This is a genomic window from Sphingomonas sp. SDUR79 (genome assembly GCF_056821745.1).
Map to the genome: position 1 here is coordinate 3,726,990 of NZ_JBPDIN010000001.1, position 207,530 is coordinate 3,934,519.

Here is a 207,530-nt window from a genome sequence, read left to right on the forward strand (position 1 = left end):
GGACGATCAGCGCCCGGAGATATTCGTCACTCTCTTCGACGACATAGAGGCCGATCACCGCGATGATCCCGACCAGCGGAAGGGCGGGCAGGACCGAGAGCAGGCCGAGCAGTGCGCCGGTTGGCTGGCTGTCGCGGATCACCCAGGTCGTGATGAACAGCGTTGCGACATAGACCGCGATCAGCGGCATGAACCGGGCGATGTAGCGCCGGCCGGCGGTGGTGGTGTTGCGCATTGGAAAGCTCCCTTGTTCAAATGACAAGTGAGCTTTACGCCGAGTCGGCCTTCTATGTCAAGCGTACTTTCCTATTTGACTGCGTTCCTTTCCAAATCGTCCAGCACGCTTTGCGCGAGCAGGCTGAGCGTGTCGTCGCGTGCCCCCATGATCACGATGCGGTCGCCCGGCTCAGCGACGGCGGCGAGGTGGGCGGCGGCGGCGGCGCGGTCGGGGATGTGGTGGGCGTCGCGGCCGGTGGCGACGATGTCGGCGATGATGTCGGCGCTGGTCACTTCGCGCGCGACGGTTCCGCCCTGATAGACGGGGTCGGGGAGGATGAGCTGGTCGTCGGGGGCGAGTTTTTCGGCGAACATGGCGACGAGTTCGCTGCGCATCACCTTGAGCGGGCCATAGCCGTGCGGCTGGAACAGCGCGAGGATGCGGCCGGGAAAGGCGTGCAGCGTGTCGAGCGTCGCGCCGATCTTGTCGGGGTTGTGCCCGAAATCGTCGATGACCGCGACGCCGTTCGCTTCGCCGACCAGCTCGAAGCGGCGGCGTAGGCCGGTGAAGCCTTGTACTGCGTCGCATACCGAATCGGCGTCGAGACCGGCGGCGATGCATGCGCCGATCGCGGCGAGGGCGTTGGCGACATTGTGGGTGCCGGGGACCGAGAGGCGGATGCGGCGGGTGGTGCCGTCCATTTCGAGGTCGAAGCCGATCGCGAAGGGTTCTGGCGACAGGTTGCGGGCGGACAGGTCCGCGTCGCTTTCGACGGCGAAGGTCCGGGTGCGGGCCGAGTCGAGCGCCCTGGCCAGTTCTGCGCTTTCGGCGTCGCCGATATTGACGATGGTGGTGCGCGCTTTGCCGGCGAAATCGCCGAACAAGGCGCGCAGCTCCTCGAGGCTCTTGTGATCGAGGCTGACATTGTTGAGCACCGCGACATGCGGGGTGTAGATCGCGATCGATCCGTCGCTCTCGTCGACTTCGCTGACGTACAGCTCGCCGCCGCCGACCAGGGCGCTGGCAAAGGGTGCCTCGGGCCGGACGAAGTTCTTCATCACCGCGCCGTTCATCACTGTCGGATCGCGGTCGAGGCGGTGCAGGATCCACGCGATCATGCCGGTGACGGTCGACTTGCCGCTGGTCCCGGCGACGCCGATTGAGAGCGGGGCGGCGTTGAACAATTTGGCGTTGAGTTCGGCACGGGTCATGCGGGGGCAGTCGAGGCTGGCCGCCTGAACCATGTCGGGGACGCTGTCCTCAACCGCAGCTGAGGCGATCACGACCTGATCGGGCGAGGTGATGCCGCTGCCGTCCTGAGCGAACAGGTCGATGCCGAGGGCACGCAGCGCGTCGAACTTGGCGGGGAGACGCCCCGAATCGAGGCTGCGGTCCGAGCCGGCGACGCTTGCGCCCTGGCCAGCAAGGATCATCGCGAGCGGCATCATGCCGCTGCCGCCGATCCCGACGAAAAAATGGGGTTTGCCGTTGTGCATTATGGCAGGCTATCGCGGGTAATTGTGAGTGGGGCAAGGCACTGCCTGTCCCCGCTTTCGTCCCGCCGAGCCGGGTTCGGGGTGCGTCGTTCCAACCGAGAATGTGCAGCCTGTGGCACGGTGGACCCCGGAACAAGTCCGGGGTGACGAAGGTGGTTGTTGGGGGTTGCAGGAATATGCGGATCGGCGTCGTCGCACCGGCACGGACAGTCAGCGCGGAATCGGCGGCGCGGATGCAGGCGTTCATGGCGCTGTACTGGCCCGCGCACGAGATCGTGTTCCACCCGCAATGCTTCCTGACCGAAGGGCATTTTGCAGGACCCGACGATGTTCGCGCGGCGGCGTTTGTGGAATTCGCCAATGACGCAGGCTTCGACGCGATCTGGTTCGCGCGCGGCGGATACGGCTCCAACCGCATCCTCGATGTCGCGATGCCGCAGCTGGGGGCGGCGGCGCGCAACAAGACCTATATCGGCTATTCCGACATGGGGTTCATGCTGGGTGCGCTCTATGCGCGGCGGATCGGGCGGCAGGCGCATGGGTCGATGGCGAGCGCCATGGGGGTCAACGACAAGGGCACCGACGCGGGCTGGGTGCTGAGCTGGCTGATCGACGGCAAGCGCGACGGGCTGGAGCCGACGCTGGACGGTCGCCCGGCGGCGGCGTTCAACCTGTCGATCCTGGCGGCGATGATCGGCACGCCGTGGCTGCCCGACCTGACCGACCATGTCCTGCATATCGAGGAGGTCGGCGAGCCGATGTACCGGATCGACCGGATGCTGTTCCAGATGGCGCATGCTACGCAGCTGCAGGGCATTGCCGGGGTGCGGCTGGGCGCGGTGACCGACATGGTCGACAATGACGTGCCGTTCGGCGAGTCGCTGGAACAGGTGATCATCCGCTGGTGTCGCGAGATGGGGGTGCCGTATCTGGGCCGATCGGGCATCGGGCATATCGCGCTCAACCGGGTGGTGCCGTTCGGCGTGATTTGAGGTCGGGGCTGACAGGCGTCCGACGATCCTGACGAAAACATGCGTGTATTGGGCTGACGCGACCGGGATGCGACCGGTTTGCGCCGGGTAGGCGACTGCGACGCGACAGGTGGGCGACGGGGTGACACCAGTGGCGCGACTTAGGCGCGACCGGGACGCGACACCGGGACGACGGGTATGCGACGGCGACGCGACATCGGCGCGAGGGGTGTGCGACGGCGGGGCGTCGCGTGTCGGGCGGGTGGTTTCGGGCTGGATGCGCATCGACCAGTTTATGCGCTTTTTGGGGGTTTGTAGGAAAGCCCGGTTTTCAGGGCTGGTGCGGCACGGGTTCGGTGTTACGCAAAGCGGATGAGCTCTCCTGATCTGCGCCAGCTGCTCCAGCCGCACCTCTTGCCCCATGAACGGATTGTCTGGTCGGGTCAGCCGCAACAGGGCGTGACGCTGAGCGGCATGGATGCGCTGCTGATTCCGTTCAGTCTGCTGTGGGGCGGGTTTGCGATCTTCTGGAACGTGATGGTGTGGTTCAGTCCTTTTTCGGGCGAGGGCGATGGCGGTGCGGATTTGTTCTTCAAGCTGTGGGGCCTGCCGTTTCTGTTGATTGGCCTGTATATGATCGCGGGCCGGTTCTTCCACGATGCCTGGCTGCGCCGACGGCAATTCTATGCGATCACCGACCAGCGCGTGATCGTGCTACGCGGCGCATCGACCACGTCGCTGGATATCCGGCGCCTCCCCCGGCTCGACCTTGCGCAGCACCGCGATGGCCGGGGCACGATCACGTTCGAGTCCGGCAACCAAATGTGGATGGCGGCGAACGGCCTGAACTGGTGGCTTCCATCGAGCGGCAGCCCGACGCGCTTCTTTCGCATTCAGGAGCCGCGCAAGGTGTATGAGTTGATCCACCGCCAAGCGCAGCCGTGACGCGCGGTTCGGCGTTGAAGAAGCAGAAGAAGACCCTCCCCAACCCCTCCCGCGAAGGCGGGAGGGGCTAGAGATTGCCGGTTTGCTCAATCGCAGAGGACGTCCGTCGGTTCGCCGAGCGCTGCGACGAGCGCCTTCACTTTTGCATAGTTGGCGCTGAGCATCGCGCCATCAGGAGGCTCCAGCGCGTTGCTGCCGGAAGCCGCGACTCCGTCGCAGCAGAAGCAGACCGCGACATCGCCGACCTGCTTTCCGCTCGCATCATAATAGCGGAAGAAATGGTGGGGCATGAAGCACGCGCTTTCCGCTTCCGGAGCTGCGGTGATCACAAGGCTGTTCTCGAACGCCTGGCGCTGGGCAGCGTTGAGTTGGACCCCCTTTGCCTTGCTGAGGATCGGCTTGCCGGCATCGGTATAGTCGACCTCGACGAACAGGCGCAGCTGGGTGGCCTGAGGGAAGGGGTTGGTGACACGGCGATCCTTGAACGGTTGAGCGATCGACGCCGTGGCATTTGACGGACCGGGCTGCGCGATTGTGTCGACCTTTCGCTCGCAGGCCGCGACCGCGAGCGCGGCGGCGAGGAGCGCGAGGATGCGCGCGGCGCTCATCCCTCCCGCCCCACGCGGACGAGGGTGCCGTCGGGGTCGCTGACGGCAAATTCGTACATGCCCCAAGGCTTCAGATGCGGCGCGCCGGGTTCGATGATGCGGTCGCGCACGCGGGCGGCAACGGCGTCGACGTCTTCGGCGTAGAGGTACAGGCCGAAGGGGTTGTCGGGGGCCTGGGGCGTGCCCGGTTCGTGGCGCAGGTGCAGGTGCCAGCCCTTGCCGTCGCTGAGGATTCGATAGTGCCCCCAGTCGCTGTCGAGGGTGAGGCCGAGGCGCTGGTAGAAGTCCGTGCTGGCCTGCAGGTCGCGGCAGGGTAGGATGGCGGTGATGTGGTGATCGGGCATCGCGCGAGGTTAGCGTTTGAGGATGGGGAGAAGAAGGTTTGATTCACGCTAAGGCGCGAAGACGCGAAGAGTGTTTTCACGCGGAGGCGCGGAGACGCGGAGGTGTCGTCCTGCTTTGCGGCCTCAGCCGCCTTTTTCTGCGTTGCGTTGGTTGGGGACGGTTGGAATGGAGGGCCGCTGGCGCGGCTGGCGATCCTTCTCAGCGCCTCCGCGCCTCCGCGTGGACACGTCTTCTTCTTCGCGTCTTCGCGCCTTGGCGTGAGTCATTTCTTCTTGATCGAGAGACTTGCCGCACTGCCCCGCCCCAACCCCTCCCCTGAGCCGCAGGCGAGCGTAGCTCAACGGGAGGAGCTATTGTTGTGCCTCTGGCGTTGCGCGCCTTCTTGGCCTATTTGAACGCCATGGCCCGCATCGTCGCCAGCACTACCACCTTCACTCCCGCCGCGGCGGGAGGGTTTGGCGTGCGCGGTTAGAACCGCTCCGCCGCCCTCTTGCCCGGGATCGGGTGAGATGGCGCTGCTCCCCTTCGATCCTGCCTCTTTTCCTACAGCGCTGCCCCGTGCATAGGCACGTCAAACATGCAGGACTGATATGGCGCAGCTTCTTTCGATCACGCTTCCCGATGGCTCCGTGCGACAGGTCGCGCCGGGGACGACGCCTGGCGACATTGCCGCCGCGATCGGGCCGGGCCTGGCCAAGGCGGCGATTGCCGCGCGGGTCGATGGCGAATTGCGCGACATCAACCGGCCGCTGGAGGGCGATGCCAACCTCGCGCTGGTGACGGCGCGCGACGAGGCGGATGCGCTGGAGCTGGCGCGGCATGACTTTGCGCATATCCTGGCCGAGGCGGTGCAGGCGCTGTTTCCCGGGACGCAGATCACCTTTGGTCCGGCGACCGATGACGGGTTCTATTACGACGTGATGGCTCCGGCATCGCGCGCGCCCTTCTCGATGGAGGATCTGCCCGCGATCGAGGAGAAGATGCGCGAGATCATCCGTGCCGACAAGCCGCTGCGCCGTGAGGTGTGGAGCCGGCAGGCGCTGATCGATCGGTGGAGCGCGCAGGGCGAGAGCTTCAAGGCGGAATGGGCCAAGGAGCTGCCCGAGGGCGAGGAGCTGACGGTGTATTGGTCGGGCGATGACTGGCTCGACATGTGCCGCGGGCCGCATTTGGCGAGCACGGGCAAGCTCGATCCGCAGGCGTTCAAGCTGATGCGCGTCGCGGGTGCCTATTGGCGTGGCGATCAGAAGAATGCGCAGCTGACGCGCATCTATGGCACCGGCTGGCTGAACAAGAAGCAGCTCGACGCGCATCTGCACAAGCTCGAGGAAGCGGCCAAGCGCGACCATCGCAAGCTGGGCGCGGAGATGGACCTGTTCCACCTTCAGGCCGAGGCGCATGGCAGCGTGTTCTGGCACCCCAAGGGCTATATGGTGTGGCGCCAGCTCGAGGCGTATATGCGCCGCGCGATCGACGCAGCGGGCTATCGCGAGGTCAAGACGCCGCAGGTGATGGACGCGCGCCAGTGGGAGCAGTCGGGCCATTGGGGCAAGTATCGCGAGAATATGTTCGTGATCCCCGACGAGGTGCCGAACGTCGATGACGAAGGCCCGGTGATCAGCGGCGAGGCCGACTGGATGGCGCTCAAGCCGATGAACTGCCCGGCGCATGTGCTGATTTTCCGGCAGGGGCTGAAGAGCTATCGCGAGCTGCCGCTGCGGCTGTACGAGAATGGCTGTTGCCACCGCAACGAGCCGCATGGCGCGCTGCACGGGTTGATGCGGGTGCGCCAGTTCACGCAGGACGACGCGCATATTTTCTGCCGTGAGGACCAGATCGTTGCCGAGGTGCAGGCGTTCTGCGAGCTGGCGGATCGGGTGTATCGCGACTTTGGCTTTACCTATTCGATCAAGCTGGCGCTGCGGCCGGAGAAGCGGTTCGGGTCCGACGCCGATTGGGACAAGGCGGAGAATGAGCTGCGCGACGCGGTGGTGCGCGCGGGGCTGGCGACGCCGGAATATGGCTGGGAAGAGCTGCCCGGCGAAGGGGCGTTCTATGCGCCCAAGCTGGAATGGCACCTGACCGACGCGATCGGGCGGACGTGGCAGGTGGGCACGATCCAGTCGGACCGCGTGCTGCCCGAGCGGCTCGACGCGTCGTACGTCGGCGAGGATGGCGAGCGGCACCGGCCGGTGATGCTGCACCGCGCGATCTTTGGGTCCTATGAGCGGTTTATCGGCATCCTGATCGAGCATTTCGCCGGGCGGCTGCCGGTGTGGCTGGCGCCGGTGCAGGCGGTGGTGGCGACGATCGTGTCGGATGCGGATGACTATGCGAAGGACGCGGTCGCGAAGCTGAAGGCGGCGGGCATCCGGGTCGAGAGCGACCTGCGCAACGAGAAGATCAACTACAAGGTGCGCGAGCATTCGCTGGCCAAGGTTCCCCACCTGCTGGTGGTCGGCAAGCGTGAGGCGGACGAGGGGACGGTCGCCGTCCGCACCTTGGGCAGCGAGGGGCAGAAGGTGATGTCGCTTGACGACGCCATCGCGATGCTGCGCGCGGAAGCGCTGGCGCCTGACTTGAAGTAATTACCCAGCCGCGGCGAGCGGCCAGGCGGCGGTTTCGACGCGGTTGCGGCCGCGGGCCTTGGCGCGGGCGAGGGCGTCGTCGACGCGGGCGAGCAGCGCGCGGGTGGTGCGGTCGCCGGGCGCGGCGGCGGCAACCGCGACGCCGATGCTGACGGTGACGATGCCGTGGGTCGAGGCCGGGTGCGCGATGGCTTCGTCGGCAATGGCGTGCCGCAGCCGCTCGGCGAGCTTCATTGCGCCGTGCAATGACGCGGTGCGGGCGAGGACGACGAACTCGGCCCCGCCATAGCGCGCGATCAGGTCGTCCGGGCCGAGTTCGGCCTGGAGCAGCCAGCTGCACCGCTGAAGGCACTGGTCGCCCGCTGTGCTGCCGGCGACTTCGTTGAACGCCTTGAACGCGTCGAGATCGATCATCAGCAGCGCAAAGGGCTGGTGCTGCGCGCGCATGGCCGACCATGCCTGCGTCAGCTCTGCATCAAAGGCGCGGCGGTTGGCGATGCCGGTGAGGTGATCGCGCTCGGCAAGGCGGCTCATCGTATCGTGCGCGGTTTCGAGCGCGTCGAGCGTAGTGACATAGCGCACCTCGATCATCAGCGAGCGCACTGCGTGCAGGCCGATGACGCACGCACCGAGGATCAGGCCGGCGAGCGGGGTGCGGGTGGCGATGACCAGCGCCATCGCGAGCATCGCTGCGGTCAACAGGCTGGGCGCGACGCGGCGGATCGATTCGGCGATGACGTTGCGCTGGCGGGCGGCGAAGCCGTGGTCGTGCTCCCCGGTATCGCGCGCCGGACGCAGCGTGGCCAGAACGAAGAGGATGAACGGCAGATCGGCCGGCCACCAATAGGGTGAGCTATCCGGAATGGCGCTGCCATTGGCGAGGTAATAGCCGTTGAGCGCGATGCTGATCGCGACGCTGCCGACCCACAGCAAGACGACGTGGCCGATGAAGCGGCGGTCGGCCACGGTCGGCTGCACCGCCCAGGCGATCAGGGCGAAGAGCGCCAGGGCAATCTTCAGCCAGACGTTATAGCCGTAGGCGGTCATGAAGCCGAGCGCGTAGCTTTCGGCGCGCGCGCTCACCATGCCGGGGAACAGCAGGGCGGAGGCGATCAGCACGAACAACGCGGCACGGGCCAGGTCGATATGCCGGAACGGTGCGGCGTTGCTCGCCGGATTATGGGCAAGCAGCAGGAACAGCGGTGCCATGCGCGCCATGTCGAGCAGCGTGTCGAACGCGGCCTGACTCGACGCGAGCGGCGTATCGCGAGGGATCAGCGGATAGACGATGTACGAGGCCAGCCACAGCAGCAGCGTCAGTGCCAGCGCAACCCAGCGGAACGTCCGCGCCGGTTCCCGCCGCGCGGCATCGATGCAGCGAGCGATCGCGATAACCAGAAATGCGCCGGTGCCGACCACGAATACGAGCGGCCATTGCGGCAGGATCAGTGACAGCAGCATGTGAAGAGCGGCCGCAGCGGCCAGCGCGGCGTGCCAGCCGCGTGTCTGGATTCCTGTCACTGCTCGGTCACTCGCCCCCCCGTTTCGGAAGCGTTCCTAACAAGTCCTGCGGACGCATGGATATCGTTATTTGCGGCGGTTTCGCGGTTTCGTGCGTCGCACTGGCACGCATGGCGGGGCGGTGTCGCGCGGAGATTGCCCGCACTTTGCTGCATCACCTTCCCTCGGCCGGCTTTTGCGCCTATATGTCCGCTCTATTTAGCAACAGGAGAAGCATCCATCCGTCCTCCCATGTCCCGGCGCGGTTTCGCGCCCCCGGTGCCGACCGGCCCGCGGTTCAATGAATTCATTGTCTCCCCCAAGGTTCGCGTGATCGACCATGAGGGTGAGAATCTGGGCGTGATGCTCACGCGCGAAGCGATGGAGCAGGCGCAGGCGCTGGGCCTCGACCTGGTCGAAGTGTCCCCGAACGCCGATCCGCCCGTCGCCAAATATCTCGACGTCGGCAAGTTCAAATACGAGGCGCAGAAAAAGGCGAACCTCGCGCGCAAGTCGCAGAAGACGCAGGAGATCAAGGAGATCAAGATGCGTCCGAACATCGACGATCATGATTATGAGACGAAGATGAAGGCGGTGCACAAGTTCATCGGCGAGGGCGACAAGGTCAAGATCACGCTGCGCTTTCGCGGTCGTGAGCTGAGCCATGGGCAGCTGGGCATGAACCTGCTCAAGCGCGTGCAGGAAGACGCCGCCGAAGTGGCGAAGGTCGAAAGCTATCCGCGCATGGAAGGCCGCCAGATGCTGATGGTGCTGTCGCCCAAATGAGGGTGACGGCGCTTGCGGTGCTGGCGCTGGCCGCGCCGGTTCCTGCGGCTGCGCAGGTGGTGCACAGCCCGCCGATCACCGCCGGGACGGACGAGCCGCTCGTCCGTCCGGCGGATGCCAAGCTGGTGTGGTCGGATGAGTTCGACACCGACGGCCTGCCGGACCCTAAGCGCTGGGCGTACGATACCGCCCGCAACAAGCTGGGCTGGCATAACGAAGAAAAGCAATATTACGCCAAGGCCCGGCCGCAGAATGTGCGGGTCGAGGGCGGGCGGCTGATCATCACGGCGACGCAGGAGCGGCTGTCCGACCAGCCCGATCATGGCGGGCAGGATTATGCCTCGACCAAGCTGTTCACCAAGGGCATCGCGGACTGGCGCTACGGCTTTTTCGAGATCCGCGCGAAGCTGCCGTGCGGGCGCGGCATCTGGCCGGCGATCTGGATGCTGGCGTCGGACGACAGCAAGGGCTGGCCCGCGATGGGCGAGATCGACATCATGGAGCATGTCGGCTGGGACAATGGCCGAGTCCATGGCACGGTGCATACCGGCGCGTACAATCATGTTTCCAACACGCAAAAGGGGTCGAATGTCGTCATCCCCGATGTGTGCGAGGCGTTCCACACCTATCAGCTCGACTGGAATGCGGACCGTATCCTGATCGGGATCGACGGCCGCGCGCATATGCGGTTCGAGAATGACAAAAAGGGTGATCCGCAGACCTGGCCGTTCGGCACGCCGGAATATCTGATCCTGAACGTCGCGGTCGGCGGCTGGGGCGGGCAGAAGGGGATCGACCCCAAGGCGTTCCCGGCGGCGATGGAAGTCGATTATGTGCGGGTGTGGCAGCGGGATTGAGGGGGAGTGACAGTCGCAACGGCAGTTCGGTTGGTTTTGAAGGCGGCGTTTTGCCTGATCCTTTCATGGATGCTCGTGCTTCTGACTCTCGGATACGTCGTTCACTATTTGCAGATTTCGTTCCCGGTCGGCTTGTTCGCGATCCCGGTAGCAATCGGGATGTTCGCGCTGTTCTCAAGAATTGAGCGACGTTCAGCTGAGTAGCTACAGTTCGTCGCCCCGGGCTTGACCCGGGGCTGGGCTTTTCTTGCATTGTTGAAGAAGAAGCCTTGGCCCGGCTCAAGGCCGGGCTGACGATGGGGTGTGGTCCAACTCCTCTCCGTTCCGGGGAGGATTTGTTTAGTCTCCGCCGCCGCCGCCGTCTCCGCCGCCATCTCCGCCCGAATCGCTATCGGTGCGGTCGCGGTCGCCGGTGCCGCTGACGTAGGTAGAGCCGCCGTCGCCGCCCTCCTTCTTGTGCTTGGCTTCCTTTGCCGCGTTGAGCGAGACGAACACCGCCATCAGCGAAATCGCCACCGCGCCGAGCGCGATCCAGACGGCGGTCATGCGGGCGGCTCCCATAGCTCGATGGCGTTGCCTTCGGGATCGTGGATGCGGGCGAATTTGCCGACTTCGGGCGAGTCCCATTCGGGATTGGTGACGATGTCGATCCCCGCAGCATTGAGCTGTTCGAGCATGCCTTCCAGATCGCGGACGCGCAGGTTGATCATGAATTGCTTGTCGGCGGCGAAATAGTCGGTTGCCTGTTTGAACGGGGCGAACACCATCGGACCGCCCTGGGTGTGCCAGGTCCATTCATTGACATCGCCCCCGCTATCCTCGGCGACGCAGCCTGCGCCGATCCCGAGATGCTCGCGATACCATGTGTTGAGCGCGTCCGGGTCCATCGCCCGGAAGAACAGCCCGCCCATGCCGAGTACGCCCATTGTCGTCGCTCCCCCGTGGTTGTGGGGGAGTGTAGGGCGGTATTGCGGCAAATCCAGCCTTCTCGTCGCCCCGGGCTTGACCCGGGGCCGGGCTGCGTTGGGCTGGCGTTGCCGAAGAAGCCTTGGCCCGGCTCAAGGCCGGGCAGACGACTTGGTCCTAAAACCCCCCCCCCGTTCCGGGGAGGATTTACGCCGCGCTCGCGAACTCGCCCTGGCCCGCGGTTGCGTCGAGCAGGCGGCGTTCGAGCGACTTGAGGCGCAGCACGGCGGTGATCTTGTCGCCGGTCAGGTCGGTCACATAGAAGGTGTCGACCGCGCGCTCGCCATAGGTGGCGACATGCGCGCTGTGGATCGTCACCTTGGACTGGAACAGCGCATAGGCGAGGTGGTGGAGCAGCGCCGGGCGGTCGCGCGCCTGCACCTCGATCACGGTGAAGCGGTTCGATGCCTTGTTGTCGATCAGCACGTTCGGCTCGATCGTAAAGGCATCGGCACGCAGGCGGGGCAATGGCTTGGCGGCGAGGCGTTCGGTGAGCTTGGCGCGGTTGGCGAGCGCTTCGGCAATCCCGGTTTCGATCCGCGCCAACTGGCCGGGATCGTCGAACGGGCGGCCGAGCGGGTCCTGAACCAGGAAATTGTCAAGCGCCATGCCGTCGCGCGTGGTGTGGATGCGCGCGTCGATGATGTTGCCGCCGGCCGCATGGATCGCGCCGGCGATGCGGTAGAACAGCCCGGCATGGTCGGCGGCATAGACGGTGACGAGCGTGGCACCGCGATCGGGATAGACGGTCGCCTCGACCGATAGCTGGGCGTTGCCGGCGCGCGCGATGAAGCGGGCGTTGCGTTCGATCACATCCTCGGGCTCTGCCACCCAATAGGGGTCGGCGAGGCGGCGGACGAACTCGCCGACATCGCCAACCGCCTGGGCAAGCGCGGCCTGTTTCGCGGCGATGCGCTCACCGCGCCCCTTTTGCTTGTGGCCGAGGCGCAGCACCTCTTCGGCGCTGTCGAACAGGTTGGTGAGCAGCTGGCGCTTCCACCCGTTCCACACGCCGGGGCCGACCGCGCGGATATCGACGACGGTGAGGATCAGCAGCATCATCAGCCGCTGCGGCGATTGCACCACGGCGGTGAAGTCGAGGATCGTCTTGAAATCGCTGAGGTCGCGTTTGAACGCGGTGGCGGACATCAGCAGGTGATAGCGGACCAGCCACGATACCGTCTCGGTCTCCGCCGCGGTCAGGCCGAAGCGCGGGCAGAGCTTGAGCGCGATCTCTGCGCCGATCACGCTATGGTCGCCGCCACGGCCCTTGGCGATGTCGTGCAACAGGACGGAGACATAGAGCGCGCGGCGCGAGGCGACCTGATCGAGGATGCCGCTGGCGAGCGGGTGATCCTCCTTGAGGTCGCCCTTTTCGATGCGGTTGAGCAGGCCGACGGCGCGGATCGTGTGTTCGTCCACCGTGAAGTGATGGTACATGTCGAACTGCATCTGCGCGACGACACGGCCGAAGTCCGGCACGAACTGGCCGAACACCCCGGCCTCGTTCATCCAGCGCAGCACGGTTTCGGGATCGCGCGGGGACGTCAGCACGTCCATGAACAGCGCGTTGGCGCGCGGGTCGTCGCGCCAGTCGGCGATCAGCTTGGCATCGCGATTGGCGGCGCGCATCGCGAGCGGATGGACTTCGAGCTTGTGCAGGTCGGCGAGCTGGAACAGCTCGACCAGCCGCACCGGGTCTTCGCGGAAGAAAGCGTCGTTCGGAAGCGCCAGGCGGCCGCGATCGAGGACGAAGCCCTTGAGCTTGCGGGGGGACCGGCGGATGCGGGGGAGGCCGAAGCGGCTGCCGCGCGCGGCGAACTTCTCGTCCAGATGCGCGAGGAAGACGCCGGTGAGGTCGCCGACCATCTTCGCCTGCAGGAAGTAGAAGTGCATGAAGCGCTCGACCTTCGACTTGCCCGGGCGGTCGGCGTAGCGCATCCGCTCGGCAATCTCGCGCTGATAGTCGAAGGTCAGCCGGTCCTCGCCGCGCCCGGCGAGGTTGTGGAGGTGGCAGCGCACTGCCCAGAGGAAATTCTCGGCGCGGCGGAACTGGCGGTATTCGAGCTTGGTGAGCAGCCCGACCTCGACCAGATCGGCGGGTTCGCGCACGCCATGGGCGTATTTGCCGATCCAGAACAGGGTGTGGAGGTCGCGCAGGCCGCCCTTGCCCTCCTTGACATTGGGTTCGACGACATAGCGGCTGTCGCCCATCTTGCGGTGGCGCTCGTCCCGCTCGGCGAGCTTTTGCGCGATGAAGTCGCGCGCGCTGCCATTCTGGATCTCCGCCTTGAAGCGCGCTGCAGCCTCGTCATAGAGCGCGGTGTCGCCCCAGATATAGCGCGCCTCGAGCAGCGCGGTGCGCACGGTGATGTCGCCGCGCGCCTCGCGCACCATCTCGTCGAGCGAGCGCGAGCTGTGGCCGACCTTTAGCCCCATGTCCCACAGCGAATAGAGCATCGATTCGATGACCTGCTCGCTCCACCCGGTCTGCTTCCACGGGGTGATGAATCCGATATCGACATCGCTGTGCGGCGCCATCTCGCCCCGCCCGTATCCGCCGACCGCGATCAGGGTCATGCGTTCGGACGCGGTCGGGTTGCTGTTGGGGTAGAGCCGCGCGAGGGTGAAGTCCCACAAGGTGCGCAGCAGCTGATCCATCAGGAATGCGCCGCTGGCCGCGCTTTCATGGCCCTTGGCGGGGTGATCGATCAGGCGGCGGGCGATTTCGGCGCGGCCATCCTCCAGCGCTTGCTTGAGTCGCAGCGCCGCGGCCTGACGCAGCCGCATCGTATCGGGCGCATCGAGCGCGGCAAGATCGTCCGCCAGCGCCCGCCGGTCGACGATCGCGCGGCGGTGATGGATGGAGTCAAAGCGGCCGGACATGAGGGGGAGATAGGGGAGGTCGCGCGGTCGCGCCACCTTGTTCGTCATCCCGGCCTTGGGCCGGGATCCACCGGGCGGCGAGCGCGATGCTCGAGCCTCTATCGCCGGACTCGCGGCGCAGTGGACCCCGGCACAAGGCCGGGGTGACTAACTGAGGTTCAATCCGGCTTCTTGGCCACACCGACCAGCGCCGGGCGGAGCAGGCGGTCGCGGATCATGTAGCCGGACTGGATTTCCTGCACGATCGTGCCGGGTTCGGCGTCCGCGCTGGGCATTTCCATCATCGCCTGGTGGCGATTGGGGTCGAGCGCTTCGCCGAGCGCGCTGATCTTGGAGATGCCGTGGCGGGCGAAGACGCTGTCGAGTTCGCGCCCGGTCGCTTCGAGGCCCACGATCAGCCCCTTCATCTTGTCGTCTTCGCGCAGTTCCTCAGGGATTGCGGCGAGCGCGCGGCCGAGATTGTCGGCGACCGACAGGATGTCGCGGGCAAAGCCGGTGGCGGCATAGTTGCGCGCGTCCTCCGCTTCCTTCTGCGCGCGGCGCAGCAGGTTCTGGGCCTCGGCACGGGCGTAGAGGGTCGCGGACTTGGCTTCGGCGAGTTCCGCCTCAAGCGCGGCGACGCGGTCCTGTTCGGCCACTTCGGGGGCGGCCTCTGCGGTTTCCTGACGGAGGTCGTCGGTCGCTTCGGTCTTGTTGTCTTCGGTCATGGTTCCTGCGTGTTTTCTTATGGTTCAGGCCAGCAATCTGGCCAGGGTCGATGCCGTGAAATCCACCATGGGCACGACGCGCGCATAGTTCAACCGGGTCGGGCCGATAACCCCCACCACGCCGACCACGCGGCCGTCCATCGCACGCACCGGCTTGGCGATGACGGAGGAGCCCGAGAGGGCGAACAGCTTGTTCTCCGACCCGATAAAGATACGTGCGGCGTCAGCCTCTCGCGCGCTGTCGAGCAGGCGGGCGATTTCCTCCTTGCCCTCCAGCTCGTCGAGCAGGCGGGTGACGCGGTCGAGATCCTCGGCCAGCGCGGATTCGAGCAGGCGGCCCTGACCGCGCACGATCAGCACCGGGCGATCATCGCCATCCTGCGACCAGACGGCGAGTCCGCGCTCGACCAGGGTGCGGGCGGCATCGTCGAGCGCGGCGCGTTCGCTGGCGATCTGAGTCGCGATGCGGGCGCGGGCCTGCGACAAGGTGAGGCCGCCGAGCGTGGCGGTGAGGAAATTGGCGGCCTGTTCCAGCGTCGCCGGGGGCAGGCCGGGGGGCAGTTCGACCACGCGGTTTTCGACCGACCCGTCCTCTCCCACCAGTACCGCGAGCGCGCGGTCGTTGCCCAGCGGCACGAAGCCGAACTGGCGCAGCACGCGCTCCGCCTTCGGCACCAGCACCATGCCGGCGCAGGCCGAGAGGCCGGAGAGTGCGGCGGTGGTGGAGGCGAGCGCCTCCTCGACCGGGCCGCGTGTGGCGGCGCGCGATTCGATCGCGGCGCGCTCCTCGGCGGAGGGCTCGTTCGCCTGCATCATGCCATCGACGAACAGACGCAGGCCAAGATCAGTCGGCATCCGCCCCGCACTGGTATGCGGCGCGGCGAGCAGGCCGAGTTCCTCGAGATCCTGCATGACGTTGCGGATCGAGGCGGGGGAGAGGTTGAGTCCGGGCGCGCGCGAAATGGTGCGCGAGCCGACCGGCTGACCCGCGTCGAGATATGATTCGACGACGACGCGGAAGATGTCGCGGGCGCGGTCGGTCAGCTCGGTGATGGGCGGGGTGGTCATCCGGTCTATCTATGCACGATGTCCGCAATTTGCACGATAGTGGCTAAGGCCGCGCGCCCAGCAACAGGCTCAGGGGCAGCAGGTCGGGGGCGTTGCCCAGCGCGTCGGCGAGGGCGCGGGTGGTTTCGCTTTCGCAGCCGAAATAGAAATAGAGCCGGTCGGCACCGGGGCCGGTGCCCCAGCGGACCTCGACGCTGGGCATGTCGGTTGCGGCGCGGGGGCAGTCGGGGCTGCCCGGCTCGATCCGCCGCTCGCCGCGCGGGCGATACGGGGCGCGGCGGCATAGGCGTCATATTGCGCGGGGGTCAGCGGGAAATTGGCCTTGCCGATGACGCTGGTGTGGCGGATTCCGGTGAACAGGCCGGAATTGTTGCCATAGACCTCGACCTTGTACTCGGGGCATGCGCCGAAACAGGGGCCGGTCTGGTAGATGATCGTCTTCGAAACCGCAGCGGGTGTCGCTGGCGTGACTGGTCCCGTCCGCGTGCAACCGGCGAGCGCCAGTCCCGTCACCGCAACCATCGCCAGCCGCTTCATGTCCACGTCTCCAACGGATCGTGCGGCGAGACTGGCGCGTTCCGCCGGTCGCGTCTAGGTGCTTGGCCAAGAGCTACAGGAGATTAGAGTTATGCGCCCCAGCGGCCGCGCCCCCGATCAGATGCGTGCAATCAGCATCGAGCCGAACTTCACCATCCATGCCGAAGGATCGGTGCTGGTGAGTTTCGGCAATACCAAGGTGCTGGTGACGGCGAGCGTCGAGGAGCGGGTGCCGCCGTTCCTGCGCGGCAAGGGCGAGGGCTGGGTGACGGCCGAATACGGCATGCTGCCCCGCGCGACGCATACGCGCGGCAGCCGTGAGGCGGCGAAGGGCAAGCAATCGGGGCGGACGCAGGAGATCCAGCGGCTGATCGGGCGATCCTTGCGCGCGGTGACCGACCTCAAGGCGCTGGGCGAGCGGCAGATCACGCTGGATTGCGACGTGATCCAGGCCGATGGCGGAACGCGCACGGCGGCGATCAGCGGCGCATGGGTCGCGCTGCGCCTCGCAGTCGACAAGCTGATCGCCGAGGGCAAGCTGACCACCGACCCGATCATGCAGCAGGTCGCGGCGGTGTCGTGCGGCATCTATCAGGGCAATCCGGTGCTCGACCTCGATTACGACGAGGACAGCGCGGCGGATGCGGATGCCAATTTCGTGCTGCTGGCGGACGGCAAGATCGCCGAGGCGCAGGCGACCGCCGAGGGCGCGACCTATGATGAAGAAGGTCTGCTCCGCCTGCTGCGTCTCGCCCGGATCGGCTGCGGGGAGATTTTCGCGGCACAGTTGAAGGCGGCGGGACGGTGAGCGGGCCAGAGGAAGACATGGGCGGCGACGCCCCGCAGGCGATCCGCAAGCTGGTCCCCGGCAAGCTGGTCATCGCCAGCCATAATGAGGGCAAGGTGCGCGAGATTCGCGAGCTGCTCGCCCCCTTTGGCATCGAGCCGATCAGCGCGGCGTCGCTCGACCTGCCCGAACCGGAAGAGACGGGCACGACCTTTGTCGCCAATGCCGAGCTGAAGGCGATGCAGGCGGCGGACCTGTCGGGCCTGCCGGCGCTCGCCGATGACAGCGGGCTGTGCGTCGAGGCGCTGGGCGGCGATCCGGGGATTTTCTCGGCGCGCTGGGGGCTGCCCGATCCGGGCATTCCCGCGCTGGCGCCCGAGGCGGGTGAGGGGCGCGATTTCGACCGCGCGATGCGGCGGGTGAACACGCTGCTCGAGGCGCTGCCCGAAGGCACGTCGCGCGCGGCGCATTTCGTGTGCGCGCTGGCGCTCGCCTGGCCCGACGGGCATGTCGAATGGTTCGAGGGGCGGGTCGATGGCACGCTGATCTGGCCGCCGCGCGGGGACCGGGGCTTTGGCTATGATCCGATGTTCGTGCCCGAAGGGCATGACCGCAGCTTTGGCGAGATGAACCCGGCGGCGAAGCATGCGATGAGCCACCGCGCGGATGCGTTCGCGCAGCTGGTTGCGGCGGTGTTCTAGAGCGTAAGGTCGCGCAGGATCGCGTCGAGCAGGAGCACCAGCGCGGCGTCGGTGCGCGCCTCCTCGTCGCGCGAGACGGTGAGCGTGCGGACGAGATCGTCCTGGTGCATCCGCCGGGCGAGGCCGATTGCGGTTTCGTAGCTGACCCGCTCGGCCTGTTTGCCCTTGCGGAAGGCGCCGACCAGTGCCGTATCGCGCAGCGGGCCGGCGGTGATGGTGTCGGCGTCGCGCGCCGCATCGTCGAGGATCGCGCGCAGCCAGATATTGGGCGGACCCTGGACGTCGCCGTCGAGCGCCGCGATCGCCGACGTCAAGCGCTCCGCCTGAGCCTGTGCGACGCGCGCCTCTTCGGCAAGATAGGTGCCGATGCGATAGGACGCATTGCGCTGCAGCTCGGCCGACCGCTCGATCCACGCCAGTTCGGCATCGTGCAAATCCTGAAGCGCGACGATCAGCAGGGCGCGGGGGGTGTCGGTGTCAGCCATGGGCGCACAACGCATCATGATCTTCTGCGGTCCCTGACGAATTCGGTCTTGTGCTGGCGGTTGCGGGCATGCCGCGATAGGCAGGGGACATGGCGACTTTCGTCCACCTGACCAGCCATCGCAACCTGCCCGGCATCCGGCGCGGAGGAATCGCGTTCGTGAAGCGCGACGGATGGCGGCCCGACCGCATCTATGCGCTGCCGGTAACGCGCGAGTTCAACATCGCGCATCAATGGCTGCGCGAGTTGCGGCGGATGGGGGGCGGGACGATCGCGGGGGTCTATTTCCGCATCCCCGATGACGAGATGGTCGAGGTGTCGCACTATAGCGGCACCCCGGTGACGATGCGCGCGGCCGAGGCGGTGGCGCTGATGCTGGCCGCGGAGCAGCGCGATCCAGCGGCGGCACGGGTCGCTGACAAGGCGTCAAAGGCGGTTCAGCGCCGGCGCGCGCTGCCGTCCTCACCCGAGGGATTTCAGGTGACGATTTCCCGACCAATCGCGCGGAGCGAGATTTTGCGCTTCAAGATGCTGCCGCAGGTTACGGGCTGGCGCTATATGCCCGGCGCGAACGGGATGGCGCCGTGCGGGTGCGTGTGCTGCATGAAAGGCAGCTTTGGCGTCCGCAAGCTGGAGCGGCGGCTCGAGGCGGATGAGGCGGCGGGGCGGAAGCCCAAATATTATCTGTTCGGGCGGGATGAGGCTTCGTTTGCGCGGGTGGAGCGGTTGCGGCGCGACCAATGAACTTTTTCACCCCGGACTTGTTCCGGGGTCCACCGCGCCACTAGACCCGACGCTCAAGCTTGGAGCGGTGCGCTTGCCGTACGGTGGACCCCGGCACGGTGGCCGGGGTGACGATTTGAGTCACGGCAACGCTACCTGCCCCATCACATTGCCCGCCGGGGAGTAGCGGCAGACCAGGACGTCCTCGCGCGCGTTGCTGGCGAGGCCGCAGCCGACTCGGGTGGTGCGCGACCAGATGATCTGGGCGTAGTGGCCGGCATCGACGAAGCGGCCGGTGGCGCTGATGTGCGGGATCGGGCGGTTGAGATAGTCGCGGCGTTCGGCGACCCAATGGCCGGCCATTTCCTCATAGCGATAGGCGCTGCGTGTGCCTTTCCACAGATTTTCCCCCTGTGCGGTTGGGCCGCGCGGTTGTTTGGCGTGTTCGAACTTGCCGCTGCGGGCGAGGTCGCGGGCATAGGCGGCGGCGTCGCGGGCGAGCGCGTCGTCCCAGCTCAGCGGCGGCACCTTCACGGCGGCGCGGGCGGCGTTGTGGGCGTCGAGCATCGCGGTGCGCAGGCGTTCGGCGCCGCGCGGGGCGGGGGTCAGCGTTTCGCGGCGCTCGACGAATTCCTTGGGCGCTTCGCTCTGCGGCGAGCAGGCGGCGAGGATCAGGAGGGGGAGCGGCAGCATCTTTCGGAAAACCTCGATCCGGCGCATAGCGCGCGCCAGATGAACGCTGCCCAACCGAATGATGCCGAGCCGCTGGCGCTTTACGTCCACTGGCCGTTCTGCGTGTCCAAATGTCCCTATTGCGATTTCAACAGCCATGTCCGCGAGGTGGTGGACCAGGATGCGTGGCGCAAGGCGCTGCTTGCGGACCTTGCCTATGAGGCGGCGTTGCTGCCGGGGCGGCGGCTGGGGTCGATCTTTTTCGGGGGCGGCACCCCGTCGCTGATGCCGCCCGAGACGGTTGCGGCGGTGATCGATGCGGCGGTGGCGGCATGGGCGCCGCAGGGCGATCTGGAAGTGACGCTGGAGGCCAATCCGTCATCGGTCGAGGCGGCGCGCTTTGCCGATCTGGCGGCGGCGGGCGTGAACCGGGTGTCGCTGGGGCTGCAGGCGCTGGATGACGATGCGCTGGCGTTTCTGGGGCGGGCGCATGGCGTGGCCGAAGGGCTGGGGGCACTGGCGACGGCGCAGCGGCATTTCGGGCGGGTGAGTTTCGACCTCATCTATGCGCGGCCGGGGCAATCGGTGGCGGACTGGGAGGCGGAGCTGGCCCGCGCGCTGAGCTTCGGGACCGAGCATCTGTCACTGTATCAGCTGACGATCGAGCCGGGGACGCGCTTTGCGACGCTGGCGGCGAAGGGTGATCTGGTGATTCCGGATAGCGATGCAGCGGCGGATCTGTGGGACGTGACGCAGGCGCTCACCGGTGCGGCGGGGCTGCCGCTGTACGAGGTGTCGAACCATGCGCGGCGCGGGGCGGAGAGCCGGCATAACCTCAGCTACTGGCGCTACACCGATTATGCCGGGGTCGGGCCGGGGGCGCATGGGCGGCGCGGCGGGCGCGCGACGGTGCGGCACAAGAAGCCGGAGAACTGGATCGGTGCTGTGACCCGCAACGGGCATGGCGCGCAGGAGGAGACGGCGCTGACGGCGGCCGAGCGTGCGACCGAGGCGCTGGTGATGGGGCTGAGGCTGGCCGAGGGGGTTGATCTGGCGCGGATCGGGGCGGGGTTTGTCGATCCTGTCGCTGTGGAGCGGCTGGCTGGGCACGGGTTGATCGTGCGCGACGGCGACCGGCTGCGGGTGACCGATGCGGGGATGCCGGTGCTGGAGGGGATCTTGCGGGAGGTGGTTCTGTAATTCCTCCCCTGCGCAGCAGGGGAGGTGGCAGCGAAGCTGACGGAGGGGCCGCCCCGTAGAGGGCGGAATTTTGCCGAGCTGTTTACGGCCGTCTACGCGGCCGCCCCTCCACCACCGCCTTTGGCGGCGGTCCCCCTCCCCCAGCAAGCTGGGGGAGGAATTGGTTTACCGCCCGAAGCCTTGCGGTGCTGGCGACACGGTCACCGTGGTGCCGCCGCGAATCTCCTGCACCTCGAGCGCGCGTTCGGCGACGCCGTCGCGGCCGAAGCGGAAGGCGCCGTCGATCCCGCCAAAGCCGCCGCTGTCGCTGAGGCGATCGGTCGGGAAATTGTCGCCCGGGCGCCAGTCGCGCGCGATGCGGACCGTCAGGAGCACCGCGTCATAGCCGAGCGTCGACAGGCGATAGGGCGCAGCGCCGAAGCGCGCGCGATATTTGCCGGCATAGGTGCGGTAGAGCGTGTCCGACACGCTGGCGAACCAGCTGCCGTTGAGCGCGGTCATGCCGCCAACCGCCGAATCGCTGTTCCACAATTCGGTGCCGAGCACCTTGGCGCTGGCGTTGGCGCGGCGGATGCCGGGGACCGCAGTCACCGCGCCGCTCGCGCTGTCGGCGATCAGCACCGCCTGGAACGGCGAGCGCGCGAGGCGGGCGATCGCGGCGTTCATCGCGGGCGCGCCACGGTTATAGGTTTCGAGTGCGGTGACCTTGCCGCCCGCACCCTCGACCGCGCGCAGGAACGCGGTGCTGGCGCGGTCGCCATAGAGGCCCGTGGGCATCAGGCCGGCGAATTCGGTGACGCCGCTGCGCCGCGCATAATCGACCACGCGCTCGATCGACTGAGCAGGCGTGTAGCCCATCACATAGGTGCCGTTGCCGGCAACGCCGGTGTCGTTCGAGAAGGCGAGCACCGGCACCCCGGCGCGGCGGGCGAGCGGGGCGATGGCGCGGGCGTCTTCGGACAGCAAGGGCCCCAGGATCAGCTTGTTGCCATCGGCAAGCGCACGAGTCGCCGCCGCCGTCGCGCCGAGCGCGGTGTCATAGGTAGTGATGCGGACATTGTCCGCCTTGAGGTCGAGGATCGCGAGCTGCGTCGCGTTGGCGAGGCTGCGGCCGATCCCGGCATTGGTACCCGACAGCGGCACGAGCAGCGCGACGCGGTGGCGTTCGGTGTCGGCTTCGGGCAGGCCGGGACGGACCGGCGGCGGGGTGGTCGGGCGGACCGGCTGAGTCGGACCGGGGCGCACCGGCTCGGGCGGCGGGCCGGATGGGCGGACGCAGGCAGACAGCGCAAGCGCCGCGCCGATCACGATTCCCCGAATGATCCGCGACATGCCCGGTTGGCGTTTCGCTGCTGCCTCTGCCATGACGTTCCCCAATGACTTCTGTTCTTGCGCCCGGCCTCTACATCGTCGCGACGCCGATCGGCAATCTCGGCGATCTTTCCCCGCGTGCGTCTGAAATACTCCTGAACGCCGATGTGGTTGCGGTTGAGGACTCGCGTGTGACAGCGGGGCTGTTCCGGCACTTGGGCGCAAAGCGGCCGATGACGCCCTATCACGACCATAATGCGGAGGCCGTGCGGCCGGGGCTGGTCGCGCGGATGGCGACGCAGGCGGTGGCTTTGGTGTCGGACGCGGGGACGCCGTTGATCTCCGACCCCGGATATAAATTGGTGCGCGATGCGCGGGCGGCGGGGCATGCGGTGGTGACGATTCCCGGGCCGTGCGCGGGGATCGCGGCGCTGACGCTGGCCGGGCTGCCGACCGACCGGTTCCTGTTCATGGGATTTTTGCCGAGCAAGCAGCAGGCGCGGGCCGAGGCGATTGCTGAGATCGCCGGGGTGCGCGCGACGCTGGTCTTCTACGAAAGTGGGCCGCGGCTGTCGGCGGCGCTGGCGGCGCTGGCCGAGGGGCTGGGGGATCGCGAGGCGGCGGTGGCGCGCGAGATCACCAAGAAGTTCGAGGAATGCGTGACGGGATCGCTGACCGAGCTGTCAGCGCGCTATGCCGAGGGCGGGCCGAAGGGCGAGATCGTCGTGGTGGTCGCTCCGCCGGGCGAGGCGGCACCGGCGAGCGCGGAGGATGCCGATGCAGCGCTGGCCGAGGCGCTGACGCGGCTGCCGGTGTCGAAGGCGGCGGGCGAGGTCGCCAAGCGGCTGGGGCTGGACCGCAAGGCGCTGTATGCGCGCGCGATGGAGATGAAGGGTGGCTAATTCCTCCCCGGCACGGGGAGGTGGCGCCGCGAAGCGGCGACGGAGGGGCCGCCCCGAAGAGGGCGGTGCGTGCGGCAAGCGACACCGCCGTCTGCGCGGCGGCCCCTCCACCGCCTTCGGCGGTTCCCCTCCGCATGCCGGGGAGGAATTTTAATGACCCGCGACCGCCGCCTTGCCGAACAATCTGGCCGCGACGGGGAGACGCGGGCGGCGTGGTATTTGCGGTTGCGGGGGTGGCGGATTCTCGATCGACGGGTGCGGACCCCTGCCGGGGAGGTCGATCTGGTCGCCAAGCGGGGCAGGCTGGTTGCGTTTGTCGAGGTGAAGGCGCGCAAGTCCGCCGCCGAGCTGGACTTTGCGATCGATGAGCGGCGGCTGGCGCGGGTTGCGGCGGCGGCGGAATATCTGATGCCGCGCTATGCGGCCAATGGCGAGGATATCCGGGTCGACGTGCTGTTGCTCGCCCCGGGCGTGCGGCCGCGGCATATCGAGAATGCTTGGATCGGGTGACATTCGTCCACCGGCTCCCTACTTGCCGCGTTGAACCGATAAAGGATCGCGAATGCCCCTTACCGTCGCCGTCCAGATGGACCCGCTCGATTCGATCAATATCGCGGGCGATTCGACCTTTGCGCTGATGCTGTCGGCGCAGGCGCGCGGGCATCGGCTGTTCCATTATGCGCCTGAGGCGCTGAACTATGCCGATGGGCGGGTGTGGGCCAAGGCGCATCCGGTGACGGTACAGCGCGTCGCGGGCAATCATTTCGTGTTCGGCGATCCGGTATCGCTGGACCTGGGCGATGAGGCGGATGTCGTGCTGATGCGGCAGGATCCGCCGTTTGACCTGGGCTATATCACCGCGACGCATCTGCTCGAGCGGATCGCCGACCGGACGTTGGTGGTCAACGATCCGGCGAGCGTGCGCAATGCGCCCGAGAAGGTGTGGGTGCTCGACTATGCGCGCTTCATGCCGCCGACGCTGATCACGCGCGACTATGACGAGGCGAAGGCGTTTCTCGCCAAGCACGGTGCGATCGTGGTCAAGCCGCTGCACGGCAATGGCGGCAAGGCGATCTTCAAGATCGACAGCGACGGCGCGAACCTCTCGTCATTGATCGAGGTGTTCAATACCGCCTATCGCGAGCCGCACATGGTGCAGGCGTTCCTTCCCGATGTGGCAAAGGGCGACAAGCGCATCGTGCTGGTCGATGGCGAGGTGGCGGGCGCGGTCAACCGCGTGCCGGGCGAGGGCGAAATCCGGTCGAACCTGGCGGTCGGCGGGACCGCGGCGAAAACCGAACTGACCGCGAAGGAGCAGGAAATCTGTGCCGCGCTGGCGCCGGAGCTGAAGCGGCGCGGGCTGATCTTTGTCGGGATCGACGTGATCGGCGGCGAGTGGCTGACCGAGATCAACGTGACCTCGCCGACCGGGATCGTGGCGATAGACCGGTTCAACGGGACCGATACCGCCGCCATGATCTGGGATGCGATCGAGCGCCGCGTCGCTGCGCGCGGCTGATCCTTTTCCCCTGATTAGCGTTTGGCGTCCCTTATGACCGAATTCATTCTGAACCTGATCGCCTGGGGCGGCTATGTCGGGATCTTCATCCTGATGACGCTCGAGAATGTGTTTCCGCCGATTCCGTCCGAAGTCATCATGGGGCTGGGCGGGATGGCGGTGGCGCGTGGCGACATGGACATGACGCCGCTGCTGATCGTCGCGACGCTGGGGACCACGTTCGGCAACATGTTCTGGTATGGGGTGGGGCGCTGGATCGGGATCGCGCGGCTCAAGCCGTTCGTCGACCGCTATGGCCGGTGGCTGACGCTGACCTGGGACGAGGTCGAGCAGCTCAACCGCTTCTTCAACCGCCACGGGCTGTGGGTGGTGTTCTTCTTCCGCTTCCTGCCGACGTTCCGCACGATGATCTCGCTGCCCGCCGGCATGGCGAAGATGGGGATGCCGCGCTTCCTGCTCGCGACGTTCGTCGGGAGCGCGATCTGGAATGCCGTGCTGGCCTATGCCGGACTGCTGCTGGGATCGCGGTTCGAGGAGCTGCAGGTCTATGTCGGCCCGGTCGCGATCGTCACCACGGCTGCGGTGGTGGTGGTATGGGCGTATCGCGTGGTGACCTGGAAGCGGCGGGTGCGTTAACCCCGGAAACTGTCCTTGGCCGCGCGGCGTTCGGCTAGTTCCTCAACCGATGCGGCGCGCATGAAGGGGTTGGTGGCGCGTTCGAGTGCGATGGTGGTCGGCACGGTCGGCAGGCCCTGCGCGCGTAGTGCGTCCACCTGCGCCATCCGCTCAACCAGCGCCGCATTGTCCGGTTCGGCGACCAGCGCGTAGCGGCCGTTCGATTGCGTGTATTCGTGCGCGCAATAGACGGTCGTTTCGCCGGGTAGCGCGGCGAGGCGCTGCATGTTGGCGAACATCTGCGCCGCCGTCCCTTCGAACAAGCGGCCGCAGCCCATCGCGAACAGCGTGTCGCCGACGAACACGATCTCCGCTTCTGGCAGATGATAGGCGATATGGCCGGCGGTGTGGGCGGGGACGTCGATCACCTCTGCCTTGAACGCGCCGAGCGTCACCGTCTCGCCCTCAGCCACCAGCCGGTCGGCGGTGGGGATCTTGGCCGCTTCGGCGGCGGGGGCGATGATGGAGCAGCTGGTGGCGGCCTTGATCGCGGCATTGCCCCCGGTGTGATCGGGGTGCCAATGCGTGTTCCAGATCGCCGAGATCGTCCAGCCGCGCGCTGCCGCCGCCTCCAGCACGGGTTCCGCGACGGCGGGGTCGACGACGATCGTCTCCCCCGACGCGGCGTCATGCGCGAGCCAGATGTAATTGTCGCTGAGCGCGGGGATCCGGACGACCTTGATTGCCATCACCAGACCCCGGTGTTGGGCATCGACGCCCAGGGTTCGGCGGGGGCGAGGTGGCCGTCCTGCAGCAGTTCGACCGAGATGCCGTCGGGGCTGCGCACGAACGCCATATGGCCGTCACGCGGCGGGCGGTTGATCGTGACGCCGGCGTCCATCAGCCGCTGGCAGGTTTCGTAGATATTCTCGACGCGATAGGCGAGATGCCCGAAATTGCGGCCGCCGGTATAGGTTTCGGCGGCGCTGCCATCCTCGGGCGGCCAGTTATAGGTGAGCTCCACCTCGGCACGCGGACGGCCGTCGCGCTCGGACGTGTCGGCGGCGATGTCGCCCGGCGCGGCGAGGAAGATCAGGGTGAAGCGCCCCTTCTCGCTCTCCATCCGCCGGGTTTCCTTGAGGCCGAGCAGTTCGAAGAAGCGGATCGAGGCGTCCGGGTCGGTCACCCGGATCATGGTGTGAAGGTAATGCATCGGGAGTCCCTGTCGCTGGTTCGGGCCAGAGATAGGGAGGATGCGGCCGGAGTCTATTGCTGCTCGGCAAATTGTTGGAGCGCGGCGCGGGCGGAGGCGCCGATCGGGCCGTCGGGCGACAGCTGCGCCGCGCGAGCCCAGGCGGCCTTGGCCCCGGCTTCGTCGCGTGCAACGGCAGCGATGTTACCGGCCTCGAGCTGGACCGAGGCGTCGTCGCCAGCCATTTCCAGCGCCTTGGCGATATGCTCGCGGGCGAGCGGCACATTGCCGGTGCGGCGCGCGAGGTTGGCGGAGAGCAGCCACGCCATCGGGTCTTTCGCAGCGTGGACCAGTGCCTTGTCGAGGTCGCTGCGCGCGCCCGCCAGATCGCCCGATGCGACCAGCGCGCGGGCGCGGTCGAGATGGGCTTCGCCGAGTTCCAACCCCTCCAGCATGCCTGTGGCGAGCGCAGCGTCGAGTGCGGCGCGGGCTTTCGCGGCCTCACCGGCGGCGAGCCAGGCATTGCCGGCTTGCGCCCAATATTTGGATGCGCGGCGGTCGCGGGCGACTTCGGCCTCACGCGCGGCGGTTTCGAATGCGCCGCCCGCGCTGACCCAGCGCTGTTGCCGGGCATAGGCCATGCCGCGGCATTGTTCGGCGAAAAAGCGCCCGCCCGCCATGCGCCAGCGATTGGCCTCGGCAATCCCGGCCGCGGGTTCATCGACCGCGAGTTCGACACAGCGTTCCCAGCGCTGTTCCTCGGGCGAGGGCGGGCCAACGGGGGCGGTCTGGGCGGCGGCAGCGAGAAGGAGGAGCATCATGATGTGGGGAGCAGGTCCTCTAGGGTGCGCAGCATCAGGGCGATGTCCTGCGGGCGCGACAGACGGTGGTCGCCGTCCTTGACGAGGAGTGTCTGCACATCGTCTGAACGGAGCAGGCCGGCGAGGGTGACGCTGCGCTCCCATGGCACATCGGGGTCACGCTGGCCGTGGATCAGCCGGGTGGGGATGGGCAGGTCGATCGGGCCATGCATCAGCCGGTTCGCCTCGCCCGAGGACCAGAAGGCACGGGTGGTGACGGTGGGTTCGGGTGCGTATTCGGACGGCTGTTCGAGGCGGCCTTCGTTGAGCAACGTCAGTTTCTGCGCCTCTGTGAAGCCCCAGTCGGTGAAGTCGGGGGCGGCGGCGATGCCCACCATCCCGACGACGCGGTCCGGCCGCGCCCTGGCCACGAGCAGCATGATCCACCCGCCCATCGACGATCCGACAAGGATGACGGGTCCTTCGATCAGCCGGTCGATCAGCAGCAGCACATCGTCGCGCCAGCTCGCCAGCGTCTGATCCTCGAACGCGCCTTCGCTCTCGCCGCAGCCGGCATAGTCGAAGCGGAGAAAGGCGCGGCCGGTGGAGTGCGCCCAGTCCTCGAGTGCGACCGCCTTGCTCCCGCTCATGTCGGAGGCATAGCCGGGGAGGAAGACGATGGTCGGCCCGGTGCCGGGGCTGTGGCGATAGGCGAGGCGGTGGCCGGCGGTGTTGATCATGGGAGGGGAGTGTAGGGCAAACGTCGCACAATCTGAACCGTTTGTGCTGAGCCTGTCGAAGCACTATTCCCACCAGATGTGGTTCTCGGCCCTTCGACAAGCTCAGGGCAAACGGGCGTGGTCGTTCAGGAGGCGTGCGCTTTGAACCATGACGCGCGCGGCCCGCTTGGTTAGGGTGGGCATATGGACGATCGGCCCCTCCCCCTGCTCTTCGGCGCGCATCTGGCGCGGGATCGGCGGCGGTCGGTGCATACGGTGCGGGCCTATGAGGCGAGCGCGGCGCGGCTGATGGCGTTTCTGTCGGGGCATTGGGGCGGCGCGGTGGATCGTGCGGCGCTGGCCAAGGTGAGCGCGGCGGATCTGCGCGCCTATCTGGCGCAGCGGCGCAATGACGGGATCGGAAATGCCAGCGCCGCGCGCGAGCTGTCGGCGGTGCGGGCGTTCCTCAACTTTGCGGGTGGGGAGGACGCCGAGCTGCCCCGGCTGCGCGGCCCACGCGTGCGCAAGGGCGTGCCGCGCCCGATATCGCCGGATGAGGCGGTGGCGCTGGCGGAGGAGGTGGCGGACGATGCGCGCGAACCGTGGATCGCGGCGCGCGACCTGGCGGTGCTGCTGCTGCTCTATGGCGCGGGGCTGCGGATCGGGGAGGCGATGGCGCTGACCGGCGCGGCGCTGCCGCTCTGCGAAACGCTGCGGGTCACGGGCAAGCGCGACAAGACGCGGATCGTGCCGCTGTTGCCGCAGGTGCGCGCGGCGGTGGAGGACTATGTGCGGCAATGTCCCTATGGCACCGCGCCGGGGGCGCCGCTGTTTCGGGGCGCGCGGGGCGGGCCGCTCGATCCGGCGCTGGTGCGGCGGGCGGTGCGCAAGGCGCGGGTGCAGCTGGGCTTGCCCGAGCGGACCACGCCGCATGCGCTGCGCCACAGTTTCGCCACGCACCTGTTGGGGCGCGGGGCGGATCTGCGCGCCTTGCAGGAGTTGCTCGGCCATGCCAGCCTCAGTTCGACGCAAATCTATACGGCGGTGGACGCGGCGCATCTGCTCGATGTCTATCGCAACGCCCATCCGCGGGCGTGACATGCGGAACCCTTTCCCCCGCTCGGCCATTGGGGTCGCGGGCTTTCAGAACAGGAGAGATGAGATGATCCGGACCAGCTGCGCGATTGCCGCGCTGATGCTGACCGCTGCTTGCGGTGGCGCAGAGACGACCAACACGGCCATGCCTGCGAACGACACGATGATGGCCAACGACACGATGATGATGGGCAACGACGCGATGCCGATGGATAATGGCAGCGCCGCCGCCGAAAGCGCGACCGCAACGCTCGCCAAGGCCGATGGCAGCGCCGCGGGCAGCGCGGTGGTCACGACCACGGCTGAAGGGCTGGCGGTGACCGTCTCGGTCACCGGGATCACCCCGGGCGAGCATGGCGTGCATGTCCATATGACCGGCAAGTGCGACGCGCCGGCCTTCACCACGGCGGGCGGTCACTGGAACCCGGCCTCGACCCAGCATGGCCTCGACAATCCGCAGGGCTCCCATGCCGGCGACATGCCCAACCTGAACGTGGCGGATGACGGCACCGGCACGCTGACCTTTACGCTGCGGTCGGGGACGATGGCGCAGCTGCTCGACGCCGATGGCTCGGCGTTCGTGGTGCATGCGGGCGAGGATGACCAGAAGACCGATCCGTCGGGCAATAGCGGCGATCGCGTTGCGTGCGGCGTGTTCGCGGCGGGATAACTGCCCTTACGAGCCGGTCAGCGCGTAGCGCGCGACCGGCTCGTAGCTTGCGCCGCCATGGCCAAGGTGGCTTTCGTACAGCGTCATGTGGGTGACCGCGAAGTCAGGGCTGGTCAGCGCGGCGTGGCGGGCGAGGAAGGTGTCGACCGGTCCCGCCGATCCCGCGAGCCGCGCCAAGGTGATGTGTGGGACATAGGCGCGGTGTTCGGGTTCCAGGCCGATGGCGATCAGCGCGCGGTCGATCTTCTTGTGCAGCGCCGCCAGCGGATCGCGCGGCGCTACCCCCGCCCAGATCGCGTTGGGGCGACCCTTTGTTTCGAACGTCCCGCACCCGGCAATGCGCAGCGGGGGAAGCGCGGCGCGGATCGCGGAGAGCGCAGTCGCGGCATCCTCGGCGGTGCGCGAATCGACCGGGCCGATGAAGCGCAGGGTGATGTGGAGCTGATCTTCGTCCTGCCAGCGCGCCCCTTCGACCCCGTCCATCACGTCGATGAGCAGGTCGCGAATCGGGGCTGGCGGGCGCAATGCGACGAACAGACGGTGCATCAGCGGGCATTAACCCACTTCGTCAGAGGCGGCGATTCCGGTTTTCCTTGAATCTGCGCGGCAGAACCATGATATTCGATCACATCCGGGCGGCCAATATTCAGAGACCGCCGGGCAAAGGAGTTTGAGATGGCGAACTGGTCTGACCCCCATTCGACCGCCGCACCGTTTGCGACGGCCGCAGGTACGCGGGATAGTGCCGCGTATGATGCGGGGCTGCGGTCCTACATGCTTTCGATCTACAACTATATGGCCTCGGGCGTGCTGCTGAGCGGCATCGTTGCCCTCATGTTCGCATGGGGCGGTGAGACGTCGATCGCCGCTTCGGTCTTCGCCAATGGCGGGCCGCTGGTGTGGCTGATCATTCTGTCGCCGCTGGCGATCGTGCTTGCGATGAGCTTTGGGCAGAACAAGTTCTCGACGCCCGCGCTGCAGGGCATGTTCTGGAGCTTCACGGTCCTGATGGGCCTGTCGCTTTCGACCTTGCTGCTGCGGTATAGCGGCGAATCGGTTGCGCAGGCGTTCTTCGCTGCCGCAGCGGGCTTTGCTGGCCTGAGCCTCTATGGCTACACGACCAAGAAGGACCTGTCGGGACTGGGCAGCTTCCTGATCGTCGGCCTGATCGGCATCATCGTTGCGTCGATCATCAACATCTTCACCCAGTCGGGCACGCTGTCGCTGATCATCAGCGTGGCGGGCGTGCTGATCTTCGCGGGTCTGACGGCGTATGACACGCAGCGGATCAAGAGCGTTTATCAGTATGTCGCCGGCACCGACATGGTCGGCAAGGCAGTGATCATGGGTGCGCTGAACCTGTATCTGGACTTCATCAACATGTTCCAGTTCATCCTCAGCCTCATCGGCAACCGCGAATAATCCGCGACGCCGCTGGCGAATATCGGAAGGGCCCGGCCAGCAATGGCCGGGCCCTTCTGCGTTTCGGGGGCGGAACGCTAAACCGGGCGCGCGCGTTTCCAACGTCCACCCAATCGGGAGAGAGACGATGGACGACGACAAGAAGCGCGGCGACGCCGGGACCGACGAGAGCATCGCGGAACGGCTGGAGAAGAATCCCGAGAGCAAGCAGGCGCGGCTCGATCGCGCGCTGGATGAATCGATGGATGCGTCCGATCCGCCCTCGGGCACCCAGCCAATCCATGCGCATCATGCGGCACCTTCGACTGGCTATGATGCCGAGAAGGAGGCGGAGTTGGCGAGGAAGAAGGATGAGGCTGAGTAACTTTGTCCTCCCCCTTGGTGGGGAGGATTGAGATTACCGCTTCATCACATCGAGCGCCGCCGCCGTCATTGCTTCGGCGGCGGTGCCGATCACCTTCTCGGCATCGGGCGCCCATTTCGGGCTGTGGAGTGAAGGGAGGCCGGTGCCGCCATTGGCCTGCGCCTTGTCCCACGCGTGCTGCGGGACGCCGCCGACCCAGTAGATCACGCTTTTCACCGACGGATCGGCGATCGGGTAGCGGCCGAAATCCTCGCCCGCCATGGTCGGCGCGATGTCCTGCACGCGGGCCTCGCCGAAGCGGGCGGTGAACAGCGTCTTGAGCTGGCCCGCAAAGGCCGGATCGCTGACCGCGGGTGGCGTGAAGGGTTCGCGAACGGTAACGATCGGCATGCGATCCTCCGGCACCCCGGCGGCAATCGCCTCACCCTTGGCGATGCGGGCGATGCCGTCGAGCAATTGCTTGCGCACCTCCGGCGTATAGGCGCGGACGGTGAGCAGCAGCAGCGCAGAATCCGGAATGATGTTGTGGCGGGTGCCGCCCTGGAAGCTGCCGACCGTGACCACGGCGGAATCGAGCGGGTCGATCTCGCGCGCGACGATTGTTTGCAACGCCGAGACGATGCGCGCCCCGAGCACGATCGGGTCCTTGGTCGTAGCGGGATAGGCGCCGTGGCCGCCGACGCCCTTGACCACGATGTCGACCGAATCGACGCTGGCAAAGGTCGGGCCGCTGCGGATGCCGATCGTCCCGGCAGGCAGGGCGGCGCTGTTGTGGAAGGCGATGGCGTGGGTCGGCTTGGGGAAGCGCGTGTAGAGCCCGTCCTTGAGCATCGCGAGCGCGCCGGCGCTATTCTCCTCTGCCGGTTGTGCGATCATCACGAGTGTGCCGCGCCACTGGTCCTTCATCGCCGCCAGGTTGCGCAGCGCGCCGACCCAGGCGGTCATGTGCGTATCGTGCGCGCAGGCGTGCATCACGCCGCTCTCCACCCCCTCGGGCGTGCGGGTGCGCACCTTTGACGCGAAGGGCAGGCCGGTTTCCTCGGTCACCGGCAGGCCGTCCATATCGGCGCGGATCATGACCACCGGGCCGTCGCCATTCTTCAGCACCGCGACGACGCCGGTCCCGCCGACCTGTTCGGTGACGGTATAGCCGGCCTTGCGCGCTTCGGCGGCGAGCTTGGCGGCGGTCTTCACCTCGGCGAGGCTGACCTCGGGATTGGCGTGGAGATCGCGGTACAGCGTCATCAGCGACGGCAGCTCACGCGTCGTGGCGTCGCGGACGCTGTCGGCGGCGGCGGGGACGGCGAGTGCGAGCGTCGCGGCGGCGGTGGCGAGGAGCGTTTTCATGGCGCTACCCTAGCCGGGCGTCGTGGGGACGCAACGACGAAGCGGGCTTAGACAATCCTCCCCCGCCAGGGGGAGGTGGCAGGCGCAGCCTGACGGAGGGGGAGGAAGCACGACCTCTTAGAGGGCGCTGCCGTCCTCCCCCTCCGTCGCCTTCGGCGCCACCTCCCCCTGGCGGGGGAGGATCAGAAGGCGATTATCCCGCCGGGACCAGTTCGATCACGTCGAGCTGCGAATCGAAATTGGGATAGGGCAGCACCAGCCGCCAGCGGCCGATGGCGACGCGTTCGATATAGCCGGCCATGTCGCGCTTGCGGTCGAGGCTGTAGGGCAGTGCCTTCTGCTCGTCGCCGAGTTCGAGCGTGCCGAGGAAGATCACCCGCGCATCGGTTTCGGCGTAGAGCGTGCCCGAGGGACGCTGTTCCCCTTCAAGTACGGCGAAGACCGGCATCTCGCCATCGCGGCCGACGCGGCAGCGCACCAGTGGGCGCTCCGCGAAGGTCTGCAGGTCGGGGCGATACGCGCCGAGCTTGAACGTGCGGCAGCGATAGTCGCCCGCGGGCGGCATGGCGTTGGCAATAGCGCGGTCGGGTTCGAACAGCGCGCCGCCGCGCGCGATCGCGCCATTGTCGGCGGTGCGCGCCGCGGGCAGGGCGGTGACCCATGCCTTGCGCCAGTCGCGCAGCCGGTCGCGGTCCGGTTCGGTCGCGACGGCGCGCCAGCGCGTTTCGGGCGGCGTTTCGACCAGGCTGAGGCCGTCGCGGGCGCATGCCGTGAGCGTCAGGCCCGCGGCGAGGGTGAGCAGCGCGGGGCGCATCATGCCGCGGTCCATCCGCCGTCCATGCTGTAATTCGCGCCGGTAATCGAGCGCGCGTCGTCGCGGCACAGGAACAGGGTCAGCGCGGCGACCTGTTCGGGCAGCACGAATTCCTTGGTCGGCTGGGCAGCGAGCAGGACGTCGTTCATCACCTGCTCGCGGGTCATGCCGCGCGCCTTCATCGTGTCGGGGATCTGGTTTTCGACCAACGGCGTCCAGACATAGCCGGGCGAGATGCAGTTGACGGTGATGCCGTCGGTCGCGGTTTCCAGCGCGATCGTCTTGGTCAGGCCCGCGACGCCATGCTTGGCGGCGACGTACGCGGACTTGTTGGGGCTGGCGACCAGGCTGTGGGCCGAGGCGGTGTTGATGATGCGGCCCCATTTCGCGGCCTTCATATGCGGGACGGCGGAGCGCATCATGTGCCAGGCCGAGGACAGGTTGATCGCGATGATCGCGTCCCATTTCTCGGGCGGGAACTCCTCGATCTTCGCGACGTGCTGGATGCCGGCATTGTTGACGATGATGTCCGGCCCGCCGAGTTCGGCATGGCAGCGTTCGACCATCGCGTAGATCGCGTCGGGCTTGCTCATGTCGGCGCCGTCGTAGCGCGCCTTGGCCCCGCTGATCCCTTCCAGCCCCGCGCGCTCGGTTTCGATCGCGTCCGCGTCGCCGAAACCGTTGATCATCACGCTCGCGCCCTCGGCCGCCAGCGCCTTGGCGATGGCGAGGCCGATGCCGGAGGTGGAGCCGGTGACGATGGCGGACTTGCCCTTGAGGAACATGGGATACTCCTGATTAGCGTTTGGCGAGGTCGAAGGCGGCGGTGCGGCCGTCGGCGATGTTGCTGGCGATCAGGCGGGCATTGGCCATGGTGCGCGCGACATCGTCGCGGCCCGCCTGCCAATGTTCGCGCATCGAGCGCGCGGAAAATTCGAAGTCGCGGCTGCCCCCCTCCCACGCATTGGCGCGATAGATCAGGTGGACGAGGCTGACCGGCTTTTCGTCCGCTGCGGCCCGCAGGATCGCGACATCGGGATCGTCGGCAAGGCTGTCGGGCAGCTTGGCGAGCACCTTGCGGATCAGCTCGCGTTCCTTGCGCAGCTTCAACCGCTCGTCGCTGACCTGGCGGGTGCGGCTGGAGAAGCGGATTTCCTTTTCGCGCGCCATCACGTCGGTGATGGTGTGCGGCATGGCGGCGGCGGCGGAGAAGAGGTCGACCTGAAACACCAGCATCGCGCTGCGCTGATGATCGAGGACGTGGATCAGCGGGGTGTTGGAGACGATGCCGCCGTCCCAGTAGAATTTCCCGTCAATCTCGACCGGGGGCAGGCCGGGCGGCAGCGCGCCCGAGGCCATGATGTGGCGCGCATCGATGCGGTCGGTGGTCGTGTCGAAATAGCGGAAATTGCCGCTTTCGATCTCGACCGCGCCGACCGAGAGGCGGACCGGGCCGGTGTTGAGCAGATTCCAGTCGACCAGCGAATCGAGCGTCTCGGCCAGGGCGGCGCTGTCATAATAGCTGAGCGCGGCGCAGCTGCCCGGCGTTGCGAGAAAGGGCGGGACGGTACGTGGGTGGAAGAAGCCCGGAACGCCCTGCATCAGCACTGCGGCGGCGGACCATTCATGCACCAGCTCGCGCACCTGATCCTGCGGGAAGATCGGGAAGCTGGGCAGGCCGCTGGTGACGCGGTTCCAGAACGCCTCGAGCCGCTCGACCCGGCGCTCGGGCGGGTTGCCCGCGACGATCGCGGCGTTGATCGCGCCGATCGAGATGCCAGCGACCCAGTCGGGTTCGATGTCGGCGCTCGCCAGCGCCTCGATCACCCCGGCCTGATAGCTGCCCAGCGCGCCGCCACCCTGCAGCACCAATGCGACGCAGCCGGGCAGGGGGAGCAGCGCATCGCGGCCCGGTTTGCTGCGTCGCTGTGGATCGGCGTCGGCCATGGCGCACATGTGGTGCAATGCAGTGCGAAGGGCAATGCGGGATTCTTCATGCAACGCGATGCCGCTTGGGGCATTGTGGCGGGACGGAAACGAACAAAGGGGAAGGGCCATGCGGCTCGACGATCTCGATCCCAGTAACAATGTCCGCGATCTGGGCTCGGGCGGCGGCGGCGGTTTCGGCGGCGGGGGTGGCAACATCCTGTTCGCGCTGCTGCCGATGTTGTTGGGCAGCCGGCTGGGCTGTGGCACGATCGCGCTGATCGGCATCGGCGCAGCGATCTTCATGACGGTTGGCGGTGGCGGCGCGCTGTTGAGCGGCGGCGGCACGACCGGCGGCGGCGGGCAACAGGTCGCGCAGCAAAAGGCATGCGACACGCCCGAGGAGCTGCAGGCATGCCGGGTGATGACCAGCACCGAACAGACCTGGACCAAATTGTTCGCTGCGGACGGCCAGCGCTATCCCGCGCCGGTGCTCAATTTTTACGAGGGCGGGGTGCAGTCGGGCTGTGGCAATGCCACTTCGGCGGCCGGGCCATTCTACTGTCCGGCGGATCGCGGCATCTATCTCGACACCGGCTTTTTCCGTGAGCTGGCGACGCGGTTCGGTGCGGCGGGCGATTTCGCGCAGAATTATGTGATCGCGCATGAGGTCGGCCATCATATCCAGAATGTTACCGGCACGATGGATCGGGTGCGTGCGCGGCAGGCGCGGATGACTCAAGTCGAGGGCAATGAACTGTCGGTGCGGGTCGAGCTGCAGGCGGATTGCTATGCCGGCGTGTGGGCGGCGCAGAATCGCGAGCGACTGGAAGCCGGCGATATCGAGGAAGGGTTGCGCGCTGCCGAGGCGATCGGCGACGATACGCTGCAGCGTAAGGCACAGGGCACGATCGTGCCCGAGAGTTTTACCCATGGCACATCGGCGCAGCGCATGAAGTGGCTGAAGCGCGGGCTGGACAGCGGCAACCCCGCCGCCTGCGACACGTTCAGCGGCGCGATTTGAGGATGGTTGAATGAGTGTCGCATTCCGCCGCGAAAGCGACGAGGAACATAAGGAACCCCGGTTCGAGCTGCCGATCCCGACCGGCCCCAATCTGGTAACCGCGCGCGGGCTGGCGTTGATCGATGAACGGGTGCGTGCGCTTGAGGCGCAGCTCGATAGCATCGAGGGCGAGGAGGCACGTGCGCCGCTGCTGCGTGACCTGCGCTATTGGCATACGCGCCAGACCACGGCGCAACGCGCGCCGGTGCCGGAGGCGGATATGGTCGCGATCGGATCGCGCGTTGGCTTTCGCCTGAACGGGCGCGCGCGGTCGATCGATATTGTCGGCCATGACGAGGCCGACCCCGCGCAGGACCGCATCGCGTTCCAGGCTCCGCTCGCCGCCGCGATGCTTGGCGCGGAGGTGGGCGAGCGCGTCGATTTCGGCGGGCGCAGCGAGGCGATCGAGATCCTTTCGGCCGAGCCGATCCCTGTCTGACGCGAAAAGGCCCGGGTGTCGCCACCCGGGCCAAAGGGGGCGGACCGGCGAACCGGCTCCGCCTGGGAGTCCCGGTCAGTAGGTGCCGGAAGTGCTGCGATTGAGGTAATGCGGGCCGCGATTGTCGTCGCTCTCGCGCTCACCGAACATCGCGCCGCTGCGGTCTTCGTCGCGCCACGCGGCCTTGGCTTCGTCCGCCGTCTTGCGGATCGTCACCTTGTCGTCGACCGACTCGATCCAGCGCGAGGGGATCGAATGGTGATGGCCGCCGGCATCGGGATCGCTCTTGGTCAGAACGATGCGGTCGCCGCGCACTTTGTCGACCGTGCCGACATGCGCGGCGTCGGAACCAACCACTTCCATATGCTCCGTCACGCGGGCGAGCGAACTGCGCTGCCCCTGACGCTCGGTGCGCCAGGCGCCGAATTCGTGTTCGAACCGCGTCTGATTTTCGCGGCGATATTCGTGATAGTCGCGGTCGAGATCCTCGATCTGGCGGCGGCGCCAGCCATGATAGTCGTCGTCACGGCCATCATTGCCATAGCGGGCGTCATAACGTGCATCCGCTTCGCGGCGGCGCTCTGCTTCGTCGTCGCCGAACCAGGAGCGGACTTCGTCGCCCGCGCGGTCGAAAAAGCCGCGATCGTCATAGCTGTAGCCTTCGGGGCCGCGTCCGCGACCGCTGCGACCTTCGTCATATTGGTTGCGATGGCCGCGGCTGCCGCTGGTGTAGCGATCGTCATAGTCGTGACCACTGCGCGCACCATAGCGGTCGTGACTGCGATCGCCCCGGCCGCGCTCATCCTGGGCGTAATATTCCCGCGCGCTTGACCGGCTGCGGTCGCGATCCGGGTCGTAGCCATAGCCATAGCTGGAACTGCGCGACGAACTGCGGTCGCTCACGCCCCAGTCATTGCGATTATCGTTGCGATAGGGTTCGTAGCCCATTGGCTCCTCCTCATCCTGCCGGTTTCCGGGCAAGCGCCATCCGCCTGCCCCACGACAAAAAAATGAACGAGTTGCGGGGCTTGTTCCGACCTGCCGGGGTGCCTGTGCGACGAGCGGGGGCAGGGACCGGGCCACCGGAAAATCCACGCGATGGCCGTTGCAAAGCGGGCAGAGGAAAGCTAGACGAACCGCCTTCCGGCGGTGTCGGGAGGTGGAGTGGGGCTGTAGCTCAGATGGGAGAGCGCTGCAATCGCACTGCAGAGGTCAGGGGTTCGATTCCCCTCAGCTCCACCACCCGCAATTGATTTTATTCCCTTTTTTCTCGATTTTCTGCATCGGTCATATTTCCAGTCATAAACTTGGCGCCGGATTTCTGCAGCTTCTCATGGACACTGCCGGATTGGCAAAGCTTCCCGGGAAGCAAGGGGTGGGATTTGGCGGACTAAGTTCGGCGGTCACGGTGACCGATCTCTCTCGGACGATTACCAGGAGGCTCTTTGGAAAGCCGCCAGGCGTATCCTCGGCCTCCCCGCAGTTCTCGCACGCGCCGGTTTAAGCCGGTCGACCCACCGCCGGATGGTGGATCAAAGAAGCTTTCCACAAAACGTGCAGCTCAGCGAGCGCTGCATTGGCTCGCGAGATGTAGGTTGCCTAGCGCCTCGCGCGCGGCGCGACCGCGCTCTATCGCCCGCTGCACGTCGCCACCGAAGCACGGTCTCGTATCGGCGGTCGAGTCGCACCAAGCACAGGCTCCTGAACTGCGGTCAGACGGCGCTCGTCCGTCTTATTCAAGTAGAGAATGGAGGGAATGATGACCGGACGCGGTTCGACGATCGAATTCGAATGAGTGACGACAGCTCAGACGATTTCAACGGAATAGGGCCGGAAGCTGTCAGTCTGGTTTTGGTTGCCCGAGCCGTGATTGCTGACATAACCCCGGGTGTATTCAATGGCGTAGTTTCCGTTGCGTGTAGGCTCGCCGTAGCGACGCACTTCGGCTCGGCTGGCCCCTATTGAGCCCTGCTCGCAGTTAGGGGCTAGGTGCTCGCGCGCAATGCGCTGATCGTCTTTCCGGTCCAGCGCCGTACCGCGCGGCGCAAATTCGCGCTGTCGCTGAAGCCCACCTTCCATGCTACGTCGTCGACGCTCATCCGGGTCGTCTGCAGATATTCGATCGCCAGTTTGCGGCGGACATCGTCGACGATCGCACCATAGCTGGTGTCCTCTGCCGCAAGACGACGCCGCAGGGTTCGCTCCTGCATCCCCAACTGCGCGGCGATCGCGGTCATCGACGGAAATTCGCTCGGCGCGTTCAGCAGCAGTTGATAGACTTCGCCCGACAGACCCGACGAGATGCGCGCCTGACCGATCAGTCGCTCGCACGTTTCCTCCAGCATCGTCCGGGTCAGCCGGTTCCCCAGCTCCGGGGTCTGGTCGAGAATGCCAATTGGATAGTGAAGCTCATTTGCCGCCTCGCCATAGGAGCAGGGGCAGGACAGCGCTTTCGCATCGTCCGGCGCGAACGCGTCCTCGGGCAGCGCGAACAGCGCGCGCACGGGCAGATTGTCGGCGCCGGCGGTGTCGCGGATATGGGTGAAGGTCATCTTCATCTGCTGGCGGACGAGGAAGGTACGCACGTCGCTGCTCATCACGTCGCGATAGATTTCGCGGAATTGCCAGATCGCGCGGTCGCTCTCGGCGCGCCATTCGAGGCGGACGGTCGGCGTAGCGAGGGGCTGGTAGCGCACGGCAAAGTCGAAAAAGTCGCGCATCGTCGGCGAACACATGAGGGCGTAGCCATACATGCCATAGGCCGAGAGATGCAGCCGCGCGCCGATCGCAAACGCGTCAGCATAACTCGCCCCGGCGGCGACGATGTTCTCGCAGGCGGTGAGATACTGGCCGATTGAGGTCATGGTGTGCGGATCACGCACCTCTGCTAACGTCAGCCCGGTGCGGTCGAGCACGGTCTCTGCACCGATCCCGCGATCTGCGACTGTGTCGATCACCGTAGCGATCTTGAATGGCGCAAAGCTGCGCTGGTTGAGCGAGGGAAAGCCCGCACGTGGGTTGCGATCCAGCGCCGCGCCGCCGTCGTCCGCCTTTGCCATCGTCGCATCCTCCCGTTGCGCATGTCCGGTAGGGACACAGTGATGTCCGCCAATGCGCTTACCACGCGCTGTGTCAGACCATAAGCAAGGGTTCAAGTCGGCGCAGCCCGGCGGCGGCAAAGCCGCAACGCGAATAGATCAAGGAGGGGATACAGGTCATGTCGATCCGAACCGTTCAATTTGGGCACCGTGCACAGCTCTTGGCGCGTTCCGCCCTGGCGATCACGCTGCTGGCCGCACCTGCGGCCGCCTATGCGCAAACGACCGAAGCCGCCGCGCAGACCGATGCGGAAGAGTCGACCGAGGTGGTCATCACCGGGTCGAGCATCCGCGGCATCCCGCCCACCGGCTCCGGTCTGATCAGCGTGACGCGTGAGGATGCGAAGCTCATCGGTGCGGCGAGCACGCCCGAACTGCTCGCCACCGTGCCGCAGCTCAACAGCTTCAATACCGCGCCGCGCGTCAGCAACAACGGTCTCGGCTCGTTCGCGCCGGGTCTGCGCGGCCTGCCGACCGCCGCGACGCTTCCGCTGATGAACGGGCACCGCCTGATCTCCGGCAGCACGCAGCAGACCAATCCGGACTATCCGTTCATCCCTGAACTCGCGATCGAGCGGGTCGAGATCGTCGCCGATGGCGCGTCCGCCATTTACGGATCCGAAGCCGTTGCCGGTGTCGTCAACTTCATCACCCGTCGGCGGATCAAGGGTGTGGAGGCGATTGTCCGCTATGGCATCGCCGACGATTACAACGCGTTCAACGCGGGTCTCGCCTTCGGCCATGACTGGGGCAGCGGATCATTCGTCGCCGCCTACCAATATCAGGACAACAGCAACATCACCGGTGCCGATCGCAGCTATCGCTCGCTCGATTTCCGTGCAGTGGGCGGCATCGACACGCGTTCGGCGGTGTGCCCCGATGCCAACGTCAATCTGTTCGCCGGCACCATATATGCCGCGCCCAGCCTCGCGCCGGGCCTCAACACCTGCGACCCGCGCGGGCCGGTCGATTTGCTGCCCCAGAACCGCACGCACAGCGCATTCGTGTCGGCGCGGCAGGATCTGGCGGATGGGGTCACGCTATGGGCCGACTTCCTCTATTCGGACCGCCGCGATGTGGTTCAGGCCGCGCTGCCGGGGCAGACCTTCGTCCTGATCACCGCCGCCAACCCGTTTTTCCGCGCGCCGCCGGGGACGGGATCGGTATTCGGTTATTTCGATTTCCGTCCGGATCGGCTGGTTGGTGCGGATCATTTCGACCAGACCTTCCGCGTGCGCAGCGGCAATGCGACGGCGGGCGTCGATATCGACCTGCCGGGCAACTTCAAGGCGAGCGTCTATGGCTCGTTCAACTTCTCGCGCAACGACACCTTCCAGCCCGGGATCAACACCACCGCGCTGACCGCAGCCGCTGCGGGCACGACGACCGCGACCGCGCTCGACCCGTTCGGTTACGGCACGAGCCCGGCGGTGCGTGCGGCGATCCTCAACAACCCGACCACTTTCGACAACCGCCAGCGCACGCGCATCGGGGCGGTCAAGGTCGACGGTCCGCTCGCCGATCTGCCGGGTGGTGAACTCAAGATCGCGGTCGGTGCCGAATATCGTCGCGAAACCTATCGCCAGCGTGGCCAGAGCGGCGGGGTGGGGTTCCCCGAGGATCTCGAGCGCAACGTCAAGTCGCTCTATGGCGAGCTGTTCGTGCCGATCTTTGGCGAGGGGAATGCGACTGCAGGGATGCACAGCCTCGCGCTGTCGCTCTCAGGCCGCTTTGACGATTACAGCGACTTCGGATCGACCAGCAATCCCAAGATCGGGCTGACCTGGGAACCGGTCGAGGGCATCAACCTGCGCGGCAGCTATGGCCGGTCGTTCCGCGCGCCGGGTCTGCGCGATCTCGGCTCGACGGTCGGGTCCTATTACTCAGCCGCAGCCCTGGTCGATGCGTTCGGCGCGCGCGATCCGTCGCGCGGTGCGGCACAGGTCAACACGATCCTGCTGTTCGGCGGCAATCAGGCGCTGACGCCGGAAACCGCGCGGACCTGGTCCGCAGGCATCGATCTGCGGCCCAAGGCGATCCCGAACCTGACCGCCAGCGTCACCTTTTACGACATCCATTATGACAATGTGATCGGGACGCCGTCGGGGCTGGGCGCGCTGTTGTTCAGCGATCCGACCTTCGCCTCACGCGTCCTGCGCAACCCCACCCCGGCTCAGGTGAGCGCGGCGATCGCCAACACGGTGCCGTTCTTCTACACCTTTGCCGCGGTGCCGACGATCGGCAACATCCTCGACCTGCGCCAGGGCAATTTCGGGGTGCGGGAGACCAACGGGATCGATTTCGATCTGCGTTATCGCCACGATGTCGGCTTCGGCACGGTCTTCGGCGGGGTCGCGGGCAATTACATTCTGAACTACCGCAACCAGCTGTCGCCAACCTCGGCGGTGAGCAATTCGCTGGATGCCGGCATTCCGCGCACGACGCTGCGCACCACGCTCGGCTTTACCGCGGGGCCGGTGACCTTCGTCAATTTTGTCAACCATCGCAGCGGCGTGACGGCATCCTATGCGACGCCGACCGGGGCGGCGCTGTATGAGGCCGAAGGCTATACGACGGTCGACCTGCGCATGACGGTGCGGCTGCCCGATCTGGCCTTTGCCAAGGGGCTGGAGCTGGGGCTGCAGGTCAACGACCTGTTCGACGCGACGCCGCCCTTCTTCCCGGGCACCGATGGCATCGGCGGCGCTTACAACGCGATCGGTCGCTACGCGGCGATGAGCCTGCGCACATCCTTCTGATCGTTGGCGGGCGGCGTCTCGCACGGGACGCCGCCTGCTCACTGCATGAATAGCAACAAGGTTTGGCTTTTGATGAACGGTGCCAGCGTCCCTCCGATCCGGCCTGTGCCGCAAATTCGGCTCTATCGTGACTGGCTGGCACAGACTCAGGGTCGAACCTTTGCGCGTTACGAGGATCTGTATCGCTGGTCGGTCGAGGATCTGGACGGGTTCTGGCGCAGCATCTGGGAGTTTGACGGCATCGAATCGCCAACGCCGTTCACGGCGGCGCTAAGCGACGAGGCGATGCCGGGGGCGCGCTGGTTCGACGGCGCGCAGGTCAACTATGCGCGGCACGTGTTCCGCCATGCAGATGCGGCGGACGCGGCGGGACAGCCCGCAATCGTCGCCGTTGACGAACGCGGGAACCGCGTCACGCTGAGCTGGGCGGAGCTGCGCCGCCAGTCCGCCGCACTCGCCCTTACTCTGCGCGCGCGCGGGATCGCGCCGGGGGACCGCGTCGCAGCCTATCTGCCCAATATCCCGGCGGCCGTAATCGGCCTGCTCGCCTGTGCCAGCATCGGTGCGATCTGGACCCTGTGCTCGCCGGACATGGGCACCAACGCGGTGCTCGATCGCTGGCGGCAGACCGCGCCAAAGGCGCTGATCGCGGTCGACGGGGTCTTCTACGCAGGCAGGCCACTGGATCGCGCTACGGCGGTTCAGGAACTGCGCGCACAGCTTCCTAGTGTGGAGAGCATCTTCCTCGTCACCAGCGGCTGTGCCACGGGCGAGGTATCCGGTGCCATCGACTTTGCGGCCACCCTTTCGCGCGATGACGCTGCGGTCGTTGCGTTCGAGCCGGAATGGCTGCCGTTCGATCATCCGCTGTGGATCCTTTATTCCAGCGGCACCACCGGCCTGCCCAAGGCGATCGTTCATGGCCATGGCGGGGTGCTGGTCGCGACTGCCGCCGGCCGGCTGCACTTCGATCTCGGTCCAAGCTACGCGCCCAACAATTTCGGCGAGCGCTTTCACTGGTACAGCGCCAGCGGCTGGGTGATGTGGAACATCCAGGTCGGCGGGTTGCTGAGCGGTACGACGATCTGCCTGTTCGACGGATCGCCGAGCGGGACCAAGGCCGATCCCGACTGGACGCGGCTGTGGTATTTCGCTGCCCGCAGCGGCGTCACCTGGTTCGGCGCCGGCGCGGCGTTCTTCGCCAGCTGTCGGAAGGCCGGGATCGACGTCACCCGCATCCCCGGCGTCGAGCATATTCGGGCAATCGGGAGCACCGGCTCGCCACTACCACCCGAAGTCCAGCGCTGGGGCAGTGCGCAATTCGCGCAGCTGGGCCGACCCGACATCTGGTGGTGCAATGTCAGCGGCGGGACCGAGATCGCCGCGGCCTTCATGGCCGGCAATCCCGAACTGCCCGACACGCCCGGCCGGCTGCAATGCCGCCATCTGGGCGCGGCGATCGAGGCATGGGACGAGCAGGGACGCCCGGTCGTGGATGAAGTAGGCGAACTGGTCTGTACACGCCCGTTCCCGAGCATGCCGCTCTATTTCTGGGGCGATGCCGACGGCGGCCGCTATCACGACTCCTATTTCGCGACCTGGCCCGGTGTTTGGCGGCATGGCGACTGGCTGACGATCGGCAACGATGGCAGCTGCACAATTTCCGGGCGCAGCGACGCGACGATCAACCGGCATGGCGTGCGCATGGGCACGGCGGAGATTTACTCGGCAGTCGAACAGCTGCCACAGGTGGCCGACACAATGCTGATCGACCTCGAAACCCCGCAGGGGGATAGCCAGCTGATCCTGTTCGTCGTCCCGGCCGCCGGATGCGCGGTCGATGCGGCGATGGTGGCGGCGATTGCAGCGGCGATCCGCACCAGTTTGTCCCCGCGCTTCGTGCCGGATCGCGTGATCGCCGCGCCGGGCATTCCGCGGACCTTGTCCGGCAAGAAGCAGGAACTGCCGATCAAGCGCCTGTTCGCCGGCTGGCCGGTCGCGAAGGTGGTCAGCCCCGATGCTACCGCGCCCCCCGAAGTGCTGCCCTGGTATATCGAACAGGCGCAGCACTGGCGCGCGCGCGCTTCGGATGTTTCTGCGGGAGCCGTGGCATGAAGGCGGGCGTCGTCGGTGCGGGCCTGATGGGGGCGGAGATTGCGCTGGTCTTCGCGCTCGCCGGGCATGAGGTGCTGCTGCACGACCGCAGCGCGGAAATGCTGGATCGCGCCATTGGGCGGTTGCGCGGGGTGCTCGACAAGGGCGTGGCGCGCGGGACCTATGCGCACGAAGCCGCCGATGCGGCGCTGGCCCGGATCGCGCCGGTCACCAGCCTCGACGCGATGCGCGACTGCGCGATCGTGACCGAGGCAGTATACGAAGCCCTCGAGACCAAGGCCGATGTGTGGCGCGCGCTGGACCGGATCTGCGCCCCGTCGTGCATCTTCGCGACCAATACCTCGACTTTGCCGATCTCGACGCTCGCCGGGTTTCTGACGCCAGATCGGCGCGCGCGGTTCATCGGCACGCATTACTTTTCGCCGGTGTCGCGGATGCAGCTCGTTGAGGTCATCTCCGGCTTTGCGACCGACGTGGCGATTGCGGATGCGGTCACGGAAATCATGCGCGACATCGGCAAGCAGCCGGTGCGCGTCCGCGACGTTGCCGGGTTCGCGGTCAACCGCATGCTCCACGCGCTGCTGATCGAGGCGGTCAAGCTGGTGGAGGAGGGCGTGGCGACCCCCGCCGATCTCGATACGGCGTGCCGCCTTGGCCTCGGTCATCCGATCGGTCCGTTCGCGATGATGGATGTCGTGACATCCGACCTGTGCCTGCAGGTGCAGGAAATCCTCCACGACGCCTATGGTGAGCGGTTCCGCCCGCCGGCATTGCTCAAGCAGCGGGTCGCCGCCGGGCTGGGCGGCGGGCGGGGGCGTCCGGGCTGGATCGATAAAGAAACAAGGCATGAGGGGAGTGCAGGCTGATGGCGACCGACGCGATGCAAGCGGGAGGACGCGCCGCACCTCGCGGGCTGGTGCTGGGGATGTTGTGCTTCGTCTATGTCCTCAACTTCCTCGATCGCCAGCTGGTGTCGATCCTCGCCAAGCCGATCCAGGACAGTTTGCAGATCAGCGACAGCCAGCTCGGCTACATCACCGGCTTCTACTTCGCGCTCTTCTATTGCTTCATCGCGATCCCGGTGGGGTGGCTCGCCGACCGCACCAATCGCGTGAAGGTGCTCTCGCTCGCCTGTGGGCTGTGGAGCGGCGCCACGGTCGCGTGCGGCATGGCGTCCAACTACGGACAGTTGGCGGTGGCGCGCGTGGCGGTGGGTGTCGGTGAGGCCGGCGGCGTCCCACCGTCCTATGCGATCATCTCGGACAGCTTCCCCCGCGAGCAGCGCGGGACGGCGATGGGCATTTTCAACCTCGGCCCGCCGATCGGATCGGCGCTGGGCGTGGCGTTCGGCGCATCGCTCGCGGCGGCGTTCGACTGGCGCGTGCCCTTTTATGTCGTCGGTGCGATTGGTGTTGTAACCGCGGTGGTGGTCTATTTCCTGATCCCCGAGCCGCCGCGCGGCCGGTTCGATCCCGCACCGGTGGCTGCGGCAGAGCCAGCGCAAGGTTTCATCCAGACGATCTTCGCGTTCTTCGGCAACAGGCTACTCGCGGTGGCGGCGCTGGCCAGCGGCGCGGCGAACTTCATCACCTACGGCCTCGCCAATTTCGCGACGTTGTTCCTGATGCGGGAGAAGGGGATGACGCTGGATCAGGTGGCGATCTGGTACGCGCTGGCGGTGGGGCTCGGCATGGGCGCGGGCATCTTTGCGTCGGGCAAGCTGATCGACCGGTTCGCGGTGCGCAACAAGGCGGCCTATGCGACGCTTCCGGCCCTCTCGCTGCTGATCGCCTTGCCCTTCTTCCTCGGCTTCGTGACAGTGGACAGCTGGCCCCTCGCGCTGGCGCTGCTGTTCGTGCCGCTGTTCCTCAACTCCTTCTTCCTGCCTGCGACCGTCACGTTCGTGCAGGGCGAGGTTGCGCCGGGTGCGCGGGTGATCTCCGGGGCGCTGCTGCTGCTGGTGATGAACCTGATCGGGCTCGGCCTCGGCCCGACCTTTGTAGGCATGATGAGCGATTTCTTCCGCCCCGATTATGGCGGGCATTCGCTGCAGATGGCGTTCTACGCGCTCGCCCCGATGTATCTGATCGCGGCGTTGCTGTTCCTGTGGCTCGCGCGGCTGATCCGGCGGGCGGAGGCACGTTGATGATGCAGAAGCTGATGAACACCCGCTGCCTGGTTACGGCGGTGGCACTTGGCGCGGCTGGCTGGGCCGCACCTGCAGCCGCCCAGAGTTCCGACCCCGCTGCGCGCTGTGCCGCACTGGCAATGCTGAAGCTCCGCGATACCAGCATCTCCAGTGCCACGCTGGTTCCGGCCAAGCCAGCCGAGACGACGGTCAGCGGCGAGGTGCCGGGATATCGCAGCTTTTGTCGCGTCGTTGCGCGCGTGCGGTCGGAGCCGGGATCAGACATCGGTGTCGAGCTGTGGCTGCCCGCCAGCGATTGGGCCGGCGTGTTCCATGGCAATGGCAGCGGCGGGTTCGCGGGCACCTTTGCGCTCGGCTATTCGGGGATGGTCGAGGGGCTGCGGCGCGGCTTTGCTACCGCGACGACCGACGCCGGGACTGCGCCCGCCACCCCGCTGGAGGGCGACGCGCTGATCGGTCAGTCGCGCAAGTGGCGCGATTGGGGGCGGCAATCCGCGCACGCGATGACGGTGACGGGCAAGGCGATTACCGCTGCCTTCTACGGCCGCGCCGCGCGCCGCTCCTATTACACCGGCTGCTCGACCGGCGGGCAGATGGGACTGATCGAGGCGCTCTACTATCCCGAGGATTATGACGGCATCCTGGTCGGCGCGCCGGTGATGAACCGCACCTGGGGCCATGCCGCAGTGCTGTGGAACTATGCCGCCGCCAATCGCGCCCCGGGCCGATTGTTGTCCGAGGCAAAGCTCAAGCTGCTCAACCAATCCGCAATCGCAGCCTGCTGGCGGCAGGGCCATGGACTGGCGGGGGATCGCTTCATTACCGATCCGATGGCGTGCCGCTTCGATCCGCAGACCTTGCAGTGCAAGGCCGGGGCGTCGGAGACCTGCCTGACCGACGGCGAGGTCGCGACGGCGCGTGCCTTCTACTCCGGGCCGACTGACCGGAATGGCAAACCGACCTTCTTCGGCTGGCTGCCGGGGAGCGAAATGCCCGACACGTTCGGCTGGTCTTTCCTGCAAAAGCCCATTGCTGGCCAGCCGCCATTCGGCAGCCTGTTCAAATGGGTGTTCGGCGCCAACTGGGACTGGAAGGGGTTCGATTTCGACCGCGATATGCCGATCGTCGACGCACAGCTCGACCCGGTCGTCAACGACGCGGTGCGCAGCACGCTGGTCCCATTCACGCAACGGGGCGGCAAGCTGATCGTGTTCCACGGGCTCGCCGATACGCTGGTCCCGCCGGGCCAGTCGGTCGCGTTCTTTGATCGCCATGCAGCGCAGATGGGCGGGATGGGTCGCTTGGCAAAGGGTGCACGCCTCTTCCTGGCGCCGGGCATGATGCATTGTGGCGGCGGGATGGGTCCCGACGCATTCAACACGACGCTTGGAATTCCGCCGCGCCCTCCGTCGACCGACGCGAAGCACGACCTGCTCTCCGCCTTGATTGCATGGGCCGAGCGTGGAGAGGTACCCGAGCGAATCGTCGCCACCCGTTTCTCGCCCGAGGAACCGGGCGAGATCGACATGCAACGGCCGCTCTGCGCTTATCCGCAGCGCGCAGTGTATCGCGGCGCCGGCTCGACGATCGCCGAACGCAACTTCCGATGTGAGGCCCCCGCGGACTGAAAAGCGATGGTTGAAGAGAAATGGCAATGCTACCCGCCACGACCCGGGGGGTGGGCAATCGGGCGATGCTCCACTCGGTCAGGGGGCTGAGTTTCTGCCACGCATCCTCTTGGATGCGCCGGTCGCCCACGAGAATCGGTTCGGATCGCGGCGATGTCGCCGCCAACAAACACCGCCCCCGTCCGGCCTGGCGTTGCGGTCAGTGTCGACTTCCTCATTCAACTCAGGGTGAGGTAAAGCTCCGCCTCGATCAGCCAGTCTGCGCCGACCCGCCGCCATTTGGCTGTGTAGCACCCACTCGTCAGCAGCACGCCCTGTGCGGTCGTGCCGTGCCAGTCCCCATGTTCGAAAGCGATCGGTGCGATCTCGGACACGATTATTGAGTCGGAACTGCGTCGATAGATTGCGCGGTCGGGCGACTCAAATTCGCGCTTCCATGCCATCAACTGCGCGTTGCGGCCCGAAATCAATGCGCTGTCGGTGCCGGCGACGAGCACCACATCCTTCACCAGCAACGGCCCGATCGCCGCCAGGTCCGCATCGGCCAACGCCTGATTGAAGCGTGCGCGTTGCATGCGGATGGCAAGTTCGGGGGGCGTGTTCATTGCGGGTCGCTACAGCAGACCAAGGGCTTTGCCGAGTGGCTTGGCGAGGTAAGCCAAATGGCGGCTTACGGGCGTTCGATCGAGCCGGCCGAACGACCGCGCATGGGGCGCACTGCTGCCGTCTGGCCTTGACTCCGAAGCGACCGCTAGTGGCTTGAGCAATAATCGGCCCAATCCACCATCAAGGCTCGCCGCTTTTCGAATGCGTCGCCGCGTCGATAGGCTCTGACCGTGCAATTGCCTGCGCTATGCGCTAGGGCGGCTTCGGCAACGGCTTCGGAATGATCGGTGCACTCGCCAGCCCAGTCTCGGAAGCTGGATCTGAAACCATGAACCGTCAGATCACCCAATTTCATCCGACGCAGCAGAGCGAGCATCGCCATATTCGATAGAGGCTTTCCGGGCACTTCTGATGCAAATACAAACCCGCCCGGCGGGGAACTTTCGATCAGCGGCCCGACCACATTCGCGGCCTGCTCGCTCAACGGAATGCGGTGTTCCTTCCTCATCTTCGTTCTGGTCGCCGGCACGGTCCACACGCTCCGCTCAAGATCAAACTCGTTGCAGGTCGCCTGCAGAGTCTCGTTTGTCCTGGTCGCGCAGAGGATTGTCAGCTCAAGAGCCCGGGCCGCGTTCCCGGTCCGCGCTCGCAAGTTCGCCATGAAAGCAGGGACCGCGTCGAATGCCATCGCCGCCTGATGTCCGCGGGCAGTCAGCTTGCGCCGCGGAGGCAGGAGAACCGAAAGGTGGCCGCGCCAACGGGCCGGGTTTTCCCAAGGTCCTTCGATCAGACCGGTACGCGCTGTCGCTACCGCCGCAATGCCTCGGCGATGAGCGGTTGCAGCTCCTGCTCGAGCGCGATGGCGCGCTGGGCCGGGTCGAACCCCTGATTGAGCGGCTCTTCGATCACGAGGATCGCCCAATAGCCCTTGTCGAAGTCGATCCATGGCGTGAACCCGAACGCGCCGGCAGAGGAGATCACCGGCGCGCTGTCGCAGGTCGGGACATAGGCGGGACCATCGCATTCCTTCCAGAAGCCCCAGCCATAGCGCCAGGCCAGCGCATTGCCGCTGACCGCGGGCGGGACGGTCGCGACGGGGCGTGATCCAACGCGGTCGGTGAGGAACCCGGCGCGGTTGGCGAAGAGGTCGCCGCGCAGGATCGCGGTGAGGACGCGGGCATAATCCTCCCCGGTCGAGCGCATGCCCCCCGAATAGGTCGGATTGTCGCCCGCTCCCAGCGTGTAGCGCGTTTCGCCGCTGACGCCGAGCGGGGCGAGTAGCCGCTCGCGCATGATTGCATCGATACTCTTGCCCTCCCGTCCGACCATGGCGAGCGCGGCAATCTGCATATGTGCGTTGCCATAGTTGAACGACTGGTCGGGCGCGCTGTCGAGGCCCGCGTCATGGATTTGCTGGACGCAGCCGCGCAGGGTGAAGGCGGCGTTCCCGATGCAGCCTGGCTGCTCGGACGTGCCGTTGAACCCGTAGGTGAAGGCGAAGAGCTGGCCGAATGTCACCCGGCTGCGCGGGTCGGCGGGATCCCTGCTCCAGAAGTCGATCAGCGCGCTGACCGGCGTGTCGGCGGCAAGCCGGCCGTCCTCCACCATCAGCCAGGCGGTCGCTCCCAGCAGCAGCTTGCTGGCTGAGGCGATGAACACCGGGCGGTCGGTGGTCATGGTGCCGCGAGCGTTACCTCGCGGTCGAAGGTCCCGCCATCCGCGCCAATGTCCTGAACAGCCAGACGTTCGAATTCGGCCCGATCGCAGCCTTTACCTTTGGCCGCGATGACGCGATCAAGGACCGCGCCGTTGCCCGGCTCGGCACCATCGACGACGCCTATGAGGTCGGCCTGTTCGGTGCGGTCAATTTCGACATTGCCGACAAGCACAAGCTGCGCCTTGGCGTTCAGGGCGTCCACGATGTCAGCAATGTGCATGACGGCCTCGTCGTCTCTGCAAACGCCACCTACAGCACCACGGTCGGCGAACGGCTGAGCGTGATGGTCGATGTCGGCGCGAGCTATGCCAGTGACGACTATGCCGCGACCTATTACAGCATCACGCCGGCGGGCAGCATTGCCAGCGGCCTGACGGCGTTTAACGCCAAGGGCGGACTCAAGGATGTCGGCGCCCAGCTGACCGCCAGCTACCGCATCGGTGACAATTGGGGCTTCGCCGCCAATGCCGGCTATCGCCGCCTGCTCGGCGATTTCGCCGACAGCCCGGTGGTCGCCAAGGGTGGCAGCGCCGATCAGCTGAGCGGCGGTGTCGGCGTCTTCTTCACCTTCTGAACCCCTCCAGCCTGGGAGTATTCCCCATGCCCGACATCACCATCCGCGGCGCCCGTCTCCATTATGAGGAGACGGGCGCTGGCCCCGAGACGATCCTGTTCATCCACGGCCTGATGCTCGCAAGTGAAAGCTGGCAGGCGCAGCGCGACCATTTTGCCCAGACGCACCGCGTGATCACCTATGACCTGCGCGGCCAGGGTCGGTCGGAGCATAGCAAGGGCGGGCTGGGGCTGGACTCGCTGGCAGAGGATGCCGCCGAACTGCTGCATCGGCTCGCGCCCGACGGCGCACATGTGGTCGGCTTTTCGATGGGTGCGTTCATCGCGCTCCGGCTCAGCGCCCTGCATCCGGCGCTGGTGCGCTCGCTGACGCTGGTCGGGGTCAGCGCGGATGCGGAAAGCTGGCGCAAACTGCCGGCCTATGCGGCGATGATCGCGCTGGTCACGCTGGCCGGGGTCGGCCCGCTCGCGCCGCGGATGATGCAGATCCTGTTTGGCCGCACGATCCTTGCCGATCCGGCGCGCGCCGATGTGATTGCGCGATGGCGCGCGGTGGTCGATGCGCTACCCAAATCGATTGTCCGCGCGGCGGCGGCTTCTGCGCTCCGGGGATCGGTGCGGGACGAGTTGAAGCAGATCGCCGCGCCGGTGCTCGTCATTGCGGGGGAGGAAGACCAGCCCGTCCCACTGCACCATCAGCGCGACGTGTCCGCCGCAATCGCCGGGGCACGGATCGAGCAGGTGCCGGCCACAGGCCATGCCGTGATGCTGGAGCAGGCCGAGTGGTTCAACGACCGGCTGGCCCGGTTTATCGGCGGCCTGGCCACCAGACAGATCTAGGGCGTGACCCCAATCAGGCCATTTCCACGATGACGCCAACAGACATGAGCCCGTTGAAACTACTCCAAGACCGCCCGTTTCCGGTGGATGCGACCGCAGCCCCGTCGCCCGTCAGCCCGGATCGTTTGCGTTCGCGGGCGGGGTGGCGGCCATGGCGCGGGCGGTGGCTTCGACCGCTTCCATCGCGCGCAGGACATTGCCCTGTGACAGCTTGGCGAGGTCCGCGTCGCTCCAGCCGCGTCGGGCGAGTTCGGCGAACAGCAGCGGGTAGCTGTCGACGCCCTTCATCGCTTCGGGGCCGGTGCCGCTGATCCCGTCATAATCCGCGCCGATCCCGACATGGTCATGACCCGCGACCTTGGCGATATGATCGACATGATCGGCGACGGTGCCAACATCGACGCGCGGCTGCGGATTGGCGCGCTCCCATGCGACCAGCGTGGGGACGTCGCGCCATTTGATCGGGTCGGTGGTGAGGCCGTTCGCCTTGGCGAAGGCGATCCGCTTATTGTCCCAGTCGTTCCACACGGTGGAGAGAAAGGCGGGGTAGAAATTGACCATCACCACGCCGCCATTTTCGGCGATCCGGCGCAGCAGCGTGTCGGGGATGTTGCGCGGGCGATCGGCGATCGCACGGGCGGAGGAGTGCGATGCGATGACTGGCGCCTTGGTTACATTGAGCACCGCGTCCAGCGTCGCATCCGAAATATGGCTGACATCGACGATCATGCCGATGCGGTTCATCTCTTCGATCACCTGACGGCCAAAGGGGGTGAGCCCGCCCGCGCGCGCCGCGTCGGTGGAGGAATCGGCCCAGGTCAGGCTCTTGCTGTGGGTCAGCGTCATGTAGAGCACGCCAAGCTCGCGGAACTGGCGCAGCACCGACAGGCGGCCGCCGAACTGGTGTCCGCCCTCAATCCCCATCAGCGACGCGATCTTGCCCTGCGTCCGCGCCGTGCGGACATCGGCGGCGGTCTGGGCCAGCATGAACGTGTCGGGATGCGCGCGCACCACGCGCCGGACGATGTCGATCTGGTCGAGCGTGGTCTGCACCGCCTGCGCGCCGGTCTGGCTGGCGGGGATGTAGAGCGACCAGAATTGCCCGCCGACCTTGCCCTTGCGCAGGCGCGGGATGTCGGTCTGCAGCGGCTTGGCGAGCTTGCTGGTGTCGCGGGTCAGATCCACCGCCTCGACCGCGCTGTCATAGGAAGTGCGCAATTCCCAGGCGAGGTCGTTATGCCCGTCGATCACCGGTGCTTGCGTCAGGACGCGTTCGACCCGCGCCCGCGTCGCGGCGTCGGGTTCGGGGGCGGTCGTCTGGGCGGTGGCGAGTAGGAGCGGGGCGAGGGCGAGTGCGATCATGCGCCCAGCCTACCGTCTTCGACCACAGCGGCAATAGCGCTTACGCAACCGCGCTGCGCCACGGCCCGGTGATCGCCAGCGTCTTGGTTGGGCTATAGAGGTTGACGAACAGCGTCGACCCATCCGGCGAGAAGCACGCACCCGCCAGCTCGGTCTGCACGCGGCAGCGCGCGACGGGGTAGAGCGCGCCGTCCGGGGTCACCCCGCGCAGATAATTGTCGACGACATCGGTATATTGATCTTCGCACACGATCAGATGGCCGTTGGGACCGACGGTGAGATTGTCGCCATAGTTGAACATCTGCGGATCGGTGGATTCGACGAACAGCTGCACCATGCCCGGCGCATCGGTTTCGCCCGGCTGGCCTTCGCGCGGGGAGGGGCGGTAGCGCATCACCTGGCCGAGCGCCTTGGCCCCGCCCGATGTGCAGGTGAAATAGGCCTCCCCATCGCCCCAATGGATGCCTTCGCCGCGCGCGAAGCGGGCCGCGCCCGCCTTGTGCCCGCGCAGGCGCAGATCGTCGTCGGGCGCGTCGGTGCCGGTCAGGTCGATCCAGCGTGCGGCCTTCCACGCGCCGACGCTGATGTCGCGGCGGCCCTTGTTCGACGTGTCGCCGCCCTCGGGCCGGTCGCGCAGGCCGAGTGCCTGCAACCGCCCGCCGCGCGCGAGCTGGCCGGGGCGGTCGGGGAGGAAGCGGTAGAACAGCCCGTCCTCGCGATCCTCGGTCAGATAGACGATGCCGGTGCGCGGATCGACGGCAGCAGCCTCATGGTTGAAGCGGCCCATCGCGGTGAGCGGGACGGGATCGACCAGCCCGCGGGCGCGCGCCGGCACTTCGAAGATCCAGCCATGATCCTTGCCCACGCTTTTGCCTGCGCGGGTCATGTCCTCCTCGCACGTCAGCCAGCTGCCCCATGGGGTGGTGCCGCCCGCGCAATTGCGGATCGTGCCGGCGAGGCTGAGATGCTGACGCTCGACCCGCCCGGTGGCGAGGTTGTAGATCAGCGTGCTGGTCCCGCCGGGCAGCGGGCGGCCTTCATTGTCGCGGTCATAGGCGGCGATCTGCGTCGCGTCGCCGCGCTGAAACGGGCCGGTCTTCTGGTGCTTCACCTGCAACTCATGGTTGCGGACCAGTGCGACGCGGCGGCGGTCGATCGCGAAACAGCCCATGCCATCGGCGCGGTCGCCGACGACGAAGCCGTCATCCATCGCGTCGCCGAGCTGGGAGATCACGCGGTAACTGAATCCTTGCGGCAGATCGAGCAGCCCGGCCGGGTCGGTGCGCAGCGGGCCATAGCCGGGCGCGGTTGGGGCCGCGGCGATGGCGGGCACGCGCGCAAGCCCGGCAAAGGCGCTTGCGGCAAGGCCCGCAGCGAAGGTGCGGCGGCTGATGTCGAAGGTCATCGTGTAGCTCCTGTCGGGCGCTTCTTGCATCGGACAGGCGCGGCTGCGCAATTTCAATCTGCCCGTATTCTTACGGGAATCGCATGTGGCGCGTTTACCGATAGGATAGCGGTCTTGCGCTAGGGGGAGGCGATGGCGACCGCGTTGATCATCGATGGCATCGGCGCGCACGGCGTCGCGGAGGAGGCACGATGATTGCACTGCCGCGCTCCGTCGCCATGATCCCACCTGCACGGGTTGCGGCGGTCGCGCTGTGGCTGGTCGCGCTGGCCGGCGCGGTGTGGCTGTCGAGCAGCCGGTTCGTCGTCGCGCCGGGATTTGAATTCTATCTGGGGCCGCTCTTTTATCTGGTCGCCTATCGCTGGTTCGGGTTGCGCTGGGGACTGGTTACGGCGGTGCTGACGATGGCGCCGTCGATCCTGTGGTGGGGACATGGCTATTCGGTGATGCTGGCAGTCGGCCATCTACTGGCCGTTGCCTGGTCGCGGCCGCGACAGATCAGTTTTTCGACCGTCACCCTGTTCTACCAGCTGATCTTTGGCAGTGCGGTCGCGATCCTCTTGTTCCGGTTCAGCCTGAACAGTCCGATGGAGATCACCGCAGTCGTGCTGCTCCGCAAGATCCTGTGCGAGGTGACGCTGGCCGGGATCGCCGATATCGTCACCCTGTTGATCGTCCGCCGCGCGTCGGGACTGGGGCTGGAGCGGGCGCGGACAGTGTCGCTGCAATTGTCGCTCAATGCCGTGGTTTCGGTGGCGGTGTCGGGCGCCGCCACGCTGTTCCTGATCGGCAATCTGACCAATGTTCGCGACCGGCTGACCATCGTGGAGGATCAGATCCACACGGTGGTGACCGATACCCGCGCAGCCTCCCCCAATACACCGTTGCCGCCGCACATCCGGGTCGCCGGGTCGGCGGTCGAGCTCCCGCTCATCGTCGTTCCGACCAGCGAGGTCGCGGCTGGGGCAAAGCGGCTGGGATGCACCCGGACCGATCGTGGTGATCAGGGCGGGCCGGACGATCGGAACACCTTTATCTACTGGCTGCGGGTCTGTGTCATCGCCGGACGCTATGGCGATATGAGCGTGCTGGTCTCGCCCCGCGCGCTGGTGCTGGAAAGCTTTGGGGAGATCTTCACCGGCCTGTTGCCGCTGATGGCCTATATGGTCCTGGTCGAGCTGGTCCTGTTCGGATTTCGCCGTGCGCTGGGGCGGTCGATGCGCCTATGGGATGCGGCGGTGCACGGCTTTGCCGCGCGCCAGCGCTTGCCGCGCGACGAGGCGCCGTTCATCGAATCGAATGCCGTGCTGAACATGCTGCGCCAGGCCACCGATGATTATCTGGATGCAGATGAAGAGCGCGAGCGGCTGGCGCGGACGGTGGACGAGCTGCGCAACGCCATCGACCTGCGGCTGGTCAGCGGCCTGCGGATCGAGGACGATGCGCTCCGCTATCTCGAGCTGACGCCGGGGGCGGGAGCCTGCCAGCGGGTGATGCCGTTCAATCCGGCGGACCGCAGTGCGCTGATCTCGCTGCGCGGAACGAACGACATCATGGCCGAACTGCGCCTCGCCGGGTCTGACAGCCAGCACTGGTTCCTGTTGCTGGCGCACGACTATGACGCGGACACGGGGGAGTGGCGGTATGGCTGCCTCGTTCGGTTGCGCGCGGCGCAGGCGATGCAGACCAAGATGCTGCATAATGCCCGGCTGATCGAGCTGGGCGGCATGGCATCGGCGCTCAGCCACGAGTTGCGGCAACCCTTGTTCACCATCTCGCTTGCGGCCGAGAATGGCGCGACGATGCTGCGGCGCGACCCGCCGGCCTATGACCGCGCGCGGGAGAAGTTCACGCGTATTCTGGAGCAGGTGGCGCGCGCGTCGGCGATCATTGAGCGGACATCGGCCTATGCCCGCGAAGAGCGCGGCGACCGCGAGCCGACCGATCTGGTTCAGGCGGTTCACGATGCTGCGCGCTTCATGCGCCCGGTGCTGCAAAATCGCGGGATCGACCTGACCATCGTCCCCGGGCCGCGGGTCGAGCCGATGATGCTGCCGCGCATCGGGATCGAACAGATCATCGTCAATGCCCTGCAAAATGCCGCCGATGCGATCGAGCAGGCGCGCGCGGAGCAAATGGCCGCCGGCTCGATCCGCATCGACATTTCCAAGACTGCCCATCATGTCGCCGTTGCGATCCGCGACGATGGCACCGGGCTGGTCGATGATCTGGCAGATTCCCCATTCGATGCCTTCAGCACGTCGAAGCCGGCGGGCAAGGGCACTGGCCTTGGCCTGTTCATCTGCCGCCAGATCGTCGATGAAATTGGCGGCACCATCCATCTTTCGAACAATCAGGACGCGGTGGGGGCGACTCTGACCCTGACCTTTCCGCTGTCGCATCCGTGGAGGCTCACATGACCGAACCCGCCGCCGACCCCGTTTATCTGGTGGATGACGATACCGACCTGCGCCATGAGCTGGCCGACGCGCTCGAGGAAGCGGGCTATGCGGTGCAGGGGTTTTCCAGCGGCGAGGCGTTTCTGGAAGTTGAGGGCGATCTGGCTCCCGGCTGTGTCGTGCTCGACCTGACCATGCCGGGCATGAACGGGATGCAGGTGCATACCGCGCTGGTCGACCGCACGAGCCGCCATGTCGTGGTGATGCTGACCGGCACCGGCAGCATCGCGACGGCGGTCGCCGCATTGCGGACCGGCGTCGTCGATTTCGTCGAAAAGCCGGTCGAGCTCGACACGCTGAAGGCATGTATCGAAATTGCGCAGGTGCGCAGGATGACCGTCGCCGCGAGCCGCGAAAAGCTGGCCGCCGCGCGTGAGCGGTTCGCACCGCTGACCCCGCGCGAGCTGGAGGTCGTCTATGGCATGATGCTGGGCCAGTCTGCCAAAATGACCGCGCGGCGGCTCGACCTGTCCTTCCGCACGGTCGAGAGCTATCGCGCGAACCTGATGGTCAAGCTGGGCGTACGGACGCTGGCCGAGGTGGTGCGGATGGCGATCGAGGCGGAGATCACCCCCACCGGCCCGATCGTCGACGAATAGCTCTGCGGTTTGGGGGAGCGGGCCGCAAAGCCGAAAAAGGCTCAGCCCAGCGCTTCGAACCGGAAATTGGCGAATTTCGCGGTGCCGGCCCCGGCCGAATAAAGGCCCGGCCGCAGCATCAGGAAGCCGCCGCGGACATTGTGGTGGTATCCCGACACCTCCATGCCGCGGTCGAAGCGGTGCCAGGTCTTTCCGCCATCGTCGCTTGTGTCATAGGTGACGATGTGGCGGTCGTTGGTCACCCGCATCCGCATTTTTCGGCCATACGGGTTGGCGGGGCGGCCGCGTTCGATGCCGTACTGGTGCGTGACGAAGCGCTTTTCGTCGAAGCCGAGGCCGCAATAGAGCTTGTCGTCGTAGAACAGGATGAGGCCGGCGGTGCCGCCCGGTGCGATCTCGATATCGCATTCGAAGCGATAGGCGGGATCGCCCGCGATCAGCAGCAGCGGCGAGGAGCTGGACGGCGCGGTGCCGCGCGCGTCGAGGTGGAGGACATTGTTTGCGATGCGCGCGCGGCTGCGCTCATCGGGGGCGGGGCGGAAGAAATTCCACTTCGGCCCGATATCCAGCGTCGAAAAATCGTCCGATAGCTTCATGCCATGCGGGCCGCTCGTGGTGCCGCCCTTGGGCTTGGCTATTGGCTGCGACAGGTCGCCGCCCTTCATGCGGAACCAGCCGTCATCGGTCCATTCGATCGGATCGAGCAATGCCTGTCGCCCGAGTGTCCAATAGCCATTTTCATAACCGTGATAGACGCTCCACCAGTCCCCGCCTGGCCCCTCGACCAAGGTCGCATGGCCGCGCGACCACCATTTTTCCTGCAAGGACGTGGTGCGGACCAGCGGGTTGGCGGGGCAATTCTCCCATGGGCCGTGGATCGAGCGTGAGCGTGCGGCGATGACCATATGGCCGGTCGGCGGACCCGCAGTCCCGCCGACAGCAGTGATCATGTAGAACCAGCCCTTATGGCGGGTGATCTTCGGCCCCTCCGGCGCGAAACCCTCGACGATCCAGTCCTTGGGATAGCGCCACGGGTCATAGACATGCTCGGGCTCGCCGATGCGGCTGAGGCCGTCGTCGGACAGGCGGACGCGGTCGCCGCCGGACAGGAACAGCCAGCGCGACCCGTCCTCGCCGACCGCATGGCCGGGGTCGATATGGTTGGGCAGCTTGAGGTCTACGGGCTCGCTCCACGGCCCCTCGATCCTGTCGGCCCAGATCACCCAGCTGGTGTTCGGCCCCTTGGTCGGAATGTAGAGGAAATAGCGGCCATTATGCTTGCACAGCTCCGGCGCCCACACCGAACCGATATTCCTGGTCAGCGCCGCGCCGACCGGCTGCCAGTTGATCAGGTCGCGCGAGTGCCAGATGACGAGGCCCGGATAGGAATCGAAGGTCGAGAAGGTCATGTAATAGTCCTTCCCGTCCTTGAGGATCGTCGGATCGGGATGATCGCCCGCCATCAGCGGGTTGAGGAAGCGACCGTCGCCCAGATCGGGGATGCGCTGGTTGTCGAAGCCGCGCTTCCAGTCGGGGACGGGTGGCTGGCGGCGCGTTCCTGCCATAGCGGGTGGGACCAGGGTGATGGCGCTTCCGGCCGAAGCTGCGCCGATCAGGTCGCGGCGGTTGATCCGCATGGGTACTTCCCTTGTAATTTAGACGAGCAGGCCGGTGGCCCAGGCGAGGAACAGCTCGGGCCAGACTGCGACGGGTTTGCCCAGGGTCTTGCGCAGGCCAAAGCCGTGGCCGCCATGGGCGAAGAGATGGGTTTCGACCGGAATGCCCTTCGCCCGCAGCGCCGCGCGGAGCAGCAGGGCGTTCTCCACCGGGACGACGCTGTCGTCCTCGGCATGGAGCAGGAACACCGGCGGGGCGTTGGCGGGGACGTTGCGGTCGGGCGAATGCGCTGCCTCCCGCACTGCATCCGCACCGGCCCCGATCAGCAAGTTGCGCGATCCGGCATGGGCGTGCGGGGCGGTCATGGTGATGACGGGATAGATCGGCGCGGCGGCGTCGGGCCGGGCACTGTGGCGGTCAGCGGCGTCGACGGGGTCGTACACGCGCGCGTCGAAGCGGGTGAGCAGATCGGCACACAGATGCCCGCCGGCGGAAAAGCCCATCGCCGCGACACGCTGCGGGTCGATGCCATAGTCGCGCGCGCGGTGGCGGATCAGGCGCACCGCGCGCTGCGCATCGGCAAGCGCCACGTTCGGCCCGGCGGCCCAGCCTTCGCCCGGAAGGCGGTAAAAGAGGACGAAGACGGTAAAGCCGCGCGCTGACAGCCAGCGGCCGAGCTCATAGCCCTCTTTATCGATGACGATATGGCGATAGCCGCCGCCAGGCGTGATCATCACCGCCGCGCCATTGGGGCGATGCGGACGAAACACGACCATGCGTGGGCGGGTGATGCCGAGCACCGCGCGGTCGGAGAGGTCGCGGTCGGTGCTGCGTTCGGTGACGGTTTCGACCGGGGGTGTGGCGGGCAGGCCCGGCGCGCCCTTGGGCCACAGGTCGATCGTCTCGGTCGGATCGGGAAGCCCCGCCGGCCCCGGCGTTCCGGTGGCCGGCGGTGCAGTCTGGCCATGAGCGGTGGCGGACGCAATCAGCGCCACCCCCGCCCCGGCGGTTACGAGAAATGCACGGCGGTCGGGCCGAAGGGGAACCCCATTCCGATCCGCCATGCCCCCTCTCTCGGTCACATCTTGATCCGCGCGCCCACCAGGATCGTGCGGCCGAAATGGTTGCTTTCGTAATTGCGACGCGCGGTGATGTCGGTCCAGCGCTCACGATAGGCGTCGGTCAGGTTGGTGCCCTCGACCGACAGTTCGAGATAGTCGGTCAGCTTGTAACGGACCGAGGCATCGACATTGGTGATTGCCGAATAACCCTCGAACACGTTGCCGGTGCCCGAACCGGCATCGGTGAAGCCATCGCGATAGCTGACCGATGCGCGCGCGCTGAACTTGCTGTCCTCATAATAGAGGGTCGCGTTATACTGCTTCTTGGACAGGCCGTAGAGCGTGTTCTCGATCGAAACCGAGGGCAGCGATCCGCCGGGCGTCGTTGCCGGGCCCTGCTGGGTATAGGTTGCCGAGCTGTCGACGAAGGTCGCGTTCACGATACCGCCGAAGTTGGACAGGAACCCGGGCAGGAACTTGAACGGCGCCTGCAGCGCAATTTCCACACCCTCCAGCGACGCGCCGGTGCCGTTGCCGGTGGTAGCGATCGTCCAGATCGGCAGCCCCTGCTGCGCCGGGTTGAGCGCAGCTGGCGAGGACGGGACGAGCACCGAGGGCGACAGGCCGGTTTCGGTGAAGGTACCGGTGCGAGAGATTGAGACCGGGAAGCTCGCCACATCCTTCTTGAACAGCGCGACCGAGAAGATCGACTGCGGCGCGAAATACCATTCAAACGCGAGGTCGAAATTCGTCGCACGGAACGGCAGCAGGAACGGGTTGCCGCTGGTGACGCGGTAGTTGAAGCCATCGGCGGAACCACCCGGCGTCAGGTTGCCGAGCGAGGGGCGCGTCATCACCTTGGCGATTGCGCCGCGAATGATGATGTCGTTCGACGGATAAAGGGCAAGGTTGAACGAGGGCAGCCAATCCTCATAATCGCGCTCGACCGTCACGACGACGCCGCTGTTGATCCCATAGGATGACTGGTCGGTCCGGACGTAGCGGATGCCCGCGTTCAGGGCGTAGTCGAGCCCGAACATTGCACCCTTGGCATCGAACTGGAGATAGCCGCCCGTCGTCTCCTCGACGACGCCGCGATTATTGCCCACGTCGAGGTTCGCCGTCCGGCCGTACAGGTTGGTATAGGCCGCCGCCGCTTCGAGATTGGGGATCAGCCATTCGGTGGTCGTGCCGGACGGCGCATTGGCACCGGTCAGCGTGAACAATTCCGACAAGGCGCTGGTCACCGGGAAGCCGTAGACCGCCGTGGGGCCGAACAGGCTGGTCGGCGAGCAGGTCAGGGTGCCGAGCACGCGATCGACGCCGCCATTGCCGCACACCGCCGTGTCGCGGGTAAAGGCAACGATATCGAAATTATAGCGCCGCCAGACCGCGCCCGCCTTGACCGTGAAATTCTCGGTCACGTCCCATTCGGTGCGCAGCTGCGCATTGCGGAACTGATTGAGCACGTTCGACGGGCGATCGCGAATTTCCGCGAGCTGGAAATTGCCCGGGGTGGTGACGCTGGTCCCGAAGGTCAGCGTCGGGAACTGCATGTTGCGATAGTCGTAGCTGTAGCCCTGTGCATCGCGATCATCGAACACGATCGTGGTTTCGACCGGCACATCGGCGTTCGAGCGCGAATAGCCGCCGATCAGCGTGAAACGGAAATTGTCCGTCACGTCCTGGTCCCAGCTCGCGCCGATCTGGTAGAATTCGGTTTCGGTCTGCTTCAGGAAATGCTCGGTCCGCACCCACGCGTCGTTCAGCGTCGCGGCGATCATGTTATTGTTGCTGTCATAGACCGGATTGAGGACGTTGATCGAACGCTCGTTGGAGCGCAGCAGCACTTCGCCCCATTTCTCGCGGCGGTCGGCCTTGAAGTTCGAATAGAGCGCGTCGATCGACACCGTGGTCGCGTCGCTGGGGGCCCATTGGATGCTACCGGTCAGGCCCAGCCGCTCGCGATCATGGGTGATTTCGCCATAGCGCGGGATGCGCGGGTGGAACGACGTCGCCGCGCGGTCGCAGGCCGTGCTCGGGACATAGGTGCCGCCGCTGTTGGCGGTGGTGAAGCAGTTGGTGCCGTCGACCGAATCGAAGCGCGCCTGGGCCCAGCGGACGGTGTTGTTGCCGATCTCCTTGGTCGTGGTCTTCTGATAGGCGGCGGAGATCGATGCGCCGAGCGTGCCGTCAGGCGACTTCCAGCCGATCAGGCCGGCAAAGCGCGGACCCCAGGTTTCCGCCAAGTCGTTATAGCTGCCCTGCGCCGACGCGGCGAAGGTGAAGCCGTCCTTGCCTTTCAAGGGATTGCCGGTGTTGAGATCGACTACCGCACCGAGCGAGCCTTCGTCGAGGTCGGCGGACGCGGTCTTGTGCACCACGATCGAGCTGAACAGCTCCGACGCGAAGACGTTGAAGTCGAACGCGCGGTCGCGGTTCGATGACGCGCCGTCATGGCTGGTGGTGATGGTCTCGAGCCCGTTCACGCGGACGCGGGTGAACTGCGAGCCGAGGCCGCGCACGGTGATCGCGCGCCCTTCGCCGCCGTCGCGCTGGATCGAGATGCCGGGAATGCGCTGGAGCGATTCGGCGAGGTTCTGATCGGGGAACTTCGCGATATCCTCGGCCACGATCGCGTCGACCGCGGCGACCGATTCCCGCTTCACGTTGAGCGCGGCGTCGAGCGAGGCGCGGAAGCCGGTGACGACGATTTCCTCGTCCTCACCTGCGGCGGGTTCGGCCGGTGCGTCCTGCGCCTGGGCGGCGGTGGCGATGACTAGGGCGGAAGTGGCTGCCAGCAGGCGCGCTCCGCCACGGCGAACAGTGAACCGCATTGATATTCCCCTCTCAAACGGCGTCGATGACACCGGTAGCTGCAATAGGCCTGGCGTTTCGCACGAGGCCGGATGTCTGTGCGGAGAGAGAGCCGTGTCGCGTTTCGCGTCCGTTCGGCCTGATCCTCTCCAAATTCGCCGTGTTCTCACGGTCGAACACCGATTTCACGCTTGAGAAACCGGTGTCATCGCGTTTCTCTGCCATTCCGGTGCGAGTGTCAAGCCGGTGAAAATTCGGTACTCGGGGTGCTGCACGGCGCGACGGGGCCGGACAGCAGCCGGGCAGATGCCCAGCATTTTAGCCCTAAAAGTCATTACGCATCCCGTTTGAGATTGAAAAAGCCGAACCTGCCTGATACCGGTGTCATGAGACGAGCCGGCAACAGGCTCGCGATGCGACATCAGAGAGGGGATTCCATGGCCGTTCGTCAGCTTCAATTTGCACGTCGTTCCAGCTCGGGGCTGGCGCTTGCCCTGTCGCTCGTCGCGGCGGGTCCAGCCTGGGCGCAGCAGGCGCCGACGGAGGGTCAGTCCGATGCCGACAGCGAGGAGGTCGTGGTCACCGGTTTCCGCGCCAGCCTGGCCAACGCGCTGAGCGACAAGCGCAAGGCCGACCAGATCGTCGATTCGATCACCGCCGAGGACATTGCCGACTTCCCCGACGCCAACATCGCCGAATCGATCCAGCGCCTGCCAGGCGTGTCGATCGACCGCGACAATGGCGAAGGCCGATCGATCACGGTGCGCGGTCTTGGCGGCGATTTCCAGAGCGTATTCCTCAACGGCGCCGATGCGCAGAACATCTCGGGCGGCAACCAGTCCGACGCGGGCGCGAACCGGTCGCGCGGGTTCGATTTCAACACCTTTGCGTCCGAGCTGTTCAGCGGGGTCAAGATCACCAAGTCGGTCACGGCCGCGAATGAGGAAGGGTCGCTCGGCGCGATCATCGACCTGATCACGGGCCGCCCGCTTGCGTACAAGGGCGACCGCATCGCGATGGGGGCAGAGGCCGAGTATCGCGAAAATGGCGATACCTGGAACCCGCGGCTGACCGCCCTCTTCTCGAAGCGGCTGACCGACAATTTCGGCATCCTCGGCACCGTCGCCTACCAGGACCAGCGCCAGCAAATCGATTCCTACCGTCGTAACCCCGGCCAGTTCGAATTCGCCTATCGCAATTCGCAGCATGCCGGCGTGTCGCCCAACGTGTTCGGCTTTGCCCGCCCGACCGGCACCGGGACGGGCGCGACCTTCGGCTCTGACCCTGCCGCCTATGCGCTGGTCACGCCGGAAACGATCATTCCGGCGCTGCCCTCGATCGGGCGACAGGATCTGCAATATGATCGGCTGGGCGTCACCTTTACCGCCCAGTGGCAGCCGACGTCGCGCACCGAGGTGATCGGCGACTTCGTCTATTCGCGCTACCGTCAGGATTCGAATTCGCAGGGCATCACCACGATCGGCCTGAACCGCAACGGCACCAACACCCGCGCCGCACAGAATACACTGCGTGCGCTCAATACCGCCAACGGCCTTGCCGACCGCCGCGCGCTCTATGCGCGCTGCGACGCCAGCGCTTCGCTCGATTGCGGTCAGGCGCTGTACGGCAACACGCTCGTCGCGGGGACGCGCGCGAGCTTCAATCCGTTCAATCTCGATCCGTTCGACTATTACAACGCGACCGTCTCGCCGGGCTATATCCCCAATGCCAACAGCATCGCCTATTATGACGAACTGCTTGGCCGTCCGGGGACGCAGATCCGCGCCGCGAACGTCAACGCTGCGGGCCAGGCCGATTATCTGGTGCTCGACAATGTCGATTGGCGCAGCTTTGCCGACGCGCAGTTCGGCCAGACCGACTTCAAGCAGGCGACGCTGAACGTGAACCATGAGTTCAGCGACAATTTCCGCGTCGCCGTCACCGGTGGTTGGTCGAAGTCCGAATTCAATGCCGAGGGCATGCTGGTCGAATTCAACGCGATCGACCGGGACGGCTATGTCTTTGACGAGCGCGCTGGCGGGCGGATGCCGGTGTTCAACCCCGGCTTCAACGTCGCCGACCCTACCCAGTGGACACTGGTCAAAGGCTTGTCGACGATCCGCTACTTCACCAATGAGGTGAATAACGAATTCCGCGTCGGCCGCGCCAATTTCGAACTGGACCTGTCCGAGCAGTTCACGCTGCGCTTCGGTGGCACGTACAAGACGTTCGATTTCGACAGTCTGGGCGGCCGCCGCAACTCGGGAATCGAAGCGATCAATCCGACCCTGGTAGAAGCGGGGCTGCAGATCACCCAGCTCGGCCAGCTGGTCGGATTTGGTCAGGGTCTGAATGTGCCCGCGGGGACGCCGACGAGCTTTTACGCGCCCAATCTCGACGCCTTCCGCAATTACTTCTCGATCGACTGCAACTGCATCAACAAATGGGGCGACTATCGCGCGCAGACCGACGGGCGCGAGCGCAACGCGGTGCGCGAGCGCGACATGGCGGGCTTTGCCCAGATGGACTTCGACCTCGACGTCATGGATCGCCGTCTGCGCGGCAATGTCGGCGTGCGCGTTGCCAATACTCGGGTTGACGGCACGGGGTCGGTCGGCGGAGCCGGCAATGGCGTGGTCGGCACGGTTGTCACCGCGCGCAATGAATATACCGACGTGCTGCCGGCGGGTAACCTGACCTATGAAGTCAGTGACAGGTTCCAGATCCGCTTCGCCGCGGCCAAGACGATGTCGCGCCCCCAGCTTTCGGCGCTGACCCCGGGCACGACCTCGTTCCCGACCGGTCTCAATTCCGGGGGTGCGGCGCCGTCGATCACGGTCGGCAACCCGTATTTGAGCCCGTTCCGCTCGACCAATCTCGATCTCAGCTTCGAATATTATTGGGGGACCAACGGCTTTGTCGGCCTGGCGCTGTTCCAGAAGGATATCAACTCCTTTCCGCAGCAGGTGGCGGGCGAATTCGCGCTGCAGGACGTGTATGAACAGGCGATCATCGACCAGATCCTCGTCAATGTGACCAGCCCGACGCTGGCGCAATATATCCGCGACGGTGGCGTGTTCGCGGTGCGCCAGTTTGACGACGCGCCGGGCGGCAAGATTCAGGGGCTGGAATTCAACGTTCAGTCGAATTTCTTCTTCCTGCCGGGCTTCCTGCAGCGGTTCGGCGTCACGGCGAACTATACCTATATCAAGTCCGAACTCAGCTATCTGACCGGGACCGCGCTTTCGACGACGCAGGGGCAGACCGGATCGACCGCGGTCAACAGTTTCGCCAGTGCGCCCTTCCTCAACACCTCGCCGCATTCGTTCAACGCGACGCTTTATTATGAGCATGGCCCGCTCAAGGCGCGCGTTTCGGGGGCGTATCGCAAGGAATATGTCAACCGCTTCCCGCTGTCGTCGGGCACCTGCGCGGTCGGCACCACGACCAATGGCGGGGGCGTGTGCAACTCGCCGGTGGTCGCGGACTTCGGCTATAACGAGGATACGTTCAACCTCGACTTCTCGATGTCCTACAAGCTGACCAAGGCGATCAGCCTGTCGGTCGAGGGACGCAACCTGACCAACACGACCCAGTATCGCACCATGTATCAGGCCAACCCGGTGTCGAGCGTCTATGCCAGCACCGGTCGCATCGTGACCGTTGGCGTGCGCGCGAACTTCTGATGCTGGGCACGCTGCTGCTGATGTCTGCGGGGGCGGCAACGCCGCTCCCCGCCTTTCCCGGGGCGGAAGGTGCGGGCGCGACTGCGCTCGGCGGGCGCGGTGGCAAGGTGCTGACCGTCACCACGCTGGCGGACACGGGTCCGGGCAGCCTGCGCGCGGCGGTCGAGGCCAAGGGGCCCCGCATCATCGTGTTCGCGGTATCGGGCACGATCCAACTTGCCAAGCCGCTGACGGTGCGCGAGGGGCGGGTGACGATTGCGGGGCAGAGTGCCCCGGGCGACGGCATTACGCTACGCGATCATCCGCTGGTGGTGCAGGCCGACGATGTGGTGATCCGCTTCATCCGGTCGCGCCTCGGCGATGAATCGAAGACCGAGGCGGACGCGATCTGGATCCGTGCGGGGCGGCGGATCATCCTCGACCATGTCTCGGCGAGCTGGTCGGTGGACGAGACGCTGTCGGTGTCGGGCAATTATGCCGAGCCGGGCGAGGGCTGGTACGATGTCACCGTACAATGGTCGATCATCGCGGATTCGCTGACCCGATCGCTCCACGCCAAGGGCGAGCATGGCTATGGCAGCCTGGTGCGCGGCGGGCGCGGGGCGCGGGCGAGCTTTCACCATAATCTGTGGGCCAATCACAGCGCACGGATGCCACGCCCGGGCAATTATGCCCCGGCGGCGAGCGATCCCGAGGGCGCGTTCTTCGATTTCCGCTGCAATGTCTTCTACAATTGGGGCGGTGGGCGGTCGGGCTACAATGCCGACAAGGACAGCCTGTCGCGGTATAATTTCGTCGGCAATGCCTATCTGCGCGGGCCGCAATCGACCAAGGCGATTGCCTTCAACGAGGGCAATCCGGTCGCCAAATCCTTCTTCGCCGACAATGCGATGGACGGGGTGGTCCCCGCCGACCCGTGGTCGCTGGTCAGCGGGATCACCGATCCGGCGCAGAAGCTGTCGGCTCCGCTCGAGATGCCCAAGGTCGGTTGTGCCGGCGCGGCGAGCGTCGAGGCGGCGGTGCTGGCACGCGCGGGGGCTTCGCGCAGCCGTGACAGCGTCGATACGGCGGTGGTCGCGGGCGTGCGCAGCCGCACCGGCAAGCAGATCGACAGCCAGCGCGACGTCGGCGGCTGGCCGACACTGCGCAGCGGCACCGCGTCACAGGACAGCGATGGCGACGGCATGCCCGATACGTGGGAGAGTCAGAAGGGGCTCGATCCGAAGCGCGACGATTCCGCGGGCGACCGCGACGGCAACGGCTATAGCAACGTCGAGGATTATCTGAACGAACTGGCTGGGACCTGAGGGCCAGGCGGCGCGCGAGTTGAGGAGTGTGACATGCGGGCGATCCTGACGCTGCTGGCAGCGATCCTGCTTGGCGGCGCGTCGCTGCCCCCGCCACCGCCCGAAGTCTTGCTGTTCAGCCACACGACCGGTTGGCGGCATGACTCGATCGAGCCGGCGGTTGTGGCGCTGACCAGGGCGGCGCGGGCCAAGGGCTATCATGTGGTGGCGAGCGACGACCCGGCGCTGTTCGACGATGCGGCGCGGGTGAAGCGCTTTGCCGCAATCGTGCTGCTGTCGACCACGACCAAGCCGAAAGACCCGGCGAGCGAGTGGTTCACCGGCGTACGGCGCGACAATCTGGTCGCTTATGTGCGCGGCGGCGGCGGGATCGTTGGCGTGCATGGCGCGGCGGACTCGCATTACCATTGGGACTGGTATGGACGGATGATGGGCGCGCGCTTTGCCCGGCATCCGGCGGGGACGCCGAAGGGCCTGGTTGCCCGCGCACCGCTCGACCACCCGTCGATCCGCAGCTTTCCCGACACCGCCGAGCTCGTGGACGAATGGTATTGGTTCGACGATCTCGATCCGCGGCTGCGGCCATTGCTGACGCTCGACCCGGGCTCGATCGGGGAGAAGGGCGTCAATCCGCGTCCGGTGGCCTGGGCGCATCGCTTCGAGGGCGGGCAGGTCTTCTACACAGGGCTGGGCCACACCAAGGCAGCATGGAGCGATCCGCGCGTGGTCGATCATGTCATGGGCGGGATCGACTGGGCGGCAAAGCGCGGTGCGCGACCGATGGTGGTGATCGACGAGAGTGCCAAGCGCGTTGCGGAGCCGCCGCCGCATGGCCGCATCGGCATGAGCACCGCCTGGCGCATCACCGATGGCGTGCCCGGCCGGATGATGGAATATCGCAAGCGCGCGCTGCACAAGGGTGCGGCGATTGGCGTGCATCCGATCGACCATGACGAGGTCTATGCGGTCGTCTCCGGCGAGGGCGAGGTCAGCTCCGACGGCACGACCGCGCGGCTGAAGCCCGGGATGACCGCCTATCTCTACACCGGCGCGCAGGTCGGCATTCGCCAGATCGGCGACAAGCCGCTGGTGCTGATTATCGCCTATCCGCTTGAAGGAGTACCGCGTAAATGATTGCCCGCCGCCAGCTGCTCGCCGCGTCCGCCGCATTGATGCTCACCCCTGCCATGGCGCGTGCGCAGGCACCGTCGAGCGCGCAGATCGCCGCAACGATGAAGCGCGCGACGCGGTTCATGGTCGAAAAGCTTGCCTATCGCGGGGGGTATCTCTGGTCGTACCTGCCCGATCGCTCGCGCGTCTGGGGCGAGATCGAAGCATATAAGACGATGGTGTGGGTGCAGCCGCCCGGCACCGCGACGATGGGGCATCTGTACCTCGACGCCTATCACGCGACCGGTGACGATTATTATTATCAGGCGGCCGCCAAGGCAGCGCAGGCGCTGATCGACGGACAGCTGCCGACCGGCGGCTGGGGCTATTTCATCGATTTTGGCGGTCCGGCCTCGACCAAGCGCTGGTACGAGACGATCGGCAAGAATGCCTGGCGCATGGAGGAATTCCAGCACCATTGGGGCAACGCCACCTTCGACGATCAGGGGACGGGGGAGGCGATCCGCTTCCTGATCCGCCTCTATGTCGAAAAGCGCGAGCAGCGGTTCAAGCGCGGGCTCGACAAGGCGATCAACTTCATCTTCGCGAGCCAGCTCGACAATGGGGGATGGCCGCAGCGCTGGCCGCGGGTGCGCGACGGCGGGCTGCACGGCAAACCCGATTATACCGGGCTGATCACCTTCAACGACGGCGTGATCCACGACAATATCGACGTGCTGCTGACCTATCACCAGGCGATCGGCGATCCGCGCGTGCTGCCGGCGATCGAGAAGGCGATGGACATTTATCTGAAGACCCAGCAGCCCGCGCCGCAGGCCGGCTGGGGGTTGCAGCATCGCGCGGATTTCTCGCCGGCGGGCGCGCGGACCTATGAGCCCGAGGCGCTGGTCACGCATACCACTGCGTCGAACGTCGAAGACTTGATGGAATTCTACCGCCTGACCGGAAACGCCAAATATCTCGCGCCGATCCCGGCCGCGCTCGACTGGCTCGACAGCGTCCGGCTGCCCGAGGAATTGCGCGTGGGGAACCGGCATTTCCCGACCTTTGTCGAGATCGGTACCAACAAGCCGCTCTGGGTGCATCGGCGTGGGTCGAACGTGGTCAACGGCGAATATTATGTCGATCACGACCCCGCGCACACGATCGGCCATTACAATCCGCGCCGCTCGGTCGATGTGCCGAAGCTGCGGCGCGAATATGAGAAACTGCGCGCAATCCCCGGTGGGCCGGTGTCCAAGGATTCGCCATTGCTCAAGGGCCGCCAGCCGCTGTCACCCTATTGGGTCGCGGCGGTCGAGCCGGGGTCGGACATGAATGTTGCGGGCGGCAAGAGCGCGGCGGAACTGGTTGCCTCGCTGAATGAAGAGGGCTGGTGGCCGACACAGCTCAAGGCGATCAGCCACCCCTATCGCGGTCCGGGATCGAAGGAAGTCGCGGCGGGTGACTTCCGATCGACCAATGTCGGCGACAGCAGCGACACCTCACCGTTCGACGTCAAGGATGGCCCGATCGGGATTTCGACCGGCACCTATATCGATCACATGGTCACGCTGATCGGGGCGCTGCGCAGCGGTTCCTAGGTGGGGTCGATAACGAGGCGGCAGTTGCGCAGTTCGTACCCCGCGACCAGCGGGTTCCAGCCGACATCGGGCGCGCGCTCCAGCTTCAGGCCGGGGACGCGCAGCAGCCGGTCGAGGAAGACGGCGGATTCATGCAGCGCCACGCCCGCGCCCGGGCAGCGATGCTCGCCGTCACCGAATGCGAGTCCCGGGCCGGTGACGCGTGGCGCGCGCTCGCGCTCCGGGTCGAGCGCGTGCGGGCAGGTGCCGACCGCCGCCGCATCGCCATTGGCCGAGCGGATATCGAGCGCGACCGTGCCGCCCTCGACATGGCGGTACAGCGTGCCGACGACGGGTTCGAGCCGCAGGATTTCCTCGAGGATAGCAATCTGCCCATCGGCATCGGCGGCAAGGAACTGCGCGCGCAGTTCGGGCCGCTCGAGCAAATGCCAGCCGGCCATGGTGATGAACTCGCGCGTCGTCACCATCCCCGCCGCGCCATAAGTGAAGCATTCGGTGAGGATGTCGAGCGGGGTATAGCCCTCGCTCAGCAGGTGCGAGATCACGTCCTCACGCGGCGCGGCGCGGCGCGCGGCGATCGCGGGCTTCACGTCCATCGCGTAGAAGCGCCGCATGCGCCACTGGCCGAGCAGGAAGCTCATCACCTCGGCGAACTTGCCACGCCCGGTCTGGAAGGCGGTGCTGAAGAAGGAATCGAGACGGCGGCTCATGCCGTCGATGTCGCTTTCAGTCAGACCGACAATCTCGGCCGCCACGGCAACCGCCATTTCCAGTGACAGCCGGTCGAGATCGCCGCCGCCATCCTTGACCAGCCGCGCGATCAGCGCGTCGCTGGTCCGCTCCATCAATTCGCGATAGCGCGTCTCGACCACGCGCGGGGTGAAGAAACGCGCGGTGCCACTGCGCTGGCGGCGGTGCGCTTCGCCATGCAGGAACAGGATCGGGGGGCGCGCCTGGCCGCGATATTTGCCGATCACCTCGGCCTTGAAGCCCGCCTGACGGCCATTGGTGTCGCGCAGCACCGCGCGCACTGCGTCATATCCGGACACCACCGGCGCCTTGAGCAGACCGCCGCGCGCCGCGCTTGCGGACTTGCGGTCATCGCGCGCATGATCGACCGGGCAGCGGGCCGGCGGGCTGGCAAGATGCGGCTGGGCGGACATGACACACTCCAGGTTGTGATACACTATGGATCATAAGATAGCGAAGCGGAGCGGCGTTTCAAGCGACGCCCGCGTTATCCGTTCCCGCGCGGCGTTGGGCGCGGCGCTGGTGGAGCTGGTTGCGGAGCGTCCGTTCGGTGAGATCACGATCGCGATGCTGACCGATCGCGCGAAGGTCGGCTACGCCACATTCTTCCGCCATTACCCCGACCTGTCGGCGTTGCTGATCGAAGTCGCCGATTCGCTGATCGCGGAACTGCTCTCCAAATTGCTGCCAATGTTGCAGCAGGGGGACCGGCTCGCGCTGGTGCGCACGCTGACCGCCGAAGTGATGTCGCGGCGGACCCTGTGTCACGCGCTCCTGACCGGTGCGGGCGATCCGATGCGCCAGATGGTGACGCAGCGCGCGATTGCGCAGGCGCTGGCAAGCCCGGCCGAAACCCCGGATGGACTGCCGCGCGAGCTGGCGGTGACGCATCTGGTCGGCGCGGCGCTGACGATCCTGACCTGGTGGCTCGACCGTGCGCCGGACATGGCGGCGGACGATGTGGCGGCGATCCTAGACCGGCTGGTGCTGGCGCCGGTGCTGGTCGCTCAGGTTCCCGGCTGAATATAGGGGATGCGGGCGAACAGCTCGCGCTGCCACTTGCGCGGGTCGGCCTCGATCCGGCTCTGCGTGTCGAAGATCATCGTCTGGCGATCGGGCAGAGTGTATTTGGGCCAGTCAGGCACGCCTGCGCCATTGGGATTGCCGGTGGCGGCGAGGTTGACGAAGGCGCGCTGCATTGCCGCCGACACGGCGTGCGCGCCCGGCCCGGTGCCGGAGACCGTGCCCTCCGCACCGATCGTGCCGAAGACGAGCGGGATGTCATGCGTGTGCGCCGCGCCGCGTTCGGGGGTGAGCGGCGACTGGAAATCGAGCTGATAGACCCAGGCGGGGACGCCCGCTTTGGCGCGCTCCTCCGCCTCGATCACCTGCCCGCGCCAGCTGCGCCCGGCGGTGGTGCTGGCGTAGAAGATGTCCTGCGCGCTCCAGTCGGGGAATTGGCGGCGATACTCCGCCACCACCCATTCGGGGTGGGCGTCGATGCGCAATTGCGGGGTGATGCGTTCGGCGAGGTTCGACCAGTCGAGCGTGCGGACCGCCTCACCCTTGGGGTCGATGAAGGCGCGGGTCTCGTCGCGGGTATTTCCGAGGATCAGCGGGATCGCGTTGCCCAAGGGGTTGGCGTCGGGCCAGAAGGGGTGGCGGGTCAGCCACTTCATGTCGAGCACCGGGCCCATATAGACCCCGCCGCCAAGGATCGGGTCTTCGGCGGACAGCCCCTCGATCAGTCGCTGTACGGGTATGTCGATCAGGTCGCCGGGGGTGGAGTTGAGTTTGGCGAGCAGCGCCTTGGCCCGCGCAGTGGCGTTGAGCGGGCCGCTGGCGGTAACCTGCTGTCCGCTCATCGTCGCGGCGCTGTGGAACAGGCCCTTGGCGGCGGGCATCCCCATCAGCGTGGCGATCTTGGCGCCGCCACCGGACTGGCCGAACACCATCACGCGGTTGGGATCACCGCCAAAGCCGATGATGTTGTCGCGCACCCATTGCAAGGCGAGGATCAGGTCGAGCTGGCCGAGATTGCCGCTGTCCGGGAAGCGCGGGTCGAGCCGGGCGAGGTAGAGATAGCCGAGCGCGTTGAGGCGGTGGTTGACGGTGACGACGACGACCTCACCGCGTTCCGCCAGCGTCGCCCCAAACACCTGCGGCTCGATCACGGTGCCGTTGGAATAGGCGCCGCCATGGAAATAGACCATCACCGGGCGGCGCGCATTCGGGTTGGCTTGCGGCGTCCAGACGTTGAGGAACAGGCAATCCTCGGCCTGATTGGGCAGATTGCTGCGCTGGGGGCAGTTCACCGCAAAGTCGATCGCGCGGAGCGTGTCGCGGCTGCGGGCCGGGGCGGTCGCGGCGCGGAAACGGGTGCGGCTGGTGTCGCTGCCGTAGCGGATGCCGAGAAAGGCGGAGACCGCCCCTTCGCGTTTGCCCTGCCAGCGGCCGGTGGTGCCGGTGGCGACCGGGTCGCCCTTGGCGAACGCGGCGGAGGGCAGGGCGGTCAGCGCCGCACCTGCACCCAGCAGCGTCCGTCGCCGCATCACCGGCGCACGTCCAGACCGCCTTCGAGGAACGCGTCGATGTCGCGCTGCCCGAACAGACTGGCATCGCCCGGGAGCGAGTGTTTGAGGCAGGTGAGCGCGAGGCCGGAGGCGACGGTCGCCTCCAGATCCTGTCCCGACAGCACACCGTGGAGGATGCCCGCGGCAAACGCGTCGCCGCCGCCGATCCGGTCGACGATCCCGGCAACTACCACTTCGTCGGTCTGGTAGCCGCGCTCGCGCGTATCGACACGGGCGGCGATGCGGTGGGTGTCGGCGTCGTCAACGTGACGCGCGGTGGAGGCAATGCGCTGAAGATTGGGGAAGGCGGCGAAGGCGGCTTCGGCGGCTTCACGGCGACGGTCGGCGCCATCGCCCGAGAAGGTCTGGCCGAGCAGCAACGACACGTCGCGATGGTTGCCGAACATCGTGTCGGCGAGGCACACCAGTTCGGTCAGCACCGCGCGCGGGTTGCTGTCCCAGCTTTCCCACAGGCGTGCGCGGTAATTGCCGTCGAAGCTGATCGCGACGCCCATCTCCTTCGCGGTCTTTGCTGCGGCAATTGCTGCCGCAGCCGTCGCCGGGCCGAGCGCGGGGGTGATGCCCGACAAATGCAGCATCGCCGCGCCGTCGAGGATGCTGCGCCAGTCAAACGCATCGGCGGGCGCGGTGGCGAAGCTCGATGCCGCGCGGTCATAGACGATGTCTGATGCACGCAGCCCGGCGCCAACGGAGAGGAAATAGAGGCCCATCCGCCCGTCGCGCAGCTGGACATTGCGCGTATCGACGCCCTGCCCGCGCACGAAGCGGATCGCGGCCTCACCCAGCGGATTGTCCGGCACCGCGCTGACCATCGCAACGTCATGGCCGAGATTGGCGAGGCCGATCCCGACATTGGCCTCGGCCCCGCCGACATGCACGTCGAGGCTGCCGGTCTGCATCAGCAGCTCGCGCCCCGGAGCGGTCAGGCGGAGCAGCAATTCCCCGAAACAGACGATACGGCCGGCCATGATGTCTCCTCAGCTAAACCGGCGTCAGCGCGCCAGCCAGCCGCCGTCTACCGCGAGGATGTGGCCCTGCACATAGTCCGATGCGCGCGACGCGAGGAAAACCGCCGCGCCGCCCAGATCCGCCGGATCGCCCCAGCGACCCGCGGGGATGCGCTCCATGATCTGGCGGTTGCGCGTCTCGTCCTTTTGCAGCGCGTCGGTGTTGTTGGTGGCGATGTAGCCCGGCGCAATCGCGTTGACGGTGATGCCCTTGCTCGCCCATTCGTTCGCCAGCAGCTTGGTCAGGCCGCCGACGCCGCTCTTCGATGCGGTATAGCTCGGCACGCGGATGCCGCCCTGAAAGGTCAGCATCGAGGCGATGTTGATGATCTTGCCGCCGCCATTGGGGATCATGTGCCGCGCCGCAGCCTGGCACAGGAAGAACACCGACTTCAAATTGGTGTCGATCACCGCGTCCCAGTCTTCTTCGGTGAAGTCGACACTGTCGTTGCGGCGGATGATGCCGGCATTGTTGACGAGGATGTGCAAGCCGCCGAGCTTTTCCACAGTTTCGTCCACAATCCTGCCCACAGGCTCGATCGAGGACAGGTCGGCGCTGATGATCTCGGCCTTGCGACCCAGTGCGCGGACCTTTTCCACCGTTTCGGTGGCAGCGGAGCGACCGACGGCTGCGATGTCCGCGCCCGCCTGAGCCAGCGCCAGCGCGATGCCCTGGCCGATGCCGGTGTTCGCACCGGTGACGACCGCGACGCGGCCGGTGAGATCGAAGGGATTCATGGAGTAACCTCGTCCTTGGGCCTTAGGCCAGCTGGCAGATGTCCAGCACGTTCATGTCGGTATAGTCCTGATTCTCGCCCGCCATCGCCCAGATAAAGGCGTAGGATTTGGTCCCCGCGCCCATATGGATCGACCAGGGCGGGCTGATCACCGCTTCTTCATTCTGCATCACGATGTGGCGGGTCGCTTCGCCCTCACCCATGAAGTGCATCACGCGGTCGGTGTCGGCATTGTCGAGCTCGAAATAGAAATAGATCTCGCTGCGCCGCTCATGGATGTGCGGCGGCATGGTGTTCCACACGCTGCCTTCCTTGAGCACGGTCAGCCCCATCACAAGCTGCGCGCTGTCGCACACGCCGGGGATCACGAGCTGGTAGATCGACCGCTCGTTCGATTCGGCCAGGCTGCCGCGATCGAGCCGGTTGGCATCGGCGATGCCGAGCTGGCGCGTCGTGAAGGCACGATGCGCAGGGCAGGAGACGAGGTAGAAGCGCGCCCCGGCGCCTGAAAACTGCACGTCCGCCGCGCCCATCGTGACGTACAGGCAATCCTTGTTGCCCAGCGTGAACGTCTCGCCATCGACGGTGACGACACCCTCAATCGTGCCGACATTGACGATGCCCAGCTCGCGCCGTTCGAGGAACGGATGCCCCGCCGCCGATGGTGGCTCGGTCTGATCGGGCAGGCGGACCGGGTCCGCCGCGACAAGCACCCCGCCGATCACCATGCGATCGGCATGGGTGTAGTTGAGGACGCATTCCCCCGCACGGAACAAGCCGGAGATGAGGTAGCGGTCGCGCAGCTCATCGTTCGACACGCACTCCATCATGTCGGGATGGGTGGCATAATAGGTGCGGTCGAACATGGCCTCTCCGTTCAGAATGCGGACGCGGTCGGGATCAGGCGAGCGCGGGCTGCGCGGTCACACTCTGGAGATAGTCGGCAATCGCCGCGTCCTGGCAGTTCGGGTAGAACAGCTCGGCGAACTTCTCGCCCGCGATTGCGGCGCGCAGCAGGTCCTGATCGACATTCTTGAGCACGGTCAGCATGTCGTGGCAGGTCGTCGCCTTGAGATCGGCGAGGATGCCGCGGTTCTTGCGCATGATCTCGGCGCGCTCCTTGGGGTAGCCAAGGCCGCGTTCGCCGTCGAACAGCTTGCGGTAGACGTCCTGCAGGTTGAGCTCGGCGGCCCAGCCAAAGCCCTTGGCATAGGGCATCGAGATCGCGTTGCCGTCGTTGATCTGGCCGAACAGGAAGGCGTCGGTCGGGTCGATCACCAGGCCACAGAACACGCCGGGCATCGCGTTGCAGGCGAGCATCGAACCCATGCCGGTGCCGCACCCGGTGACGACGAAATCCGCCGCTTTGGAATTGAGCAGGATACCGGCGAGCAGGCCGTTCATGACATAGGTCAGCGACGCGCTGTCCTCGGCCGAATACATGCCATAATTGAACACCTGATGGCCCAGCGGCTCGGCAACGGCGGTCAGCGCGTCGTGGATGATGCCGTTCTTGGCAGCTTGGCTGTTCTCGGTAATCAGGGCGATCTTCATGGGTCGGATCCTCTCCAAAATGGGGACGGCGGGACGGCGAAAAAGCCGGGTCACGCGCGCCTTAAGCGATAACGGATATGGCCGCTAGGTAACCGGTGTCAGATTATGATGCAAGAACGCGATGCAAGTTGTGTTGCAACTTGCGACGCTTGTCCACATCGCCTCACTCCCCCGGCGGCGCGACCGACGCGCGGCGGATCAGGGTCGAGACGAACAGCGATTCGGCACTTTCCTCATCCTCGCCATCGCCGATCAGTTTCAGGCCGGCGGCGCGCGCCATGGTCGCGATCGGCCAGCGCACGGTGGTGAGCGGCGGCCACAGATAAGAGGCGATGGTGGTGTCGTCGAAGCCGACGATCGACAGGTCACGCGGCACGTCCAGCCCGCGCTGACGCGCCGTGTGCAGCACGCCAGCTGCCATCGCATCGTTCGAACAGAAGACGGCGGTCGGGCGCGGCGACAGGTCGAGCAGCCGCTCGGCGGCGCGCATGCCGGATTCGAAGGTATAGTCGCCCTGCGCGATCAAGGTGCGCTGGATCGGCAGATCGGCGTCGTCGAACGCCGCCTCATAACCCTGGCTCCGCTCGAACGCCGATCGAAAGCCGTGCGGGCCGAGGACCAGGCCGATGCGGCGATGGCCCATTTCGAACAGATGGCCGACCGCGCCGCGCACGACTTCACGGTCGTTCGACGCGACCATATGCTGCGGGTCGTCGAACGCAGCAGAACCCATGCGCACGTAGCGCGTGCCGATCTCGCTGCACAATTCGGCGAGCGAATCATTCTCGCTGATCGGGGGCAGCAGCATCACGCCATAGGGCCGCTGACGTTCGAGGAAGCGGCGGATATCGTCGAGCATCGTCGGCGATCCGCGATCGACGGGGTGGACGATCAGCTCGAACTCGGTATCGCGCAGCACTTCCAGCAAGCCATGCTGCACATTGAGCACCATGTGCGGATTGGGGTTGTCGTGGATCAGCCCGATCAGGAAATTGCGGCGCAATGCCAGTGCGCGGGCCTGCGGATTGGGGACATAGCCGATTTCGGCGATGACCTTCTCGACCCGCTCGCGCGTCTCCTCATTCAACAGCGGCGAGCGGTTGATCACGCGGCTGACGGTCTTTTTCGAAACCCCGGCGAGCCGTGCGACGTCGTTGATCGTCGCCTGAGCAGTTTTCTTCATGGCACGTGCATAGCGCGCAACCCGGTGCGAGCCAATCGGCGTGCTTTCGCCTCACAAACCCGGTGTCAGTCGGGTTCTGCGGCGGTGCGATCGGGCGGTCCCGCGGTGGATCGGGCCACGTTGCATCAGGGAGGTCTCACCGGCTATCCGGCAAATTTCCGAAGGCGGTAACCGATGTCTTGCCACTGACACCGGTTTCCATTAGCGATGCGAGCGAGAATAGAAGCGAGGGGTGGATGAGCGACCTGAACGTCATAGCGGAGGCTTTCGTCGCCGCGCGCCGCGATGCCCGCGGGCTGCCCGAATATCCCGGCGACGCGCCGACAACGCTGGCGGACGCCTATGCGATTCAGGATCGCGCGCTGCTGCTGGCCGGGGACGATGTCGCGGGATGGAAGGTCGGTCGCATCAACCCGCCGCTCGACGGACAGCTTGGCACCAATCGGTTGGCTGGCCCGATTTTCGCGCCGTCCGTGCGCAGCCATGACCCCGCACCGGCGATGCCGATCTTTGGCGAGGGCTTCGGTGCGGCGGAGGCCGAGTTTCTGCTGCGCATCGGCACCGCGCCCGATCCGGCCAAGGCCAGCTATACGCTGGACGAGGCCGCCGCGCTGATCGACGCGGTCCATGTCGGGCTGGAGATTGCCAGCTCGCCCTTCCCTGGGATCAACGCGCATGGTCCGCTGGTAACGATTTCGGACTTTGGCAATAATCACGGGCTGGTCGTCGGGGAGGCGATTCCCGACTGGCGCAACTCGGGCTTTCTCGACTGGCCGGTGACGCTGAGCATCGACGGGGTTGAGATCGGTGCCGCGACCGCGCGCACGATGCTCGACGGGCCGGTCGGCGCGGCGCGGTTCCTGTTCGAAACGATGGCGGCGCGGGGCATTGCGCTGCGTCCGGGACAGTGGATTTCGTCGGGCGCCGTCACCGGCGTCCATGAAGTCTCGCCACAGGCACAGGTTACTGCCACATTCGGCACCATGCGGGTGAGCTGCACGATCGAGGCCGCCAGACCCGCAGCATAGGGAGAGAATGATGAACGCGACGCAGGCCGAAACCGGCGGCGAACCGCCCCGCGCGGGGTCGGTGCCACGCACCGGGCGATACCGATGGATGATCATCGCGATCCTCTTCTTCGCGACCACCGTCAACTATATCGACCGTACGATGTTGGGTCTGCTTGCCCCTGATCTGGGCAAGGAGCTTGGCTGGAACGAAAATGACTATGGCAACATCGTCACCGCGTTTCAGGCCGCCTATGCGCTCGGCTTCCTGCTCATGGGTTGGCTGGTTGACCGGTTCGGGCCGAAGATCGGCTATGCCATTGCGATCGGCGTATGGACGGTCGGCCATGTGATGCACGGCTTTGCCAGCACGGTTGCCTCGTTCATGGCGGCGCGCATCGTGTTGGGCGTGGGCGAGGCAGGGCATTTCCCGTCGGTCGTCCGCGCGAGCAGCGAGTGGTTCCCGCAAAAGGAACGCGCTTATGCGATTGGCTGGGTCAACTCCGCGACCACGATCGGCGTGATCCTGACTGCGCCGACCCTGTGGCTGTTCATGACCTGGATGGGGCTCGATTGGCGCGAGACGTTCATCTACTCGGGCCTGTTCGGTGTCGTGCTGCTGGTGCTGTGGCTCAAATTCTACAGCAACCCGCGCGAGAGCGGGCGCGTGAGCGAGGGCGAGCTGGCCTGGATCGAGCATGATCCGCCCGAGCAGATCCAGAAGATCGGCTGGGGCCGCGTCGTTCGGCTGCGCGAAGCCTGGGCATTCGCTGTGGCCAAGTTCCTGACCGACCCGGTCTGGTTCCTGATGCTGTTCTGGCTGCCAAAATACTTTGCCAGCACGTACAATGTCGACCTCAAGGTCGTGCTGCTGCCGATGATCGTGATGTATCTGCTGTCGGACGTCGGCAGCATCGCGGGCGGGTGGCTGTCGTCGAACCTGATCCATAAGGGCTGGACGCCGAACGCTGCGCGCAAGGTGACGATGATCATCGCGGGCTGCTGCGTCGTGCCGTTGCTGTTCGTGACCCAGCTGGAGAATATGTGGCTGGCGGTCGCGCTGATCGGTTTTGCGCTGGCGGGGCATCAGGCGTTCTCGACCAACCTGCTGTCGCTGCCGCCCGACATGTTCCCGAAGCGCGCGGTGGGATCGGTGATCGGCCTTGGCGGCTTTTGCGGCGGCGTTGGCGGCATGATCATGGCCAAGTCCACCGGCCTGGTGCTCGATGCGACCGATGGCAACTACACGCTGATCTTCGCCGCCTGCACCGTGGTCTATTTCCTGGCGGTCGGTGCGATCCACCTGCTGTCGCCGCGCCTGACGCGCGTGTCGGTATGAACAAAGGAGCCGGGTGGGGACATTTCCTGTCCCCACCCGGTGCTTTTGCGTAATGAAGCAATGCTAACATTGCCTTACGGCATCGATCGCGGCATCACCGTCCTATGACGGCAACACTCAAACTCGACGCATTCCTGCCCTATCGGCTGTCGGTCGCCTCGAACCGGGTGTCGGGGACGATTGCCGGTGCCTATCAGGCCCGTTTCGGTCTGCGCATCCCCGAATGGCGGCTGGTCACCGTGCTCGCCGAGTTCGGGTCGATGAGTCAGCAGGCATTGTGCGGACGCACCCAGATGGACAAGGTGACGGTCAGCCGCGCCGCGATCTCGCTGCACGAACGCGCTTTGGTGACGCGCACCCCCAATCCTGACGATCAGCGCTCGCACCTGCTGGACCTCAGCCCTGAAGGCTGGGCGCTCTATCGCCAGATCGCGCCCCAGGCACTGGAGTTCGAGCGCCGCATCTTCGCCAGCCTGAGCGACGAGGAGCAAGCGCAGCTGCGCAAGATGCTCGAGCGGGTCGAGGCGGCGGCGGCGGCGATTTCGCCGGGATTCTAATCACGGGCTTGATCGACGGGGCCATCCTCGCCTAATCGGGCCATCCCTCCCCAGGGCAGTCACTGTTGCTAGCCAGGAGGATTCCATGACCGCCACCCAGATTCGCGCCGGCCTGTCCGTCGCCGATCCGCTCGTCCGGTTCGTCGAGGATCGGGTGTTGCCGCCGTTGGGCATCGATGCGGACCAGTGGTGGGCGGGCGCGGCGGAGATCTTTGCGCGCTTTACTTCGCGCAACCGCGACCTGCTGGCGCGCCGTGAGGACCTGCAAGCGCAGATCGATGCGTGGTGCGCGGCCGATCCCGTGCGTGCAGCCGATCCGGCGGCGCAGGAGGCGTTTCTGCGCGACATCGGCTATCTGGTGCCCGAGCCGGGCGACTTCACCATCGGCACGCGTAACGTGGATGCAGAAATCGCCACGATGGCTGGGCCGCAGCTGGTCGTCCCGGCGCTCAACGCCCGCTTCGTGCTCAACGCCGCCAATGCGCGCTGGGGGAGCCTGTACGACGCGCTCTACGGAACCGATGCGCTGCCCGGCGCGGCCAAGCCCGGCGGCTATGACGCCGAACGCGGCGCGCAGGTGATCGCGGCGGCGAAGGCGTTTCTCGATGAGGCGGTGCCGCTGACCGGCATGCGCTGGGCAGAGTTCTCCGGCGGCGACCTGCCGCTCGCCGACCCCGGGCAGTTCGTCGGCACGCGGGGCGAGTCGATGCTGTTCGTCCATAACGGCCTGCATATCGAGGTGGTGGTTGACCGCGCCCATCCGATCGGCGCGACCGACCCGGCGGGTATCGCCGACGTGCTGCTCGAAAGCGCGCTCACCGCGATCGTGGACCTGGAGGATTCGATCGCGGCGGTCGATGCGGAGGACAAGGTCGCGGCCTATGCCAACTGGCTGGGCCTGATGCGCGGCGACCTGACCGAGACGTTCGACAAGGGTGGCCGGACGCTGACCCGCGAACTTGCCGCCGACCGCGTGTATCAGCGGGCCCATCAGAGCGACCTGACGCTGCCCGGCCGCAGCCTGTTGTTCGTACGCAATGTCGGTCATCTGATGACCAACCCGGCGATCCGCATCGACGGGGCAGAGGCGCCCGAAGGCATTCTCGACGCGATCTTCACCAGCACGATCGCGCTCCACGACCTCAACGGGCTGGGCCGCTTCCGCAACAGCCGCACTGGCAGCATCTATATCGTCAAGCCCAAGATGCACGGGCCGGACGAATGCGCCTTCACCAACGACCTGTTCGACGCGGTCGAGGATCTGCTGGGCCTCGCCCGGCACACGATCAAGGTGGGCGTGATGGACGAGGAGCGGCGGACCAGCGCCAACCTCGCCGCGTGCATCCATGCGGTGAGGGACCGGATCGCCTTTATCAACACCGGCTTCCTCGACCGCACCGGGGACGAGATTCACACGTCGATGCGCGCTGGGCCGATGATCCCCAAGGCGGAGATGAAAGGCAGCGCGTGGATCAAGGCGTATGAGGACCGCAATGTCCGCATCGGCCTGCGCCACGGCCTGTCGGGCCGCGCGCAGATCGGCAAGGGCATGTGGGCTGCGCCCGACCGCATGGCCGACATGATGGAGCAGAAGATCGGCCATCCGCTGAGCGGGGCCAACACCGCCTGGGTGCCGTCGCCCACTGCGGCGACGCTGCACGCGATGCACTACCACAAGGTCGATGTGTTCGCCCGCCAGCGGGAGATTGTGGGCGAGGCGGTCCCGGCGCTTGGCGACCTGCTGACGATCCCGGTCGCGCCGGGACGCAACTGGACGGCGGAAGAGGTTGCGCGCGAGCTGGACAATAATGCGCAGGGGATTCTCGGCTATGTCGTGCGCTGGATCGATCAGGGCGTTGGCTGCTCCAAGGTACCCGACATTCACGATATCGGCCTGATGGAGGACCGCGCGACGCTGCGCATTTCCTCGCAGCATATCGCCAACTGGCTGCTCCATGGCGTCGCCACGCCGGCGGATGTGGACGCGGCGTTCGCGCGGATGGCGGCGAAAGTCGATGTGCAGAATGCGGGCGATCCGCACTACCGCCCGATGGCGGGCAATCCCGACAGCCTGGCGTTGCAAGCGGCGCGCGCGCTGGTGTTCGATGGCGTCGTACAGCCGAGCGGCTATACCGAGCCGCTGCTGCACGCCTATCGCTCCCGGGTTAAGGCGTTGGACTGAAGTCACATTGAACCTTCCGCCCGCTGGTACGTTGCGCTAGCGGTCGGGATACGTGCTGCCTGAATGTGGCGCGATCCCAGCGGGAGGCGGGACTATTTCGGGCGTGCGTCTGGTCATTTTGTTGCTGGCAAGTGCCGCGTTCGTTCCGGGCGTGGCGGTTGCGCAGATCGATAGTGGCGTGGGCAAGCCGGGGCAGGGTGCGCCCGCCGGGGATCCAAAGACGCTGGAGCGCGAAGCCGAACGTACCGCTACCGCGCAGGACCCAAAGCCGATCGTCACCGATGACGAATTCTCCGACACGCTCCCGCAGCTGTCCGACGACATGGATGCGCCGCTCGAGCAGATGACGCCGCCGGCACCGCCAATCGCGCAGGTCGAGGCGATCGAGGATGCGCCGCCGCTCGATGAAGTCGGAGCCGAAGCCGAGATCGCCGCGCCGCTACCGCCACTCGCGGAGTTCGACGCCACCCCGATCGCCGAACCCGTCGCCAGCAACGACGAGGCAGCCGTTGAAATCCGCTACGCGACCCGTGTCACCGGCCTCGACGAAATCGGGCTGGAGGACGCGTTCCGCGACCTGTCGGCACTGGAGGATGGCGACGGCGTCGCCGCCAATGCCGCGATCATCGGTGCGCGGGCGCGTGAGGATGAGGGGTTGGCGGTGCGGCTGATGAAGTCGCTCGGCTATTATGACGCGACCGCGATCTCGACGATCGAACAATCGCCGCAGGGCGAGCGACCCGTCACGGCCACGATCGCGGCGGTGCCGGGGCCGCTTTATTCATTTGGTGAAATCCGGGTCGAAGCCGATCCGACCGTGCCGCCAACGCTGATCGCCGATCATCTCAAGCTGCGCACTGGCGAGCCGATCGATGCGGTGCGGGTGCAGGCGGCGGAGGCCGCGGTCAGCGTGGCGCTGCCGCAAAATGGCTATCCCTTTGCCGAGGTCGGGCAGCGCGACATCCTGCTCGATGAGACGACGCGCACCGGCGATTATACGCTGCCGGTGGCGGTCGGCCCGCGCGGGCGGTTCGGCGGGGTGCGCATCGAAGGCGATAGCGTCCTGCCGCCAGATCATATCGAGGTGCTGACCCGCTTCAACCGCTCCGACCTGTATGACAGCCGCAAGGTCGACGATTTGCGCGACGCGCTGATCGCGACCAGCCTGTTTTCGACCGTGTCGGTCGAGCCGGTGAAGACCGGGCAGATCAACCCTGACGGGACTGAAGCGGTCGACCTGCTGGTGCGTCAGGCCAAGGGGCCGCCGCGCACGCTGGCCGGAGAGGTCGGGTTCAGCACCGGCCAGGGGTTCCGCGCCGAGGTCAGCTGGACCCACCGCAATCTGTTCCCGCCCGAAGGCGCGCTGATCGCGACGGGTGTGCTGGGCACGCAGGAACAGGGCGCGTCGGCGACCTTCCGCCGCTCCAATGCCGGGCGGCGCGACCGCACGTTCCAGATCGTCGCCTCCGCGCTGCGTTCGGATGTCGAGGCGTTTACCGGCCTGACCGGCACGTTGTCGGCGCGCGTCTCTTATGATTCGACGCCGATCTGGCAGAAGAAGCTGACCTATGCCTATGGCGTCGAACTGGTCGGCACGAGCGAAGACCGGTTCGATTTCACTCGGGGTGCGCGCGAGCGCGGTGTGTACTTCATCGCGGCAGTTCCGCTGTTCGCCGGATGGGACCAGTCGGACAATCTGCTCAACCCGACGCGCGGATGGCGGCTCAAGCTGAACCTCAGCCCCGAAACATCGGTGCGCGGCACCGCGCGGCCCTATGCCCGCGCGATGGTTGAGGGCACGATCTATCAGCCGATCACCGACAGCATCGTGCTGGCCGGGCGCGCGCGGTTCGGGACGATCCAGGGGATCGATCGCAACGAGCTGGCCCCGTCGCGGCGCTATTATGCCGGCGGCGGCGGGTCGGTACGCGGGTTCGGCTATCAGGAACTCGGGCCGCGTGCCCCCGACGGCAAGCCGGTCGGCGGGCGCAGTTTCAACGAATTCGCGGTCGAGGCGCGCTATCGGTTCGGCAATTTCGGGATCGTGCCGTTCCTCGACGCCGGTCAGGTCTATGAAGAATCGCTGCCGCAATTGAGCCGCATCCGCTTTGGCGCGGGCATTGGCGGGCGTTTCTACACCAATTTCGGCCCGATGCGGCTGGACATTGCCACCCCGATCGCGCGCAAGCCGGGTGAGAGCAAGGTCGCGCTGTATATCTCGATCGGGCAGGCTTTCTGATGGCTGAAGAAACGCCAGCGCCAGCCGAGGACAATGTGGTGATCGTGGACCGTGCGCCGCTGTGGCAGCGCATCGCGAAATGGACAGCGATTGGTGTCGCCAGCCTCGTTGCGTTGGTGCTCGCTGCCGTCGCGATCCTCGATACCGGGGTCGGGCATCGGTTCGTCGCGGACCGGCTGGCGGGCTACACCACTGCGTCGGGACTCAATATCAAGGTCGGGCGGATCGAGGGATCGATCTATGGCGCGATGGTGCTGCGCGATGTCCGGGTCAGCGACGCCAAGGGCGTGTTCGCCACCTCCCCGCGCATCGCGCTCGATTGGCGACCCTTTGCGTTTCTGAACAACCATGTCGATATCCGGTCGGCTACCAGCCCGCTGGTGCGGGTCGCGCGCCTGCCGGAACTGAAGCCCAGCGGCGATCCCGATGCGCCGATGCTGCCCGATCTCGACATCGATATCGGGCGACTGTCGATCGACCGGCTGGTGCTGGAGGCACCGGTTGCAGGGCAGCGCCATATCGCGACGCTGACGGGCGAAGCGAATATCGCCGACCGCCGCGCGCGGGTGATCGTCAACGGTCGCACGCTGGGCCGCACCGGGGGCGACGCGTTGGCGCTGGTGCTCGACGCGGTGCCCGATGATGACAAGCTCGACCTGCGCGCCGATCTGAACGCGCCGGTCGGCGGCCTAGTGGCGGGACTGGCCGGACTCGAAGCACCACTTGCGGTGCGCGTGCGGGGCGCGGGCAGCTGGTCGAACTGGCAGGGGCGTGCGGTCGGGCGGCTCGGCGCCGGCGAACTCGCCAATCTGCGCATCGCCGCGCGCAACGGCAGCGTGCAGGTGCGCGGCATGACCCAGCCGGGCCTGTATCTGAAAGGTCCGGTCGAGCGGCTGAGCGCGGGCGGAATGCAGGTCGCGCTCGATGCCACACTCGATCAGCGGCGCGCCGATACGCGGTTGCGCCTGCGCTCACGCGCGATGGCGCTGATGACGATGGGCACGATCGACCTGGGGCAAAGCCGGTTCGATCAGTTCCGGGTCGAGGCGATGCTGCTCACCCCCGGCGCGATTGCGCCGAACCTGAATGGCCGGTCGGTCGCGGGCGAGGTTGCACTCAACGGCCCGTTTGCGACGCCGACGGTGGATTACAAGCTGCGCGCCGCTGCGCTCGGCTTTGGCGAGACGGTGGTCGAGCGGCTCTATGCCGAGGGGCTGGCGACGGTGAATGCCGACCGCATCCTGATCCCGGTCAAGGCACAGGCGGCGCGGATTTCGGGGCTCAACGCTGCGGCTGGCGGGTTGCTGACCAACGTCACGCTGGCGGGTGATCTGGCCATTACCGGCGACCAGATCCTGTCGGAAAATCTTCGCATCCGTTCCGACCGGATCGACGCGACCGCGATACTGGCGGCGGACATGAGCACCGGGCGCTACACCGGCGCGCTCAAGGGACGCGTTAACGATTACCAGATCGACAGCATCGGCATCGTCAATCTGGAGACCGATGCCGACCTCTACGCTGCCGCTGGCGGTGGCTGGGGGATCAAGGGCCGGATCGTCGGGCGCAGCACGCGGCTGTTCAACGATGGCGTGCGCAGCTTCCTGGGCGGCAACGCCGTCGCGCGCGTCTCGCTCGATTTCGGGCCGGATGGGATCATCCGCTTCAGCGACCTCAAGGTCGCCGCGCCGTTGTTCCGCGTGATCAGGGGGTCGGGGCGCTATGATCCCGCCGGGCCGCTCAGCCTGACTGCTGACGCCTGGTCCAACGCATATGGGCCGCTGTCTGCCCGGGTGACCGGCAGCCTGACTAGGCCGGTGGTCAATCTGCGCGCACCGCGACCGGGTGTCGGGGTCGGCTTGGCCAATCTCGAGGCACGGATCGTTGGCGATAACGGCGCCTACGCCGTCGATGCCAAGGGCGATACCAGCTATGGCCCGTTTACGGCGGATGTACTGGTCCGCACCGGCCAGCGTCTCGCGATCGACGTGCGCAGCGGACGCTTCGCCGGGGCCGATTTCAAGGGCCAGCTGGTCCAGACCGCAGCCGGGCCGTTCGATGGCAATCTCAGTTTCGCCGGATCGGGCCTCGACGGCTCGGTCGCGCTGTCGGCGGCGGGCCAATATCAGCAGGCGGTGGTCCGCGCGACGGCGAACAACGCCAAGATTCCGGGCGACATGGAGCTGACGATCGGTCGCGCGATCATCAACGGCACCATGATCCTCTATGACGACGCCCCCGCAATCACCGGCGAGGCGCAGGTCGCGAATCTCCGAAACGCCCAGTTCACGGTGACCCGCGCGCGAGCGAAGATCGACTATCGCGGCGGCAAGGGCAGCGCGCAGGCGCTGGTCGAAGGATCGACCGCAGTGCCGTTCCGCGTCGCCGCCAATGCGCGCTTTGAGCCCGATTTGTGGCGCGTGGCGCTGGCCGGACGCGCCAACAATATCGGGTTCAAGACCGCGCAGCCGGCGCAGATCGCGATCGCCGGATCGACCTATACCCTCGCGCCGGCGCGGATCGATTTCGATCAGGGCAGCATGCGGCTGTCGGGCAATTGGGGCGATGGGCTGCGCGTGCAGGCGCGGCTCGACAAGCTCGACCTGTCGGTCGCCAATGCCCTGTCGCGCACAGCCGGCCTCGGCGGCACGGTGACCGGCGCGCTCGATTTCAGCCAGGCCAGCGACGCCACCTTCCCGCAGGCGATTGCGCGGCTGAACGTCAGCAACTTCACCCGCTCCAGCCTGGGCGGCGTGTCCTCGCCGGTCGATATCAGCTTTGTCGGTCGCCTGCTGCCCGATGGTGGCGACGCGCGCGCGCTGATCAAGCGGGGGTCGACCACGATCGGGCGGATGGTGGCGAGCCTTCAGCCGCTCGGGCCGGGTGCGGGCAGCTGGACGACGCGGTTGCTTGCAGCGCCGCTGTCGGGCGGCATTCGCTACAACGGGCCGTCCTCGGTGCTGTTCTCGATGGCCGGTTTCCCCAATCAGAGCCTGTCCGGCCCGGTTGCGGTCGCCGCCGATTTCTCGGGTCAGGTGCGCGCGCCGCAACTGACCGGACAGCTGCGGGGCGAGAAACTGACCTATGAGAACGAAACCTGGGGCACGCGCCTGTCGCAGATGTCGGTTCAGGGGCGGTTCGACAGCGACTCGCTGGAGATCGAACAGCTTGAGGCGGTGGCGGGCAATGGCCGCCTGACCGCTGCGGGTACGATCGGCCTGTCTGCCGAACAGGGCTTTCCGATCGATATCACCGCGCGCTTCCGCAACGCCCGCCTCGCGCGCAGCAATGCGCTCGGTGCGACCGCGACCGGGCAGCTGCGCATCACCAATGGGCTGGACGGCGGGTTGATCGAGGGGCGGATCATTATCCCCGAAGCGCGCTACCAGATCATCCGCCAGGGCGCTGCCGAAGTGCCCGAACTGACCGGCGTCTATCGCAAGAGCGAGCTGACCGAGGACGGCAAGCGCCCCGTGCGGGTCAAGCCTGCGGGCATCTTTAGGCTCAATGTCAGCATCGTGGCGGACAATCGGCTGTTCGTGTCGGGCATGGGCCTTGAGTCCGAATGGAGCGCGCGGATGCAGGTGACTGGCACCTCCGCATCGCCAATCGTGACCGGCGAGGCGCGCGTGGTGCGCGGCACCTACAGCTTCGCCAGCCGCCGCTTCGAACTGACGCGCGGGATCGTCAGTTTCGAGGGCGGCCCGCTCGCCGATCCGCAGATCAACATCGCCGCCAGCACGACGGCGGAGGGCGTCACCGCCAACATCAACATCACCGGCAGCGGACAGGTGCCGCGCATCGCATTCAACTCGACCCCGAGCCTGCCGCAGGATGAAGTGCTCTCGCGGCTGTTGTTCGGCAGCTCGGTCACCAATTTGTCGGCGACCGAGGCGATTCAGCTCGCTGCGGCGCTCAACTCGCTCCGTGCGACGGGTGGCGGCCTCAACCCGCTCGGCCAGCTGCGCTCGGCGGCGGGGATCGACCGGCTGCGCATCCTGGGCGAAGACGACACCACCGGGCGCGGGATGGCGCTGGCGGCGGGGCAGTATCTGACCGACGACATTTATGTGGAGATCATCACCGACGCGCGCGGCTTCACGGCCGTGCAGCTCGAAATCGCCCTGACTCGCGCGCTCAGCCTGTTGTCGCAAACCGGATCGTTCGGCGGATCGCGCGCGGGGTTGAAATATTCGAAGGATTATTGACCCTATTTGATAGGGGGTTCCCATGAATGATAGCGACGTACCCGTGAGACCGCATGGCGAACCAAAGCCTTTGCTCGATGAAGACATCGCGCCTGTTCTCGCCCGGCTCGATAATTGGTATCACGGACATTTGCCGTCCAGAGAGTTCACATTGAATCCTCCGGCGACAGAGACGCAACTGGATGCATTCGAGACGCTGGTCGGCATCGAAATGCCGCGCGCCTTTCGCCAACTTTACGGCTGGCACGATGGGGAGGCGGACGAGGTTTCGGGGCATATTTTCGGCCTTCCGCTTCTTTCGCTCAGTCAGGCTGGCGAACAATGGGCGTCGTGGAGTGAGGTGCTCGAAGGGTTTGACGGCAATCGCTATGCAATTCCGGGTGGTAGCTGGCCGTCGGGTGCGGTCGACCCCGCCTATATAAACCCGCGCTGGATTCCGCTCACCCATGATGCAGGCGGAAATCATATTGGGCTGGACTTCGATCCTTGGCCTGAGGGGCGGATCGGGCAGATCATTCTCTATGGACGGGATGAGGACGTCAAAGCGGTACTTGCGCCATCGCTCGGAGAATTCCTGCGCTTGATTGCCGAGCTGCTGGAGAGTGGAAATTTTCGCGTGGAAGCGGATCCTGAGGATGCCGGGCGGCATCAATTTCTGTTGAAGAACCCGCCGGTCGAACACTTCCATGATGGAATCCGCCAACTGGTCGGCGCCGCCGGACCCTATCTTCCTTAAGCAGCTCCCATTGCGCTCAACTTACACGCATGTAAGTATCGCGTCCGGGAGAGCGCGATGGCCGAGCATTTCGACGTTGTGGTGGTGGGTGCCGGGATTTCCGGCATCGGTGCCGGCTATTTCCTGCAGCGCGACTGCCCGGACCGTTCCTATGTAATCCTGGAGGGGCGCGAACGGCTGGGCGGGACATGGGACCTGTTCCGCTATCCCGGCATCCGCTCGGACAGCGACATGTACACGCTCGGCTACAGCTTCAAGCCGTGGACGCAGGCCAAGGCGATTGCCGATGGACCGTCGATCCTGAACTATCTCGACGAAACCGCCCGCGAACATGGCATCGACCGGCATATCCGCCACCAGCACCGTGTCGTCGCCGCGAGTTGGTCCACTCCCGATGCGCGGTGGACCGTCACGGTCGAGCGCGGGGCGGAGCGGGAGCGGGTGGAGTTTACCTGCAACTTCCTCTTCATGTGCTCGGGCTATTATAACTATGAGGCCGGGTACCTGCCCCAGTTCGAGGGGCGCGAGGATTTCGCGGGCACGATCGTTCATCCGCAGCATTGGCCTGAGGGGCTGGATTACGCCGGCAAGCGTGTCGTGGTGATCGGGTCGGGTGCGACGGCGGTGACATTGGTGCCGGAAATGGCGAAGGCGGCGGCGCATGTGACGATGCTGCAGCGTTCGCCCACCTATATCGTCTCGCGGCCAAGCGAGGACGGGATCGCCAACTGGCTCCGCGCCAAATTGCCCGCAAAGCTCGCCTATCGCCTGACCCGGCTGAAAAATGTCGGGATGCAGCAGCTTTTCTATCGGATCGCGCGCAAGAAGCCGCAGCAGACCAAGGAGCGGATCGTGCAGATGGTCCGCGATGAATTGGGCCCCGACTATGACGTCGCGACCCATTTCACGCCGCGCTACAATCCGTGGGACCAGCGCATCTGCCTGGTCCCCGATGCCGACCTGTTCGCCGCGATCCGCGAGGGTGCTGCATCGGTGGTCACCGACCATATCGACCGGTTCGAAGCGGACGGGATCCGCCTGAAATCGGGCGCGCTGCTGCCCGCCGACGTGATCGTCACCGCGACCGGGCTGGATCTGCAGTTGATGGGCGGGGTGCCGTTCACCGTCGATGGCGCGCGGGTCGAGCCGGCGCAGTCGCTGGGCTATAAGGCGATGATGTATTCGGACATTCCGAACCTCGCCTCATCCTTCGGCTATACCAATGCCAGCTGGACGCTGAAGTCCGACCTGACCTGCGCCTATGTCGCGCGGCTGCTGAACACGATGAAGAAGCGCGGGATGCGGCAGGCGACTCCGCGCGTCGGGGCGGACGTGACGCGGGAGGATTTCCTCAGCTTCACCTCCGGCTATGTCCAGCGTGCGATCGACCGCTTTCCCAAACAGGGCGACAAGCGCCCGTGGCGGGTGCACCAGAATTACACGCTCGACCTCATCGACCTCAAATTCGGCGGGATCGATGACGGGATGGAGTTTTCCAACCCCGAACCGGCGCGGGTGCGCGAACTGGCGTAGAAGAAACGGCCACTCGTTCGTCGCCCCGGCCTTGAGCCGGGGCCGGGCTTTTCTTCCAGCGCTCAAAAAAGCCCTGTCCCGGCTCAAGCCCGGGACGACGATGGGGCTAGCGTGCTACCAGGCGGCTTTTCTCCCGCAATGCAGCAGAAATTTCGGAACGATTGCGTTCCGGATGCATTGCCCTGTGGATGCCCGAGCTCATGGAACCGAACACGGCGGCGCTGCTGGCACCGCCTCCTGCCCATCTGGCCGATGGTGCCAGCTTGTTTCTCGACTTTGACGGAACGCTGGTCGAGATCGCGCCGCGCCCCGATGCGGTCGCGGTTGATGGGCGGTTGCGCACGCTGATCGCGAACTTGTCGAAGCGCTTCGACGGGCGCGTCGCGATCGTGAGCGGACGCGGTGCGGCAGAGATCGATGCGCTGTTCGGCGGCCTCGACTGCCCGATCGTCGGCAGCCATGGCGCGGAACTGCGCGGTGTGGCGCAGGCAGAAATGCCCGAGCGTCCGGCGGCGCTCGATGACGTCGCCGCGCGCTTCCAGGCGCTCGCCGAAACGCTCCCCGGCCTCGTCGTCGAAATCAAGCCGCTCGGCGTTGGCCTGCATTATCGCGGCGTGCCCGCTGCCGAAGCCGAGGCCCGCGCACTTGCCGAGGAACTGGCCGCAGCGACCGGCTTGACGCTCCAGCGCGGCAAGATGGTGTTCGAGCTGCGCGCACCGGGCGACAAGGGCCGCGCGATTGCGGCGCTGATGGGTGCCATGCCCTTTGCTGGGTCGCGCCCGGTGTTTCTGGGCGATGATCTGACCGACGAGCCCGGCTTTGCCACCGTCGCGCGGCTCGGTGGCGCAGGTGTGCTGGTGGGTCCGGTTCGAGCCACTGAGGCGGCCTATCGCCTGCCCGATGTGACGTCCGCGCTGCGCTGGCTCGAAACCATCGCGGAGGAGGCGGCATGAAGCCCAATCTCGACCTGTGGCCGATCGGCAATTGCCAGGTCAGCGCGCTGATCGATCGCGCCGGGCGCTTCGTCTGGGCGTGCGCGCCCAAGGTGGATGGCGATCCGCTCTTCTCCTCGCTGCTCGACGGGCGCGACCCGCGTTCAGACGATGCGGTCGGGCTGTGGGCGATCGACCTGGAGGACTGCGTCAGCGTCGAGCAGCATTATCTGACCAACACCCCGATCCTGGTCACGCGCATGACCGACAGCAACGGCAGCGCGATCGAGATCACCGATTTCTGCCCGCGCTTCGAACGGCTGGGACGGATGTATCGCCCGGTGGCGTTCGCGCGGATCGTGCGCCCGGTGGCGGGGTCGCCGCGCATCTGCGTGCGCCTGCGCCCGACGCGTAACTGGGGCGATCCGGCAGTGCTGACCACGGCTGGGTCCAACCATATTCGCTATTTGCTCGACGGGATGCAGCTGCGGTTGTCGACCAATGCGCCGGTCGGGCTGATGATGGACGAACGCTGTTTCCGGGTCGAGCGGCCGCTGCATTTCTTCCTCGGCCCCGACGAAAGCTTCGCTGGCAACCTCGCCACCACGGTTGAGGAGATGGCGGACTATACCCGCTATCATTGGCAAAATTGGTCGCGCGGCCTCGCCACTCCGTTCGAGTGGCAGGACGTCGTGATCCGCAGCGCGATCACGCTGAAGCTGTGCCAGCATGAGGAAACCGGCGCGATCGTCGCTGCGCTGACCACCTCGATCCCCGAACATGCGGATAGCGGGCGCAACTGGGATTATCGCTACTGCTGGATCCGCGACGCCTATTACACCGTCCAGGCGTTGAACCGCGTCGGCGCGCTCGATGTGCTGGAGGGCTATCTCGCCTATCTGCGCAACATCGTCGATCAGGCGAAGGGCGGGCATATCCAGCCGCTTTACGGCGTGCAGGGCGAGAGCGTGCTGATCGAGAGCGAGGCGCCGCGCCTTGCCGGCTATCGCGGCATGGGACCGGTGCGGGTCGGCAACCTCGCCTATGAACAGGTCCAGCACGACGCCTATGGCCAGATCGTGCTGTCGAATGTGCAGGCGTTCTTCGACCAGCGCCTGTTCCGCATGGCGGGGCGGGAGGATTTCGAAGCGCTGGCGCGGGTCGGCGAGCGCGCGGTCGAATTGTTCGACAAGCCCGATGCCGGGCTGTGGGAGCTGCGCACGCGGCAGAGCGTCCATACCTATTCGGCCGCGATGTGCTGGGCGGCGTGCGACCGGCTCGCCAATGCCGCCGAACGCCTCGGGCTCGAGGGCGATCGCGCGTTGTGGCAGGAACGCGCCGACCGCATGCGCCGCGCGATCGAGGAAGCGGCGTGGCGGCCCGACACCAACCGCATGTCGGCGACGTTCAGCGGCGACGATCTCGACGCCAGCCTGATCCAGCTGCTCGACCTGCGCTTCATGTCGCCCGACGACGACCGGTTCCGCGGCACGCTTGCAGCGGTGGAAGAGGGATTGCGGCGTGGCAGCCATATGCTGCGCTACGCGACCGAGGATGATTTCGGCCTGCCCGAAACCGCGTTCAACGTCTGCACCTTCTGGTTGATCGAGGCGCTGCACTTCACCGGCCGCGATGCCGATGCGCGGGCTTTGTTCGCCGAGATGCTCGACCGGCGCACCGCCGCCGGGCTGCTGTCGGAGGATATCGACCCCGTGAGCGGGGAATTGTGGGGGAACTACCCCCAGACCTACTCGCTGGTCGGCATGATCAATTGCGCCGTCCTGCTGAGCAAACCGTGGAGCGCCATCCGATGAGCCGCCTGATCATTATTTCGAACCGCGTGTCTGCACCGAAGGATTCCCACGCCGGCGCGCAAGGCGGCCTCGCCGTAGCATTGCAGGCGGCGATCCGCGAGTTTGGCGGCATCTGGTTCGGCTGGTCTGGCGACACGGTCGATGAGTTCAACGGCCAGATCAACTTCCAGCGCGCACAGGGCGTGACCACCGCGACGGTCGATCTGGAGCCGCAGGATATCGAAGAATATTATAACGGATACGCCAACCGCACGCTTTGGCCGCTGTTCCATTATCGCATCGACCTGGCCGAATATGAGCGCGGCTTTGCCGGGGGCTATCAGCGGGTCAACGACCGCTTCGCCGACACGCTGCGTCCGCTGGTCGAGAGCGAGGATATCCTGTGGGTGCAGGATTACCACATGTTCCCGCTCGGACAGTGTTTGCGCGAGCGCGGCGTCAAGAACCGCATCGGCTTCTTCCTCCACATCCCCTGGCCACCCCGCCGCCTGCTGGCGACGATGCCTGAGGCGCAGGAACTGGTGCGGACGATGTTCGCCTATGACCTGGTCGGGTTCCACACGCAGGAGTGGCTGGAGTCGTTCCGCGACTACGCGACCTATGAACTGGGCGCGACGGTCGAGGGTGACACGTTGCTGCTGGATGGCCGCAGCCTGCGCGCGATCGTCGCGCCGATCGGGATCGACTGCAAGGAGTTCGTTGAGGGTGCGGCGAGCCCCGCCGCAAAGATGGCGTATCGCCGGATGCGCGACAGCGCGGTTGGGCGCGACATGATCGTCGGGGTCGACCGGCTCGATTATTCCAAGGGGCTGGAGGAGCGGTTCGCGGGCTACGAGCGCTTCCTTGCCGAGCATCCCGAGGAGCGCAAGGAAGTGTTCCTGCTCCAGATCGCGCCGCCGTCGCGCGGGGCGGTGGAGAGCTACAAGAAGATCCGCACCGCGCTCGAGGGGCTGTCGGGGCAGATCAACGGCGCTTATGCCGACACCGACTGGGTGCCGATCCGCTACGTCAACCAGGGCTATCCGCGCGACGTGCTGGCGGGCATCTACCGCGCGGCGCGGATCGGGCTGGTGACGCCGCTGCGCGACGGCATGAACCTGGTCGCGAAGGAATATGTTGCGGCGCAGGATCCCGAGGATCCCGGCGTGCTGATCCTCTCGCGCTTTGCCGGTGCCGCGGCGCAGCTCAAGGACGCGGTGCTGGTCAATCCGTACAGCGCGGACGAGGTATCGGATGCGATCATGCAGGCGCTGCGCATGGACCTGGATGAGCGCAAGCGGCGCTGGCGGTCGATGATGGACAATGTCGAGGCGGAGGATGTCGTGTGGTGGCGCGGGCTGTTCACCGACGCGCTGATGGGCAAGGACGCGCCCGCGCCGCTCCCAGCCGATAACGACGTCGCCGCCGCTTAAGCGGTATAGATTGCGCCGTCGCGGACTTCGAGCGGCCACGGGGTGAGCGCTGCGCCGGTGCAGGGGCCTCCGACGCACATCCCGTCCTCGATCCGAAACAGCGCACCGTGCCAGCTGCACTGGATCAGGTGCTTGTCGCCGGTGAGATAGGCGTCGAGCTGCTGCGCGAGCGGCAGGCCCATATGCGGGCAGCGGTCGACATAGCCCGCGACGCTGGAGCCGCTGCGGACCGCAAAGCCGTGGAAGCGCCCCGCTTTCATCTCCAGCACGAAGTTGCGCGCGGCGCCGTCGGCGATCAGGTCGAGCGGGCCGAGGCGCACACCGGGCGGGGTGGTGGTGAGGCGTTCGCTCACCCCGGCAGCTGCGCCTTGGGAAAACCCGCCCAGGCCGCATCATAGTCCGGCTGCGCCGTCGCCATCACATGCGTGGTCGGGCGGTAGGGCCAGCAGGTTTCGACCATGAACGCCATCGTGCCGTCGATCTTGTGCGGCTTGAGATCGGCTTTGCTCGCGCCGTCCCAGCTCGCGACGTCGGGGCCGTGGCCGGCCATCAGATTGTGCAGCGACAGGCCGCCCGGGACGAAGCCGTCGGCCTTGGCGTCATAGGCGCCGTGGATCAGGCCCATCGCCTCGCTCATCACGTTGCGGTGGAACCAGGGCGGGCGGAACGTGTCTTCGGCCACCATCCAGCGTGGCGGGAAGATCACGAAATCGGCGTTGGCGCGGCCCGGGACGTCGCTGGGCGAGGTCAGCACGGTGAAGATCGACGGATCGGGATGGTCGAAGCTGACCGTGTTCATTGTGTTGAAGCGCGACAGGTCATAGCGCCACGGGGCAAGATTGCCGTGCCACGCAACGACGTCGAGCGGGCTGTGGTTGATGGTCGTGGTCCACAGCCGGCCGAGCGACTTCTGGACGACTTCGACCGTCTCGTCGCGATCCTCATACCATGCCGCCGGCGTCTCGAAATCGCGCGGGTTGGCGAGGCCGTTGGCGCCGATCGGGCCGAGGTCGGGCAGACGGAACAGCGCGCCGTAATTCTCCGCGACATAACCGCGCGCGGCGCCGTCCGGCAGCAGCGCGCGGAAGCGCACACCGCGCGGGATCAGCGCGATCTGGCCGGGGGCGATGTCGATCCGCCCCAGCTCGGTCAGGAGCGTCAGCCGCCCGGCCTGCGGGATGAACAGCAGCTCGCCATCGGCGTCGAAGAACACGCGGCGGTCCATATCGGCGTTGGCGGCGTAGAGATGCACCGCAACGCCCTCGAGATCGGCGGGGTCGCGGGTGACGAGCATGCTCGTCATGCCATCGATCAGGTCGGTGCCCGGCGCGGGATCGGCGATCGGTCCCCAGCGCAGGCGGTTGGGCGCGAGCGGGGCCGGGTCCGACTGCGGCACGAAACGCGCGGCGGCTTCATAGGGCGCGAACGGCGGATGCTCGGCGCTCGGGCGCATCCGGTACAGCCAGCTGCGGCGATTCTCGTGACGCGGCGCGGTAAAGGCGGTGCCCGAAAGCTGCTCGGCGTACAGGCCGTACGCCGGCCGCTGTGGCGAATTGCGTCCGATCGGGAGCGCGCCCGCGATCGCCTCGGTCGAGACATGATTGCCGAAACCCGGGAAATAGTCGGTCATGGATCAGACCCTAAAGCGCGCTCTGGCGTCTAGTCGGATGAGGGGGCGGTCTTGGCCGCCTCCCTCATCCTCCTGCGTTCCTTCCCCCTTCGGAAGGTATGGGGCCGGTTGTCCCGGCTCTCCTCTCCAACCTCGTTAAGCGTCGACCTTGATCACCCCTCTACGGATTTGATCGAGTTCAATCGACTCAAAAAGTGCCTGGAAGTTGCCGTTGCCGAAACCTTCATTGCCCTTGCGCTGAATGATCTCGAAAAAGATCGGGCCGAACATGTTCTCGGTGAAGATCTGCAGCAGGATTCCCTCGTCGCCGACATTGCCGTCGATCAGGATGCGGTTCTTGCGCAGCCGCTCCAGGTCTTCGCCATGGCCGGGGACGCGCTTGTCGACGAGTTCGTAATAGGTCTCAATCGTGTCCTGCAGCTTGACGCCGCGTTCGCGCAGCCGCTCGACGGTATCGAAAATATCCGGGGTGGTCAGCGCGAGATGCTGGATGCCCTCGCCCTTATACTCGCGGATGAACTCTTCGATCTGGCTCTTGTCGTCCTGGCTTTCGTTCAGCGGGATGCGGATCGCCTTGTCCGGCGCGATCATCGCCTGGCTGAACAGGCCGGTCGCCTGGCCCTTGATGTCGAAATACTTCTGCTCCTCAAAGCCGAACAGCGTCTTGTAGAACTCCGACCACACCCGCATCTGGCCGCGCCGGACATTGTGGGTGAGGTGGTCGAGCAGGTCGAGCCCGACATTGTTCTCCGCCTCCGCCTGCTGCCAGCCGGGGATTTCGTCCCAATCGGCATAGAGGTCGGTGCCGTCCTGGATGAAGTAGAGGTACGAGCCGCCGATGCCGATGATGCAGGTGTCGTCCTCGGCGGTGCGCTCCGCACCGTTGTTCAGCGCCCAGTCCATCGCCTTGACCGGATCGGCGACGCGGAACGCCATCGCGCTGGCCGAGGGGCCGTGCGCCGCACGGAACTCGGCGACGCGGCCGCTCTCGTCGCGGTTGAGCATCAGGTTGATGCGGCCCTGCTTGAAGCGGGTGATGTTCTTGGTCGGGTGGCGGTGCGAGGGGACGAAGCCGAGCTGCTCAAACTGCCGCGCCATCGCGTCGGGATCGGGCGAGGTGAACTCGACGAATTCGAAGCCGTTGAGGCCGAGGGGGTTCATGGGGTCGGTCATGTCGAGGACTCCGCAAAAGTTGGCCCGCACGTACACCTCATGGCCATTTGGTGTCAAATGATACTAAATTGCGCGCCCGGCCTCTGATCGATGGCGCGGGGCCTGTCGGTCATTGTCCCTTGTCAAAGGCTGGACTTGGGGTGAGGCTGGCGGCGCAGGACGGGGAGGAGTCAGCCCGGTGAAATCGCACAACCTTGCCATGACCACCGCAGCGGTGATTGGCCTGCTGGCGTCGGAAACGGCATGTGCGCAGGTTGAGGTCGATGTCCGCAGTCCCGGCGAGGCGTTTAACATTGCCTTCGATCGGGGCGACATTGCGGCAGCGCTCAAGGAGATCGAGCCTGCCGCACGCGGATGTGTCGGTGAGGCGGGCGGTGCCGAGGCGACCGTGGCGGGGATGCGCCCGTGCGTTACACTGCTCACATATTATGCACTGACGCTGAGTAGCGCAGGCCAGACCGAAAAGGCGATCGCGGTGGCTCAAACGGCGGTGGCGGTCGCAGCCGATTTTGGCGCCGATAGTGACATTGCCATATTCGCCAATCTGGCGCTCGGCCTCACGCTTGAGCAGCAGGGGCGGCATGCGCAGGCTGAACAACCGTTTCGCGTCGCACTGGAGGGGGCCGAAAAGACGCTGGGCGGTGCCGACCTCGCTGTTTATCTCGCGCGGCGCGGTTCCAACCTGACCATGCTTGCGCGCTTTGCCGATGCACTGCCGCTGATCGAGCGTGCGATCACGCTGGCTGGCGACGGCGTGGACGGGAATTTCTTCAGGTTGATGCATGGGCGTGCGCTGATCGGTGAGGGGCGCTTTGCGGAAGCTGAGGCGACGTTGCGAACGGGAGCTGCGCGTCTTGCCGTGCTGACCGGACCGCAATCGCCCGAAACCCTGTCGGTGCGCGAAACGCTCGCGCTGTGCCTCGAAGCGCAAAACCGGTCGGACGAAGCCATTCCGATCTATCGGGAAATTCTTGCGATCCGGCGAACGCAGGGAAGCAGCTCGGGGTTGGCCGACACGCTCTCGGGGCTGGGCGCGGCACTGCGGCGGGTTGGCGACATGCGCGAAGCCGAAACCGTGTTGCGCGAGGCACTGACAGTCCGCCTCGCCATCTTCGGAGAGCGCAGCACCTTCACGGCGCTAGCCTATGCCAATGTCGGCGCGGTGCTGATGGAGGTTGGCGACCTTGATGGCGCCGCCGCCATGCTCAACCGCGCGGTCGAAAGCTTTCGCGGCGCAGGCGCGTTCAATCCCGACGAGTATTTCGTGGTGATCAACAACCTTGCCACCGTTCTCCATCGTTCGGGTGCGTTCAAGGAGGCGTCCGACTTTCGGCGGCAACTGGTCGCCTATGCCGACCAGGCATTCGGGAGCGGGCATGCGCGGTCGGTGCTCGCCCGGCTCAACCTGGCGGCGGCATTGATGGCGCAAGGTGAACATGCCGAAACACGGCAGCTGCTTGAAGCTGCCTATCGCGCGGCGGGGGCGCTGGGTGGGGCGGGCGCACAATATCGCGCTCAGGCCGCGAGCGGATTGGGCGAACTCCACCGCGAGGGCGGTGACGGCGCCGAGGCCGAGCTCTGGTTCCGTCGCAGCGAGATGGAATCGCGTAGCGCGTTCCGGGCCGACCATGCGCAGCGCATCGGCATCCTGCGCGGCTATGGTCGCTTTCTGATTACCAGGGTCGGGGGATTGCCGCTGGCGCGCACATTGTTGAGCGAGGCCGGGCGGCAGGTACGCGTTCGAACCGGTGCCGGAACGGGCTTCGACAGTCAGGCGCAGCGTGACCTTTCGACGTTCTCGACAGTCTTCCGCGATCAGGTCCGCGCCGCCTGGAGCCTCGCGCAGCCCGCCCGCTGACCGCCTCCGTCTGATCCTGACCGTCGTTTTCACCTGAACGAACTGACAGGAATGCGGCGTCCTTAGTCAGTATCCGGATCTTCCATGCATCCCAACACATCCGCGAACTTGACCCGCCGCACGCTCGGCTGGTTTCTCGGCGCCGCGCTCTGCCTTGGCGTTGCGCTGCCGAGCACCGCGCGCGCCGCGGCAATGCCCGATCGACCAAAGGTCGCGGCGACCACAAAATCCGAAACCGCGATCGAACGCGCCATGAAGGCGGTGGTCGCCATCAGCCCGCAGGACGCGGCGGCGCGCAAGCAGAATGGCGATACCGAAGCGGCGGGCGGATCCGGATTTGTCATCCACGAATCCGGCATCATCCTCACCAACGCCCATGTCGTGGCCAAACTCGATACGGTGGAAGTCACCTTTGCCGATGGCAAACGCTATACCGGCAAGGTCATCGGGCGCGACGGGCGCACCGATCTTGCGGTCGTCAAGATCGAGGCCGAACAGCCGCTTCCCATACTCAAATTGGCGAAGTCGTCGCGGTTGCCGCTGGGGGCAAAGGTCTTTGCACTGGGCAATCCGATGGGTAACCGTTTCTCGGTTACTTCCGGGATCATAAGTGGTTATGACCGCGCCTATGACGTCGCATGGCCGGTGAACTTCATCCAGCATGATGCGGCGCTCAATCCTGGGAACAGTGGGGGGCCACTGATCACCGAGGAGGGGGAAGTGATCGGTATAAATACGGCAACGCCGCCTGAAACCATTTTCGACATCGGTATCGGCCTAGCGATTCCCGCCGAACTGGCGGCGAAGATCGCCGCCCAGCTGGTCGCCGATGGCAAGGTCGTGCGCGGCCGCCTCGGCGTCACCGCCAGCAGCGCCGACGCCGGCATGGCAGAGGCGCTGGGCGCGCCGGGCAAGTCCGGGCTGATCATCGATGCGGTCAGCGCCGATGCGGCGACGCGTGGCGGGCTCAAGATCGGCGACCTGTTGCTGAGCGTCGAAGGGCGCAAGCTCGAAGTCGTGCGTGACCTGTCGATGGCGCTGATCGACAGCAAGCCCGGTGACAAGGTGAAGGTTGAGATCGTTCGCGACGGCAAGACGATCGCGCTCGCGGTGGCGCTGGAGGCCGACGACGATCTGGCGGGTGAGCGTGGCAAGGCCGCGGCCCTGACGATGGACATGAGCGGCACCGCGGGCGGCGCCTATCATCTCGGCTTTGCGCTGCGCGGCGATGGCGGGCGGGTGCTGGTCGGCCAGGTGGAGGAGGCATCGATCGGACAGATGTACGGACTGTATGAAGGCGACGAGTTGCTGGCGGTCGATGGTGTCGCGCCGCGTGACGCGGCGGCGGCAATGGCCGCGATCAAGGGATCGAAGCGCGACGTGGCGGTGCTGCGGATTCAGCGCGCAGGGCAGGGGACGCTGCATGTCGCACTGCCCCTGACGGCTGAGGCCGCAAAGGCGCGGCGACCCGGCGTTCCGCGCCGCTTCCCGCGGGGGCCGCTATGACGGAGATGATGACGATGAACCTGTTGAAGCTCGACGCGGAAGCGGCGCAGAATATCGCTGACACCTTTGCCGGGTGCCGCGCGCTGATCCTGGAGGATGAGATCGGGCCGGAGATGAAGGCCGCACTGGAATCGGCGGGGTGCGAGAGCGTCGACCTGTTCGAAACCGGCGACGCCGCGCTCGAGGCGCTGGAAGTCAACGCCTATGACGTGCTGGTACTCGACCGGATCAATCCGGGGATTGAGGGGCTGGAGGTGCTCGATCGCGTGCGCCGCCGACCCAATGGCCTCAAGACCGATCCCGATGTCCCGGCCCTGGTCTATTCACTGCTGGGCGGTGAGGATCAGCGGATCCACGGCCTGATCGCGCGCGGGGCAGACGATTATGTGCCCAAGCCCGCGACGAGCGAAGAACTGGTCGCGCGCGTCGCCGCGCAACTGCGCCGCCGCAAGCCGACGATGCGGAGCAAGGGCTGGACCTGCGCGCCGCTGGAGGTCGATGCGGATACGAAGGACGTGCGCTGCAATGGGCGCCTGCTCCAGCTGACCAGCCGTGAGGCGGACATTCTGGTCGAGCTCTACAAGGAGCGCGGCAATCCGCTGAGCCAGTCGATGCTGTGGGACCGCTGCTGGATCGGCAAGGGGTGGAGCCACTTCCCCGAGGAGTTCGCCAACACGGTCGATCAGGCGATCAAGCGGCTGCGCAAGTCGCTGAAGCGGCAATGTCCGGACATTCCGGACGACTTCCATCCGCTGGTGACCAATATCTGGGCGCAGGGGTTTGCGCTGCGCAACCTGGCCGGCATGGAGGGTAGTCGCTAGCTCGCATGCTTCGCTGGCTTCCGCTTCGTACGACGTTGGTCATCGGCGCGCTTGCCGCCGTGGCGCTGGTCGGGCTGACGCTCGGCCTGCTCCAGATGGTGTCGATGAACGCGCGTGAAGTTGCGATGGTGCGCGCGCAGGCCGATGCTGCGGTGCTGTCGAGCAAGATCGACAGCCTTGCGCCCGGACTGTCCGCCGAGGAGCGCGATGCCGAAGTGCTGACCATGGTCGCGGCGCGCGCGACGGAGGCGACCGATGGCGGGCGCTGTGACAGCGGCGAGCGGGCACGGGCGCTGTTCCTCTATCGCAGCGCGGACGGCGCGCTTACGGGCACGCCGCAGCTCGACTGGCCGGCGGGGCGGGGTGCGGTGCGGTTGCGCGTCCCCGCGGGAACCGCGTGTCAGCGGGCGGATGCGACCGCAGTCGGGACGGTGGTCGATCTGGGCGGTGGCCGCGCGTTCCTGAGTGCGCGCGTGTTCAGCGCCGATCCGCGGCTCGTGACGCGCGCCTATCTGCTCGCGGCGGGGGTGGGCGTTGCGTTTCTGCTGCTTGCCGGGCTGCTCGCCTGGGCGTTGATGCGCGGATGGCGATCGCGGGTCGATGCGTTCAACGCGCTGCTCGACCGCGCCGACCGCACCGGCTTTTCCGAGCGTGCGCCGGTCGATGACGGTCAGCCCGAATTTCGCCTGCTCGCCCAGCATCTCAATGCGCTGCTTGCGCGGTCGGAGGATATGATCGGCGGGCTGCGACGGCTGCACCGCCATGTCGCGCATGATCTGCGCGGCCCGGTGATGGTCGCGCGCAAGCACCTCGAGGCGCTGGCAGTGAAGGTGCCCGAAGAGCCCCTGATCGCCGATGCCGATGCCAAGCTGCTGACGATGGACAAGCGCTGCCGCATGCTGCTCGGCATCATCGACGCCGAAGTGTCGCGGCGGCACGAGGCGGACAGCGTCGATCCCGGCGCGCGCATCCGCCAGCTGATCGACGACATGTTCGTCTATCTCGGCGACGACAAGGATCTGGAGTTCGCGCTGGAGGCGGTCGATGCGCGGGTGCGGGTCGCCGGCGATCTGTTCGATCGGATGGTCGAGAATATCCTGGGCAATGCGGTCAAGTTTGCCACCCCGGAATCCACAATCCACTGCAGCGTCGCGCGCAGCGACGACACGGTGACCGTCGCGGTCGAGAATGAAGGGCCGGGGATTGACCCCGGCAAGGTCGAGCGCATCTTTGAGCCGGGTTATTCGAGCGGCGGCGCGGACAGCCACGGGCTGGGGCTCGCCTTTGTCCGCACCGTCGCGCTGCGTGCGGGCGGCAATGTTCAGGCATTCAACCGCGCGGGCGGATTTCGGATCGAAATCACGCTGCCCGCGCAGGATGATGACACCGAGACTTACAGGGAAAGGGGACATGATGAGGTCTAGTTTTCACGGGCGTCTGCTCGCCGGGGTGGCGGCGATCGCAATGCTGGGTACGCCGCCGCTGGCGGTGAACGCGGCGGCGCAGACCGCGCCCTATGACAGCGAACGGGGCGTCTACAGCTATGCGCGTGACCTCAAGGCCGTCGCGCCGAGCGTGGTCAAGGTGATCGTGCTGGGTCAAAAACAGCAGGATGGAGAGCGCACGGCGTCGCGCGGCGAGCAGGGCGAGGACCCGTTCCGTGGTCAGACGACGTCGGCACAGGCGGGTCCGCAGGGCCAGGCACCGCAGGGCGCGCCCCAGCCGATCGGCAGCGGGTCGGGCGTGATCATCGATGCAGCGCGCGGCGAAATCCTGTCGAACAATCACGTCGTGGAGAAGGGGACCGCGTTCAAGGTCCAGCTCCATGACGGCCGCGTCGTCGATGCCGAAGTGGTCGGCCGCGATCCGCAGACGGATATTGCGCTGCTCCGCATCAAGGCAACCGGGCTGCGCGCGATCGAGGTCGGGGACAGCGGGAAGATCGAAGTCGGCGACCTTGCCTTTGCAATCGGCTATCCGTTCGGATTCGACCAGACGCTGACCATGGGCGTGATTTCCGGCCTTGGCCGGACCGGGATCGGCGATGGGTTGCAGGACTTCATCCAGACCGACGCCGCGGTGAACAGCGGCAATTCGGGCGGAGCGCTGATCGACAGCCGCGGGCGGCTGATCGGCATCAACACTGCGATCTGGTCCAAATCGGGCGACAATAGCGGCATCGCCTTTGCCGTGCCGATCAACATGGCGATGGCGGTTGCCGATCAGCTGCGTCGCAACGGCAGCGTCAAGCGCGGACGGATCGGCGTGACGGTCGGTCCGGTCACGCTCGAGGCGGCCGGCGGCGGATCGACGCGCGGTGCGCTGGTCGCCGAGGTCTCGCCCGACAGCCCCGCAGCGCGCGGCGGTCTGAAGTCCGGCGACATCATCACCTCCGCCGACGGGCGCGCGATCGAGGGGCCGGGCAATCTGACCGCGATTCTCGGCGTGCTCGAACCGGGCAAGACGATTGCGCTCGGCTATCGCCGGGGCGGTCAGACCGGCACGGCGCAGGTAACGGTTGAGGCACCGCGTCCGGTTCAGGTCACGCGGCCCGCTACAGGCGGTGCCGGGCTCGCGGCGCTGGGCGCGACGTTCCGCGATGTCAATGCGGGCGACAGGGTGCCGCAGCAGCTGCGCGGTGCCGTCGTGGCCAGCATCCAGCCCGGCTCGGCTGCCGCCCGATCGGGGCTGGCGGTCGGTGACATCGTCGTCGGCGTCAATGGCGAACAAGTGCAGAGCGCGGCAGAACTCGCCCGCGCCTTCCAGAACGTCGCCAGCGGCGCAATATTGTTTGTGGCGCGCGGGAACAGCCTGGTCCAGCTCAAGCTGGAACGATGAATAGGGTCGGCGCCGATCCAGTGTCGGCGCCAATCCTCAACTTGGGTAACGCGGGTCCGCGAGTCACGGTTTGTTTCGCGGTAAATACGTAAGGAGTCGCTGGCCTCGTGGCGGGGATTCGCCAAGAATCAGCGACTTCGCGCCAAGTTTGATATGGAAACGAAGACTGAAACTGTTAGTGTCGCCCGGGCGGGGGCCACATTAAAGACGAACCTGCCTGATCGAGGGATCAGTTCGCGAGGCCGGCTTGGGAGCAGGCCCGGAGAGTGAGGAGACGAAGGTAATGGTTACGCTCAACAAGAAGATGGCGATGGCACTGGTCGCAGCAAGCATGCTGGCTTCGCCGTCGATCGCGCAGGACAAGAAGGGCACGAATCTGAGCGAGAAGGAAGCTGCGGCGACCGACAGCTCCAAGGCAGTCGACACGCTCGCGCTCGGCTACCGCCTCGCCGACTATGCCCGCACCGCCAAGGATGCGCGCGCGATGATCGTTGCAGCCAAGATGGTTGATTCGGTCACCGTCAAGGAAGGCACCGACAAGGGCACGATCGAGGGCACTGGCAAGGGCACCGGCACCGCCAAGGTGACCACCGCCGCCGATCTGTTCGCCGAGGCGAAGACGCTCGCCGCTGGCGATGCGGACATCATCGCGGCGATCGAAGCGGCGCAGGCCGAAGCGTCGCGCGGTGCCGTCGGCAACCCGCTGCGCATCGTTCAGTATGTCCCGGGCAACACCACCTGGACCGTCCGCTTCGCCGCGCGTGGCGGTGAGCCGCTGGTCGTCGGCGTTCGTCGTGACTCTTCGACCCCGCTGGGTCTGAAGATCTTCGACGAGAACGGCAATCTGGTGTGCCAGGACATGTCGGGCAACGTGACGCTGTACTGCCGCGTCAACCCGATCTGGACCGGCCCGTTCTCGGTTCAGGCGATCAACTATGGTGGCTACGGCACTGGCGTCGCGCTGGTGACCAACTAAGCCGAAAGACTGGCCGCCCCGGAGCAGATCGCTTCGGGGCGGCGGTTTTTCCGGCCAGAGCTAATCGGCCGGATCGCCGCGCCAAGGCGTGGCCCGCACCGCAGGGGAGAGACCCGGCATGAAGCGCGCCCTTTCACGAACACTGGCATTGCCACTGGTTGCGGCCCTGCTGTCCGCCCAGACCACGCCCGACATCAAGATCGAACCGGTCCCGTCGCCTGATGTGCTGCGGTCGGAGGCGTTTGAGGCGGCGCAATATGCCCAGATTTCCGGCGCCGCAGCGGCGCTCGACCGCACCACCGCGCGCTTTGCCGCTGGCGGTGGCCCGCTGGCCGTGTTGGAGCAGGAGCGCGACAAGAAGCTCGCCGAGATCGAGGCGGTGGATCGCCAGTTCAGCGCGCTGATCGAACGCGGCGCACAGGTGCCCGAGCAGGAACGCCGCGCGCTGACCGAGCGCCGCGCCGCGCTGCGGGCAGAGGTCGACGCGATCGAAGCAAAGATCGCCAAGGATTTCCCGCAATATTTCGACCTGACGCGCCCCAAGGCGCTCGATATCGCCGCAGTCCAGAAACTGCTCAACCCCGATGAGGCGATGGTCGTCATCCTGGTATCGGACGACGCCAGCTACACCTGGGCCGTGACGCGCGAGGGTTCGACCTGGTCGCGTTCGGAGGCGATGAAACAGGATGCGCTCGCCGCCAAGGTCAACACGTTGCGCGCCAGCATGGAAGTGGACGGCGCACGCGGATCGGGGCGCCAGCCCCCGCCCAAGCCTGGTCCCGAAGCCGCTGCACCGCAGGGCAAGACGTTCGACCGCAAGCTCGCGCATGAGATCTACAAGGAGCTGATCGCGCCGGTTGAGGGTGTGCTGAAGGGCAAGCAGGTGTTGTTGACCAATGTCAGCGGGCCGCTCACTTCGCTGCCGCTCGCGCTGCTCCTGACCGCACCGCCACAGGGGTCGGATACCGACCCGGCGGCGGTGGCGACCAGCCCGTGGCTGATCGACAAGTACGCGCTGGCCGAGCTTCCCTCGGTATCGGCGCTGCGCTCGCTGCGCTGCTTGCTGATCGAAAAGCCCACCGATGCGCATCCGGGCTGCGACACGAAATCGGGCTCGACCAGCTATGCGCAGGTGCGCAGCGGCGGGGTCGCGCTGGCTGCTTACGGCGCGCCGACACTAACGGGCATCTATACGCCCGAGGCCAGCAGCGGCACGGCGCCCGGCCTTGCCGGGCAGATGTACAAGGGCAAGCTCGCCGACCCCGAAAAGTTGCGCGCGCTTGCCTATCTGCCTCAGGCCAAGGCGGAGCTGGAAAGCCTGCAAAAGTCGTTTGGCGGGCAATCGAGCGTTGTGATCGGCGACGCGGCAACCGAAACTGCGGTGAAGGCCAGCAAGGCCCTGCCTGCGGCGCGGTTCGTGGTGTTTTCGACCCATGGCCTGCTGGCGACCGAAGTGGGCGACAATGCCGAGCCGGGGCTGGTGTTCACCCCGCCCAAACAGGCGAGCGAGCTGGACGACGGGCTGCTGACCGCGTCCGAAGTGTCGCAGCTGAAGATCCCCGCCGATCTCGTCGTGCTGTCTGCATGCAATACTGCGGCGGGCGACGGGAAGAGCGCCGACGGACTGTCGGGGCTGGCCAAGTCGTTCCTGTTCGCCGGCGCCCGCTCGCTGCTGGTGAGCCACTGGGCGGTCAGCGACGCCGCGACCTCGCTGTTGATGCAAGAGACCTTCGGGAACATCCAGAAGGGCGACGTTGCGGGTCGTGCGCGCGCGCTGCAGGCGGCGATGAAGACGGTGCGCAGCGAAGGCACCGGCCAGTTCGTCAGCCCGAAATATTGGGCGGCGTTCACGCTGGTCGGCGAACCGGGCAAGTGAGGTGGGCGGTCGGCGCTTCCGGGACACTCTGTTAACGCGGCCACGGCTGCGTCTGTCAGAGACTGTCCGTCGCGTCGGCGCGATGCGACAGGCACAGTACGCGCTGTTCGAACCAGCAGGAAACCGGTGTTCCCGATGCGCGTGATGCTTCCCTTTGCCCTTGCTTTAGCCGCACTGCCCGTCGCCGCTGCGCCCATGCCGCATGACGGCCATGACGCGGTGTCGGCGCCCGATGCCGTGATCGAGCGGGCCGAGCTGGTGCGCGACCTGATCGCGCGGGCGCGGGCCGATCGCGATGTTATGATGATGATCGTCGCCGCGCGGATGCTGGCGACCGGGGACTTCGTGCTGGTGCGCGCGGAAAATGCGCCGATGGTGCTGGGACGCGCGCGCACGGAAGACGAGCTGCCCGTCACCGCGCCGTCGGCCTTGCTGATCGAGGCGCGCGGCTGGGCCGGCGGCGATGCCGACAAGCTTGCCGAGATTGAGGAGGCGCTGGCCGAGGCGAGCCGGGGCATCCTGCCCTCCGCGATCGTCTATACCCATGACCTGCCTGCTGACCGCGCGCTGACGATGCGGGCGCGGGCCGAGGGGGGGCGACTGGCGCTGGTCCGCGTGCGCGGGGATGGCGATGCGGCGCTGGAGCTGGCGGTCACGGATGCCAATGGGCGGGTCGCCTGCACCGATCGCCCCGCTGCGACATCGGGGATTGCGCGCCGCGACCTGCTGTGTCGCTGGACCCCCGGACGGACCGAGGAATATCGCATCACGTTGACGAACAAGGGCCGCGTCTGGACGCGCGCCATATTGGTGTCGAATTAATAGTGGGGGACGGACGATGTTGAGGCAGATCATGCTTGCGCTGGGGGCTCTGGGGCTGGTCGCTGCATCCATGCCCGCCGCGCCCACGCCCGTGCCCGCGCCCGAGCCAAAGGGCCGCATCCGCGCGGTGATCGTCGGTGTCGTCAACTACAAGGAGGGGATCGCGTCGCCGATGATCGGCGCGTTCAACGATTCGGTGCTGATTGCCGAGACGCTGATCCGCGAAGGCGCGAAGGCGGAGGACGTGACGCTGTTGCTCGACCCGCCGACGCCGGAGCTGCTCGTAGCGCGCGGCAATCCGCGCATGCGCCAGACGCGGCTCAAGCCCGATGCCGTCGGCACCCGCGCCAACATCCTCGCCGCGATGAAGCGGATCGTCGACACGACCAAGCCGGGGGACGAAGTGCTGCTGGCCTTTTCCGGGCATGGGATGCAGCAGAATGAAGCGGTCGCCGGGTCCGAGCCCGACGGACTGGACGAAGTGTTCCTGCCCTATGACACCGGTCCTGCGAACGGATCGAACAAGATCGACAACGCGGTGACCGATGACGAGATCGGCGCGGTGATCGACGCGATCCGGGCCAAGGGCGGTAACGTCACGTACATCGCCGATTTCTGTCATTCGGGCGACTCGCAGCGCAGCGGCGAGACCCCCGATCCGGGCCTGCCGTCCGACAAGAAGCTTGGAATCAAGCTCAATCGCAAATTCTCAACCGTCAGCGACGGCAATTTCGTCCGCGACCTGGCGGTGGAAACGTCGAAGGGCAAGGCCGGCTGGGGTGCCTATGTCGGGCTGCTCGCGGTCCCGTCGGCGCAGCAGGCCAAGCAATATCAGGCGCCGCGCTATGCCGACCCGCTCGAACAGGCGGCACACGGTCTGCTGACCGTCTATGTCATGGCCAATTGGAACAATCCGCGCGTCTATTCCTATCGCGACCTTGCCAATCGCGTGACCGCGGGGATCGACGGGCACAAGGCGCCGCGGCCCGAATTCGACGGGGATCTCGACCGGCCGGTGATGGGTGGCCTCATGAAGACCGCGGTTGCCGCGCAGGGTGGAGGCAGCTGGGCGGTCTACAAGCCTGCGCGGGTCTTCACCGCCGACACCAAATCCACCGACCCGGTGAAGATCGACCAGCTGGAAATGGGCGCGGGGCAGCTTCAGGGGGTGATCGAGGGAACGATCATAGGGCTGGCGCTTGCGTCGCCCGCCGGGGACAAGACGATCCTCTATGGCCGGGTCGAGAAGGCCGATGCCTATAAGGCGATCCTGGTCCCGACCAGCTTTGGCGACATTCCGGCGGAGCGGTGGAATGACGTGCGCGACATCGACGGCAAGCCATTGTCGCGCGAGGTGCGGCTGGTCGCGACGATCGAGCAGCAGCCGGTCCAACTCGACTATCGCATCGCGCTGCCCGTCGCGCCCGCCAATCCCAGCACGGCGCAGGCTGCGGCGCTGGCGGCGCTCAAGGAGATCAAGCCCGCCGATATCGGCGCGAGTTTCGTCCAGCCGGGCGAAGCGGCAGACCTGATCCTCAGCTTCAGTGGCGACAAGCTCGCACTAACGCAGCCGCCGGGACAGGTGACCGCCGATTTCGGGTCAATCGACCTCGCCGCCGTGCTCGCGCAGGACAGCAGCAATCCGACGATCCGCGTGCGCTTCTCGATCGGCGGCGCGCTGGTCAAGGCGACACGGTTCAGCCGCCTCCAGCGCGTACTGGCCAGCCCGGCGCTGGCGAGCGGGCAACCAAGTGAGGACCCGGCGAAGAATGTCGCGGTCGAATTCTATGTCGGCCGGCCCAAGGCGCTGGCTGCGGGTGCAGCCTGTCCCGATACGACTGCCGACTATTATGCGGTGGCCAAGGATGCGCAGCGGGTCGGTGGCGACGGCAGCGAGGCGGGCGGTTTCCGTTTTCAGCGCTGCGACTGGCTGTTCATCAAGGTGACCAACACCGGCAAGACCGACCTGTACGTCAACCCGCTGATCTTCTCCCCCGATGGCGGCATCCTGTTGTTCGACGGGCAGGACGGGCGGTTCCAGATCAAGGCCGACAATCCGACCCGGCTGCGCGCGGGCGAGAGCGGCGTGCTGCAATATAGCCTGACCGACGCCAGCCCCGGCGGCGACCTGCGCGACGATCTGGTTCTGCTGGTCAGCGACGTCACCGATGGTGTGCCGCTGAGCTATGCGCGGCTCGCGCAATGCCCGGTGGTGCCGGGACCGGAGGATGGTGCCGCCTGTGCCACCGCCGCCGGGCCGACGCTCGCGGGAACGCGCATGCGCAACAATGGCGGCGTGGGCACGGGGATCGAGGACCTGATCGACTCGGCCTTGGTCGGATCGACCACGCGCAGCGGCCCCGCGAAGAAACCGACTGCGGTCTCGGCACTGCGGTTCAGCTGGCAGACCGAGCGTACCGACAGGCAATGATTGCACATGTCGGCTGAATAGGGCAGGCTCGCTGCATCACTGGACGGGGGGATGCAGTGGTGAGGGGGAGTTGGGTAGTCGTGGCGCTTGCGCCCGCACTGGTTGCGGTGCCTGCGGCCGCGCGTGACGTAGCGCCGAACGGACCGTCGACACCCGCCTCCGCCGCGACGATCTCGGTCGATGCGCGCGCGATGTTGATGGCAGAATCGGCAGTGCATGGCGGTGAGGCTCCTGCTGGTTTTCACGGCGCGTCGACGCTGCCCGGCCTCGAATTGCGCACGCTGTCCGTGCTTGTCCCGGCCGATGCTGCGCCGCTGGGGCGGGTCTATGGGCTGCCCAGCATTCCCGCGCCGCCCGCAGACTGGAACGTCCTGCTGCAACTGCCACGCAAGTCGCGACTCGACGCGGCTCCGATTGAGCGGATGTCGCTGGAAGGAACGGCGGATTACAGTCGTTCACGCACCTTTGGCTTGGACGCGCGCCTTGAGTTGTGCCTGGACGGGCGCGAGGATAGCGCGATGGTCCGGCTGGGCGGTCGTGTTGCCGGGTTGATCCGGACGCTGGAACGCCGCTGACGCAGGAATCGGGCGGACCGGTCACGGTGGAGATTGCGTCGACGGCTGTCGCATTGATGGCGTAGCGTCGCGCCCCGACGTCGATTTCGCTGGGTCCAATGCAATCTACCGTCGTGCCCGCTACTTCATGCGCAAGTCGAACGACATGGCGGACTGCGCCCGGCTGTACGATTCGCCGATCAAGCTATTGTTCAGGGCATCAGATCGGCCATTTTCTGCAATGATTATCGTCCGATATGACGCCATTTCTTAAAAAGTTACGCCGGAACGAAGTCAAAAATGGTGGATATGTGTGTTCAGCTATGTGCGACCCGAAATAATTGCCATAAATATCAAGCATACTGTTCCAGCTTGACTCACTGTCGAAGCTTATTATCCTTCGATCATAATAGTATAAATTTGCAGTATCATCCGATTCGGAAATGCGAGTCACGCACGCACGTGCCGCATCAAAACGGCTGCGCGATTTGAATGCCTGGATCGGAAGATCCAAAATATTTTGCAATATTGCAGATCGATATTGGTATATTGCGGCGACGCATTTGAATTCATATCCGAATAATGGCGATATCAGTTCGATACGAACATAATGTATCTGCATAATATGCAAAATTTGATTTAAGTTTCGTACGAAGGTCAAAACGGAGTCGCGCGGGGTTACTGACTGATATTGAGGCGTAATGGTCAATTCGATCTGATGGCTATCGCAAAGTTCAGTTCGGGTAATTGGACTTGGCCAAAAACGAGGGGCGGGAGGGCGATCGCGATGACTGACGACCTGATCCGTAACGCGCTCGAGACCATCGCCGGACTTGCAAATAGCTATCTTGAGAATCTTGATCGGCGCGGCGATGCGTGGATCAGCCTGACTAGTCTGGTGGATCACAACGGTACGTTGAACCAGGGCGCGCGCGACAAGATTGTGATGTGCGTTTACAACATCACCCGCGAAGTCACGATCAGCACGTATCAGCCGACTTTGTCCAGCGGACGCAAAGCGGATCCTTCCGCCGGCTTGGCGATCATCAGCCCGCCCTTGTACATCGATATCCATTTGATGTTCATGGCGAATTTTACCGAGAAAAATTACAGCGATGGACTTGCGGCACTGTCGCGGGTCATTTCCTACTTTCAGCAGACGCCTTGTTTCGATCCGTCGAATGCACCGATGCTGGATCCCGCGTTCGACAAGTTGACCCTGGAATTCGAAAATCTCAGCCCGGTCGACGTCAACTACGTCATGAGCATGCTCGGCACGCGCTATCTGCCCAGTGCCTTTTACAAATTACGGATGATCCCCTTTGCATCGACCGCGATGCAGGGCCGGACCTATGCGGTCGGGGGCACCGGCATGGTGGACGGCAAGGGATGAGCGGCGCGCGCGGCACCCCGCCCGGCCGCACCGCCGCACCGATGGCCGGCGCGCGTACCGGCTATATCACGCTGTTCGAGGTCCGCTTCGAACATGGCTATTACGATGCCAGCGGCGGGACCTGTCCCGACTTTCGCGTGGTGCCGACCCCGGCCTGCACGGCGCTGATGCGCCAGCTTGGAATGGTGTTCAAGGATCACGGGACCGGCTTTAGCGTGCTGGTGACACAGACGCGGGCCGCGGCGATGATCGCCTGGGTGCGCAGTCGCTATGCCGCCGGACCGCAGGGGCAGGGCTATTGGAGCTGGCTCAGCTTCCTGATGGTGCCGACCAATCCAGGATTTGTCGGCATTACCAACCTGCCGATCACCACCAATCCGATGGTGCAGAATGTGCACCTCGACAATCGCGCGGCAAGCGCGGTTGCGGGCCGGATGCTGCTCAACGGCGACGGCGGCGATGCGCTCTACCCCGTCACCGGCGCGCGCTGGTCAGTGCCGACGCCCGCTGGGCGCATTGCGGCCTTGCTCGACCTGTCGGGCGCGCCGGTCGCGGCGTGCACCAGCATCGGCGATGGCGTAACCCAGTTCGACCTCAGCACCCTTCCCTATGGCTGGTACAGCGTCGCGCTGACCGGCAAGACGGGGAAGCCCGTCGCCGCAAAAGGGGTCGCGACGACCCGGCTCTACGTGCCGCAAGATCCGCTGTCGCTGGTGCTGCTCGACCTGCTGTTGACCCAGCCGGTCGCAGGTGTCGGCGATGCAGCCGCATTTCCGATCCCGTCGATGGCAGCCCCGCCGATGAAGGCCACCGCTCCGACTCCGGCACAGATTCAGCCGGTGTCGCTGACGGTCTCCTTTCAGCCGCGCGCGACCTATTGGCGCTATTACATCGTCGCCCAGGGGCGCGGGCGCTTCGCCGACGATCTTGCGATCAACGGCGGCGCGGTCGCATTCAGCAAGACTGTCGCGGCGCTGCCCAACGGGGATCAGGCGGTGTTGTTCAGCGCTGCGACTCCCTTGCCGCTGCATCAACGCGCGCCGCAGCGTTTTGCGCTGAGCGGTCATCGCCAAGGGCCTAATGGCAGCCGCGACGCGATCAGTATCGCACGGCTGCCGACTGCGCCGGCAACCCCGGTCTGGCCACTCCCGTCGCCCCAGGAGGCGCTCAGCGGGAGCTCCGAAATCTATGTCTATGTCTGAAGAGAAGGCGTCTCACCGCCCCGCCGCGTATCCACGTCCAGCCGAGAAAGGATCATGTCATGGCCACAGCGACCAGTTCCTACCTTAATCGCAGCACACCCGGCGTATATATCACCGAAATCGACGCCTTCGGTTCCTCGATCGTCGGCGTGGCGACCGCAGTTCCGATCTTCATTGGCTATACCGAGTTTGCAGGCGACCCGACCTCGGGCCAGTCGCTCTACAACACGCCGGTGCAAATCTCGTCGATGACCGAGTTCAACACCTATTTCGGCGGCGCAGCGGTCCAGAATTACACGATCACCCAGACGCCGCCCCCGCCCACGCCGGTCAGCGGCGGGACGCCCACGCCGGCGCCCGTCCCCAGCTTCTACGCCAATTTCACCACTGCGGCGCCGAGCGGCAGCCCTGGGGCGAGCGGGGCGGGGATGTCGGTGGCATCGACCGGCTTCACCCTGGCGTCGACGGCGCTGCCCAATGAGCCGAACCAGTTCAACCTCTACTGGCAGATGCGGCTGTTCTTCGCCAATGGCGGCGGCAATTGCTATGTCGTGTCGGTTGGCAGCTACTGGGCGAACCAGTTCCCGACGGCGCTGCCCGATCCGGTGCCGGATGACTGGTTTCCCGGATCGATCGCGATCGGCGATCCGTCCACGCCGGGCGATGCGGGATTGCTGGTCGGCATCAACGCCGCCAGCTATGCGGTCGGGCCGACGATGCTGGTGGTGCCCGAGGCGTGCCAGCTGTCGCAGGACGATTACGCCACGATCGCCATCGCAATGCTGGCGCAGGCGAGTTCGCTTCAGGATCGGGTCGCGATCCTCGACCTGCCCGGCTGCATGACCGCGAACAGCTATGACGCGCTGGTTGCCTGCCAGAGCAATCTGTCGACTGCGATTGCGCCGCAGGTGGCGAGCGTCAGCTATGGCGTTGCCTATGCCCCCGCGCTCAATACGTCGGTGGTGACCACGTCCGACATCCTGTTCACCAATATCCAGGCGACCGGCAGCGGTGACAATTCGATCGTCAACAACATCCTGACGACCCAGGCCAACCAGCTGTATGGCGGATCGCAGCGTACAGCGATTCAGGGGGCGATTGCCGCCGCCTTCCCGCTGGGCGCGAGTTTCGGTAGCGAAAATACCGCGCAATATTCGGTCGATGCGTCTGGCTATCCCGATCCGACGGCCAACACCCCGGCGGCGCTGGCGCAGTGGCAGACCAGCCTCGACAATCTGCTGCTCAATGCGCTCCCGATCTTCTCCCAAATCGAGCAGCTGATCGCCAAGAACATGAACATCGCGCCGCCGAGCGGGTTGCTGGCGGGCGTGTGGACCAAGAGCGATGCGCAGAGCGGGGTGTGGAACGCGCCGGCCAATATCGCGCTCGCCGGGGTCAACGGGCCGCTCTACAATATGAGCGACGGGGAGCAGGCCGGGTTCAACGTGCCGACCAACGGACAGGCGATTGACGTGCTGCGCGCCCAGCCGGGCCGCGGGACGGTGGTGTGGGGTGCCCGCACGCTGGACGGCAACAGCAACGACTATCGCTATGTTCAGGTGCGCCGCACGCTGATCTATGTCGAACAGTCGATCAAGACCGCGCTGCAGTCTTATGTGTTCGCCGCGAATGACGCGACGACCTGGGCGACGGTGACCGCATCGATCTCCAGCTTCCTCACCGGCCTGTGGCAACAGGGCGGCCTGATGGGAGCCAAGTCGAGCGACGCGTTCACCGTGTCGTGCGGCCTTGGCACGACGATGACGTCGCAGAATGTGCTCGACGGCTACATGATCGTCGCGGTCACGCTCCAGATGATCCACCCGGCCGAGTTTATCGAACTCACCTTCACCCAGACGATGGGCAGCTGATCGGCGCCCGCCCACTCATTCTGACAGGAGATCGTCATGTCTGCAGAAAACACGACCTGGCCGCTGCCCAAATTCTATTTCTCGGTCACCGGCATCCCCGGAAATCCGGTGTTTCAGGAAGTCACCGGCCTCGATTCCGAGGCGCAGATCATCGAATATCGCGCCGGCAACAGCGCGATCTTTGCGCCCATCAAGATGCCCGGCCTGCAAAAGGTCGGCAACGTCACGATGAAGAAGGGCATTTTCGTCACCGACCAGACCTTGTGGACCTGGTTCAGCTCGATCGCGATGAACACGATCACGCGCTCGACCGTGGTGGTGAATTTGCTCGACGAGACCGGCGCGCCGCGCATGATCTGGACGCTCAACAATGCCTGGCCGACCAAGCTTACCGGCACCGACCTCAAGTCCGATGGAAACGAGGTCGCGGTCGAGAGTATCGAGATCGCGTACGAGACGCTCAAGGTGTCGATCGCCTGATCCAGATGACCGACACCAACTATTACCCACCGCCCGCCTTTGCCTTTGCGGTCGCGATCGCCGGATCGCAATCGCAGGGGCAGACGGCGATCGACGCCGCCTTCCAGACCGTGTCCGGCATCGACCCCAAGGTCGATATCGAGGAGGTGCAGGAAGGCGGCGTCAATTCCTATGTCCACCAGCTGCCCGGCGTCACCAAACATTCCAACCTGGTGCTGAAGCGCGGCTACGTGACGCAGAGCTCGACACTGGCGCAATGGGCCGAGCAGACGGTGGGGTCGACCTTGGGCAGCGCGATCCAGACCCAGGTGCTGATCGTCAGCCTGTTGGGGCCGAGCGGGCAACCGCTGGTCACCTGGACCTTCGACAATGCCTGGCCGGTGAAATGGGAGGTCGGACAGCTTGATTCGAAGAGCAACGACATACTGACCGAGACGCTGGAAGTGGCCTACACGACGGTCACGCGCCAGCTGGCGCAGGGATCGGGCAGTGCGAGCTGACCGCACCGGGGGAGGGTGACACATGCCATTGGAAATCAGCGAAATCGGCGTCCATATCGCGATCGGCCACGGGCCGTCGCCGACCCCGGCACCACCGGCGGGACAGTCCCCCGGGGAGCCGCCCGCTGATGCGATGACCTCGGCGCGGGTCGATGCGATCGTGCAGGCGAGCGTCCAGCAAGTGCTGCGCAACCTGCGCCTGCGTGAGGAGCGCTGACATGCCGGTAACCGCACCCGCCAAGATGGTGATCACTGCCTATTCCGACCCGGGCTTCTCGTCACAGGTCGGCGAGCCGTTCACGGTGTGGGTCAACCCGGCGAGTTATACCCACCGCACCAGCATCAGCTATAACGACCGTCAGGCCCAGGGGAGCAGCGGCCCCTCGCCCGAGTTCAACCGGGTGGCGCAGGAAGAAGTGTCGTTCGAGCTGGTGTTCGACGCGACCGGGGTGATCCCGCTGGCGCAGGGGCAGAGCTATGCCAACGGCGTGGCCGATGCGATCGCGCAGTTCACCACGCTTGCCGCGACGCTCAACGGCACGATTCACAGTCCCAATTACCTGATCCTCGCCTGGGCGCAGCTGCAGTTTCAGTGCGTTCTGGCGAGCATGAACGTGAATTACACGCTGTTCCGGCCCGACGGCACACCGCTGCGCGCGAAGGTCGCGGTGGTGTTCCAATCCTATACCAGTGAAACGCAGCTGGCGAAGGAGGAGAACAAGAACTCGCCCGACATGACGCACCTGGTCACGGTGCAGGCGGGCGATACACTGCCGCTGCTCGCCTACCAGATTTATGGCGACAGCAGCTATTATCGCGGCGTTGCCGAGTTCAACCGCCTGCTCAGCTTTCGTGACGTGCGGCCGGGCACACAGTTGCTGTTCCCGCCGCTCAGCGGAACGACCGCATGACCGCGCCGTCGCCCGACCAGCTCGCCACCGTGCCGCCGTCGTTCGAGATCAAGGTCAACGGTGCCACGCTCGATACGAGCTATCAGGTGGTCAGCATCGAGACGTGGAGCGGGGTCAACAAGCTGCCCCGCGCGCGGATCGTGATTTCCGATGGCAGCGCTGCGGACGAGAATTTCCCGATCAGCGAAAGCGCATCGCTGATCCCCGGCGTCACGCTGGCCATCTCGATCGGATACGGCTCCAGCCTGACCCAGATTTTCGGCGGGGTAATCGTTCGACAGGGGCTGGAGGCGAGCGTCGATGGCCCGTCGCGACTGGTGGTCGAGGCGAGCGACAAGGCGATGGCGATGACGATCGCGCGCCAGAACGCGATCTTCGAAAACATCACCGACAGCGCGATGATCGAAAAGCTGATCAACGCCGCCGGGGTGACGCCCAAGGTGACCAGCACCAGCACGCAATATCCGGTGATCGTGCAATATTATGCCACCGCCTGGGACCTGATGATCCTGCGCGCCCAGGCCAATTCGATGGTCGTGACCGTCGCCGACGGCACCGTCACCGTCGCGCCGCCCGATACCAGCGCCAACCCGGTTCTGAGCCTGACCTATGGTCAGTCGATCCTCGATTTCCGCGCCGATATGGACGCGCAGACCCAGATTGCGGCAAGCGCGATTTCCAGCTTTGGCTGGGACCCGGCGACGCAGGCGCTGGCCACGTCGAGCAGCGCGTCGGCGAGCGTCGCCACGCCGGGCAACATCTCGTCTGCCACGCTGGCCGGGGTGTTTGGCGTCAGCCCCTATTGGCAGCAGAGCGGCGGCGAATTGCAGCAGGCCGAACTGACCGCCTGGTCCTCGGCCGAACTGATGCTGCGCGAACTGTCCAAGATCCGCGGGCAAGTGCGGTTTCAGGGCAGCGCCTTGGCGGTGCCGGGCAGCATGGTGGCGCTGGCCGGGCTTGGCGCGCGATTCAATGGCAACGGCTATGTGTCCGGTGTCCATCACCGGCTGTCCGAAGGCTTGTGGAAGACCACGGTCGATATCGGCCTGTCCGCAGCGAGCTTTGCCGAGACCGCGGCCAATATCGCCGCACCGGGCGCATCGGGCCAGTTGCCGCCGATCAACAATCTCCAGACCGGTATCGTCAAGCAGATCGATCAGGACCCGGACGGCGAGTTTCGCGTGCTGGTGACGCTGCCGCTGCTGCAGGCGCAGGGCGGGGCGGGGGTGTGGGCGCGGTTCGGGTCCTTCTATGCCTCGAACGGGATCGGATCGAACTTCTATCCCGAGATCGGCGATGAGGTGATCCTGAGCTTCCTCAACGGCGACCCGCGTTATCCGGTGGTGCTGGGCAGCCTGTACAGCAAGGCCAACCCGCCGCCCTATCCGCCGACCTCGGGCGGCGACGCCGCGCCGAACAACATCAAGAGTTTCATGACCAAGTCGAAGCTGCACATCGACTTTATCGAGGATTCGCCGGAGCTGCTGATCACCACCCCGGCGAACCAGAGCATCAGCCTGAATGACAAGACCAAGGCGATCACGATCACCGACGCCAATGGCAACAGCATCACGATGAACGACAGCGGGATCACGCTGAAGAGCGGGTCGGACATCACCCTGACCGCGACCGGCGCGATCAAGATGAGCGCGGGCAGCGACGTGACGATCAGCGCGTCGGCCTCACTCAACGTTAGCGCGAGCGCATCGGCGCAGATCAGCGCGGACGGGCCGATGCAGATCAAGGGCGCGACGGTGGCGCTCAATCCATGAGTGGCGGATCGCGTGCCCTGCCGCCCGCGACGGTGGCGACGACCTATCCCCCGGTGGAGCCCGCGTTCCTGGGGCGCGGCTGGAGCTTTCCGCCGACCTTCAACCGCGTCTCGTGCACCGTCGCGATGGCGAGCGGGGACGCCGATATCCGCCAGAGCCTTTGGATCATCCTGTCCACGAGCCTGGGCGAGCGGGTCATGCTCCCCACCTTCGGCTGCGACCTGATCTCGAAGGTGTTCACTGCGCTGACCACCACGACCGCCAATGCGATTGCATCGATGGTGACGCGCGCGATTGTCGATTGGGAACCGCGCGTCACCGTCGAATCGGTCACCGTGACCGATGCCGAGCTGGCCGGGTGGATCGACATTTCGATCGACTATATCGTCCGCCAGACCAATTCGCGCAGCAACCTGGTCTTCCCCTTTTACCGGATGGAGGCGACGCTGCCTCCGCCGCCGTCATGAGGCGTTAGGCGGTGGCGGGGCCGCGTGCGGGGCGCATCCTCAACGACGCGACGAGCCAGCTCGACCGCGCGCGCGGTGCCCCGGATCCAGATGCGGTCGAAGTCGATGGGCGCAGTCTGGCGCAGCTGCTCGCCTTTGCCGCCGGCTATGGCGAACTGATTCGCTTCTACGACCTGAACGACCAGCCTGCGGGCGACTGGTCGGCCTTCTTCGCGGCGGACCCGACAATTGGCTATGCGATGCAGCTGGCGATCGACCTGCCCGAGGTTGAGACCGCGCTACGCGACCTGATCCGCGACGCGCGCGACCCGCGTGATCCGGATGCGCGCGGACAGCGGCTGCGACGGCTGGTCGCGGCGATCGTCCATCTGCTGGCGATCCTCGACCGCGACTGGCCCGGCGGTGGCGATGGTGAGGCGCGGCTGCGTGCCCATCGGCTGCGCGGACATCACCCGGCGCTGCATCCGCACCTTGTCCGCGTGCAGCAGCATTTGTCGCGCCACACGCTTGACGACGGGTTGCGCCATCATTTCGACGGCTGGGGACGCAGGTTGATCGACCTGATCGAAGCGTTGCTGGGCGCGTTGCTGTCGGCGGTCGAGCGCGCCCGGGGGGAGGCCGGGGACGGGCTGGTCCAGTCGCTCGAATCCGGGGATCATGCGCCGCAGGCGGCGCTCTACAATGCGTTTGCGATCCTGTTTGCCGAGCAGCGTGCGACGCTGAACTGCTTCCCGCGTCGCTTTGTCGATTTCTATTTTGGCCAGGTGCTCGACCAGCATGGACTGGCACCGCAGCCCGATACCCTGTTTCTGACCTTTACCCGTGCAAAGGATGCGCAGCAGGCGTCGGTGCCGCATGGGGCGCTGTTTAGTGCGGGGACCGACGCGGGCGGGGTGGCGATCAACTATGCCGCGCAATCTGCGCTGGAGGTGACGCCCGCGACGGTGACGCGACTGAGCGTGCACCGCATCACCCATTTGCCATGGAGCCCGGGTTCCGACCCGCTGGTGCCGACCGGGGTGCTGAGTGGCGAGGTAGAGATGAGAGCCGGGGGGCGTGCCTCCTTTCCGCTGTTCGGTGCCAATCAGGCGGGGACCTATGGCGCGCTGACGCTCAAGCGGGCCACGTTGGGCTTTTGCGTCGCCAGCCCGACCCTGATGCTGACCGCGGGAACGCGCGTGGTCGAGATCGGACTGGCCGTGTCGCGGCGCGGCGGTCCGCTTGCGCAGCAGCAGGCGGATATGGCGCAGGGCTTCGCGCTCGCCGAATTGTTGGCGCGGGCAATCGAGGCGAGCTTTCACCTCCATTATTCGACCGCCGGGGGGTGGATGGCGGTGGATCGCTTTACCGTGGCGCCGATCCCGCTGGCGGGCGGCGATGGCGCGACTTTGTTCTCGATCCTGTTCGAGCTTCCCCCGGACGCGCCGCCCCTGGTGGCGTTGTCGACTCCGCCGGCAAAGGGCGCGCCGCCGCCGACCCATGCCGCCAGCGCCTTTCCCGAAACACCCGATCAACCGGCCGTGCTGGGCGGGCTGAAATTGACCGGGGCCGAGGAGTCGGCGGCATTCGCCATCCTGTCGCAGGTCGAGATCGACGCGGTCTATGTCGATGTCACGGTAAGTGGATTCGATGCGCTGACACTGTCCACGCCCAACGGCCCGGTCGACCCGGCGCAGAATTTCGCGCTGCTTGGCCTGCCCCCGGCGCAATATGCGGCGCTGGAAATCGGCGCGCCCGAACTGTTCGCCAAGGCGATCGACCGGCTGTCGGTAACGATCGACTGGGCGGGGCTGCCCGTGACCCGGACCGGGTTCAAGGGCTATTATCAGGGCTATGTCCTTGACGCCGATGGGGTGACGGCGTCCACGCCATTGTTCGACAATGGCAGCTTCCTGGTCGCCTTCGCGGTGACCAATCCGGGGCGGTGGGACGTGGCGGCGACCCCGCAGCCGCTGTTCCGCACCGCGCCGCCGGCGGCGTCCGGCGGCGCGGACTTGCCCGTTGCCGATGCGCCCGTGTTGCGCACATCGGTGCTCAGCGTGCCGGGCGTCATTCCGATGACCGCGCCCGCTTATTACAATGCTGTCACCACCCGCCTGAGCCTGGCCCTGGTCGCGCCGAGCTATGCATTCGGCAATATCCTGTATTCGAGCAATCTGATGGCGGCGTCGGCAGCCCAGACGGCGGCGGCGGCTGCGGCGGCACGCGGTGGGCGCGGGGTGCCCGCGCCGCCCGCACCACCGCCACCGCCGCTGCCCAATCCCCCATGGCTGCCGATGGCGTCGGCGCTTTGGGTCGATTATTCGGCCTCGGCGCAGCTCGACCTGACCGTGATGCTGGACCTGCAAGCCGATGGTGTGCCCCCACCATCGGCATCGGGACCGCCGCCGCTGGAGCTGGAATTCTGGCATATCGACCCGTTCGGATCGCTGACCCCGCCGGTCGCGCCGGACAGCGGCACGGCCGGGCTGCTGCCCCGGATCGACGCCCACGCCGCGCTCTACATCGATCTGTCGGTGCAGGTGGAGCAGGTGTCGCTGCTGTTCATCCTTCAGGCCGGGCCCGATGGCTGGTGGGATGATCCGCCATCGCTGGTCTGGGAACAGGTGATCGACGGCGACTGGATGCCGCTGACCTTGTTGTGCGACACGACCCAGGGACTGCGCAACAGCGGCATCGTCACGCTGATATTGCGCGTCGATCCCGGTGGGCGACCCCGGCTGCGGGTGCGGACGCGCGGGGTGGCACGCAACGCGCCGATCGTCCAGGCGGTGATCGCCAATGCCGTGGCCGCGCAATGGGTCGGCCCGGGCGGGGCGGAGGGGCTGGGGAGCCCGTTGCCGGTCGGCACCATTCAGAAACCGGTCGATGCACTGCCCGGCGTGGCGTCGATCGATCAGCCGATGCAGTCCTTTGGCGGCCGCCCGCCTGCCACCGGGCGCGATTTCCAGATGTGGATGGCCGAGCGGCTGCGGCACAAGGGGTTCGCGATCGATGGCTGGGACTATGCCCGGATCGCGCTGGCGACGGTGCCGTCGCTGTGGCAGGTCGCGGTGGTCCCGGCGACCGACGAGAATACCGGCGCGCGGTCGCCGGGCAGCGTCTGGCTGGTCGCGGTCGCGGGACCCGAAACCCCCAATATCACCGATCCGACCACGCCTTCGATCGACCTCGCCACCCTGTCCGAAATCGGCCAGACGCTGCAGGCGACGATCAGCCCGTTCGTCCAGCTCACCGTGACCAATCCGCCCTATCTGCGGCTGAAGGTCCGCGCACAAATCAGCTTCAGCGACGAGAACACTGGGGCCTATTGGATTGAGCGGTTGCAGGGCGAACTGGTCAAATGGCTCTCGCCCTGGCCCGATCCGGCGCTCGGGCCTCGGCCGGAACGTTACTATACCCGCCGCGCCGTTTCCGAATTCATCCGGGGGCGGCCCTATGTTCGCGGCATCGACCGGTTCGACATCGCGCCCGAAAACGCCCCCCCGCGCAGCGGCTGCGTCTATTTGACCTCCGCACTGACGCATGACCTGACCGCTGCGCCCCAGACGCCCGCTGCGCTGCGCTCGCTTCAGCCGGCAATGGGGGCGGGCGCGTGACGCCGCAGCCCGCCATCCCGCGCGATCATGCGGCGAGCGCGGCGGGCAGCGACTATGCAACGCTGCGCGCCGAGGCAGTCCGACTGTCTCATGCGATGTCGCGGCAGATCTGGACAGATTATAATTACTCCGACCCCGGGGTCACGATCCTGGAGCAGCTTTGCTACGCGCTCACCGAACTCCCGTATCGCGCGGGATTTCCGGTTCCCGAATTGCTCAGCCCCCCCGCTGCGCCGCACGTCCCGTTGCGCCGCCACGGACTGATGCCTGCTGCCGCGATCTTCCCGTGCAATCCGGTGACGGCGCAAGATCTGCGCCGCGTCGTGATCGATCGGGTGCCAGGTGTGGCCAATATATGGTTCACCCCGGCGCGGGGCAGCGGCTTGCGCGGGCTTTCGGGACTGTATGACATTGCGATCCTGGCGCGCGAAGACCGAACGGAGGGTGGGCTGGGCGATCCGTGCGCGGCCAACGCGCGCCTGATCGAACAGGTCGAGCGCTGCTATCGTCGTCATCGCGCGCTGTGCGAGGATGTGCGCAACACGATCGTGCTGACCCCGGTCGATACCGTCGTCCACGCCCGTGCCCAGATCGCGGACGGCGCCGATCCCAATGAGACGCTGGCGGCGGCGCTGTTCGCGCTGGGACTGACGCTCGCGCCCGAGCCAAAGCGACAATCGCTCGATGAACGGATGGCGGCGGATGCGTCAACGTCGCAGCTGTTCGCCGGGCCACGGATGCTGCGCGGATTCATCGATGATGCATGGCTTGGCCCGCTGCCACGCAAGCTGCCGGTGGAGCAGTTGTTGCAGGTGCTGGCCGAGACGCCGGGGATTGTTGCGGTCGACACGCTGTCGGTCGAGGTGAGCGGCGCGCAGCGCCATGTGTCGCAAGGCGAAATGATGCGCGCGCCGCCCCATGGCGTGTTCGCGCTCCAGCCAGCGGGGCGGAGCGGCGATTTCACCATTCATCTCTATCGCGATTATGCCCGCTGCCATCCCGATCCGGTGCGCGTTCGGCGCAAGCTCGACCAGCTCTGGGCCGAACATCGTCGAACCTATCCGCTGCGCCGCGAAGTGGCTGCGCGGTTCGGCCCGCCCGCTGCGGATTATCGCGATCTTGCGGAATACACGTCGGTTCAGCGCCAATTCCCCAATGTCTATGGCATCAACGATGCCGGGCTGACGGCCGATGCGAGTGCGATGCGCGCGGCCCAGGCAAAGCAGCTCAAGGGCTATCTGATGCCGTTCGACCAGATGATGGCCGACGGGTTCAGCCAGATCGCATTGCTGCGCGAGCTGTTTTCGATCGGGACCGGCGGCGACGCCACCTATGCCTGGCAATCGTTGCGCGCCATCGTCCCCGACGTCGATCCGTTGCTGGAGCCGGGCTATGAGGCCGGGCTGGCCCAACTGGTCGCCGATGCCGATCCGGTGGCAGTGCGACAGGGGGCGATCCTCGACCTGATGCTCTCGCTTTACGCGCAGAAGGTGAGCGGCCCCTATGGCACCGACATGGCCGGGGCGAGCGCGCGCGAGCAACGCCAGCTGCTCGCCGCGAAGCGGGCAATGTTGCGCCATGTCGTCAGCCTCAGCGCCGATCGCGGGCGCGGCGCGGACTATCGCCGCCCGCATTCGGCGCATGGCGTGTCCGGGATGGAACGGCTGAGCAAGGTACAACTCGGCCTGCTCGACGCGGTGACCGCCGATGACGGGGACAGCCCTGCGCGCCAAGACGATGGTTGGTCGCTGGTCGACGATCCGGACGAGAGCGACTTCGGGGTCCGGTTGCCCCCGGAAACCTGGCCCTCGCTGGAACGGCTGTTCAAGCCGGTCGCGCCCTTTTTCGGCCCGGATGGCGAACAGGCGGCGTCGGATCAATCGCTGCTGGCCGGGCGCAGTGTCGCAACGCCGCTGGCCCAGGCACTGGCCGATCCCGACCGCTATCGCATCGGCAGGGCGGATGGCGAGGCGACCATCGTCGTCGTGGTCGTCGACGCCAGCGGCGGCTGGTGGTGGCTGGGCGAGCATGGCGACGAGGCGGAGGCGCACGCAGTGATCCGCCGCCTTCTGGATGACAGTCGCCGTCCGGGCCGGCATCGCCGCGAGGACCGCCACCGCCATGCTGCCAGGCTGCGTGTCGTCGACTGGATCCTGCTGCGCTCCGCGATGCTGGGGGATGCGCGGGGCGGCGAACATTATAATTTCCGCGTGACGGCGGTGGTATCGGCGACCCGAGCTGAGCGCGACGGCCATGCATGGCGGCGCGAGGCCGAGACGATCCTGCGCCAGAATGCGCCAGCGCATGTCGTACTCGATTGCCTGTTTTTCGACGATCACGCGATGGAGCGTTTCGAGGCGCTCTATGACAGTTGGCGCGCGGCGATGCGCCACTGCCATCAGGGGCGGCTCGTGCGCACGAGCCGGGAGCTGGCTGAGTTCCTGACCCGGGCAATCGAAGGGCCGGAGCCGACGCCAGCGCCCACGCCGACGCCTGCGCCCGATCCGACACCCCCACCGTCGCCAACGCCGGTGCCTGATCCGACGCCGCCACCGCCGACGCCGCAGCCCACGCCCGACCCAACGCCCCCGCCGGTCCCACCGCCGACGCCCGTACCGACTCCGCCGCCGACACCCGCGCCGCCGCCGCCCGATCCCACGCCGACACCCGATCCGCATCCGGTCTGGGACTGGCTCAAATGGCTCTGGCAGACCTGGCTGTGGCCGATCCTGTCTGCGCTGCTCATTTGGCGCTGGCTGGGCAAGCGGCGCCCCGAGCCGTCTCCGCCTCCGGAGCCGACTGCGGCCCCGCCGCCACCGGCCACGCCGTTACCCGTGCCTCCTCCACCCACGCCAACCCCGCGCCCGGAGCCGACGCCCATGCCGACCCCAACCCCAACGCCAACGCCCACCCCCACCCCCACCCCCACCCCTGCGTCCACGCCGTCCAACCTGCTGCCGGGCACGCTCGCCGCAGCGCCGGCGGGCGCGCCGGGGTTCGACTGCGACACCGTGCTGACGGCGAGCAGCGCGGCGAGCTTCGTCGAGGCCGGGTTCGATTTCGCAGTGCGTTACGTGCCGCGCACCTTCGTTGCCACGCCCGGCAACGCACAGGGCAATCTGACCACGCCGGAGGCCGTGGCGATCCTGGGCGCGGGCCTGGCGCTGATGGTCGTGCAGCATGTCGCGGCGTCGCCCTGGACGCCGAGCCAGTCCTTGGGCGACAGCTGTGGTAGCTATGCCGCTGCCAATGCGCAGGAGATCGGCCTGCCGCCCGGCATGATCCTGTGGGTCGACCTGGAGGGGGTGACATCGGGCACGCCGGCGTCGACCACTACCGCCTATTGCCAGGCCTGGGCCGACCAGGTGAGCGCTGCCGGCTATGTCCCCGGCGTCTATATCGGCGCAAACACCGGCCTTTCGGCGAGCGAGATCGAGGCGCTGCCGTTCGACTATTACTGGCAATCGGGCAGCACCGTCCCGGCGCTCAACCAGACCGGCTATTGCATGGTTCAGTCGATCAGCAGCAGCTATGTCGTCGATGGGGTCGCCTATGATCTGGACGTCGTCCAGTCCGATCTGGACGGCAAGACGCCGGTCTGGCTGGCTCCCAAATGACCATCTTCATTTCGATCGCCGCCTATCGCGACCCCGAATTAATCCCGACGATCAACGACTGTCTGGCGCGGGCACGCTGGCCCGACCAGCTGCGCTTTGGGGTTTGCCGGCAGCATGGCCCGGACGAAGCGCCGCCGCCTGTACTCGACAATGGGCGTATGCGGGTGATCGATGTGCCGTGGGAGGCGAGCCAGGGCGCGTGCTGGGCGCGCGCGCAGTGCATGTCGCTTTATGATGGCGAGGACTGGTTTCTGCAGCTCGATTCGCATCACCGGTTCGCGCAGGACTGGGACGCCATCCTGATCGATCAGGCCGCGCGCAGCGGATCGGCGCTGCCGCTGATCACCGCTTATGCCCCAGCCTATGATCCGGCGGTGCCCGTTCCGGCGCGCGAACAGCCAACGGTGATGCGGTTCGACCGCTTCACGCCGGAGGGGATCGCGTTGTGCCAGTTCGGCCCGGTGGCCGAAAAGCCGGACGGAGCGCCGATCCGCGCGCGCTTCCTGTCCGCGCACCTGCTGTTCGCGCCGGGGCGCTTCGTGTCGGATGTGCCCTATGACCCCGATCTCTATTTCATCGGCGAGGAGATCAGCCTCGCGATCCGGGCCTTCACCCATGGCTATGACCTGCTCCACCCGGGCCAGCATGTCGCGTGGCACGAATATACCCGCAAGCATCGCAGCAAGCATTGGGACGATCATCGCGCCGAGCGCGGGGTCGCGACCCCATGGCATGCGCGCGATGCGGCGAGCCTCGACAAGGTGCGTCGATTCCTCGCCGCGCCGGAAGTCGGGCCGTTCGGGTGCGGCACCGCGCGCAGCTTCGCCGATTATGAGGCCTATTCGGGCATTATCTTCCGCCGCCGCCATGCCAGCCGCGCGGCGCGGCGCGGGGAAGAGCCGCAGCCGGCGGTCGCGCGCGCGTCGGCGCGGGACTGGACGGTGCGGGTGTCGCTCGGACGGTCGGCGCTGCCCGACGCGGCGCTGCGCCACCCGCTCTTCTGGTATGTCGGATTTCACGACGCGCAGGGCAACGAGATTGCGCGCGACGACGCCGGTCGCGCGGAAATGCACGCGCTGTTGACCACAAGCGACGGCCCGATCCGGATCGAGCGGCGCTTTGCCTCGACCCAGCCCCCCGCGCGCTGGACAATCTGGCCGGTCGACCGGCGCGGCCAATGGCTCGACCGCATCGAGGGCGCGATCGAGCGGGCGGGGGAGCAGCCGGTGATCGAGGTCAACGCATGAGCATCTTCGTTTCGATTGCGGCGTATCGCGACCCGGACCTGCTGGCGACGATCCGCGACTGTGTGGCCAAGGCGCGCTGGCCCGACCGACTGCGTTTTGGCGTGTGCTGGCAGCATGGTCCCGGCGAGCCGCGACCGCCGAAGCTGCGCGGGCGCGTCCGACTGATCGATGTGCCGTGGCAGGAGAGTGAGGGGGCGTGCTGGGCACGGGCGCAGTGCATGTCGCTCTATGACGGCGAGGACTGGTTCCTCCAGCTCGATTCCCACCACCGCTTTGCGCAGGACTGGGACGCGATCCTGATGGATCAGGCGGAGCGCAGCGGCGCGGCGCTGCCGCTGCTGACCACCTATGGCCGCCCGTTCGACCCGGCCGCACCGCTGCCCGGACCGATGCCGACCAGCATTGCGCTGCACAGCTTTCGCCGCGACGGCCTGCCGGTGGCGCAATGCGTGGAACAGCCTGACTGGCCGACGGACAGCGGCCCGGCGCGGGCGCGGCTGTTGTCGGCGCATTTGTTGTTCGCGCCTGGCCGGTTCGTGGCGGACGTGCCTTATGACCCGCAACTCTATTTCCATGGGGAGGAAATCAGCCTCGCGATCCGTGCCTTCACGCACGGATATGACCTGTTCCATCCCGGCGCGCATGTGCTGTGGCATCAGGAACCCCGGCGCAAGACGCCGCTGCACTGGGACGATCATGTCGCGGCGGAACGGGTCGCGGTGACCGCAGCGGCGCGCGACGCGGCGAGCGTCGCCAAGGTGCGCCGCTTCCTGCTCGATCCCGACATCGGCCCGCTTGCCTGCGGCACGGCGCGCAGCTTTGCACACTATGAAGCCTGGGCCGGGATCAGCTTCCGGCGGCGCTATGCCTGTCCGGCCGCGCGTCGCGGCGATCCGCCCGCCACGCCGCCCCCGCCGGGCTCGGGCCAGCTCAAGGCCTGGGCGGTGCGTATCCGGATCGACCGGTCGGCATTGGCCGCTCCCGCGCTGGATCGGCCGAGCTTCTGGTATGTCGGGTTCCATGACGAGGCCGATGTCGAGCTGGCGCGCGCCGATGCACGGCCGGCCGAGATCAGCGAAGCGCTGGCGGCGAGCGACGGCGAGATCGTGCTGGACCGGCTGTTCCACGCTTCGCACCCGCCGCGCAGCTGGACGATCTGGCCGACCGACCGCCAGGGCCGCTGGCTCGGCAAGGTTTCGGGGCCAGCGGAAGTGCGGTGCGTCTCATGAGCAGCATAGGGGAACGTCATGGGTGATCAGGTCACAGGCCAGCGCGCGGCACCGGTCGCCCGCGCCGCGGAGCAGGGCAAGGCGACTGCGGGTCCGATGGGCGGGGCATTGGTTCAGCTTGCCTCGACGCTCAACGCCGCGCCGCCGGTGCAGCGCCTGGCACAGCGCGCGGCGAACCGCACCGGGCTTCCGGATCATGTCAAAGGCGGGGTCGAGGCGCTGTCGGGGATGTCGCTGGACCATGTGCGGGTGCACTATAATTCGCCCAAGCCAGCGCAGCTCAACGCCCACGCCTATGCGCAGGGCAGCGATATTCATGTCGCGCCGGGACAGGCGCATCATGTGCCGCACGAGGCATGGCATGTCGTCCAGCAGGCGCAGGGCCGGGTCCGCGCAACCACGCAGCTCAAGGGCGGAATGACGCTCAACGACGATTCCGGTCTTGAGCGGGAAGCCGATCGCATGGGCGCGCTGGCGGTTCAGCAGTCGGCGGTGGCTGGGGCGGCGGACGCTGCTGTAACGCAGCGTGTTCCTGCATCCCCGGTTGCGCAGCGGCAGGTGATCCAGGCGGTGCGCAGCGTCGCCGAGTTCCAGACCCAGACCCCCGCTCGCTTTCTGCGCCCGCGCAATCAGGTAGCGCAAATCGACGGCGCGCTGCACACCTACATCACGGCAGGAGCGGGGAAGGGCGTGGCGGGCACGGCGCTCCTCATCGTGCTGAACGCCTATATCGGTGCGCCGGGGCGGCTGCCCGCGCGCGTCGCCGTCGCCACGCAACTGCGGACAGAGGTCAATGCGGAGATGCCGCTGGTCAACGCGCTCGGCGCGCATGCCGGGCTGACGGACGCGTTGATCCGTCAGGTGGGGGGCGTCGCCAATATCGGGCACGCCATCACCCTCGCCAATACGCTAACCCCGGCGCATGCTGGACTCCTGCCCCAGCTGTTCGCCATCGCGACCCCGCACCTTGCGACACTCGACCTGTTGATCCAGCATATCCTGCCCGCCAATGCGCACCTGCTGGTCGGCATGATCCCAGTGGCGGGCGGAGCTGGTCAGCTCGCCAACCTCGACACCGTCGTCCAGAACGCCACGGGCGCGCATGCGCTGGCGCTCTACACGCTGCTTCCCGGGGTGATCGCGGCGGGCCTTCCGGCGCTGTCCAACCTGATTGTCGCGGCGGGTGCGGCGCAGATGCCGGTACTTCAGACGATGATTGCGGATGCGGGCGGCCATGCTTCGATTCCCGCCCTCACTGGAGCGATCAATCTGAATCATGGGGGGAACGGCAATCTCGCAATCGCGCTGACCCAGCGCGCCGGCGGCAATGCAGTCCGATTTGCTGAGCTGGTCGCGCCCCTGCCGCATTTCGAGCGGCAGGGGCCGCCGGGCGTGCCGGTTGGCATTGCGCTTGCCCTAAATGCGTATAACGCTGCCGCGCTGGGCGGCGAGGTGCCGATCCCGCACCATCGCCGTATCGGACAGGTCGCATGGGCGCATTTCCTGCAACGGCATACGCTGCGCTATTTCGACTTCGGTGCGATCAGCCCGGTCAATGATCAATGGCCGTTTATCGGCGGTGCCGCAGACGGGGGCGTCGAAAACCTTGTCATTGACGGACTTCAGACGTTGCGCGCCGGTGCGGCGGCTAACAATTGGTGGCTGAGCCCCAATAATCCGCAGCATGTGGTTGCCGGGGCCTTCACCGCACAAATGGGAACCCAGGCTGGCGGGCCGCTAATCGGTGGCGTTGGGAGCACCATTCTGGGCCAACTCTATCCAGTACATGGCTTGGGCATCCATCGGCTGAACGCAGCCGATATGGCAGCAATTCAACAGCTTCTGTAACCGCGGGAGATCAGACCATGAATGCGCATTTCCGGATATTTGTGCCGACAACCGCGGCGTTCGTCAGCGAAATCGACCTGGCCGAACCATCGGTCGCGCAAGCCGAACTGTTCGCCCGTCTGGCCAATTTCGAGGGCGAGATCGTCATCGTCGATGGCCAGTCCCAGCTGGTTGTGCCCGGCGCGCTGGAGGCGTGGGCGCAGAATCTCTGCTTCGACGCAATGACGCGGGCGCTGGCGGGGGAGAGCAGCCAATTCGCCAATTTCAGCGGTCCTGGCAGTATTCAAATTCAGCCTGAGGGCGATCGGGTGCGCCTGACCCCCGATGATGGTTCGGCTGCGGCCTTCCCGCTCGCGACGCTCGCCCCGGCACTGGTCGGATGCGGGGGCCGCATTCTCGACTGGGCGCGGGCCCGCAAGCTAGACGATCCCGCCTATCTCGCCAATCTCGACTATATCGAAGCGTTTCGGCGGCAGGCCGAAGCGGCGTTGAAGTGAACGGAGACGTTCGAACCAGATCATCGACCGGAGGACGATATGGCCCAGCAGACGATGCAACAGCGTTCGACCATCCGCACCGGGGGCACCGCCCGGCCGGCGCAACTGGTCCCGAAGAAGAAGCTGGCGCAGCTCGCCCCAAAGAAGCAGCTGGCGCAACCGGTCGCGAAGAAGAAGAAGCCGACCCAGCTCGCCCCGAAGAAGAAGCAGCTCCAGATGGCCGAGAAGAAAAAGCCGGTACAGCGGGTGGCGAATCGCACCGGCCTGCCCGATCCGGTCAAGACAGGCGTCGAAACGCTGTCTGGCATGTCGCTGGATCATGTGCGGGTGCATTATAATTCGTCAAAACCCGCTCAGCTCAACGCCCATGCCTATGCGCAGGGCAGCGATATTCATGTCGCGCCCGGCCAGGCCCATCAGGTGCCGCATGAGGCGTGGCATGTCGTCCAGCAGGCGCGCGGTCAGGTTCGCCCGACGATGCAGATGGCGCAGGGGGTCGCGATCAATGACGACCGGCATCTGGAGCGCGAAGCCGATGTGACGGGTGCGCGCGCCGTGCAGCTGGGATCGAACACCGTCAGCGCAGCGAGCCGGAGCTCGAAGTGATCGCGCGCGCACCGCATCGGGTCGAGCGGTTGCACTTTACCGCGTCGGTCGCCGATCTCGACCTGGCATTGGGTCTGCGCGCGCGCATCGAGCGGCTGGCATGGGAGAAGCTGCCGGCGGTGATCGAGCGCGTGTGCGATATGCTCGGCCCGCCAGACCAGCATCTGCGGATTGCGCGGCTCGACCTCGATCTGGGCAGCGTACGACCGGACCATCTGGAGGAGGATGCGCTGACCGCGTTCGAGCATGCGTTGAGCGATGCTCTGGTGCAGGCGCTGCACGCCGGGCGGTTCAGCCCGTCGGATGCAGCGCGGCTGGTCGACCCCGCAGCGATGTGGGTCGAGGATTTCGACCAGTTTCTGCGCTCGGGACGGCTGCCCGTCGCGCGGCGCGACGCCGGGTTCGATGCTGCGGCACGGTTGCGCTGGCTGATCGCCGAACAGCCCGAGGCACTGACCCGCCTCCTGGTACGCCGCGCGCGTGACCGGCATGCACTGGAGCGGCTGGTGCTTCAGGTCGGACCGGACGGGTTCGAAGCATTGCTGGCGCTGCTCGCGCCAGGCGATGCGCGCGTGATCCTGGCGCTGCTCGGCGATATCGTGCGCGTGCATCGCGACCCGCCCGAGCCGATCCCTGCCGCGCTCCGCGAACCGGAGCTGGAGCGGGTGCTGCGCATCGCGACGCTGGAATTCCTGTTGCGCGACCCGGGCACGCAGTTCAACCGTCGGCGCTTTCTCGCGCATCTGCTGCAGCGGGAGGCGCGGGCGATGGGGGTCGATTATTCCCTGTTGCTGCGGCTGCTCGGCGATGCGGTTGCGGCGCTGCGCCTGCATCAGGGACTTGGTGGCTCGCTGCCGCAGAGTCTGGCGGAGCTGCTCGCCGAGATGGAGGAAGCGCGAGGCGAGGAGCAGGCGTTCGCGGACACGGGCCTCGACGCGGCGATCGCGGCGGCGCGCGCGGGAGCGTACGCAGCGCTGCTGGCGTGGGTGCGGCGCAGTGCGGGCGACCGCACCGCGCTGGCGGCACTGGTCGATCGCCTGTCCGCCGCACAGTTTTTGGGGCTGATCGAACGGCTGGATCCGGCCAATGCGGCGCTGATCCTCGCCATGCTCGACGATCTGGCATGGGTCCACCGCGCCGATCCAGACCTGAAGTTCGACGGGTTCGAACCGGCCCTGCGCGTGCTGACGCTCGCCTATCTCGTCCGCGATCCCGGCACGCAGTTCAATCGCCGCCAGTTCCTCGCCTTTCTGATCGCGCAGGAAGCGGCGCGCGCGCAGATCGGCTACCGCGAGATGCTGAGCCTGTTTGCCGACGCGGTGGCGCGGCTGCGCACCCGTCAAGGACTGCGTGGGTCGCTGCCGGCGGTGCTGGCTGAGCTGGTCGATCAGGCCGGGCGGGATGTGCTCGACCCAATGTCCGACGATGCGGTGCGGAGTGCGGCGCGCTCGGGCGATATGGCCGCGCTGGTGCGGGCGTTGACGCGTCATGCGCAGGATCCCGAGGCGTTGCTGACGCGGGTGCGCCACCTGCCCGCGCCGATTTTCGCGCGGTTGCTGCGCCATCTGCGCCCGGCGAGTGCGAGGAAGATGCTGGCGCTGATCGCGGACCTGGCCGTCCTGCCCCTGGCATTTGCCGCGCGGGCCGAGCTGATCGCATGGGTGCGCGCTGCGGGGCTCGGCTGGCTGTTGCGCGCACCTGAGCGGCGGTTTGACCGGCGGGCGTGGTTGAACGCAGTGCTGGCGGAGGTCGCGGCGCGCGGTGGTGTGGAAGCGGCGGAATTGCACCGGATGCTGGCCGAGCCGGACAGGCCGGACGACGCCATCGAAGCGCTGATCCGCCTGCTCGACGCCGGTGCCAGCGCGGCGTCGCTGCGTGCATCGATCCTCACGCTGGCGCGCGATGCCGTACGTCTGAACCGGCTGGCGGCGCGGCTCGGTCCGCCGGCGCTGGCGCAACTGCTCGCGGCGGTCGATCCGCATGGGGCGAGCGCGATGGAGGCGGTGCTGCAGCGCTTCGCCGCCCGCCACCGCGACACCGCACTGCTCGACCTCGATCCAGTTGCGTACGAGCGGTTGCTGTGGACCTTGGCGATGCGGTGGCAGGCGCGACCGGGCGGCGGAGCGTTTGACGCGGCGGCCTTTGTCGAGGCGATGGTGCAGGGCGTGGCGCGGTACAGCGGGCAACGCGCCACCGATATCGCTGCTGTCATGACGCTTGGCGATCCACCCTCACCATCCGCAAGCGAGCCCCGACGCGCGATCGACCAATATCTGCGCGGCGGGGCCCCGCGCGCGGCTGGACGCGGGCTGGCCGCGATCCTCGCCGCCGATCCGCAGTGGCTGGCGCTGGCGATCCGGCGTCAGGCGCGCAGCGCCCCGGCGCATCTTCCGGCGATGATTGAGCGGCTGTTGCATTGGCTCACCCCGGACGAAGTGGTCGAGTGTCTCGCCCCCGGCCTGGGCGAGCGTGCCGCGCGCTGGGCCGATGCGATGGGCGTCGTCGATACCGCACAATGGCAGGCGATGGTTGCCGACCTGCTGAACGGTCAGACGCCGGCCTTTGCCGCGCTGCCGGGGGCGGCGGGGCGAAGGCTGGACCGGATCGCGCTGCTGGACCATTGGCTTGATCATGGCACGACGCCGTGGTGGTCGGCAGATGCCGAAGGGGTGGCCGCGGCGCTGACCGAGCTGCCGCAGGCGACCTATGCTGAGCTGATTGCGCTGTTCGGCGACCGCGGCTTTGCCCGGCTGTGGCGGGTGGTGCAGGCATCGGACCCGCCGCTGCACATGGCGCTGTTCGAGCGCCTGATCCCCTGGGCGATCCGCCCGCGCGGGGCGCTGGCAGCGGCGCTCGACCGGCTCACTCCGCGCGACCGACTGCTCGCGCTGACCCGGGTGGCGGCTAACGTTCTGGCGGGGAAGGAGCCCGATCTGGCGCTGCTTGCCGATCCGCCGGCGGAGCCGCAGGCGGACGGGGTAGCAGCACCGCCTGCGGTCCCCGGTCCAGAGCCGATCGACGTCGCGCGCCTGTGCGCCTGGCTGGACGGCGGCACCGCAAATGCGGCTGAGCGCACGGCGTTGATCCGCCATTTCGCGCAGCTCGCCGACCGCGACGATCCGCAGCTGTGCGCCTGGATCGACGCGCGGCGGGGCGAGCCACGTGCGCGGGCACGCTGGGCCGCGCTGCTCCCGGTCGCGGCGCTGGCGCGGCTGGTGCGGCTGTTGGTGTCTGGGGCGCAGCTATGGCTCGACACGGCGACGATGCTTGGCATTGCGGTGCGGCGGAATGCGACGTTCGGCACGCCGGCGCCGGACCCGGTTCAGCTCTGGTCGATGCTGCTCGATCTGGTTGCCGGGCCCGATGTGCCTTCCCCCGTGGCCGGCGCGGCGCTGCTGGTCGAGCGACTCGCCCATGGCGATCCCGAGCGTGCCGAACGGTTGCGGCGCGACGCGGTGCGGCTGGCGCAGAATGGCGGGCATCGCGCGGCGGCGGCGGCACTGCGCCGCGCTGCGCCGCCCGATCCACCGGTTGCCGCACCGCCGCAGACGCGCCTATCGTCACCGCTGATCCGCGATGCGGATGCGGAGGATGCGATCATGCTGCCCGAACCGGACGACGCCATCTTCATCGGCAATGCCGGACTGGTGCTGTTCAGCCCCTATTTGCCGACGCTGTTCGATCGGCTGGGCCTGCTGACCGACACCGACCAGGGGCCGCGCATCGTTGATGCCACGGCGATGTCGCGCGGGGTTCACCTGTTGCAATATCTGGTCGATGGGCGGTGCGACGCGCCCGAGCCAGAGCTGGTGCTCAACAAATTGCTGTGCGGCCTGGCCAGCGCGCAGCCGGTCGCCGCCGCGATCGAGCCAAGCGAAGCGGACATCGCCATATGCGACGGGCTGATTGCCGCCGTGATCGGCAGCTGGACGATCCTCGGCAGCGCCTCTCCCGCCGCGCTGCGCGAAACCTTTCTTCAGCGCGAGGCGCGTCTGACGCATGGCGCGGACCGGTGGAATCTGGTGGTTCAGCGCAAGGCACTGGATGTGCTGGTGGATCGGATTCCGTGGAGTATCGCGATCGTCTACCACCGCTGGATGAACGAAGCGGTGCATGTGGCATGGTGACCGCGCATTCCCTTGCGCCGGACTTCCCCGACGGGGCCGCCAATGCGGCGGTGATCGATGCCGAGCTGGCGTGGCTGGAAGCCGTGATGGCGGCGCGCTTTGCCGCCTATGGCGGTGACGCGGAGGGCGGTACGCCGCCGGGGCCGCCGCCGCTTGACCGGGCGGGTGGTGCCTATGCCGGTCAGCTGCGTGCGCTCGGCCTCTCGCACGAGGAGCGTCTAATTCTTGTCCTCGCGCTGGCCCCCTATGTCGCGCCGGCCGTGCTCGATTCCTTTCTGCTGACCAATCAGGCAACCGGGCGCCGCTTTACCGAATTCGGGGGCGTAACCGGGCAGACCCATGCGGGATTTCTGCCCACCGCAGAGACGGCGATGTTCCTGCTCGCAGGCGACGACCGGCGACTGCGCATCGCGCTGGAGCCGCTGTTCGGACGCGACCGTCCGCTGGTGCGCAGCGGTTTGCTCCAGACCGATCATCGCCACCCCGACGAACCGCCGCTATCGGCGTTGCTGCGGCTGTCTGAACCGGCGCTGCATCAGCTGCTGCGCGGCGCGGACTATGCACCGGTGCCCGGTCCCAATTTCCCTGCGACGCGCATCGCCACGCCGCTCGACTGGCAGGATCTGGTGCTTGACGCGCGGACGATGGAGCAGGTCGAACTGATCGGTGCCTGGATCGCGCATGGCCAGACGCTGATGCAGGATTGGGGGCTCGGCCAGCGGCTGAAGCCCGGCTTTCGCTGCCTGTTCCATGGCGGTCCCGGCACCGGCAAGACGCTGACCGCCAGCCTGCTGGGCAAGCGTCATGGCCTGCCCGTCTATCGCGTCGATCTGTCGCGCGTGGTGTCAAAATGGATTGGCGAGACCGAGAAGAACCTCGCCAGCCTGTTCGATCAGGCGGAGGACCGCAACTGGATCCTGTTCTTTGACGAGGCGGATGCGCTGTTCGGCAAGCGCACCGATGCCAGCTCGGCAAACGATCGTGCCGCCAACCAGCAGATCGCCTATCTGCTGCAACGGCTGGAGGATTATTCCGGCCTCGCGATCCTGGCGACCAACCAGCATGACTATCTCGACGAGGCGTTCGCGCGGCGCTTTCAGTCGGCGATCCGCTTCCCGATGCCGGACGCCGCCGCGCGCGCGCGATTGTGGCGCGACTGTTTCGTCAGCGATCGCTTCCGCATTTCCCCCGATATCGACTTTGACGATCTGGCGCAGCGCCATGAACTGGCGGGTGGGGCGATTATCAATGTGCTGCGTCATGCCTGCCTCAGCGTCATTCGGCGGCGGGATGGGGTGGTGCAGCCGCATGACCTGATCGAGGGGATTCGGCGGGAAAAGCAGAAAGATGGGCAATATGTCAGCCGCCGGGGCGGCTAGCGAGGGAGGCGACTATGTCGACGCCGATGGTGACGTCGGGCGCGATGCTGCAGTGTAGTTTCGGGGTGGCGCCGTCCAGTTTCGTCGTGTTGCCGGTCAACCGGGTGACGGCGTGCAATCTTCCCGCGGGCACGATCATGGACAACGTGCCGGTGCTCAACATCCCGCCTTTCGGCATGTGCAGCAGCGAGGCCAATCCTGCAGTCATCGCCGCCACCGCCGCCGCGCTGGGCACCCCGACCCCCGCCCCCTGCCTGCCGGTGATCGTCGCGCCGTGGGAGCCGGGGACACCGACCGTCACGATCGCCAACCTTCCCGCGCTCGATACCAGCTGCAAGCTCATGTGCGCATGGGCCGGACAGATCAGCGTCACCCAGCCCGCGCAGATGACCGTCACCGTGCCGTGACACGGGCGCAGCCGTGCGCTGGCAGATGTTATATCGGCAACATTATCGGCGATGCGTCACGCGCGCGTAACAAGTGTTCGCCACCTGCGTGCTACGTCGAAGGGGGCGGCAGTGATCATCTAGCGGGCAATTCGCCCATCATTGCGGCTGTTTGCGCAGCGATGCCCTTATTCGGTCGGGAGAGGCTGGCGCGCTGAAGCCGACGGGCTGCCGCGTGCCAGAACAATAAAGCAGAATCGCCGCCAATCATCACAATTCTGGTCCTGTGAAGGGCCGGGATGCGTCGTCGCGCGGGTGCCAAAGATGGCGCGCGCGGCGGATCATCGTCACAAAGGGGACCATGTATGCGTTGCACATTCAAACGGCTCGATCGCACGGGCCAGCTTCTCGTCGGGGTCGCGCTGGCCGCGCTGACGGCTGTTCCGGCCGCTGCCCAGACCACCGCGCCTGTTGCGGCGGATGACACCGTTGTCGATGAAGAGGTCGTCATCTCCGGCTATCGCCGCAGCCTTGAAGAAGCGATCGACATGAAGCGCGAGACGGTCGGCTTTTCCGACTCGATCGTCGCCACCGACATTGCCGACTTCCCCGAGCAGAATCTGTCCGAAGCGCTGCAGCGCGTCCCCGGCGTCACCATCGAACGCGAAAAGGGCCTTGGCACCCGCGTCAATGTGCGTGGCCTGCCGACCGAGTTCACCTTTGTGTCGATCAACAAGCTGGCGACCGCATCGGGATCGGGCGGGCGCGACGTCGAATTCGATATCTTCGCATCCGAACTGATCCAGTCGGTCACGGTGCAGAAGTCGCCGACCGCCGCCGATGAAGAAGGCGGCATCGCCGGTTCGGTTTCGATCCGCACCGCGCGCCCGTTCGATTATTCGGGCCTGCGCTTGGTTGGCAGCGTCGAAGGCGCGTACAACTCGATCTCGCAAAAGGTCGACCCGAACTTCTCGTTCCTCGCCAGCAACACCTTTGGCGATTTCGGCGTGCTGGTTTCGGTCGCCAAGCAGCAGCGCACCAACCGCACCGATTCGAATTCGGGCATCAACTTCCGCCCGATCGCGCGCTGGACCGACCGTAGCGGCACGGTCTACCGCAATCAGGCGATCTCGGTGCTGCAGCGCGACGCCGGCATCACCTTTACCGATGCGATGAAGAACAAGATCGTCTTCCTCGATAAGGTCGGCGACCGCGTGTACCAGAATGACCAGGACCGGCTCGGCATCTCCGGCTCGCTCCAGTACAAGCCGAGCGCGACGTTCAGCATCGCGCTCGACGCCTTCATCGGTTCGTACGACACGGTCGAGGACGAATACGATGCCGCCGGCTATTCGGCATCGAGCAATTCGACGCTGGAAACCATCCACGAATTCGACGCGACCACGCTCAGCGACAGCGGCATCGTCGTACTGCGCGACGTATCCTACACCAACACCCAGCATGAGTTTCTGAGCAAGGAATATCTCACCGACACCGACTATCGCCAGTTCGGTGGCGAGATGAACTGGGAAGCCGGAAACTGGAAGATCAGCGCGTTGGGCGGCTATTCGGGTGCCAAGCGGACGATCGATTACGCCAACCTCAAGCATGTCGCCTATGCGCCGTCGCGCACGCGCTATACCGAGACCGGCGGCGAGACGATCCCCAGCGCCAATCCCAACACGATCGACATGTACAATGCGCCGACGCGCTACCTGTTCGAGGCGTATGAGACGACGCGCGAAGAGGTGAAGGACGACAAATATGCCGCGCAGGTCGATGTGAGCTACGGCTTCGACGATCTGTTCATCAAGCGCATCAATGTCGGCGGCCGCTACACCGACAAGACCAACCGGCGTCAATATGGCGAGGAGAAGATCCAGGGCCCGACGCGCGGCAGCACCGCCTATGTCAATGTCCGCCGCCTGGGCGACAGCCCGCTGACCAATGTCATCGACCTGGTTGGCGGCCAGGAATATCAGGCGCGTGACCTGAGCTGGGCGCAGATTTCGAACGACTATGCGCGCAGCTTCTTCCGCCCGGACGGGTTCGTCACGCCGTTCGCCAATGCGAACTACGCCAAGGTGCAGGAGAAAACGTTCGCTGGCTATGCCATGGTCGATTTCGAATTCGAGCTGGGCGTGCCGGTGTTCGTCAACCTGGGCGGCCGCTATCTGCGCACCGACATCCATTCGGAAGGGTTCCATCAGATCCAGAATCCGAACGGAACCACCGGCCTGACCCCGGCGCCGGTGGCAAGCGAGGGCAGCTATGAGAAATTCCTGCCGTCGTTCAACGTGCATGCCGAACTGACCGACAGCCTGATCCTGCGCGCCGCCGCGTCGCAGACGCTGATCCGCCCGGCGCTGGGCGACCTCGCCTATAAGCGTACCGCCAGCTACAACAACTTCCGCTTCACCGACGGCAACCCCGGCCTCAAGCCGACCTATGCCGATCAGTGGGAAGTGGGCGTCGAGAAATATCTCGGCGGTGGCGGCATCCTGTCCGCTTCCTATTTCTGGAAGAAGATCAAGGGCGTGGTGCAGAACCAGCTGACCGGCGTGGTCGAGGACGTGACCGTCTACAACGCCAATGGCACGGTCAATGGCATCTATGACTTCGACGTTTATCAGCCGGTCAATGCCGCCGGTTCGTACAAGGTCAGCGGCGTCGAACTGAACGGCGTCATCCCGTTCGGCATGTTCGCCGACTGGGCCGACGGGTTCGGCGTCAACGCCAATGCGACCTTCCTCGACAGCTCGTTGACCGGCCAGTCCTCGCTCGGCATCCCGACCGCGCCGATCGGCCTCGCCGACACCAGCTACAATGCGACCGTCTTCTACGACAAGGGGCCGCTGTCGGTGCGCGTGTCGTACAACCGCAAGGGCGCCTATGTGGAGCGGATCGAGCGGAACATGTATCCGGTCTATCGCGACGCCTATGGCCAGTTCGATTTTGCCGCCAGCTATCAGCTGACGCGCAATTTCCGCGTCGAGCTGCAGGGCATCAACATCGGCAATGCCAAGACCACTGGCTATACGATGGATCCGTCCTTCCCGACCACGTATGAGTTTTCGGGAAGCCGGATCAGCCTGGGCGTGCGCGCCCAGTTCTAAGGCGCCAGTCCGCCCCGTCGCCGTGGCGGCGGGGCGCATGGTGCGATAGTGTCACAATCCATTGATAGCGCACGGACCGGCAGCCATCATGGCATGTCGGTCCGTTTGGTTCGGAGTTCCCTCGATGCTTTCTCGCTTCGCCCTTGCCACCCTGCTCGCCCTCACCGCGCCGACCGCGCTGGCGCAGGAATCCGCACCCGCTCCGGCGCAGGGCGCACAGGCGGATGCGCGCGAACCGGGCGGCGCGCGCCGGGTCGAGGATGACCGGCGCGACGCCTATCGCAAGCTTCTCGCCAAGGGTCAGGTGCGCAACGTCATCCTGCTGATCGGCGATGGCATGGGCGATTCCGAAATCACGATCGCGCGCAACTATGCGGAAGGGGCAGGGGGCTATTTCAAGGGCATCGACGCGCTGCCCTTTACCGGCCAGATGACCCATTATTCGCTCGAGCGCGAAACGGGGAAACCCAATTATGTCGCCGACAGCGCCGCGACCGCGACCGCATGGGCGTCCGGCGTCAAAAGCTATAACGGCGCGATCGGCGTCGACATCCACGGCAAGCCGCACCGCACGCTGCTGCAGATTGCCAAGGGCGCCGGGCTCGCCACCGGCAATGTCTCCACCGCCGAGATTCAGGACGCAACGCCGGCCGCACTGGTCGCGCATGTCACCCATCGCCGATGCTATGGGCCAGAGGCGACGAGCAAGACCTGCCCGACCAATGCGCTTGAAAATGGCGGGCTGGGATCGATTACCGAACAGCTGCTCGACACGCGGCCGGACCTGATCCTGGGCGGCGGCGCGGCAAGCTTTGCCGAGAGTGCCAAGGCCGGCAAGTTCGCCGGGCGTACGCTGATGGATCAGGCGCAGGCGCGCGGATTCCGCATCGTGCGCGATGCAGCGGAGCTTGATGCGGTCACGCGGGCGGATCCGCGCGAGCCGCTGATCGGCCTGTTCGCGCCGGGCAATATGCCGGTGCGCTGGATCGGCCCGCGCGCCAGCGTTCGCGGCAATCTCGACAAGCCCGCCGTCACCTGCCAGCCCAATGCGGAGCGGACCGCGCAAATCCCGACGCTGGCGACGATGACGCGCAAGGCGATCGCGCTGCTCAAGGACAACAGGAAGGGCTTTTTCCTGCAGGTTGAGGGCGCGTCGATCGACAAGCAGGATCACGCCGCCAATCCGTGCGGCCAGATCGGCGAGACGGTCGATCTGGACGAGGCGGTGCAGGCCGCCCTGGAATTTGCGCGCGCGGATGGCCACACGCTGGTCATCGTCACCGCCGACCATGCCCATACCAGCCTGATTGTCGGCAATGGCAGCCGCGCCCCCGGCCTGACCGCCGCGCTCAACACGCGTGAGGGCGGGGTGATGACGGTGCACTACGGCACGGCCGAGGAAGGGTCGCAGGGCCATACCGGCGGACAGCTGCGGGTCGCCGCCTATGGACCGCGCGCGGTGAATGTCAGCGGCCTGCTCGACCAGACCGACCTGCATTACATCATCCGCGACGCGCTTGGGTTGAAGTGAGCCGCGCGGTGCTGGAGATCGGTCGCGGTATCGGCCGATCCCGGCCCATGGCGCGCATGCATGCAGAGGGCGCGATGGGCGCAACGCGTCAATAGCAAGCCGGCACAGGGTCGGCCCTGTCGCGACGCTGGGGACAGCTACCGTGGCGCGTCGTTGAGCGATGCCGTGGCCGCGCCGGGCGCTTCCATCCGCTAAATCATCAAGATGTTCTGATTCGAGTCGCCCGGCAATAGCGCGCGGCTATCGCAACCTATGGTGACCCCTACGGAAGCCGATATGCGTCGATATCTATTTGATATTATTAAACAAACGTCAGAAATGCAAATCTGGTACCATCATTCATACCATCAAGTTTCTCGGACTTCGTGCCCTAGCTTGGGACAACGTGCCAGTCGCGGTGGGCCGGGGAGGGGCTTAGGCTGCGGCAAATGGGCGACTCAGCCCGGCCAGCGGGGATGCTCGTCGTCGATCACATAATTGAGGCGGGTTTCACCTTCGGGATCTCCCTCCGCTAGATGAGGATCTTCGGCTGGCTCGCCGTGACTGTGCTTCACGATCTCGGGATCCTGCGCCGGCCAGACGAGAGCAGCAAATCCCGTTCCCAACAGCGCTAGGAATGCGGTCGCACCAAAAGCCACGCCCATCCTGTCTTCGCGCCCAGCTGACCGGCCACCGGGTATGCGACCAGACAGGATATGTGGCTGAGCGCGAATTGCGCCCATCCCGGGGGGGGCACAGGCAAGCAGCCCCAGCACCGCGACCGGCCCGGTCGGTCGCGAGAAGGGTGCCCGGAAGCGCGAATGGATCGCCATGTCAGCCCGAAGTTAGCGCCGAGAACTTGCGGCTGGCCGCGCTCCAGTCGATCACCTTCATATAGGCATCGACATAGGCGGCGGCCTTGGCGCCATAGTCGATCGCATATGCATGCTCGTACATGTCGAGCGCGAGGATCGGCGTCCCACCCGCCAGCGTCATGGTGTGATCAGCCGCCCATTGGTTCACCAGGCACTTGTCGCGGTGGCTCCAGGTTAGCAGCACCCAGCCCGAACCGCCGCCCAGCGCCTTGCCCATGCCCGCAAATTCGGCAGCCCAGCGATCGAAGCTCCCGAAATTCTGCTCGATCGTCTGCGACAGCGGCTCGATTGGGTCAGAGGGGGTCCCGAACCCGGAAAAATAGAGCTCGTGAAGGATCATCGAATTCCATGCGATGAGCTCCTCGCGCTTGAGCCCGTTGATCGTGAATCCCGGCGCGGACGCGGGGTCGATGCTCGCGAACTGGGTCGCAATCGCACTCAGCCGCTTCACCGCGCCGACATAATTATTGTCGTGATGGCTGACGAGCAGCTTCTCGGACAGGCCCGCGATCGAGGCGGGATTGAACGGCAACGGCTGGGGCGTGAAACTCCGGGCGGCGGCAGGCGACGGTGCGGCCGATGCTTGGCCGGCGAGGCCGCTCATCGCACCGACGCCGAGGGTTGCGCCGGTGGCGAGCAAAGTGCGGCGGTCAATTCTGGAGTCGGGCATGTGATGCTCCCTGCAAGCTGGTGGTTCATTGGATGAGGCCGGTGAAATAGAGCAGCACGCCGGCGGCGGACGTCGCGAAAAGCGTCGGGATCGTCCCGGCCTTGAAGTGCAGCATCGCCAGGATCGCCGCCGCAGAGAGCAAAAGCGCCCAGAGATCGACGCTCGCGAGTACCGGCATGTCGAACCGGACTGGGCCTGCCTTGAACGGCTGCACGGCACGGAAAATGGTGTGGATCGCGAACCAGATTGCAAGGTTGAGGATCACGCCTACCACCGCCGCTGTAATCGCCGACAAAGCGCCTGCGACCGCGGCGTTGCCGCGCAGCCGCTCAACGAAGGGCGCGCCCACGAATATCCACAGGAAGCACGGGATGAAGGTGACCCAGGTCGCGAGCAGGCCGCCAAGCGTGCCTGCGATCATCGGATGCAGCATGCCAGGGTCGCGATAGGCACCCATGAAACCGACGAACTGGAGCACCATGATCAGCGGGCCCGGCGTGGTCTCGGCCATGCCGAGCCCGTCGAGCATCTCGCCAGGCTGCAGCCAGCGATAGGATTGCACTGCTTCCTGCGCGACATAAGCGAGCACCGCATAGGCGCCCCCAAACGTCACCGTGGCCATGGTCGAGAAGAAGGTCGCGATATGGCTGAAGACATTGTCGGGTCCCAGCCAGAGCAGCAGCACCGCGACCGGGATCAGCCACAGCGCCAGCCACACCGCCGCGGTTCGGAATGCCTGGCGCGGCGTCACGCGAGCATGGTCCGGCAGCTCCTCGCCCAGCAGGGTATCGACATCTTCGACGAGTTCGCCCTTCGACGCGCCATGTCCGCCGCCGACCATGAACACCGTCAGTCCGGCACGCCCGCCGAAATAGCCGATCAAGCCTGCGGCAAGCACGATGATCGGGAAGGGCATGCCGAGGAAGAAGATCAGCACGAACGCGGCCGCCGCCATTGCCAGCATCACGTTGTTCGTGAGCGCGCGCGAGCTGATCCGCACGACGGCTTGCAGCACGATCGCGAGCACCGCCGCCTTGAGGCCGAAGAACAGGGCCGCGACGATACCGAGCTTTCCGTAGAGTACGTAGATCCAGCTCAGCACCATGATCGAGACGAGGCCCGGTAAGACAAACAAACCGCCCGCGATGATCCCGCCGCGGGTCTTGTGCATCAGCCAGCCTATATAGGTGGCGAGTTGCTGCGCCTCCGGACCGGGGAGCAGCATGCAATAGTTGAGTGCGTGCAGGAACCGCTGCTCGCCGATCCAGCGTTTCTCTTCGACCAATATCCGGTGCATCACCGCGATCTGGCCGGCGGGGCCACCGAACGAGAGCGCCGCGATCCGCAGCCACACCCAGAACGCTTCGCCGATCGAAACCGGGCCAGGCCGGATCGTCCTGGGAATCGCCCCCAGAGCAGCCGTGCTCATGCCTCCACCTTGGGGCGCGAGGACTTGGGCTGATGCGATACCCAGTCATGCGTCTCCCTGGTCGCATCGCGGCACCAGCGGTAGAGCGCGTCATAGACCAGCATTCCGGCGTCGAGCTGTTCGAGGTCGTCGATGAACATACGCGACAGGCCCAGCGACACCGCAACAAGCCCCGCCGCCTCGGGGATCAGATCTGGCCGCGCGGTATCCGCGCCGCGGACGATTACGGCGAGATGTGCCAGCGCGGGCAAGCCTGACAGCCCAAAGCCATCGACCATTACGTCGAAGGTGCAGCGCTCTCCATCGTGGCTCCAGAAGACGCCGTCATGTTCGACGTCAAATGGTGCCGCGGCGAACCGATCAGCGACACCGGCGACCTCGGGCGGGCTGACGAACAGGAAAACTGCGTCCGGATCGACGAACCGGCGGATCAGCCAGGGACATGCGATGCGATCGACCTTCGGCCGGGCCCGCGTAACCCAAACCGTCCGTCCCTGGGGGTCGCGCGGCGGCAAGACTGCTTCGGGCACCATCGGCAGCCCCGCCGCGGCCCAGGCAAGCGCTCCACCCTCCAGCGATTCGGCTTCAACCCCTTCGTGCCGCAGCCAGGCGGCAACGCCTTCGCTGAGTTTCTGGCCCTTCTGGCAAACGACGACTGCGCGGCGTCCCTTTAGTCCTGGAGCCCAGTCGGCGACATTTTCATGACTCCGCCGAACCGCCCCGGGCACGAGGCGCGGATCGGCGGCGAAGTCCTCCGGTGTCTGGACGTCGATGACCAGCGGCGCGCTGGGCATTCCGATCAGTCGGGCGAGCTTGCCGGGTGATATGGTGTTTATCGCAGGCATGACGCGTCCCTTAAGATATGCAGGACGCGATACTTCAGCCTTTCGCCTCATGGGGTGATCGCGATCCCCATGTGCCCCATTTGGCAGCTGAGATTGGACTATGTCAACGCGAGACTTGTTCGAAGATCATCAGTGCTTTTGGTCAGCCGTTGGTGGACCTTGGCGGGCTGCGTTGACGTCGTTTGCCGGGGCGCGCGCGGGGCTGTGTGTGTTTCGATGTTGGGCTCAACACCCTCGTCGCGGCGATCAGTGACCGTCCGCTTGCAGATGTTGCCGAGATCGGCGGCACGTTCCGGGACGGTGCCAAGGGTGGCTTCCGCCAGTTTGGTGTAGCTGCGATCGAACGTCCCCAGTCGGCTCCTCCCGCATATATCATTGTAGATTGTCTGGGCAACGATGGGCTGCCGGCACGTCGCGCCGCTGCGGCCATTCCGGATCATCGCGAGGTGCCGCTCAGCACGATCGTCGAATTGACTAGGTCCTGAGTTAAAGCGTCTATTCGGTATCCCCCCTAGGTCGCGCTCCCGAGTGGCCAGCATGGGAGGCGGCGACCACAAGGCGGCAAGTGCCAGTGGGAACCCGATCGATGAAGGCCAAAGACCATCGCCACCGCCGCCTGATGGCTTTGCCACCGCTATGGCGGGGCGGTTTCAGGCCGTTCTTCTTGGGGGGAGCCATCTGGTCGCTCGTCGTTGTCGCGTTATGGCTCGCCGCGCTGGCGGGGGTGGTGACATTGCCCACCGCATTCGATGCGCTCGCCTGGCACCGGCACGAGATGCTGTTCGGCTATCTCGGCGCGGTCATTGCCGGCTTCTTGCTGACGGCGATCCCCAACTGGACCGGCCGACTGCCGATGGCGGGCGGGCGACTCGCGCTGTTTGCGGGGCTTTGGCTCGCGGCACGCGTCGCGGTGCTGTTCTCCGGCGTGCTGGGCACGTTGCTCGCGGCGGTACTAGATATCGGCTTCCTCGCCACGCTCGCTTTCGTCGCCGCGCGCGAAGTGATCGCGGCGAAGAACCGCAACCTGCCAGTCGTCATCGTGATCGCGGTGCTCACCTGCGCGAGCGCACTCGACCATGGCGCGGCACTGGGCGTCGATGTGCCAGCGGGACTCGGGTGGCGGCTCGGGTTTGGCACGGTCCTGATGCTCATCGCCCTGATCGGGGGACGGATCGTCCCCTCCTTCACCCGCAACTGGCTCGCGAAACAGGGGGTGACGCAGCGGTTGCCGACCCAGCCGGGCCGGTTCGATATTGCCACCCTGGCCGTCCTGGCGCTGGCGCTGGTCGCGTGGACGCTTACGCCGGAGGGCGCGTGGACAGCGACGCTGCTGATCGCCGCCGGGGCGCTGCAGGCGATCCGGCTCGCGCGCTGGTCTGGCCTGCGCACGCGGCATGACCCCTTGGTGCTGATGCTTCATATTTCCTACGCTTGGCTACCGATCGGCCTGGTTCTGCTCGGCCTCGCTGGCTATCTGCCGGGAATGCCCGCATCGACCGGGCTGCATGCGCTGGGGACCGGGGCGATGGCGTCGATGACGCTGGCGGTGATGACCCGCGCTACGCTCGGCCATACCGGCCGGACGCTGCATGCGGATGGCTGGACGCGGGCTATCTACACGCTGGTAACGGTCGGCGCGGCGTTGCGCGTCGCTGCCGCTGCGCTTCCGTTCGATTATCTCCAGACCGTGATGGTCAGCGGCCTGTTGTGGAGCGGGGCGTTCATCCTGTTCCTGTGGACCTATGGCCCGTATCTGCTCGACGCGCGGCCGGATGGCCGCCCCTGAGCGCCTGCGGCGACGCGCCGGCCCACCTCCGGTAGCGCCCTTAGGGACGTGACCGAATTGGCGGCAAGGGTGCGAGTTGGCATCCTACCTGCGTCGCTTCTCACATTGAAGGTTCAGGCCATGTTGCAGACGAACGCCACGATCACCGAGCGTGACATTGCCCTGTTATGGCCAACGGGGATGCCCGGCGGACCCGACGCGTTCTGCGACAGGCTCGTTTCGCCCCGATGCCCGCCCGCCCGCATCGCCATGCCGTGGCGTCTGTTGTGGCGATGGCTTGCCGTTCGGACAGAGCGTGCCCGTGGGCCGGTCGGCTGCTCCGGTCACCCGGCAATGTCATGAGTGCGATCGTCTTTGAGACGACCCCCAACCCCGACGCGCTGCGGATCGTGCCGGATCGCCCTTTGCCGTCCGGCCCCCCGCGCCAGTTCATGCTGGGCGAGCGCGCCGCCGATCCGCTCGCGGTCGCATTGCTGGCGATCGAAGGTATCGTACGGGTGATGATCGGTCCGGACTTCGTCACCGTGGTGCGGGACGATCCGGTGCGCGACTGGGAAGCGTTGCGCCCGCAAATTGCGTTCGCGCTGCTCGAAATGCCGGCGATCGATCTCGAACCGACTGTCGTCGCGATCGCGGCGGTCCGTCCGGAGCGCAGCGAAATCGAACAGCACATCGAAGACGTGCTCGACCTCTGGGTGCGGCGCAGCCTTGGCACCGATGGCGGTGACGCGATGCTCATCCGCTTCGACGCCGACTCCGGCACGGCGTGGATCCGGATGACCGGAGCATGCGGCGGCTGCCCCTCCGGACCGATCACGTTGAAGCGCGGGATCGAACAGACCGTGCGGCGCTGGGTGCCGGAGGTGGTGCGCGTTGCCGCCGCCGAAGATCCGTCCGCGACGCTGCACGATCCGCGCGCGCGTTTTCGCGACTGGGTCGCGCGCAAATGGGGTACGCATTAGGCGCGCCCGCGCCAAGCTCAGCCCAGTTGTGCGATCATCGCCATGCGGACCAGTTCGGACAGGGTCCGGGCGCGCATCTTGGTCATCACATTGGCGCGATAGACCTCGACCGTCCGGGCGCTGATATCGAGGTCAAAGGCAATAACCTTGTTCGCCTTGCCAAGGATCAGACCGTCCATCACCTCGCGTTCGCGTCCGGACAGGGTCGCCAGCCGCTGCTGGATTGCGTCGCGTTCGATCTCGACCTCGCCGCGGCTCTGCTGCTTGGCCAGCGCCGAACGCACCGCAAGCAGGATCGCCTCGTCGCTGAACGGCTTTTCGATAAAGTCGGCCACTCCCTGGCGCAGCGCGGCAATCGCCATCGGAACATCGGCATGGCCGGTGATGACGATTACAGGGTCGCCGACGCCAAGATCCTTGAGCCGTGTGACAAGCTCCATCCCGCTGATTTGCGGCATCCGCACATCGGTGATGATGCAGCCGCGGGCCATCGTCGGAACCGCCTTCAGAAACTCGACCGCTGATTCATAGGTGCGGGTCGTCAGGTCCGAACATTCGAGCAGGAAGGAGAGCGAGCTGCGCACGCCTTCGTCATCATCGACGATATGGACTACCGGCTCAGCTGGCATTCTCGAGTTCCTCTTTACTGACGCTGGGAATGGTGAAGCGGAAGGTGGCGCCACCGTCCGGTGTGTCACCGACCGAAATGTTCCCGCCATGGGCCTCCACGATCGTGCGGCAGATTGACAGGCCGACCCCCATCCCGGTCCGCTTGGTCGTGACAAAGGGCTGGAACAATTGCCCGGCAATGTCCGGATGGATGCCGGGGCCGGTATCCGCGACGATGACTTCGGCCATGGCGTCACCCGCCGGGCGGACGCTGATCGACAGGGCGCGTCGCTCGCTTTCGGTCATCGCATCGACGGCGTTGCGGACGAGGTTCAGGATCACCTGCTGGATCTGCACCTTGTCGACCAGCACCAGGTCGATCGCGGGGTCGATGTCGATCCGCACCCGCACGTCATGCTCCTTGGCGCCGACCAGCGCCAGCGCGCTCGCCTCTTCCAGCAGCTTGGGCAGGCTTTCCAGCCGCCGCTCGGTTTCGCCGCGCGACACGAAATCGCGCAGGCGGCGGATGATCTCCCCGGCGCGCAGCGCTTCCTTGGCGGCGCGATCGACCGCGTCGGCGACCCGTTCGTGCGGAACCGGGTCGCGGCCCAGCAACGTCTTGCTGCCCATCAGATAATTGCCGATCGCGCTGAGCGGCTGATTGAGTTCATGCGCCAGCGCCGACGCCATTTCGCCCAGCGCGGTGAGGCGGGAGACATGGACCAGCTCGCTCTGCAATTCCTGAAGCCGTGTCTCGGTCTTTTGCCGTTCGGTGAGGTCGCGGACAAAGCCGGTGAAGAATCGCCCTTCCGCCAGCGCCATTTCGCCAACCGCCAGCTCCATCGGAAAGGTCGATCCGTCCTTGCGCTCGCCCACCACGACGCGGCCGACGCCGATGATCCGCCGCTCGCCGGTGCGGTAGTAGCGCTGGAGATATCCGTCATGCGCCTCACGATAGGGGGAGGGCATCAGCATGGAGACGTTGCGCCCCGTCACTTCGTCGGCGCGCCAGCCGAACTGGCGCTCGGCGGTGTCGCTGAAATCGCGGATCAGCCCGGCTTCGTCGATCACGATCATTGCGTCCGGCACGGTCTTGAGGATCGAGGTGAGATGCGCTTCCCGCGCCGACAGCTGGCGGGTGATTTCCGCCGCGCGTTCGCGCGCACGATGCAGCCACGCGCCGCCCGCCGCGATCGCGGTGCCGATCGCCAGGAACACGCTGGCGGCGATCCAGTCCCCGGTGAGAACCTGACCGGTCATGCTGTCGGCCAGCACGCCCGCTCCCGCGCCCAGCGCGGTCGTGAGCAGCGCGGGGCGCAGCCCGCCCAGTGCGGCGATCACCACTCCGGGGACGAAGAAGATATAGGTTGCCCGCTCCTGCAACAGCGGATCGAGCGCGAGGCGGAGCGCAAAGGCGACTGCGATCACCACAAGGGCAACCACCAGCGACGAGACCGGGTCGAGCCGGTCGAGCAGCGGGCGCGGCACCGCGCCGTCCTTCAGCGTCGGCGGGAACGCGGCTCCGGCGCCGCTGTCACCTCCGGTGCGTCCCTTAGGATGAAAACCCAAATTCCCGCTCCCACAGTCGCAGCCTAGAATCCGCCATGCACTTGCTGTGGATCAAATATCCAGGCGGAAAGGATAATTCAAAATGATTGCCCCGTATATCGACCTCACCGTTCACCACGCCCCGCGCGGGCTGTCCGACCGGGTTGCCCTCGGCTTTACCAAGAGCCTGCGCTGGATCGCCGACACGTTTTTCGCGGAGCGCTACGGGCATCGTGCGGTCGTGCTGGAGACGGTTGCCGCGGTGCCGGGAATGGTCGGCGCGACGCTTAATCACCTCAAATGCCTGCGCCGCATGTGTGACGATCGCGGCTGGATCAAGACGCTGATGGACGAGGCGGAGAATGAGCGGATGCACCTCATGACCTTCGTCGCGGTGTGCAAGCCGACCTGGTATGAGCGCGCGGTGATCCTCGGCGCGCAATGGGTGTTCTACCTCGCCTTTTTCGCGCTCTACCTGATCAGCGCAAAGACCGCGCACCGCGTCGTCGGTTATTTCGAGGAAGAGGCGGTCATCAGCTACACTCATTATCTGGCCGAGATCGACGAGGGGCGCTCGCAGAATGTTCCCGCGCCGGAAATCGCGAAGCGCTATTGGGGGCTGGCTGAAGACGCGACGCTGCGCGACGTGGTGCTCGTCGTGCGGGCGGACGAGGCGCATCATCGCGACGTCAACCATGGCTATGCCAACGAACTGGCCGGACTGCCGCCTTGTGCGGTGGCGCCTTGTCCGCCGCATCAGGCGCTTGAGCCCGTCTGGAAACAGGCCGCCTGACCTCATGCGGGGCGGCACAACGCCGCCCCCAAAGGACCGTCGCCCAAAGGACTGTTGCTATGTCCCGTCCCAGCATCCTTCTTGTCGATGACGACCCCGCAGTGCGATCATCGATCAGCTTCGCGCTCGAAATCGAAGGGTTCGACGTCGCTGCGTTCGAAAGCGCGGAGGAGGTTGTCGGGCGGGAAATGTCGCGACGATACGCATGTGTCGTGATCGACCAGCGGCTCCCGGGGATGGACGGGCTCTCGCTGCTCGCCTGGCTACACGCGTCGGGGGAACAGGCGCCGGCGATCATCATCACCAGCAACCCGACCCCGCGCCTGCTTGAGCGGGTAGGGGCGGTGGGTGCCCGGTTGGTCGAAAAGCCATTGCTCTGCGACGAACTCGCCACGGTCGCGCGGGAATTGATCAAGCAAGTGGCACGCCCGCTCCACGCCTGAACGCTATCGGCGAACGCATCGAAGAGGGGAAATCGCATGTATTTCAGCAATCTGGCTACCGCTGACCCGCATATCGCGCTGGGGCATCCCTGTCATGGTTGCACCGTCCGCGACACCGCCCTGTGCAACACGCTGACTCAGGTCGAGCTGGCTGAATATCGCCGCAACGGGGTCACCCGCAAATTGTCGCCTGGCCAGGCGCTGTGCTGGGAGGGCGATGCGGTGACGCATGTCTACACCCTGACCCATGGCGCGCTGCGCCTGTCGCGGCACTTGCCCGACGGTCGGCGACAGGTGACCGGCTTTGCCTTTCCGGGGGACTTCATCGGTCTCACCCTGGAGGAGGAGCATCCCTTTACCGCCGAGGCAATCGGCAGCGCCGAACTGTGTCAGTTCAGTCGCACGCGGTTCGACGCGTTCGTCAGCGCGCATCCGCAGATGCAAAAGGGGCTCTATGCCGCCGCCGCGCGCGAGTTGGCGGTGGTGCGCGAGCAAGTGGTCCTGTTGGGCCGAAAGACGGCGAGCGAACGTCTCGCAAGTTTCCTGCTCGACATGGCGAACCATTCAGAACAATTTCCGAGTGAACCGCGACGCGTCGCGCTGCCGATGTCGCGTATGGACATGGCCGATTATCTTGGGTTGCGGATCGAAACGGTCAGTCGCGAGCTGGGCGCATTGAAGGCGGCCGGGCTGATCCGCATGCTCGGGGTGCATGAGCTCTATATTTTGGACCCGGTGGCGCTGCGCGACAGTGCCTGTCGCTGGGAAATGAGCGACGTCAAATTCGCGCCGGCGCGGGCGTAATTGAGCTGGCGCAAGCGGCCGAGCGCGTAAGCACGTACCCCGGCAATTGGGTTGTACCCAAACCCTCCACGACTTGGCGGCAGCGGTGATCCCCTGCCGCCGATTTTTTTAAGCGATCTTAGTCGCCGCCTCACAAAAAAGGCCGGTCAGTTCCGCATTTGAGTCAGGTCAAGTCGGCCCACCGCCCGCGCGCCAGACTGTCAGCTCAGCATTGCAGTGAGGACGCGCATGGACTTTGAGAACGCACTGGCCGAAGAAATCTGGACCGCAAAATACCGGTTTTCGCCCGCGCCGGGGGAGGGTGACTCCACGATCGACGCGACCATCGCCCGCGTCGCGGCCGCCGTTGCCGAGGTGGAGGTGGAGGCGCTGCGCCCGGTCTGGCGCGCGCGGTTCGAGGACGCGTTGCGGGATTTCCGCTTCATCCCCGCTGGCCGGATACTGGCGGGGGCCGGGACCGAGCGTTCGGTCACCTTGTTCAACTGTTTCGTCATGGGGACGATTCCCGACAGTCTTGAAGGCATATTCGCGCATCTGCGCGAAGCCGCGATGACGATGCAGCAGGGTGGTGGCGTCGGCATGGATTTCTCGACGATCCGCCCATCGGGCAGCGCGGTACGCGGCGTCGGTGCAGAGGCATCCGGCCCGCTCAGCTTCATGGATTGCTGGAACGCGATGTGTCGCACCGTCGAGTCGGCGGGGCAGCGGCGCGGCGCGATGATGGGCTGTCTGCGCATCGACCATCCCGATATCGAGGCGTTCATCGACGCCAAGCGGGATCCGGCGCGCCTGCGCAATTTCAACGTGTCGGTGCTGGTGCCCGATTCCTTCATGCAGGTGCTGGCCGCGGATGGCGACTGGCCGCTGGTCTTTGGCGGGCAATGCTATCGCACGGTCCAGGCGCGGGCGCTGTGGGAGCGGTTGATGCGCGCGACCTATGACACCGCTGAGCCGGGCGTGATCTTTGTCGATCGCGTGAACGCCGCCAACAATCTGGCGCATTGCGAGAGCATCGCGGCGAGCAATCCGTGCGGCGAGCAGATGCTGCCCCCCTATGGGGCTTGCCTGTTGGGCTCGATCAACCTCGCCCGGCTGGTCGAGCGGCCTTTTGCCGACGGTGCCGAACTTGATGAGGAGGCGCTGGCGGACCTCACCCGTACCGCCGTCCGCTTCCTCGACAATGTGATCGATCTGTCGCGCTATCCCTTGTTCGAACAGGAATCCGAAGCGCGCGCCAAGCGCCGGATCGGGCTGGGCATCACCGGCCTTGCCGATGCGTTGCTGTTCTGCGGCGCTACCTATGGCAGCAGTGCGGCGGTCGCGCTGACCCGGCGCTGGCTGGGGGTGATCAAGCGCGAAGCCTATCGCGCCTCGGCGATGCTGGCAGAGGAGAAGGGCAGCTTCCCGACCTATGACGAAGTGATGCTCGAGCGGCCGAACATTGCATCGCTCGATGCCGAAACCCGGGCGCTGATCGAAGCCTATGGCCTGCGCAATGGTTGCCTGACCTCGATCGCGCCGACCGGCACCACCTCGCTGCTGGCGGGCAATGTCTCCTCCGGGATCGAGCCGGTCTTTGCCTATGCCTATACCCGCCGGATCCGTCAGCCCGACGGGAGCACGCGCGAGCAGGCGGTCGAGGATTACGCGATGCAGGTCTGGCGTCGCGAGAAGGGCGATCTGTCGCCGCCCGAAGCGCTGTTCGTCAGCGCCCAGACGCTGACGCCATCCGACCATCTGACGATGCAGGCCGCGGCCCAGGCGTTGATCGACAGTTCAATCTCCAAAACGGTCAATTGCCCGGAGGATATCAGCTTCGACGCCTTTGCCGACATCTATATCGAGGGCTATCATCTCGGCTGCAAAGGGCTGACCACCTATCGCCCCAACCCGGTGACCGGATCGATCCTCAGCACCACGCCCACCCCCAAGGTCGACGCGGTGGTCGCGACCGACCAGGCGCTCGCGCCCCGCGCCGAAGCGCTCGACGGCACCACCTACAAACTGCGCTGGCCCGACGGGCCGCACGCGGTTTATGTGACGATCAACGATGTCGAGAGCGGCGAAGGGCGACGACCGTTCGAGATTTTCGTCAATTCGAAGAATAATGAGCATTATGCTTGGACGTTGGCGCTGACGCGGATGATTTCGGCGGTGTTCCGCCGGGCCGCCGACGTGTCCTTCGTCGCCGAGGAATTGAAGGCGGTGTTTGATCCGCGCGGCGGCGGGTGGATCCATGGCCGCTATGTCCCGTCGCTGCCGGCTGCGATCGGCGGGGTGATCGAACGGCATATCGCCGGTCTTGAGCCCGGGGAGGGCGCCGCGCCCGCAGCGCCGCCGGCCGACCATCAGGCAGCGGCCGACCCGGGCGTGCAGGCGGTGCCGCGCTCTTGTCCGCACTGCGGTGCGGCGGCGCTGATCAAGTCGGAGGGTTGCGCCAGCTGTCTTGAATGCGGCTATTCGCGCTGCAGTTGAACGGCGCGGGCGGGCGGATCAGACGGCGCGTGAATGGCGCGCCGGGCTGCGGTCGAGATAGGCATCGAACGCGGCGGCAACCGCCCGCACCAGCGGTCGTGCCCCCGGCGCGACGGCGATCACGCCGTCGCGCACGGTAATCAGCCCGTCCTCCTCCAGCGCGCCGAGCCCGCTGGCGCTGGCGATCAACGCCGTGGGATCCGCATCGTGCCGTGCGCAGATTTCGGGGAGATCGACGCTATAGTCGCACATCAGCCGTTCGATGATCTCGCCGCGCAGCCGGTCCTGTTCGCTGAAGCGACAGGACCGCGCGATCGCCGTCCCCACCCGATCGACGGCGTCGCGATAGGCGTCAATCCGGACGGCATTCTGCACATAGCCCATGGGCAACCGCCCGATCGATGAAGCGCCAAACCCGATCAGCGTATCGCAGGCGTCGGTCGTATAGCCTTGAAAATTGCGGTGCAGCGTGCCCGATCGGGCGGCAATGGCGAGCGGGTCGTCGCGGCGTGCATAATGGTCGATCCCGATCCGGACATAGCCAGCGTCCTGCAGCAGCGCGGCTATTGCCTCCGCCTGCGCATGGCGCTCGGCACCACCGGGCAGGGTCGCGGCGTGGATCTTGCGCTGGTGGCTTTTGAAGTCGGGAACATGGGCATAGCCAAAGACGGCAAAGCGGTCGGGCAACAGCGTCAGCGCCTGGGCCACCGTGTCGCGACACGACTCCAGCGTCTGGTAGGGCAAGCCATAGATCAGGTCGAAATTCACCGCCGCAATGCCGACGGCGCGCAGTCCTTCGGTGGCCGCCGCCGTTTCGGCGAGGCTTTGCACGCGGTTGATCGCGCGCTGAACCTTCGGATCAAAGCTCTGGACGCCAAGACTGGCGCGAGTCACCCCGCCTTCTGCCAGTGCCGCGGTCATCGCCGGGGCCAGCGTGCGCGGGTCAAGCTCGATCGCGACCTCGCTCATATCATCAAAGCGAAAGCGCTGGTGCAGCCGGTCCATCAGCGCCACGAACTGCCCCGGCTGCATGAGGCTGGGCGTTCCGCCGCCGAAATGGACATGGCGTGCGGGCGGCGCATGCCCGATCTGTTCAGCCACCCAGTCGATCTCGCGCGACAGCGCGTCGAGGTAGCGAGTGACCGGCGCTTCGCGAGCGGTAATCGTGGTGTGGCATCCACAGTACCAGCACATCGACCGGCAGAAGGGGACGTGCAGATACAGCGACACCGGCGCCTCCGGCGGCAGCGCGGCAAGCCAGGCAGCATAGTCGGCGCCATCGATCCCGGCCGCAAAATGCGGTGCGGTCGGGTAGCTCGTATAGCGGGGCAGCGGTCGGTCGGCGTAGCGGGCGAGCAGGTCGGGGGTCACTCGGCGTGGCTCCTTGGAGTAGGGCTTGACCGGCTCTACCTTCTGTGCCGGAAGACTTCGCCTCGGGAACGCACCGGATGGCGATCGGGGGAACCGGGCGGCCGCTGCATCGCATTTGATCTCCATCAATTGAGTGCTGCTGAACACAGGCATGATCGCAGCCAGCCGACGAAGAAAGGGCGCGCGATGGTACATGCCGATCCGTGTTCGACCGTCCTGCGCGCGCTGCTGGGCATCGACGCGGCGGGCGAGTTCGCGCGTCAGATCGATCAGATCGGTCGCCGGGTCCGGGTCCGTCGGGGCGAAACGCTCGAAACCGATTCGACCATCGCGACACTCGCCTTCGTGGCCGATGGCGCGACCAAGCTCGGGGCGCTCGCATCACGCGGGCGGCAGCAGATCGTCGCCTTTCACTTTGCCGGGGACATCATCTCGATCCCGGCCGAAGGGCTGCATCGCCATGTGCTCACGGCGTTGCGCGATTGCAGCCTGGCGCTGTTTCCAGCGCAAGGCTTCTATGATCGCGCAGCGGTCAGCCCACGCGTGCTGCGACTCTTGCTCGAACGCTCGCAAACCGCCCTGTTCCGCTGTCGGGACAAGGCGGTGAATCTGGGGCAGAAGACCGCGCGCGAACGCGTTGCCGGATTTCTGCTGGCGATGGCCGAGCGACTCGACTGCCGCGATCATGTGCCGGGATGCATGGACCTGCCGATGTCGCGGCGGGACATTGCCGACAGCCTCGGCCTCACGATCGAAACCGTGAGCCGTCAGATCGGTGAGCTGAAGGATGCCGGGATCATCGAAACCCGCGGCCGATCGTGCGTGATCCTGCACGATGCGGCGGAACTGGCGCGTCAGGCGGGCAATGTCGAGCCACGCGCACCTGCATCCGACGCGTTCATCACGCGCGACCCTAGATCAGGCCATGCGCTCCAGCCATCGCGCCAAGGAGTGTGATCAGCGCCGCGACCGACAGGATGCGATGCAGCCGCACCATCCGCCGCCAGTCAGCGGCGGGGGCGGGCGATTGCGCCATGCGTCGGTGCAGCGCGAGCGGCTCGATCACGAACAGCATCAGCGCGAACGCCAGCCACAGCGCCAGCATCGCATGCATCCACCACATTCCCGGATCGGTGAAACGCGACCACAGATCCGCCTGCCACGTCATCCAGAAGCCGGATCCTCCGGCAATCGCCACCCACCAGCGCGCCTGCGCCGAAAATCCCTGTTCGATCCGGTGAAATGCCGCGAGCCGCCGTTGAGGCGGCTCCGCACGGGCGATCGCCGGCATGATGACAAAGGTCACGAACCAGACTCCGCCGATCCATCCGACGACGGACACGATGTGCAGGACGCGGGCGAGGGTGAACCAGTCGATCTCCATCGACATGACCGTGCACCAGATGTGCCGGGAAAAGTTGCGCCAGATCAAATGCCGGTCGTGGCGATGGGCTAGCAATCGCGCATGGACAATCGCCTGCCCCTGATCCCGCTCGCGCTGCTGCCGCTGATTGCCATGCCGGTAGCGGCACAGGCGCAGGAGTCATCCGCACCTTCGATCGATCCCTATGTGGAGCTGCGCTACCGGGTCGAGCTGGTCGATCAGGCTGGCCTGCCCGAAACGGCCGCCGCTTCGACCCTGCGGCTGCGGGCCGGCGCGCGGCTCGATGCCTGGAAGGGGCTGAGCCTGCACGTCGAGGGCGAAACCGTCGCCCGGCTGGGGCCTGAATCGTTCAACGACACGGTGAACGGCAAGACCAGCTATCCGGTGGTGGCGGACCCCGGATTGGTCCATCTCAACCAGGCCTATGTCCACTGGCGCCCCGATGCCGCAATTGAGCTGTCGGTGGGGCGGCACAACGTCAATCTTGGCAACCAGCGCTGGATCGGCTCGGTCGACTGGCGTCAGAACGACCAGACCCTTGACCTGGCACGGGTGACGCTGCGTCCACGGGCCGGACTCACCCTCGACGCGCTGCACAGCTGGCGGGTGGATCGGGTGTTCGGGCCCGACTCGCCGCAGGGCGTGGTGCGCGATGCCAGGATCCATGCCGCGCAGATCTCCTATCAGGCAAAGCCGGTCGGTGAGCTGTCGGCCTATGGCTATTGGCTCGATTTGCCGCTGCTGGGGACGCAGTCGCGGACTCTGGGTGCACGCATTTCGGGCGCACGTCCGGTGGGGAGTGGATTCAGCCTGACCTATGTCGTCGATTATGCGCGGCAGACGGATTGGGGGCGCGGTCCGGTCCGGTTCGATCTTGGCTATCTGCTCGTCGAACCGGGCATAGCGCGTGGTGGCTGGACGGCAAAGGCCGGTCTGGAACGGCTCGACGGCAATGGAGTGGCGGCGGTGCGGACGCCGCTCGCCACGCTGCACGCGTTTAACGGCTGGGCCGACAAATTCCTGACCACTCCGGCGACCGGGCTGCGCGACCTCTATGGCGAGCTGGGCTATCGTTTCGGTGCCGGGTCGCCGCTCAAGGGGCTGGCGTTGCGCGCGATCTATCACGACTTCCGCGCCACCGCGATCGACCGGCGCTATGGCGGCGAGCTCGACTTGCTGGGGCACTATCCGATCCGCCCCGACTTGTCGGTGACCGCCAAATTCGCCCGCTATCGCGCCGACCGGTTCGCGACCGACACGACCAAGGCGTGGTTTTCGGTGCAGCTGGGCTTCTGAACGCGCTGGTGCCGCCGGTCAGCGGTCGGGCGGCACCAGATCGGGCCGGGCAAAGGCGGCAAGCGCCGCGCGATCGGTGATCTGGACACGGGCGCCGGATATCTCGATCCCATGGCTACGCAGTGTGCCGAAGGCGCGCGACAGATTCTCCGGCGTCATGCCGAGCAGCGACGCGACCATCCGCTTCTCCCCCCCCAGTTCGAACGCGTTCGCGCCGCCGCGCTGGGCGCTATAGTCGAGCAGATGGTTGGCCAGCCGCTCCGCCGACTGGCGCAGCTTGAGGTCGGTGAGCGCGCGGACGAAATCGCGATATCCCAGCGCCAGCTCATGCATCGTCGCCTGCATCAGCGCGGTGTCCTTGCGGATCACCTCGCGCATCAAGGCTGCGGGCACGAGCAGGACGCGCGATGCGACCAGCGTGCGCGCAGACATCAGATAGGGCAGGTCGGTGACCACCGCCGCGAGGATGAAGCTGTTGACCGGCTCGACAATCCGCATCGTCGTGTCGCGCCCTGACGCGGTCACATAGAGTTCGGCAAGGCCATCGACGAGCACATGCAGGAAATCAGCACGCTGGCCGGTCTCGAACAGCGTCAGCTGTGGCGGAAACACCTGGAGGAACGAGCCCGAAAGCACGCGCTCGCGCATCCCCTCGTCCATGTCGCCGAACAGCGGCAGGCGGGCAATTTCGGGCTTTTCGCCGATTCGCATCAATTCACTTCATCTCCGGCCAGTCTGGAGCCTAGCGGTTGAATTGATTCTGATCAATCAGGGGGTTGATCCGCGTCGGCATATCGCCGGGCATAGGTCAGGCGGACCGGCTTTTCGGCGCGCCCAATCTCCCTTTTTGATCCTGATCAACCGGGATGGTCATGATAGCCTCCACCGCGAACCCCTGAACTTGATTTGTGACGGGAGCTCGACATGGGGGCCGGACAGCCAGCGACCGAAGGACAACAGGGGCTTGCCCTTGGGCTGAGTACCTTTGCCTTCACCATCTGTTTTGCCGTGTGGACGATCTTTGCGATCATCGGCATCGAGATCAAGGCAGAGCTCGGCCTCAACGATACCCAGTTCGGTCTGCTGGTCGGCACGCCGATCCTGACCGGGTCGCTGGTCCGCCTCATGCTGGGCATCTGGACCGACCAGTTCGGCGGGCGGATCGTGTTTCCGCTGACCATGCTCGGCTCGGCGGCGGCGACCTTCCTGCTGTCCTACAGCGGCAATTACTATCTCATGCTGCTCGCTGCGCTCGGCCTGGGCCTGGCGGGTGGCGGCTTTGCGGTTGGCGTCGCCTATGTCTCTAAATTCTATCCGATCGAGCGGCAGGGCGCTGCGCTCGGCTTTTTCGGCATGGGCAATGTCGGCGCGGCGGTGACCAAATTCCTCGCCCCGTGGGTGATGGTCGCGGTCGGCTGGCAGGGGGTGGCGCAGATATGGGCCGGGACGCTCGCGGTCGTCGCGGTGCTGTTCTACCTGTTCGCGCGCGACGACCCCGACTATGCCGCACGCAAGGCAGCGGGGATCGGCGCGCGCAGCCTCAAGGATCAGCTCGCCCCGTTGCGCAACGAACAGGTGTGGCGCTTCTCGCTCTATTATTTCTTCGTGTTCGGCGCCTTTGTCGCGCTCGCGCTGTGGCTCCCGCAATATATGGTCGGCCTCTATGGCGTGGATGTGAAGGTGGCGGGCATGCTCGCGGCGACCTTCTCGCTCTCGGCCAGCCTGTTCCGCGCCTATGGCGGGATGCTGTCGGACAAATATGGCGCGCGCCGGATCATGTACGCCACCTTCGGCGTGTCGCTGATCTGCCTGTTCATGCTGTCCTACCCGGCGACCGACTATGTGATCCACGGCATCGATGGCGACATCACCTTCACCACCTCGATGGGCCTGGTGCCGTTCGTCATCACCGTGTTCGCGCTCGGCTTCTTCATGTCACTCGGCAAGGCGGCGGTGTTCAAGCATATTCCGGTCTATTACCCCAATCACGTCGGCGCGGTCGGCGGGATGGTGGGCATGGTCGGCGGGCTTGGCGGGTTCGTGCTGCCGATCGTGTTCGGTGCGGTCAGCGACCTGACCGGCATCTGGACCAGCTGCTTCATGGTGTTGTTCGCGTTGGTCGGCATCGCGCTCGCCTGGATGCACATTGCTATCCGCCAGATGGAACAGAAGGCCAGCGGGATCGACGCGCGCTCGCTGCCGCAATTCCCCGAAATGGCGGACCTGCACGACGCAGCTCGTCACGCCGCTGCGCAGCCCAGCCGGGTGCTGACGCAATGGACACCCGAGGATCCCGATTTCTGGCGCACTCGGGGCGAACGCATCGCGCGGCGCAACCTGACCCTCTCGATTCCGGCGCTGCTGCTCGCCTTTGCAGTGTGGATGGTGTGGTCGGTCGTCGTCGCCAAGCTGCCGATGATCGGTTTTGACTATACCACCGACCAGCTCTTCTGGCTGGCCGCGCTGCCCGGCCTGTCGGGCGCGACGTTCCGCATCTTCTATAGCTTCATGGTCCCGATCTTTGGGGGGCGGCTGTGGACGACGCTCAGCACCGCATCACTGCTGATCCCGGCCTTTGGCATCGGTTATGCCGTTCAAAATCCGGATACGCCCTATTTCATCTTCCTGGTGCTGGCGCTGCTGTGCGGCTTTGGCGGCGGCAACTTCGCCTCGTCCATGTCGAACATCAGCTTCTTCTTCCCCAAGGCGCAGAAGGGCAATGCGCTGGCGCTCAATGCCGGCCTTGGCAATCTGGGCGTGTCGGTCATGCAGTTTGCGGTGCCGATGGTGATTACCGCAGGCGTGTTCGGCGCACTGGGCGGGGCGGGCCAGGAGACGGCTACCGGCGGCCAACTGTGGCTGCAGAATGCCGGCTTCATCTGGGTGCCGTTCATCATTGCCAGCACGCTGCTGGCCTGGTTCGGAATGAACGACATTGCCGATGCCAAGGCGAGCTTTGCCGAGCAGGCGGTGATCTTCCAGCGCAAGCATAACTGGCTGATGTGCTGGCTCTATACCGGCACTTTTGGCAGCTTCATCGGCTTCTCCGCCGGGCTGCCGTTGCTCGCCAAGCAGCAATTTCCGCAGATCGACGTGCTCCAGTTCGTCTTTCTCGGCCCACTGGTCGGCGCGCTCAGCCGTGCAGGCACCGGCTGGGTATCGGATCGCTGGGGTGGGGCGCGGGTTACCTTCTGGGTGTTCGTGCTGATGATCCTCGGCGTGCTCGGGGTGATGGCGGCGATCGACGCGGGCAGCTGGTGGGGCTTCCTCGCCGGGTTCATCTTCATGTTCTTCATGACCGGGGTCGGCAACGCCTCCACCTTCCAGATGATCCCCAACATCATGCGCCGTGAAGTGCCGCGCCTGATGCCGCACCTGCCCGCCGAAGCCCAACTGCGCCAGGCGGAGAAGGAATCGGCGGCGATCGTCGGCTTCACCTCGGCGATCGCGGCCTATGGCGCCTTCTTCATCCCGAAGAGCTTCGGCAGCGCGATCGCCGCGACCGGCTCGCCGATGGCGGCCCTGTGGGGTTTCCTGATCTTCTACGCCAGCTGCGCCGCGCTGACCTGGTTCGCCTACACAAGGCGTGGCGGCCTTCTTCATGACATCGAACGCGGGATTGCCCGCCCGACTTCCATCACTCCCGCATTTACCAAAGGAGCCGCTGCATGAGCCAGCTTCTCGACCGCCTGACCTTCTTTCGCCAGAAGAAACAGGCATTTGCCGACGGCCACGGCGTAACGACCAACCAGAATCGTGACTGGGAGGACGGCTATCGCAAGCGTTGGCAGCACGACAAGATCGTGCGGAGCACCCATGGCGTGAACTGTACCGGTTCGTGCAGCTGGAAGATCTACGTCAAAGGCGGGATCATTACCTGGGAAACCCAGCAGACCGATTACCCGCGCACCCGGCCCGATCTGCCGAACCACGAACCGCGCGGCTGTCCGCGCGGGGCGAGCTATTCCTGGTACATCTATTCGGCCCAGCGGCTGAAATACCCGATGGTGCGCTCGCGGCTGCTGAAGCTGTGGCGCGCAGCGCGGCTCCGGCACAGCCCGGTGGCGGCCTGGGCTTCGATCGTCGAGGATCCGGTCAAGCGCAAAAGCTACACCGGCATTCGCGGTCATGGCGGGTTCGTGCGTTCGACTTGGGACGAGGTCAACGAGATCATCGCCGCCGCCAACGCCTATACCGTCAAAACGCATGGGCCTGACCGGGTCATCGGCTTTTCGCCGATCCCGGCGATGTCGATGGTCAGCTATGCCGCCGGCTCGCGCTACCTCTCGCTGCTCGGCGGGACGATCATGAGCTTCTATGACTGGTATTGCGACCTGCCGCCGTCCTCGCCGCAAACCTGGGGTGAGCAGACCGACGTCCCGGAGAGCGCGGACTGGTATAATGCCGGGTTCCTGATGATGTGGGGCTCGAACGTGCCCCAGACCCGCACGCCCGACGCGCATTTCATGACCGAGGCGCGCTATCGCGGTACCAAGGTTGCCGTGGTCAGCCCCGACTATGCCGAGGCGACCAAGTTCGCCGACCTGTGGCTGAACCCGAAACAGGGCACCGATGCGGCGCTTGCCATGGCGATGGGCCATGTCATCCTGCGCGAATATCATCTCGACCGGCAGGCCGAATATTTCGAGGATTATTGCCGCAAATATTCCGACATGCCGATGCTGGTGCGCCTCGTTGAAAAGGATGGCGCGTGGGTCCCGGAAAATCTGTTGCGTGCCGCCGACTTCCTGGATGACCTGGCCGAGGCGAACAACCCGGATTGGAAGACGGTCGCGATCGACGACATCGCCGATGAGGTCGTCGTCCCGTCCGGTTCGGCCGGGTTCCGCTGGGGCGAAGAAGGCAAATGGAATCTCGAGGAACGCGACGGGCGCGGCAATGCGACCAAGCTGCGTCTCACCAACATTCTCGAACGCCATCACGATGAAGTGATCGACGTCGCCTTTCCCTATTTCGGGAATCGCGAACATGATCATTTTCAGGGCACCGATCATCCGAGCGTCCTGCGTCGCCGGGTGCCGGTGCGTCAGATGCAGCTCAAGGGCGGCAAGGCCTATGTCGCGACAGTGTTCGACCTGTTCTGCGCCAATTACGGCCTCGACCGCGGACTGGGCGGCGAACATGTCGCGCGCGATTATGGGGAGATGGTCCCTTACACCCCAGCCTGGGCGGAGCGGATCACCGGCGTCCCGGCCGATCATATCATCACCGTCGCACGCGAATTTGCCAGCAATGCCGAAGCGACCAATGGCAAGTCGATGGTGATCCTGGGGGCCGGTCTCAACCACTGGTACCATATGGATATGAACTATCGCGGCATCATCAACTTGCTGGTGATGTGCGGCTGTGTCGGCCAGTCGGGCGGCGGCTGGTCGCATTATGTAGGCCAGGAAAAGCTGCGCCCGCAGACCGGCTGGACCGCGCTTGCCTTCGCCCTCGACTGGAACCGCCCGCCGCGGCACATGAACTCCACCAGCTTCTTCTACGCCCATACCGATCAGTGGCGCTACGAGACGCTGGGCGTGGACGAGATCCTGTCGCCGACCGCTCCCGATGGCGACTGGGACGCCAGCCTGATCGACTATAATGCGCGGGCCGAACGCATGGGCTGGCTGCCGTCGGCGCCGCAGCTCAAGACCAACCCGCTTGAGGTGGGGAAGGCGGTCAAGGCCAGCGGCAAGGATGCGAAGGACTATGTCGCAGATGCGCTCAAGTCCGGCGAGCTGGAACTGTCCTGCTTCGACCCGGACGATCCCGCCAACTGGCCACGCAACATGTTCGTGTGGCGCTCGAACCTGCTCGGCTCGTCGGGCAAGGGCCACGAGTATTTCCTGAAGCACCTGCTCGGCACCGCGCATGGCGTTCAGGGGAAGGATCTGGGCGAAACCGGCGCGCAGAAGCCCAAGGAGGTCAAATGGCATGACGAGGCGCCCAAGGGGAAGCTCGACCTGCTGGTGACGCTCGACTTCCGCATGTCCACCACCTGCGTCTATTCCGACATCGTCCTGCCGACCGCGAGCTGGTACGAGAAGGACGATCTGAACACGTCGGACATGCACCCGTTCATCCACCCGCTCTCGGCGGCGGTCGATCCGGTGTGGGAATCGCGCAGCGACTGGGACATCTACAAGGGGCTCGCCAAGAAATTCTCGGAGATCGCGCCCGAAGTGCTCGGTGTCGAGCAGGATGTGGTGCTGACCCCGATCCAGCATGACAGCCCGAACGAGATTGCCCAACCATATGACGTTGCAGACTGGGGGCTGGGGCAGGTCGAGCCGATTCCGGGCAAGACAATGGCGACCGTGGCCGTGGTCGAGCGCGACTATCCCAATCTCTACAAACGCTTCACTGCGCTGGGGCCGCTGATGGAATCGCTCGGCAATGGCGGCAAGGGGATCGGCTGGAACACCGACCATGAAGTCGCCAATCTCCGCGCGCTCAACGGGCCGGTGCTCGAAGCAGGGCCCGCCACGGGGATGCCGCAGATCGAAACCGCGATCGACGCGGCCGAGGTGATCCTGATGCTCGCGCCCGAAACCAATGGCGAGGTCGCGGTCAAGGCATGGGCCGCACTTTCCAGGAAGACCGGTCGCGACCACACCCATCTCGCGCTGCCGAAGGAAGAGGAGAAAATCCGGTTCCGCGACATCCAGGCCCAGCCGCGCAAGATCATCTCCTCACCGACCTGGTCGGGGCTGGAGAGCGAGCATGTCTGCTACAATGCCGGCTATACCAACGTCCACGAGCTGATCCCGTGGCGCACGCTGACCGGGCGGCAACAGCTCTATCAGGACCACAAATGGATGCGCGCCTTTGGCGAGGGCTTTTGCGTCTATCGCCCGCCGATCGATACCAAGGCGGTCAAGCCGATGCTCGACATCGCGAAGGACGCGCCGCACGTCATCCTCAACTTCATCACCCCGCACCAGAAATGGGGCATCCATTCGACCTATACCGACAATCTGCTGATGCTGACGCTGTCGCGCGGCGGACCGATCGTGTGGATGAGCGAGGTGGATGCGGCCAAGGCGGGGCTGGTCGACAACGACTGGGTCGAAACCTTCAACAGCAATGGCGCGCTGGTCGCCCGCGTGGTCGTGTCGCAGCGGATGAAGGAAGGCACCCTGTTCATGTATCATGCGCAGGAGAAGATCACCAACGTGCCCGGATCGCCGCTGACCGGTCAGCGCGGCGGTATCCACAATTCGGTGACCCGCGCGGTGCTGAAGCCGACGCACATGATCGGCGGCTATGTCCAACTTGCCTATGGCTTCAACTATTATGGGACCGTCGGTTCCAACCGCGACGAATATGTCATCGTCCGAAAATTGCACAAAGTCGACTGGCTCGAAGGCGCGCTGGCCGACGGGGAGACAGCAGCATGAAAATCCGCGCGCAGATCGGCAAGGTCCTGAACCTCGACAAGTGCATTGGCTGTCACACCTGCTCGGTAACGTGCAAGAATGTGTGGACCAGCCGCGAGGGCATGGAATACGCCTGGTTCAACAACGTCGAGACCAAGCCGGGCATCGGCTATCCCAAGGATTGGGAGAATCAGAAGCGCTGGAACGGCGGTTGGGTGCGCACGCCCGGCGGGTCGATCCGGCCCAAGATGGGCGGCAAGTGGCGGCTGCTGGCGAAGATCTTCGCCAACCCGGACCTGCCCGAAATCGACGATTATTACGAACCCTTCACCTTCGACTATGCCCATCTTCAGCAGGCGGGCGAGAGCAAGGCATTCCCGACTGCCCGCCCGCGCAGCCTGATTTCGGGCGAGCGGATGGAGAAGATCGAATGGGGCCCGAACTGGGAGGAGATCCTCGGCGGCGAATTCTCCAAGCGCTCGGAGGACTATAATTTCGAAGGGGTCCAGAAGGAGATTTACGGCCAGTTCGAAAATACCTTCATGATGTATCTGCCGCGGCTGTGCGAACATTGCCTCAACCCGACCTGCGTTGCGGCATGCCCGTCGGGCGCGATCTACAAGCGTGAGGAGGACGGCATCGTCCTGATCGACCAGGAGGCGTGCCGCGGCTGGCGCATGTGCGTGTCGGGCTGTCCGTACAAGAAGATCTATTACAACTGGAAAACCGGCAAATCGGAAAAGTGCATCTTCTGCTATCCGCGCATCGAGGCGGGGCAGCCGACGGTGTGCAGCGAAACCTGTGTCGGGCGCATCCGCTATCTCGGCGTGATGCTCTATGACGCCGACCGCATCGAGGAGGCGGCCAGCGCGGAGAATGTCGAGGATCTGTATCAGGCGCAGCTCGACATCTTTCTCGACCCCAATGACCCGGCGGTGATCGCACAGGCGCGCAAGGATGGCGTGCCTGAGAACTGGTTGGAGGCCGCGCGCCACTCGCCGGTATGGAAGATGGCGATGGAGTGGAAGGTCGCCTTCCCGCTCCACCCCGAATACCGCACGCTGCCGATGGTCTGGTACGTGCCGCCACTCTCGCCGATCAACGCGGCGGCGAGCGCCGGGCAGATTTCGGTGAACAACAATATGCCCGATGTGCGATCGTTGCGTATCCCGCTCAAATATCTCGCCAACCTGCTTACCGCAGGCGCCGAGGAGCCGGTGGCGCTGTGCCTTGAGCGGATGCTGGCGATGCGCGGCTATATGCGCGCCAAGACGGTCGAGGGGGTGCGCAACGAAGGCATCGCCGAGGCGGTCGGGCTCACCGGTACCCAGATCGAGGAAATGTACAAGGTGATGGCGCTGGCGGACTATGAAGACCGCTTCGTTATCCCGACCGGCCATCGCGAGGATGCCGAGGACATGTTCGAGGAAAAGGGCAGCTGCGGCTTTTCGTTCGGCAATGGCTGTTCGGGCGGCAGCAGCTCGGCCAATCTGTTTGGCGCCCCGGCGCGCAAGAAGCTCCAGACCCCGACGGAGGTGTTCTGATGCGCGCACTCCATCTGATCTCGCTGCTGCTGCAATATCCCTCGCTCGAACTACAGGCGGTGGCGGGCGAGTTGCGCGCGCGGCTGGCGGCTGATCCGGCGGTACCGGCGGCGGCGCTGGCCCGGCTCGATCCGCTGCTGAACCGCCTCTCCACCGACGACATCTATGCGGTGCAGGAAGTCTATGTCGAGTTGTTCGACCGGGGCCGGGCGCACAGCCTGCACCTGTTCGAACATGTTCATGGCGAAAGCCGCGACCGTGGGCAGGCGATGGTCGATCTGCGCGCGCGTTATCTCGACGCCGGGCTTGAGCCGGAGGGGAATGAGCTGCCCGATTATCTGCCGCTGTTCCTCGACTATTGCTCGACCCTGCCCGACGCGGTGGCGCGCGAAACGCTCGCCGAACCCGGCGTCGTGCTGATCGCGCTTGCCGCCCGGCTTGAGGCGCGCGAGTCCGATTATGCCCCGGTATTCGCGCTGCTGTGCGACATTGCGGGGATCGAAATGGATGCCGAGGCGCGCAACGCGCTGCCGCCGGTCGAGGATCCGCAGGACCTCGAAACCCTCGATGCGCAGTGGGAGGAGGAGGAAATTCGCTTCACCGCCGACGCAGCGCCCGACCCCAACGCCGCCTGCCCGCAGGTCAGCGCGATCCTTGACCGGATGCGCGCCCCCCTTGCTGCCCAACCGGCAACCAGGAGCTGAACCATGGACACCTTTCTCAACCACCTTCTGTTCGGCATCTACCCCTATATCGCGCTGTCGGTGCTGGCGATCGGATCGATCGTGCGGTTCGACCGCGAGCCCTATAGCTGGCGGACCGGCTCCAGCCAGTTGCTGCGTCGCAAGCAGCTGATGATCGGATCGGTATTGTTCCATGTCGGCGTGCTGTTCGTGCTGTTCGGCCATATCGTCGGCCTGCTCGTGCCGATCTGGGTGTTCGACAGCCTCTATGTCCGCCACGAATGGAAACAGGCGCTGGCGGTGTTCGGCGGCGGCTCTGCGGGCATCATCTCGTTCATCGGCGCGTCGATGCTGTTGCACCGCCGGCTGTTCGACGCGCGCATCCGCAAACATTCGACCTTTGCCGATACCGGAATCCTGGCGCTGCTGTGGCTCCAGCTTGCGCTCGGCCTGGCGACCGTGCCGATTTCGCTTGGGCATATGAATGGCGAGCAGATGGTGCGGTTCATGAGCTGGGCGAACGGGATTTTCACCTTCAACCCGACCGCCTCGCTGTTTCTCGAAGGATCGCACTGGATCTTCCGCGTCCATATCTTTCTGGGCCTGACGATCTTCCTGCTGTTTCCGTTCACCCGGCTGGTCCACATGTTGAGCGCGCCGGTGCGCTATCTTTGGCGCGGCGGCTACCAGATCGTCCGTTCGCGCAGGAACCTCAGCCATGGATGAGGTGCTGGAACGCCGCCCGGTGCGGGTCGCGGGGGTGGAAATTCCCGAAGCCGCGATCGCGGCGGAGGCGCAGAACCATCCCGCGCCCGACGCCGATACTGCGTGGCGCGAGGCGGCCGAGGCGCTCGCAATCCGCCAGCTGCTGCTGGTCGAGGCCGACCGGCTGGGCATTGCTGCGACCGAGCGCAGCGATGCACAGGGGCGGGCGTTGGCCGAGGATGATGCGCGGATCGACGCCTTGCTGGAGCAGGAGGTTGCGGTTCCGGTCGCGACCGAGCCGGAGGCGCGCCGCTTCTACGACCGGCATCGCGACCGTTTCACCAGCGATACGCTGGTCGAGGCTGAACATATCCTGTTTTCGGCCAGTCCGGACGACAGCTTTGCCTATAGCCTTGCGGTTGGCGATGCGCGGATGGCGATCCGCAAGATCCAGGCCGAGCCCGGCTGTTTCGGCGAGCTCGCCCGCAGCCGCTCCGCCTGTCCGTCCAAGGAGCATGGCGGCAATCTGGGGCAGATCGGCAAGGGGCAGACCGTTGCTGAATTCGAAGCCGCGTTGCTCGCGCTGGGTGAGGCGGAACTGTGTCCCGAACCGGTCCGCACACGCTTTGGCGTCCATGTAGTCCGTGCCGGACGGCGGGTCGAGGGGCGCCAATTGCCGTTCGAGGCGGTCGAGGCGTCGATCCGCGCCTATCTGGAGGAAGCAAGCTACCGCAAGGCGATGGCCCAATATCTGTCGATCCTGGCCAGCCAGGTGACGGTCGAGGGCGTCGCACTGCCGATCGCGGACGGGCCGCTGGTCCAGTGACTGACCTTCGCGCCCGGCAGCCCGACCTGTTGTCGCTCGCCCCGCCGCTGCGCGACGGAATCGGTCGGCGCTTCGAATATCTGCGCCTGTCGCTTACCGAAGTCTGCAATTTCAGCTGCACCTATTGTCTGCCCGACGGCTATCGTCGGCCGTGCAACCGCCCGGTGGAACTGTCGGCGGACGAGATCGGGCGGGCGGTTGCGGCGTTCGCCACGCTGGGGCTTTGGAAGGTGCGGCTGACCGGGGGCGAACCGACGCTTCGGCGCGATTTCGATGCAGTGGCGCGAACGGTGGCGGCAGTGCCCGGGATCCGTCGGGTCGCCATGACCACCAATGGTTATCGGCTGGCCGAGCGCGCGCAGGCATGGCGCGATTGCGGGATCAGCGCGATCAATATCAGCGTCGACTCGCTCGATCCGGCTCGGTTTGCCGCGATCACCGGCCATGACCGGCTTGCCGACATCCTGCGCGGTGTGGACGCGGCGCAGGCGGCGGGGTTCGAAAGCATCAAGCTCAACGCCGTGCTGATGCGCGGCATCAACGACGATGAGCTGGAGGCGATGGTCGATTTCGTCGCCAGCCGCGATCTGTCGCTGCGCTTCATCGAAGTGATGCGGACCAACGACAATGCCGCATTCTTCGCCGCGCGCCATGTCGGGGGGCAGACGGTGATCGATCGACTCGAAGCTTCGGGCTGGACGCGACTTCCGCGCCAGCCCGGCGCGGGTCCGTCAATCGAACTGGGGCATCCGTCCGCAAAGGGCCGGATCGGCATCATTGCGCCCTATGCGCAGGATTTTTGTGCGAGCTGCAACCGGCTACGGCTGTCGTCCGACGGACGGCTGCATCTGTGCCTGTTCGGCGATGGCGGCATCGACCTGCGCCCGCAGCTGACCGGGGACAATCCGGCGGCGCTGCTCGCGCGGATACGGGGGCTGGTTGCCACCAAGGCTCCGGCGCATCGGCTGCACGCCGGCGATAGCGGTGCTACTCCTCATCTTGCATCGATCGGAGGCTGACCGATGACTACCACGACGGGTGACGCCCGGATTACCGTCGAATTGTGCGGCCGCCTTGCCGATCCCTGCGGCCGATCGGTCAGCATCGGCATCCCCGCCCCGGGGCTGTCGGTGCCCGAACTGGTCGCACGGCTGGTTCAGGGCTTTCCAGCGCTGTTGCCGGCGCTTGAACGGGGGCGCATCCGCGCCTGTATCAATGAAACGATCGTTCCAGATCAGACGATCGTGCGACCGGGGGACCTGGTCGCGCTGTTTCCGCCGGTGTCGGGGGGCTGATCATGGCAGTCGAACTTGCCGAGGCCGCGTTTGATCCTGCGGCGCGGCTCGCGGCCTTCGGTTGCGCGGCGGCAGAGGAGGGCGCGGTGGTCAGTTTCACCGGCCATGCCCGCGCGAGCGGCCACGAGGGCGCGGTGGCTTCGCTGGTGCTGGAGGCATATCGCGGCGTCACCCTCGCTTCGATGCAGGAAATTGACCGCGATGCACATGCCCGATTCGCGGTCACGCGCAGCGATATGGTGCATCGCCACGGGCGGATCGCGCCGGGCGAGGCGATCGTGTTTGTCGCGGTCGCGGCCCGCCATCGCCGGGCGGCGTTCGAAGCTGCTGACTATATGATGGACCGCCTCAAGACCGAGGCGGTGTTCTGGAAGCGGGAGGAAGGGGCAATCGATCGCTGGATCGAGCCGACCGAACGCGACATGGATGATGTCCGGCGCTGGGCGCCGATCGAGGAGTGAATTGTGCCCGGAATTGACGAGAGCCTGACCTTCTTTCCGCTGGGCATGGCGGTGCTGACCATTTCCGACACGCGCACGCTTGAAACCGATACGTCGGGCGCGACGCTGGTCGAGCGGCTGCAGCGCGCCGGGCATGCGCTGGTTGATCGGGCCATCGTGCGCGACGACATTGCTGCGATCCGTGCGCAGTTGCAGCGCTGGCTGGCGCTGCCGGAGATCGAGATTATCCTGACCACCGGGGGTACGGGCTTTTCGCCGCGCGACAATACACCCGAAGCGGTCAAGCCGTTGTTGCGGCGCGAGATGGACGGGTTTTCCGCGGCGTTTCATGCCAAGAGCCTGACCACGGTCGGGGTGGCGACGATGCAGTCGCGCGCCTTTGCGGGGCAGGCGGGCGACGCCTTTGTCTTTTGCGTGCCTGGATCGACCGGCGCCTGCCGCGATGCGTGGGATGGGCTGCTCGAACTGGAATTCGACAGTCGGCATCGGCCCTGCTCGATCGCCGGTGCCTTGCCCCGGCTGCGCGACGTCTGCGCATGATCACCCTTGATGCCGCGCTCGCGTTGCTGGCGGATGCGGTGACGCCGCTGGGGAGCGAGGACGTGGCGATCGACGCGACGGCCGGGCGCGTGCTCGCCGCACCGGTGATCGCGCGCACCGCGTCCCCCCGCAGCGCCGTGGCGGCGATGGATGGCTATGCCGTGAGCGCCGCGACCACGGTGCCCGATGCGCCGCTGCGCCTTATCGGCGAGAGCCGGGCGGGCGCGCGGTTCGCCGGCTGTGTCGGTGCCGGGGAAGCGGTGCGGATCTTCACCGGCGCACCCATGCCCGACGGCGCCGACCGCTGTATCATGCAGGAATATGCGACCCGCGACGGCGATCTGGTGCGCTTCGCCCCCGGCTATGGCCCGGGGTGGCATGTGCGCGAGGCGGGCAGCGACTTTGAAGCGGAGACCGAACTGCTCGCGGCGGGCACGCGCCTCGGGCCGCGCGCCATGGTCGCCGCTGCGGCGGCCGACCGGGCGATGCTGAGCGTCCATGCCCGGCCCCGGGTTGCGATCCTTGGCACCGGGGACGAGCTCGCGCCGCCCGGCAGCGCCTGGCAGCGGAGCGACGCAATCCCGGACAGCGTCACCCATGGGATTACCGCGATGGTCGAACAAGCGGGCGGGGAAGTCGTGACGCGGTCGACCGGGGGCGATGACCTCAACATGCTGGAGGCACTGGCCGCTACGCTACTCGCCGCCGCCGATGTGGTGGTCGTGACCGGCGGGGCATCGGTTGGCGAGCGGGATTTCGCGCGGCCGATGTTCGCCCCGCATGGTCTGGACCTGTTGTTTGCAAAGGTCGCGATCAAGCCGGGCAAGCCGGTGTGGATCGGTCGCGCCCGCGGGACATGGGTCGTCGGGCTGCCGGGTAACCCCGGATCGGCGATGGTGACCGCGCGGCTGTTCCTGCTCCCCCTGCTGGCCGCGCTGCAGGGACAGGCGGTGGCGCAGCTGCTGCGCTGGCGCCACCTTCCGCTCGCCGCCCCGCTCGGTGCGACCGGATCGCGCGAGACGCTGGTGCGGGCCTGCTGGGACGATGCCGGCCTGCGCCCGATCGCGATGCAGGACAGCGGCGCGCAGCACGCGCTGGTCGAGGCCGGATGGTTGATCCGGTGCCCGGCGGGCCGGTCGGCCTTGCCATGCGGACAGGCGGTCGCGGCGCTTTCATTTACGCCGGACGCGTGAGGCGTCGCTCGGCCTCGGCAAGCGCTTCGCGGTCGTTCAAATTCGCAAATGGATCGTCGTCGGGCGCATTGGGCCATTGCAAAGGGATGAGGTCGCGGATGCTGGCAAAGCGATACAGCGACGTGCCGCCCGCCTGCACATAGGCGTCCAACGCAGGCTGGTCCACGCGCCATAATGCGGCAAGTGGCTGATAGTGCTCATTGATCACAGGCATTGCGACATCATGCCCGGCGATTGCGGCGGTCAAGGTGGCAACCAGATCGCCGGGCAGGAAGGGCTGGTCGCACCCGATAAGCAGAAGATGCTGGCGCCCCTGCGCGCGCGCGAAGCGAAAGCCGCTGTCGAGCGCGCTGATCGGGCCGATGCCGGGTCGGGCATCGCAAAGCAGTGGAAGATCGCTTGCCGGAAGCTGGTCGGGCTCGCGCACCGCCAGCGCGATGCAATCGGACTGGGCCTGCGCAATCGCGATCGCCCGGTCGAGCAAGCTGTGCCCGGCGAGTGGGCGGAGGGGCTTGCCTCCGCCCATCCGTCGACCGGCCCCGCCAGCGGCGATGACGATAGCGGGGGCAATCATGGTCATGGTTTGTTTTGACTCACTGCCTCTACAGCATAGCCATGGCCGGCGGCGTTGAAAACCGGACGGGCGCATCGTGTGCGGTGCGGTGCCGTCAGTGTCGCGCGAGCAACGTCCCGACGCCGCGTCGGATCATCGGCAGGCGACCGGCTGCGCGGAGCAGGGCGGGCCGCGCCAGCCGCGCAATCGCGTCGTCGCGGGTGTAGAGACCCACAATGGCATTGGTCGCATCGAAGATCGGACGGCAGGCGAGCCTGTGAAGCCGCTCGAAGCGCTGTAGGGCGTGCGCGTCTCCGGGATCGCGGCTGTGTCCATGCGCTTGGAGCAGCTCGCGCGCCAAACCATGCTGCCCTAGCAGGCCGAGGTTGAAGCCATGCGCCGTCACCGGGTGCATTCCCACCGCCGCATCGCCAATCAGGGCAGCGCGCGGTGCCACAAAGCGCTTCGCCCAGGTGACCGTGAGCGGATAAACGTGCCGCGTGCTGACAAGGCGCATTTGACCCAGCCGGAACGCGAACCTGCGGCTGATGACTTCACCAAACGCAGCTTCGCTAAGGCCGGCCAAATGCTCTGCCTCGGCGGACGGGAGCGTGATGACAGCGGACGATGTTCGCCCGTGCAGCGGGAGCAGTGCCAAGGCCTGGCGGTAATCGAACCATTCGGTCGCGACACGCGCGTGGTTCGCCTCATGTTCGACACGACAGACGAGCATCGAGCGTCCCGTGCGCTGCATCGTCGCGCCGATGCCGAGCATCCCGCGAATCGTCGAGAAGCGCGAGTCCGCAGCGATGAGCATTCTCGAGTGGAGCACGATTCCGTTGCTCAGGACAACTTCGACGCGATCATGTTGGGACCGAACGCCAGTCACCTCGATGCCGGTAAGGAAGCGAATGTCAGAGCGAGAAGCCGTCGTCCTAAAAAGTTCGCGTCGAATGCATTGGTTTGGCACCAGCCAGCCGAGCAAGCCTTCGATCCGCGAACTTGGCTCGAAGCACAGCGTAAATTGAGACTTGCCATTTAGAACCATTGCGGCGCGCAGCGGGGCGGCCTCGTCGCCCATGCGCGGGGTCCATGCCGAAAGCCCATCGAGAATGCGGATCGAGCGATGGGTCAGAGCGATCTCTCGACCGTCAAATGGAGGTTCGGCCAACTGCTCCAGAGTTTGACGTTCGACGACGGTGATCGCCAGGCCATGGCCTGATAAGGAGGTGGCCAGGCTCAGGCCAGCCGGTCCGCCGCCGACAATGACAATGTCGCTATCCATTGACTGCTCCAACATCCATGGACCGGTAGCGTATTTGAGGCGAACCGCTGTGATATAGCGCAAATCCAGTCTACGATGTGGGGTGCGAAGCGATGGTCCGCTCGCTCATGTCGGGCCTGCTCGGTTCGAACAATCCTGAAGGGCGAGCCAACCTTCCCGGATCATCAGAAAGGGCTTGCGGCGACCAGGCCCAGTGCCATGCACAGATTTTTGTGATGGACGTTGGGTCGCGCAAGGTTGCTAGAGCATCGACGAACCCCGAATTCTGACAGTTCGTGTTAGTCCGCACAGCCATCGCATCTGTCGTAGAAGATTGGATTGCGCATCCATTCGTTTACCGCGGACTCGCGCCAGCCGGTGCATCGCGTGCTGATCCGGATGTTCTGCGGGAACGTGCCGTTCTGCATCTTGCGGTACATCGTCGAGCGGCTGAGTCCGGTGCGTTCGAGCACGCTCTTGAGACGGAGGATGCGGTCGGGGATCTCGGTCATGGCTTGGTCCTGTCTGCGTCGGTCTGGCTTCCCGCGAACAGGATTGGAATCGAGCTTGCCGTGCAAGGGGGATGGGGCTGAGCGTCACCAGGACAGTGCTGTGTCGTACAAAGACATACTCACGCGTAGGTTCGATTTTCGTGGCTCGAATCCCATGGCGTCTCACGCTTCGCGTGACCGCGCTCTACGCCGCTTGCGCGTCGCCGAGTCGCTCTGCGGCGTCTCGGCCTTTCCAGGTGACGATCGCGTGACGCCGGCCGGGCGCTGCCCGGAAACGGAACGCGATAGCTGATGAGCGTGCGCTGGCGGACTTCTACGAAGCCGCCAGGGTCCGCAGCGCCTTTTTTCGTCGCGTGGCACACTCGATCCGGCCGGAGGGCGCGGCGGCGGCTGGCGCACAGCTGCGCGCGCACGCCGCCGCGACGGTCGTCCGGCTTCGAGAGTGCGTTTGTGTTTGGCTCTGTGGAGCTGAGCAGCGCTGCGCGCTGATGTGCTGCGGTCACCGCGCCGGGGCGCGGTGGCGTGGGCCTCCGGCACGCGATCTGGCGGAGGTGGGCGTCGCTACCCTTTGAACCCGCCGCGGCGTGCCGCAACCCCGGCTGTGCCGGGGTCCTTCTCTTCGTTTCGGCCCTTCGGGTGCGGCCCGCCTTAATCGGCGGGATCGCCGGTCCGCTCCTGCCGCCCACCCCCGCCATTCCGGCGCCGGTTGCGGTGGTTTTGAAGGAGTGAGGAGCGATGAAGACCGGGAACGAGCGTGCGAGCCTTTATGCGGAGGTGACGGCCCGTGTGATCGCCGAGCTGGAGGCAGGGCGGCTGCCTTGGGTGCAGCCGTGGGATGCGGCTTCGTGCGGATGTACCATGCCTGCCAATGCCGTGACCGGGCGGCGTTATTCGGGGATCAATGTGCTGATCCTGTGGGCGGCTGTGATCGAAGGCGGCTATGCGTCGCAGCGCTGGCTGACCTTCAAGCAGGCGCAGGCAGCGGGCGGCAGTGTTCGCAAGGGCGAGCGGGGAACGACCGTCTGTTATGCGGATCGCTTCACGCCAAAGGATGAGGCGGAACGCGCGCGCGACGAGGATCGCGAGGCACGGCAGCTGGCGTTCCTCAAGCGGTTTACGGTGTTCAATGTCGAGCAGTGCGAGGGGCTGCCCGAGCGGTTGACCGATCTGCCCGAACTTCCGGCCGAGGCTGATATCCTGCCGCAGGTTCGCAGTCTGATCGATGCGAGCGGCGCGGACTTCCGGGTTGGCGGGGGCGAGGCCTATTATTCGCCGGGTGGCGATTATGTCGCTGTGCCGCCGCAGGCAGCGTTCGGCGAGCCGATCAACTGGTATCGCACCGCACTGCACGAGCTTGGCCACTGGACGGGGCACAGCAGCCGGTTGGACCGTAACCAGCGCGGCGGATTTGGCAGTGCTGACTATGCGCGTGAGGAGCTTGTCGCCGAGATGGCGAGTGCGTTCGCCTGCGCTTCGCTGGCGATTGCGCCGACCGTCCGCCATGCCGACTATATCCGGTCGTGGCTTGAGGTGTTGCGCGATGACGAGCGCGCGATTTTCCGTGCGGCGAGTGCCGCGAGCAAGGCGGCCGACTATCTGCTCGCCTTCGCGCCTTCCGCAGAGGCGCAGTCATGAGCGAGAACCTTACCGACTCCGAAATCTTCCAACGGCTGGAGGCCGGGTTGGAGCGCATGCCGAAACTGCGGCGCGAAATCTTTTTCGCGATCCGGTTGGACAACCTGTCCTATGCCGAGATCGCCGAGCGCACCGGGCTCAGCGTGGAGCAGGTCGAGCGGCATTTTGCGCAGAGCATGCTGGCTCTTCGCGACGCGCTCGATGGAGCTCCACCTATCCCGTGTTGGAAGCGCATCCTGCGGCGGATCGCGGAGAGGTGGCGGCGATGAACATTGCAGCCTCGCCGGTTCGCCGGCGAGGCTGTCCCAAGCAACTTCATGGCGTTAGGATGCTCCCATGCAGACCGGCCTCGACCATCTTCCATCGACCAAGCAGCGCGAGCTGGAGCGCATCGTCCAGATTCTGTTTGCCGAGTTCGAGGATGCGACCGCGCTCGCCACGCAGAAGTGGAAGAAGCAGGGGCGTATCCTCAAGGTGATCCTCTACGGCTCTTACGCGCGCGGCGACTGGGTCGAAGATCCGGTCGGCGGCTATTATTCCGACTACGACATCCTCGTTGTAGTCAGCGACGACCGGCTTACCGACCCGGTGGAATATTGGGCCAAGGCGGATGATCATTTTGTCCGCGAGGTGACCATCTCCAAGCGGATCAGCGCGCCGGTCGCGTTCATCGTTCATAGCCTTGCTGACGTGAACGACCAGCTGCTGCGCGGGCGCCCGTTTTTCATCGACGCCATCCAGCAGGGCATCGTGCTTTATGAGGCCGACGGCCACCCGTTCGCGACGCCGCAGCCACTGACCGATGAGGCAGCGCGTGCGGAAGCGCAGAAGAACTTCGACTATTGGTTTCCGCTATCTGTCCATGGGTTAAGCCTCGCGCGCACCAGCATTGAAAACGGCGTGCCGCGCGATGCGGCATTCATGATGCACCAAGCCGCTGAGCGTGCATATCATTGCTTGTTACTGACACTCGCACTCTACAGCCCCAAATCGCACAAGCTGAACTTCCTGCGCGCGCAGGCGGAGCCGCTGGTTCATGAGCTGATCGGCGTCTGGCCGCGCGATACCAAGTTCGCGCGGCGCTGCTTCGAACTGCTGCAGCAGGCCTACGTCAATGCGCGCTACTCGCCGCACTATAAAGTCACGCCGGAGGAACTGGCGTGGCTCATGGAGCGGATAGAGGTCCTGCAGAATGTAGTGCGCGACGTTTGCAAACGGCGGCTCGCGCCGCGCGATTGATGGCGCGGCGCGAGCGCTTCAGCCCTTCACTCTTCCGCGCGTCGCAGCGCGTCCGCGAGCATCACAGCGAACGCTTCTTCGGCCTGGGTGCGGGCGTTCTGATCTTTTGCTGTCAGATCGCGACGGACCCATTCCGGCGCGCGCTTGAGAAAAGCGAGGATCGTCGCTTCGAGGTCTTCGGTCATCGCGGGCCTATGCGCGGGGTTCGCGCGTGTGCGCAAGTGCTTCGAACGCGCGCCTGCCGCGCCGCCGCCAGAGCAGCAGCGCGTCTTCGCGATCCTCGCTGCGCAACGTCGCGGCGGCCTCGACCAGCAGCCCGAAGATGACGGCGCGGTCATCGTCGGTGAGATCGACGAGGCCCGCCTTTGCGACCAGCCCGCCCAGCTCGATCAGCTGGCGCGTTCGCTCGCGGCGCTTGATGACCCACCCACGCTTGTCGTCACGCACGATCCTGGCGCTCAGCCGCTGGCGCGCCGCTCTCGCCCGCCTGAGTGCCGCGCGGTTTTGCATCAGCGCTTCCACCAGTGCGACGCAAGCCTTGAAAGAACGCAGCGCCGCGTTTGCGCCAGCTCTCCTTCGCGCCGGGGTCTTTGCTCTCGACGCCTGCGACCAGCAGCCCGGCAAGCTGCTCGATCGGAAGTGTATCGGCACCAGTCGCTACGACCAGTTCGCCAAGCTGGCGCAGCTTGCGCTCCTTGAGCTGTTTCGCCTTGTCGTTGAGCGCCTCAAGCTCGGCATCGAAATCGCGGGGTTTACGCATCCTGCCTTCTCCAATTGCATGGGGGAGGCACACCAGTTATCGGACCATTCGATCAAGCTCAACGCTCTGAAATCTCATGGGATTCATCAGTCCCGAGAAAGATGAATTCTTTGGAGGGCGCGCTTATACGTCGTGCCGACGTGCTCTTTGAAGTGTAAGTGGATTGCCGTCATGGCGATCTACCATTTCTCGGCAAAGGTCATCTCGCGCGCTGCTGGATCATCGGCACTGGCGTCGGCTGCGTATCGCTCTGCTTCGCGGCTGCACGACCAGCGGCTCGACCGCCACCATGACTTCTCGAACAAGGCTGGCGTCGTTCATTCCGAGGTGATGCTGCCGGACGGTACGCCCGAGCATCTGTCGGACCGCGAAGAGCTTTGGAACGCTGTCGAGGCCGCCGAGCTGAGAAAGGACGCGCAGCTCGCGCGTGAGATCGAGTTCGCGATTCCCCGCGAGATGACCAAGAAACAGGGCATCGAACTCGCCCGTGACTTCGTCCGTGACGAGTTTGTCGAGCGCGGCATGATCGCCGATCTCAACGTGCATTGGGATATCGGGGCCGATGGTCTCGCCAGGCCGCATGCGCACGTGATGCTCACCATGCGCGAGGTCGATGAGGAGGGGTTCGGCAAGAAGAACCGCGACTGGAACCGCACCGACTTGCTGGAGAAATGGCGCGAGCGCTGGAGTGAGCACGTCAACGCTCGACTTGCCGAACTCGATATCGATGCGCGGATCGATCACCGCTCGCTCGAAGCGCAGGGGATCGATCTTGAGCCGCAGCACAAGATTGGCCCGGCAGCGTCGCGCATGGCGGCGCAGGGTCTGGAGTCCGAGCGCGCAGCTGAGCACCTCGAAATCGCCCGCGCCAATGGCGACAAGATCATCGCCAACCCGAGCCTGGCGCTCGACGCGATCACCCATCAGCAAGCTACGTTCACCACCCGCGATCTCGCCCGGTTCATCCACCGGCACAGCGATGGCAAGGAGCAGTTCGATTACGTGATGAGCGCGGTGCGCGCCTCGCCCGAGTTGGTGGCGCTGGGCAAGGATGGGCGTGGTGAGGACCGATTCACCTCGCGCGCGATGATCGAAGTCGAGCACCGGCTAATGAACCGCGCCGAACGCCTTGCCGATCGCGAAAGCCATGGTCTCCCGACGGCGACGCTGAACGACGCCATCATCACCGCCAGGAGTAACGGCCTTGTTCTCGGGGGAGAGCAGAAGGCCGCTCTCGATCACATAACAGCACCAGGCGATCTGGCCATCGTCACCGGCTACGCCGGCACCGGCAAATCAGCCATGTTGAGTGTCGCGCGCGACGCGTGGAGTCGCGCTGGCTACGAGGTGCAGGGGCTTGCCTTGTCGGGCATCGCCGCTGAAAATCTGGAAAGCGGGTCGGGAATCGCGTCGCGCACAATTGCGTCCCTTGAGCATCAATGGGGCCAGGGCAGGGACCTGCTCACGGACAACCACATTCTGGTGATCGACGAGGCCGGGATGATCGGCTCTCGCCAGATGGACCGCGTGATATCGGAAGCCGAAAAGCGCGGCGCCAAGGTCGTGTTGATCGGCGACCCCGAACAGCTCCAGGCGATCGAGGCGGGAGCCGCGTTCCGCTCGCTTGCCGAGCGGCATGGCAGCGTTGAGATCACCGAGGTTCGCCGCCAGCACGAGGACTGGCAGCGTGATGCGACGCGGCAGCTCGCCACCGGACGCACGGGCGAGGCAATCCAGGCCTATCAGGAGCATGACGCGGTGCAAGCCGCTGCGACGCGGGAAGACGCGCGCGGCGCGCTGATCGAACGCTGGGATCGCGACCGGGCCGCCGACCCCGGCGCTTCGCGCATCATTCTCACGCACACGCGCGACGAGGTGCAGGCACTCAATGCCGCTGCGCGCGATCGGCTGCGCGCTGCAGGCGCGCTTGGCGACGATGTGACGATCGCCACTGAGCGAGGGGCGCGCCAGTTTGCGGCCGGCGACCGGATCATGTTCCTGCGGAACGAGCGCGACCTTGGCGTGAAAAACGGAACGCTGGGCACCGTGGAAAGCACGAGCCAGGTCCGCATGGCGGTGCAGCTCGACGATGGCCGGTCGATCGCGTTCGACATCAAGGACTATGCGCACATCGATCACGGCTATGCCGCCACGATCCACAAAGCACAGGGCATGACGGTCGATCGCACCCATGTGCTCGCGACGCCGGGCATGGACAGCCACTCGACCTATGTCGCACTGTCGCGTCATCGCGACCGTGTCGATCTGCACTATGGGAAGGATGACTTCGCCAATCAGGGCAAGCTTGTCCGCACCCTGTCGCGTGAGCGCGCCAAGGATATGGCGAGCGACTATGCACAGGAGTCCGAGCGCCGGTTTGCTGAGCGGCGCGGGATCACGTTTCGTGAGCGCGTCGCCGAACTGGCGCGCAAGGTGCCGGAGAAGATGCGCGGCATGTTCGACGGTCTGCGGCTCCCGGTCCAACGACCTGTCGAGCCGGTCAAATCAACCGAAGAAGAGGCCCGCCTGGAGCGTAGAGCCATCGTCCAGCGACACGCCCGTGCGGTGGTCAGCATCTTCGAGAGCTTCGGTAAGGGCGACTCCACCACCCCCGAGCAAGCGAACGAACTTCGCGCCGCGCGCAAGGACCTGAATGCGATCACCGAACATGCGTCGGTCGATCTCGAGAACGCATATAAAAAGGACCGCGGGCTTGCTCGTGAGGCGGCGGGCGGCGTCTTGAAGCGCGTCTCTCAGGCGATGCAATTCAAAGCTGAGCTTCGAACGAGCCCGGCCCGACGCGCTGACCAGTTCGTCGAGCGATGGAAGACGCTCACCGCTCAGGCCCAGCGCGCATACGTGGCGGGGGATTTCGCGGGCCGTAAGTCCGCGCAGAACGCGATGGCCGGGATGGCTCAGAGCCTGGAACGCGACCCGCAGCTCGAATCCCTACTTGCCGCGCGGAAAGTGGAGCTGGGCATCTCCATCGACACTGGGCGTAAGCTCGGGGCGGAGCTCGCCTTCAACCAAGGCATCGATATGGGACGCGGGCGAGGACTGGGGATCGGGATGTAGGCTAGGCGAAAGCGATAATACTCTCCCATGGCATTTGCGATCTGCGCGTCCCAAGATGCTAATCGCTTGTCTATTCAATACGCATCCGACAATCTGCGCCTTGGTTTGCGACCGGGGGTAGAACGCAACTTAATGTCTTTCCTGTTTCTACCACTGTGGCGGTATGCAAACTTCAGCGGACGTGCGAGCCGTCGAGAGTTCTGGTCGTTCTTCGCTCTTTCTGCAGCAGTTTTCATTGCGGTTCTCATTCTTACGGGTCTCAGCGGCGAACCCTCAACACCGAACCGACCGGGCGAAGCGCCGCCATATTGGATCGTCGCATATGTCGTATGGTGGCTAGCCACTCTCATTCCGTGGCTCGCTGTGCAAGTCCGGCGATTCCATGATCAAGGGCGAACGGGTTGGCTAGTAGCGGTTAATGTCGGGGGCTACTTATCTTTTCCTGTCGCCCCTTGGGTAGGTCTGATTCTCATCGTGCTTTCGATGTTGCTGATGGCCCTCCCGGGTGAGCTTGGAGCCAACCAGTACGGCGACTCTCTGATCGACGACGCAAACGCCGATGGCGAAGAAAATTTGGCAAACCAGACCTCCTTGACGGAAGCTCAACCTAAGGTGGGAGCCAGTCCTCATAAGCCTGAGGTGACGAGATACTCCGGTCGACGCGAGGGTGGGACAGCGATCGAACCGGGCATTAAGCTCGGTCAAGATGGTCGTTTCTACGTCCATGGTGATGCTCATGAGTCGTTGCAGGAAGCCCAGCTGGCTATCCCAATCGCGAAACACGTTGATCCATGTGTGCCGGAGGATCCTCGCTTCGAAGTAAAGCAAACCCCTGACGGCCGCTATTCTTGCGCCGGCTATTCATTCTCAACCCGCGAGCAAGCCCACCGCTATTCACAGCAGCGTCGAAATCGATTTGGCGGGTTACAAAGCGCCGTGCGGTCGACAGAATCGGAAACCGAAATCTCCGCAGTGAAGTCTGCCCCCGCCCCGATCAGCGCTATTCGGCCAGGTCAATTACGACCAGAGCCAACTACAAACTCTGATTCAAGTGGCGACGGGAGCAAGAGCGACCCGGGTAAAAAGTTTGTCGAAGAGACGTTGCTGCAAGCAGGAGCTTCCGTTTCCGAATCGCCGGGCGAGCATATGTCCGCGCCGGAGGATCCTCGGTTCGCAGTAAGGCAGACATCCGATGGCCGCTATTCATGCGCCGGCTATTCCTTCTCGACCTACGAACAAGCGCAAAGTTACTCAATCCGCCGTCAGGCCCGGTTTGCAACCTCCCCCCCACGAACCGGCTCGATCTTGACACCGAGACCTGTAGCTGCGCCCGCGAGGCAGGTCACGACTCCGGCAAGCCCCGTTCGGTCGCGCCAATCCATGAGCGGCGGCGGGGTGAGTGCAAGTTCCGCGGCGGTCCGATGGATCGCTTCGCCCACCAAAATTACGGTAGGCGATATCGAATTTAATGCGGAGCTTCTATACGTCGGTGCGCGAACTCGGGAGCAGCGACATTCGCCGCACCGAGCCTTGGTCGATCCCGCTCTGCCCATTGCAAGATACGCAGATAAGGCCGGTAGCACGCTGGACTATTGGCCAAACTATGCCGAGCTACAGCCTCAAGCAAGGCGCGCCTATTTGGAGTGGCTAGCAGCGGGGCGGCGCGATCCGACGACTCCGGTGGGCTATGTCTTCATATTTTTCTACGGTTTGGAGCGTCGGCTGATCGCCGAGAAATCGAAGGCCGACGCCCCAGCGATCCTGCACGAGCTTGGCGAACTGCTGGCAGTCTACGGCTACAACCATTCCTTCCAGCGCTACTGCAAGGCCCTAATCGAAGCGGCCGAAGTGATATTGGAGATGACGCCGACCACGCCGAAGGCAACGCCCGATCTAAGGCTCGGCTGGGAAATCCCGATCAGTGTGCGCGTGCACCTTGGGAAGAAAGTCCGCGACGGCTCCCCCATCGACGCCGAGGATGCGCTATGTTGGACGTTGAGCCACCCCCAGCTTTCGACCAAAACAGCCGTAACGCGCTGTTTCGACGAGTTTCACGCGTTGTGGCACTATCGGTTTCGCGAACGTTTTCCCGGCGGTATCAAGGTCCGCCAACCCAAGGCTCGCATACAGTTCAATTATCGCGCCGCGAGCAGCGAATTCTACGCCAACGCCACCATAGATGACCTTCCCGACATAGGCGCGATCAGCGGTCCCATTTCGAAGTTTGACGCGCTGCTCAGTTCGTGTTCGGAAGAGCTTGATCCACTAAGCCGATTCCTCGGGCGTAGGCCGGAGGAGCGGAAGTCGGTGCTTGCAGCCGCGCTGTGCCCTGCGCCTGTACGAGATCAAAATAGCGAAAGCGGATTTGCCAAAGCGCGCGCAGCGCTTGTTGCAGCGATCGAGAGTGGAGGATTTGGCCAGCTCGCAGTTGCTGCGGTGCTTGATACGCTTCTCCAAGGTTCAGCCGCTGTCGATGCTGAGGCTCGGAAGACGTATCTTAAGCGCTTGGCAGATATCCTAGATGCCATGCGCATAGGTTTCGAGCCCGACAAGCGCTTTGGCCCGCCAGTACCGCTAGCTGACGGCACCATGCTGTGTCTGTTTGAAATGCGAGGTGATACCCAACCGATCGAGAGCCGCGCCAATTACCATTCGGCCCGAACGATGGTGGAAGTTGCGGTTCTCGCAGCCAGAGCGGATGAGGTCGTTGTCCAGGCCGAACTACAATCGATCGTCACTGACTTAGCGACGGTCGCCGGATTAAGTGACGTCGATCAACAGCGATTACATGCCCACACTTTGGCACTCGTGGCCAATCCCCCCAAGCTGCGTGCATCGACAAAACGTCTGCTCGAATTGCCGGACTGCGAGAAGCAATTGGTGCTGACCTCTGTCGTGAACGCCATTGTGGCCGATCAGCGCGTCACTCCAGCCGAGGTCCGATTTCTGGAAGGTCTCTACAAGGCCCTGGGGATGCCCCAGGACGAGGTGTACACTCGCCTACATGCCGGAGCCTCAGCGGTGGTTCCCCAGCCGGAGCGCTCCGCGAGCGGGCAGCCGCGTAACCAGACAGGCGCAATCGACAGCGACAGGCTCGCACGCATTCGACAGGAAACCTCTGCGGTCTCAACAATGCTTGCGTCGATTTTCCGAGAGGAGGAGCCGGAAGCCGTAGCTGCGGCGGTGGCGAATCCAGCCACGGTAAAGCATGCCTTCCCCGGCTTGGATGCTGCTCACACATTCATCCTGCTCAGGTTGACAGCTGAACCGTTCGAAGCCGATGCCTTTGAGGCATTGTGCCGCGAAAACCGGCTGCTTCCGGGCGGTGCGATCGAAACAATCAACGACTGGGCCTTCGACACTCTAGACGACGTTGCAGTAGAGGACGACGACGTCATCTGCATCCAACCCCATCTCATTGAGGCCATCAAGCAAATGAGCGTTGCCGCATGACTCAACTTCCGCCGATCAAACTTCGCGAACGCGACACGATCGTCCAAGCGCTCGCCGCTGGAGTGGTGCCGCGCATCGGCCTTCAGCACATCCAAGTTGGACGCGCACTCGAAGTTGGCGCTCTGATCAAGGACATCAATCGAATCGCGGATGGCGGATCGTCCTGCCGCTTCATCATCGGCGAATATGGGGCGGGCAAAACGTTCTTTCTAAGCCTCATCCGCCTGATCGCTTTGGAACGGCGATGCGTCACCATCCACGCAGATCTTGCCCCTGATCGACGCATCCACGCTACCGGCGGTCAGGCGCGCGGTCTCTATGCCGAAGCCATTCGAAACATGGCGACGCGCACGAAGCCTGATGGCGGCGCGCTTCCCAGCGTGGTGGAGCGCTTCATCAGCGAATCTGTCAAGCAAGCCCATGCGGATGGCGTTCCCGTCGAACCGGTTATCGACAAACGTCTTGGCGCGATTCAGGAACTCGTCGGCGGTCACGACTTTGCCCATGTCCTCAAGGCGTATTGGCGGGGCAGCGAAGAAGGTAATGAAGCGCTCAAGTCGGCGGCGCTGCGTTGGCTCCGCGCCGAGTACACGACGAAGACCGAAGCCCGGCAGGCATTGGGCGTACGCACCATCATCGACGATGCGGACATGTACGACAGCCTCAAGCTACTGGCGATGTTCGTCAGACTGGCAGGGTATACCGGGCTCGTCGTGGTGTTTGACGAGATGGTCAACATCTACAAATTGCAGAGCGCGCAGGCGCGAAACCAGAATTTCGAACAAATCCTGCGCATGGTCAACGACATGCTTCAGGGGAATTCCGAGGGCCTTGGCTTCATATTTGGCGGCACGCCCGAGTTCCTGATGGATAGCCGACGCGGGCTTTACAGCTACGAAGCGCTTCAGTCCCGGCTCGCTGAAAACCAATTCGCGGCCCGTGGGCTCGTGGACATGACAGGGCCGGTGATCCGCCTGCAAAACCTGTCGCCCGAAGACTTTCTCATCCTCTTAAGCAACATTCGGAACGTGTTCGCACTCGGCAATCCGGCGCAATTCCTGGTGCCGGATGAGGCCCTCACGGAGTTCATGGCGCACTGTAACCGCCGCATCGGAGAAGCCTACTTCCGGACGCCCCGCAACACGATCAAGGCCTTCGTACAGTTTCTGGCCATTCTAGAGCAAAATCCATCGCTCAATTGGATCGATCTCATTGGGGACACGTCGGTTGACGACGATCCAGGCGACAGCGACGAGGTCGCCACGGACGATGACGACGAACTATCCTCCTTCTCGCTCTGACGGAATCAGCGCGTTCGACTTGCTTCACCCCGAGGTTCGGCGGTGGATCAGGGCGCAGGGATGGGCGCGCCTGCGCGAAGTTCAGGAGCAAGCAATTCAGAGCATCTGCCGCTCTGGCAAGGATGTGCTGATCTCGGCCACGACCGCGGCAGGCAAGACCGAGGCGGCGTTTCTTCCGCTCCTGAGCCTCGCCGCTGACCGCGCTGATCCGGGCGTCGCCATCCTGTATGTTTCGCCCCTCAAAGCTCTGATCAACGATCAATACCGACGCCTTGAAGATTTGTGCGCTCGCCTGGATTTGCCGGTGGTTCGATGGCATGGGGACGCCCCACAAGGCCCGAAAACAAGGATGCTCAAGGCCCCAAGCGGCGTAATATTGATCACGCCGGAGTCTATCGAGGCGATGCTGATCCGCCGACCGGCTGCTGTCGAAGCGCTCTTCGGCAACCTTGACGCAATTGTTATCGACGAAGTGCACGCGTTTCTGCGTGGACCAAGGGGACTCCATCTGTGGAGCCTTCTCAATCGCATCGAGGCTATATGCGATCGGCGTCCGCGACGTGTCGGACTGTCAGCGACCCTCGGGGACCCCGATTACGCGAAGAAATGGTTGAGCGCGACCGCCGATAGCGGCACACACCTCGTGTCGGTCGAAGGTGGAGGGGCACCCCTCAAAATTCAAGTTCGGGCGTATGTCGATCCGCCTGAGCCGGGCGATGACGCAGCCCTGTTGGAGCGGCAGCCAGAATCAGCACTCGCCCGCATCAGCGCCCACGCATTTGATGTGATGCGCGGCAGCAACAACCTGTTCTTTGCTGGCTCGCGTGCCAACGTCGAAGCGCTCGCTGATCGCCTGAGAGGCATCTCGGAAGACGCATGCGTTCCGAACGAATTCTTCCCGCACCACGGTAGTCTGTCGAAGGAACTGCGCGAGGAACTTGAGGTGCGGCTGAAGGACGGTCGCCTTCCGACGACGGCGATCGCCACGACAACACTGGAACTGGGTATCGACATCGGATCGGTACACGCGGTTGGACAGTATGGAGCGCCGAGGTCACTGTCGTCGTTGAAGCAAAGGCTCGGTCGATCAGGCCGTCGTGAAGGCTCCACGGCCATCTTCCGAAACTACATTCGGGAGAACTGGCTTGCCCCGGACGCCGACCCTCTGGACAAAATACACCTGCCTGTCGCCCAGTCGGTTGCAGCGATGCGGCTTCTCCGCGCCGGTTTCATTGAGCCACCTGAGGCAGATGCATCGCTCCTGTCCGTGGCCGTGCATCAGCTCCTGTCAGTGATCACGCAGACGGGTGGATGCAAAGCGATGAAGCTCTACGCTGTGTTGTGCTCGCGAGGCCCATTCAGCGCGATTTCAAAAGCCGATTTCGCTGATCTCCTGCGCGGCCTCGGTCAAAGCGAGAGCCCGCTCTTGGAACAGGCACCGGACGGAACGATCATGTTGGGGCCAGAAGGCGAACGCCTTGTTTCGTCTCGTGATTTCTACGCCAATTTCAAATCCGGGGAAGAGTGGCGTCTTGTCAATCAAGGCCGTCCGCTCGGTACGTTGCCGATCATCAACACTCTCGTAATTGGCAGCATCCTCGGCTTTGCGGGCCGCCGCTGGCGAGTTGTTACAGTCGATGATCGCGCGAAAGTGGTCGAGGTCGCTGCGCACCCGGCGGGTCGAATCCCAAAGTTCGATCGGATCTCGAACGAACCGATTCACGACCGCCTTGCGCAAGAAATCCATCGCGTACTGAGCGATGATGTGGTCCCCGACTATCTCGACGACATGGCTAAAATGCTACTGATCAGTGGAAGGGCAACCTTTGCCGAGTTTGAACTGTCCACGTCCCGCTTCATTAGCGCCGGCCCGAACACCCACATACTGACTTGGATGGGCTCAGCGACCAATTCGATTCTCGCGGTGATGCTTACCTCGATCGGCTTCGAGTGCGAGACCTTCGATGTCGGTATTACTTTGACGAATGCGTCGCTGGATGATGCCCGTGATGTGATTGCCTCGCTCGATGGATGCCCTCCAATTGAGGAGGTAGGGCAGTTTGTAACGAATCTCGCGGCGGAGAAATTCGACGACTTTATCCCGGAAGCGCTTCTCCGGCGCTTTTGGGTTCGACGCAATGCACACATGCGAGAAGTTGTCAGTGCACTCATACTCAGCTTGAGCAATGAGGCCTGAGCAGCGCGGGAGTTGAACGGCGATCACACCGAGAGCTTCGTGGCTTGCCAGTCGAGCTGGAAAGCGGCCTGCCCTAAGCTGACGCCCGGGACGGTTGGAAAGCCGATCGACAACTGTTGGCCAACTGCGGCAATTTTCACGAACCTTGAGATTGCCTCGCTCGCCGCAACAGCGGGGAAGTGGCAACGCGATCGTTGAAGCCAATTCGATCAGCGGCTGCCTCGGAAGGTCTCGCATTTTGCCATTTTCCGATGGAGGTTGCTAGGCCGCTAAGGGGGCTATTGAGATCATCGGTGAGCACATCGGGGAAGGCTGCCTATGGACGTTTGCGTCGTTCCGTCTTCCGGAAATTGCCTTTGAGCACTTTTCCTCCGTCACGCAGGAAATCGAGATGATCGGACCAATGCTGCATCATGCGCACGCGTTCGTCCCAATACTCGCCACGGGTGTAGGCGCGACGAACCGCGTTGTTGTCGCAGTGGGCGAGCTGCCGCTCGATCGCGTCAGCGTGCCACAGGCCCATTTCATTGAGCAGGGTTGCAGCCATCGCACGGAAGCCGTGTCCGGTCATCTGGTCTTGAGCATAGCCCATCCGGCGGAGGGCCGCGTTGATCGTGTTCTCCGACATCGGTCGATCGGCCGATGTTCGTGAGGGGAACAGGAAGCCGCTATAGTGCGCGTCATGCTCGATCGAGCGGAGGATGGCGAGTGACTGGCGGGAGAGGGGGACGCTGTGAACGCGCCGCATCTTTGTCTTGTGCGCCGGGATGGTCCAGACTGCCTTGTCGAGGTCGATATCCGCCCATTCGGCGAAGCGCAGCTCGCCTGGACGCACAAAGACGTGGGGCAGCAGTCGCAGTGCCGCGTGGACATTTGCGCTGTCCTTGAACGCTTCGATTGAACGCATCAACGCGCCAGCCTCTCGCGGTGTCGTGATGGCGGCGCGATGGACCGGCTTCGGCACGATCAGAGCACCGCGCAGGTCGCTCGCGACATCGCGGTCGGCACGCGCCGTCGCGATGGCGTATCGGAACACCTGTGAGCATGTGCTGCGCAGCCTCTTGGCGGTCTCGTAGCGGCCTTTGCCCTCCATCTTGCGGAGCATCAGCAAAAGCTCCTGCGCGGAGATCAAGGCGATAGGGCGCTTGCCGATCGCTGCGTTGATGAAGCCCAGCAGCCAGCGCAGCTTCTTCATCGTGACCGGCGAGCGACCTTCCTTCTCGACCTTGGAAAGCCACTCGTCGGCTACAGCTTCAAAGCTGTTCGAAGCCGCGACAGCCGCCGCGATGCGATCGAGCTTGATCCGCTCGGCTGGATCATCGCCGCGCGCGAGTACCTTTCGCGCTGCATCGCGCTCCGCGCGCGCTTCAGCGAGGCCGGTCTCGGGCCATACGCCGAAAGCGAGAGTCTTTTGCTTACCGAGATGACGGTAGTTCATCCGCCAGTAGCGACGGCCCGTAGGCGTCACGAGCAGGTAGAGCCCGTCGCTATCGCTCAGCTTGTACGCCTTGTCGCGACTCTTGGCCGCTTTGATCGCCACAACCGACAACGCCATGATGGTATCTCCATCGAAGCGACCGGCGACGTGCCATCAGATATACCATCAGATTGGTGGTATGGAGTGGCTTTTCACCGATCCGACTGGGATGGCTATACCACAAAAAACCGCAGAAAACAGCCGTTTACGGCACGTTTTGGGATGCCTTGGGAAGGCAGCCTGGTGACCCCTACGGGAATCGAACCCGTGTTTCAGCCGTGAAAGGGCCGCGTCCTAACCGCTAGACGAAGGGGCCATGAAGGCGAGGGCGCCGGTTAGGCAAAGCCGCGCGCCGGGTCAAGCGGTTTTCAGTCTGCCCAGGCCGCATCGTCGAGATGAATTTCTGCGGCCGGGCGCGGACCCCAATCGTCGATCTTCGCGCGACCGGCGATCCACAGGCGGCGGTCGCGTGGTGCGCCTAGCAAAGCGAGGCCGAGCGGGGTGTCGGCGGCGCGGAAGGCCATCGCCTTGATGCTGCGCCCGTCATCGCCCGCGACGATCGCGCGGACATGGCCGTTGCCGACCACGTCGCACTTGATCAGCCGCACCGGACCCGCAACCACGCGCGGTGCGGGCCAGCCCATGCCATAGGGGCCACCGGCCTCCATCGCGGTGACGAGGTCGGGATTGACCCCGCCCGGTGCCAGCACCGCATCGAGCAACAGCGCGCGATCGCCCGATGCGCGCTCGACCGCTTCGGCCAGCTTGGCGTTGAGGAAGGCGATAAAGGCCGGGATCTGCTCCTCGGTAACGGTGACGCCCGCCGCCATCGCATGGCCGCCACCCGCGATCAGCAGGCCGGCTTCCTTCGCCGCGATGATCGCCGCGCCGAGATCGACGCCGGAAATCGAGCGACCCGAGCCCTTGCCGATGCCGTCCTCGCCGATCGCGATGACGATGGCCGGGCGGCCATGCTTTTCCTTGAGCCGACCGGCGACGATGCCGATCACCCCGGGGTGCCAGCCGCGCGCGGCGACGACCGCGACCGCGCTTTCGGGCTCCATCGCTTCGGCCGACTGCTGGACCTCCGCCTCGATCGCGCGGCGTTCTTCGTTCAGCCGGTCGAGCTCCTGCGCGATGCCGCGCGCCTCATCCATATCCTCGGTGGTGAGCAGGCGGACGCCGAGGTCCGACTTGCCGACGCGGCCACCGGCATTGATGCGCGGGCCGAGCGCGAAGCCGAGATCGGTGCAGGTCGGGGCGCGGGTCAGGCGGCTCGCCTCGATCAGCGCGTTCATGCCGATGTTGCGGCGCTGGGCCATGACCTTGAGGCCCTGGGCGACGAAGGCGCGGTTGAGGCCCTTGAGCGACGCCACATCGGCGACGGTGCCGAGCGCGACAAGGTCCAGCAGGTCGAGCAGGCGCGGTTCGGCGCGGCTGGCGAAAAAGCCGCGCCCGCGCAACACGCGGACCAGCGCGGCGCCCAGCAGCCAGGCGACCCCGACGGCGGCAAGGTGGCCGTGCGCGCGTCCTTCGTCCTCATCCAGCCGGTTGGGATTGACCAGCGCCAGCGCAACCGGAAGCTCCGACGCGCATTTATGGTGGTCGACCACGATCACCTCGGCCCCGACCGCCTTGGCCTCGGCCAGCGCGTCATAGGCCATCGCGCCGCAATCTACCGTGATGATCAGGTCGGCGCCGTCGCGCTTCAGCCGCACCAGCGCCTCGCCCGAGGGGCCATAGCCCTCCATCAGGCGATCGGGGATATAGGCGCGGGGGGCGAGGCCGAGGTCGCGGAGCAGGCGGACCAGCAGCGCCGCGGAGGTTGCGCCATCGACGTCGTAATCGCCGAACACGGTGACCTGCTCGCCACGCTGCACGGCGTCGGCCAGCCGTTCGGCGGCGCGGTCCATGTCGCGGAAGATCGAGGGGTCGGGCATGAAGGCGCGGATGCTGGGGTTGCGATGCGCCTCCAGCTCTTCGCGCGGGCAGCCGCGGGTGAGGAGCAGCTGGGTGACCAGATCGTCGGGGGCAAAGCCGGGGTCGCGCGTATCCGCCGCCAGCCCGCGCCAGCGCCAGGCCTGGCCGAGGATCGAATGATGGACATTGAGCACGGGAGTCATCGGGGGGCTTTAGCGTGGTTTGGCGGTGGTGGGAATCAATCCTCCAGGATCTTCGAATGCACCCGCGTGTCGCGCATCAGCAGATAGGTCACCAGCGACACCCCGATCATCGCGGTGACATACCAGTAGAAGCCGCGCTCCATCCCCTGATCCTTGAACCACAGCGCCACATAGGGGGCCGTGCCGCCGAAGATCGCGTTGGCCAGCGCATAGGGCAGGGCGACGCCGAGCGTGCGGATATGCGCGGGGAACAGCTCCGCCTTCACCACCGCGTTGATCGAGGTATAGCCGGTAACGATCACCAGCGCGCCCGACATGATCAGGAAGGCGGCGAGCGGGGTCTGCACACTCTCCAGCGTGGTGAAGATCGGCCGGGTGAAGGCGACGCCGAGCACGCCGAAGCCGACCATCAGCGGCTTGCGCCCGATCCGGTCGGACAGCGCGCCGGCGAGCGGCTGGAGACACATGAACACGAACAGGGCGGCGGCGCTGATCTGGGTCGAGACCTGTTTGGTGAAGGCACCGGTGCCGCTGAGGAAAGTGAGGAGGTAAACCGAATAGGCGTAGAAGGCGAGCGTGCCGCCGGCGGTGAGGAGCATCACCAAAGCCGCCTCGCGCCGGTGGCGCAGGAACAGGCCGCCAAAGCTCGACTTGTCCTCCGCCGCCGTGCTGCGATTGGCGAAGCTCTGCGTCTCGGGCAGGTTGCGGCGGAGCCAGAATACGCCGACCGCCAGTGCGCCGCCGATGAAGAAGGGGATGCGCCAGCCCCACTCCGCGAGCGCGGTGTCGGCCATAGCCGCCTGCAACGCGAGCAGCACGGCGAGCGCGACTAGGTGGCCGGAAATCAGCGTCACATATTGGAAGCTGGAATAGAAACCGCGCCGCTCCTTGCCCGCCATTTCCGACAGATAGGTCGCGCTCGCGCCATATTCGCCGCCGACCGACAGGCCCTGCATCAGCCGCGCGACCACCAGCGATACCGTCGCCCATGTGCCGATACTGTCATAGCTTGGCGTCACCGCAATCAGCATCGACCCGCCGCACATCAGCGTGACCGAGAGCGTGAGGCCAGCCTTGCGCCCACGCCGGTCGCCGTAAATGCCCATCAGCCACGCGCCGATCGGACGCATGAAGAAGCCGACCGCAAAGATCGCCCACACGTTGAGCGATTGCGCCAGCGGGTCGCCCTTGGGGAAGAAATGCGGAGCGAGATAGCTGCTGAACGCGGCATAGGCGTACCAGTCATACCATTCGACCAGATTGCCGGCCGACCCGCCAAAGATCGATTTGAGCCGCTGGCGCGTGTCGAGCGCGGTGCTCATCGTCCAACGGCCTGCGTCAACTTGCGCCGCGCGAACTGCGCGCCCAGCGCGACCGGTGCGGTCCAACGTCGCCACCACGGCGCGTCGGGGCTGTAGGACGAGGCTTGGACGAGCATCAGGCGCAATTCCTCCCGGCGATAGGTCCAGCCCGGCATGAACCGCAATTTGTCGAGATAGACAACCAGGTTGCGATCCCAATCGACCTCACGCAGCGTCGCGCGATGCGGGGCGGTCAGGTCGCGCAGCCCCGCCGCCGCCAGGCGACGGGCCTGGTGCGAGAGCGCGTCGGGCGGGGGACAGGTGGAGTCACCGAACAGGGTCGCCGCCAGCGCGAGCGCGCTGTCATGGATGTGGCACGCGCCCAGCTGTGCGGCGCAGGCGCGGGCGGCGGCGCGTTGTTCCGCGCTGCTGCATCGGTTCAGCGCCGCGAAATCGGCGATCCATTTCAACCGGTGCCAGTTGGTCCTGGCCCCATGGACGGCGAGATAGACAAGCTGTTCGGGGCGGGCGAGCGTGGGCAGCGTTCGGCCGGTACCGAACGCCACCGCTTCGCGCGGCGAATCCATGCCCAGCGTGGGCACCAGCGCGCGGTTGATGAACAGGCGGGTGTGGAGTTCGACCGTCACCTTGTCGGTCGGGTCACGCCAGTGGCTGTCCTTGCGCACATGGTCGAGCGAACCCGGGGCGGCGCGATCCTGTCCGTCCATCGAGTCATAGCCAAGCGCCCGCATCGCCGCGAACGCATCCGTCCGCGCGCCGGGGCGGATCAACAGGTCGATGTCGTGCGACGGTTTGGCCGCGACATTGCCATAGGCCAGCATCGCAAGTGCCGGACCCTTGACTGTGATCCAGTCGATCCCGCGTTCGGTAAAGGCCGCGCCGATGCGGCACAGTTCCACGGTCTGCGCCATGGCGAGCATGCCGTCGCGGCGGGCGATCGCGGCGCAGCGATCGGCGATGATGGGCGGCACGGCCGGAACGGTGCGGAGCGCATTGGCGACAAGTGGCATCACCCGGTGCTGTGCCGCATCGGTGAGTACTGCATCCCAATCGGTCACGCGCGCCGCCGCAGCATCGATGGCCGCGCGGCGCAGGGCGTCGTCCGGCCAGCGGCACGATGCGGCGAGAAAGCCGAAAGAATCCGTCACGTCACTCACAAGTTGCGGCTTTTGCACCGTCGTCCCCCAACCTTCCCTGGCGCGCAGCCCCTTCTGCAGCTTGCCGGTCGTCAGAACGATCCGGGTACTTCGCGCTGTGCCGTGCTGGGCCGCTGCGGGCTGAGCAGCTCGAGCCCGCCCTTGCTGCTCCGCGCGCCTTCCATGCTGGATGTTGTGATCGGCGTACAGCTGCGCCCGGCAAGGAAATCCAGCGCCGTCTTGATCGATGCCTCCTGCGGGTCGCCGAGCGGCCGGGTCACGTCATCGCTGGCCTGACAGGTTGCGCCCATGAACCCGGCAAGGCCGGTATAATATGCACCCTGGCGCGCGCTGTTTTCGGTGGCAAAGGCGACGACACGCAGTCGGTCGTCGCACGCGCTGCGGTCGACCGCGATCTGGCCGACCGGCTTGCCATAGGTGTTGGTGCCCACAAGCGCCGCCCGGTTGCCGAGCAGCGGGATAAAGGTGTTCATCACCAGCTCGCTTGCCGATGCACTCCCGCCAGTGCCGATAAAGGCGATGCGCGTCGGCGCGATCGACTGGGCCTGTGGACTGAAGAAGGTGGTTTCGTTGTTCGACGCCTTGGACGCGCGGAACGTCGTATAGTTCGCGACCTGGCTGGTCGTCCGGTCGCGTGCGAGCAGGTTGTTGATCAGCGTCGCGATCGAAACCAACCCGCCACCATTATAGCGCAGGTCGATGATCACCTCGGTCACCCCCTGTGCGCGGAAATCGGCGAATGCGGAACGCAGCGGCGATTCGGCGGTGTTGATGAAGGTGCGCAGGTTGACATAGCCGACCTTCTTCCCGCCATCGTCGATGATCTTCGCACCATAGCGCGACGAGACTGGCGTCAGCGTGTAGGTCGCGCGGGTGATCGTCGCGGTCTGTTCCGATCCACCGAGCGGGCGGAAGCGGAAGGTGCGCGTGTCGCCGTTGAGCGCATTGGTGATCCCCGCGGATCCTTCGCTGGCGATGATGTCGCTGACAGCGCGCAGCGTCGCCGCGCTGGCCCCGATCGCCAGAATCTCGGTCCCGCGATCGATGCCGGCGGTCAGTGCCGGCGTCCCTTCGAATGATTCGGCGATGAAGAGGCGGCGCGCGACCGAATCGACCGACAGCCGCACGCCGAATCCCGCATTTGAGCCGGAATTATAATAGGCATTCTCCTCGGCGATCGAGGTGATGTAGGTGAAATACCGGTCCTTGCTCTGCGCACGCGCGGTGGCGGTGAGCGCGTCGATATAATCCTGCACCGTGGCGTAGGGCGTCGCGCTGAGGCTGGTCGGCAGCGTCTCGGGGAAGAGATACCATTCGTTGAGCTGCTGTGCGGCCCAGGACTGGCGCGAACTCAGCGAACAGGTGCCGGTCGGGGCGGGCGTCGACCCGCCGTTACCGCTGCTGATCGATCCGCTGCCCCCGCCGCCACAGGCGGACAGCAGGGCAAGAGTGGTGACGGCTGCAGTAAGGCGTTGCGAATGAAGCGAAAACTTGCGCATAATGGCGCAGGTTATCGCAACCGCCGCATCACGTCATGCGGTAAATGTGGCACGTTTGTCGCACCCCGGCGCGATTGCGGGCCGGAATCGCGCATCAATCGTCGAAACCGCCGCGCTGCCTTGTGTTTCCGCCAACCCTTTGCTAGTGGCGCGTCCCAACGCCCGGGGCAGGAGCTTCGGCGATCCCTGTTCTGTTGAATAAGATTCTGGAGTTGAGACGGACTTATGCAAATCATCGTTCGCGACAATAATGTCGACCAGGCGCTGCGGGCGCTCAAGAAGAAGCTGCAGCGTGAGGGCGTCTATCGCGAGATGAAGCTGCGCCGTCACTATGAAAAGCCCAGCGAAAAGCGCGCCCGTGAGCGTGCCGCTGCGGTCCGTCGTGCGCGCAAGCTTGAGCGCAAGCGCATGGAGCGCGACGGCGCCCGTTAAGGCCCGATTCGCTGTCGGTGCGCCGCGCGTGCCGACAGCGTGACATTTGTGATCGTTCGCCGCGCCGCGGGCCGGCCATTTCAGGATAGCTGAGCCATGTCGTCCGTCACCGCCGTGCCGATCGCGCCGACCAAGCGCAGCGCTCTTGTCTGGCTGTGGCTCGGCATCATCGTTGCGATCGCGGGTGCGGCGGCGCTCGCCTGGGTCGGGACCGGCACGCCGGCCATCATGGCCGCGGTTCCGAATGGAACGTTTCTCGCGAAGAACAAGTTGACCCCCGGGGTCACCGAGACCGCGTCGGGCCTGCAGATTCAGACGATCACCGAAGGGACCGGCGCAAGCCCGACCGACAGCGACGTGGCGCTGGTCAACTACAAGGGCATGCTGCGCAACGGCAAGGAATTCGATGCCAGCCAGCAGCCGACTCCGCTGCCCGTCGCTGGTATGATCCCCGGCTTCACCGAAGCGCTCAAGCTGATGAAGAAGGGCGGCAAGTACCGCATCTGGATCAAGCCTGAGCTGGGCTATGGCAGCGTGGCAAAGTCCGATCCGCGTACCGGAGCCGTCGGTATCCCGGCCAATTCATTGCTGGTCTTTGAGGTCGAGCTGCTCGAATTCCTGCCGATGAGCGTCTATCAGCAGATGATGCAGCAGCAGATGGGTGGCGCTCCGGGCGGCGCTCCCCCGCCCCCGCCGGGCAACTGATCGGGCATTCTGCTGCCGACATGAAAAAGGCGAGGCCGCAAGCCTCGCCTTTTTCATGTTTGGTGATCCGATTGATGGTTTCATTCCGTTTGTGCTGAGCTTGTCGAAGCACCATTTCTGCGCGCAGTGGCGATGGGCTGCCGCCCCTTCGACAAGCTCAGGACAGGCCCTTCGACAAGCTCAGGGCAAACGGGGGGTGGGAATGACGGGCTGTCGCTCTGCGGGCCGGATCAGAGCGTCCAGCGGCCCGTCGCCGCACCTGCGCCCGGCACTGCATTCTTGAGGTCCGCGAACAGCCCGCCCGGTGCGACCAGTGCGGAGAGGCGATCGGGCCCCATCGCGACATAGTCGTTATGCGTTACGGCGAGCAACACGAGGTCGTACTGCTCGCCCAGCGCAGCCTCGCCCGCCAGTTCCAGCCCATATTCATGGCGCGCCTCGTCCGCATCGGCGAGCGGGTCATGGACCGTGACGGCATGGCCCAGTTGAGCCAGACGCGCGATCATGTCGGCGACCTTGGAGTTGCGCAGGTCGGGGACATTTTCCTTGAAGGTCAGCCCCAGCACCAGCGCGCGTCCGGCAACACCGCCGCGCAGGCCGTGCAGACGGTCGGCGATCCACCCGGCCATCGCGTCATTGGTGCTGCGTCCGGCGAGAATGACCTGCGGGTTGTGACCCAGCATCTCCGCCTTGTGGCTGAGGTAGAAGGGATCGACGCCGATGCAGTGGCCACCGACGAGTCCCGGGTGGAAGGGCAGGAAATTCCACTTGGTCCGCGCCGCTGCCAGCACGTCCCAGATCGACAGGTCCATCGCCGAGAAGATGCGTGTAATCTCGTTCATGAAGGCGATGTTGATGTCGCGCTGCGCGTTCTCGATCACCTTGGCGGCTTCGGCGGCGCGAATCGATGCCGCGCGGAACACGCCGCCGCTCGTCACCTGTTCGTAGAGCGCGGCGACGCGGTCGAGCACTTCGGGGGTCTGGCCCGAAACGACCTTGGTGATCTTGTCGATCGTGTGTTCGCGGTCACCCGGATTGATCCGCTCGGGCGAATAGCCAAGGAAGAAGTCCTTGCCGCTGACCAGCCCCGTGATCCGCTCGATCTCCGGCCCGCACAACTCTTCGGTTACGCCGGGATAGACGGTGCTTTCATAGACGATGATCGGCGCGCGGCTCGCGTCGATCATCCCGGCGACGGTGCGGGTCGCGGCCATGACGATGCGCAGGTCCGGCTTGTTGTCGGCATCGACCGGGGTCGGCACGGTGACGATGATGAAGTCCGCAGCGGGGCAATCGGCGGGATCGCTGGTCAGCTTCAAGCTTGAAGCCGCGAGGCGATCGGCATCGATCTCTCCGGTACGGTCATGGCCGTCCTTGAGCTCGGTGATGCGCCCGGTGTCGATGTCGAGCCCGATCGTGTCGAACCGCTTCGCCAGTGCCACGGCCAAGGGAAGCCCGACATAGCCAAGGCCGACGACAACGACGCACGTTTCCGGCCGATTAGCTGACGACATTCACGGTCCCCCGCCCATGCCCGACGGGGCAGGTCTGGCGCGCCCTTTCGCAAAGAGCCAAGGGGAAGGCAAGCGCAGTCGGCGCGCAGAAAGTCTTGATATCCATTGGCGCCGACCGTAAACGCCACGCCGATTGGAGGCGAGGTTCCGTGACAGCCAAGACAGCCGATGCGGTGGATTGGCACGAGTCCATCGCCGAATCCTTCCAGGCCGGATATGATCATTCACCCCGCTTTCGCGAGCGGCTGGCGCTGTGGCGCGGCCTGATCGGTCGCCATGTCGCGCCGGGCGATCGCGTGCTCGACGCGGGATGTGGCGCGGGTACGTTCAGCTTTGAAGCGGCGCGGGTCGGCGCGGCGGTGACCGCGATCGATGGCAGCGCGGCGATGATCGCGCTGGCGCAGAAGCGGCAACAGGAACTGGGGCTCGCCGATATCAGCTTCGAAGTGGCGCTGCTCGACAGCCTGTCGGCGCGGCCGGCGGGCACGTTCGACGTGGTGCTCAGCTCGAGCGTGCTGGAATATCTGCCCGATCTTGCCGGGGAAGTTGCGCGGCTGGTGCGGCTGCTCAAGCCCGGCGGGCGGTTGATCCTGTCGCTGCCCAACAGTGAATCGCTGTATCGCAAGGCAGAGCGGATCGCGTTCGGGCTGACCGGACGGCCGCGTTATTTTGCGCACGTCAAATCAATGGCGAGCGCGGCTCAGTTGACGGCGTTGTATCGCGATCTCGGCGTCTTGCCGCTCGAACATCATTTCTACGCCGCACCGCCGGGGGATCGCGTGCTTGCGCAGCTGGGCGGTGCCCAGCGCAGCAAGACGCTGCTGGTGATGGTGGGGCAGCTGGGGTGATCGCCGATTCTGTTGCCGGATCGTCACGGCGGCGTAAGAATGCTCAGGAAAAGGATTTTATAACGCCCGGTGGGACAAATGACTGATTCTGTCGATTCGCGGTCGGCCGGATTTTCGGTTATATCGTCGGCCTGTCCGACCCTGTCGAAGCCTTGCCGTGTCGCCGAGTTGCGGCGCGAGGAGGGCGGGCCGGGTGACAGTTGGGGGTCCAGAGCGTTGGGAGGCTCGGCTTAACATGCGTGAACCGCTCATCTGCGGCCCCGCTCATGGGGGTATGGAATGTTGAAGATGCATGCCGAGCTCACGCATCGGCCGCGCAACAGTCTGTTCGAATCCATGCGGGTCGAACTGCTGCTGCTGCTCGCGCTTGCGGTCGCGGTTCCGGCGCCGTTGCTGGGCCGCTATCTGCTGCCCGGCATCGCGGCGCGTCCGATCGACTATGCCGTCGTTGCGGCGGCATTCGGCGTGGGGCTGGGCGTCGTGCTGCTGCGCCGCGTCTCGTCCTTTCCCGGCACGACGGTGTTCGGGTACATCCTTCCGTCCTTCGTCAGCTCCTATGGCATCGCGCTGGCCGCGCTGCTCCTGGCCCGCGCGGACTATAGCCGCCTCTATCTTGCCGCTTCGTTCCTGATCGCGGTCGCTGCGGCATTCGCCCTGCGCTTCCATCTCGACCGGACCACGGCGCTGCGATTCTATTACGTCACGACCGGCGACATGTCGGTGGTCGACCAGACGCCTGAGGTTGAGTGGATTCCGCTGCTCAGCCCCGAGGTGCCGACGGTGCGGCGCGCCGTGATCGTTGCCGATCTGCGCCACGATCATCCCGATGCATGGGAACGCATGCTGGCCGAGGCGGCGATCCGCGGCCATCTCGTCTATCACGTCAAGCAGGTTGCCGAATCGCTCACCGGCCGTGTGGCGATCGAGCATTTGTCGGAAAACAGCTTCGGCTCGCTGATGCCCAATTTGGCCTACGTGAAGATCAAGCGACTGATCGATATCATCGGCACCTTGTTCATGATGCCGGTGCTGTTGCTGGTGATGGGTGTCATCGCGGCGGCCATCCGGCTCGATTCGCGTGGAACGGTGTTCTTCACCCAGAAGCGCATGGGCTTTCGCGGCGAGCCGTTTACCGTGATCAAGTTCCGCACCATGCGCCCGCGTGACGAGCGCGCCGACCGCGACGATTGCGTGACGCAGGATGAGGATGACCGCATCACCCGGATCGGGCGGTTCCTGCGCCGCAGCCGGCTCGACGAGCTGCCCCAGGCGTTCAACGTGCTACGCGGCGAGATGAGCTGGATCGGCCCGCGGCCCGAGGCGATCCCGCTGTCCGAATGGTATGAAGCGGAAATTCCGCATTATCGGTATCGCCATATCGTGCGACCGGGGATCAGCGGCTGGGCGCAGGTCAATCAGGGGCATGTCGCTGACCTGACCTCGGTCAACCTCAAGCTCCATTACGACTTCTTCTACATCAAGAACTTCTCGGCCTGGCTCGACCTGCTGATCCTGTTCCGCACGCTTGCCACCGTGGCTACCGGATTCGGCGCGAAGTAACCGGGTTAGGCCGGTTGGCGGGACCGCCCCGGTCGCCCGACACGCTACCGACAGCATGAACGGGTTACCGGTGCCGTGCGTTCAGCGACGCTGAACCCGATTAACTGCGCGTCGCCGTCCAGATGCCGCGACTGTCGTGGATCAGCTTGCCCGCGCGCTGTTCGGGCTGGACCGCCTTGAACGCGTCGTGATCGACCAGCAGGACCAAAACGTCGCATTCGGCCAGCGCCGCCTCGAGCGGGATCAACTGAGCCCCCGTCCCTTCGAACGCGCGCGGCAGGGTGTCGATGTGCGGCTCAACCAGGCGCACGCGCTCCCCGAACCGCTCGGCCAACAGCTGTGCCACGCGCAGCGCCGGGCTTTCGCGCAGATCGTCGATATTGGGTTTGAAGGCGAGGCCGAGGCAAGCGATGCGGGCATCGGGTGCCGATTCCGCCAGCGCGGCGGCGCGGTCGAAGCTGTAGCCGATCTTGCCGTCATTCACCTCACGCGCGGTGCGGATCAGCCGGGCATTGGCCGGGTCGCTATGCACGATGAACCACGGATCGACCGCGATACAATGACCGCCGACGCCGGGGCCGGGCTGGAGGATGTTGACGCGCGGATGGCGGTTGGCAAGGCGGATTACCTCCCACACGTCCAGCTTCAGCGTGTCGCACACGATCGACAATTCATTGGCAAAGGCGATGTTGACGTCGCGAAATGAATTTTCGACCAGCTTGCACATCTCGGCGGTGCGCGCCGTGGTGACGATGCACTCGCCCTCGACGAAACGCTTGTAGAAGGTGGTGGCGCGATCCGCGCAGGTCGCGCTGATGCCGCCGATCGACCGGTCATTGTCGACGAGTTCGAACAGGATCTTTCCGGGCAGCACCCGCTCCGGGCAATAGGCCACGCAGACATCGGCCATATCGTCCCACCCCTGTGGGAAGTTCAGGTCGGGGCGGGCGGCGGCGAACAGGTCGCGCAGCTGTTCAGTCGTGCCCACGGGCGAGGTCGATTCGAGGATGACCAGATCGCCGCGCTTGAGCACCGGCGCGATCGTCTCACCGGCCTTGAGCACATAGCTGATATCGGGGCGGTGCTCGTCATCGAACGGCGTCGGCACGGCGATCACGAAGACGTCGCACGGTTCGGCCGACAGCGATGCGGCGAGGTGGCCCGACGACACGACCTGATGCACCAGCGCGTCGAGATTGGCT

Annotated in this window: 172 protein-coding genes, 2 tRNA genes and 1 pseudogene (1 of these 175 only partly in view); 109 read left to right on the forward strand and 66 right to left on the reverse strand. The window is 65.8% G+C overall.

What is annotated here, in order from left to right; translation table 11 throughout:
- On the reverse strand, positions 1 to 235 hold the 5' portion of the coding sequence (locus tag ACRYLO_RS18310) for a hypothetical protein (protein WP_482661482.1). Its footprint begins 182 nt before the window's first position; only the first 235 of its 417 coding nucleotides appear in the window; the start codon lies at positions 233 to 235; its stop codon lies off the left edge, out of view.
- A 71-nt stretch (positions 236 to 306) separates the two neighbouring features.
- The gene (locus tag ACRYLO_RS18315) at positions 307 to 1,713 is read right to left on the reverse strand and encodes a glutamate ligase domain-containing protein (protein WP_482661483.1); all 1,407 of its coding nucleotides are present in this window, start codon (positions 1,711 to 1,713) and stop codon (positions 307 to 309) included.
- Between the two features lie 176 nt (positions 1,714 to 1,889).
- Between ACRYLO_RS18315 and ACRYLO_RS18320 the strand changes: the two genes are divergently transcribed.
- A complete protein-coding gene (locus ACRYLO_RS18320; RefSeq protein WP_482661484.1) occupies positions 1,890 to 2,705 on the forward strand; it encodes an LD-carboxypeptidase in 816 nt (271 codons plus the stop codon).
- A gap of 351 nt (positions 2,706 to 3,056) precedes the next feature.
- Complete coding sequence (locus ACRYLO_RS18325) at positions 3,057 to 3,629, forward strand: hypothetical protein (protein ID WP_482661485.1); 573 nt, start codon at positions 3,057 to 3,059, stop codon at positions 3,627 to 3,629.
- An 86-nt stretch (positions 3,630 to 3,715) separates the two neighbouring features.
- On the opposite strand, the gene ACRYLO_RS18330 is transcribed toward ACRYLO_RS18325, so the two are convergent.
- Together ACRYLO_RS18330 and ACRYLO_RS18335 are read right to left on the reverse strand one after the other, a co-directional pair.
- Positions 3,716 to 4,237, reverse strand: a complete 522-nt coding sequence (locus tag ACRYLO_RS18330; protein WP_482661486.1) for a hypothetical protein — start codon at positions 4,235 to 4,237, stop codon at positions 3,716 to 3,718.
- The gene (locus tag ACRYLO_RS18335; protein WP_482661487.1) at positions 4,234 to 4,581 is read right to left on the reverse strand and encodes a VOC family protein; all 348 of its coding nucleotides are present in this window, start codon (positions 4,579 to 4,581) and stop codon (positions 4,234 to 4,236) included. The genes ACRYLO_RS18330 and ACRYLO_RS18335 overlap by 4 nt, the downstream gene beginning before the upstream one ends.
- Before the next feature lie 591 nt (positions 4,582 to 5,172).
- On the opposite strand from ACRYLO_RS18335, the gene thrS reads away from it, so the two are divergent.
- Positions 5,173 to 7,170 (forward strand): threonine--tRNA ligase, encoded by a 1,998-nt coding sequence (thrS, locus tag ACRYLO_RS18340; RefSeq protein WP_482661488.1) that lies wholly within the window; start codon positions 5,173 to 5,175, stop codon positions 7,168 to 7,170.
- On the opposite strand, the gene ACRYLO_RS18345 is transcribed toward thrS, so the two are convergent.
- A complete protein-coding gene (locus ACRYLO_RS18345) occupies positions 7,171 to 8,631 on the reverse strand; it encodes a GGDEF domain-containing protein (protein ID WP_482661489.1) in 1,461 nt (486 codons plus the stop codon). It abuts the gene before it with no gap.
- A 291-nt stretch (positions 8,632 to 8,922) separates the two neighbouring features.
- Here ACRYLO_RS18345 and infC point away from each other — a divergent pair, with 291 nt between their 5' ends.
- Positions 8,923 to 9,456 (forward strand): translation initiation factor IF-3, encoded by a 534-nt coding sequence (gene infC / locus ACRYLO_RS18350; RefSeq protein ID WP_482661490.1) that lies wholly within the window; start codon positions 8,923 to 8,925, stop codon positions 9,454 to 9,456.
- Positions 9,453 to 10,313: a glycoside hydrolase family 16 protein gene (locus tag ACRYLO_RS18355; RefSeq protein ID WP_482661491.1), complete on the forward strand. Its 861-nt coding sequence runs from the start codon at positions 9,453 to 9,455 to the stop codon at positions 10,311 to 10,313. Before infC ends, ACRYLO_RS18355 begins: the two co-directional genes overlap by 4 nt.
- 339 nt (positions 10,314 to 10,652) lie before the next feature.
- Here ACRYLO_RS18355 and ACRYLO_RS18360 read toward each other — a convergent pair whose 3' ends face one another.
- From ACRYLO_RS18360 to ACRYLO_RS18385, 6 genes are all read right to left on the reverse strand, one after another.
- Positions 10,653 to 10,859 carry a hypothetical protein gene (locus ACRYLO_RS18360; protein ID WP_482661492.1) on the reverse strand — a complete coding sequence of 69 codons (207 nt, stop codon included), beginning with the start codon at positions 10,857 to 10,859 and terminating at the stop codon, positions 10,653 to 10,655.
- Positions 10,856 to 11,239: a VOC family protein gene (locus ACRYLO_RS18365; protein WP_482661493.1), complete on the reverse strand. Its 384-nt coding sequence runs from the start codon at positions 11,237 to 11,239 to the stop codon at positions 10,856 to 10,858. The genes ACRYLO_RS18360 and ACRYLO_RS18365 overlap by 4 nt, the downstream gene beginning before the upstream one ends.
- Before the next feature lie 187 nt (positions 11,240 to 11,426).
- Positions 11,427 to 14,165: a [protein-PII] uridylyltransferase gene (locus tag ACRYLO_RS18370; RefSeq protein WP_482661494.1), complete on the reverse strand. Its 2,739-nt coding sequence runs from the start codon at positions 14,163 to 14,165 to the stop codon at positions 11,427 to 11,429.
- 158 nt (positions 14,166 to 14,323) lie between these two features.
- A complete protein-coding gene (gene grpE, locus ACRYLO_RS18375) occupies positions 14,324 to 14,872 on the reverse strand; it encodes a nucleotide exchange factor GrpE (protein WP_482661495.1) in 549 nt (182 codons plus the stop codon).
- A gap of 24 nt (positions 14,873 to 14,896) precedes the next feature.
- Positions 14,897 to 15,940: a heat-inducible transcriptional repressor HrcA gene (gene hrcA, locus ACRYLO_RS18380; protein WP_482661496.1), complete on the reverse strand. Its 1,044-nt coding sequence runs from the start codon at positions 15,938 to 15,940 to the stop codon at positions 14,897 to 14,899.
- Between the two features lie 69 nt (positions 15,941 to 16,009).
- Complete coding sequence (locus ACRYLO_RS18385) at positions 16,010 to 16,477, reverse strand: DUF6438 domain-containing protein (protein WP_482661497.1); 468 nt, start codon at positions 16,475 to 16,477, stop codon at positions 16,010 to 16,012.
- A gap of 91 nt (positions 16,478 to 16,568) precedes the next feature.
- On the opposite strand from ACRYLO_RS18385, the gene rph reads away from it, so the two are divergent.
- Complete coding sequence (gene rph / locus ACRYLO_RS18390) at positions 16,569 to 17,285, forward strand: ribonuclease PH (protein ID WP_482661498.1); 717 nt, start codon at positions 16,569 to 16,571, stop codon at positions 17,283 to 17,285.
- A 17-nt stretch (positions 17,286 to 17,302) separates the two neighbouring features.
- The gene (gene rdgB / locus ACRYLO_RS18395) at positions 17,303 to 17,965 is read left to right on the forward strand and encodes an RdgB/HAM1 family non-canonical purine NTP pyrophosphatase (RefSeq protein ID WP_482661777.1); all 663 of its coding nucleotides are present in this window, start codon (positions 17,303 to 17,305) and stop codon (positions 17,963 to 17,965) included.
- Here the strand turns inward: rdgB and ACRYLO_RS18400 are convergent.
- Complete coding sequence (locus ACRYLO_RS18400) at positions 17,962 to 18,450, reverse strand: DUF892 family protein (protein ID WP_482661499.1); 489 nt, start codon at positions 18,448 to 18,450, stop codon at positions 17,962 to 17,964. The two genes, rdgB and ACRYLO_RS18400, sit on opposite strands and share 4 nt — an antisense overlap.
- An 89-nt stretch (positions 18,451 to 18,539) precedes the next feature.
- On the opposite strand from ACRYLO_RS18400, the gene ACRYLO_RS18405 reads away from it, so the two are divergent.
- Positions 18,540 to 19,193 (forward strand): hypothetical protein, encoded by a 654-nt coding sequence (locus tag ACRYLO_RS18405; protein ID WP_482661500.1) that lies wholly within the window; start codon positions 18,540 to 18,542, stop codon positions 19,191 to 19,193.
- Between the two features lie 120 nt (positions 19,194 to 19,313).
- Here ACRYLO_RS18405 and ACRYLO_RS18410 read toward each other — a convergent pair whose 3' ends face one another.
- Positions 19,314 to 19,865: a CAP domain-containing protein gene (locus ACRYLO_RS18410; protein ID WP_482661501.1), complete on the reverse strand. Its 552-nt coding sequence runs from the start codon at positions 19,863 to 19,865 to the stop codon at positions 19,314 to 19,316.
- A gap of 39 nt (positions 19,866 to 19,904) precedes the next feature.
- On the opposite strand from ACRYLO_RS18410, the gene hemW reads away from it, so the two are divergent.
- Positions 19,905 to 21,044, forward strand: a complete 1,140-nt coding sequence (gene hemW, locus ACRYLO_RS18415; protein WP_482661502.1) for a radical SAM family heme chaperone HemW — start codon at positions 19,905 to 19,907, stop codon at positions 21,042 to 21,044.
- A gap of 165 nt (positions 21,045 to 21,209) precedes the next feature.
- Here hemW and ACRYLO_RS18420 read toward each other — a convergent pair whose 3' ends face one another.
- Positions 21,210 to 22,409, reverse strand: a complete 1,200-nt coding sequence (locus tag ACRYLO_RS18420; protein WP_482661503.1) for a penicillin-binding protein activator — start codon at positions 22,407 to 22,409, stop codon at positions 21,210 to 21,212.
- Positions 22,410 to 22,420: 11 nt separating this feature from the next.
- Here ACRYLO_RS18420 and rsmI point away from each other — a divergent pair, with 11 nt between their 5' ends.
- The 4 genes from rsmI to ACRYLO_RS18440 all read left to right on the forward strand — a co-directional run bounded on the left by rsmI (position 22,421) and on the right by ACRYLO_RS18440 (position 25,412).
- Positions 22,421 to 23,257, forward strand: a complete 837-nt coding sequence (gene rsmI, locus ACRYLO_RS18425; RefSeq protein WP_482661504.1) for a 16S rRNA (cytidine(1402)-2'-O)-methyltransferase — start codon at positions 22,421 to 22,423, stop codon at positions 23,255 to 23,257.
- A gap of 153 nt (positions 23,258 to 23,410) precedes the next feature.
- Positions 23,411 to 23,767: a YraN family protein gene (locus tag ACRYLO_RS18430; protein WP_482661505.1), complete on the forward strand. Its 357-nt coding sequence runs from the start codon at positions 23,411 to 23,413 to the stop codon at positions 23,765 to 23,767.
- 52 nt (positions 23,768 to 23,819) lie between these two features.
- Positions 23,820 to 24,776 carry a glutathione synthase gene (gene gshB / locus ACRYLO_RS18435; protein ID WP_482661506.1) on the forward strand — a complete coding sequence of 319 codons (957 nt, stop codon included), beginning with the start codon at positions 23,820 to 23,822 and terminating at the stop codon, positions 24,774 to 24,776.
- Positions 24,777 to 24,809: 33 nt separating this feature from the next.
- Positions 24,810 to 25,412, forward strand: a complete 603-nt coding sequence (locus tag ACRYLO_RS18440; RefSeq protein WP_482661507.1) for a DedA family protein — start codon at positions 24,810 to 24,812, stop codon at positions 25,410 to 25,412.
- Here the strand turns inward: ACRYLO_RS18440 and gloB are convergent.
- The 4 genes from gloB to ACRYLO_RS18460 are packed head-to-tail and all read right to left on the reverse strand — an operon-like array spanning position 25,409 to position 28,123.
- Positions 25,409 to 26,140 (reverse strand): hydroxyacylglutathione hydrolase, encoded by a 732-nt coding sequence (gene gloB / locus ACRYLO_RS18445; protein WP_482661508.1) that lies wholly within the window; start codon positions 26,138 to 26,140, stop codon positions 25,409 to 25,411. The two genes, ACRYLO_RS18440 and gloB, sit on opposite strands and share 4 nt — an antisense overlap.
- Positions 26,140 to 26,604, reverse strand: a complete 465-nt coding sequence (locus ACRYLO_RS18450; RefSeq protein WP_482661509.1) for a VOC family protein — start codon at positions 26,602 to 26,604, stop codon at positions 26,140 to 26,142. Before ACRYLO_RS18450 ends, gloB begins: the two co-directional genes overlap by 1 nt.
- A gap of 53 nt (positions 26,605 to 26,657) precedes the next feature.
- Positions 26,658 to 27,401, reverse strand: coding sequence for a tetratricopeptide repeat protein (locus tag ACRYLO_RS18455; protein WP_482661510.1), 744 nt, complete (start codon positions 27,399 to 27,401; stop codon positions 26,658 to 26,660).
- Positions 27,401 to 28,123 carry an alpha/beta fold hydrolase gene (locus ACRYLO_RS18460; RefSeq protein ID WP_482661511.1) on the reverse strand — a complete coding sequence of 241 codons (723 nt, stop codon included), beginning with the start codon at positions 28,121 to 28,123 and terminating at the stop codon, positions 27,401 to 27,403. Before ACRYLO_RS18460 ends, ACRYLO_RS18455 begins: the two co-directional genes overlap by 1 nt.
- A gap of 183 nt (positions 28,124 to 28,306) precedes the next feature.
- Here ACRYLO_RS18460 and ACRYLO_RS18465 point away from each other — a divergent pair, with 183 nt between their 5' ends.
- Both ACRYLO_RS18465 and ACRYLO_RS18470 read left to right on the forward strand, forming a co-directional pair.
- The gene (locus tag ACRYLO_RS18465) at positions 28,307 to 29,200 is read left to right on the forward strand and encodes a tyrosine recombinase XerC (RefSeq protein WP_482661512.1); all 894 of its coding nucleotides are present in this window, start codon (positions 28,307 to 28,309) and stop codon (positions 29,198 to 29,200) included.
- A 64-nt stretch (positions 29,201 to 29,264) separates the two neighbouring features.
- Positions 29,265 to 29,867 (forward strand): superoxide dismutase family protein, encoded by a 603-nt coding sequence (locus tag ACRYLO_RS18470; protein WP_482661513.1) that lies wholly within the window; start codon positions 29,265 to 29,267, stop codon positions 29,865 to 29,867.
- 6 nt (positions 29,868 to 29,873) lie between these two features.
- Here ACRYLO_RS18470 and thpR read toward each other — a convergent pair whose 3' ends face one another.
- A complete protein-coding gene (thpR, locus tag ACRYLO_RS18475) occupies positions 29,874 to 30,413 on the reverse strand; it encodes an RNA 2',3'-cyclic phosphodiesterase (protein ID WP_482661514.1) in 540 nt (179 codons plus the stop codon).
- Between the two features lie 129 nt (positions 30,414 to 30,542).
- On the opposite strand from thpR, the gene ACRYLO_RS18480 reads away from it, so the two are divergent.
- Positions 30,543 to 31,289 carry a Bax inhibitor-1/YccA family protein gene (locus ACRYLO_RS18480; protein WP_482661515.1) on the forward strand — a complete coding sequence of 249 codons (747 nt, stop codon included), beginning with the start codon at positions 30,543 to 30,545 and terminating at the stop codon, positions 31,287 to 31,289.
- A gap of 127 nt (positions 31,290 to 31,416) precedes the next feature.
- Positions 31,417 to 31,653, forward strand: coding sequence for a hypothetical protein (locus tag ACRYLO_RS18485; RefSeq protein ID WP_482661516.1), 237 nt, complete (start codon positions 31,417 to 31,419; stop codon positions 31,651 to 31,653).
- Between the two features lie 33 nt (positions 31,654 to 31,686).
- Here the strand turns inward: ACRYLO_RS18485 and ACRYLO_RS18490 are convergent, their stop codons facing one another.
- From ACRYLO_RS18490 to ACRYLO_RS18505, 4 genes are all read right to left on the reverse strand, one after another.
- Positions 31,687 to 33,000, reverse strand: a complete 1,314-nt coding sequence (locus ACRYLO_RS18490) for an amidohydrolase (RefSeq protein WP_482661517.1) — start codon at positions 32,998 to 33,000, stop codon at positions 31,687 to 31,689.
- Positions 33,001 to 33,193: 193 nt separating this feature from the next.
- Complete coding sequence (locus tag ACRYLO_RS18495) at positions 33,194 to 33,829, reverse strand: DUF4893 domain-containing protein (RefSeq protein ID WP_482661518.1); 636 nt, start codon at positions 33,827 to 33,829, stop codon at positions 33,194 to 33,196.
- Positions 33,814 to 34,599, reverse strand: a complete 786-nt coding sequence (locus tag ACRYLO_RS18500) for a 3-hydroxybutyrate dehydrogenase (RefSeq protein ID WP_482661519.1) — start codon at positions 34,597 to 34,599, stop codon at positions 33,814 to 33,816. Before ACRYLO_RS18500 ends, ACRYLO_RS18495 begins: the two co-directional genes overlap by 16 nt.
- Before the next feature lie 13 nt (positions 34,600 to 34,612).
- The gene (locus ACRYLO_RS18505) at positions 34,613 to 35,761 is read right to left on the reverse strand and encodes a patatin-like phospholipase family protein (protein ID WP_482661520.1); all 1,149 of its coding nucleotides are present in this window, start codon (positions 35,759 to 35,761) and stop codon (positions 34,613 to 34,615) included.
- A 109-nt stretch (positions 35,762 to 35,870) separates the two neighbouring features.
- Between ACRYLO_RS18505 and ypfJ the strand changes: the two genes are divergently transcribed.
- Positions 35,871 to 36,764 carry a KPN_02809 family neutral zinc metallopeptidase gene (ypfJ, locus tag ACRYLO_RS18510; protein ID WP_482661521.1) on the forward strand — a complete coding sequence of 298 codons (894 nt, stop codon included), beginning with the start codon at positions 35,871 to 35,873 and terminating at the stop codon, positions 36,762 to 36,764.
- 10 nt (positions 36,765 to 36,774) lie between these two features.
- The gene (locus ACRYLO_RS18515; protein WP_482661522.1) at positions 36,775 to 37,242 is read left to right on the forward strand and encodes a GreA/GreB family elongation factor; all 468 of its coding nucleotides are present in this window, start codon (positions 36,775 to 36,777) and stop codon (positions 37,240 to 37,242) included.
- Between the two features lie 75 nt (positions 37,243 to 37,317).
- Here the strand turns inward: ACRYLO_RS18515 and ACRYLO_RS18520 are convergent, their stop codons facing one another.
- The gene (locus ACRYLO_RS18520; protein ID WP_482661523.1) at positions 37,318 to 38,190 is read right to left on the reverse strand and encodes a DUF2171 domain-containing protein; all 873 of its coding nucleotides are present in this window, start codon (positions 38,188 to 38,190) and stop codon (positions 37,318 to 37,320) included.
- A gap of 218 nt (positions 38,191 to 38,408) precedes the next feature.
- Here ACRYLO_RS18520 and ACRYLO_RS18525 point away from each other — a divergent pair.
- Together ACRYLO_RS18525 and ACRYLO_RS18530 are read left to right on the forward strand one after the other, a co-directional pair.
- A tRNA-Ala gene (locus ACRYLO_RS18525) sits at positions 38,409 to 38,484 on the forward strand.
- 222 nt (positions 38,485 to 38,706) lie between these two features.
- A complete protein-coding gene (locus tag ACRYLO_RS18530) occupies positions 38,707 to 39,207 on the forward strand; it encodes a helix-turn-helix transcriptional regulator (protein WP_482661778.1) in 501 nt (166 codons plus the stop codon).
- 20 nt (positions 39,208 to 39,227) lie between these two features.
- Here ACRYLO_RS18530 and ACRYLO_RS18535 read toward each other — a convergent pair whose 3' ends face one another.
- A complete protein-coding gene (locus tag ACRYLO_RS18535; RefSeq protein WP_482661524.1) occupies positions 39,228 to 40,301 on the reverse strand; it encodes an AraC family transcriptional regulator in 1,074 nt (357 codons plus the stop codon).
- A 200-nt stretch (positions 40,302 to 40,501) separates the two neighbouring features.
- On the opposite strand from ACRYLO_RS18535, the gene ACRYLO_RS18540 reads away from it, so the two are divergent.
- From ACRYLO_RS18540 to ACRYLO_RS18560, 5 genes are all read left to right on the forward strand, one after another.
- Complete coding sequence (locus tag ACRYLO_RS18540) at positions 40,502 to 43,099, forward strand: TonB-dependent receptor plug domain-containing protein (RefSeq protein WP_482661525.1); 2,598 nt, start codon at positions 40,502 to 40,504, stop codon at positions 43,097 to 43,099.
- Positions 43,100 to 43,171: 72 nt separating this feature from the next.
- Entirely contained in the window at positions 43,172 to 45,214 is a 2,043-nt protein-coding gene (locus ACRYLO_RS18545; RefSeq protein WP_482661526.1) for an acetoacetate--CoA ligase, read from the forward strand.
- Positions 45,211 to 46,080, forward strand: coding sequence for a 3-hydroxyacyl-CoA dehydrogenase family protein (locus tag ACRYLO_RS18550; RefSeq protein WP_482661527.1), 870 nt, complete (start codon positions 45,211 to 45,213; stop codon positions 46,078 to 46,080). Before ACRYLO_RS18545 ends, ACRYLO_RS18550 begins: the two co-directional genes overlap by 4 nt.
- On the forward strand, positions 46,080 to 47,360 hold the full coding sequence (locus ACRYLO_RS18555) for a spinster family MFS transporter (RefSeq protein ID WP_482661528.1): 1,281 nt from the start codon (positions 46,080 to 46,082) through the stop codon (positions 47,358 to 47,360). The genes ACRYLO_RS18550 and ACRYLO_RS18555 overlap by 1 nt, the downstream gene beginning before the upstream one ends.
- Complete coding sequence (locus ACRYLO_RS18560; protein ID WP_482661529.1) at positions 47,321 to 48,991, forward strand: tannase/feruloyl esterase family alpha/beta hydrolase; 1,671 nt, start codon at positions 47,321 to 47,323, stop codon at positions 48,989 to 48,991. Before ACRYLO_RS18555 ends, ACRYLO_RS18560 begins: the two co-directional genes overlap by 40 nt.
- A gap of 218 nt (positions 48,992 to 49,209) precedes the next feature.
- On the opposite strand, the gene ACRYLO_RS18565 is transcribed toward ACRYLO_RS18560, so the two are convergent.
- The 3 genes from ACRYLO_RS18565 to ACRYLO_RS18575 all read right to left on the reverse strand — a co-directional run bounded on the left by ACRYLO_RS18565 (position 49,210) and on the right by ACRYLO_RS18575 (position 51,274).
- Positions 49,210 to 49,596, reverse strand: a complete 387-nt coding sequence (locus tag ACRYLO_RS18565; protein WP_482661530.1) for a DUF4440 domain-containing protein — start codon at positions 49,594 to 49,596, stop codon at positions 49,210 to 49,212.
- Positions 49,597 to 49,742: 146 nt separating this feature from the next.
- On the reverse strand, positions 49,743 to 50,285 hold the full coding sequence (locus tag ACRYLO_RS18570; protein WP_482661531.1) for a tyrosine-type recombinase/integrase: 543 nt from the start codon (positions 50,283 to 50,285) through the stop codon (positions 49,743 to 49,745).
- A 119-nt stretch (positions 50,286 to 50,404) separates the two neighbouring features.
- Positions 50,405 to 51,274, reverse strand: a complete 870-nt coding sequence (locus ACRYLO_RS18575) for a serine hydrolase domain-containing protein (RefSeq protein WP_482661532.1) — start codon at positions 51,272 to 51,274, stop codon at positions 50,405 to 50,407.
- Between the two features lie 83 nt (positions 51,275 to 51,357).
- Here ACRYLO_RS18575 and ACRYLO_RS18580 point away from each other — a divergent pair, with 83 nt between their 5' ends.
- Positions 51,358 to 51,888, forward strand: a complete 531-nt coding sequence (locus tag ACRYLO_RS18580) for a MipA/OmpV family protein (RefSeq protein ID WP_482661779.1) — start codon at positions 51,358 to 51,360, stop codon at positions 51,886 to 51,888.
- Between the two features lie 26 nt (positions 51,889 to 51,914).
- The gene (locus ACRYLO_RS18585) at positions 51,915 to 52,727 is read left to right on the forward strand and encodes an alpha/beta fold hydrolase (RefSeq protein ID WP_482661533.1); all 813 of its coding nucleotides are present in this window, start codon (positions 51,915 to 51,917) and stop codon (positions 52,725 to 52,727) included.
- A 111-nt stretch (positions 52,728 to 52,838) separates the two neighbouring features.
- Here ACRYLO_RS18585 and ACRYLO_RS18590 read toward each other — a convergent pair whose 3' ends face one another.
- Positions 52,839 to 54,089, reverse strand: a complete 1,251-nt coding sequence (locus ACRYLO_RS18590; protein ID WP_482661534.1) for a dipeptidase — start codon at positions 54,087 to 54,089, stop codon at positions 52,839 to 52,841.
- Between the two features lie 40 nt (positions 54,090 to 54,129).
- The gene (locus tag ACRYLO_RS18595; protein WP_482661535.1) at positions 54,130 to 55,494 is read right to left on the reverse strand and encodes an alkaline phosphatase PhoX; all 1,365 of its coding nucleotides are present in this window, start codon (positions 55,492 to 55,494) and stop codon (positions 54,130 to 54,132) included.
- Positions 55,495 to 55,712: 218 nt separating this feature from the next.
- On the opposite strand from ACRYLO_RS18595, the gene ACRYLO_RS18600 reads away from it, so the two are divergent.
- Together ACRYLO_RS18600 and ACRYLO_RS18605 are read left to right on the forward strand one after the other, a co-directional pair.
- Entirely contained in the window at positions 55,713 to 57,914 is a 2,202-nt protein-coding gene (locus tag ACRYLO_RS18600) for a sensor histidine kinase (RefSeq protein WP_482661536.1), read from the forward strand.
- On the forward strand, positions 57,911 to 58,552 hold the full coding sequence (locus ACRYLO_RS18605; protein WP_482661537.1) for a response regulator transcription factor: 642 nt from the start codon (positions 57,911 to 57,913) through the stop codon (positions 58,550 to 58,552). The genes ACRYLO_RS18600 and ACRYLO_RS18605 overlap by 4 nt, the downstream gene beginning before the upstream one ends.
- 41 nt (positions 58,553 to 58,593) lie before the next feature.
- On the opposite strand, the gene ACRYLO_RS18610 is transcribed toward ACRYLO_RS18605, so the two are convergent.
- Genes ACRYLO_RS18610 through ACRYLO_RS18620 form a run of 3 tightly spaced genes read right to left on the reverse strand, consistent with a single transcriptional unit; the run spans position 58,594 to position 64,067 of the window.
- Positions 58,594 to 60,189, reverse strand: coding sequence for a family 43 glycosylhydrolase (locus ACRYLO_RS18610; RefSeq protein ID WP_482661538.1), 1,596 nt, complete (start codon positions 60,187 to 60,189; stop codon positions 58,594 to 58,596).
- Positions 60,190 to 60,207: 18 nt separating this feature from the next.
- Complete coding sequence (locus ACRYLO_RS18615) at positions 60,208 to 61,233, reverse strand: alpha/beta hydrolase (RefSeq protein ID WP_482661539.1); 1,026 nt, start codon at positions 61,231 to 61,233, stop codon at positions 60,208 to 60,210.
- 14 nt (positions 61,234 to 61,247) lie between these two features.
- A complete protein-coding gene (locus tag ACRYLO_RS18620) occupies positions 61,248 to 64,067 on the reverse strand; it encodes a TonB-dependent receptor (protein WP_482661540.1) in 2,820 nt (939 codons plus the stop codon).
- 417 nt (positions 64,068 to 64,484) lie between these two features.
- Between ACRYLO_RS18620 and ACRYLO_RS18625 the strand changes: the two genes are divergently transcribed.
- The 5 genes and pseudogenes from ACRYLO_RS18625 to ACRYLO_RS18645 all read left to right on the forward strand — a co-directional run bounded on the left by ACRYLO_RS18625 (position 64,485) and on the right by ACRYLO_RS18645 (position 71,754).
- Complete coding sequence (locus ACRYLO_RS18625; protein WP_482661541.1) at positions 64,485 to 67,733, forward strand: TonB-dependent receptor; 3,249 nt, start codon at positions 64,485 to 64,487, stop codon at positions 67,731 to 67,733.
- On the forward strand, positions 67,733 to 69,040 hold the full coding sequence (locus ACRYLO_RS18630) for a pectate lyase family protein (RefSeq protein WP_482661542.1): 1,308 nt from the start codon (positions 67,733 to 67,735) through the stop codon (positions 69,038 to 69,040). Before ACRYLO_RS18625 ends, ACRYLO_RS18630 begins: the two co-directional genes overlap by 1 nt.
- A 33-nt stretch (positions 69,041 to 69,073) precedes the next feature.
- Positions 69,074 to 69,787 (forward strand): annotated as a pseudogene (locus tag ACRYLO_RS18635) (ThuA domain-containing protein); the annotation flags it as partial.
- Positions 69,779 to 70,174 carry a cupin domain-containing protein gene (locus ACRYLO_RS18640; protein WP_482661780.1) on the forward strand — a complete coding sequence of 132 codons (396 nt, stop codon included), beginning with the start codon at positions 69,779 to 69,781 and terminating at the stop codon, positions 70,172 to 70,174. The pseudogene ACRYLO_RS18635 and the gene ACRYLO_RS18640, both read left to right, overlap by 9 nt.
- A complete protein-coding gene (locus tag ACRYLO_RS18645; RefSeq protein ID WP_482661543.1) occupies positions 70,171 to 71,754 on the forward strand; it encodes a pectate lyase in 1,584 nt (527 codons plus the stop codon). Before ACRYLO_RS18640 ends, ACRYLO_RS18645 begins: the two co-directional genes overlap by 4 nt.
- Here the strand turns inward: ACRYLO_RS18645 and ACRYLO_RS18650 are convergent.
- The gene (locus ACRYLO_RS18650) at positions 71,751 to 72,917 is read right to left on the reverse strand and encodes a cytochrome P450 (RefSeq protein ID WP_482661544.1); all 1,167 of its coding nucleotides are present in this window, start codon (positions 72,915 to 72,917) and stop codon (positions 71,751 to 71,753) included. The two genes, ACRYLO_RS18645 and ACRYLO_RS18650, sit on opposite strands and share 4 nt — an antisense overlap.
- Positions 72,918 to 72,942: 25 nt before the next feature.
- Here ACRYLO_RS18650 and ACRYLO_RS18655 point away from each other — a divergent pair, with 25 nt between their 5' ends.
- Entirely contained in the window at positions 72,943 to 73,527 is a 585-nt protein-coding gene (locus ACRYLO_RS18655; RefSeq protein ID WP_482661545.1) for a TetR/AcrR family transcriptional regulator, read from the forward strand.
- Here the strand turns inward: ACRYLO_RS18655 and ACRYLO_RS18660 are convergent.
- The 6 genes from ACRYLO_RS18660 to ACRYLO_RS18685 form a co-directional block, all read right to left on the reverse strand.
- Positions 73,512 to 75,056 (reverse strand): carboxylesterase/lipase family protein, encoded by a 1,545-nt coding sequence (locus tag ACRYLO_RS18660; RefSeq protein WP_482661546.1) that lies wholly within the window; start codon positions 75,054 to 75,056, stop codon positions 73,512 to 73,514. The genes ACRYLO_RS18655 and ACRYLO_RS18660 overlap by 16 nt on opposite strands.
- On the reverse strand, positions 75,056 to 76,066 hold the full coding sequence (locus tag ACRYLO_RS18665; RefSeq protein WP_482661547.1) for a PfkB family carbohydrate kinase: 1,011 nt from the start codon (positions 76,064 to 76,066) through the stop codon (positions 75,056 to 75,058). Before ACRYLO_RS18665 ends, ACRYLO_RS18660 begins: the two co-directional genes overlap by 1 nt.
- A gap of 24 nt (positions 76,067 to 76,090) precedes the next feature.
- A complete protein-coding gene (kduD, locus tag ACRYLO_RS18670; protein WP_482661548.1) occupies positions 76,091 to 76,843 on the reverse strand; it encodes a 2-dehydro-3-deoxy-D-gluconate 5-dehydrogenase KduD in 753 nt (250 codons plus the stop codon).
- A 22-nt stretch (positions 76,844 to 76,865) separates the two neighbouring features.
- Positions 76,866 to 77,708, reverse strand: coding sequence for a 5-dehydro-4-deoxy-D-glucuronate isomerase (gene kduI / locus ACRYLO_RS18675; protein ID WP_482661549.1), 843 nt, complete (start codon positions 77,706 to 77,708; stop codon positions 76,866 to 76,868).
- Between the two features lie 34 nt (positions 77,709 to 77,742).
- On the reverse strand, positions 77,743 to 78,396 hold the full coding sequence (locus ACRYLO_RS18680) for an RpiB/LacA/LacB family sugar-phosphate isomerase (protein WP_482661550.1): 654 nt from the start codon (positions 78,394 to 78,396) through the stop codon (positions 77,743 to 77,745).
- A gap of 163 nt (positions 78,397 to 78,559) precedes the next feature.
- Positions 78,560 to 79,579 (reverse strand): LacI family DNA-binding transcriptional regulator, encoded by a 1,020-nt coding sequence (locus ACRYLO_RS18685; protein WP_482661551.1) that lies wholly within the window; start codon positions 79,577 to 79,579, stop codon positions 78,560 to 78,562.
- Positions 79,580 to 79,815: 236 nt separating this feature from the next.
- On the opposite strand from ACRYLO_RS18685, the gene ACRYLO_RS18690 reads away from it, so the two are divergent.
- The 11 genes from ACRYLO_RS18690 (at position 79,816) to ACRYLO_RS18740 (ending at position 97,538) form a co-directional block, all read left to right on the forward strand.
- On the forward strand, positions 79,816 to 80,607 hold the full coding sequence (locus ACRYLO_RS18690; protein ID WP_482661552.1) for a 2-keto-4-pentenoate hydratase: 792 nt from the start codon (positions 79,816 to 79,818) through the stop codon (positions 80,605 to 80,607).
- A 10-nt stretch (positions 80,608 to 80,617) separates the two neighbouring features.
- Entirely contained in the window at positions 80,618 to 81,925 is a 1,308-nt protein-coding gene (locus ACRYLO_RS18695) for an MFS transporter (protein WP_482661553.1), read from the forward strand.
- Positions 81,926 to 82,029: 104 nt separating this feature from the next.
- Positions 82,030 to 82,482 carry a MarR family winged helix-turn-helix transcriptional regulator gene (locus tag ACRYLO_RS18700; protein ID WP_482661554.1) on the forward strand — a complete coding sequence of 151 codons (453 nt, stop codon included), beginning with the start codon at positions 82,030 to 82,032 and terminating at the stop codon, positions 82,480 to 82,482.
- Positions 82,483 to 82,567: 85 nt separating this feature from the next.
- Positions 82,568 to 84,664 carry a malate synthase G gene (locus ACRYLO_RS18705; RefSeq protein ID WP_482661555.1) on the forward strand — a complete coding sequence of 699 codons (2,097 nt, stop codon included), beginning with the start codon at positions 82,568 to 82,570 and terminating at the stop codon, positions 84,662 to 84,664.
- Positions 84,665 to 84,767: 103 nt separating this feature from the next.
- Complete coding sequence (locus ACRYLO_RS18710; RefSeq protein ID WP_482661556.1) at positions 84,768 to 86,903, forward strand: autotransporter assembly complex protein TamA; 2,136 nt, start codon at positions 84,768 to 84,770, stop codon at positions 86,901 to 86,903.
- On the forward strand, positions 86,903 to 91,111 hold the full coding sequence (locus tag ACRYLO_RS18715) for a translocation/assembly module TamB domain-containing protein (protein WP_482661557.1): 4,209 nt from the start codon (positions 86,903 to 86,905) through the stop codon (positions 91,109 to 91,111). The genes ACRYLO_RS18710 and ACRYLO_RS18715 overlap by 1 nt, the downstream gene beginning before the upstream one ends.
- 22 nt (positions 91,112 to 91,133) lie before the next feature.
- Positions 91,134 to 91,847: an SMI1/KNR4 family protein gene (locus ACRYLO_RS18720; protein ID WP_482661558.1), complete on the forward strand. Its 714-nt coding sequence runs from the start codon at positions 91,134 to 91,136 to the stop codon at positions 91,845 to 91,847.
- A 57-nt stretch (positions 91,848 to 91,904) separates the two neighbouring features.
- Positions 91,905 to 93,380, forward strand: a complete 1,476-nt coding sequence (locus ACRYLO_RS18725; RefSeq protein ID WP_482661559.1) for a flavin-containing monooxygenase — start codon at positions 91,905 to 91,907, stop codon at positions 93,378 to 93,380.
- A 188-nt stretch (positions 93,381 to 93,568) separates the two neighbouring features.
- On the forward strand, positions 93,569 to 94,333 hold the full coding sequence (gene otsB / locus ACRYLO_RS18730) for a trehalose-phosphatase (RefSeq protein WP_482661560.1): 765 nt from the start codon (positions 93,569 to 93,571) through the stop codon (positions 94,331 to 94,333).
- Entirely contained in the window at positions 94,330 to 96,126 is a 1,797-nt protein-coding gene (locus ACRYLO_RS18735) for a glycoside hydrolase family 15 protein (protein ID WP_482661561.1), read from the forward strand. The genes otsB and ACRYLO_RS18735 overlap by 4 nt, the downstream gene beginning before the upstream one ends.
- Positions 96,123 to 97,538 (forward strand): alpha,alpha-trehalose-phosphate synthase (UDP-forming), encoded by a 1,416-nt coding sequence (locus ACRYLO_RS18740; protein ID WP_482661562.1) that lies wholly within the window; start codon positions 96,123 to 96,125, stop codon positions 97,536 to 97,538. Before ACRYLO_RS18735 ends, ACRYLO_RS18740 begins: the two co-directional genes overlap by 4 nt.
- Here the strand turns inward: ACRYLO_RS18740 and ACRYLO_RS18745 are convergent.
- From ACRYLO_RS18745 to hppD, 3 genes are all read right to left on the reverse strand, one after another.
- A complete protein-coding gene (locus ACRYLO_RS18745) occupies positions 97,535 to 97,891 on the reverse strand; it encodes a Rieske (2Fe-2S) protein (protein ID WP_482661563.1) in 357 nt (118 codons plus the stop codon). The genes ACRYLO_RS18740 and ACRYLO_RS18745 overlap by 4 nt on opposite strands.
- Positions 97,888 to 99,168 carry a homogentisate 1,2-dioxygenase gene (hmgA, locus tag ACRYLO_RS18750; protein ID WP_482661564.1) on the reverse strand — a complete coding sequence of 427 codons (1,281 nt, stop codon included), beginning with the start codon at positions 99,166 to 99,168 and terminating at the stop codon, positions 97,888 to 97,890. The genes ACRYLO_RS18745 and hmgA overlap by 4 nt, the downstream gene beginning before the upstream one ends.
- Before the next feature lie 135 nt (positions 99,169 to 99,303).
- Positions 99,304 to 100,341: a 4-hydroxyphenylpyruvate dioxygenase gene (gene hppD, locus ACRYLO_RS18755; protein WP_482661565.1), complete on the reverse strand. Its 1,038-nt coding sequence runs from the start codon at positions 100,339 to 100,341 to the stop codon at positions 99,304 to 99,306.
- A 178-nt stretch (positions 100,342 to 100,519) separates the two neighbouring features.
- On the opposite strand from hppD, the gene ACRYLO_RS18760 reads away from it, so the two are divergent.
- From ACRYLO_RS18760 to phoA, 31 genes are all read left to right on the forward strand, one after another.
- Entirely contained in the window at positions 100,520 to 102,199 is a 1,680-nt protein-coding gene (locus ACRYLO_RS18760) for a tetratricopeptide repeat protein (RefSeq protein WP_482661566.1), read from the forward strand.
- 108 nt (positions 102,200 to 102,307) lie between these two features.
- A complete protein-coding gene (locus ACRYLO_RS18765; RefSeq protein ID WP_482661567.1) occupies positions 102,308 to 103,705 on the forward strand; it encodes a trypsin-like peptidase domain-containing protein in 1,398 nt (465 codons plus the stop codon).
- Positions 103,702 to 104,526 (forward strand): response regulator transcription factor, encoded by an 825-nt coding sequence (locus tag ACRYLO_RS18770; RefSeq protein ID WP_482661568.1) that lies wholly within the window; start codon positions 103,702 to 103,704, stop codon positions 104,524 to 104,526. The genes ACRYLO_RS18765 and ACRYLO_RS18770 overlap by 4 nt, the downstream gene beginning before the upstream one ends.
- 5 nt (positions 104,527 to 104,531) lie before the next feature.
- The gene (locus tag ACRYLO_RS18775) at positions 104,532 to 105,950 is read left to right on the forward strand and encodes a sensor histidine kinase (RefSeq protein ID WP_482661569.1); all 1,419 of its coding nucleotides are present in this window, start codon (positions 104,532 to 104,534) and stop codon (positions 105,948 to 105,950) included.
- The gene (locus ACRYLO_RS18780; RefSeq protein ID WP_482661570.1) at positions 105,940 to 107,364 is read left to right on the forward strand and encodes a trypsin-like peptidase domain-containing protein; all 1,425 of its coding nucleotides are present in this window, start codon (positions 105,940 to 105,942) and stop codon (positions 107,362 to 107,364) included. The genes ACRYLO_RS18775 and ACRYLO_RS18780 overlap by 11 nt, the downstream gene beginning before the upstream one ends.
- A gap of 283 nt (positions 107,365 to 107,647) precedes the next feature.
- Complete coding sequence (locus tag ACRYLO_RS18785) at positions 107,648 to 108,340, forward strand: hypothetical protein (RefSeq protein ID WP_482661571.1); 693 nt, start codon at positions 107,648 to 107,650, stop codon at positions 108,338 to 108,340.
- 118 nt (positions 108,341 to 108,458) lie between these two features.
- Complete coding sequence (locus ACRYLO_RS18790) at positions 108,459 to 110,216, forward strand: CHAT domain-containing protein (protein ID WP_482661572.1); 1,758 nt, start codon at positions 108,459 to 108,461, stop codon at positions 110,214 to 110,216.
- A gap of 135 nt (positions 110,217 to 110,351) precedes the next feature.
- Entirely contained in the window at positions 110,352 to 111,038 is a 687-nt protein-coding gene (locus ACRYLO_RS18795; RefSeq protein WP_482661573.1) for a hypothetical protein, read from the forward strand.
- A gap of 70 nt (positions 111,039 to 111,108) precedes the next feature.
- Positions 111,109 to 113,469, forward strand: a complete 2,361-nt coding sequence (locus ACRYLO_RS18800) for a caspase family protein (RefSeq protein WP_482661574.1) — start codon at positions 111,109 to 111,111, stop codon at positions 113,467 to 113,469.
- A gap of 80 nt (positions 113,470 to 113,549) precedes the next feature.
- Entirely contained in the window at positions 113,550 to 114,044 is a 495-nt protein-coding gene (locus ACRYLO_RS18805; RefSeq protein WP_482661575.1) for a hypothetical protein, read from the forward strand.
- Between the two features lie 766 nt (positions 114,045 to 114,810).
- Positions 114,811 to 115,416, forward strand: coding sequence for a Pvc16 family protein (locus tag ACRYLO_RS18810; protein ID WP_482661576.1), 606 nt, complete (start codon positions 114,811 to 114,813; stop codon positions 115,414 to 115,416).
- Entirely contained in the window at positions 115,413 to 116,618 is a 1,206-nt protein-coding gene (locus tag ACRYLO_RS18815; protein WP_482661577.1) for a hypothetical protein, read from the forward strand. Before ACRYLO_RS18810 ends, ACRYLO_RS18815 begins: the two co-directional genes overlap by 4 nt.
- Positions 116,619 to 116,677: 59 nt before the next feature.
- A complete protein-coding gene (locus ACRYLO_RS18820) occupies positions 116,678 to 118,489 on the forward strand; it encodes a phage tail sheath family protein (RefSeq protein ID WP_482661578.1) in 1,812 nt (603 codons plus the stop codon).
- A gap of 36 nt (positions 118,490 to 118,525) precedes the next feature.
- Positions 118,526 to 118,969, forward strand: a complete 444-nt coding sequence (locus tag ACRYLO_RS18825; protein ID WP_482661579.1) for a phage tail protein — start codon at positions 118,526 to 118,528, stop codon at positions 118,967 to 118,969.
- A 5-nt stretch (positions 118,970 to 118,974) separates the two neighbouring features.
- Entirely contained in the window at positions 118,975 to 119,469 is a 495-nt protein-coding gene (locus ACRYLO_RS18830) for a phage tail protein (RefSeq protein WP_482661580.1), read from the forward strand.
- Between the two features lie 22 nt (positions 119,470 to 119,491).
- Complete coding sequence (locus tag ACRYLO_RS18835) at positions 119,492 to 119,686, forward strand: DUF5908 family protein (RefSeq protein ID WP_482661581.1); 195 nt, start codon at positions 119,492 to 119,494, stop codon at positions 119,684 to 119,686.
- Between the two features lies 1 nt (position 119,687).
- Entirely contained in the window at positions 119,688 to 120,380 is a 693-nt protein-coding gene (locus ACRYLO_RS18840; RefSeq protein WP_482661582.1) for a CIS tube protein, read from the forward strand.
- Positions 120,377 to 122,152: a type VI secretion system tip protein VgrG gene (gene vgrG / locus ACRYLO_RS18845; RefSeq protein ID WP_482661583.1), complete on the forward strand. Its 1,776-nt coding sequence runs from the start codon at positions 120,377 to 120,379 to the stop codon at positions 122,150 to 122,152. Before ACRYLO_RS18840 ends, vgrG begins: the two co-directional genes overlap by 4 nt.
- Positions 122,149 to 122,619 (forward strand): GPW/gp25 family protein, encoded by a 471-nt coding sequence (locus ACRYLO_RS18850; protein WP_482661584.1) that lies wholly within the window; start codon positions 122,149 to 122,151, stop codon positions 122,617 to 122,619. Before vgrG ends, ACRYLO_RS18850 begins: the two co-directional genes overlap by 4 nt.
- A gap of 11 nt (positions 122,620 to 122,630) precedes the next feature.
- Positions 122,631 to 126,218 carry a hypothetical protein gene (locus ACRYLO_RS18855; protein WP_482661585.1) on the forward strand — a complete coding sequence of 1,196 codons (3,588 nt, stop codon included), beginning with the start codon at positions 122,631 to 122,633 and terminating at the stop codon, positions 126,216 to 126,218.
- Positions 126,215 to 129,835: a DUF1906 domain-containing protein gene (locus ACRYLO_RS18860; protein ID WP_482661586.1), complete on the forward strand. Its 3,621-nt coding sequence runs from the start codon at positions 126,215 to 126,217 to the stop codon at positions 129,833 to 129,835. Before ACRYLO_RS18855 ends, ACRYLO_RS18860 begins: the two co-directional genes overlap by 4 nt.
- Positions 129,832 to 131,082 (forward strand): GlcNAc-transferase family protein, encoded by a 1,251-nt coding sequence (locus tag ACRYLO_RS18865; protein WP_482661587.1) that lies wholly within the window; start codon positions 129,832 to 129,834, stop codon positions 131,080 to 131,082. Before ACRYLO_RS18860 ends, ACRYLO_RS18865 begins: the two co-directional genes overlap by 4 nt.
- A complete protein-coding gene (locus ACRYLO_RS18870) occupies positions 131,079 to 132,311 on the forward strand; it encodes a GlcNAc-transferase family protein (RefSeq protein WP_482661588.1) in 1,233 nt (410 codons plus the stop codon). The genes ACRYLO_RS18865 and ACRYLO_RS18870 overlap by 4 nt, the downstream gene beginning before the upstream one ends.
- Before the next feature lie 18 nt (positions 132,312 to 132,329).
- Positions 132,330 to 134,159, forward strand: coding sequence for an eCIS core domain-containing protein (locus ACRYLO_RS18875; protein WP_482661589.1), 1,830 nt, complete (start codon positions 132,330 to 132,332; stop codon positions 134,157 to 134,159).
- A gap of 17 nt (positions 134,160 to 134,176) precedes the next feature.
- Positions 134,177 to 134,656 (forward strand): hypothetical protein, encoded by a 480-nt coding sequence (locus ACRYLO_RS18880; protein ID WP_482661590.1) that lies wholly within the window; start codon positions 134,177 to 134,179, stop codon positions 134,654 to 134,656.
- Positions 134,657 to 134,695: 39 nt separating this feature from the next.
- Positions 134,696 to 135,262, forward strand: coding sequence for an eCIS core domain-containing protein (locus ACRYLO_RS18885; RefSeq protein ID WP_482661591.1), 567 nt, complete (start codon positions 134,696 to 134,698; stop codon positions 135,260 to 135,262).
- The gene (locus ACRYLO_RS18890; protein ID WP_482661592.1) at positions 135,259 to 139,389 is read left to right on the forward strand and encodes a contractile injection system tape measure protein; all 4,131 of its coding nucleotides are present in this window, start codon (positions 135,259 to 135,261) and stop codon (positions 139,387 to 139,389) included. Before ACRYLO_RS18885 ends, ACRYLO_RS18890 begins: the two co-directional genes overlap by 4 nt.
- Complete coding sequence (locus ACRYLO_RS18895; RefSeq protein ID WP_482661593.1) at positions 139,386 to 140,768, forward strand: ATP-binding protein; 1,383 nt, start codon at positions 139,386 to 139,388, stop codon at positions 140,766 to 140,768. Before ACRYLO_RS18890 ends, ACRYLO_RS18895 begins: the two co-directional genes overlap by 4 nt.
- Before the next feature lie 14 nt (positions 140,769 to 140,782).
- Positions 140,783 to 141,175: a DUF4280 domain-containing protein gene (locus tag ACRYLO_RS18900; RefSeq protein ID WP_482661594.1), complete on the forward strand. Its 393-nt coding sequence runs from the start codon at positions 140,783 to 140,785 to the stop codon at positions 141,173 to 141,175.
- Positions 141,176 to 141,519: 344 nt separating this feature from the next.
- Positions 141,520 to 144,270, forward strand: a complete 2,751-nt coding sequence (locus tag ACRYLO_RS18905) for a TonB-dependent receptor (RefSeq protein ID WP_482661595.1) — start codon at positions 141,520 to 141,522, stop codon at positions 144,268 to 144,270.
- A 124-nt stretch (positions 144,271 to 144,394) separates the two neighbouring features.
- Positions 144,395 to 145,801 (forward strand): alkaline phosphatase, encoded by a 1,407-nt coding sequence (phoA, locus tag ACRYLO_RS18910; RefSeq protein WP_482661596.1) that lies wholly within the window; start codon positions 144,395 to 144,397, stop codon positions 145,799 to 145,801.
- Positions 145,802 to 146,238: 437 nt separating this feature from the next.
- On the opposite strand, the gene ACRYLO_RS18915 is transcribed toward phoA, so the two are convergent.
- The 4 genes from ACRYLO_RS18915 to ACRYLO_RS18930 form a co-directional block, all read right to left on the reverse strand.
- On the reverse strand, positions 146,239 to 146,439 hold the full coding sequence (locus ACRYLO_RS18915) for a hypothetical protein (protein WP_482661597.1): 201 nt from the start codon (positions 146,437 to 146,439) through the stop codon (positions 146,239 to 146,241).
- A 175-nt stretch (positions 146,440 to 146,614) separates the two neighbouring features.
- On the reverse strand, positions 146,615 to 147,325 hold the full coding sequence (locus ACRYLO_RS18920; RefSeq protein WP_482661598.1) for a superoxide dismutase: 711 nt from the start codon (positions 147,323 to 147,325) through the stop codon (positions 146,615 to 146,617).
- A 25-nt stretch (positions 147,326 to 147,350) separates the two neighbouring features.
- The gene (gene chrA / locus ACRYLO_RS18925) at positions 147,351 to 148,754 is read right to left on the reverse strand and encodes a chromate efflux transporter (protein WP_482661599.1); all 1,404 of its coding nucleotides are present in this window, start codon (positions 148,752 to 148,754) and stop codon (positions 147,351 to 147,353) included.
- Positions 148,751 to 149,599: a chromate resistance protein ChrB domain-containing protein gene (locus ACRYLO_RS18930; protein WP_224922752.1), complete on the reverse strand. Its 849-nt coding sequence runs from the start codon at positions 149,597 to 149,599 to the stop codon at positions 148,751 to 148,753. Before ACRYLO_RS18930 ends, chrA begins: the two co-directional genes overlap by 4 nt.
- A gap of 206 nt (positions 149,600 to 149,805) precedes the next feature.
- On the opposite strand from ACRYLO_RS18930, the gene ACRYLO_RS18935 reads away from it, so the two are divergent.
- The 3 genes from ACRYLO_RS18935 (at position 149,806) to ACRYLO_RS18945 (ending at position 152,347) form a co-directional block, all read left to right on the forward strand.
- The gene (locus ACRYLO_RS18935; protein WP_224922751.1) at positions 149,806 to 150,084 is read left to right on the forward strand and encodes a bacterioferritin-associated ferredoxin; all 279 of its coding nucleotides are present in this window, start codon (positions 149,806 to 149,808) and stop codon (positions 150,082 to 150,084) included.
- Between the two features lie 101 nt (positions 150,085 to 150,185).
- Positions 150,186 to 151,385: an NnrS family protein gene (locus ACRYLO_RS18940; protein WP_482661600.1), complete on the forward strand. Its 1,200-nt coding sequence runs from the start codon at positions 150,186 to 150,188 to the stop codon at positions 151,383 to 151,385.
- Between the two features lie 338 nt (positions 151,386 to 151,723).
- Complete coding sequence (locus ACRYLO_RS18945) at positions 151,724 to 152,347, forward strand: NifU family protein (protein ID WP_482661601.1); 624 nt, start codon at positions 151,724 to 151,726, stop codon at positions 152,345 to 152,347.
- A 17-nt stretch (positions 152,348 to 152,364) separates the two neighbouring features.
- Here ACRYLO_RS18945 and fixJ read toward each other — a convergent pair whose 3' ends face one another.
- Positions 152,365 to 152,976 (reverse strand): response regulator FixJ, encoded by a 612-nt coding sequence (gene fixJ, locus ACRYLO_RS18950; RefSeq protein WP_482661602.1) that lies wholly within the window; start codon positions 152,974 to 152,976, stop codon positions 152,365 to 152,367.
- The gene (locus tag ACRYLO_RS18955) at positions 152,966 to 154,525 is read right to left on the reverse strand and encodes a PAS domain S-box protein (protein ID WP_482661603.1); all 1,560 of its coding nucleotides are present in this window, start codon (positions 154,523 to 154,525) and stop codon (positions 152,966 to 152,968) included. Before ACRYLO_RS18955 ends, fixJ begins: the two co-directional genes overlap by 11 nt.
- An 82-nt stretch (positions 154,526 to 154,607) precedes the next feature.
- On the opposite strand from ACRYLO_RS18955, the gene ACRYLO_RS18960 reads away from it, so the two are divergent.
- The 4 genes from ACRYLO_RS18960 (at position 154,608) to ACRYLO_RS18975 (ending at position 159,019) form a co-directional block, all read left to right on the forward strand.
- Positions 154,608 to 155,297: an alternative oxidase gene (locus tag ACRYLO_RS18960; protein WP_482661604.1), complete on the forward strand. Its 690-nt coding sequence runs from the start codon at positions 154,608 to 154,610 to the stop codon at positions 155,295 to 155,297.
- A 59-nt stretch (positions 155,298 to 155,356) separates the two neighbouring features.
- Complete coding sequence (locus ACRYLO_RS18965) at positions 155,357 to 155,740, forward strand: response regulator (protein WP_224922741.1); 384 nt, start codon at positions 155,357 to 155,359, stop codon at positions 155,738 to 155,740.
- A gap of 36 nt (positions 155,741 to 155,776) precedes the next feature.
- The gene (locus tag ACRYLO_RS18970; protein WP_482661605.1) at positions 155,777 to 156,544 is read left to right on the forward strand and encodes a Crp/Fnr family transcriptional regulator; all 768 of its coding nucleotides are present in this window, start codon (positions 155,777 to 155,779) and stop codon (positions 156,542 to 156,544) included.
- Positions 156,545 to 156,772: 228 nt separating this feature from the next.
- Entirely contained in the window at positions 156,773 to 159,019 is a 2,247-nt protein-coding gene (locus ACRYLO_RS18975) for an adenosylcobalamin-dependent ribonucleoside-diphosphate reductase (RefSeq protein WP_482661606.1), read from the forward strand.
- A gap of 18 nt (positions 159,020 to 159,037) precedes the next feature.
- On the opposite strand, the gene hemN is transcribed toward ACRYLO_RS18975, so the two are convergent.
- A complete protein-coding gene (hemN, locus tag ACRYLO_RS18980) occupies positions 159,038 to 160,390 on the reverse strand; it encodes an oxygen-independent coproporphyrinogen III oxidase (RefSeq protein ID WP_482661607.1) in 1,353 nt (450 codons plus the stop codon).
- Positions 160,391 to 160,576: 186 nt separating this feature from the next.
- Here hemN and ACRYLO_RS18985 point away from each other — a divergent pair, with 186 nt between their 5' ends.
- Positions 160,577 to 161,347, forward strand: a complete 771-nt coding sequence (locus tag ACRYLO_RS18985; protein ID WP_224922734.1) for a helix-turn-helix domain-containing protein — start codon at positions 160,577 to 160,579, stop codon at positions 161,345 to 161,347.
- Here ACRYLO_RS18985 and ACRYLO_RS18990 read toward each other — a convergent pair.
- On the reverse strand, positions 161,304 to 161,780 hold the full coding sequence (locus ACRYLO_RS18990) for a hypothetical protein (protein WP_482661608.1): 477 nt from the start codon (positions 161,778 to 161,780) through the stop codon (positions 161,304 to 161,306). The genes ACRYLO_RS18985 and ACRYLO_RS18990 overlap by 44 nt on opposite strands.
- Before the next feature lie 75 nt (positions 161,781 to 161,855).
- Here ACRYLO_RS18990 and ACRYLO_RS18995 point away from each other — a divergent pair, with 75 nt between their 5' ends.
- Positions 161,856 to 163,070: a hypothetical protein gene (locus tag ACRYLO_RS18995; RefSeq protein WP_482661609.1), complete on the forward strand. Its 1,215-nt coding sequence runs from the start codon at positions 161,856 to 161,858 to the stop codon at positions 163,068 to 163,070.
- An 18-nt stretch (positions 163,071 to 163,088) separates the two neighbouring features.
- Here ACRYLO_RS18995 and ACRYLO_RS19000 read toward each other — a convergent pair whose 3' ends face one another.
- A complete protein-coding gene (locus tag ACRYLO_RS19000; RefSeq protein ID WP_482661610.1) occupies positions 163,089 to 163,781 on the reverse strand; it encodes a helix-turn-helix domain-containing protein in 693 nt (230 codons plus the stop codon).
- A gap of 213 nt (positions 163,782 to 163,994) precedes the next feature.
- On the opposite strand from ACRYLO_RS19000, the gene ACRYLO_RS19005 reads away from it, so the two are divergent.
- Genes ACRYLO_RS19005 through ACRYLO_RS19055 form a run of 11 tightly spaced genes read left to right on the forward strand, consistent with a single transcriptional unit; the run spans position 163,995 to position 177,702 of the window.
- A complete protein-coding gene (locus ACRYLO_RS19005) occupies positions 163,995 to 166,742 on the forward strand; it encodes a nitrate/nitrite transporter (RefSeq protein ID WP_482661611.1) in 2,748 nt (915 codons plus the stop codon).
- On the forward strand, positions 166,739 to 170,476 hold the full coding sequence (locus ACRYLO_RS19010) for a nitrate reductase subunit alpha (RefSeq protein WP_482661612.1): 3,738 nt from the start codon (positions 166,739 to 166,741) through the stop codon (positions 170,474 to 170,476). The genes ACRYLO_RS19005 and ACRYLO_RS19010 overlap by 4 nt, the downstream gene beginning before the upstream one ends.
- The gene (gene narH / locus ACRYLO_RS19015; protein WP_482661613.1) at positions 170,473 to 171,999 is read left to right on the forward strand and encodes a nitrate reductase subunit beta; all 1,527 of its coding nucleotides are present in this window, start codon (positions 170,473 to 170,475) and stop codon (positions 171,997 to 171,999) included. Before ACRYLO_RS19010 ends, narH begins: the two co-directional genes overlap by 4 nt.
- Positions 171,999 to 172,703 (forward strand): nitrate reductase molybdenum cofactor assembly chaperone, encoded by a 705-nt coding sequence (gene narJ / locus ACRYLO_RS19020; protein ID WP_482661614.1) that lies wholly within the window; start codon positions 171,999 to 172,001, stop codon positions 172,701 to 172,703. The genes narH and narJ overlap by 1 nt, the downstream gene beginning before the upstream one ends.
- A 3-nt stretch (positions 172,704 to 172,706) precedes the next feature.
- The gene (narI, locus tag ACRYLO_RS19025; RefSeq protein WP_482661615.1) at positions 172,707 to 173,408 is read left to right on the forward strand and encodes a respiratory nitrate reductase subunit gamma; all 702 of its coding nucleotides are present in this window, start codon (positions 172,707 to 172,709) and stop codon (positions 173,406 to 173,408) included.
- Complete coding sequence (locus ACRYLO_RS19030; protein ID WP_482661616.1) at positions 173,401 to 174,213, forward strand: peptidylprolyl isomerase; 813 nt, start codon at positions 173,401 to 173,403, stop codon at positions 174,211 to 174,213. The genes narI and ACRYLO_RS19030 overlap by 8 nt, the downstream gene beginning before the upstream one ends.
- Positions 174,210 to 175,232, forward strand: a complete 1,023-nt coding sequence (gene moaA, locus ACRYLO_RS19035) for a GTP 3',8-cyclase MoaA (RefSeq protein WP_482661617.1) — start codon at positions 174,210 to 174,212, stop codon at positions 175,230 to 175,232. Before ACRYLO_RS19030 ends, moaA begins: the two co-directional genes overlap by 4 nt.
- Before the next feature lie 3 nt (positions 175,233 to 175,235).
- Complete coding sequence (locus ACRYLO_RS19040) at positions 175,236 to 175,508, forward strand: MoaD/ThiS family protein (protein WP_224922717.1); 273 nt, start codon at positions 175,236 to 175,238, stop codon at positions 175,506 to 175,508.
- 2 nt (positions 175,509 to 175,510) lie between these two features.
- On the forward strand, positions 175,511 to 175,969 hold the full coding sequence (locus tag ACRYLO_RS19045; protein WP_482661618.1) for a molybdenum cofactor biosynthesis protein MoaE: 459 nt from the start codon (positions 175,511 to 175,513) through the stop codon (positions 175,967 to 175,969).
- 3 nt (positions 175,970 to 175,972) lie between these two features.
- Positions 175,973 to 176,509, forward strand: a complete 537-nt coding sequence (locus ACRYLO_RS19050) for a molybdenum cofactor synthesis domain-containing protein (protein ID WP_482661619.1) — start codon at positions 175,973 to 175,975, stop codon at positions 176,507 to 176,509.
- On the forward strand, positions 176,506 to 177,702 hold the full coding sequence (locus tag ACRYLO_RS19055; RefSeq protein WP_482661620.1) for a molybdopterin molybdotransferase MoeA: 1,197 nt from the start codon (positions 176,506 to 176,508) through the stop codon (positions 177,700 to 177,702). Before ACRYLO_RS19050 ends, ACRYLO_RS19055 begins: the two co-directional genes overlap by 4 nt.
- Here the strand turns inward: ACRYLO_RS19055 and mobA are convergent.
- The 3 genes from mobA to ACRYLO_RS19070 form a co-directional block, all read right to left on the reverse strand.
- A complete protein-coding gene (gene mobA / locus ACRYLO_RS19060) occupies positions 177,686 to 178,282 on the reverse strand; it encodes a molybdenum cofactor guanylyltransferase (RefSeq protein ID WP_482661621.1) in 597 nt (198 codons plus the stop codon). The genes ACRYLO_RS19055 and mobA overlap by 17 nt on opposite strands.
- Before the next feature lie 88 nt (positions 178,283 to 178,370).
- Positions 178,371 to 179,540: a 5-demethoxyubiquinol-8 5-hydroxylase UbiM gene (gene ubiM, locus ACRYLO_RS19065; RefSeq protein WP_482661622.1), complete on the reverse strand. Its 1,170-nt coding sequence runs from the start codon at positions 179,538 to 179,540 to the stop codon at positions 178,371 to 178,373.
- Positions 179,541 to 179,818: 278 nt separating this feature from the next.
- The gene (locus ACRYLO_RS19070) at positions 179,819 to 180,031 is read right to left on the reverse strand and encodes a helix-turn-helix transcriptional regulator (protein WP_482661623.1); all 213 of its coding nucleotides are present in this window, start codon (positions 180,029 to 180,031) and stop codon (positions 179,819 to 179,821) included.
- A gap of 735 nt (positions 180,032 to 180,766) precedes the next feature.
- On the opposite strand from ACRYLO_RS19070, the gene ACRYLO_RS19075 reads away from it, so the two are divergent.
- From ACRYLO_RS19075 to ACRYLO_RS19085, 3 genes are all read left to right on the forward strand, one after another.
- Complete coding sequence (locus ACRYLO_RS19075) at positions 180,767 to 181,666, forward strand: ArdC family protein (protein ID WP_482661624.1); 900 nt, start codon at positions 180,767 to 180,769, stop codon at positions 181,664 to 181,666.
- Positions 181,663 to 181,935, forward strand: a complete 273-nt coding sequence (locus ACRYLO_RS19080) for a sigma factor-like helix-turn-helix DNA-binding protein (protein WP_482661625.1) — start codon at positions 181,663 to 181,665, stop codon at positions 181,933 to 181,935. The genes ACRYLO_RS19075 and ACRYLO_RS19080 overlap by 4 nt, the downstream gene beginning before the upstream one ends.
- A 67-nt stretch (positions 181,936 to 182,002) precedes the next feature.
- Positions 182,003 to 182,905, forward strand: a complete 903-nt coding sequence (locus ACRYLO_RS19085) for a HEPN domain-containing protein (RefSeq protein WP_482661626.1) — start codon at positions 182,003 to 182,005, stop codon at positions 182,903 to 182,905.
- 26 nt (positions 182,906 to 182,931) lie between these two features.
- On the opposite strand, the gene ACRYLO_RS19090 is transcribed toward ACRYLO_RS19085, so the two are convergent.
- The 3 genes from ACRYLO_RS19090 to ACRYLO_RS19100 are packed head-to-tail and all read right to left on the reverse strand — an operon-like array spanning position 182,932 to position 183,665.
- Positions 182,932 to 183,090, reverse strand: a complete 159-nt coding sequence (locus ACRYLO_RS19090) for a DUF6771 family protein (RefSeq protein ID WP_482661627.1) — start codon at positions 183,088 to 183,090, stop codon at positions 182,932 to 182,934.
- 7 nt (positions 183,091 to 183,097) lie between these two features.
- Positions 183,098 to 183,352: a conjugal transfer protein TraD gene (locus tag ACRYLO_RS19095; protein WP_482661628.1), complete on the reverse strand. Its 255-nt coding sequence runs from the start codon at positions 183,350 to 183,352 to the stop codon at positions 183,098 to 183,100.
- On the reverse strand, positions 183,345 to 183,665 hold the full coding sequence (locus tag ACRYLO_RS19100) for a conjugal transfer protein TraD (protein ID WP_482661629.1): 321 nt from the start codon (positions 183,663 to 183,665) through the stop codon (positions 183,345 to 183,347). The genes ACRYLO_RS19095 and ACRYLO_RS19100 overlap by 8 nt, the downstream gene beginning before the upstream one ends.
- A gap of 171 nt (positions 183,666 to 183,836) precedes the next feature.
- Between ACRYLO_RS19100 and traA the strand changes: the two genes are divergently transcribed.
- The 4 genes from traA to ACRYLO_RS19120 are packed head-to-tail and all read left to right on the forward strand — an operon-like array spanning position 183,837 to position 193,691.
- A complete protein-coding gene (traA, locus tag ACRYLO_RS19105; protein ID WP_482661630.1) occupies positions 183,837 to 186,740 on the forward strand; it encodes a Ti-type conjugative transfer relaxase TraA in 2,904 nt (967 codons plus the stop codon).
- Positions 186,741 to 186,767: 27 nt separating this feature from the next.
- Positions 186,768 to 190,193, forward strand: a complete 3,426-nt coding sequence (locus ACRYLO_RS19110; protein ID WP_482661631.1) for a TerB N-terminal domain-containing protein — start codon at positions 186,768 to 186,770, stop codon at positions 190,191 to 190,193.
- Positions 190,190 to 191,494 carry an ATP-binding protein gene (locus ACRYLO_RS19115; RefSeq protein WP_482661632.1) on the forward strand — a complete coding sequence of 435 codons (1,305 nt, stop codon included), beginning with the start codon at positions 190,190 to 190,192 and terminating at the stop codon, positions 191,492 to 191,494. The genes ACRYLO_RS19110 and ACRYLO_RS19115 overlap by 4 nt, the downstream gene beginning before the upstream one ends.
- Positions 191,463 to 193,691 (forward strand): DEAD/DEAH box helicase, encoded by a 2,229-nt coding sequence (locus tag ACRYLO_RS19120; RefSeq protein WP_482661633.1) that lies wholly within the window; start codon positions 191,463 to 191,465, stop codon positions 193,689 to 193,691. Before ACRYLO_RS19115 ends, ACRYLO_RS19120 begins: the two co-directional genes overlap by 32 nt.
- A gap of 316 nt (positions 193,692 to 194,007) precedes the next feature.
- Here the strand turns inward: ACRYLO_RS19120 and ACRYLO_RS19125 are convergent, their stop codons facing one another.
- The 6 genes from ACRYLO_RS19125 to ACRYLO_RS19150 all read right to left on the reverse strand — a co-directional run bounded on the left by ACRYLO_RS19125 (position 194,008) and on the right by ACRYLO_RS19150 (position 201,269).
- Positions 194,008 to 195,246 (reverse strand): tyrosine-type recombinase/integrase, encoded by a 1,239-nt coding sequence (locus ACRYLO_RS19125; RefSeq protein WP_482661634.1) that lies wholly within the window; start codon positions 195,244 to 195,246, stop codon positions 194,008 to 194,010.
- Between the two features lie 163 nt (positions 195,247 to 195,409).
- Positions 195,410 to 195,484: transfer RNA gene (locus ACRYLO_RS19130), tRNA-Glu, on the reverse strand.
- Between the two features lie 52 nt (positions 195,485 to 195,536).
- Entirely contained in the window at positions 195,537 to 197,291 is a 1,755-nt protein-coding gene (gene recJ / locus ACRYLO_RS19135; protein WP_482661635.1) for a single-stranded-DNA-specific exonuclease RecJ, read from the reverse strand.
- Between the two features lie 35 nt (positions 197,292 to 197,326).
- Positions 197,327 to 198,613, reverse strand: a complete 1,287-nt coding sequence (locus ACRYLO_RS19140) for an MFS transporter (protein WP_482661636.1) — start codon at positions 198,611 to 198,613, stop codon at positions 197,327 to 197,329.
- Positions 198,610 to 199,761: a nucleotidyltransferase family protein gene (locus ACRYLO_RS19145; RefSeq protein ID WP_482661637.1), complete on the reverse strand. Its 1,152-nt coding sequence runs from the start codon at positions 199,759 to 199,761 to the stop codon at positions 198,610 to 198,612. Before ACRYLO_RS19145 ends, ACRYLO_RS19140 begins: the two co-directional genes overlap by 4 nt.
- Positions 199,762 to 199,841: 80 nt before the next feature.
- Positions 199,842 to 201,269, reverse strand: coding sequence for a S41 family peptidase (locus tag ACRYLO_RS19150; protein WP_482661638.1), 1,428 nt, complete (start codon positions 201,267 to 201,269; stop codon positions 199,842 to 199,844).
- Between the two features lie 225 nt (positions 201,270 to 201,494).
- Between ACRYLO_RS19150 and rpsU the strand changes: the two genes are divergently transcribed.
- Entirely contained in the window at positions 201,495 to 201,701 is a 207-nt protein-coding gene (gene rpsU, locus ACRYLO_RS19155) for a 30S ribosomal protein S21 (RefSeq protein WP_010162663.1), read from the forward strand.
- Between the two features lie 96 nt (positions 201,702 to 201,797).
- Complete coding sequence (locus tag ACRYLO_RS19160) at positions 201,798 to 202,406, forward strand: FKBP-type peptidyl-prolyl cis-trans isomerase (RefSeq protein WP_482661639.1); 609 nt, start codon at positions 201,798 to 201,800, stop codon at positions 202,404 to 202,406.
- A gap of 230 nt (positions 202,407 to 202,636) precedes the next feature.
- On the opposite strand, the gene ACRYLO_RS19165 is transcribed toward ACRYLO_RS19160, so the two are convergent.
- Positions 202,637 to 203,920 (reverse strand): nucleotide sugar dehydrogenase, encoded by a 1,284-nt coding sequence (locus ACRYLO_RS19165; RefSeq protein WP_482661640.1) that lies wholly within the window; start codon positions 203,918 to 203,920, stop codon positions 202,637 to 202,639.
- Positions 203,921 to 204,069: 149 nt separating this feature from the next.
- On the opposite strand from ACRYLO_RS19165, the gene ACRYLO_RS19170 reads away from it, so the two are divergent.
- Positions 204,070 to 204,768, forward strand: a complete 699-nt coding sequence (locus ACRYLO_RS19170; protein WP_482661641.1) for a class I SAM-dependent methyltransferase — start codon at positions 204,070 to 204,072, stop codon at positions 204,766 to 204,768.
- A gap of 279 nt (positions 204,769 to 205,047) precedes the next feature.
- Entirely contained in the window at positions 205,048 to 206,328 is a 1,281-nt protein-coding gene (locus ACRYLO_RS19175; RefSeq protein ID WP_482661642.1) for a sugar transferase, read from the forward strand.
- A 100-nt stretch (positions 206,329 to 206,428) separates the two neighbouring features.
- Here ACRYLO_RS19175 and wecC read toward each other — a convergent pair.
- A partial coding sequence (gene wecC / locus ACRYLO_RS19180; protein ID WP_482661643.1) for a UDP-N-acetyl-D-mannosamine dehydrogenase occupies positions 206,429 to 207,530 on the reverse strand: 1,102 nt, incomplete at its 5' end.

What these genes read in the sequence shown, in the direction of transcription:
- ACRYLO_RS19085 (WP_482661626.1), top strand. Translation starts at nt 182,003, where the DNA reads ATGCAGACCGGCCTCGACCATCTTCCATCGACCAAGCAGCGCGAGCTG.
- ACRYLO_RS18610 (WP_482661538.1), bottom strand. Translation starts at nt 60,189, where the DNA reads ATGCGGATCAACCGCCGCGACCTGATCGGCGCAGCTTCGGCCGGAAGC.
- ACRYLO_RS18605 (WP_482661537.1), top strand. Translation starts at nt 57,911, where the DNA reads ATGACCGAACCCGCCGCCGACCCCGTTTATCTGGTGGATGACGATACC.
- ACRYLO_RS18550 (WP_482661527.1), top strand. Translation starts at nt 45,211, where the DNA reads ATGAAGGCGGGCGTCGTCGGTGCGGGCCTGATGGGGGCGGAGATTGCG.
- ACRYLO_RS18735 (WP_482661561.1), top strand. Translation starts at nt 94,330, where the DNA reads ATGAAGCCCAATCTCGACCTGTGGCCGATCGGCAATTGCCAGGTCAGC.
- chrA (WP_482661599.1), bottom strand. Translation starts at nt 148,754, where the DNA reads ATGAGCACGGCTGCTCTGGGGGCGATTCCCAGGACGATCCGGCCTGGC.
- recJ (WP_482661635.1), bottom strand. Translation starts at nt 197,291, where the DNA reads ATGACTCCCGTGCTCAATGTCCATCATTCGATCCTCGGCCAGGCCTGG.
- ACRYLO_RS18665 (WP_482661547.1), bottom strand. Translation starts at nt 76,066, where the DNA reads ATGGCCGGCCGTATCGTCTGTTTCGGGGAATTGCTGCTCCGCCTGACC.
- ACRYLO_RS18880 (WP_482661590.1), top strand. Translation starts at nt 134,177, where the DNA reads ATGAATGCGCATTTCCGGATATTTGTGCCGACAACCGCGGCGTTCGTC.
- ACRYLO_RS18515 (WP_482661522.1), top strand. Translation starts at nt 36,775, where the DNA reads ATGAGTGTCGCATTCCGCCGCGAAAGCGACGAGGAACATAAGGAACCC.
- thpR (WP_482661514.1), bottom strand. Translation starts at nt 30,413, where the DNA reads ATGCACCGTCTGTTCGTCGCATTGCGCCCGCCAGCCCCGATTCGCGAC.
- ACRYLO_RS18830 (WP_482661580.1), top strand. Translation starts at nt 118,975, where the DNA reads ATGACCGACACCAACTATTACCCACCGCCCGCCTTTGCCTTTGCGGTC.
- ACRYLO_RS18930 (WP_224922752.1), bottom strand. Translation starts at nt 149,599, where the DNA reads ATGCCTGCGATAAACACCATATCACCCGGCAAGCTCGCCCGACTGATC.
- ACRYLO_RS18835 (WP_482661581.1), top strand. Translation starts at nt 119,492, where the DNA reads ATGCCATTGGAAATCAGCGAAATCGGCGTCCATATCGCGATCGGCCAC.
- gloB (WP_482661508.1), bottom strand. Translation starts at nt 26,140, where the DNA reads ATGGCAATCAAGGTCGTCCGGATCCCCGCGCTCAGCGACAATTACATC.
- ACRYLO_RS19000 (WP_482661610.1), bottom strand. Translation starts at nt 163,781, where the DNA reads ATGCGAATCGGCGAAAAGCCCGAAATTGCCCGCCTGCCGCTGTTCGGC.
- traA (WP_482661630.1), top strand. Translation starts at nt 183,837, where the DNA reads ATGGCGATCTACCATTTCTCGGCAAAGGTCATCTCGCGCGCTGCTGGA.
- ACRYLO_RS18355 (WP_482661491.1), top strand. Translation starts at nt 9,453, where the DNA reads ATGAGGGTGACGGCGCTTGCGGTGCTGGCGCTGGCCGCGCCGGTTCCT.
- ACRYLO_RS18630 (WP_482661542.1), top strand. Translation starts at nt 67,733, where the DNA reads ATGCTGGGCACGCTGCTGCTGATGTCTGCGGGGGCGGCAACGCCGCTC.
- ACRYLO_RS18555 (WP_482661528.1), top strand. Translation starts at nt 46,080, where the DNA reads ATGGCGACCGACGCGATGCAAGCGGGAGGACGCGCCGCACCTCGCGGG.
- ACRYLO_RS19125 (WP_482661634.1), bottom strand. Translation starts at nt 195,246, where the DNA reads ATGGCGTTGTCGGTTGTGGCGATCAAAGCGGCCAAGAGTCGCGACAAG.
- ACRYLO_RS18975 (WP_482661606.1), top strand. Translation starts at nt 156,773, where the DNA reads ATGGACTTTGAGAACGCACTGGCCGAAGAAATCTGGACCGCAAAATAC.
- ACRYLO_RS18900 (WP_482661594.1), top strand. Translation starts at nt 140,783, where the DNA reads ATGTCGACGCCGATGGTGACGTCGGGCGCGATGCTGCAGTGTAGTTTC.
- ACRYLO_RS19070 (WP_482661623.1), bottom strand. Translation starts at nt 180,031, where the DNA reads ATGACCGAGATCCCCGACCGCATCCTCCGTCTCAAGAGCGTGCTCGAA.
- ACRYLO_RS18795 (WP_482661573.1), top strand. Translation starts at nt 110,352, where the DNA reads ATGCGCGTGATGCTTCCCTTTGCCCTTGCTTTAGCCGCACTGCCCGTC.
- ACRYLO_RS18370 (WP_482661494.1), bottom strand. Translation starts at nt 14,165, where the DNA reads ATGTCCGGCCGCTTTGACTCCATCCATCACCGCCGCGCGATCGTCGAC.
- kduD (WP_482661548.1), bottom strand. Translation starts at nt 76,843, where the DNA reads ATGAATCCCTTCGATCTCACCGGCCGCGTCGCGGTCGTCACCGGTGCG.
- ACRYLO_RS18520 (WP_482661523.1), bottom strand. Translation starts at nt 38,190, where the DNA reads ATGGGCTACGAACCCTATCGCAACGATAATCGCAATGACTGGGGCGTG.
- ACRYLO_RS18920 (WP_482661598.1), bottom strand. Translation starts at nt 147,325, where the DNA reads ATGCCCGACTCCAGAATTGACCGCCGCACTTTGCTCGCCACCGGCGCA.
- ACRYLO_RS18850 (WP_482661584.1), top strand. Translation starts at nt 122,149, where the DNA reads ATGAGTGGCGGATCGCGTGCCCTGCCGCCCGCGACGGTGGCGACGACC.
- ACRYLO_RS18960 (WP_482661604.1), top strand. Translation starts at nt 154,608, where the DNA reads ATGATTGCCCCGTATATCGACCTCACCGTTCACCACGCCCCGCGCGGG.
- ACRYLO_RS18990 (WP_482661608.1), bottom strand. Translation starts at nt 161,780, where the DNA reads ATGTCGATGGAGATCGACTGGTTCACCCTCGCCCGCGTCCTGCACATC.
- ACRYLO_RS18385 (WP_482661497.1), bottom strand. Translation starts at nt 16,477, where the DNA reads ATGAAGCGGCTGGCGATGGTTGCGGTGACGGGACTGGCGCTCGCCGGT.
- thrS (WP_482661488.1), top strand. Translation starts at nt 5,173, where the DNA reads ATGGCGCAGCTTCTTTCGATCACGCTTCCCGATGGCTCCGTGCGACAG.
- ACRYLO_RS18650 (WP_482661544.1), bottom strand. Translation starts at nt 72,917, where the DNA reads ATGTCCGCCCAGCCGCATCTTGCCAGCCCGCCGGCCCGCTGCCCGGTC.
- ACRYLO_RS18625 (WP_482661541.1), top strand. Translation starts at nt 64,485, where the DNA reads ATGGCCGTTCGTCAGCTTCAATTTGCACGTCGTTCCAGCTCGGGGCTG.
- rph (WP_482661498.1), top strand. Translation starts at nt 16,569, where the DNA reads ATGCGCCCCAGCGGCCGCGCCCCCGATCAGATGCGTGCAATCAGCATC.
- ACRYLO_RS18545 (WP_482661526.1), top strand. Translation starts at nt 43,172, where the DNA reads ATGAACGGTGCCAGCGTCCCTCCGATCCGGCCTGTGCCGCAAATTCGG.
- ACRYLO_RS18400 (WP_482661499.1), bottom strand. Translation starts at nt 18,450, where the DNA reads ATGGCTGACACCGACACCCCCCGCGCCCTGCTGATCGTCGCGCTTCAG.
- phoA (WP_482661596.1), top strand. Translation starts at nt 144,395, where the DNA reads ATGCTTTCTCGCTTCGCCCTTGCCACCCTGCTCGCCCTCACCGCGCCG.
- ACRYLO_RS18590 (WP_482661534.1), bottom strand. Translation starts at nt 54,089, where the DNA reads ATGATCGCACTCGCCCTCGCCCCGCTCCTACTCGCCACCGCCCAGACG.
- ACRYLO_RS18480 (WP_482661515.1), top strand. Translation starts at nt 30,543, where the DNA reads ATGGCGAACTGGTCTGACCCCCATTCGACCGCCGCACCGTTTGCGACG.
- ACRYLO_RS18695 (WP_482661553.1), top strand. Translation starts at nt 80,618, where the DNA reads ATGAACGCGACGCAGGCCGAAACCGGCGGCGAACCGCCCCGCGCGGGG.
- ACRYLO_RS18500 (WP_482661519.1), bottom strand. Translation starts at nt 34,599, where the DNA reads ATGTTCCTCAAGGGCAAGTCCGCCATCGTCACCGGCTCCACCTCCGGC.
- ACRYLO_RS18645 (WP_482661543.1), top strand. Translation starts at nt 70,171, where the DNA reads ATGATTGCCCGCCGCCAGCTGCTCGCCGCGTCCGCCGCATTGATGCTC.
- ACRYLO_RS19150 (WP_482661638.1), bottom strand. Translation starts at nt 201,269, where the DNA reads ATGCGCAAGTTTTCGCTTCATTCGCAACGCCTTACTGCAGCCGTCACC.
- ACRYLO_RS18785 (WP_482661571.1), top strand. Translation starts at nt 107,648, where the DNA reads ATGGTTACGCTCAACAAGAAGATGGCGATGGCACTGGTCGCAGCAAGC.
- ACRYLO_RS19005 (WP_482661611.1), top strand. Translation starts at nt 163,995, where the DNA reads ATGGGGGCCGGACAGCCAGCGACCGAAGGACAACAGGGGCTTGCCCTT.
- ACRYLO_RS18320 (WP_482661484.1), top strand. Translation starts at nt 1,890, where the DNA reads ATGCGGATCGGCGTCGTCGCACCGGCACGGACAGTCAGCGCGGAATCG.
- ACRYLO_RS18705 (WP_482661555.1), top strand. Translation starts at nt 82,568, where the DNA reads ATGACCGCCACCCAGATTCGCGCCGGCCTGTCCGTCGCCGATCCGCTC.
- ACRYLO_RS18405 (WP_482661500.1), top strand. Translation starts at nt 18,540, where the DNA reads ATGGCGACTTTCGTCCACCTGACCAGCCATCGCAACCTGCCCGGCATC.
- ACRYLO_RS19110 (WP_482661631.1), top strand. Translation starts at nt 186,768, where the DNA reads ATGGCATTTGCGATCTGCGCGTCCCAAGATGCTAATCGCTTGTCTATT.
- ACRYLO_RS18840 (WP_482661582.1), top strand. Translation starts at nt 119,688, where the DNA reads ATGCCGGTAACCGCACCCGCCAAGATGGTGATCACTGCCTATTCCGAC.
- ACRYLO_RS18865 (WP_482661587.1), top strand. Translation starts at nt 129,832, where the DNA reads ATGACCATCTTCATTTCGATCGCCGCCTATCGCGACCCCGAATTAATC.
- ACRYLO_RS18680 (WP_482661550.1), bottom strand. Translation starts at nt 78,396, where the DNA reads ATGAAGATCGCCCTGATTACCGAGAACAGCCAAGCTGCCAAGAACGGC.
- narH (WP_482661613.1), top strand. Translation starts at nt 170,473, where the DNA reads ATGAAAATCCGCGCGCAGATCGGCAAGGTCCTGAACCTCGACAAGTGC.
- ACRYLO_RS19010 (WP_482661612.1), top strand. Translation starts at nt 166,739, where the DNA reads ATGAGCCAGCTTCTCGACCGCCTGACCTTCTTTCGCCAGAAGAAACAG.
- ACRYLO_RS18700 (WP_482661554.1), top strand. Translation starts at nt 82,030, where the DNA reads ATGACGGCAACACTCAAACTCGACGCATTCCTGCCCTATCGGCTGTCG.
- ACRYLO_RS18410 (WP_482661501.1), bottom strand. Translation starts at nt 19,865, where the DNA reads ATGCTGCCGCTCCCCCTCCTGATCCTCGCCGCCTGCTCGCCGCAGAGC.
- ACRYLO_RS19045 (WP_482661618.1), top strand. Translation starts at nt 175,511, where the DNA reads ATGGCAGTCGAACTTGCCGAGGCCGCGTTTGATCCTGCGGCGCGGCTC.
- ACRYLO_RS18460 (WP_482661511.1), bottom strand. Translation starts at nt 28,123, where the DNA reads ATGATCAACACCGCCGGCCACCGCCTCGCCTATCGCCACAGCCCCGGC.
- ACRYLO_RS18325 (WP_482661485.1), top strand. Translation starts at nt 3,057, where the DNA reads ATGAGCTCTCCTGATCTGCGCCAGCTGCTCCAGCCGCACCTCTTGCCC.
- hmgA (WP_482661564.1), bottom strand. Translation starts at nt 99,168, where the DNA reads ATGACCGACTATTTCCCGGGTTTCGGCAATCATGTCTCGACCGAGGCG.
- ACRYLO_RS18725 (WP_482661559.1), top strand. Translation starts at nt 91,905, where the DNA reads ATGGCCGAGCATTTCGACGTTGTGGTGGTGGGTGCCGGGATTTCCGGC.
- ACRYLO_RS19080 (WP_482661625.1), top strand. Translation starts at nt 181,663, where the DNA reads ATGAGCGAGAACCTTACCGACTCCGAAATCTTCCAACGGCTGGAGGCC.
- ACRYLO_RS18585 (WP_482661533.1), top strand. Translation starts at nt 51,915, where the DNA reads ATGCCCGACATCACCATCCGCGGCGCCCGTCTCCATTATGAGGAGACG.
- ACRYLO_RS18465 (WP_482661512.1), top strand. Translation starts at nt 28,307, where the DNA reads ATGGACGATCGGCCCCTCCCCCTGCTCTTCGGCGCGCATCTGGCGCGG.
- ACRYLO_RS18485 (WP_482661516.1), top strand. Translation starts at nt 31,417, where the DNA reads ATGGACGACGACAAGAAGCGCGGCGACGCCGGGACCGACGAGAGCATC.
- ACRYLO_RS18970 (WP_482661605.1), top strand. Translation starts at nt 155,777, where the DNA reads ATGTATTTCAGCAATCTGGCTACCGCTGACCCGCATATCGCGCTGGGG.
- ACRYLO_RS18420 (WP_482661503.1), bottom strand. Translation starts at nt 22,409, where the DNA reads ATGGCAGAGGCAGCAGCGAAACGCCAACCGGGCATGTCGCGGATCATT.
- ACRYLO_RS19115 (WP_482661632.1), top strand. Translation starts at nt 190,190, where the DNA reads ATGACTCAACTTCCGCCGATCAAACTTCGCGAACGCGACACGATCGTC.
- ACRYLO_RS18575 (WP_482661532.1), bottom strand. Translation starts at nt 51,274, where the DNA reads ATGACCACCGACCGCCCGGTGTTCATCGCCTCAGCCAGCAAGCTGCTG.
- ACRYLO_RS18660 (WP_482661546.1), bottom strand. Translation starts at nt 75,056, where the DNA reads ATGCGGCGACGGACGCTGCTGGGTGCAGGTGCGGCGCTGACCGCCCTG.
- ACRYLO_RS19090 (WP_482661627.1), bottom strand. Translation starts at nt 183,090, where the DNA reads ATGACCGAAGACCTCGAAGCGACGATCCTCGCTTTTCTCAAGCGCGCG.
- ACRYLO_RS19120 (WP_482661633.1), top strand. Translation starts at nt 191,463, where the DNA reads ATGACGACGAACTATCCTCCTTCTCGCTCTGACGGAATCAGCGCGTTC.
- ACRYLO_RS18535 (WP_482661524.1), bottom strand. Translation starts at nt 40,301, where the DNA reads ATGGCAAAGGCGGACGACGGCGGCGCGGCGCTGGATCGCAACCCACGT.
- ACRYLO_RS18450 (WP_482661509.1), bottom strand. Translation starts at nt 26,604, where the DNA reads ATGCATTACCTTCACACCATGATCCGGGTGACCGACCCGGACGCCTCG.
- ACRYLO_RS18440 (WP_482661507.1), top strand. Translation starts at nt 24,810, where the DNA reads ATGACCGAATTCATTCTGAACCTGATCGCCTGGGGCGGCTATGTCGGG.
- ACRYLO_RS18875 (WP_482661589.1), top strand. Translation starts at nt 132,330, where the DNA reads ATGGGTGATCAGGTCACAGGCCAGCGCGCGGCACCGGTCGCCCGCGCC.
- ACRYLO_RS18655 (WP_482661545.1), top strand. Translation starts at nt 72,943, where the DNA reads ATGGATCATAAGATAGCGAAGCGGAGCGGCGTTTCAAGCGACGCCCGC.
- ACRYLO_RS18620 (WP_482661540.1), bottom strand. Translation starts at nt 64,067, where the DNA reads ATGCGGTTCACTGTTCGCCGTGGCGGAGCGCGCCTGCTGGCAGCCACT.
- ACRYLO_RS18870 (WP_482661588.1), top strand. Translation starts at nt 131,079, where the DNA reads ATGAGCATCTTCGTTTCGATTGCGGCGTATCGCGACCCGGACCTGCTG.
- ACRYLO_RS18640 (WP_482661780.1), top strand. Translation starts at nt 69,779, where the DNA reads ATGGGCGGGATCGACTGGGCGGCAAAGCGCGGTGCGCGACCGATGGTG.
- ACRYLO_RS18430 (WP_482661505.1), top strand. Translation starts at nt 23,411, where the DNA reads ATGACCCGCGACCGCCGCCTTGCCGAACAATCTGGCCGCGACGGGGAG.
- ACRYLO_RS18820 (WP_482661578.1), top strand. Translation starts at nt 116,678, where the DNA reads ATGGCCACAGCGACCAGTTCCTACCTTAATCGCAGCACACCCGGCGTA.
- hrcA (WP_482661496.1), bottom strand. Translation starts at nt 15,940, where the DNA reads ATGACCACCCCGCCCATCACCGAGCTGACCGACCGCGCCCGCGACATC.
- ACRYLO_RS18885 (WP_482661591.1), top strand. Translation starts at nt 134,696, where the DNA reads ATGGCCCAGCAGACGATGCAACAGCGTTCGACCATCCGCACCGGGGGC.
- ACRYLO_RS18360 (WP_482661492.1), bottom strand. Translation starts at nt 10,859, where the DNA reads ATGACCGCCGTCTGGATCGCGCTCGGCGCGGTGGCGATTTCGCTGATG.
- ACRYLO_RS18335 (WP_482661487.1), bottom strand. Translation starts at nt 4,581, where the DNA reads ATGCCCGATCACCACATCACCGCCATCCTACCCTGCCGCGACCTGCAG.
- ACRYLO_RS18330 (WP_482661486.1), bottom strand. Translation starts at nt 4,237, where the DNA reads ATGAGCGCCGCGCGCATCCTCGCGCTCCTCGCCGCCGCGCTCGCGGTC.
- ACRYLO_RS18810 (WP_482661576.1), top strand. Translation starts at nt 114,811, where the DNA reads ATGACTGACGACCTGATCCGTAACGCGCTCGAGACCATCGCCGGACTT.
- ACRYLO_RS18780 (WP_482661570.1), top strand. Translation starts at nt 105,940, where the DNA reads ATGAGGTCTAGTTTTCACGGGCGTCTGCTCGCCGGGGTGGCGGCGATC.
- ACRYLO_RS19075 (WP_482661624.1), top strand. Translation starts at nt 180,767, where the DNA reads ATGAAGACCGGGAACGAGCGTGCGAGCCTTTATGCGGAGGTGACGGCC.
- infC (WP_482661490.1), top strand. Translation starts at nt 8,923, where the DNA reads ATGTCCCGGCGCGGTTTCGCGCCCCCGGTGCCGACCGGCCCGCGGTTC.
- ACRYLO_RS18490 (WP_482661517.1), bottom strand. Translation starts at nt 33,000, where the DNA reads ATGAAAACGCTCCTCGCCACCGCCGCCGCGACGCTCGCACTCGCCGTC.
- ACRYLO_RS18365 (WP_482661493.1), bottom strand. Translation starts at nt 11,239, where the DNA reads ATGGGCGTACTCGGCATGGGCGGGCTGTTCTTCCGGGCGATGGACCCG.
- ACRYLO_RS18815 (WP_482661577.1), top strand. Translation starts at nt 115,413, where the DNA reads ATGAGCGGCGCGCGCGGCACCCCGCCCGGCCGCACCGCCGCACCGATG.
- ACRYLO_RS18905 (WP_482661595.1), top strand. Translation starts at nt 141,520, where the DNA reads ATGCGTTGCACATTCAAACGGCTCGATCGCACGGGCCAGCTTCTCGTC.
- ACRYLO_RS18940 (WP_482661600.1), top strand. Translation starts at nt 150,186, where the DNA reads ATGAAGGCCAAAGACCATCGCCACCGCCGCCTGATGGCTTTGCCACCG.
- ACRYLO_RS19175 (WP_482661642.1), top strand. Translation starts at nt 205,048, where the DNA reads ATGTTGAAGATGCATGCCGAGCTCACGCATCGGCCGCGCAACAGTCTG.
- hppD (WP_482661565.1), bottom strand. Translation starts at nt 100,341, where the DNA reads ATGACCGACCCCATGAACCCCCTCGGCCTCAACGGCTTCGAATTCGTC.
- ACRYLO_RS18945 (WP_482661601.1), top strand. Translation starts at nt 151,724, where the DNA reads ATGAGTGCGATCGTCTTTGAGACGACCCCCAACCCCGACGCGCTGCGG.
- ACRYLO_RS18470 (WP_482661513.1), top strand. Translation starts at nt 29,265, where the DNA reads ATGATCCGGACCAGCTGCGCGATTGCCGCGCTGATGCTGACCGCTGCT.
- kduI (WP_482661549.1), bottom strand. Translation starts at nt 77,708, where the DNA reads ATGTTCGACCGCACCTATTATGCCACCCATCCCGACATGATGGAGTGC.
- ACRYLO_RS18800 (WP_482661574.1), top strand. Translation starts at nt 111,109, where the DNA reads ATGCCCGCCGCGCCCACGCCCGTGCCCGCGCCCGAGCCAAAGGGCCGC.
- ACRYLO_RS18740 (WP_482661562.1), top strand. Translation starts at nt 96,123, where the DNA reads ATGAGCCGCCTGATCATTATTTCGAACCGCGTGTCTGCACCGAAGGAT.
- rsmI (WP_482661504.1), top strand. Translation starts at nt 22,421, where the DNA reads ATGACTTCTGTTCTTGCGCCCGGCCTCTACATCGTCGCGACGCCGATC.
- ACRYLO_RS19040 (WP_224922717.1), top strand. Translation starts at nt 175,236, where the DNA reads ATGACTACCACGACGGGTGACGCCCGGATTACCGTCGAATTGTGCGGC.
- ACRYLO_RS18775 (WP_482661569.1), top strand. Translation starts at nt 104,532, where the DNA reads ATGCTTCGCTGGCTTCCGCTTCGTACGACGTTGGTCATCGGCGCGCTT.
- fixJ (WP_482661602.1), bottom strand. Translation starts at nt 152,976, where the DNA reads ATGCCAGCTGAGCCGGTAGTCCATATCGTCGATGATGACGAAGGCGTG.
- ACRYLO_RS18825 (WP_482661579.1), top strand. Translation starts at nt 118,526, where the DNA reads ATGTCTGCAGAAAACACGACCTGGCCGCTGCCCAAATTCTATTTCTCG.
- ACRYLO_RS18505 (WP_482661520.1), bottom strand. Translation starts at nt 35,761, where the DNA reads ATGGCCGACGCCGATCCACAGCGACGCAGCAAACCGGGCCGCGATGCG.
- vgrG (WP_482661583.1), top strand. Translation starts at nt 120,377, where the DNA reads ATGACCGCGCCGTCGCCCGACCAGCTCGCCACCGTGCCGCCGTCGTTC.
- ACRYLO_RS19030 (WP_482661616.1), top strand. Translation starts at nt 173,401, where the DNA reads ATGGATGAGGTGCTGGAACGCCGCCCGGTGCGGGTCGCGGGGGTGGAA.
- otsB (WP_482661560.1), top strand. Translation starts at nt 93,569, where the DNA reads ATGCCCGAGCTCATGGAACCGAACACGGCGGCGCTGCTGGCACCGCCT.
- ACRYLO_RS19165 (WP_482661640.1), bottom strand. Translation starts at nt 203,920, where the DNA reads ATGTCGTCAGCTAATCGGCCGGAAACGTGCGTCGTTGTCGTCGGCCTT.
- ACRYLO_RS18455 (WP_482661510.1), bottom strand. Translation starts at nt 27,401, where the DNA reads ATGCTCCTCCTTCTCGCTGCCGCCGCCCAGACCGCCCCCGTTGGCCCG.
- ACRYLO_RS18985 (WP_224922734.1), top strand. Translation starts at nt 160,577, where the DNA reads ATGGTACATGCCGATCCGTGTTCGACCGTCCTGCGCGCGCTGCTGGGC.
- rpsU (WP_010162663.1), top strand. Translation starts at nt 201,495, where the DNA reads ATGCAAATCATCGTTCGCGACAATAATGTCGACCAGGCGCTGCGGGCG.
- ACRYLO_RS18720 (WP_482661558.1), top strand. Translation starts at nt 91,134, where the DNA reads ATGAATGATAGCGACGTACCCGTGAGACCGCATGGCGAACCAAAGCCT.
- rdgB (WP_482661777.1), top strand. Translation starts at nt 17,303, where the DNA reads ATGGGCGGCGACGCCCCGCAGGCGATCCGCAAGCTGGTCCCCGGCAAG.
- ubiM (WP_482661622.1), bottom strand. Translation starts at nt 179,540, where the DNA reads ATGGATAGCGACATTGTCATTGTCGGCGGCGGACCGGCTGGCCTGAGC.
- ACRYLO_RS18315 (WP_482661483.1), bottom strand. Translation starts at nt 1,713, where the DNA reads ATGCACAACGGCAAACCCCATTTTTTCGTCGGGATCGGCGGCAGCGGC.
- hemW (WP_482661502.1), top strand. Translation starts at nt 19,905, where the DNA reads ATGAACGCTGCCCAACCGAATGATGCCGAGCCGCTGGCGCTTTACGTC.
- ACRYLO_RS18715 (WP_482661557.1), top strand. Translation starts at nt 86,903, where the DNA reads ATGGCTGAAGAAACGCCAGCGCCAGCCGAGGACAATGTGGTGATCGTG.
- ACRYLO_RS18685 (WP_482661551.1), bottom strand. Translation starts at nt 79,579, where the DNA reads ATGAAGAAAACTGCTCAGGCGACGATCAACGACGTCGCACGGCTCGCC.
- gshB (WP_482661506.1), top strand. Translation starts at nt 23,820, where the DNA reads ATGCCCCTTACCGTCGCCGTCCAGATGGACCCGCTCGATTCGATCAAT.
- ACRYLO_RS18790 (WP_482661572.1), top strand. Translation starts at nt 108,459, where the DNA reads ATGAAGCGCGCCCTTTCACGAACACTGGCATTGCCACTGGTTGCGGCC.
- ACRYLO_RS18995 (WP_482661609.1), top strand. Translation starts at nt 161,856, where the DNA reads ATGGACAATCGCCTGCCCCTGATCCCGCTCGCGCTGCTGCCGCTGATT.
- ACRYLO_RS19160 (WP_482661639.1), top strand. Translation starts at nt 201,798, where the DNA reads ATGTCGTCCGTCACCGCCGTGCCGATCGCGCCGACCAAGCGCAGCGCT.
- ACRYLO_RS18570 (WP_482661531.1), bottom strand. Translation starts at nt 50,285, where the DNA reads ATGGCATTCGACGCGGTCCCTGCTTTCATGGCGAACTTGCGAGCGCGG.
- mobA (WP_482661621.1), bottom strand. Translation starts at nt 178,282, where the DNA reads ATGACCATGATTGCCCCCGCTATCGTCATCGCCGCTGGCGGGGCCGGT.
- ACRYLO_RS18615 (WP_482661539.1), bottom strand. Translation starts at nt 61,233, where the DNA reads ATGGCGGATCGGAATGGGGTTCCCCTTCGGCCCGACCGCCGTGCATTT.
- ACRYLO_RS19140 (WP_482661636.1), bottom strand. Translation starts at nt 198,613, where the DNA reads ATGAGCACCGCGCTCGACACGCGCCAGCGGCTCAAATCGATCTTTGGC.
- ACRYLO_RS18495 (WP_482661518.1), bottom strand. Translation starts at nt 33,829, where the DNA reads ATGGACCGCGGCATGATGCGCCCCGCGCTGCTCACCCTCGCCGCGGGC.
- narJ (WP_482661614.1), top strand. Translation starts at nt 171,999, where the DNA reads ATGCGCGCACTCCATCTGATCTCGCTGCTGCTGCAATATCCCTCGCTC.
- ACRYLO_RS18345 (WP_482661489.1), bottom strand. Translation starts at nt 8,631, where the DNA reads ATGCTGCTGTCACTGATCCTGCCGCAATGGCCGCTCGTATTCGTGGTC.
- narI (WP_482661615.1), top strand. Translation starts at nt 172,707, where the DNA reads ATGGACACCTTTCTCAACCACCTTCTGTTCGGCATCTACCCCTATATC.
- ACRYLO_RS18690 (WP_482661552.1), top strand. Translation starts at nt 79,816, where the DNA reads ATGAGCGACCTGAACGTCATAGCGGAGGCTTTCGTCGCCGCGCGCCGC.
- ACRYLO_RS18595 (WP_482661535.1), bottom strand. Translation starts at nt 55,494, where the DNA reads ATGACCTTCGACATCAGCCGCCGCACCTTCGCTGCGGGCCTTGCCGCA.
- ACRYLO_RS18565 (WP_482661530.1), bottom strand. Translation starts at nt 49,596, where the DNA reads ATGAACACGCCCCCCGAACTTGCCATCCGCATGCAACGCGCACGCTTC.
- ACRYLO_RS19055 (WP_482661620.1), top strand. Translation starts at nt 176,506, where the DNA reads ATGATCACCCTTGATGCCGCGCTCGCGTTGCTGGCGGATGCGGTGACG.
- ACRYLO_RS18770 (WP_482661568.1), top strand. Translation starts at nt 103,702, where the DNA reads ATGACGGAGATGATGACGATGAACCTGTTGAAGCTCGACGCGGAAGCG.
- ACRYLO_RS18600 (WP_482661536.1), top strand. Translation starts at nt 55,713, where the DNA reads ATGATCCCACCTGCACGGGTTGCGGCGGTCGCGCTGTGGCTGGTCGCG.
- grpE (WP_482661495.1), bottom strand. Translation starts at nt 14,872, where the DNA reads ATGACCGAAGACAACAAGACCGAAGCGACCGACGACCTCCGTCAGGAA.
- ACRYLO_RS19100 (WP_482661629.1), bottom strand. Translation starts at nt 183,665, where the DNA reads ATGCGTAAACCCCGCGATTTCGATGCCGAGCTTGAGGCGCTCAACGAC.
- ypfJ (WP_482661521.1), top strand. Translation starts at nt 35,871, where the DNA reads ATGCGGCTCGACGATCTCGATCCCAGTAACAATGTCCGCGATCTGGGC.
- ACRYLO_RS18965 (WP_224922741.1), top strand. Translation starts at nt 155,357, where the DNA reads ATGTCCCGTCCCAGCATCCTTCTTGTCGATGACGACCCCGCAGTGCGA.